Raw genomic sequence first — 230,686 nt, forward strand, 5'->3', positions numbered from 1 at the left:
ATACAGGCAAAAGGGGATACCACGTAAATTCCTTTAGAAAACAAAGCATCCGGAGAGTTTTCTTCGAGATGCTTTTTGTTGTTTGATAGGAGCGCCGAAATGGAAAAGAGGAATGGAACGAATGTTAGGGTGGTTGCAAAAATTCCACAAATGTTATATTTTGGTTTTGATGAAGAAAATGAAGCTCGGCATGCACATGTTGCCTAAAAAATGTAATAATAATACTGGGCTGCGGGCAAGGGCAAACCATCGGCGTGAAGATTGTATTCATCATGGAGGAGAGATTTTAGTCAAAAATAGTGTCGCGGGGGTTAGCAGAAATGGATTTGAAAAAAATGAACTCGTTAACGAAATACCCGAGTATTTTAACTTATCATCAATTAGGTGAAAGAGGCCGGCTAACCGAAGAACTATCCGAGTTAAAAGGTTTTTCTGAATCAGCCGATATATATATTTATGAGAAAATCGACGGCGAGAATGCACGAATCGTTCTATTCAAAAATGATGACAATGAGATTGATTATTTGATAGGATCGAGAGAAGAGTTACTATTTGCTAAAGGGGACCGGATCGGTAATCCTTACGGCAATATAGCGGAGTTTCTAAAGCCTATTGCGGATAGAATTGCGGATCGTCTTATCCCGGAAGCGGATTGGGCATTGACTGTGATTTATCAGGAATCTTATGGCGGTAAGACCAAAGCGGCGAAGAATTACACGGAATCCAAGACGCAGGGCTACAAAGTGTTTGATGTTTTTTCTTTAGATCAAGACGAATGGAATAGACTCCTCGAGCTGCCGCAAGAAAAGATTGCAGAATGGCGTGATCATGGCAATCAACCTTTCTACGACGAGCATAAGAAGAGAAGCTTTGTTGACAGGATGGACTTGGAATACGCTCCGCTTCTAGCGAAGGGGAGCGGCTCTGAATTTCCTGTTACCCTGGAAGGTACATTTGCCTTTCTGAGCAAATTTGAGAGCACACAAGCTGGTCTCGATTCAACCGGAAAGTCAGAAGGCATAATCGTTCGAACATTCGACCGCAAACCAATTAGAAAAATCCGCTTTGAGGATTACGAAAGAACCTTTAGAAGATGAAACAATCCTTCTTTTGCGAGGTGAATACCATGAGATCCGAAGATCAGATTAAACGTATGATTCTTCAATTCGAACAGCTGATACAGAGACTAGATCCCGTACATAACAAAGATGAAATAAATGAAACCAAAGCAAAGATTGAGGTTTTGGAATGGGTAATTGATGCACCTGCCGGTAAATACCATATCTAAAAGCGCATACAACTTGCTTGACAAAGGTGGTCTATACACATGATAAAATGTCCGGATTGTTCAAAACCAACGGAACTTCAAATGCGTCATTGTTCACATTGCGGAAAAATCCTTGCGTATACGGTTGCCGAGAAATTTGATATCCTTGCCGAATCTGTTGAACAGGCGTTGAAAAAAGAATTGGAAGGAAGAAGAAGGGAAAATAGGAACCCATAAAATAGATTGGATGAGGAAATGAACAAACGACGAGCGTAGACATGAAATACAGGTCGGAAAGGAGTTCACGTAAATTGAAGAAATTCGAATACACAACGCTTGTGAGACGTCCGGACCAATACGGCGTTAAGTATTTTATAGATGAAGCGCATTTACCGTCCTATAATGATATATCGCTTATACGAACGCTCAATATACTGGGAGATCAAGGCTGGGAACTGACAACCAAAGAAAACGAAAATACTTATATTCTTAAACGTCAACGGAAGGGATGATGCGTGATTCAATCATATCTACTTTGTCGTAGGAGAAGAACCTTATGGATAAGATAAAAGCGATTTTGAAAAATCATTATGATATAGAAATGACTAACGTTTTACCGCAGCAGGGCGGCTGGTCGGCTCTCGCATACAAAGTGTTTACCGACAAGGAAAGCTACTTCTTGAAGGTTTACGAAAAGAGCAGAGCGTCCACGCCAAGATGGACGGCTCTTATCGATGATTATGTTCCCATCATGGTTTGGCTCATGCATAATAGCGGCTTGAAAGGTAAAATTCCTGTCCCTTTATCGGCAAAGAATGGTGATTATAAGTGTGAAGATGACGATGGCATTTATTTGCTTTATGCCTATATAAATGGGGAAACAATTGGAGATAAAGCCTTAAACGGGAAGCAAATTAGCCAACTTTCGGAAATCATAGCCGAGCTTCATTCGTTTGGAGAAGAAACGCCGATTGCAACGGATTCTGTTAAGGAAGATTTTTGCGTTCCGTTTTTGCAACCGCTTAGGAGCACATTGGATAAGGAATATGACCATCTACCAAATGATGTAAGAGAAGTGGTCGATCATCACATAGAACGAATTAATAGTCTGGTTGATACTGTTGAAGAGCTGTCGATACGCTTGAAAGACAGTAACGTAAGAATGGCCCTGTGCCATACGGACATTCACCATTGGAATCTGATGCAATCCGAAAATCAACTGATTTTGATTGACTGGGAAGGGCTGAAATGGGCACCCGTTGAAGCTGATCAGATGTTTTTGGTCGATAAGCCATACTTTACTGAGTATCTTAGCATCTATCAAAATGTCCATAAAGATTATGCCATAAATCCTGACGCCCTGCAGTTTTATCAAATCAGACGGAAATTGGAGGATATATGGGAATTTATCGAGCAGCTTCTATTTGACAAACAAGATGCACGACAAAGAACTGCCACCTTAAATAGTTTAGCGGAAGAACTAAATCTCCCTGGATAGAAAATCACAAGCAATCCAGCCTGTAAAAATTGCGCCCCCCGTCTGACTGTAATTCCGGGCTGTGAGATCACCATTGTGCGCTCTAAGAATACGTTGCGCAATCGTGAGACCAAGTCCGGTACCACCGTAATCCGGATTCCTCGAATCCTCGCCCCTGTAGAAAGGTTCAAAAATATGCGGCAACTCATCTTCGGAAATTCCCGGACCCGAATCTTCAATTGTGAAGAGGACTCGTTCTTCCTCTACATGCAAGCGAATGGTAATGACGCCGTTCCTCTGTGTATAACGAAGGGCGTTATCGATCAAATTTCCGATCGCACGCCTTAGCATATGAGCGTCACCATGGAGATTGCTTTCTTCCGCCGATGCATCGTACACCAAGTCGATATCCTTTTCCTTGGCTGTCGGCAAATATTCGGTGACCATATCTGTGAAAAGAGCACGTATATCCAGCGGCTCTTGCCGCAACGTTTGATCCAAGGATGTCAATTGGTTGTAAGAAAAAAGATCCGATACAAGACGCTCCAGCTGTTCAGCCTTCTTGCTGCAAATAGCGGCATATCTTAAAGCCTTTTCCGGATGACTGGACAGACCGCGCTCCAATCTCGTTAAGAACCCTCGCAAAGTAAATAAGGGCGTTCTTAAGTCATGTGCAATCGAGCTGATAAAGAAGCGCCGTTCTTCTTCCATTTCGGACTGGCGAATCAGAGATTCCCGAAGTCCGTTGCCCATTGCATGGAAGGCTGCACGTACATCGGCGACTTCCAGAACGGTAGATTCGGGAAGATGAAAATTCAGATCGCCGCCGGCGATTCGTCTGGCTGCAGTACTCATCGCTTCCAACGGCTTCACGACAACGCGGCCCATCTGCCACCCGATAAAGAGAATGGCACATAATCCTGCTGCAATGGCGAACGCTGTCGCCAACCCGCTCGTTTGCTTAGGAACGTAGAAGAGTGCTTTTCCCTGCAATCGGCCTTGCTCCATGACGCTTAGTTCTCGAGACGCGGCTGCTTCCGATCCAGAAGGAACGGAACGATAGATTTCATGATCGGAAGAATCGAGTAAGACGATTCCCAAATTCGAGTTGGCGATCACTTTTCCTAGTGCTGCCTGCCAGCTCGGATCACGCCAACGAGCGAAATCCGCTGCGCTTACCTCGTTCATCAAGGCGTTTAAGGACGACTGCTGCTGTAAATGCTCGGTGTTCTCCAATACATAGCGATCGAACAGACCTGGAATTTCATAAAACAACCGCGGGAGAATGAGCATGATGAGCATACCGATCAACATCCATTGCCGTATGCGGAGCGGCTTCATCTTCGCACCCCTTCGAACCGATAACCAACGCCCCAAACATTGGTAATGAGTGTCGGCTTTCTGGGATCCGCTTCAATTTTCTCGCGAATTCTTCCAACATGAACGGTAACTGAATGCTTGTCTCCAATCCCCTCCCAGAAACGCTGCAGCAGCTGTTCATACGTGAATACTTGACGCGGATACTCTGCGAATAGGCAGAGGATATCGAACTCTTTGGGCGTCATAGGTATCGGAAGGCCGTCTATTCTTGCTTCATGTGCCGTTATATCAAGGACGAGCCGGCCGAAATCAAGCTCAAGCTTGAGCCTCTTTTCATGTTTGCCGTAGCGGCGGAGTACGGCTTTAATACGGGCGACGACTTCCTCGGGGGTGGCGGATTTCACGATATAATCGTCACCGCCTAAGCTGAGGCCTCGAATTTTGTCCACATCTTCGCCCCGTGCGCTGAGGAAAAGGATAGGGGTATCTTGAGTTTTCCGAATTTGCCTGCAAAGCTCCAATCCGCTCTGGCCGGGCATCATCACATCCATCAGGATGCAGTCGACCCGAATACGGTCCAATGCTTCAATTGCTTGGGAGGCGTTATACGCTTCCGCCACGCTAAACTGTTCGTCCTCGAGAAAATCCTTCATTAATTCCACGATTTCTTTATCATCGTCAACGATCAATACCGTACGTTTACTATTCATGTCCTTTCCTCCAAATACGCAGTAAAAATGAGTTGGCATAATTGTAGCATATCCGTCATCGTTCGTGGTCTGCATGACTGGAATGTAACCGCTCGTTGATTGTTTTGTGATTGTTTCATGCAGTGCCTTGTGATATTCGGAGTTTATTGTATGACATGTCGATATGCGAAATCGCGGAAGGGAGGGATGAACCCGTGCAAATCGGGGGCTTTATTTTCAAAATATTGGCTTGGATTTTTTTGGCTTGTATTGTGGCGCAAGTGTTTATCGCCGGGATGGCAACTTTTTCGGATGCTGCAAGTTGGTCGGTGCACAAATCGTTTGTTAAGATGTTCGCCTTGGTTCCCCTGATCATGTTCCTGCTTACTTTTATTGTCGGCATAAAGGGACTCAAACGCTGGATCAGTCTTGGATTATTTGTGCTCGTCGTGTTTCAGTTTCTGACGATTCAAGTATTCTCATCGGCGAATGTGATCGCAGCGCTTCACCCGGTAATCGCCTTGCTGCTCTTCTGGGGCTCGGTCGGAACGGTAAAGAAAACAGCATAAAGGAATTCGAGAAACCATGTTACCGGGAGGGGAAACGATGAACATGCAGATAGACGGACAATTGGTACTTGTAACGGGAGGAAGCGGAGGGATCGGTAGCGCGATCGCCAAACGACTCGCATCCAGAGGTGCAGCGGTTGCTGTCCATTATTTGCGGAATAAGGAGGCGGCAGACGAGACGGTTCGTGTCATTCGCGAGACAGGGGCGAAGGCTACGGCTTTTCATGCTGATCTTACGGAGATCGATCAGATTAATTCCTTGGTGACTCAGGTTCAAACGGCATTCGGGGCTTCCATAGACATTCTGGTTAATAATGCCGGCCAGATGAGCCATCGGGCATCGATAATTGAAATGACGGAGGATTATTACAACGAGATGCTCAATGTCAACTTCAAGTCATGCGTGTTCTTATCCAAGGCAGTACTTCCTGCGATGCTGGAAAAGGGAAGAGGCAATATCGTGAATATTGCATCGTTATCAGCCCATAACGGCGGAGGTCCGGGCGTCGCGCTGTATGCGGCGGCTAAAGGCGCATTGCTCTCCTTTACGAAAAATATCGCAAAGGAGTACGCCGGTAAAGGAATTCGCGTAAACGCCATTTCTCCAGGCGTGATTGCCAATACCTCGAACGATCGGTTCAAAACCGAGGAAATCCGCAAGTCCATTATCGCCGGCATTCCGCTAGGACGGGAGGGGATGCCGGAGGATGTGGCGGACGGCGTACTGTTCCTAACTTCCGACCTTTCCTCTTTTGTGACCGGAGAGACGATCGAAATCAACGGCGGCATGTTCATGCGATAAACCGTTCAAAACGAATGGAAGAGAACCGTAAAAAAAGGAGAATCGTAAATCGATGGAACCGACATTAAATCCTCAATGGGTCAAAATGATTCAAACGCAGCATCCTGAGAAGCTGCTGAGCTTTGCGCGTCATCTCGACGATAAATTGATAGCGGCCATTTATGGCATAGATTTGGAAACTTACCTGATCGTCAAAGATCAGTTGGTTCGGCAGGCGAAAGAAGCCGCGGAACAGCTGCTGGAATCCCCGGATTTTGCCGATCGGGTCGACCGCTTGCCGTTCAAAGCGGGTGAAACCGTTATCGGAGTAGGGGAAAGCACGACAGATGATCTGCTATCGTGGTTTGAAATTCTCAGGCACCTGCTTGAGCGGAAAAGACCGCAGGACGGGATACGTCTGATCAATGAAGGAATATCAGGCAATACTTCATCTCAAGTGCTTGGCCGGATAAGTGGCATTGTCGCCAAACAACCGGATTGGATCCTTTGCATGATTGGGGGCAACGATATGATGCGGGTCGGTCCCGAGTCTGCCAAAACGCAAGTCAGCTTGGAAGAAACCGCCAAAAACATTCATGAGATCCGGCGGATTGCCGCGGCTCGCACCAAATCTCAATGGGTATGGATGACACCGCCTACTTTCGACGAAGAGCGAATTATTGCGTTTCCATACTTTCAAATGGGGCAATTAAGCTGGCGAAACGAAGACATAATCGCAGTTGGCGATATCATCCGCAGCCAGCCTAACCCGGTCGTAGACACGCAAGCGGGCTTCGGTCTGCCGGCGTCGGCGAAATTCATTGGGATGGATGGGCTCCACCCGACGATTGAAGGACACAAGGCTATCGTTACCTGGCTTGTCGAAGAACTTACCGGGGGAAAAACGGGATGAAAGTCGTCGTATTTGGCGCAACGGGCGGCACCGGTCGTCAAGTTGTCGCTCAGGCACTTGAGTACGGCCACGAAGTCACGGCAATTGTTCGCAATCCCGAGGCGATTGACATTCGCCATGAACGGTTGGAGGTGATTCGCGGAGACGTCCTGGATCCCTCTTCATTCAGCAAATCGATAGCCGGCAAAGACGCGGTATTGTCTGCGCTAGGTGTTTCGCACCGCAAACCCACTACCGTTTATTCCGAAGGAACCGGTTATATCATGAAGGCGATGCAAGCCGAGGGTGTGCGCCGCTTGGTTTGCCTATCCTCGGCGGGGCTGAAAATCCCCGATGATACACCATTGATGCAGTGGTTTGTCATCCACTTTGTGATTCAGCCCCTTTACAAACATGCCTACGAAGATATGGCAAGGATGGAGGAGAAGGTTCGGAAATCAGGGCTGGACTGGACAGTCGTTCGTCCTCCCCGGTTGACGAACGGAGCGAAGACGGGAACGTACCGGACGGCTCTTAACAAGCATCTGCCTAAGGCACAAGGGATTTCGCGCGCGGACCTGGCCGACTACATGATGAAATCGGTTCCGGATTCAACGTCATTTCAAGCCGTCGTTGAAATATCAAAATAGTTGAGCTGAGCATGAACCGTGTATGAATTAGACCGAACAGAAGGAGGAGCAGCAAGATGTCGAACAATGCCACAGAAGCGATCTCCATGGGGGCGATCGTATCGGATTTGAAAGGATGACGGGGGAGCGCAAAATCCGGACAGGGTGGAAGGTTATCGTTGTGCTTACATTAGGTGCCGCCGGATTTGCCGTAGCTCCATATGTATTATTTGATCCCGGGCAAAGCCGAGTATCGCTTAACGCTTCTTTTAACCTTCATTACCCGCTGCTGCTCGTTCATATTTTTGCATCGCTTTTTGCTCTGCTTGTCGGGTGGTTGCAATTTCTTCCCGGCTTGCGGACCGGCCGACCGTACGTCCACCGGATGGTCGGACGATTCTATCTGGGTTTCGTAGCCATCGGCAGCGCAACCGGATTGGTTGTGGGGATGTATACGTCAAGTTATAACCGACAAATGGCCTTTTTGATCTTAGTGGCGTTATGGGGTATTACCGGATGGAAAGGATATTGGACGGCCCGACAAAAAAGGTTTGAAGCCCATGGCGTGTGGATGACCCGCAACTATGCCGTGACGCTTGTCGCTGCAAGTGCGCGCATCGTTACTCCGATATGCATATTGATCTATCTCGCAGGACATCGGGACATGCCGTTCCAAGGAGTCGAGCCTATTCTGAAACAAGTGCTCGAGGTCAATATCTGGGTTGGTTTGGTCGTCAATGTCGTCATTGCGGAGTGGATGATAGGCAATCGTTATAGGAAACCTCTTAAGAAGCCGGAGCACGACTTGTGAACGGTGAAGAAGCCGCTGATTTGCGGCTTTTTTGTATTTTAAACGATAGAAGTTGGAAGCGGGTGGACAGATTATTTTATACGCAAGAGCGACTTTTGATCAAATGACCGGATTGACAGATGGTGAAGGGAAGGCTAATATAAACTTTGGATTTAGTAAATTAGTAAATCAGTAATTCAGTAAAATATAAATGGAGAGTGTAAAAAATGAAAATACCAACAACTCTAAAACATAAGCCTGTTGTCGTATCGGAAAATTATGAGCAGGTTGACGGCCGGTACGCCCGAAACACGGATGCCAAAGGTCTATCCCTGGGATTGGCCCAGTGGAATGATAGGGGGAAGGTCGATATCTCGGCGAAAGTATGGAGATACACAGGGGAAAAATGGTCAAGACAGTCGGAGGAGCTACCTATGCACCGTGTACTGGACCTTGCCATTTTGATTTGCAGAAGCAATTTATATTTTCAGGAAGCTTATCGGTTCCCTAAAATGTATGACCCTGATAACACGATGATTGACCGCATCGGACTGCAAGGGGATGCTATGAGCGTATCCGTTTGTGCTGAAAATCCCATGATTGATCAGGATATTAAGCTGTTCGCTCAGGCGCTTAGCGATGATGGCGAAATGATCGGAGAACGACTTCGTGTATTATCCCGGCTGTTAAAAGAAATGGGATATTAACATGTTGGAAAGGGTGAAAGGGTATGAACAACCCTGAAGTATATGTTTTGTCCCCTGCAAGGCAACTGACCGATCTAGAAAAAGATCTTGTTTGGAAAAAGCCGTTATCGCATAAGGTCAGCGTTGAAGAAAGGCGTATTTGTAAAGAAGTAAAGCGCAACTGGAATCGCGGGGAAATGAAAATCGCCAATATTTTGTTGGAGGGCGATGCAGGTTCTGGTAAAACGCAGCTTGCCAAAGCATTGTCGGCGGATTTTGGGCTGCCCTATACGAAAGTGACCTGTTTTGCCGATATGGATAAATCGGATATTATCGGCGCTATTTTGCCGGTTATTTCAAAGGAACGATTAGAGAAGCTGGAGCATTCGGAGCAGAACGTTCTGAAGGCTATATATGAAAGCGATGGTTTTCAAAGCATAACCGAAATATGGATGAACGAGCTGGGGGATACCCGGGAACAGGCTGCATTAAAGATGAAGCAATTACTGAAGCGGCTTGAGCAAAACACCGAGGACGAGGTGGTCGAGTACCGATTTTATCCTTCCGAGATCGTCAGAGCTTATCAAAAAGGCTATCTTCTGGAAATTCAAGAACCAACCGTCATTCGTGATGCAGCGGTGTTAATGGCACTCAATTCCGCCTTAGAGCTGGATGGCAGCATTAATCTTCCCACAGAAATATTACGCAGACACCCGGACTTCATAGCAGTCATCACAACGAACCGCGGTTACGGAGGGACAAGACCGTTAAACGAAGCACTGCGCGACAGGGTTCAGCATACGGAAAAGATGGATTTGCCAACCAAAGAAATCATGATTGAGCGTGCAATGGCCAAAACCGGATATAAGGATGAACAGGTGTTGGATGTACTAGCGGATATCATAATTGTTTTGGACAGAACAGCCCGGCTCAATGCGATTAAAGGCGTCGCCGGCATGCGCTCCTTTTTCTACTGGGCGGATGCGATTGCCGAAGGCGCTTCAGCCAAAGAATCCCTTTATCATAAAGTCATTTACAAAATAACGACCGATTCCGAAGAAATCAACCTGTTGGAAGAAGCGCTGAAAAGCCGCGGTTTGTTAGCGGGTTTAGATGAAGTTGAGATGGAAAGTAAAAAAAAACAATATTTGATGAAATAGAGATTCGAACATGGGGAACCGCCGACGATCCTGATTTTGACCACGACAAGAAGGAAGAGGAACAAGGAATCGCATTGAAAAAATCTGCGGATAGTGACGAAAGCACATCCGAGGTTTCCGATGATTCAACCGATATGGAAAGCTCCGATCAGGGAGAGGATGGTACACCCATCTATCACCAGGCAAATCCTGAAACCATGTCGGAAGATGCGAAACAAAAAGACCGGGAGTTCCGAAAAAAGCTGAATCGCGACGCAAGGGAAGTTGTGTCCGATTCGATTCATAAAAGGGTTAAGCTTATCGTTCACCGTCCGGAATACGTTCCGGACAATGAGCAGGAATATGTCAGCCTGAGTAATGAGGTTATGCCCGCCGTGCTAGAAATTGCCAGAAAAACGCTTCCTCTATTGAAACATGAGATTTCTTCCGAATTCGCAAGGAATCATTATTATGGCAGTAAATTTCAAGCGGACAGTGTGGCTTATCGGGATTTCAGGTATTTTGCCAAGAAACGTCCCCCAACGGAATCCCCTTCGCTTGTAGTTGGTCTAAGGGTTGATGAATCGGCATCCATGGCTGCTTTTGGGAGACTGGAAGCCGCAAAGCGCGCGGTATTGGCGGTATACGAGTTTTGTCAACGATGTCAAATTCCCATACTCATCTACGGGGATACGGCGGATGTTTCCAGATTGGAGCAAATGTCGATTTACGCCTATGCCGATTGCGCTAAAACGGATCCCAACGATCGATTCAGGCTGATGGGAATTCGAGCCAGAAGCAATAATCGTGACGGGATGGCTCTTCGAATAATTGCAGAACGGTTAGCGAATACAAAGCAACAAACTAAGCTGTTGATTAGCATAAGTGACGGACAGCCGAAAGCCATGGACGATTATACCGGGAGCTATGCAGCCCGAGATATGCAGCAGACCATAGCCGAATATGAGCGAAAAGGAATTACATTTCTGGCAGCCGCGATCGGCCAGGACAAAGATGTGATTAATCGAATCTACGGGAATGAGAGATTTTTGGATATTGCCAATCTCAAAGAGTTCCCTGCAAAGTTGGTTCGGATCATCGCGCGGTATTTGTGATTGCGGCAGTCATTTACACGGCCGAAAGGAGAGAAAAGCATGGACAAGAACAAACGCAAGGAGCTCTTAGAGGAATACAAGCAGATTAAGACCTATATGGGGGCAATCCAAATAACAAATAAGGCCAACGGGAAAATTTTCGTGGATACGTATCCCAATCTGAAAAACAAATGGATCATGATACAGTCTCAACTGGACATGGGCAGGTTTGCAAATCTTCAGTTGCAAAAGGAGTGGAAGGAATTCGGAGCCGAATCCTTCACCTATGAGGTGCTGGAGGAAAAGGAAGCGGACGGCATTACCGACATGCGCTGGGAGCTTAAGCAATTGGAAAAGCGGTGGCTGGAGAAATTGCAGCCATTCGGAGACAGAGGATATCATAAGCCGCTTGTGAAGTGATTTTAGAACACGGCGGTATAAGCCCGATTTGGCTCCGATACGCATACATCCCTTCGATCGGTTATCGTGGGGGGAAAAGCATGCCATATATAGGGATTTGGGGCCAGGCATAATGGTATACTTACTTGGAGGCGTAACTGCATGAATTGTTCAAATTGTGAAAGTGCGATTCAGGCTTCATGGAACTTTTGCTCAAATTGCGGTTTAAAAGTAAACGCTATTATTCTGCATGACTTAACACAAGTAAATGATCGAGCGTTATTTCTTCAAGAGTTTGAAAGTGCGATTCAGAAAGAAAAAAGTGTAATCGTATTACAGGCTTTATGGTTGGGAGACTACTATCGGATTTCTGACGTTACCTATACCGATAATCATTCGACTACCAGGGATAACGGGAGTAAGACGACAACATACTTCAATTCGTTTGAAGAGTATAAGTCTCGATATGTTTTGGAATTTTTCCCAGTAGGGGAAATCAGTTATCCTCAAACTTTCAAATTGTTCTTAGGTAGAAGGATGTTTAGAATTGATCGACTTTCCTTGAATCGAGATCAACGACTGAAGGCGTTTTTTGAGAAATGGGATTGTCTTGAGAGTAAGGATATTCAAGATTGGTACTTAATGAATAATACGGAATATAGAAATGAATACCTTGAGGTTACAAAACAATCATTTGAGGATACCTGTGAAATCATTCTAACAAACTTGGATAGCAGTCAAACGAAAGAGCTTATACTAGATCATATCCAGTCATGGGAAGGAAGCGTACTCGAACAACTTTCTCCGAAGACGGAACCTTATACCAGAGGAAGAGGATATAAAGAAGCAAACTGGCTTGAAGATGATTATGACATAGGGTATGCCGATTACATGCGATCAGTTGAGGATGAAAAGTTAGATGAGGATTTAAAGAATGGGGAAAGCGAGAAGCGGTCGTACGATGATGCAATGAATCATAGGCTGCGAGGACACTTTGGAGGATAGTTCATTTGAAGTTCATCAAAACAGGCCGTAACGTGGTGCACGGAAAAGCGTTACGGCTTGTTCGTTGCGTTACGGAAATCTTCGACGCCGAATGAGGTCGTTAACCTTGAAAATGGTAGTTGCGAAGTGATAAGGTTTCGAACGGTTTCCTGCCCGATTCTGAATTTAAAGAATCGTTCTATGCAGTTCGTTTTGGGTGAACCGATGCGCGGAGACCAACCGGCCTTTCTCGTTTTTCCCCCATCCGGAGACAAGTACATGGGCGCTGTTTACGATGAAAACCACTTCAAACTGAAGCAGTTGTCCGACGTTAAAAATCCCTAAATTGGATTCACCGGGCTTTACGGGGAGCGATCTTACTCTAATTATTCGCTTCTTGCCGTTTAACGCGAACAGCACGACCTTGACAGTTGCGGTCTTGCTCCCATTGTTGACAGCCTTTGCAAAAAATGTTCGCGATTCTCCCGGCAGAGTGAGAGCGAAAATCGCATTTTCAACCGGGCCTGTGGAATACTTGTAACGAATCCCCATACTCTATAAACCTCCTTGCATTTGATAGAATATCGTATGCTAGGGAATGGCATATCGTTCGGGAAAAGCTAATGACGAAGAAGGACTGTGTCGAGCCTGATACCGGTTTCCGCTATTGACAAATAACCGGATGGATAGAGTACCATTGGCTTTATCCACTAAAAAAACCAACCGAATAGAGGTGGTGCCCCATGACAACGAATCCACAACCCAATAGATTAGCCAAGGAAAAGTCGCCATATTTGCTGCAGCATCAATATAACCCTGTTGACTGGTATCCCTGGAGTGAAGAAGCGTTCGATAAAGCTAAACGAGAAAACAAGCCGATCTTCCTATCTATCGGTTATAGCACTTGCCATTGGTGACATGTCTACATAAGTACGTAAAAAAACCGCTCTGATAAGCGGTTTACGAAATGTAGTGAACATTAATTTTTACATTATCACCATTACGATTGTACGATATTTTCTCAATAACGTCCCTGGCTAAGTGGTTCTTTATCTCGCTGCCAACGCCGTTATCGTTCCAAATGCTGAGAAGGCTTTTTACTTTGTGAAGGCTTTCCTCTCGTGTGCGGTTTTCTCTTATGTGAAGTGCAGCTTTTAGTTGCTCAATTTCCTCTTGCAGTCGTGAAATATCCTGTTCAATCCGGTTCTTCCTCGATTCATACTCATCTTTCGAAATATCTCCGTCAATGTATAGGTCTTTTGCTCTTTGGATGCCAGATTGCTTTTTTACTAAGTCATGCTCGGTCATGTCAAGCTTTTCAGATAGCTTCGACTGCTCTCGATTTGTCGACGGATTGTCAGATATCAATTTTTGCTCATAATCCTTAAGGTCATGATAAACGACATCAAGCAAAATTGAGATTTCAATACCACTATTTGTACATTTAACGCCGTAAGGACTAGCTTTCCTGCAAGGCTTAACATAGGAGGCTCCGTTTTCCGTATTTCTAGAGTAGAGCCCGATTACATAACCGCAAATGCCACACTTCACAATTCCTGAGAGAAGATGCTTGCCTTTGCGAGCTGCCGTAGGTATTATCCTACGACTTGCAAAAATTTCAAGTAATCTATTATGCTCATCAATTGTTTTTACCGCTTCATGGCAATTTTCAACTATTACCCATTCTTCCCGAGGTAGTTTCCGAAGAGGCTTTGTTTTTTTGTTCTTGTGGCCGGACCCCTCTGTTTTATTCGATATAATCCTTCCAAGATGCGTCTCGTCAATTATTAGCCTCCTAACCTGGTTCTCATGCCAAACGCTGCCCCTTGCAGATTTTACTTCTTTGTTGTTTAAGTACCACGCTACCCGTTCGTTTGAATACCCTTCTTCGATAATCAAGCGCTTCATTTCTTGGTATATTTCATTATTGACGGGATCGACAATTAAGCCTTTTCTAGAGGGATCGTATAAATAAGGAAAGGGTGCCGTCCCGTTTGTCCAGTTCCCTAACCTTGCACCAATTTTTTTCCCTCGCGATAGTCTTCTTTTAATAGCCTTATACTCTTGTCGAGCCAATAGTCCTTTAACGTCAACAAGGAGATCATCTGAATCATCCGAAAGGTTATAAGCTTTATCGGGAGTTATGACGAGTGTTTCACTTTCTCTGAAAATGCGTTTAATAACTGCTTGATCTTCAAGATCACCGCGACCTAATCGATCGTAATCCACAACCAGTACGGCATCAAACATGTCTGCCTGCACATCTTTTAAGAGTTGAGAAAATTTTGGTCTGAACTCGATTGTCTCAGAACTGGCAATCTCTAGATATTCAATAAACCTCCATCCTCCATTTTTACAAAGACCAGTCAAAAGCATTCTATGTTTATCAAGATCAGATTCAAGCTCGCCTCTCGATTTTCTAAGGTATAACGCAACATCTCTGATGTCATAAGTTCTCTCCATGACAAAACACCTCTTTGATATGTAATGGAGAAATCATACCAAATAATCTCAATAATTCCAATCAAAAATAATATTAAAATAATAAGAAATTCGTATAAGTTTTCTTGTTTTTTTTCAATTATATTTATATCATCGGGAACCGAACGAAAGAAACCGTCTGAGCGTAATCGCTCAATGCCAAGCCTGCCGCTTATATGCCGCAGGCTATTTTATTTGTCTGCGGTTCAACTCTCTCGTTGGTTCCCGGTACTTAAGAATGGAGGCGCGGCGTATGGAAGATGATCTAGCACCGGCAAGAGGAATCATGTGGGGAGCAATTTTCAGCATCATCTTGTGGTCCATCATAGCCGCGAGTATCTATTTGCTTCTTTAGCTCAATAACACCTACCTTTCGATACACTCCACACCTCCCTATAACTGCAGCGCATTCATGACATCCTTATTCCCGGGGCAAAGGGAAATAAGTAGCTGCCCTCCTTTCTCACGTCGACCGTAGGCGTTAAGGTGTGGATCACGGGCGCAAGTCGGCCGCGTTAACAAGAGCCGATGAAAAAACAAAGAAAAGGGTTTAAGCAATGGAATGCCGAATGTGATATTAACCAACTCGCAAAGGAGACTATCACATGGGACTAATGAGGGGAAGAATAACAGTCGAGGAAGCGAAGGAACTTATTGATCCAGCGGCAAGAGAAAGACTTCTAAATCAATGGGAAGAGCCGGTTGTTGGTGATCCATTTATTATCTTCGGACAAGACGAGATTCACTATTATATCAAGGACAACGAAATAGATGAGATTGAATATAGGATCTATTACACAGAAGACTGTGTGCAAAAGAGCGTTGCACATGATGATTGCATTCCGCTTCTAGATGTAGCGCAGATGATCGATGTCTTATCTTGTGATCAGCATTTACAGATACAGAGCTATGGAGGTGGATGGCTTATAATCTCAGATGGATTGCACCTTGAAGAGACAAAAGACTTATGCGGTACGTTATGGAAGATGACGAAAATGTTATTGAATAGTTGATTACCAAAAGCACCCAATGTGGTGCTTTTTCTTTTGTCCAAAAACAATGAAACGGATGTGATCAGATGTTAAAAAATTTATGGGGCAAGATCAGTGGTAAGAAGGTCGTGCCAGATAGCGATATAGCAGATAAGTTTTATTCGGTAGAGAAGCCAAAGAGTAACAGAGCAACACGCCGGCGCCAATGGCGGGAGTCTTGGAAAACATGGCTCTAAAAAAGTTCTGCAGAAGGCAAGGCTGCCAAACCCTAACGGAAGAGAAGTATTGCGAAGAACACCGAACGGTTCAATACGAATACGATAAGCACCGACCTACAGCAGCTCAGAGAGGTTACAACAGCAAGTGGAGGAAAGCAAGGGAGACATACCTGAAGCGTAATCCATTGTGCAAACAATGCTTTGAAGCTGGAAAGCTTACGTCGGCAACGGTAGTCGATCATATCAAGCCTCATAAAGGGGACTGGCAATTGTTTTGGGATTCCGAGAACAACTGGCAGTCGTTATGTAAGCCACACCATGACGCCAAGACAGTGAAAGAAGATGGAGGGTTTGGTAGATGAGCAGCGTGTGGGGTGAGTTTTTTGGTTGTTCGGATACACAGAAGATCAAACGACATGCATTTGACCTAAAGAGGAAACTCGAGTCCGCTGGGTGGTTCAAGAGATTTTCGATTCGCAGCCAATTGATGCGAACCCTAGACGAGATTGATTATCAAGAAGGGCGTATGCAGTTTGCAAACCGTCCGTACTCGTTCCGTACAGTAAGTAAGAGAGAATGCAATAAAGACTACATGACTTGCCGATGCGGGTGCTGGGCTACTGTGAGGGATGTCGTATTCAAACTTTGAAGGAGATGATTGCCGATGAAGACAGGATTAAACATTACGCTATTCGTATCAAAGGAAGAGTTGGTAAACGCTAAGGCAGGCGGAAGTACTCTGATCGGGTCCAAGGTAAAGACGAAGGAAGCTGAATACCAGATCACCGCAGCACTAGATGCATGCGACATATTGGATACAGAGGTTCGCGTTAACCTCTCACTCGTTCGTAATAACGCAGAAGAAGCAGGACGTCTTATAGGGGAAGCGATGGCGTCCGAACTGGATAAAGTATTCAGCAAGCTAACATAAGAACAGGGGGCGGCATATATGAAAGGGGCATTCATTGTTTATAAGTGCAGACGATGCGGCAAGCATCATATGCCTATACATGTGCCTGATGGATTGATGGCTGGTGTTAGTTTGATATCCGGTTTTCCACTGCCCAAAGAATGGGAAGGCGGACGAATTCTTATGATCGCTTTACACTCATGCAAAGATGGAAACACAGGGATATCTGATGTAGTCGGAATAGAGTATGACAACGTACCGGATGAACAGAAAGGAAAATGCGAGAGTAATTGCTGCGGAACGTGCGAAACAGCCGACGTTTCTGATATACCCCCCCACCTCACTTTAATTGACTAAAGCGGGGCCGAGACCGCATTGGGGGTTATTTCCCGCAAAAACTCCCTTTATGAATTTTTAGGAGGTGAAGGTCATGGGTAGAAGAGCCCAGCCTATTGATTTACTAGCGGCCGGCGGCAAAAAACACTTGACCAAAGCCGAAATTCATGAGCGAAAACAATCAGAAATAAAGCTCGGAAAAAGCGAATTGGACAAGTTAAAGCCACCGTTATTCGTCAAAAACGATACGGTGGCTTTTGGTTATTGGAAGCAGCATATCAAGGAATACAAAAGCGCTGCCGATCAAGGCATTGATCTGATGACGACTTCCGATGTAGGTATGCTCGCTATTTACTGCAAAACCTACGCTGAATATGAGAGGTTACTAAATGCTTACCAACGCATTGACAGCATCGCAAAGAATAGCGGTCCGGTGGAACAGTATATGGATGATAGTGAGGTTTTCGACGAGCAAGTCAAGCGGCAGCTCATGAACCTTGTATCCATAGACGGAATCCTCCGTATCGAATCGGCGATTAACAAGAAAATGGATATGTTGCTTAAGATGCAGGACCGACTCTTCCTCAATCCATTGGCAAAAGTCAAAAACGTGCCGAAGCCAAAGAAGGACGACAAACCTGTGAGCAAGTTCGCCAAGTTCGGCGGTGGTGCTCATGGCGGATAATTACCCGCTCAACGTCCTTGCTGAAGATGATCGTGTAACCCGATATGCACTCGACGTCGTAAATGGCCGACTCCCGCGCCGTGTGGGAAAATCGGAGCGGCAAGCATGCGAGCGACATCTTCGGGACTTGGGGCGACAAGGAAATTCTGATTTCCCGTATGTATGGGACCCGGGTAAGGCGCAAGAGATAATCGATTTTGCCGAATCGTTGACGATCGCGGAGGGCGAGGAGCCTCAGCCGCTCAGATTATGGGGCTTTCAGGACTTCATTTTCGGATCGTGGCATGGATGGCGCACGATTAACGGATACCGCCGTTTTCGCACTTCTTACATTCAGGTTGCTAGACAGAACGGGAAATCACTTGGTAATGCAGTACCTGCAATGTACTACGGGAATTTCGATGGCTACCAGTACCCTCAAATCTATGCGACAGCTACAAAACAAGCACAAGCTTGGATTGTAGCAAAAGAGTGTGTCAAATTCATTAATGCAGATCCGGAACTTGGTGGAAGCGAGTACGAAGAAGGACTTTTTTCGATCAAAGAGTACAATAACAGGATACTTTGCAATCTGACACATGGCGAAATTGTTGCTCTTGGACGAGATACGAAGTCGATCGACGGTTTTCGACCATATTTCGGTAGCGTTGACGAGTATCACCTACATCAAACAAATCAGATGTACAAGCTCCTGACAGACGGGACGAAGAAACTTAAGCAGTGCTTGATCTCTGTCATTACGACTGCTGGATTCGAGCTTAACAGCCCGTGCTACGAACTGTATGAATACTGTAAGTTGATCCTTGAAGGTGTCCATAGCGACGAAACACAATTCGTCTTCATTTGCGAGCTCGACAAAGATGATGACATTTGGGATGAGGAAAACTGGCCGAAGGCAAATCCGCTATGGACGCCAGAAACACTCGACAGTTTACGTGCTGACGCAATCAAGGCTAGGCGCATGCAGGGCGAGGAACTTCGTAATTTCCTAACCAAGTCGCTCAACCAATGGGTACAATTCGCGGACAATCAGTACATGAACTTGGAACACTGGAAAGCCTGCGAAAGCGAAACCATACTGGAGGATATGCGCGGCCGCGAATGTTATCTCGGTCTTGATCTTTCCAGCGGTGGTGACCTTACAACAGGAGCATTAGACTTTCCTCTCGATATAGATTTTCAGAGGAAATACTATATCCATTCTCATAGCTTCATACCGAAAAAACGCGTTGCAGAACATATAAAGAGCGATAAAGCGCCGTATGATATGTGGATTCGTGAGAAGCTGCTAACGGTGACGGAAACGCTCGGAGGCGTGAAGACAGATTATAAATATATCATCGCATATTATCGTGACGTAATAAAAAAATACGATCTGAAGCTGAAAGGCATCGGTTATGACCCTCATAACGCGGATGCTTTTTTGCATGACCTGGACGAATTTGCCTCAGAGTTTGGATGTGATTGCGTAGAAATCGTTCAAAGTTGCAAGAGCCTCAATGATGCGACTGTGGATTTCCGTCTCGAGGCAGAGGCCGGAAATGTGATCTACGATAAACGCAACAAACTGCTGACTTGGAGCATGGCCCATGCAAAGACGGTAAGCAATAGCTTCGGAGAAATCAAAGTCGAAAAGGACGCACAGACAAAGCGTATCGACCCGGTAGATGCCGTGATTGATAGCCATAAACTGGCTATGACAATGCAAAAACCATCGTCTGGTGAAGTTGAAATATGGACTTTCTAAGAAAAGGGGGTGAAAAACCTGGGGATTATTAGTGCCATTCGATCATTGGTTGTAAGAGCGAAAGCTAAAGTTGATTATGGTGCGTTCGCCAAGTGGTTCGAACCTCACAACATTTTTTCGCGAATGACGAACAACACGCTTGCTACGGACGAAACTATCTTTTCAGCAATTAACCGTCTTTCAAATGCTATGGCAAGCCTACCGCTTAAGATTTACCGAGATTACAAGCCGGTAAATGATCGGCTTTCCGACATGATGGCAAACAGTCCTAATCAAAATATGACAAGTTTCAACTTTATCCGGACAATGGAGGCGTATCGTAATACTTATGGCAACGCATATGCGTTGAAAGAATACGACTCGCGATATCGGGTAATCGCGCTCCATTTACTGGACTCGACAAAGGTGAGGCCCGTTCTTGAACAAGACTCAAAAGAGCTGTTCTACGAAATACAAGGCGATGATGGCCGGTATTACGTGCATAACTTGGATATGGTCCATGTCCAGTATATGCACACTTCTGGATATGAAGGAATATCGCCCTTGAAGGTGTTGAAAAACACAATCGAGTACGATAGACAAGTGAAACAGTTCAGTCTTACACAAATGGAAAGCGGCATAAAGGCATCGTTTGTATTGAAACTGAATCAAACACTTGATCCCGATAAGAGAAAGGCAATGCTCGAAATGTTCAGCAGCTTCTATTCCAAGAATGGCAGCGGCGTCATAGTGCTGGATTCGAATCAGGATCTGAAAGAGGTTCGTCAGGACGTTATCGACATGAAAGTGTTTGAAGTAGAGCGCATTACACGCTCGCGTGTTGCGACGGTGTTCAATATTCCGCCTCATATGCTAGGCGACTTCACTGAAACGAACTACTCTAGTATGGAACAACAGGCTTTAGAGTTTGTTCAGAACACTTTACTGCCGATCGTCCGAATGTATGAACAGGAATTCAATCGAAAATTGCTTTCTCCAGAAGAGCGCCAGCGTGGACTTTATTTCAAGTTCAACCTTGGGGCTCTTTTGCGTGGCGACACCCAAACCCGCGGCGATTTCTATTTCAAAATGATTCGCTCGGGAGGATTTAAGCCAAACGAAGTACGGGCGTGGGAAGAGCTACCGCCAGAACCCGGCGGGGACAAGCTCTATGTGAGCGGTGATCTTTATCCAATTGACATGCCTGTCGACCAACGAAAGGGGGTGAAAATCGATTGAAAGAGAAGTTTTGGAAGTTCAAAGCGGCAGCCGATGGAAAGAAGAACGAAGGCTCACTGTTTATTTACGGTGAAATCGTCTCCTACCAGTGGGATGATTCCGACACAACGGCGCAAAGTTTCAAGAAGGACCTGGACGCGCTTGGGGATATCGGAACGCTTCATGTTTATGTCAATTCCCCGGGCGGTTCCGTCTTTGAGGGAGTAGCGATCCACAACATTCTAAAACGTCATAAAGCCAAGATCAATATTTATGTTGATGGGTTGGCTGCGAGCATCGCGAGCGTTATTGCCATGGCTGGTGATACCATTCACATGCCCGAAAATTCCATGATGATGGTCCATAATCCATGGACAATGGCATGGGGGAACGCGACTGACTTTCGTAAAGCTGCTGATGATCTTGACAGGATCGGCGCCAGTATGAGCGAGAGTTACCTTTCAAAGGCTGGCGATAAAATGGAGCCGGACACGCTCAAGAATCTACTGGATAACGAGACATGGCTTTCAGCTAAAGAGTGTTTCGATTACGGGTTCTGCGACGTTGTCGGGGAAGCGAATCAGGCAGCCGCATGCGTTAGCGAGGAACTATTCGCGAAATACCGTAATGTTCCCGAAAAAGTGGCACAAATATCGCAGAGGTCGCCTGAAACTAAGGCGGATGAGTTGAAGCTGCGCGAGGAAATGATCAAAGAGGCACGGCAAAATGCCGAAGCCGTTAAAACATATCTAGGGGGAATTACACTATGAAAAACCTGTATCAATTGAAAATGAGCTTGAAAACTGTTGGCGATCAACTGGCAAGCGTTGAGACTGATATTATTGCAAAAGCCGGCGATCCATCCGTACCAATCGAAGACGTACAGCAGCTCAAGGCTAAAAAGACGGACCTGCAAGAGCGTTTTGCTGTTCTTAAGGAGCAACACGACCAATTGGAAGCTGAGCAAAGGGCGTCGTTGGAGAACAATAGGAGCAAACTTGACGGCGTTGATGACCCAAAAGCAAAGATGACGTCTGCGAAAGCCGAACTTTATCGTGCTACGGTTAGAAACCGGCAAGTAGGGGAGGACGTAAAAGCAATCCTCGGCGATAAAAACACCTCCGGCGGTGAGAAAATTCTCCCGAGCACGATGACGAATGAACTTCTTCATGAGCCGTTCGTCAAAAATCCGTTGCGTAATGTGTCCACTTTTACAAGTGTGACAAACTTGGAAATCCCAAAAATCACATTCACGCTTGATGACGATGATTTCATTGCTGATACAGCTACTGCGAAAGAGCTTAAAGCAGAAGGCGATGTCGTTTCCTTCGGAAGAAACAAATTCAAGGTGTATGTTCCAATTTCGGAAACGATTCTTGCAGCTACGGATACGAATCTCGTTCAGACGGTTGACCTTGGTCTCGAAAGCGGCCTTGCTGCGAAGGAGAAGAAAGTTGCTTTTGCAACAACGCCGAAAGTCGGTGAAGAAAGTATGTCGTTTTATGGTGTAAGCATTTCCGAAGTTCCAGGAGCGACGATGTATAAGGCAATTAAGGCTGCTATTGCGGATCTGCATGAGGATTATCGCGAAAATGCGAAGGTAATGATGCGTTATGCGGACTATACGGACATGATCGAGGTCCTTGCAAACGGCAATGCAACATTGTACGATGCGCCACCGGAACGCGTTTTGGGAAAACCCGTCGAATTTTGCGACTCCGCTGTAAAGCCAGTTGTCGGCGACTTCCGTTACTCGCATTTTAACTACGACCCCCTGATGATCTATGACCGCGATAAGGATGTCAAAACCGGTGTTGAATTGTTCGTGTTAACGGCTTGGCTTGATCACAAAATCAAGTTGAAATCCGCATTCCGTATTGCAAAAGTCGTCCCGACTCCTTAATCGGGGCGGCTTTTACTCTAATTTGAGGTGATCTGATGAAAAAATACACGGTAACGAGTGAATTTATCGAAACTCAGCATGACGGACGGTACTATCCAGAAGGCTCCGAGTACGAGTCCGTTGATAAGGAACGCGTAAAGTATTTGCAGGAACGTGGGTTTCTCGGTGTAGAAGTGCCGGCCACGAAAAAGGAGGATGGCAAAGTTGCTGACGACTCTAAGCAGAGCAAAGCCGTTCCTCCAGTTGCAGCAGAGTGATTCGAGCCAAGATAATGAACTGCGAATGGCTATTTTGGCGGCTTCACAGGCGATAGAAAACGAATGTAGGCGATCATTTAAACTGCAAAATTACGTGCAAACGTTGAGCGGTGATGGATCGCCTTACATCTCGCTCCGAAACTCTCCGGTCGTCAGTATTGTTGAGATCATCGAATCTGATGGGGGTTCCATCGTAGATTATCGAAACCTCGGGGATGGACTTGTATTGCGGGCTGCTCGCTGGCCGTATGGTCAGCACAATATCACGGTGACGTACGAAGGCGGTTATATTCTCCCTGTCGACGAGACGGGAGAAAGGCCACATACGTTACCGGAGCCGCTAGAATTGGCCTGTATCATGCTTGCACAGATGATTTTTGAAGGGAATTACGGCAAAGAGTCTGAACGCACGGCAGATTACGCCGTAACGTTTCAAAAAGCTTTACCCGGGCGGGAAAGCAATCTCCCGCCTGCGGTGGCTGCTCTTGTTAGCCCTTACGTTTGGAGTGGTGTGTAGTGTCCGTCATGCCGAAACGCCACGCGGTTACGATCGTTCCCAGCGTCGACCCGGGCGCCGATCCTTGGGATACTCCGGTTAGCGGTTCGTCATATCCCCTTCGTTGCCGCGTGAGAGAAGGCAGTAAGGTTGTGAGGAATAGCCAAGGTGCCGAGGTTGTCTCAACAGCACAGGTGTTTTTTACGGGACTAGTCAATATCCGGTTATTTGACGTGATCGAATTTCGCGACGAGCTCGGTAATGTTCGGGAATTTCGTCCGATATCAATCGAGATTATTCGGAAACCAGGCGGGCAGGTCGTCGACACATTGGTGAACTGCTGATGGAGATTGACCTGAGAGAGTTTTTCAAATCGATTGACCTAACGGATAAGCGAATCCTAGCTGCGGCTGAACGTGGCATGCAGAAGGTTACGGACGATCTGCTGCAGGAGTCCCGAAAGCTCGCTCCGGAAGAAGATGGCGACTTGCGGAACGAAGCGCATACTGAAGTCGAGGCAAAGGATGGGCGTGTAACCGGCGCCGTCGTCTATGCCACGAAGCCGAAACGCACAAAAGCGTATACGGCAAACTTTAGCTTGGCGTTGTATTTGCATGAGCATCGACCGTTTAAGGACCCGACAACACCGGGAACGAAACCGAAGTTTCTGGAGCAGCCAATGAAACGGAAAGCAGAGCGTTATCTGAAGATGATTGCCGACGAAATCGCGAAGGAGTTGTAGTGTGTTCACCGTATCGGAACTGAAGCAATACTTCGTCACGAACATGCCGTACACGTACTATGCCAACGAGTTCCCGACACAATCGACGACAGACGCCGCTTTTGTTCGGCTGACAGGCGGGTTTCCGCCGAGCCAGTGGACGCCGAAAAAGCGACCATCGTTCCAGGTGCTGATGCGCGGATCGGAAACAGGCGGTCCGGCGTTGGAAGCGAAAGCGAATTCCATTTTCGGCCATCTCCATAACCGGGCAGAGTTTGTGATCGGTACGACGCGCATCGTACATTGTAGCTCGGATCAATCGTCGCCGCTCTATCTCGGCCGAGACGAAAACAACCGTCCGCTTTACTCCTTAAATTTTACATGCGTGGTGATGGAATGAAACAGGGCAAAGTCAAAATCCGCGTGACGTATGAGCACGTGTTAAACTTCGGCACAGCCGAAAAGCCAATCAATAAAACTGCTGGTGATGTTGTCGAGTGCGAGAAGGACATAGCAGATCGGCTCGTACAAGGCGGTTTTGCTGCATACACGAAGGAGGATGAAACGAATGGCAAGTGATACGACAAAAATCAAGCTAGGCCCCTGCAAGGTAACATTTGACGTGGGCGGATCCTCTCCCGTTGTTTTTGAAACGACTAAGGGCGGGGTAACGCTGACATATGAAGAAACGTCCCGGGATGTAACCGTCGATCAATTCGGCACGACTCCTGTGAAACGAATCATCACTGGCCGTAAGGCGACAGTAGAAGTGCCGTTTGCTGAGTATGATCTCGAAAAGCTGGCCAAAGTTATCCCGGGATCTACGTTGACGACAAACGGAACAACACCGGCGAAGAAACGTTTGGATGTTGATGCTTCGAAAGTCATTGATTTGTTGGACTTCGCGAAGGAACTAAAAATCGAACCTCTCGCTACAAATGCAACAGCTAATGATGCAGTTACTCTATACAAAGCGGCTCCACAAGTGAAGCTGAATTACAAGTACGATTACGATAATGAGCTCATTACAGGCGTCACGTTTGAAGGGTTTCCGGATTCGGCGACAGGATTTTTAATTGCATTTGGTGACAAAACGGCGTAGTACGAGGCGGGGCATCTGCTCCGCCTATTCTCATTTTACGGAGGCGAAAATGATATGCTTAGGCATTTGAATAGACAGAATGACCACGTGTTTTTCGGCGGGACAAAGGTAGGAATTCCAAAGCTGACAATCGAGAAGTGGGAACGGCTCTTCGAAACGGTCGAAACGCTTCCGAACACGATTGTCAGCGTCCTTGCAGCGAAGAATACGGACGATTTCGTGGCGACGTTCGTCGTCGGAATAACGATGATGCTCGACGAAGTTGTTAACATGGTGGCAGCGGTGACCGATCTTGAACCGGAATGGATCAAGAAAAACGCCGATCATAACGAGCTGCTTGATTTTATAGCCAAGACAGCCAAGAAGAACGACCTCGAAGCCGCTGTAAAAAAGTTCCGCGCCGCGTTCGGGAAGTGGGCGGCGAAAGCGGCCGGCGAAAACTCGGCCCCGTAACCCTTTCAGATGGTTTGATGGAAGCGGCCCTGCAGCTAGGAGTCCCGCAGCTCGTTCTAGAGCGCGATTATTACATGATCGACTTGCCGCTCTTGTTGCACCATCACAAGAGGAAGGAAGCCAGCGAAAGGTTGCTTGCGCTTCAAATCCAGTGCGCCCCTCACATGGAGGAGGATGCATTTAAGCAATTCGTCGAGGAGTTGTCTGCCGATCTCAAAGCCGAGCAGGAGGAAGAGAATGATTTCGATGCCGGGGCAATAGCGCAGCTGCGGCAACGGGTGAGGGGGTGAAGATTTGGCAACAGAAGTCGGTGCTATTAAGGCAAAGATGGAGCTGGATGCAGAAGGGTTTCGGCAGGGGCTCCAGAAGGCCGTGACCGAAATGAAAAAAGCTGCGGAAGAGAGCAAGAAAATAAAATCAGACCTTAGCTCGCTAAATTCGACGCTTCGCTCTCTCGGTTTGAGCTCGGAGGAAATTGGCAATATCAATCAGGAGCTGAAACGGACAAACCCGAAGATACTCGAAGCGCAGCTTTCACAGGTAGAGGCGCAATTGAAGCGACTCGGAGCAAGCAGCGAGGAAATTGCCCGGGTGAAAAACCGACTCGTAGAGGTGCAGAATCAGTCGAAGGTGACGAAAGAGCACGTCAAGGATATGGGCGATGAGGCGCAGAAAACGAAGCGGAATTTCGACGGACTCGCGTCGGGCCTTCTGGCGCTAGGAGCGGGGGCAAGCCTTGTCGGATTGCTTCGAACCGTAAAGTCGCTAGTCGACGAGGCCAATAAGCTGCATATGTCACTCCAAGGGTTAACGGAGGTATCCAAGGCGCTCGGCCATGACGTAAACGAAACAACAAAGGCCGCGCAGGATTTAGCGGCCAGAGGATTTATGACGGTCGAAGAGTCAGCGTCAGCTTTAAAAACGGCGCTTGCAACGGGGTACAACCTTGAGGAGTCAATCAAGCTAATCAACGCCCTGGCTGACGCTGCAGCATATAACCGCGAGGCGCATCTCGGGTGGGGTGAGGCGGTCGTCCAGGCGGTCCGAGGGATCAAGCAGCAAGAATCGGAGCTTACAGATTCGGCGGGTATCACGACAAACCTTAGCGTGATGTGGGACCGATATGCAAGGCAGATCGGGAAGAGTGCAAGTGAGCTCACGGATACCGAGAAGGCGCAGGCGGCACTAAATGGAATGATGGCCGAGGCGAAGCTGTTTGCAGGGAATGCGGATAAAGCCATGCAGGGATATGCGGGGACACAGGCACAGTGGAATCAAACCATCACCACCGCCCGCCAGGAGCTCGGGGAAGCTTTCATTCCTGTCCTGAATGAACTGCTGCAGAAGCTAACGCCGATCATCGTGGATTTCACGAAATGGGTATCGACGCATAAGGAGTTCATTGCAGGGACGACGGCGGCAGCGGTGGCCGTGGGCGGGTTTATCGCGATCATCACAAGCTTGATTACCGTGGTTGCTGCTTTAAGGATAGCCTTTATCGCGCTTGGCGTCAGCATGGGGCCGATCGGCATCGCCATATCTATCATCTCGACGGTTGCTGCGGGCGTCTTTGCTTACAAGGCTGCGGCAGACGCGGCGAGTGAGTCCGTTATGGAATTTGCTAAAAACCAGGACGAGCTTAATGCGAAATTGGCACAGTCACCGGCAGGTAGGTCGACGGATGATGTGAAGAAGATGCAGACGGACATCGATAAGCTGAACGATACCCTTCAAGAACGAACGCGTCTTATGCAGGAGTACGATGCGCGCGAGGCAAGGGCAAAGAGCGGCCAGGGGAGCATCGAGAACACGCACCGAATCTTCGAACTAGCCGATCAGATTAAGGACGTAGATAGGCAGCTCAAAGGGATGGATTATAAAAACGTCGATCAGGCGACGGCCGCTCTCGGGCGCATGCGGTCGGAGATGGAAAAGTCGGTTCCTGCTCTTGTAGCGATGGAACGCGAGGAACTGGCCGGGACCGCAGCCAAAGTGCAGCATATCGACAAGATGACGCAGCTGCGCGACCAGTACAACGAGCTCAACAAGGTCGAGCAGATGAACGAAGCGCAGAAATCCCAGCTTGCCAGCGTTGTCGAACAGTTGAAACGCGAATACCCCGACATGCTCGCGGACTTGGACCAGGAAGGCCGCTGGCACATTCGGAACATCGGCATCGTTAACAACCTTATTTCGGCTGAAAAGTCATCCGTCGAAGCCGTTACGGAGTCGGCAAAAAAACGTCTGGAGGTGCGTAAACAAGAAGCGGAGCAGCAATTGGCGCTCGCAGTTAAACAAATCGAAACCTTGCAAAAAGTCAGCGAAGCGGGTACAGCGCCAAAGTTTGCTACTGGCGAAGGGGCGGACGCCATTGAAATGCTGATGGGGCAGCGTACCCAAACGTGGGCCAAGGGGCAGACGCAGAAGGTGAATGAAGAGAAAAATAAGTATCAGCAAGCCATAACCGACATCAAGAAAATGCAGCAGGATCTCACGATAGGGAATTGGGATGCTTTCAAAGTCCAGCGTCCGAATCTGGATGCGCCGAAAAAGGACAAGGAGAAAGAGGGCGGAAAATCACCGGCTGAAATTGCTGCGGAGATGCGATCCAATGCGTTTAATGCCGCCGTTGCGACCGTACGCTTCGAGGCGGAAATGTATAACTGGTCAGCCGATCAGCAAATCGAGGCTTATGCGAAGATCCAGACCGAGCATAAACGCCATCTTGCCGAAACCGTCGAAGACGAGCGCACGATTGCGCTGCAAATCAAGCGGCTCCATGAGGATACGGACAAATCGAAGTTTGAAATTTCGTCGGAATGGATCATGATGGAGGAGCGCCGTTTGAAGGAGAAGGGGGCGAAAGAGGAAGACGTCGCCATGATGCAGCTCGACGCATGGGAGCGCGTCCGGGATCGGTACGAGGAAGATACCGAGTTCTATAAACGAGCCGATACCGGCTACTACAACGCCAAAATGACGCTCATTGAAATCACGGCGCGGAAGCAAAAAGAAACGCTTGAGGAGCAGAAACGTCTCGAAAAAGAAGCGCAGCAAGAGGGAGAAAAGAATCTCCGCGAGCTCAACAAAAAAACATCCGATAGCATACGAGACTTGCAGCGCAAGGAAATCGACGCTCTTGATGCTAGGAAGCGAGCCATTCAGGACTATTACGATTCGCTGCTCAACCAAGTCGATGAAGAGAACCGGGCCAACGAGCGAAAAGAGCTCATGGAGGAAATCGAGAAATACCGGTATTCGACTTCGAAGGATGGTCAAGAAAAGCTTCGTGATCTGGAGAAGCAGCTTGGCCGCATGGATGCGGACGACAAGCGTCGCGGCTTGCAAAATGAACGAGACGCAAAGCTTCGGGCTCTCGATGACCAAAAACGGGACATTGAAGCGTACTATGACGAGGTTACCCGGGCTTTCCAAGAAGCAAATGGGGATATGTCTCAGGTTGACGCGCTTATGCAGGATGGACGCGTTACGAAGCTGAAGGAGACAAACAAAAAGCTACTGGAAGAAATGAAAAATTATAAGAACGAGTACGCAAAGATCGTCAGCAGCATGCCGACCGCACCAACCGGTAACCCGAGTGCAGGAGGCGGTTCACCCTCTTCTAACGGCCCTGTTTACGGACCGCCAAGTCCGAGCGCAGGCAGTAACGATTCAAGTGCTGCGGTAAAGTCGCAAATGCAGCAAAACAGCGCAGCATGGCACAGCGCAAGTGATAGCCAGCGCAGGCAATTGGAAGCGGCAAACCGCGCTCTAGGATCATCGATTGGGGCTAATTACATTGACGGTACATGGTACAAAAATGGCACGCCTCTTTACCATTCCGGAGGCATTGCAGGCGAGATGAACTTTCGGTCGAAGAGCAAGCTTATGCCGGATGAGCTGTATGCAATCCTACGGCGCGGAGAGCCGGTTCTAACTCCTGAGCAGGTAGCAAGTATTGCCGGGGGAGGCCGCACCGAGCAGAAGCCGAGTATCGTGATACACGGGTCGCTCATCTCTCACGAAGGCGACGTGAGACTCGAAGATGATACGGATGTTCGGACATATTGGAACGAGCGAGAGCTGGCCGCACAGCGGCTTCTGGCAGGGGGGATACGCGATGATGGTTAACGGCGGCGGGCGCTTTGGCGGGACCGCCTTTTCTGACGTCGGGCTGCTGCTGACGAAGGCCGATGTTCCCCTCTTGCCGGAAACAAAGCAATTCGAGGACGACATCCCCGGAATGGACGGCATGCTCGATTTGGGAATGGAGTACGGGCCGCGACCAATCAATTTGACGTTTCAGGTTCTAGCCAAGAATGGCGAAGGGGAATATCAAACGAAGCTGCAGCAGATTGCGAAGATGTTTGCCCCGCATCGAGGCGCACAGCCGCTTATTCTCGAACGGGCGCCAGGTAAACAATGGCTTGCGAAGTATAACGGTACGATGTCCATTGAGCGGATCGCGCAGCTGGGGGAGTTCACGCTCCCGCTCAAGGCGCATTATCCCTTTGCTTCGTCAGTACCGGATAATCAGCAGCCTTTACGACTGGGCTTAGGGTACGTGATCGGCATGGGCTATCATTTGGGAATGGGGCCTACTGGTTATTCGTTCCCGGTGACAACTTCGCCGCGAGCCTTTTCCGTCTATCACGCCGGGACGTATTTCGCCAAGCCCATCATCCGGATTACTGGTACCGGGAGCAACATTTCGATTGCGAACGATACGACTGCAGAAGCGATGATGTTCAACGGTGCATTGTCAGGAGGCGACACGCTTGAGATCGATTGTTCCCGGCAGCGAATAACAAAAAACGGAGTGAATGCTTTTGCTGGTTTCTCTGGTGTCTATCCAAGGCTCGCAGAAGGCAATAACAATTTCACAATAACAGCGACCGCGGCGAATTTGACGGTCGTTTTTATTTTCCGCCACACTTACCTGTTCTGAGAAAGGAGACTTTGCATGTCACGATTCAAACAACTTGGCACGGACTTGGATCTACAATGGGGCGCTGATCTAAATGGGAATTTCGACAAAGCGGATGCTGATCTTGCGGGACTACAGCAGCAAATCAATGCCGAAACGGCTGCTCGTGCGAATGCCGATTCGGCGGAGCAACTCGCTCGTATTAACGCGGATAGTGCTCACGCTAACGCTCCAGCGGCGCATACGGCCGCACAGATCAGCTATGGCGGCGGAAATGTGGGGGCCGAACTGGCTGCGCAAAATGCCCGAATTAACAACATCGTCGGCCAATCCGGCGGCGACAACACGGAATTAAGGGACTCCCACCTATCGCCTGATGGCGTTAATCATCCAGTACTCAAGGAGCGGCTTGATCGTATGGAACGTAAGCAGCTCGCCCAGGCTGCGCATAAGGCTCTGCTCAAGCACGGGCAAAACATCATTACGACGGATCAGGCGGGACCGCTGCGGGTTACGATTAAGGGCCACACGTTGGTAAATCTGCTGGGCAACGCGGGTGATTTTGAGAAAGATTCGAACGGGGACGGATTAGCCGACGGTTGGATGCATGCGCCTAATCCGCAACTAGTATCGGACGCTAAGTACGGAAATAAAGCTCAACAAATAACCCCTGATATGCTGTATCAGCAGCTTAGGTCTGCGCAATCAGTAATGGCCCCAGGGAAATACTACGTAATAGGGGTATGGTATAAAGGCGCCGTGCCTTTCGACATGAAGTTGACAGAAGGAAATGTTTATTTAAATACAGCAGCAGCGAGTCCTGATGGATTTTCATTCAGATTTGCCAAGGTTAGTCCGCCAAGTCTGACAGGTTTTGACTTTGTTACATTGGCAATTGGCTATGCTCATACGTTTGACGGTGCATTCGTTTATGAAGTATCTTCGGAAATGTACGCTAAAATCGGTGTCAATCCGGAATGGAGCGGTGAGCAGCTTGCGGAAAAGCTGCCATTCGTCAACGGAATGAAACGACTGCGGACTCCTGGTATCATCAAACGGGGGCGAAATCTATTTGCGCCGTTTACGGAGTGGTCAAATCATTATCCGTCCACAATAGAGATCATAGGGCCTTACAAGATCAGGCATACGCCTGATGGAGGGTGGAATCAATCCATTTCATGTTATGTCGACGCTCTGCCCAATCAGCACTACTATGTCTCAATTGCAGATGTTGTTTTCGAGGTTTACAACGTCGATAAGAACGGAAGCGAAAACCTATTAAGCGCAGGTGGGTTTTTCATAACGCCGAGTAATACGGTTAAATTAAAAGTTTTACTGAAAAACGGGAGTAATGCCGGGGCGCCGACGGAATGGACAAATCCTATGTTGAACTTGGGTTCAACTCAAGTAGACTTTGAGCCGCAGAATAACGATTATCTGTACGGTGTGTCTGATAGTGCGGGCAAGCAGCTCGAACTTGCTGGCGATTCGATCAGCGGTATATGCGACGAGTTGTACGAGAGGGATGGCCAGTGGTGGAAGTTTAAGAGGTGGAATACCGTTTTGTTGGATGGAACATCTGGATGGGACGGGTTCGTTGGTGATTTTGCTGGATTCAAAGAAGTGAGAATTACATTGAGTGGTCACAGGGAAGCGACGGGTGTCGCGGAAAAATATGATGGAAAAATTATTAAATCTGCAACAACCGGCGAGAAAGATACATTATACGCGAATGCAAACCATTTACACGTAAGAATAGACGATGCCGACAGCGGATGGACTGATTCGCTCAATCCGAACGCCAACGCAATTAAAGCGATAATGAACGGTTGGCGCGCCAACGGCAACAACGGCAGCGCATATACGTCGTGGGTGTCCATCCTGGACGGTGGCGCACCGGCTACGAATACGGAGGCATACGTCGCTGCGAACAAAGCACCGGGCTGGACCGGTTGGGCAAAGCTCGACTATGTGCTGGCGCAACCTTACGAAGAGGCGGTAATGGTTGAGGGTGCTATCGGGCTGAATAACGGCGGGAATGCGATCGCTGTCGTTGAGGGCGTTGTCGTAAGAGAGCCTGTGACCCCGGTCTTGTATTCGGCGTTCAACGTTCATGTGATAAATAACATCTATTTTCCATCGTCGTTTCTGAACAAAAGAGTGTCGATGTTCATTGCAATTTACAAGAACGGTGTTCTTGATAAGAAGTGGTTAGTTAGAACATCGCCACAAGATTCATACGGAAATCAATATGCCGAAATCAAAGCATCGGATTATGATCCAACAGCCGTTTACACGGTTACATCTCTCGCGCTAGACAAGTACAATCTTACGACAAACGTCATCGACGTAACCGCCGAATACGATACCAACCCCAAAATGGTACAAGACGCTTTGGTACAGGATATGGCGGACGCTAAGACGCAGATCAGCATTAACGTTAACGCAATCGCCGAGCTATACCGGCAAGTAATGGCGCTAGGAGGCGAATAGGCATGCAATTGAAAACCATACGTGATTGGCTCCTGCAGCAAGGCGTTCCAGCCGAACACCTTGACCGAATCAGCGAACCGCCTGTCATCCGTGATATTGGCGAGGGGCTGCTGCTTTCGCTACAAAACGACGACGACATTGGCAATACGCTCGTCATGTTGTTGTCGAAGATCGACGAGCTGGAAGAGCGCATTGTCGATCTGGAAGGAGGTGGCGCGGATGCTTAATTACTACCGGTATAAAGTACAAAAGGGCATGATGGTGCTGGATTCTGTTCCAGAGCCGTACCGAACACAATTGCGCGACGAGGGGCTGGAGTAATGGATACTCTTATCGCTCTGGATCGGAACGAAATTCCCCTCAACATACTGACAAAAGCAAAAGGTGCACAAATCAGGGAGCGGCTCAATGGCGAGTCGCTTCTTTCTTTTGAAATCCCGTTCGATGGCGATGAGTATGCGCTGCTGCAGTTGGATGGATATGTAAAGGTGGAAGGCCAGCTTTACATCATCAAGTCTATCGACGTTTCTGATTCTGGCCAGAAGTCGGCGTCTGTCCAATGTGTACACGTTTATGTCGAGCTCGTTGACGAGTATATCGACGCAACGCTTGATCTACTGGGCGTCACGGCTTCGTACGCTGTGACACAAGCGCTTAATGGTACACCGTTTTCCATCGGATCGATTAACGCACCCGGGCTACATGATATTGATATTTCTGAAATTTCTTCGCTCGAAGCTTTGCAGAAGATTCGGGAAAAGTGGGACGTCGATTTGTGGTTCGACAACCGAACCGTCTATCTCGGGCGGCGTGGTACGACACAGGGAGAGGAAATCAGGTACGGCCGGAACCTCAAAGCACTCCGGAAACCGTCCACGACGAACAACGTCATCACCCGCCTATATGTGTATGGTCGTGATGGACTGACAATCGAATCGATCAACGGCGGGAAGAAATATATTGATTCCCCGAACATCGGGCTATATCGTCGCCCGAAATGCGCGTCCGTACGATTTAACGACATTGCTGACGTGAACGAGCTCAAGGGGGAGGCGCAACGGTATCTTTCGAAACATGATACGATGATCGTTTCCTATCAGGTCGATTATTACGACCTTGAAATGATGGGGATCCCCGGTGGCCGCGTTGAACTTGGTGACTCGACAACGCTGACGCATTTGCCGTTCAGTATCCAGACGATCGGCACCCGCGTCGTAGAACGCATCCGGTACTTAAAGGACCGGAAAGCCGGTTCCGTGACGTTATCGTCGTTCATTGAGTCCACAGTCGATGACTTTGTTTCCATCAAGCGCAGGCAGCGCGGCTTCGAGCGGTACGCTACGCAGCGGGATGCAGAAATAGCCCAACAGACCGGCGAGCTGCAGCAGGCGCAAACGGATTTTGAGGAATACATCGACGATGTGTTTCGGGATGGCGTTATTACCGAAGCAGAGGCGAAAGCAATAGCGGAACACAAGCGGCAACTGGCGAAAGAAAAAGCGGACGTCGACGCCGAGTATGCGAAGGTGTACGCCAACACGTATTTAACGGGGACGATTAAAACGAATCTCGCTACAGCAAAGACGAATTACGATACGAGCTATGCGGAACTTATTTCAGCAATCGATGCCGTCGCTGCTGATGGACAAGTAACGCCAGCCGAGCGAGCTGCCGTTGATGATGGCTTTGCTGACTTGACCACAAAGCTTTCAGCACTCCGGCAGACACTAGAGGATGCATGGGACGCGATCACGAGGAAAGTGGAAAGCAATGCTTCCGCTGACGCAACAGCGAAGGCGACAGCCGCACAATCAGCGGCAGAGGCGGTTGCTTATGCTCAGTCCCAATTAGCCGAGGAAGAGGCGAAAGCGCATGCGGACGGTATCGTTACAGCCGAGGAGCAAGCGCGTATTGCTCAAGCTGCTGCGAACCTAGCTGCTGCCAAAGAGGATGCTTCCGTCAAAGCGGCAGCAGCTGAACAAGCGGCGGCGGCGGACGCTACATCTAAGGCTAATGCAGCGCGGGAGGCTGCAGAATTGGTCGCATTGCAAGAAGCACAATATGCGCGACTGCAAGCCGAAGCATATGCCGACAACGTCGTGACCGATGAAGAACAGGCACGTTTAACACAAGCTGCCGCGAATCTGGCCGCTGCGAAGCTTGACGCATTAGCTAAGTCTGAAGCGGCTAGGGATGCGGCAATCGGTCATGCGGACATAAACTATTCCGGAACGAAGAATAAGGTCGATAATGGAAATTTGTATGTCAAAGATAAATACGGTCAAGTCATCGTAAATGACGAGGGACTCGATCTCGCAAATGTCGCGGGATACGGCATCGAGTCAGGCGGAATCATCCGCGTGGAAAATGTTTCAGTGTCCGGATTTCCCGCTGTCGGGATCACGGTTAGTCGAGGCGACATCAAGACAGTCAAGGTGATTGATGTAGGCAATACAAGCGCGTTCCCGGCAAGCAATTCGACAATCAACTCTTGGTTTATATGGTATAACGCCAACGCGACAATTGACATTTTCGGAAGCATCTCATACAACCAAACGGCGCTTACTTATGTTACCTGGACGGGGAAGACTGCTACTACGTTAACGGGAGTAGAGATATGGACCGTAACGAATGGCTTTAACCTCCAGGTGGTCAATGTGGTAGCAGGTCAAAAAATCATCCAATTCCCAAACGTAACGGCGGACATCGTAGTCTCAGGGACAACCGTCGTCATGCCGGATAAGCGTCGTTTTGTTGTACCCGAAACGAGGTTTAACTCCTATACGGTATCCGTGCCGGGGAGTGATGAGGACGGGTGGAAATTCACCTATCTATACGTCAATTCATCCGGCGTCCCGCAGATCACGGATGCAGGTACAAGCGGCGGTGAAAATGTCTATCCGCCCAATCCTCCGAGCGGTTCGGTACGGCTTGGGTATCTCCTCGTAGGATTCGGGAAAGAAGCTCCGGACGGCACAATCAATTCGTCGAAGAACTTTGACGGAAATGGATATCCGATATGGACGCAGCGGATCTATCACGACAATAGGTATAGAGACGAACGCGCTGTCCGCGCGAATGGGAACGAGGCGCTGCTCGGCGGGGCACCCTACGGAGCGCAGACACTGGCGGTTTCCGTGGCGGGGCAGGCGTACCAGACCTATTACATTCCGGTCGGTAAATCTCGCCGCAGCGTAAACCTATCTATCACACTCGACGATGGCAGCGGGTATGACAACGTTTTGTACGGCGCATCGGTCGTCGTGGGCCGCAAGGCGGCGAACAACGCCGACGGAAAGGGGCGTCCACTATGGGCGACCTACGTTGACGCGGATGGAGGCCGGGGGCATGTTGCCGGACAACGGAACACAGCGCCATACGGCGTCCATGTACTTAGCCCGAGAGTCTGGAACAAGTCCTACACGATGCTATACGACTGTGACCTGATGCCGGACCCGAACGATGCTAGCACGATCTCGCTTAAACTGACATTTTACAACTATAGTGGGAGCGCGGAGTCCTTTAATTTAAAACTGAACTGGCATGCGCTTTAGTTTGCTCCGAGCCGATCGGGGCTATTTTTTGGGGGGTGAACGCATGAACGAAGCACAGGCACTTCACGATATTTCCGGCAAGCTCGGGCGACTTGAAGCGCTCCAAGAAGCAAACGGGAAAGCAACGCATGAGTTGACGGCCAACGTGAACAGGCTCGTCGAAAAACTGGACAAGTCCGATGACATCGCCCGCGAAGCAGATCAACGAGCGAGGTCGGCTCATCATCGAATTGACGAGGTAGTAAAGGAACAAAAGGAACTTCGGTCGGAAATCACTACCGGAAGGCGCTGGGCTATCACGACGGGAATTGGAGCTATCGGGCTTTTTATAACTGCTGTCGCGCTTATATTGAAATTGAAAGGCGGTGAATAATTTGGAAACCCAACTCTTTACATGGGAAGCTCTCTCCGCAATGGGGGGAGCTTCTTTGCTTACATTCTTCGTTGTGCAATACACGAAAGGTTTGATGGACCAGTTTGCACACTGGCTACCGACGGATGTCTACGCGGTCGTAGTGGCGTTCTTAGTGCTTATCATGGCGCAGCTCGCCATCGGCGCGAATGCGACGGATTGGCGAATGTATGGTCTTGCCTTCGCTAATGCGTTTCTCATAGCGGCAGCGGCTGGTCAAATGCAAAATAAGGCGGTTCGTCCGCCGGGACATAGAGAAGGGGATGGCGATGGCAAAGGGATTTGATTGTGCGACGCCGCTTAATGCCAATTTGGCAATGCGGTTTAAAGAAGAAGGCTATGAATTTGTATGCCGGTATTTGGTGCCAAGTGGTTGGAAGAGGCTAACCGGGGAAGAGGCTGACGCGATCAGTAAGGCGGGGATGCAAATCGTTTCCGTATTCGAAACGACAGCGGACCGGGCGCTTGGCGGACGGGCTGCCGGACTCGCGGACGGCGCTTTCGCTGCTCAAACAGCGCACGCCGTCGGCCAGCCGGAGGGAAGCGCGATATATTTTGCAGTGGATTTCGACGTAACAAATCAGGTGCAAATGAAATGCGTAATCGAATATATCCACGCGGCCAGCGAGGCTACGCCGAACTATACGACGGGCGTATATGGTGAGTATGAGGTTATTGAGGCTGTAAGCGCGGCTGGTGTCTGCTCGCGGTTCTGGCAGACAAGAGCATGGAGCGGAGGGAAGCGATCGGGTACCGCAAACATCTACCAGTACGATTGCGGGCCGCAAGGGCTCGGCATGGAAAAGAACGGCATCATGGTCGATTTGAATGAGTCTTACGGTAATGAGGGATGGTGGAACGCAAATCCCGAAGAGTTAAACGAAGAAGAGGAGGACGGAGACAACATGCCGATGAAACTAAAACAATGGCAATGGGATATGCTTTACGAAGTAATGGGTAAGGCATATAACGCAGATCAGCTCGACTGGGATTGGATGCAGAAGATCGTCGATAAGACGCTAACGGCTGCGGAGCTCTCATTCCTGAATACGGTTTTGGATGGTCGGATCGACCGGAATATCGAGGTATAATATGGGCGCTAAAGTCAAGGAGATGAGCGGCGGACTATGGCGCTTTTGGTGTCCGGGATGCAACAGGGCGCACGCATTCGACCAGCGATGGACATTCAATGGCAACGTAAATGCGCCGGCGTTCAGCCCGTCGCTGCTGTGTTCGGCTCCGTACTACGGCGACATGGAGCCATACGTCTGTCATAGCTTCGTGACGGATGGGCGCATTCAGTTCCTATCCGATTGCACCCATAAGCTGGCCGGGCAGACGGTCGAGTTACCGGTACTGGCTAAAATCGATGAAGATTAGTAAACGGATTCCCCACTGGCTTCGGCTGGTGGGGAATTCTTTTGTTTATATCAGAAAATCAACCATTGCAGGACTACGTAACATTCCATTCTTAGTCCAATTACGGATCTTCACCTTTGCTTTTATGAGTGGCTCCATGTAAACGAAATCCTTATCCTCGCCTGTCACAAGCGATTTTCTCACACTGTAGAACGCCATCTTATGCCGCGGCGTAACGCCCAGCTCGATTATACCTGCGGGCCGCAAACGGTCGTCCTTACCTGGCACAGACGCCAACCAGCCGAATTCGTTCTTGCGATATCCAGTTATATAAACGTTTTCGTATTGCCAATTGATGATTTTTAGCCAAGCATCCGATCGTCTGCTGACGTATTTACTGTCAATGCGTTTACCGACGATGCCCTCCATCTTCCTTTCGCGGATAATGGCAAACAAGTCCTCGCCGCGTTCCGGAACCGACGTCACGCTGGAAAAGTGCTCGTTTTGCCCCATCGTCGCATCAAGGATCTTCTTTCGATCAGTCAACGGCAGCCGCCGTAAATCCCGCCCATCACGCTGCAGTATGTCAAAGCAGAAAAAAGAGACAGGCAAGCGCTGCATAGCCGCTACTATTTTATCTTGCCTTGTGATCTTGGAACGCTCCTGCATCAACTCGAAATCGACTTGACCGCTCGCCGGATCAATCACGGCGCCTTCGCCATCAAGGATACCGTCGCCGTCCATAGGGACATCCCATAGCTCCGGGTAAAGGCGCGTCACCTCGTTGCCGTGGCGAGTGTAAATACGCGTGACGCCGATCTGCCGTACAATCAGCAGGCGATGCCCGTCGATTTTTGGTTCGAAAACGTATCGCTCATCATTGAATGCTGTCGGCGCCGTCTCAAGAAGCATCGGAGAAATAAACATAAAAACACCTCTACGTCAATTATAGCGCGCGGCTATACGACGCAGAGGCGGTAAGTGTTGGAATATGTGCCGGTAGGTTTCGGCCCGTTCCGCGGAGGGCCTCGTCAGGCGGGATAATACGTATGGTTGCAGCGGTCACATTTCATCACTTCAACGGTCGCTGTATCGACTTGGACGAAACCACACGAATGGCATTCATGGTACTTATAATTCAAAGCGTCAGACGCTTCTTCCGCACCCGTCTTGCTGCCGACGAATTCGCCTGTCCATTCCTTCACTGCCGAATCCCATACGGACCAGGAGCGCGGGCGGCTACTTTCTCCGTAGTAACTGTATGGACTGACGACATACCGCTGTTTTTCTGCATTCACCGTTATTACCTCCCCGCGTTTACCGTCCGCCGACGATTAGGTATTATTCCGGACGCCTTCTGCAAACCCATTTTCCCGCGCTGCCCATATAAGCGACATCAGATTTAGTTTTGTTTCGCGCTCCCAGCCATTTACCCATTCGACTGTTTTTCGTTCGGAGTCCGTTAACCCGCGGCCAATGGCTCGCTCGATGTGTACGACATCCATCGTATCGTTCGCCCTCCTTGACTATTTATTCCGTAATGTCCGAACCAACGCTGCCACCGAAAGAACCAATGCCGCAATGCTGATGATCAATGTTGCAGTGCTCATGCCGATCGCCTCCCGTTTATTTTAATCATGCTTTATGTTAAGATTGGGGTGAGAAGGCCGGGTCGACTCCGACCTTCTCGATGGGAACCTATTTACGTTTGCCTCGGCGGCTGCGTTTTTTGGTTCCTTTTTTGTTTTTCTTACGGCCTGCTTTTAGCAGAAGTAACGCTGTGGTTAGCTGAATCATCGCCGTAAGAAGTCCCACCCAATCTTTCATGTTGTCACCCTTTCAAGAAGCTCGTCCTTCACTTCTTGTCATAATTATATACTTGTACCAGTATATTGTCAATGTTTTGTATACTGGTATCAGTATATTTTTTGTGGTATCATTGGATGATGAAAAGGGAGTGGTGGCAAGATGGAGAGGAAGGGTACAGCAGCAACGAGGGCGAAGGATAAGTACAACGCTGCGAATTACGATCAAGTTAAGTTTTTGGTTCCCAAAGGTGGGCGGGCAATAATAGATGAGGCGGCGAATGCTGCTGATTTGAGTCGAAATGCATTCATCGCACAAGCAATAAATGAGAAGATCGAAAGAGACAAAAAAGAGCAGGAGGGATAACCCCACAGCTCTTTTTTGTGTTTCATGAGAATTCATTTAGCGATTAGACGGCCATCTGCATGTCTGATAAGTTTTGATCTGCATTTATAACAAATCGGCGTTTTCCCAATCACTTTTATTTTCCTTCCGCATACCGGGCAGAGTTCTGGAGCAACAAATACAGCGGCTGATCCTTTTAACGCGTAGTAGAAAAACGTAATAATTACAACAATACCTATAAAAATCAGGAAGAAAATAAACATTAAAAGCCCTCCGAAATGTCTCCATCGGCTGGAGTCCTTGCTCGAAATCTGTCAAATGTTAGTATATCAGTGATGGAAATAGATGGGCAAGTAATATATCATTATTGTGCTGTACGTTCTCCTTCTGTTCGCATATACTATATGCAAACAAATGTTCTTATGGGGGCGAGCATATGACGGAGATGATGCGCGGTAACTTACCGACGTATGATGAGATTATCGCGATTCGGGACTCAATCCTGCTGCCGATGATGCTCAGTATTTGCGAAAATAAATGTCGTGATATCGAGTTCGATCAGCAGCCACTGCGGCAATTGTATCTTGCGGCAAATCATGCTCTTATGAACCGCATCAACGGCGATCTGACCAGGGTTAAAAAATTACTACGAGCAAGCAAAATCAAGGTTGTTGAGGATGATAAAGTGGCTGATGCGACGATCTACTATAGGTATTTTTGCCGTGGATATAATGACATTTTTGCACTTACGAGGGATGTCGTAAAAGCTGAAATCAGCGTTAGGCTGGGGCAATATATAGGGGATTTGGTACAAAGTGTGTGGGAGGGCGAACAGGGTGTTGCCGGACACGGAGCGCAAGGTTATCACGATCCTATTTAACCTCTACGGCCATTCTTGGGCGTCTCCTGATCTATCCCGGATCAGCCGCTATGCTCAGCGCATGCCGGGGAAAGTAAAAGCAGCTGTGAGAAAGCTGCAAGCGGATGGATATATAGAAGTCGTAGACGGCAAGCTGCGGATTATACGCTTGTGGGAACCGGCACCAGTCAACCAAGCGCCTAAATGGAGATCTCAAGAGTTTCATTTTCAAGAAAAGAAATCGAACCGGCCCTGATTAAGGGGAGTCGGTTCGTTTTTTTAATAGGACGGACATAATAACGATCTTCAGATCAAATAAAATATGAACCAATATCGGCGCCAGTAGGGTGCCACCCCATATATATAACGTCCCTAAAAACAATCCCAAAACCAACGAGACGATAACGCCGCCGATCCCTTGAATATAATGACCGAGTGCGAAAATGATTGACGCTATAATTAAGCTCCAGAGGGCGCCAAGGCTCAAATGCTCTTTGATGTACTCGTACATAAAAGATCGGAACATGATTTCCTCGCAAATGCCTACTGTGATCGCCACGAATACAAACCCTAATTGCTCGCGCCGAGTCTCTGGATAGATGAAATTATTTTCCTTGAACTGCTCCTGCAATTTATCACGCAGCTCAGTATTGAAACTAACAAGTAGAATGGGCAAGAAGTCAGATGCTACCAATAGTATGCCGGCTACTTGGCAAACAATCACGAACCAGAAAGGTATAGAGTCCGCTGGAGCGGCTGTGAATATTGGGTATAAGAGCATGATGGGAATTGCAAATATCCAATAAAGAGCGCACATTTTCCAGAACATTCGAATCTTTAATTTCTCGTTCGAGTGGGACTTTAAACTCCGGATTTGATAGAAAGTAAAGATAGGGAAAACGGAGCAAATTAAGATGACAAACAGATGATCCACTTAGGTAATTCCTCCTAATAATATAATACAAAGTATTAAATAAGTAATGACATATATAATACATTGTATTATAATTAATGGTAATTGAACAACTGATTAATGGAAAAAGGTGAGTGAGATGGAGGACTTCAGTCGGGATAACTTCCCCAAACTGTGCGGAGTGAAGGAGGCAGCGGAGATACTTGAGGTCACAAGACAAAATATGCCGAACATGATGAAAGCAAAGCGGTTCCCTTCGCCTATTACTTATGTAGGAGAAAGGCCGCTTTGGATCGAAAATGATATAAAGGAATATAACAGGATTCGCAGAAGGAAGAGAAATTAATTGGAGGTTAATTCAATGTTGTTCTGGGATGGGCTCGTTAAAATTATCATGTCGATTATTATGTTCTCCTCAGTTGTGGCTTTATCCTTCTCTTTGTTTCGAATCCCAATCAGAGGGAACGATAAGCAGATCGTTCTTCTTGCATTAATTGTTGGATCGGCGAACTATTACTTTAAATTCGTAGTTAATTCGCCTACATACATGATTGTTCAATTGGTAATGTATATTGTCATTCTAATGCTCTTTCGAAAGTACCCTCTCTTGTACTCAGTGCTGGTATGTGTGACGGGATTCCTTGTTGCTTCAGTGATGGAAGTTATCGTGTCCGTGGCAGTAATTCAAACGGGTCTATCCTCGACATACTTGATGCAAGAAAGCATACTCCATTATGCGTCAATGCACCTGCTTATAAGTGCAATTAACGGCCTTGCGTCGTTCTTGATATATCGTTTTAACATCGGATTTTCCTTTGTCGTCAGAAGGTTTTCGGGGAAAAATGCATTGCGTGGCTACAATTTTTTGTGGGCTGTAATCCTGGTCGTTATTATGGCTTCGCTGCAATTGGTTTCGGGGGTATTTGAGATTGAGCCTCTATACTTAACTGCTATAATCCTGCTGGTACTTGGTATGGTTATTAGTATAGGATACTCCTATATTCAAAATCAAAAAGTAATTGCGGTCCGATACGAAAACAGAAAAGAGGACGAAAAGAGTGATAGTGGAGAAGGTATCTGACTATTTAGCGGTCAAAATCAATCAAAATACGCCTAATGCCTCATCTGTCGGGGTTTTAAGGTACGCATTGATTGGGGTAATTAATACAATTTTAATTACACTTATGGTTCTAGTTGTTGCCTCTATTACCGGTCATATATTGAGTGCAGTGGTAGTGTTAGTGGCGTTCCCGGTATTGCGTTATTTTAGCGGAGGGCTACATTTGAACTCTTCGACAAAATGCAACATACTTTCGACATTATTTTTACTTTTATCGATTTACTTGCCCGTTAATTACTGGTACATTGGATTCGTAATGAATATTTTGTCAGTTTTGATCCTAGCTGTTTATGCCCCTAGTGGTATCGAGCGTAATACATTAGGACCAAAATACAACCCAATTTTGAAGGCTATAGCGGTCGTTATCGTTTGTATGAATTTCATATTCCAAAGTCATGTATTGGCTGCGGCATTTTTCTTACAAGCACTCACGACGCCGCCGATCCTTCGGAGGTTCATCGAAAAATAACCCATAGGGGGAACTCGACAATGAAAGCATTTTTGTCCAAAGCGGCTAATGCCGGCCTGACGTTCGTAGCAAAAAAATTCGTAAAAACCGGATGCTTGATTTTCTGTCACCGCCCGGAAGCTCCGGAAGAACTATTTAAAGCCTAATAACGGCAAAAAGCGGAACCTGACAACAGGCTCCGCTTTTTTTTATGTTCCTGCTTTCTTCATGCGTGTGATGTGTCTTTTCATGAAGTTCTTAAGAGACGCTGCCGCTTTTGAAGCTTGCTCTTTTGCGATGTCGTCTATTGTAATGCAATATTGGATACCTGGATGGGAAATGTGACGGACAACCAGTTCGTAACAAACGTTCTCTTGTATCTCGATATTCTTGCTTGAGTTGATAAAAATGCGGTTTGTTTCGGGCGATGTTTTTGAATACATGCCGTATATTTCCCCTAGGTCATCACGGTGAGAAATCTTTACGCCGAGATGCCTCGCCAATGCAAAAGGGCAGTATTCCCCTATTTCCTCAAATAATTGGTTGACCCTCTTTTTTGCATCCATAAGCTCACTCCATCCCAAAGGTTTTATTCGCTGTGATTTTTTGGTAAGATTGTTGTCGTGACAATGTAAAGCATTTTGCATTTCGGAGGACCGCGCAGATGCCGTATAAACCCGGCCGCTGCCTTCTGGTTGATCGTTTGCGTGACGTAGGAATGACCCAACAAGAACTTGCCGACAAAGAAGGTTTTACCCGTCAGCAGATCTCGGAATATGCTACCGGAAAAAGGAAGATGTCCTATATCAACGCAATCACGATAGCCGAAGCTCTCGACTGTCATCCAAGGGACCTATATGAGCTTATTCCGGTAAAGAAATCCGAACGCCGAAGGCAGCCGAAGAAGATGACCTAAATGGTTGTCTTCCGGGTTGGTTGTCATGCAAAACGATGACACAGAGCTTTGAAGAATGCCGTCGATCTGGACAGCATTCGACGGTTTAGATCGATCGTACTATATAGGACAGAACCAATAACATATATGTTACGCTTCTATTTAGAATTTTTTCCACGATTTTCATCTTCTAGGTCCTCAAGGAAAGTGAACTTCATGAATTTCAAAACAATACGCATCTTTTCTTCGTCTACATTCCCTTTGTCACGGAGCATTGCCTCAGTATCCTTGAGAAACTTGTCCATCAACGCTTGGTGTTCCGTCATTATCGACGTTTTATCGAAGTAATGCTTTTCGGCTTCTTTTCGTCCTAATAAGTAGTCGACAGTGACATTGAAAAAGTCTGCGATCTTTACTAAGTCTGCAAACTCTGGTTCTGTTTTCCCATTTTCATAGTTGGATATCGTGGCTCTTGTCTTACCAAGATATTCGGAAAAATCATCTTGTGAAACGTTCCTCTTTGTTCTCAATTCTTTGAGTGTTTCGCTAAAATGTGACACAGAACACATCTCCATTCTAAAAAAAAATATCAACGAAAGAAAACTTTACGCTTGCGCAAAGAAATCTAACGTGTTATTATTCGGACATACCCCACGAAAGGTTGGTGATAATGTTGATTTCTGTCAGAAGGAAGTATAAGGGGGCAATCTACCCGCCAAAGAAAAAACTGAGGTCGGTTAGAAGGTCTAAAGATGTTTCGTTGCGTCAGATGGCTGATCATTTCGGAGTAACGGAGGCCACAATCAGTAATTACGAATCTGGCCGCACGTCAGTGACCGAGGAGTTCATGGTCGGGTCCGCAAATTTTCTTAACGTCGATGTTTTTGAGTTATTCCCAGAATCTCCATTGCTTAGACATCTTAGAGATAAATTTAAAGTATCAAAAGTTTAAGTTTCCGACACTGACAGTTACGCTTGGTACACAGTTCCGGCTACATTTTTGATTATATAACGTAAAGAAACTTTACGCAATAGCAAAATTTGTTGTCAATTCAACAGGTCTTTTTATCATGCGTATCGGTTTAGGAAACTTAACGTAATCGTTAAAAAACTTATACAACGGTGGTGGTGAGATTGGAAAAACAGTCATATGTTCTTACTCTTCTGAATGCTGTAAGGAACGAGGCGAGAGAGTGTTTAAAAGACAGGCAGCATTTTGTGAGAGTACAAGAGTTTATTCTTGTGACTTATTGGGTAGTCAAATCATTCAAAAAATCTAAGGAAAGGAGATGCTCATGAACCAAATAACCAAGTTATCGGATGAAATAAATGTAATTACGGTTCAGATTCAATTTATAGAAGGCGAGATCGAAAAGACGATGAACGAGCGAGCTTTTCAGATCGGACAGTTACTCAACCATGTCAAGGAAACCTTGCAATACGGGAAGTTTACCGAATGGGTAAATGAAAATTTTAGATTCTCTCGCCGATACGCCTATAACTTCATGAATTACTACAAAGATAACGAACTTGTGCAGTCAACTTCACAACTACCTAGTTTTACAAAGGAAGTTGAGATCATGTCCTTACTGCCAGCGGAGCGAAATGAGGTCAGGACTCAGATTCATGTTGTCCCATCTACTGGCGAGGAGAAACACTTCGATGAACTTACCCAAAAGGAATTAAGGGAAGTAAAAAGAGCCAAGAAAGAGGCTGAGGATCGCGCCGATCAATTGGATGCAGAAAAGCGAAATCTTGAAAAGCAACTAAAGAACGTGATCCCCATAGATCAGCTTGACGAGGTCGTCGACTTCCGGCTCGAGCAACATCGCGAGCAGTCAGAGATCGAAAAACAGCAGATCATTGCGGAAAAAGACCGAGAAATTCGGGCACTGGAATCACGTAAGCCGGAAGTCTTAACAAAGGAAGTCGTCCCACAAAAGGTGAAGGACGAGCTTGATGAGCTTCGTCATTATGTCCGCAAGCTTACTTCGGAGCGGAAGGAGCTCGAAGAGAAGCACAAGGAACTAAGCGACCTTGAATACCGGGAAAAGAAGCTCCAAATCGAAGGCCGGACGAGTATCTATGAATTACAAATAAAAATCAAACAGTTCATTGAGGATGCCGCCCCTACGCTTTTTCTTCAAGGAGCCATCGCTTCAAATCCAATTATGAAAAAAGATATTGAGGGAAGTATCGTTTCGCTAGAGGAATTCTGTTCTTCGATGCGTGATGTACTTAATTCCAAAATTCAAATTGTGGAGGTATAGCCATGAAAGATTCTAATGTAATTAGTCTTGTCCGGCGCTCAATAGAAAGCTCGGAAGGGCAGCTCGCCGCCATGAAAGTCATGCTTGAACAGGTAGTGGCTGTAGGTCAAGAAACTCAGCATGTCAAAGAGGAAGTAACCATGATGGCGTCTGAGGTCAAGGGTGTGAAAGACGAAATTGCCCAGTTTGAGAAGGAGTTCCGCGATACAAACCGGCTGCTCCCCAGTGAAGTGGATGACGTCTATAGGGCAGTAGTTGATAAATCTGTTGAGCTAGCGAAACGGCGAAATCACGAGGAAGATGACGGATTTACAAAGGTCGTCGGTAAGTATCGCCGTCTGATCTGGAGCAAGTTGAAGAAACGCTTCGGAACTAGCAAATACATCCATATCAAAAGAATGGATTACGTTTCCACTCTTATGTTCATCGAAACGTTTAATCCGGAAGATTACCTATAGAAGGGAGAGGGATGTATTGTTCTACTTTTCGCCCGCTGAAATAGCGAAAATCCTGAGGGATTTAAAAAGAGCATTTCGTGAGTCGTGGGATTTTGAACCGGTATTGTCCATTGTCCCGGCCGGAAACGGGCAGTATTCCCGTAAGCCTAACCGGATGAACCGTATGCTGCCGATCGGTCACCGCTGCCGTGGTGATGTGGGGGCGGAAGGGTGATCTTTTCAGCGGCGTGGCAGGCGATAGGAGCAATATTGTTTACCTCCGCGATAGTTTTATCAATTGGCGGCCTGCTGGGGCTAGGAAGGGGTAGGGAGTATGAGGAGTGATGAAATGATCAATCGGCTCGGTAAGTATTTTGTCTTCTGGGAAATTGGCCGTAGATTCGGAATCACGTTTGAACGCTTTGTTCAGATGGTCGAGTCCGGGCAATGGAAAGAGGCGGTTTCTAGTGGATAAAGCGGACGTTGTAGCAAAATGCGCCAGCGAGAATTGCGGATTGCCGATCTATCGCGGAGATAGGGCGTGGAAATGTGGAAAGAAGCTGTTCTGCTGCCTCCAATGTTTTTCGGAGGGCTTTAAAAGAAAGTGAGGGGGATGGAAGCGTGAGAATGTTTTGGGCATGGCCTGAAGTAGAAGCGACGGTTATCAGAAATGTCCTGCACGGAATCGATCGGAGGCTTGACGAACAGATCGACCAGTATATCGGGAAATACGGCGTTGACGCTGCGGAATTCATACTCGAACCTTTTACCCACTATACCGGATGGATGGTAATGCCGCCCTTCTGCGAGATGAGTTTCAAGTTAGAGTACGAAGAGGTTACTTTTTATAAGCTGTTCAATGTTTATAGGCTCACATTCGGAACCGTAAAAGCTTGTGATTTGGCAAAGACCATGGGTGAACAAGTCCGAGAGCGTGTTGAATCGCGGCTGCAGCTTGATCGGGAACGTCGGGCTGAAGAAGGAAGAAAGAAATCGGATTACGCTCAAGAGAAGGAATTGGAAAAGGCCGCTGCGGGAACAGCGACCCAAACGAACCCTTGCTAAAGTTCTTATCGATCATCATACCAAATTTTCGAAGGGGATGGAATACGCATGCATATTAAACGCCTTGAGATTAAAAATTTCCTCGGCATTAAGGAGTTGCTGTTTAGCCCGGGCAAGTTCAATAAGGTTTCCGGGGACTCCGGGACCGGCAAAACCAGTGTAGTCGAAGCGATGGAAAAACTGTTCACTAACCGCAACCGCCGGACGGAGGTTATCCGGCACGATCAGGAAGAGGCGGAATTGTTCGTCGAACTGAACGACGGGCTGCAGACGACGCGGAAAATCCGGAATGAGAAAGCAGACTATTTGAAGGTCAAACACGACAGCAAGGCCGTCAGCAGCACGGAGGCATACCTGAAAAAACTGGTTAACGGAGAAATCTTCCGGCCAATTGAATTTGTCCACAAGCAACCGAAAGAGCAAACGGAAATCATCCTAAATATGTTAACGATCGATTGGACGGTTGAAGAAATAAAAAGCTGGTTCGGAGAAATGCCAGAGGCAGACTATCAGCTCCACATCCTCCAGATTTTGAAACAGATCGAAACGGGCTACTATGCCGAAAGGGAATCAATAAACCGCGAAATAAATTTGCTACGGGCTAATATCGAGGGCATCAAGCGCGACCTGCCGCCTAACTATGACGGAGAGGAATGGCGCGGCGTCAACCTGCAGGAGCTTTACAAAAAGCTGTCCGATGCGGAGGAATCAAATAAACGCCTGCAGGAAGCACAATCGTTAATTGACGACTTATCGATCCGTATCGACGACATCAAACAAAAGGCGGCAAATGCCGCGGAATCAAAACGATTGGATTACCAGCGGCAGCGCGAAACCTATGCCAATGCGATTAAGCGCATTGAAGAAAATATCCAGCAGGAACAATCGAAAATCGATGATGTGGACCGGCGTATTCTGGACTCGAATGTTCGTATGGACGCTGAACTCGAACAAGCTATCGAGCGTCTGAAGCTGCAATTTCAAGCTCGCAAGCAGACGGCCCGCGAAGATATCCAACAGGAAGCGGAACAATCCCGCGTTTTCATGGCTGAGTATAGGGAACAGCTGGCCGAAAAGAAAAGCTCTTTGGCTAACATCGCAGAGCACGAACGCAAGGACTTGGAGAAGATCACAGACCACGAAGCGAACCTTATAGCCGCCGAAAATGCCAAGTCCGGCAATGCCCAGCAAATCATTGATACTGCCGCTTGGATTGATCCGGCGCCACTGAAAGAAGCCGCTGACAATGCTGCAAAAATGAAAGAATACCTCCGCGAGTGGGAACGCATGACGGACATCATCAAGGACAAGCTCGCGCCGAAGGAAGCGCGCTCCTCCGATCTGACAACCAAGATCCAAAAGGCGCGAGAGCTGCCGAAGGAACTACTGAAGACGGCTGCGCTGCCGGTTGATGGGCTGTCCGTGGACGAGCAGGGACGCATCCGCATTAACGAAACACTGATTGATGGTTTATCCGAAGGAGAGGCGCTAGAGTTTGCTTTTAAACTTGCCAGGGCGCAGGCCGGAGAGCTCAAGGTCATTTGCGTTGACGGGTGGCAAAACCTCGGCAGCCGGCAGCAGGAAATCATCGAGAGCGCCAAACACGACGACTATCAATATTTCGTTCTGGAAACGGTCGAAGGCCAGGACTTAAATATCGATATCGTGGAGGGCTAGAGGATGGAACTTACAAAAAGCAATTATTTTTCGCTGGAAGCTGGTCGTCACTACATGTCGGTAAGTCAATTCAAAGATTTCGCGCCCTCCTTTGGGGGGTGCGAAGCCCGGGCGCTTGCCAAAGTAAAAGGGGAATATGAACAGCCTTCGATTACAGCTTTTATGGAGGGCCATTACGTCCACGCCTGGAATGAAGGGAAGCTCGATGAATTTAAAGCAAGCAATCTCGACCTTTACAGCAGCCGTGGCCCGACGGCGGGGCAATTGAAATCCAATTTCCAACATTGCAACAAGATGATTGACGTTCTGGAAAATGCGCCGCTTGCATTGAAAGTATTGGCCGGCCAAAAAGAAGTCATTATGACGGCTGAACTGTTCGGGATTCCATGGAAGATCATGATTGATAGCTATCAACCGGAAGTCGGGCTGTTTGCAGACCTGAAAGCCTTAAGAGAGATCGAGGGGCGATGGTGGAATAAAGAATCACAGAGTCAGGAGAATTTCCTCGATCACTACGGCTATCTCGTACAGATGGCGGTTTATGCAGAGGTTGAGCGGAGATATTCGAATCGTGGCGAAAATACTTGGCTTCTGCCTCACATGGTAATTGTGACGAAGCAAGATCCGCCAGACCACGAAATATTGTACTTCGATTTCGATATGATCGTTCAGCAGCTCGCCATCGTCGGAAATCACATTGAACGCGTCAAGGCCGTTAAATCCGGAAGCGTAGTGCCTATCCGATGTGAAAAATGTGACTACTGTCGGGGCACGAAAGAAATCAAACAAATCAAACATTATGCTGAACTGGCGGTGAACTAGGGTGCTGAACAGGGTTATTTTAATCGGCAGGCTAGTACGCGATCCGGAGTTGAGATATACCCCGGGCGGCATCGCGACATGTACCTTTACACTAGCGGTAGACCGTCCATATACAAGCGATGATAGAGACAAACAAGCGGATTTCATACCTATCGTCGTCTGGCGTCAGCAGGCCGAGCACTGCGCGAATTATTTACGCAAGGGACGTCTTGCGGCAGTGGAAGGCCGGATGCAGGTCCGGAACTACGATCACAAGAAAGGGCACAAAGTTTACGTTACAGAGGTCATAGCGGATAATGTCCGGTTCCTCGAAAGCGCCGGTTCTGGGCAGCAGCGCGAGCCACAGGAACAGCCGAATGACCGAAGAAGCTGGGGAACCGATCCGTTCCAAGATGACGGCAAGCCGATTGATATTTCGGACGATGATCTCCCATTTTAAAGGCGGTGAATACCATGAGCTTTGACTTTACACCATCAAAACCATGCCCTAAGCCTGAACATAGGCGAAATAAACGGAAGCGTGGCCGGATCACGGCGATAACGGATAAGGTACGTAAGGAATGCGACAGGCGAGCGATGGAGAAATGGAATTCTCCTGTGCCATGCTGCGAGCGGTGCGGACGAAACAACCGAACGGCCGCTCATATGGAGAATGCAAGCCAGCTCGGACCAGGGAATGTCCCATGGAACGTGTGTAATCTATGTGGCACCCATGGCACAAAAGGCTGCCATGACTGGGCGGACAATACCCGGGACGGCATTGAATGGAAGATGAAAAAGCGTACCGAGCTGCTGGAGTATTACGCGGCTGAAGGCAGGAAATGGGCAGCAAGCTTCCAAACTGAGATCGAGCAGCTTATGGGGAAGGAGACGGGGCCGTGAGTGCCGAGGTGAAATGGATCAAAATCACAACCAACATGTTCGAGCATGACAAATTTGATTTCATTTACACGCTGCCGGAAGCGGACGCGATCATTGTGATATGGGTAAGGCTTCTTGCTCAGGCAGGGAAATGTAATGCCGGGGGCTATGTGATGCTTACCGAGAACATTCCTTACACGGACGATATGCTGGCTTCAAAATTCAAGAAGCCTATCAACATCGTCCGCCTGGCTCTCGATACGTTTGCTCGCCTTAGAATGATCGAGCGTTTCGAGGAAGGGATTTACATTTCCAACTGGGACAAGCACCAAAATGTCGACGGTATGGAAAAGATCAAGCTCCAGACAAATAACCGCGTTCGAAAATACCGCGAAAATAAAAGGCTTCAATTAATAGGGGACTGTAACGTTACAGGTAACGCTACAAGTAACGTTACAGTAACGGAATGTAACGCAACAGATATAGAAGTAGATATAGAAGAAGAAATAGATAAAGAAAGAGAAAAAGAATTAATTAAAAAGAATCCTCGCCAAAAGTATGACGAGGATTCGCCGCCCTATAGAATGGCCGTTTATCTCTTATCAAGAATTCGGGAATGGACGAACAGGGCTGAACAACCAAATATGCAGCAATGGGCTGACGACTGTCGGAAGATTCTTGAAATCGATAAACGCGATAAAGGGCTTGTGCGAGACGTTATCGACTGGGCAACAAAGGATACCTTCTGGCAGGGGAACATCTTAAGCCCGGGAAAGCTTCGAAAGCAGTTCACGACATTATGCGTCCATATGGACAAGGACCGGGACAAAGGGGTTACTGTTCAAAAGAAAGGCTCAAGCGGCAAGCCGGTCCTCCCAATGGTTAAGCCCAAGGACGATGACGCGCCTATGACGGCGGAAGAAATCGAATTGGTACGTCAAAAGGCGCTTAGGCTTGAAGCGCAGCGGAGGAATAATCCATGAATGATCTTTTAGATGATCCTCGCCCTAATATGTCGGATAGCTGGCAATGGGAAAAGCTCTTTCGCCTGACCTGCACGCTCCACAACAAACAGACAGGCTATGAGTTACTTCGTCGGCTATGGACGGTACGGAGCGCCGGGGCGCTGATACGGAATAAGGACGGCGTCAATCGCTTGGAACCAATCCTGCCGCCTGCGGGGGAATGGGGCAAAGCAGAGTTTGAAGAAATGAAGAAAAGATACCTATCGCCATACAGGACAGAAATTCAATATCTCTTAAGCAAACTATGATCTGGAGGCATTATGGAAGACGCTAGAAAACGAGCAATCGAAATCATAGGGCTAGAATTAATTCTAAGGCTCGAAAGGTCTGGGATGATCGTAGTGTCGTCCGAGCGCCTGAACGCACTACAGGCGGCGAACGAGCCGCAAATCACGCCCGGATATAAGTGGTTGGGTACTCGCGGTTGGGTAATTAACGATTAGAGAGGGGAACCGGGTATGAAACAGTTAATCAATATCAAGGAGCTTTGCAAGAGAATTAAGCATGATGGGAAATACGGCCGGATGTTTTGGGCCAAGGAAGAAAGAGGCCATTTTATCATAAGCGGTCATTATCTCGTAAGATTTGATGAATTGCCTCGCGATGTATTAGTTACCTTGTTCGGAATATTTCTCCGCTTGCCGGAAATGGGGAAAACACTCGGATTTATGCGTGGAGATGTCATATCGAACATTGAAACCGTTGACTATAAAAAGATATATCAGCCGGAAAAGCAGCGCGTTAAGGGCGAGGTCACGTCCTTGATACACGATGCAGGCGATAAGCGAATCTATAGAGTTGTCAAATTCCCTGATCGGTTTTCCTTCATCAACGAAGATTATCAAAAGCTACTGGTGGATGGTCACAGGGCTGCAGTAAACGGAGACGCGCCTTTTTCGCCCTTGTATTTTGCGAATAACGACCTAATGATCATGCCGATGCGGATGACAAGCGACAATCAAGATATCTCGGATTTGCTTGAAATGCTCGACTCTCCTGATCTGGTAGGGAAGGAGAAAGCGAACGGGGCTGGATAAGGAATCACCAATAAACAAAGGGAGCGATCAAACAATGGACTTAAACAAAATCGTAAACGAAGCAATGGTAAGCATTCAACAAGAGGGATTCGTCGAAAAGGTTGTTAAGGATCGGCTGCAGGAAACACTGAAAAAGGTTGTTGACGACATGTTCGGTTCGTACGGAGATTTCCGCAAGCAACTGGAAAACGAAGTCAAAGACAAGCTGAAAATCAACTTAGACAAGCTTGATCTTGGCGGATATAACCTGATGGTTCTTAACGAAGTCAAGGCTGCTCTTGATAAGGCAATGCACATTCAAGGTGCCGAGAAGATCAAGGAACATCTTGAAGAATTGCTTACTGCAGCCAAGCCTGAATACAAACTTTCGGAACTCATCGAAATGTTCAAAGAAGAAGCGAATGAAAACCATGAATACGATGGCGACTATATTAGTTTCCATTGCGAACAATCTCGGCATTCAAGAGGCGGAGGGCTTGCATTCATTTACTTTGACAAAGAGGAGAGAAAAGAAAAATACCGTTGTGACTACGGGTTAACGGTTGATTTGGGAGACGGCAGCGTTAAGTCCGTAAAAATCGACGGTAAGGAAACTGATAACAAAAGCATCATGCGTGGATTCCATGGTTTCGAAAGAACGATGTTCCAAATATTCGCAAGCGGTGCAAAGGTTATCGTCGACGAGGACGAAGTAGATACGTCATACGGATACGACGACTAAGAGGAGAGTGGATCAAATGAACAAATTTACCTTGATAGATTTCATGATTTTTTCTTTGGCAGCATACAGGCTCACGCATTTACTGGTGTTCGATAAGATTTTCGAACCGGTTCGTAATTGCTTTGTGACCCGGGACTTTACCGGGAAAACCCCGACATTCACGCTTCAGGGCGGCAGGCTCCGATCGTTTATCGGCAGGATGTTAATCTGCCACTGGTGCGCTGGTATATGGGTATCGTTTGGGATGGCGGCAGCATGGTGGGCAATTGGATCGGTTATGGAATGGGCGTTCCTGGCATTGGCTGCGGCCGCGGTGCTGAGCTTGATCGAAACACATTGGACTAAAGCGGTCGGATATCCGGAGTTGGCCGAGCGGAAACGGGATGGTGATAAGAATGCGAGCAAATAGCTTAATGCGGGAGATCATTGTCGATAATTTCGCCGGCGGCGGCGGGGCAAGCACCGGCATCGAGCTTGCAATCGGCCGTAGCGTCGATATCGCAATCAACCACGATCCGGCAGCTATCGCAATGCATAAGGCAAATCATCCAGAGACGGAGCATTTTCGCGATAACGTTTGGAATGTTGATCCGCGAGATGTAACACGAGGGCGCCCGGTAGGCTTGGCGTGGTTCTCGCCGGACTGCAAGCATTTCAGCAAGGCCAAGGGCGGCAAGCCTGTTGAGAAGGAAATCCGCGGGCTCGCTTGGGTGGCGCTCCGCTGGGCAGCTACGGTCCGACCCCGGGTGATAATGCTGGAGAACGTCGAGGAATTCGTTACATGGGGACCGCTAATCGCTGACCGAGATAAGGAAACAGGAAGGCTTATGAAAAAGGTGTTCAGGCAAGATGGTGAGAGTTTCGACTTGGTGGTATCTGAACCGGGTGAAGATGTTCTGCCTGAACTGCTGAGCTTGAGGCCTGATCCGACAAAGAAGGGCAGGACGTTCCGTTCTTTCGTCAACGCTCTCAAGCGGCAAGGATATCAGGTTGATTGGCGAGAACTGCGGGCATGCGACTACGGGGCTCCAACAATTCGCAAGAGACTGTTTCTGGTCGCCCGTTGCGATGGTCGCCCGGTCATCTGGCCGAAGCCGACACATGCCGCGCCGGATAGCCCGGCAGTTAAAGCAGGCAAGTTGCTGCCGTGGCGTACAGCGGCTGAGATTATAGACTGGTCATTGCCCTGCCCGAGTATTTTCGAACGGTCGAAACCATTGGCTGAAAATACGTTACGCCGAATCGCCCGGGGTATTCAGCGGTTTGTGATCGATAATCCGAATCCGTTCATCGTACGAATCGGTCAGACCGGCTTCGGAGGTGACAGATTGCAGTACAAAGTGACTGATCCGTTGACGACGATTACCACGAAGGCTGAACACCTTCTTGTGACCCCGGTTTTAGGAGTAAATACGACAGGACATCCGGGAAGTTCACCAGACGAGCCGCTTCGGACCATTACTACAGGCAACCATCATATGCTCGTGAGCCCGACACTGATTGAGATCGGATACGGAGAAAGCCCTGGTCAAGCGCCGCGGGCGCCTGGTCTCAATAAACCGCTTGGTACGGTAGTAGCCGGCGGACGGAAACATGCAGTGGTCGCGGCGTTTATCGCCAAACATTACGGCGGAATGACTGGTGTAGGGGTAGATACTCCGCTTCCCACCACGACGATGAGAGGGACGCAGAACCAACTAGTCACCGCTCACATCGCCCGGCATTTTGGAGAGTCTGTTGGAAGTTCGATTGGCGATCCGATCGGCACGGTGACTGCTGGCGGTGGCGGCAAATCATCGCTTGTTACAAGCCACTTGGTAAAGCTGCGTGGTACATGTGCGGACGGCCAACCCGTGACAGAGCCAATGCCTACGATAACGGCCGGAGGACTGCATGTTGGAGAAGTACGGGCGTTCCTGCTTAAATACTACGGAAGCGCGGACAATGGACAAACACTGGACGAGCCCCTGCATACGGTCACAACGAAAGACCGCTTCGGGTTGGTCACGATTCACGGTGTTGATTATCAAATAGTTGACATCGGCATGCGGATGCTCGAACCGCACGAACTATTCGCAGCTCAGGGATTCCCACCGGAGTACATCATCGACCGGGACGCGGAAGGCCGGAAATATCCGAAGTCGGCGCAGGTGGCCCGCTGCGGAAATTCGGTACCGCCGCCGTTCGCAAAGTCGCTCGTTGAGGCGAATCTGCCGGAGCTTTGCAAGAATCTGCCCTACAAGGCCGAGCATCAGTTGGAATTGCAATTGGTCTAAACAGAGATTTCAGAAGATTCTGAATATATGGAAGGAGTAAAGCAAAATGGGGCATGACTTGCTCAACATTTCTGTGATGCTTAAGGATGGAGGTTACAGTGTCGTCAAAATAACGATAGATATGATCGGTCAATTAGCCAAGGCAATACAAGAGAAAGGGTTTGAATGGATCACGCTGAAAAGTGGACCTATTGCGGTTGTGGGCTTCATGGTCATAGGTAACCAAACTGGGGATAGAGTGATAATACTTGGGGATAAGGGCCGACAGGCGTCCGATTCGACCGAAACCGCTTAGCCGAAGGCGGAGGCCGATAGTGGAGGAATACAGACGTATAGGTGGTGTACAAGGGAATGGTAGTAAAAAGTTGTGAAAATTGCAGATGGGTAGCTTGTAGAAATTTCGGTTGGAAAAGACCAATTTGCTTAAATTATATCCCTGACGCAACGGTCAAGAGCGACACAAAAAAATAAATCAGATACCAGTAACAAAATGAATACGTAAGGACATAAGAAAGACGCTCCATCGTCGGAACGTCTAAGCTACATTTCTTATTCAGCACTCCATTTATCAGGAGAGTGGTAGAAATCGATTAAATCCCTAGCATCACGGACAGTGGGAACTAACTTTGAACGCTTGGTGCCAAAATCAGCCCTGTATCCATCTTCGGAATCATATTGCAATATCCGAATCTCTTTATAAGTCTCAATCTCTTTATAATCCAACATTGTTAACCACCGCCTACAGGTATTTATTGGTAGTATATCATGACCAGCAACAGTCGGACAGCTTGAATATTGAGATACCAGTAACAGGAGACACTGAACAACAGACTCATTTTGTGCAGGAAGGAGTGACAAGGAATGAAAGCTATGTATTGGTTACTGCGCAAATGGCATTTATATCGCGGCGTTAAATTCCATGTGCCCGTGAAAAGATACCATTTTGAGAGATTTGAGCATTATGGGCAACTCCTACGAGGGGAAACACCAAGGATTCCAAGAGATAAGCTGTACAGCAAATAACTGCACAGTTCGACGATAAAGCGAATGAGGAACGGGAGGTAATAGACATATGAGCGCATTTAAGAAACGTCTTCAGAAGAAATACTTCAGCCGTGTAGCTGCCGGCTTAGCCAATGGAAAGCTATCTCCTTTTTACGCACGACGCGCTTTGAAATGCATACAGCGGTTCTTTTTCATCAAGTACGTAACGGAATTTCAGCCGTGGTGGTGGGATCAGTTTGATAATTGGGGCAAGTTGGACTTAACTACCGAACACCGACGCTATGTTGAGGAGTGGAATGCAGAGATAGAACGCATTTCGGGGATCGACCAGAAACAGTTTGATAGCTATTTGGATCAGATGCCAAAGCTACCTAAGCGTGACCGCAAGCCTAGAAAAGAAAAGCCAGAACCACCAGTACGAAAGCTTAGAAAACCGGAAGAGTTCCGAATAGCTGATCGTGATGGAACGACGCGAACGGTGACAGGAGAGATAGCGTTCTCGATAGGCGGTTATGATTTTTCCATCCATCACAATAGCCGGAGTTGGGTAGTGTCCGACGTCGCCATAGGCGCAGCTATATCATACAGCCAACGGTACAAAGATGCCGTTAAGCTCGCAAGAGAACTGATCGAGAAGCACTTTGACAAATATGTCGATCAGGTCAATAAGCGTCTGGGGGTAGCCAATGAGCAAGATATCCGATAAGGAGATAGCAAACCAGATCGTCGTCATTAAATATCAGATTCAAAAGCACTACTGCACATGCTGCAATCAAAAGTTGCCGAACCCAGAAACGAGTAAGGTGAGGGAATTTAAAATCAGCAAAGAAGACGCATTGCAATGGGCACCTTGGCATGAAGCGGCCGAATTTCCCGAGGATATGGAAAGCATGGTTCCTGATTTCGTTTATGAGACTATCGACTTTTTTGCTACAAATTCAAACGAAAAAATCATCATAGAAAACAGCGAAATAGAAAAAGTTAGAGAGTTTATATTACGCGTGGTCATAGCGGATATAGAGAAAGGAGCAGAGGAACAGTGAAAACAGGATACGATAAGGAATCGGTTTACGATGAACGGATCGCTCCTTTGATGCATGAGATTTTGCAAATTTGCAAAGCCGAAGAAATACCAATGATGGCAACATTCTATTTGAAATCAGAAGACGTGACTCCAAGCGATGAGGGCAATATGAATTGTACATCTTGGATTCAACCTAAAGACAACACGCCTGAACATTATCCGAAAATGTGTAGTTTGGCTAGACATGGCGAAAAACCCTATGTAATGGCGGTTACGGTAACGAAAGGAGCAGAGTCATGAGAGACCTATTGAAGGATAAAGCGATATGTGAGGCTGCTACGGGAGGGCTGGAAGGAGAAGGGAAAGTCGTTTTCACTCTCTATCGTGAACAAGAGGAGATATCCGGAAATATCGCAGTATTCAAGAAAGAAGCGGACGCAGAATTCATGGTACATGCCCGCACCGGCTGGCCAGAAGCAATCGACCGCGCCATAGCAGCAGAAAAGGAGAATGCGATACTACGCGAAGCCTTGGACGGCGCAGAAATGAGCACCGCTGACGCCATCGCTGAAAGGAACGATCTGCAAAAGGAGAATGCGATATTACGGCAGCGTATAGCGGATCGGATCATAGCAGCCATTAACGATATTGATTGTGATCATCCGCAGACGGCGCGATTGATTCTACAAAAGTTACTGGTTCAGATACATTGGGATGGGGAGGAAACAAAGGGATGAGAGAATACAAGTTTCGAGGATTGGCAATTTCAGAACAAGGATCCTCTTGTTTAGAAAAATGGGTCAATGGAAATTTAATCAAGGCTGATAATGGCGACTCTTTCATCGTTCATTGGCAACGGGAAACGGCAATTGGATACATGACAACTATTTGGCAGATTAAACCGGAAACAGTCGGTCAATATTCCGGTGTCCACGACAGCGAAGACGCAGAAAATGAGCTTTATCATGGCGATATTGTCGAAGTCGAGATCGACAAAAAGGTTGTCAGATGCAAAGTTCATTACGAAGCGCCAGGGTTCATGTTGGTTTCGGATGAACTGGATGACGGGTACGAGTGGATTTCAGACCGGATGGAATGTGACAGGAATTTCATATGGATTCCAAATTCCAAGTTGATCGGCAACATATACGAACATCCCCATCTATTAAAGGAATAGCGGCATATCAGGATATATTCGATAGATTGAGGTGAGAGGGAATGAAAGGATTAAGCCTGTTCAGCGGGATCGGCGGGATCGACTTGGCTTGTGAATGGGCTGGCATCGAAACGGTGGCGTTTTGCGAGCGCGAGCCGTTTCCACAAAAGGTGCTTCGCAAACACTGGCCTAACGTACCCATATACGACGATGTATGTACCTTAACGAAAGAGAGGTTAGAAGAAGATGGAATCGGGACAATTGACATTATTCACGGAGGATACCCTTGCCAGCCTTTCAGTAATGCCGGGAACCGAAAAGGCACGGAAGATGACCGTCACCTCTGGCCAGAAGTGTTTCGCCTTATACAAGCCATCCAGCCTAGGTGGTTTGTTGGTGAAAATGTTGCTGGGCACGTCACATTGGGGCTCGACGTTGTGCTTACTGACTTGGAAAGTATCGGTTACGCCTGGGAGACGTTCGTTATTCCAGCTGCATCCGTCAATTCCCCAAACCGACGAGACAGAGTATTCATTGTGGGCTACTCCGAATGCGTCCGACAGCGTTGGCAGTCACGGCGGGGGGCAGAGCCGCTCTTTACGAACCGATATAAGCAACTGGAAGAAGGGTTTATGGCCGACGCCGAGGGCATCGGATGGGGGGCACGGAGGTCCGAATCAAAGGGACAGCAAAGGGAACTACGCTTTACCGGGAGCCGTCCATCACTCGAAACTCTGGCCAACTCCAGCAGCTCAGGACGGCAAGAATGCGACGCTTCCGCCGTCCCAGATCGATCGGGACACAATTCCGGGAGCTGTAATGAGACAGGGGCATCAGGGTCAGATCAATCCCGAATGGGTGGAAACGCTTATGGGCTTTCCTGCAGGATGGACGAACATCGATGGCCAGCACCGTATGGAGCGGAACAGTATGAATGGGAACCGGCACGCGTCGCAGTTGGCGTGAAGAACCGGGTTGGTCGGTTGAAGAGCCTCGGAAATGCAGTGAATCCACATCAAATCTATCCCGTCATAGAAGCAATTAAACAAATCGACGACATGATGCAATAGGCCGACAGGCCATCGATACCGACCGAATAAGCTCAGCGCAGCGGAGGCCGCCAGTCTAGGGAATACCTATCCCTATATACAGAGGTAGGGCATCCCATACAGGAGGGATAGTATATTGACCAGACAACGAACAGGTCACCATAACACAATGTTAAAACTAAGCGATGACGGCATAAAAATGATCCATCGGCTTTACCTAAAGGGTACAACAATGCCGGAAATCGCCAGGCTCATGAAATTAACTCGAAATCAAATTAAGAACATTGTAGCTCGTGCTCAAAAAAAGGAACCCGAAAAATGGCCTCCACGGAAGCCGGGTCAACCAAAGAAGGCGCCGCCGCCAATCTGTAAGACGATAGCCGAAAGATCACTTCATGGACAAGTCAAGACATACCACATAAGCGAGCTGCCGCAGGCTGAACAAGATCGGATGATGAACCTAGTGGACCCGAGTAGAAAGACAAAAGCTGAAATAATCGGCGGCTGGGGGTATGGAGGCCGATGAAGGAATTCAACTGGAAGCAGGCGAGTGAAAAGCAACTAATGAATATCGCCTATGAAGATCGTGAATGCCCGATCGCATGTAGGATATACGCCGGCGAGGAATTGAAACGGCGCGCCGCGGCTAAGCGAGCAAACATCAAGTATAAAGCAATGGGACGTAATTGGGGATAGAGGGGCAGGAAGGGGCTGCTGCGCGGGACGTCGCGGCCCTAAATGCGAACGTACGTACGATTATGGAGGGGTAATATGAGATTTGTTGGAATTGATCCAAGTACCAAAGCTGGTTTGGTTATATTGGACAAACACGGAGAGATATTGGATAGGATGGAAATCACTTCAGATGCTATAGGCGAAACTCGTATTCTCGATATTGCAGATCGCGTAATCGAGCAACTAGAGCCGAACGACATTGTAGCCGTTGAAGGCTTCTCGCTTCAGTCAAAAGGGGCAGCAGTCAGCCTATTATACGGTATAGGTTGGAGAATCCGTTTTGAAATGATTGATCGAGGTATCAACTACCTGGAGGTTCCGCCGACATCGCTTAAAAAGTTCACTGGTGCAGGCGGTAACGCAAGTAAAACAGCAGTTGCGCTCGCGGCATTTAAACGATGGGAATTCGAAGATAAAAGCGATAACATCACGGATGCCTTTGTCCTAGCACAGATCGCTAAGTCGATACATCAGCCCACTGGTTTGATAAAGGTGCAAACCGAAGTCATTCATTCAATTACTAACCCGCCTGAGAAAAAGAAACGGAAGGCGAAAAATGAATAATTCCAAGCCATACGAGGGGTGATCGGATGGAATCACATACTTTAAAACAGGTAAAGGAAATGAATGATTGGAAGGTAACGCGAGCGGCATTTAATGCAATATTTGAAAAGTATCGTTCATATAAAGCCGCAGTCAACTTCAGGGCAAAAGAGGCAACAATTACACCGGCGTACGTTCCCAGATATCACGGCGCAACTAATGCGACGAGCGACCAGACAGCAGAAATTGCAATATATAACGTCGATAACCAAATTGAACGGCAAACATATTGTGAGAAAATCGAAACGGCTGTAAGTGAACTCGAAGAGGACGAAAAGAAGATAATATGTGAACGGTATATGAAGCGCAGCCGTGTTCTTGATTATGTTGTCTTCAAGCATGTGATGGATCCGGCGATATGCGAAAGAACATATTCCAAAATTAGAAAGAAGTCATTCGACAAGCTCTTGCTTATGCTGGAAGACATGGAGGTAACGATCGATGTCTGAACTCGAAATTATTAGCGATGAGAGGCAAGAAAGGGTAAGGAGATCGGTTTTTCGCCAAGGTAAAATAAAGATCGAGGTTGAATACCACGGGCAACCTTCGGAAGAAGCGATGCGTCGTTTCAATCAACGTTATCATGACCATAAGACTGAATTGAATAGCTTGCAATTGGTTGCTGAAAAACGGAGCGCGTCTGCATAGACGCCTCTTTTTTTGTTATACTGAAACGGTAAATATAAACAGTTCGAAAGGGTGGTAATAATGCGCGACACTACCGAAAAGCATAACCGCAAACCGAATCGGTTGATCACTGAAAAATCACCTTATCTGTTACAGCATGCATATAATCCCGTGGATTGGTATCCTTGGGGAGAGGAAGCCTTTAAAAAGGCTGCCAGGGAAGGCAAGGCTGTATTCTTATCAGTTGGATATTCATAGTAAACGAAAGGGCGTACTTATGTAGACTTGCCATTGGTGTCACGTCATGGAACGCGAATCGTTCGAAGACATAGAGGTCGCTGCAGTCTTGAACGAGCATTTTGTGTCGATTAAGGTCGATCGGGAGGAGAGGCCCGACATCGATCATTTGTATATGGCCGTCTGTCAGGCGATGACCGGGCAAGGGGGCTGGCCTCTGACGATCGTCATGACGCCGGACCAAAAGCCGTTTTTTGCCGGGATGTATTTTCCGAAGCGCCGCAAGTACAACCGTTACGGGATGATGGAGCTGCTGCCTCAGATCGTGGAGAAATGGACCGAAGATCATGGGAAGCTGACCGAAACGAGCGAGCAAATTGCTGAGGAAGTCGAGCGGCGGATGCTTTCCAGCCTCCAAGGCACCGTTTCGGAGAAGGTGTTGACGGCCGCATTCGAGCAATACCGGGAACGGTACGACGAGGAATACGGCGGCTTCGGCGGCGGTCCGAAGTTTCCGACTTCCCACAATATTTCGCTGTTGCTGCGGCTGTATAAGCGTACGGGCAACGAAGAGGCGCTGAACATGGCGGAGCACACGCTCGATGCGATGTATCGCGGGGGGATGTACGATCATGTCGGCTTTGGTTTTTGCCGGTATTCGGTCGACGAGAAGTGGCTCGTGCCGCATTTCGAGAAAATGCTATACGATAACGCACTGCTCGCGTGGACGTATCTCGAGGCCTACCAGGTAACCGGCAAAAAGCGGTATGCCGATGTCGCCGAGCAAATTTTCACTTATGTGCTGCGCGATATGACGGACCCGGCCGGCGGCTTCTACTGCGCGGAGGATGCCGATTCCGAAGGGCACGAAGGGAAGTTCTACGTCTGGGACGAGAAGGAAGTGTTCGACGTGCTGGGCGACGATGACGGCGAATGGTATGGCGAGCTCTACGATATTACCCGGCAAGGGAATTTCGAAGGGCGCAGCATCCCGAACTTGATCGCAACGGATCTCGAGAGCGCTGCCAAACGTAAGGGCCTAACCCCGGAAGAACTTGCAAGCAGGCTGGAAGCGTCCAGAAGGAAACTGTTTGACTATCGGGAGGGCCGTATTCATCCGGGCAAAGACGATAAGATCTTGACTTCATGGAACGGACTCATGATTATGGCGCTGGCCAAAGGATATGCGGTACTGAAGCGGGACGAGTATTTGCAAGCGGCAATTAGTGCCGTTCGCTTCATCATGAAAGAGATGAGGCGTGCCGACGGCCGGCTGCTGGCGCGGTACCGTGACGGGGAAGCCGCGTATCCCGGTTACGTGGACGATTACGCATTTATGGTGTGGGGATTGCTTGAGCTGTATCAGGCTTCGTTCCAAACGGAATTTCTGGAGCAAGCGATGGAGTTGAACGGGCAAATGCTCGAGCTGTTCTGGGACGAAGAGAATGGCGGTCTGTTCTTCTACGGACATGACGGCGAGGAGCTTTTCTCGCGAAATAAGGAAATCTACGACGGCGCGCAGCCTTCCGGAAATGGAGTTGCCGCCTACAATTTGCAGCGGTTGTCGAAGCTGGCATACGATGCCAAGCTCTCGCAAATCGCGGAGCGGCAGCTGGAGGCATTCGCGGGGGCGATCGAGCGATATCCGGCCGGGCATTCGATGTTCCTGATCGCGCTGGATTGGGCCTATAGTCCGTCCGGCGAAATTGTCATAGCCGGCGATCCGGACAAGGAAGAGACGAAACGGATGCTCGCCGCGGCGCAGAACGGCTTCCGGCCGCATACGCTTACGGTGCTGGCGCCAAAAGGCGAACAGGGCGACCGCATCCGCGAGCTCGTTCCGCTTGTTCGCGACAAGCAAGCGATCGGCGGAAGAACGACGGCATACGTTTGCGAGAACTTCGCCTGCCATTCGCCGACCGACGATGTGAAAGAGCTTGAGGAACTGCTGGGATAAGCTTCGAGCAGAGACAATTCCATGATAATCTCAATAACCTAAGGTACATCTACAAAAACCCGCAGGAGATTTATCGCCTGCGGGTTTTGCGTCATTGAACGGCGTTCATGTTGCTTAGGCTTCTGGCATCCGTATCGTTACCGTCGTGCCTGGCCCGCTTTCGATGGATATGTTGCCGTCGTGGGCGTCCACGAGCTTTTTGACGATCGCAAGACCGATTCCGCTGCCGCCGGATTTGCGGCTTCGCGATTTCTCCGTGCGGTAAAACCGCTCGAAAACATACGGCAGTTCACCCTCCGGAATGCCGGGCCCTGTATCGCGTACCGATAGCAGGACCATTCCGTTTTGTTCGGCAAACGACACTTCGACGAGCCCGCTTGCCGGCGTAAAGCGGAGGGCGTTGCTGAGCAGGTTGACCAAAATTTGAATGAACCGGTCCCGATCAACGAGCAGAATCGGATCCGAGCCTTCGGTTTGGACAACGAGCTTTACTTCTTTTTGCCGGAAAGCCGCATTCATCAGCTCGTAGCTTTGCCTGAGCAGCGACACGAGCGAAGCAGGCTCGCGCTTCAAGCGGAAGTGGGGAGAATCCATGAGCGTAAGCTGCTCTAAATCGGCAACTAGGGCCGTTAACCGCGCGGTTTCCTCGAAGCAGGAGCGAATCCGTTCGGGCGTCGGCTCCCATACCTGCTCCATGAGCGCTTGCAGATGGCTCTTGAGAATGGCAAGGGGCGTGCGTAATTCATGGGCGATGTCCTGGGTCATCGCGACGCGCAGCTGTTCTTGCTCCTCCAGCTGCGAGGCCAAATGATTAAGCGCCTTGCCGAGCTCGGCCAGCTCGTCGTTCCCCGCGACGCCAGTACGTACGTCCAGCTTGCCCTGCGTCATTCGTTCCGCCGTATGCTTCATTTCCGATAGCGGAGAAGTGAGGCGTTTGGCGAAGTAGAGACTGATCGCAACGGCCAAAACGACCGCGCCAAGCATAGTCCAGCCTATCGACTGCAGCAGAGCCTGCTCAAGATGCTCGTTCAAGCCTGTAGGCCGATCGCCGGCTGTCTCCTGCTCCTGATACATCCGGAAATGGTAATGAATTTCCACCATGGCGCTTATTCCCGCAATGAGCAGCGTGCCGCAGACGACGCCGATCATGACGAGCGAGAGCCGGAACCGCAGCCCCCGCTTCATCGCGCGCCTCCCGTAAAACGATAGCCTTTGCCGTATACCGTTTGAATGTATTTCGGCCGTTTGGGGTCGGGTTCGATTTTTTGTCGAATATTTTTGATGTGCTGATCGATTGCGCGGGCATCACCCTCAAAATCGAAGCCTAGTACCTTTTCGACCAATTCGTCCCGGGAAAAATGGCGCAGCGGATGCCTGGCGAGCACAAGCAGCAGCTTGTATTCACTAGGGGTCAAGGATACCGCGTCGCCATTGCGGTACACCTCGGCATGTCGCGCATCCAGGCACAGCTCGCCTTCCTCGAACGTAATCCGTTCGGCCAGAAGGGCGTGATCGCCGCTTCTGCGCAAAATGGCGCGCACCCGGGCCACCAGCTCGCGCGAGTCGAATGGCTTGAGCACATAGTCGTCGGCGCCGATCGTCAAGCCGTGAATGCGGCTAGTTTCCTCCGTTTTGGCGGTAAGCATGAGAATAGGGACGGAGGACTGGCGGCGGATCGCTTGACATACCTGTTCGCCGGACATATCCGGGAGCATGAGGTCGAGGATGACCAGATCGACGGATGCCGATCGTATGGTTTGAAGCGCGCTTGTTCCACTGGAAGCTTCTATCGCGAGAAATCCATCCTTGCGTAAATAAGAAACGACGACATCGCGTATTTTCTCTTCGTCATCGACCATCAGTATCGTTTGCATCGTGCAATCACCCATAGCCCATCATACTATATTACCGGTTCGGAGACACCTGGCCGGCGCTCGGAGCATTCCGTCGACGACATACCGTCCCGCTACTCCGGCATATTGCCCGCATTCGGGTCCGGAACGAAGCCCGGCTTAAAGCCCGCATATTGCAGTTCCGTCACCATACCGGCCGACGCATGATGCAGATCGTGGCAATGGAACATCCAGTTGCCCTCGTTATCCGCTTGAAAGGCCACCACGTATTCTTCGCCGGGCTTCAGATTCAGCGTATCCTTGATTAGCGGCGAGCCTTCGAGCGGCTTGCCGTTCCTGCTCAGCACTTGAAAAAAATGGCCGTGCAGGTGCATCGGATGATCGTCCGTTTTGGACTGATTGACAAGCCGGACCTTCACGGTTTCGCCTTTCTTCACCTTCATCGGTTCCGTTTCCGGGAACGCCTTGCCGTTGATCGTATAGACGGTGTCTCCGTCGCGGGTTGCCGTATTCAGATTCATCGTATAACTCAAGTTATAAGACTGCCCTAGCGTAAAGCTCATGCTTCCCGCCTCGCCATAGCTTGACATATCGACGGAAGGCAAAACTTTCGCTTCATCCGGCCGGTCATTCCCCGGGTTCCCGCCCTCGTAAGCGATGACGGCTTTCATCCCTTTGGCCGCCGGATTGCCGCTGTGATCCTCGATCAGCCATCGTCCGGGATTGTCGGCGACGAACTCGATATCGTATCGCTCGCCGGGGGCGATCTCGACTACGCTGTCACGCAGAAGGCCCGGGTTGTTCAGCGACTGTCCGTCGGCGGCTGTTATGCGATAGTCATGGCCGTGCAGATGGATGCGGTGGGTCAAATAGCCCGCATTGATAAGCCGCAGCCGCACGGTTTCCCCTTTTTTGACGGGTAACTCACTGATCGACGGTCCTGATTTGCCGTTTATCGTGTATAGATCGTACATGCTCATGTCGTGACCGGCTTCTGCGGCCGCATTCTCCGATTCCCCCGCCGAAGATTTCGCGCCGCCCATGTTCATTTTGCTATGATCCATGCCGTTCATCCCGGACATGCCTGCGCCTGCGCCTCCGCCGGACATCGTCGTATCTGCGCTCCTCCATTCGTCCAGCATTAGCGTGTAGTCGCGATCCGGTTTAGCGCCGTTTTTGGGCTCGACGATAAAAGCCCCATACATCCCGCGATCGACCTGGTTGACGCTGTCTTGATGGGAGTGGTACCAGTACGTGCCGGGAACCTCGGCTTTAAACGCGTAGGTAAACGTTTCGCCCGGCTGTACCGCATTTTGCGTCACGCCCGGAATGCCGTCCATCGCATTAGGGACGGGAACGCCGTGCCAGTGGATCGTTGCGGGTTCCTTCAGCTCGTTCTTCAAGACGATCTGCACGTTCTCGCCTTGCTTGACCCGAAGCTCCGGGCCGGGTACGGAGTTGTTGAACGTCCATACCGGGAGCGTATGGCCGGGAGCGATTTCTTGATTGCTCGTCTTGGCCGTCAACGAGAAGGTCCGGCCTTCCCATACGGGGGTTCGGTCCGTGCGGGTAGTGTCCGCTTGTTCGCCGTTCGGCGAAGGGGTCCCCATGTTCATCGAGGAATGGTCCATCCCGCTCATCGAATCGTTCGAATTGAAGCAGCCCGCCAGCAGGGCGGCCATAGCGGCTGCAGCAGCCGCGCTTTTAAGTTTCCGTCTGAGCTTCATGGTCTTTCGCATCCTTTCGTCTACATGCATCGATCATAAACCGGCAATGTGTAGAACCTGTGAGGAAACTTCCGTTCATTTTGCGTGAAAAGGAGGGGCCGGACAACCGATTAAACGAAGTCGCGAAGCATGATGGGCCTTACATCTTTTCGATTTGGAGAAATGTGCCGCGCCTGTTGACACAAGTGCCAGAAGGAATCTATACTTCATACAAATAAAACATAGTAAGTTAATCGGAAATGTAAGGATGGAACTTCGCAGTACAAGGAAGGCTTGAAGGAAATGTCGATCTCGACACGAGTAGGGAAATGATTCCTGGGAGGGAGCCGCAATGACAAAACCGCTTTATATTGATGAATTGTGGAATGAACGCATTGTGAAAAGCTTGAACGGATTGGAGTACGGCTTGGTTCAGATCGTCGTTCACGACGGCAGAATTGTCCAAATCGAAAGAACGGAGCGGCGCAGGTACGATAACGAGCCAGCGCGCGAGCGTTCCGAACAGCCCGTCGCCAAACGCCGCATTAGCATTTAACAAATGTGAGGCCATCTTACAACAGATAACAACCACATACTGACGACCAGACAACTGGAGGCGCATGTGTCGAACTTGCAGCCTCTTTTTGCGTTTCTTGCGATGGGGAATCGCACGGTTCATGCAAGCCAATAACCATAACCATTTCAGGAGGAACATGACTATGAGCAATCAAACCTTGAATCCGGCAGAGCAGTTATTTGAAGAGGTCGAAACGCATCGGAAGGCGGATTATCCGGTAACGCCGTTGTTTCTGAACCGTTGGTCGCCGCGCGCCTATTCGAACCGTGAGGTGTCCGACGAAGCCTTGTTCACCGTCCTTGAAGCGGGGCGATGGGCGCCGTCCTCCAGTAATTTGCAGCCGTGGCGCTTTGTTATCGCCAAGACGGAGGAACAGCTAAAGGCATTCTATGCATTTATTCGGCCGAACAATCGCCTCTGGATCGAGCAAGCTCCGGTGCTGATTTTGCTGGCATCGCAGCGTACGAATGCGAACGGCGATCCGAACGGCGCTCACGCATTCGACACGGGCGCGGCATGGGGCTCGATAGCGCTTCAGGCCAGATTGCTCGGTTTGGCGACGCGACCTGTCGGCGGCTTTGACAAGGATCAGGCACGCATTGCGCTGAATGTGCCGGACGAGTACGAGCTTCATGCCATCGTGGCGCTTGGTTACCAGGGAGAAGCGGCGGCGCTGCATGAACAGTTTCGCGAGAAGGAAATTCCGAACGGCCGCAGACCGCTAAGCGAAAGTATAATAGAAGGACAGTGGGAGGCAGCCGAATAATCGAATGCTCCGTAGAGGAGACGGAAGGGGTTTATGAAACGGGAGAAAGGGAGGGGCGCTCATGAGTACTCCGCTGCTGGAGATCGGCAAGCTGAATAAGACGTTTCAAACGAACAAGGGCGCCGTTCATGCGCTCCATAAGATCGACCTCACGATCAAAGAAGGCGAATTTATCACCGTCATCGGGCCGAGCGGCTGCGGCAAAAGCACGCTGCTGAAAATCGTCGCCGGACTCGACAACCGGTACGAAGGCGACGTGAAGCTAAGCGGGAAGCAAGTGACCGGACCGGGAATCGATAAAGGGTTCGTGTTCCAGGAGCCGCGATTGTTTCCATGGCTGACGGTGGAAAAAAATATAGCCGCCGATCTGTCGCTGCGCAATCCGCAAATCCGCCGAAAGGTCGATGATCTAATCGAGCTGGTGCGATTGAAGGGCTTCGAAAAAGCGTTTCCCCGGGAGCTTTCCGGCGGGATGGCGCAGCGGGTGGCCATCGCCAGAGCGCTGCTGCGGAACCCGAAGGTGCTGCTGCTCGACGAGCCGTTCGGGGCGCTGGACGCCTTTACGCGAGCGCACATGCAGGAAGTGCTGCTCGACATTTGGCAGCAAAACCGGACGACGATGATATTCGTGACGCACGATATCGATGAAGCGGTCTTTTTGGCAAACCGCATCGTCATTCTGAAGCCGCGTCCCGGAGCGATCCGGGCGATCGTGCCCGTCGATTTGCCGTTCCCGCGCAAAAAAGCGAGCACCTCGTTTCAACAGCTGCGTTACGCGGTGCTGAACGAATTCGAGAAAATCGAAGAGCTGGAGCTGATCGACAGCTCCGGCATATGACGAACAGGGAGGGGATGGCATATGAGCAATCAAGCGGAGCTAGCTGCGGCAAACGGAGCGGCGGTCGGTACGCCGCAATCGCAAGGAACGGCAGCCGTACTTGGACGCGGCAAGCTTCGCACATTCGCCAAGGGTGCGCTGCTTCCCGTATCGCTGTTGATTTTCTGGCAGGTGTTCGGCGAGCTGGGCTACATCTCGAAGCTGCTTTTTCCGACGCCGCTTAAGATTGCGAATGCCGGCTATACGCTCGTCGTATCCGGCGTCCTGTGGGAAAATCTTCAGATTAGCGTCGTTCGCGCGATTTCCGGTTTCGCTCTGGGCGCAAGCTTGGGCCTTGCCCTAGGTATTGCCGTCGGGTTGTTCCGCAGCACCGAAAAGGCGCTGGACCCGTCCGTGCAAATGATTCGCATGGTGCCGCATCTGGCCGTAGCCCCGCTATTCATCCTATGGTTCGGGCTTGGCGAGACGTCGAAGGTGTTACTGATCGCCAAAGGTGCGTTTTTTCCGCTCTATTTTAACGCTTTTCTCGGGATACGCAATGCGGACAACAAGCTGTTCGAGGTCGCCAAGGTGCTCGGCTTCAGCCGGTATAAGCAGATCGTCCGGTTGATCATACCGGCGGCGCTGCCTAATATTTTGCTCGGCGTCCGGCTTTCCCTCGGCATCTCGTGGCTCGGTTTGGTCGTTGCGGAACTAATGGGCTCGACGTCCGGAATCGGCTATCTGATGTCGGATGCACGGCAGTTTTCCAAAACGCCGGTCGTTTTCGTTTGCATTATCATTTTTGCTCTTGTCGGCAAGCTGGCGGATTCGGCGGTGCGTTTGCTCGAACGAAGGTGGCTGCATTGGAGGGATAGCTTCCAAGGGAAGTAACGCCACATGTTAACAAAAGGGGGGAGTTAGGATGAACAACCGGGTAGAAATCCTTGCGGCTCCGGTCCGAAGCGCACGGAAATCGGGTTGGACTTGGTTCGGCGCAAAAGGGAAGGAGTGGGCGAACCGTTTTCTGGTCGGAGCGGTTTTGCCGGTACTGGTGCTCGTGCTCTGGCAGCTGGGCGGTGATCTCGGGTTCATTTCCACCGTGTTTTTGCCGACGCCGTTCATGATCGCAGCGGAATTCAAAGGCTTGCTCGGATCGGGCGAGCTGGCCGAGCATCTCGGCATCAGTCTAGGGAGAGCGGCGTCCGGCTTCGCCATCGGCGGAAGTCTCGGCCTAGCATTCGGGATTGCGGCAGGGCTGTCGCGGAATACGGAGCAGCTTCTCGATCCGTCCGTGCAAATGCTGAGAATGGTGCCGCATTTGGCGATTGCTCCGCTGATCATTCTATGGTTCGGCTTCGGAGAGACTTCGAAGATCGCCATCATTGCAAACGGCGCGTTCTTTCCGTTATATGTGAACACGTTTCTCGGCATTCGAAGCGTCGACAACAAACTGTTCGAAGTGTCTTCCGTTCTTTCCTTCAATCGGTACAAGCAAATCGTTCGTTTGATTTTACCTGCGGCGCTTCCGAACATATTGCTCGGACTCCGGATTTCATTGGCGGTATCATGGCTCGGGCTCGTCGTAGCCGAACTGATCGGCTCGAAATCGGGCATCGGCTTTTTGATCAATATCGGGAAGCAAGATTCGAACACGGAATTGATTTTCGTCGGCATCATTATTTTTGCGGTCGTCGGCAAGCTGGTCGATTCGGTCGTGCGGCTGCTCGAGACACGCTGGCTGTCGTGGCGCGACGGCTATGAAGGGTAAGTAGTAAGCGAAACATGAAGGGGGAGCGAAACATGAGTGAACATGGACGGATCAGCGATTTGGAGCTGGAAGCGGATGTGCTCGTAATCGGAGGCGGTCCGGCGGGAACTTGGGCTGCATTGACGGCAGCTTCATCGGGAGCGAGCGTCATTCTCGCGGATAAGGGCTACTGCGGGACGAGCGGCGCAACGGCGCCGTCCGGCACGGGCGTCTGGTATGTGGAGCCCGATCCGAAGCTGCGCGAGGAAGCGAAGCTGAGCCGATACGGCCTCGGCGGACAGCTGGCGGATTCGGGGTGGATGAACCGGGTGCTGGACCGCACCTACGACAACATGAACAAGCTGGGGGCGTGGGGCTATCCGTTCCCGCAGGACGATCAAGGAAATCCTTACCGCCGCGGGCTGCAAGGACCGGAATATATGCGCCTCATGAGGAAGTTGGTCAAGAAGGCGGGCGTTCGCATTTTGGACCACAGCCCGGCGCTTGAGCTGCTGGCGGATGAGCACGGCGTCGGAGGCGCTTCCGGGGTTCGGACGCAATCCGGCGAAACGTGGAGCGTTCGCGCGGGGGCGGTTGTCATTGCCACGGGCGGCTGCGCTTTCCTAAGCAAGGCGCTAGGCTGTAATGTGCTTACGGGCGACGGATATTTAATGGCGGCGGAAGCCGGAGCGAATTTATCGGGCATGGAGTTTTCGAACGCCTACGCGATCGCCCCTACGTTCTCGACGGTTACGAAAACGGCCTACTACCGGTACGCATCGTTCTATTACGAGGACGGGACGGTCGTCGAAGGGGCGGGCTCGACGCGAGGCCGCTCGGTCATTGCAAGAAATTTGCTGCAAAACCGGCAGGTTTATGCACGGCTGGATCAAGCGCCGGAGGACATTCGGCCCTTGCTGCGCACCGGTCAAACAAATTTCTTCCTTCCGTTCGACCGCGTCGGCATCGACCCGTTCACCGATCTGTTCCCGGTAACGCTGCGGCTTGAAGGGACGGTACGCGGCACGGGCGGCATCCATATTACGGACGAGACTTGCGCGACGAAGGTGCCCGGGTTGTATGCGGCAGGCGACGCGGCGACGCGCGAACTCATATGCGGAGGCTTTACAGGCGGCGGCAGCCATAATGCGGCGTGGGCCATGTCGTCCGGCTCGTTTGCCGGCGAAGGGGCGGCGGCACATGCACGCGGCTTGGGCGCGAAAGCCGTCAAGCGGAGCTTGCGCGGCTTGTCGACCTCGACGCTGACGGCCAAATCGACTGCGAAGCCGGACAGAACGGACGCATTCGTTCGAGCCGTTCAAGACGAAGTGACGCCATACGACCGCAATTTGTTCCGGACGGAAAAATCGCTTGACGGTTCGCTCGACCGGCTCGACCGTCTGTGGAACGAAATCCGCGAGGAGCCCGTGCAGCTTCGGCCGGATTCGTTCAAGGCGCGGGAGGCCGCGGCGATGACCGCTACGGCACGCTGGATGTACCGCTCCGCCAAAGTGCGGACGGAAACGCGAGGCATGCATAAGCGGGAAGACTTCCCGCAGCTTGACGCCGCGCAGCGCTACCGCCTCGTAAGCGGCGGCCTGGATACCGTATGGGTGAAGCCGGAGCCTGTAGATAAGGAGGCGAAGGTACATTGATCGAGATCGTTAGCGAAACGAAATGTATCCAGTGCAACCAGTGCGTTTCGGTATGCCCGACCAACGTATTTGACCGGGTGGAGAACGGCATTCCGGTTATCGCCCGCCAGCAGGACTGCCAAACGTGCTTCATGTGCGAGCTGTATTGCCCCGTAGACGCCTTGTATGTGGCTCCCGATCCGGAGCTTCGCAAGCAAGCGGACGAAGGAGTATTAGAAGCGCAAGGCATACTTGGCGGCTACCGGGAAAAGGTGGGCTGGGGAAAAGGGAGAAAGCCGGTTGCAGCCCATCCGAATTTATACAAGCTGGCGGTGCGGGCGATCCCGTAATCCGATAAGCGGCTTTAGGCTTGGAACCATGAGAGGAGATCGTTCGATGAAGAGAGACAGAGAAACGGGATTGCATACGACGGCTGGGGGCAGGGTGGAGACGAGGAAGGCAATAGGAAAAACAAGCAGACGAAGCATCGGCGTTCTGCTGCTGATCGGTCTCGTCGCCATGGCGCTGATCGCGCAAGCTTGCGGCAAAGCCGAAGGCAAAACGACGGCTGCGGGTGGCGGGAGTGCGGAGCCGGCGAACGTTCCGGCCGTGCTGAACTACGGCTTTATCGGAACGAATAAACTGAATTTGCCCGGCAGCGCGGAAGGCTGGGGATTGTATAAAGGCATTATTCAGGAGGAGCTGAAAAAGCACGGCATATCGGAAATCAAGCTGACGGCTTTCCCGAACGGTCCGGACCAAAGCGAGTCTCTGATCAGCGGTAGACTGGACATCGGCAGCCTGGGAGATACGCCGGCTATATTGGCTCGTTCCACAGGAGCGAATACAAGATTGATCACCCAGGGCGCAATTGAAAGCATCGGGTATTTGATCGGCAAGAAGAATGGTCCCACTAAGCTGGAGGATTTGAAAGGGAAGACGATCGCCACGCAAAAAGGCTCGTTTCATCACCGCTACTTGGCCGGGCTGCTGAAGGAGAAGAACATTACGGACGTTAAAGTCGTCCATCTGCTCCGTGTCGACGGAGAAGCGGCGCTTGCGCGAGGCGAGATCGACGCGATGACCAGTACGGGCGTTTACGCGCTCAAGCAGGTCGAACAAGGGTATCCGCTCCTGGATGACGCGACGAAGCATCCGGATCTGATCGGAACGAGCGCGACTGTCGTAACGGAAGCTTATCTAAAGAAATTCCCGGATTTTCCGAAGGTTTGGAACGAAGCCCGGTTGAAGGCGCTCAACGATTTGAAGTCGAAGCCTGAGGAGTATTATGCATTTTTGGCAGAGGTGCAAGGTACGACGGTCGAATTGGTCAAAAAATCGACATCGATTAACGGCATTAAGGATGTTCCGTTTACGGACGAAGGCATCAAGCTGCTGGAAGGAACGAAAAAGTTTTTGGTCGACGAGAAGCTGGCCGAAAAAGATTTTGACCTGAAGCAGTGGATCTTAAAATAAACGGCGGCAAAAAAACCGGCAGGCGCGATAGGCGTCTAGCCGGTTTTTGGCGTTTGTGCGTAAGGAAATGGTCCTATTCCGTCGCCGCAATCCGCTTCCCGACGATAATCAGGTCGCGTTCGACGCCGTCAAGCTCGGCGACTCCCGGAAGGTGAGCCCACCGCTCAAAACCGAATCGTCCGAATAGGGCAAGGCTTGGTTCGTTATGGCCGAAAATAAATCCGAGTACCGTCTTGATGCCGAGGCGCGGACAAGCGTCGAGCGCTTGCTGGAGCAGATAAGGTCCGAGACCCTTGCCCCGCGAGTCGACATGCAAATAGATGCTGACTTCGGCGGTTCCGTTATAGGCGGGCCTGCCATAAAACGATTGGAAGCTCAGCCAGCCGAGCATTCGTCCATCCGATTCCATAACCCATAGCGGACGGAAGGACGGGGAGTGCTCGTCAAACCAGCACTTCCTGCTTTCGACGGAAACCTCCTCGGTGTCGGCGGTCACCATACGGCCCGCAACCGTGGAATTGTATATCGCTACGATGGCGGGCAAATCATCCGAAGTTGCGTCGCGAATCGTCCTCATGTCGCTCATGGCTGCACTTCCTTGTCTATAGTCAATTATGTCCTTCTCAAGCAGCTCAAACCGAGTAGGGGACTGCTGATTTCCGTACGATCAATTCCGATGGCAGGATGATCTTATGCCACTCCGCCGTATCCGTTTCGTTAATGCGGTCCAGCAGCAGCTGCACGCCGATCGTGCCGAATTGATAGGCCGGCTGAGCGGCGACGGTGAGAAACGGATCGATGACGGAAGCGAGCTCCAGATCGTCGAAGCATACGACGGAGATATCGTCCGGCACGCGAATGCCGCGTTCGCGCAGCGCTCGGATCGCTTCGATAGCGAGAAAGTTATTGGCGGCAAATATCGCCGTGGGACGTTTGGACAGCTGAAGCAGACGTTCGATCGCGTCGACCGTTCGGCTCGGCGCGGAACGGCTGTATCCCGATTCGACGACCAGTGCGGGGTCATAGGGGAGGTCGCTCAGCTTGAGCGCTTCCTTGTAGCCGGTGAAGCGATGCCTCGCCGTAGATACGTCGAGCGAACCGTTCAGCAGCGCAATTCGGCGGTGGCCCAGTCCGATCAGATGCTCGATCAGCCGTTTGGCGCCTTCCTTGCTGTCGCCCAGCACCGTGTCCGACTCCATGCCCGGCACCTCGCGGTCGATAAGCACGAAAGGAACTCCGTGCTTGCGCAATTTCTCGAGATGAACGAGGGAGGCGTCACCTGCCGGTGCGAATAAGACCCCGTCGACGCGAGTCGAAAGCACCATGTCGACGTATTCGCTTTCCTTGGCGATATCCTCGTCGCTGTTGCTGAACAGAAGTTTATAGCCGCGTTTCATGGCGGCGTCTTCGGCTCCCCGCGCGAGCGTCGTGTAGAACGGATTCGTAATATCCGTGATGAGCAGCGAGAGCATTTTCGTTTCCTGGAGCACGAGGCCGCGGGCCATCGAGTTGGGAACGTAGTGCAGCTCCTCCATCACTTTTTTGACTTTGGCGCGCGTTTTGTCGCTGATTTTCCCCGTGTTATTGATAACCCTGGATACGGTCATCGCGGATACGTTCGCCAGCTTTGCAATATCGTAAATGGTAACCATGCATCTCGTCCTTGCCTGCATATAATAGAAAGAAGCGACTCTACTTCGGCGCCGTGTTTTCTGCGGTTTTCAATCAGCCGCAGCCGTTGAGAACCATTGTACAGAAACAAATCGTTGACAGCAAGAGGAGAAGTTGTTATCTTGATGTTATCGGTAACATTTTGAGTATTCGAAGGAGGCGGAATACGTATGGCGGAGGCAATTCAAGCAGGCGCCGATGCGATCGTCATGGATGCGAACGATCATGTGGCAACCGCTTTGGCCGATCTGCAAACGGGCCAAACGATCAAATATCGGGTAAAGGAAGAAGCGCGCGAGCTTGTGCTGCAGGATGCGGTTCCATTCGGCCACAAAGTGGCGATTGCAGACATTCTGGAGGGCGAACATGTGCGTAAGTACGGAGAAGTGATCGGCCGCGCAACGACGGCTATCCCGGCAGGGAAACATGTGCATGTACACAATATCGAAGGGATTCGCGGACGCGGAGACCAAGCGAAGAAATAAACGGCATCGAGGTTCATTCGCAGGTCAAGGTTTGGCAAAATGAACACGGTTACTAACAGGAGGTTTCCCATGGGTACTCTTTTGGGCTACAAGCGCCCTAACGGACAAATCGGCGTACGCAATCATCTTCTCATCATTCCGACGGTCATTTGCTCGAACCAGGTATGCAGCCGGATCAGTCAAGTCGTTCCGGACACCGTCGCGATTCCGCATCAGCACGGCTGCAGCCAAATCGGAGCCGACAAGCAGCGGACGTTCGATACGCTGGCCGGAACCGGTAAAAACCCGAACGTCGGAGCAGTAATCGTCATCAGCCTCGGCTGCGAGGTTATCAATCCTTACGAGCTGGCCGACGCGATTCGCGTGACGGGCAAGCCGGTCGAAGTCATCGACATTCAAGAAGTCGGCGGCTCGATCAAAGCGATTCAAACCGGAACGGAAATCGCCAAAAGACTGCGTGCCGAGCTTGATCAAACGGAACGCGTGGAGATCCCGCTTAGCGAGCTGATGGTCGGCGTGAAGTGCGGCGGTTCGGACGCGACCTCCGGATTAGCGTCTAACCCTGCGCTTGGCGTAGCGGCGGACGCGTTGATTCGCGAAGGCGGCAGCATCGTCATTAGCGAAACGACGGAAATTATCGGCGCCGAGCATATTTTGGCCGTACGCTGCCGGACACCGGAGACGGCGGAGAAGCTCTACCACATCGTCGACCGCTTCGAGAAGGAAGTCGAGCGCATGGGCGAAGATATGCGCGGCGGCAATCCGAGCCCGGGCAACATCGCCGGCGGCTTGTCGACGATCGAAGAGAAATCGCTCGGCTGCATAAGCAAGTGCGGAACCGCGCCGATTGAAGGCGTAGTCGAGTATGCGGAAGCGATTGAAGGCAAGGGGCTTTATTTTATGGACTCGCCCGGCAATGACATCGAGTGCGTATCGGGCATGGCTGCAAGCGGCGTTCACGTCGTATGCTTTACGACGGGACGCGGGACGCCGACAGGCTCGGCCGTCGTTCCGGTTATCAAGATTACGGCAAACGGACGCATGTACGAGCGCATGGCCGACAATATGGATGTGAACGTCAGCCCGATGCTGGCGGGAACGATGGATTTGGATGCGGCAGGCAAGCTGATCTGGGACGAAATTCAAGAGGTGGCAAGCGGCAAGCTGACCAAAGCGGAAATTTTGGGCCACTCCGAATTCAGCATTAACCGGATCGGACCGAGTCTGTAAGCGACAACTTGCAAGACGATTCGACTATCAGCCGGCGGGGCTTCTGGCAGGAAGCGGCGGTTTCGCCGGCTTCGCTATGCATGCATGGGATTTGAGCAGGATTTTCAGAGCCGTTCAACATACTTTTCAAGGGAGCGATCCACAATGAAACGCTTATTAAATCGGGTTGCATTAGTTACGGGCGGAAGCCGCGGAATCGGGGAAGCGGTCGTCATTCGTCTGGCGGAGGAAGGCGCGCATGTCGCGATCAACTTTACGTCTGATTCGTCCCGTGCGAAAGCGGAGGCTGTAAAGCAGAAGGTTGAGGCGCTCGGCAGCAAAGCTATCGTCGTGCAAGCGGACGTAGGTCAAAAATCGCAGGTGCAAGCGATGTTCAGCCAAGTCGAGAAGGAGCTTGGACCGGTCGACATTTTGGTCAACAACGCAGGGATCGCGCCATTCGAATCGTTCATGCACGTGAAGGAAGAAACGTGGGACCGCACGTACAACACGAACGTCAAATCGATCTTCCTGTGCTCGCAGCTCGCTGCCGAAGGCATGATCGAACGCCGCTACGGCAAAATCGTCAACGTGCTGTCGACGGCGAGCCTCGTTGTGACAAGCCCGGTCATACCGCACTATCAATCGTCCAAAGCGGCAGCGCATATGCTGACCAAAGGCATGGCGATCGAGCTCGGCAAATTCAACATCAACGTAAACGCGGTAGGGCCAAGCACGGTAGCCACCGATATGTGCACGGACTATTTGGCGGATCCGGCTATACTTGCGAAAGAGATTGAAGCCAATCCGATGAAGCGTCTCGGCACCGAAAGACAGATCGGCGACGCCGTCGTGTTCCTGGCTTCCGACGAAGCGATGCAAGTAAACGGACATCTACTGATGGTCGACGGCGGCTTGACGGTCAAGGCGGCCCAGCCGGACGACCATATGGATCGTTAAACATGTAGAAGTTATCGATAACCTGGAGGGCGGCGACATGGCAGCAACGAAATGGGATTATGCAATCGATTCCGGCCGCGAACGGCTGGCCGAACGCGGTGCGGACGGTTGGGAGCTCGTGTCGGCAGCGGTAGTGGAGGGCGTCGAAACGTTCTATTTCAAACGGCCGCGCCCGTCCATCCGCGAAGAAATTACGCTTGCCCAGCGGGCGAACGTGCTCGAACGGAAAGGGGAGAGTGCCGAATGAGAAGAAGCGGCATTTTGCATCCGGCGCTGAACCGTATTCTGACGGAGACGGGTCATACCGACATCCTTACAATTTGCGATAAGGGCTTTCCGGTGCCCCAAACATGCGAACGGCTCGATCTCGCGCTTGTCGAAGGCATTCCGACCGTGCTCGATGTGCTGAGGGCGATAGACGGGGAATTTATTATCGATACGGTGATCGTAACGGAGGAGATGAAGACGGCAAGCCCGGAACGATTCGAGCAGCTTGCTGCGGAGTTTCCGAATTTATCTTTTACCGTGGTCAGCCACGCGCGATTTAAGGAAATATGTCCGGAGTCGCGTGCCGTAATCCGCACCGGCGACGCCGTCCCATATGCCAACATTATGATCGTATCCGGCTGAATGCCGAATAAGAGGATGTAACCTTCATCAACTTAAAAACCTCCGATCCGCTTTCATAAAGCGGGATAGGAGGTTTTTTGTTTTCGCTGGCGGCCGGTCACCGCGTCGTAGTTATTTATGAGCCGACGGCCATGGCCGGAAGTCTCACGTCTTTATACTTCCAGTACATGCCGGGCGCGTTGTCGGGCCGCTCGACGAAACCGAAACGCTTATAAAATTCGCTTTTGCCGTCTGCACAGCATAGGGTAACGGTAGGAATGCCGCTGGCTGCTACAGCCTGAAGAAGCATGCACATGAGGGTGCTGCCGATTCCTTTGCGCTGCATATCCGGATGGACGATGACATCGCAGATGAACGCCTGTACGGCGCCGTCCGAAAGAATGCGGCCGAATCCGACCAGGCGGCTGCCGTCATAGACGGATACGGTGAGCCAGCTGCCGTCCGTAATGCCTTCGTATAATTTATCCGCGCCTAGCCCGATAGGAGACGTCCAGCCTGTCGTTTCGTAGAGCGCAAAGAACGCTTCCTTCTCCGGAAGCGCATGCGTATACTTCATTTTCATGTTCAGCACCTCGCATGTATGGTTTTACTCATTATTATTCATTTGGTAATCATAATAATACAGTATAATGTATATTTATACAACTAAAATGATAAAAAACAGGCTCGCAAAAGAGCCTGTTTTCCGTATTGCAAGGATTACGGTCATTATTTGACCTGCAGCATCGCTTTCCAGACGTCCGCCTGTTCTTGGCCTAGACGCCATGCGGCGACGCCTGCGAGATCGTACTTCTTGGCGATGGCGAGACGCGCCTGCACGGTTTCTTCATCTTCCAGCCAAAACTGCTGGAGCTTGCCGTCTTGCATAAACTCGACACGATACTGCTTAAACGATTCGTCCCATTTCGTTGTGGTTTCTTTGCCGGCGATAAGCGCCGGAATGTCCTTCATGTATACGGCTCTATTGGCCGTTACGGCGCCCTTGTCATCGAGCGTCCATATCCGTACGTAGAACGGGATCCCCATTATCAGCTTGTCTCTTGGAATGCCGTAGGCCAGGAATTCCTGGACGCCTTGCTCTACCCATTGCATGCCTGCGACGGAGCCCGGGGCGGTGCTTTCGGACCAGTACTGGTCATACGTCATAGTCATGATGTAATCGACCATTGCCGCCAGCTTTTCATGATCGAAAGCGGTTTGGGCGTTCCATCTTACATCGCCGCGCGGCAGATCGACCGAGACGATCAATCCGTTCGCATGGGCGGCATCCGTCAGCTTCTGCATAAAAGAGGTGAAAGCAGCCCGGTCTTTGCCGTTCAACGCCTCGAAGTCGACGTTTATTCCGCTTACCTGAAGCTCGACCAACCGTTTAACAAGCGTTTGAATAAACGTTTGCTGAGCGTCCGGATTGTTAAGGAACTCTCTTGTCAACTCTTTGTCGTTAAACGGATTCTTCACTAGCGGGTGAACGGCGTATCCTTGTTTTTTCAACCAGTCTGCAGCTTCCTTGGAGGAGGAATCCTTCAAGCCGCCCTTTGCATCGGCAACCTCGAACCAAGACGGAGAATCGACGTCCAGCCCGAGCGTGCTTGCCGTTTGCGTCTTGATCGTTTGCAGCGCCGAGACTCCGTTCCAGCCCCAAAACAACAGTTTGCGGAAATTGTCCCAAATCACGCTGCCGTCGTAGAAGCGGATCGATGAATGGCTATACTGGACGGCGTAATCAAGCGCATCCGTCAGCTTGTTGAACTCGCCGATCGGGTTATCGTTCTGGTAAACGGTATAGCCGGGATTATTCGTCCAGATGACGCGGCTGCCGAGCCGGATCGTCGTATGCGCGTAAGCTCTGGCATAGTCGGCTGCTTCGTCGATGCTTATGAATGAACTCAAGTATGTAAGGTTTTGATAAACCGCATACGATTTTTCATTGGAAAAAACGGTTTTGTTCGCCTGCTCGGTATTGACGACCTTCGAGTTGGCCCATCGCAGCGCTTCCTCTACCGCATCTTCCAAATAAGCGAACGCCCAAGCATCCTGCGTATAGCTTCCTTGATAAACGCGGTAAACCGGCTTGCCGCCGCGCAGCTCTTGCTTCGCAGCGGTAGTCAGGTTATCCCAAATCCACCGGTTGGAGCTCAACTCGATAATATGGGCGTTACCCCAGTTTTTCGCTTCCGCTTTCGCAGCGTCCAGCGTCAGGAAATTCCAGGAGTCGAGCGTAATATCGCCTTGATATAAGCGGTAACGGGGATAATTATTCCATGCCCAACCGGGCGACTGAATATCTCTAACGGAGGCGTTAGACCAGTTTTTCGCTTCCTTGACGGCATCCTCCAGCCGTTCGAATTCACCGTTCGGCACGACGGCATCATACTGGTAAACGGCGTATCGCGGCATATTGTGCCACAGCCATTTGCGCGTGCTGATTTCTTCTACATGGCTTCGGGTATAGCCTTTGGCATAGGCCTGCGCTTTGGCGTAATCCGCGAATTCCATAAGCAGCGAATGGTTTTGGTACACCCGGTATTTCGTCGTTTTGTCGCTTGCGGCGAACGCCGCTCCCGGCAGCATGCCGAACGCCATACAGATTGCGATCAACAGCATGAGGGAGGATTTCACTGTTTTGTTCATACGCACCTTCCTTCGTTAGGGGATATAAGAGGACTCTGCATCTCTATGAATCAAGTCCCCATCTATTAAACGCCGAATCGATAGATTTGTTGCGAAGGAGAACGCTGGAAATAAAGGAATCAGACTTGTGGGAATATAGAGTTGACATCGACATGATAGTACTTTATAGTTCTAAATATGAAAAAGAATCCAAATGCAAAATCGAACCGCGATCAAGTGGTGGAAACGGCCGCTCAGCTGTTTCTGACGAACGGTTATACGCAAACAAGCATGGATGAGGTTATGAAGCGGAGCCAAGTATCCAAGTCGAACATCTATTATCATTTCAAAAGCAAGGAGGAACTGCTGCTCGGCGTCGTCGACTGGTGGGCGGCGCAATATGAGTCAGCACTTTTTACGCTGCTCGGGAGAACGGAGCTTACGTCGAAGGCGAGAATCGCAAGCTTTTTCGAGATGTTGGCCGAACAGTTCGAAGCTCGGGGCGGAAAGGGCAGTTGCCCGTTTCTTTCGTTCTACGTGCAATGCCCGCCCGATGCTGAGCCTGTGAAAGAAAGAATCGCGCGGTTTTTCAGGGAGCAGCTGCCGCTTGTGGAGAAGCTGCTGCTGCAGGGGGTGCAGAAGAAGGAGTTCCGCGCAAACCTTAACGCGGCGGATACGGCGGCGTTTATCCTAGCCTCGCTCGAAGGAGCGATCATGCTGGCGGAGACGCTCCAGAACGGAGGCATCATCAGACAGTCTGCGCGCAGTCTGTGCAGGCTGCTGGAAGCTGCTTAACGATGCAGGCTATGACGTCATCTGGCGTTCTCTTTTTTTACTTTAGATTAGAACTTCGCAGTACTAAATAGGATGATGGGGATGATAAGGATGGCAACTGTTTTTATGACTGGGGCAACAGGGTATATCGGGAAGCACGTACTGAAACGGTTGGCGGATGAGATCGGTGAGGTCCTTGTTCTGGTAAGGTCGCCCGATAAAGTAAACCGATTGATATCCAGACTGGGGGAGGCGGAACGCAAACGCGTGAAGCCGATTAAGGGCGATCTAACGATGCCGGGATTAGGGATCGGCGACGAGGATATGCTGCGCGTGCTGAATGCTAATGTTATCGTACATGCGGGAGGACCGATGAATATTACTTTAGACGACCAAACGGCGCATAGGACCTTTCTGGAAGCGGCCCGAGAAATCGCTGCAATAGCGGAGCGCATTCATGCCGGTAACGGATTAAGCCATTTTGTGCACGTCGTTGGCTATATGAGTCCGTTTCACGAGCAAAATGTCGATCTTACAGCCGATCCGTTCGATATGGACGGCAATTGGAAAGACGAAGGCGGTTACGAACGGATGAAGTTTAAAGCGGATCTTGTCATACGCCAGCATGCGCTCCGGCACGGTTATCCGCTTTCCGTCGTCAATCCGAGTACGGTAATCGGATCGGAGAGAACCGGCGTAACCGAGCAAACCGGAGGGTTCGGCCTGCTTGTGGATGCGATGCGGCGCGGCATGATGCCGGCCGTTCCGGGCGGCGGCGACCATTGGCTGCCGCTGGTCGGGATCGAAGAAACGGCTGCATTCATTGCCGCACTTGCCAAGGAGCCAAAGCCGGTAAACGAAACTTATATGCTGCTGGAGGGGAGAGAGGAGAGTCCGGCAATCAAAGAAACGGTTGGCATCATAGCCCGCGAGCTCCGTCTGCGAAAGCCGTCCGTTTCCGTACCTTTGCCTGTTTTGCGAAAAACGCTCAAAAGCGGTTTTGACAAGCTGACCGGTATTCCAGCAGAATCCTTGTCCTTCATTACACGCAAAACGTTCGACATCGCCTCGAAGGAAAGGGGCTGGCAAGCGTATGGCCTGCGGAAGACGGATATTCGCAAGGTGCTGCCGAGCGTAGTCGCCGATCTGGATTACCGCCTCAGTCACCCGGAAGCTGCGGAACCGGCGTCTTTTGCATGGGATCGCCTGGCGAATGTAGCTGCACTGACAAGAGCCGGAGCAGGCACGCCGATTTTGTTCCTTCATGGCGTCATGGGGAGAGCCGATCAGTGGACCCGGCTTGCAAGTCTGCTGCCGAACCGGCCAATAGCATTGCTTGATTTGCCTGGGTGCGGCAGATCGCCCTATCACCATGCCGAAGATCCTTTGGAGGGGCATGTGCAAGCGATTCTTGACGCTTTGGAACAGGCCGGACAGCCGGTCGATTTGGTTGGACACTCCTTCGGCGCCGTTGTTGCCGCACGAGTCGCAGCCAAAGCGCCGGATCGCGTGCGTAAGCTCCTGCTGCTGCAGCCGGCGTTCGTCCGCCGGAGAATCATCGGTTGGCCGAAGAAGCTGATTTTGCGATCGCGCTTCCTGCTCGACCTGTACATGCGGCGCGGGCTGACTGTGAGCTCGCTTGAGGAGATGCTGCTGCGAAACGGCACGTTCCGTAACGCTTCGGAGCTGCCGAAGGATTATATCGCCTCGATCATCCGCGATTTGAAGTCGCCCCGCGTTCGGCGCACGAATGGAGAGATACTGAGCATCCTGCATCATGGTCCAGGCGGAATGCCGCCAAATGCGTTGGAGAAAGGCCAAATATCGATCATATGGGGAAATGCCGACAAGGAGTACGCCATGCCGGCGGCACCCGAGCATATCGAGCGGATCGAATTGCCGTATGGCCACCAGTTCCCGTTATCGCATCCGGAGGAAACGGCTGCGCTCGTGCAATCATTGCTTGACCTATAACACGCAGAAGGGCTGCCCCACATAGGTGGGGCAGCCCTTGCTTCGGCGCGCGCTAATCGTGGATGATCGCGATCATTTCGTCCTCGATATCGAGTTCGATTTGGCTGCGGAATGCGCGCGTATTGTATACATTAAGCAAATAGCGTTCGATTGCTTCCTTCATGCTCGCCTCGATCAGAAACTGGCTTCTGCCTTCGGCGGTCACCTCGGCGGAAAAGCCGAGATCCTCGTCGTACATGAGCTGTACGGATACTTGCTCCGGACGCAGCTGCTTGCGTTCCGCGATATGCATGCATATGGCATTCATGATATCTTGTTCGCTAAGCCGCATTATTGGAACCTCTGATCCGGTTTTTGCTTCTTACGATCGCGGAAGTAGCCGACAATTCGGATGATCAGGAATACGACTGCGATGATCGCGAGCATATTAATCATAAAGCCGATCATGTTGCCGAGGAATCCGGTGCCGAACATCGAGCCGAACAGCATACCTGCAAGTCCGCCTACCAGCATCCCTTTCATAAACCCGCCGCCGCCAAAAAATCCGCCGGATTTCGTAGGGGTTGCAGTGGAGTTCGTCGTTCCGTTCGTCTTCGAGGTTGTCGTTCCCGAATCGGATTTGACTGCATTGTCTTTAGCCGGCGCTTTGAAGCTGCCGCTGTTGGATTTGTAGCTTGCTTTCGGTTTGGCGTCCGCCGTATCTACCGCGACGAAAGTCACGAACAGCATACAGGACAGGATGACGAGAAAAAACTTTTTCATGGTACCCTCCCAAGTAGTCTATATGTGTTGGAAATAGACATCCACAGTATACTTACGTAATAGGATGGGCAACGGTTTCATTAATTATCCGGGTTTGTTAAAATAGTTTTCGAGGGAACGTCGGTTTCCGGATGAAGCGGGAGAGAGGGATTTCGATGCGGGAATATCCCGAAGCATATGTCAGTTATTTAATTGAATTTCATGCGAAGCGCGATTTCTTCGAATGCCACGAGCTGCTGGAGGAATATTGGAAAGAGAACCCGGACAGCCCGTACCGTGATCAATGGGTCGGCTTGATTCAACTGGCCGTATCGCTCTATCACCAAAGAAGAGGAAACCTGGCGGGAGCCGTTAAAATGATGGAAAGCGCAATCGGCAAATTGTCCGGCGGCGAAATTACCGAACTCGGGATCCATGCCGGCCGGCTTCAGGAGAAGCTGCGGGAACGCGTCGTTCAATTGAACGGATCGGCTCCCTATGAAGATATGAACATCCCGTTAGCCGACTTGGAGCTGGAGAAAGCATGCACCGAGGCGTGCGAACGGCAAGGGCTTAAATGGGAAGCGCCTAGCGAGCTGGCGAACAGGGCGCTGCTCGACAGGCATACGCTGAGGGATCGTTCCGGCGTTATTCGCGAGCGGGAGCGGCAGCAGGCGCTCAGACAAGAGCGTAGATCGCAATAATCGATGGAAGGAATGGGGGCCGAGAGGCTCCCTTTTTTTGCAGTCTCAGAAAGGATATCCTCCGCTGATTGTTCGACTTCTCGGTAAACGCGCTGTCAAAAGACGGCGAGCCGATTGTCTTTGAAGTCGGCCTATCGTCGCATAGCTATTCTTTCTAGCAAAAGGTAACGAATCTAGCATTTCGCCGTTCCGTCCGGTCGCGTTCTCTCATATAAAGCTAGTAAGCGGAGTTAGGGGGACGATCAGTGGGCGTGCCGAAAAAATGCTGTAAAAAACAACCAGTACGCAGGCGCTGTAAGCAGAAGGGCTTTAGAAGGAAAGTGCGCAGGATCAGAAAGACGAACAACACGAATACGAACAATACGAATCAGAATACGAATAATCAAAATGTGAATAACAATATTAATTTCAATAATCATGCGCATTCGGATCATCGGGAGAGCTCGAATCTGTTGATTGCACTTCTGCTGCTGCTGATTATTGAGAAACGCGGTGACAATCATGGAAAAAGCGGCAGCGGAAGGGATTGCAAGCATAGTCGTAAGCATAGCTGTACATCCGATCGGTCATGCCGGTGCCGGCAATCTCTTTAAGCAATCAGGAAAAAGGAGCCGTCAGCAGACGGCCCCTTTTTTGATTACCCGACAATCTTCCGCGCGAAGAACGGAACGTCAGGAGTGACGCTCCGCACTTGCACGGTTTAAGAGTGCGTTTCCGTAACGACATCCAGCTCCCCTGTAACGGGGTGGATGATCAGCCCGGAAACGGGCAGGCCGGAAGGGAGAAGCGGGTGGTTTTTGATGATGCCGACGCTCTTGACTACCGCTTCCTGAACGTGATCGAAGCCCGTGAGCCATCTCTTCAGATCGATGCCGGAGTGGTGCAGCGTAGTGAGCACCTTGTCGCTGACGCCGTTCGCTTTAGCCTTATCCAGTACGGAATCCGAATTCAATCCGGTCATCCCGCAATCGTGGTGCCCGATGACGAGTACCTCGGAAGCGTTCAGCTCGTAGATCGCTACGATAATACTCCGCATCACGCTGCCGAAAGGGTGGGAGACGATGGCGCCCGCGTTTTTGATGATTTTGGCGTCGCCGTTCTTCAGATTGAGCGCTCTTGGTAGCAGCTCGACGAGCCGCGTATCCATGCAGGTGAGGATGACCATTTTTTTGTCCGGATACTTGTCCGTACGGTATTGCTCGTAGTCTTTATTTTCGACGAAATGCCGGTTAAACGATAAAATATTCGATAGATGTTTTGACATGGGATCCGACCTTTTTCATATGAATGTATGGTGCTCGTTGCTTGATGGCATCAGTGCTGGCGAACAGCAGACCTCTTATCTAGGACTTTCATGGTGCCGTTATAGATCTGGCTGCCGCTCTTGAGCATATAAGCGTGCTTGGCAGGCTGATAATCGACGGTCATGCGCTCCTCGAAAAACACCTCATGACGCTGCTCGAATACGACTGGAAACGGAGCGTTGGCTTCCGCTTTGGACTCGGGGTGCACGGACGGCTTGGTTTCGCTGTTCTCCGCCCAAAGGGTGGGGACGCCGCTGACCGCGCAGCCGCAGCCTTCCGAATCGTAAACAAGCTTGAGCCGGTAAGGTTCATCGCCCAATCGCCGCTTCGTTTCGTGCAAAGCCGCTTCCGTAAACGTAATTTGCATGGTTCCTCTCTCCTTTAGAGGTTATTTTACCACATTTTGCGCCCTTCTGACATCCGCCGCCGTTTGCCGAGACCGTTAGGCCTGACGATTTTACCGAAAAGTTGCTTCCCGCTTCCGAAATCAGTAAGATCGAACTAGTGAGTCCATCGCGCTCGCACACCAGATTCGATTCCGAAGGAGGCGCTTCGTATGAGCGACATTCAGACACAGATGAAGGGGCTTAGAACGCTCGTCAAAAAGATTAAAAGCTACGAGGAAGCGGTAGGTCTCATTTATTGGGATATGCGCACCGGACTGCCGAAAAAAGGGGTGGAAGGGCGCTCTGAGGTTGTCGGCGTGCTGTCCGGCGAAATGTTTCGCTTGTCGGTTTCCGATGAGATGGGCGGCTATTTGGCATTTCTGGACCAGGAGGAGCGGCTCGCCGAGTTATCCGAAACCGACCGAAAAATCGTCCGGGAATGTCGCAAGGAATATGACCGCAGCAAAAAAATTCCGCCAGAGAAGTTCGAGGCGTACGTCGTCCTGACGTCGCAGTCGGAATCGGTTTGGGAGGAAGCGAAGGAAAAGTCCGATTTCGCCATGTTTCGGCCTTATTTGGAGAAGATCGTTGAGACGAATTTGGAATTTATCGATCTGTGGGGCTACGAAGGCCATAAGTACAACACGCTGCTGGACATGTATGAGCCCGGGATGACGGTCGAGAAACTGGATGCGCTGTTCGGTGCCCTTCGCGAGAAGCTGGTTCCGCTCGTCGCCGCCATCCAAGCATCGCCAAAGCCGGAAGCCTCATTCCTGAATCAGACGTTTGCGAAAGAAAAGCAGCGATCGTTCAATCATCATATTTTGCGGGAAATGGGCTACGACTTCGAAGCCGGCCGGCTTGACGAAACGGTGCATCCGTTCGCGACGGGACTCAATCCGGGCGACGTGCGCATCACGACGAAGTTCGTGGAGAACGACCTGCTGACCGCGTTATTCGGCACGATCCATGAAGGCGGCCACGCGCTGTACGAGCAAAATATTTCGAAGGAGCTGCTCGGGACCAACCTCTGTACGGGAACGTCGATGGGGATCCACGAATCGCAATCTCGTTTCTGGGAAAATATGGTCGGTCGTAGCAGGCCGTTCTGGCATCGTTATTTCGGGGAGCTGCAGCAGGCGTTCGAGGGACAGTTCGCGGGCGTCGAAGCGGAAACCTTTTACCGCGCTATCAATGAAGTGTCGCCGTCGCTCATTCGCATAGAAGCCGACGAGCTCACCTATAACTTACATATCATGATCCGCTATGAAATCGAGAAAGCGCTGTTCAGCGGGGCCGTCAAAGCGGCAGATCTTCCGGAGCTGTGGAACGCCAAATACAAGGAGTACCTTGGCGTCGAACCGTCGAATGACGGTGAGGGCGTTCTGCAGGATGTGCATTGGTCCGGCGGTTCGTTCGGCTATTTTCCGTCGTATTCGCTTGGAAACATGTACGCCGCGCAAATACGCCATACGCTGATCAAAGAAATCCCTGGCTTTGACGAGCTGATCGAGAAAGGGAATCTTGCTCCGATTAAGGAATGGCTTACGGAGAAGGTGTACCGCTACGGGAAGCTGCTCGATCCTGCGGAAATCGTTCAGAACGTTACGGGAGAACCGCTTAATCCCGAATACCTGGTGGCCTACCTGGAAGAGAAATACAAGGATATTTACGGCCTGTAAACCGAAAAAACATGCACCCGCTTCCCTCAAACCGAGGGTGGGGGTGCATGTTTTTTTGTCGTGCGCGAAGCGCCTTCCGACTGCAGCGGCCGACTACTGCACTAGTGCCGTCAGCACCAACTCGGTTACGTCCTTGGCGCTGCCGCTCGCAATCGAGATCGATACGCGGATTCCGTCCTTCTGTCCGCTGCCGATATAGAAGTCGTCCGCGGACGTTTCCGTCAGATCCGTAAAGCCTGCCGCTTTCAGCGCGTCATGATACGCTTTGCCGGCATCCTTTATCGATTGCTTCGATTGAAAGGTCACCATGAACGATTTTTCTTTATCGGCGCTTGTCGACATGGAGCCTGTGATTTGAGCTTTTTCGGGTACGGGAATGTCTTTGGGAAAACCGTCCGGCAGCTTTTTGTCCTCGGAGAATGTCATTGTGGAAGCGTTCCCGTTCGCATCCTTGCTCTTGATCGTCGTCGAATTGTCTTTGTCGTTAACCGTAATTTTGCCTTCCCCGTCCTTGGATTTCACCGTTATATCGTTGCCCTTGACGGAAATGTCCGTCTTTCCGCCTTCGCCGTCCGGTACGGATATGGAGCTGCAGCCGGAGGCCGTTACTATAGCCGCTGCGATAAGGATTGCCTTAGTCAAACGATTCTTTTGCATTCATCACGATTCCTTTCTGTTCTTCTTGTTCGGAACATGACCCGGTTCGGATTATAGCATGGGACAAAACGTAACAGAAATAAGCTGAATTACCTATAAAATGGAATACAATTTCCTATCCCATGTTCGCGCATGAACGCGGAACCGCTTGATGGGCTGGCGCATAGGATGAACCAATACCGCCGGGCAGCGGCGCGTCGTTGTCCTGCGGAAATACGGCTGCAAGAGGGGATTGAACAATGAACAAACGTGCATGGGTGGGCTGTCTGGCTGCGCTGCTTTCGGCAGTGCTGTTGTTTACGGCCTGCGGCAAGAAAGAAGAGACGACGAAAGTGCGGATCGGGGAAGTGACACGGTCGATCTTTTACGCACCGGAGTATGCGGCGATTGCCAAAGGTTTTTTTAAGGATGAGGGGCTCGAGATTGAACTGACGACGACGGCAGGCGGCGATAAAACGATGACGGCGCTATTGTCGAATGCGATCGATGTAGCGCTGGTAGGCTCGGAAACGTCCATATATGTGTACCAGCAAGGCTCGGACGATCCGGTCATTAACTTTGCCCAGTTGACGCAGACGGACGGCACCTTCCTTGTCGCCAAAAATAAAATCGCGAATTTCGATTGGAAGCAGCTGAAAGGGGTCACCTTCCTCGGCCAAAGAAAAGGCGGCATGCCGCAAATGGCCGGCGAATTTACGCTTAAGAAGCACGGCATCGATCCGCAAAAGGATTTGAAGCTCATCCAAAACATCGATTTTGCCAATATTCCGGCAGCATTCGCTTCGGGAACCGGCGATTTCGTCCAGCTGTTCGAGCCGCAGGCATCCGTTTTCGAGAAGGAAGGAAAAGGCTACGTCATCGCATCGTTCGGCGTCGAGAGCGGGAAGCTTCCGTATACGGTGTTTATGGCCAAGAAAAGCTTTATCGGCAAAAACGAAAGCACGATTCAAAAATTTACGAATGCCGTCCACCGCGCGCAAAAATGGGTTTATGCCTCTTCCGTCGACGAGGTGGCGCAAACGATCGCACCGTATTTCAAGGATACGGATATCGAAATTGTTAAAATGGTCGTCAAGCGGTACAAAGACCAGCAGTCGTTCGCAAGCGATCCGGTCGTCGACGAGCAGGAATGGAACAACCTGCAGGACGTCATGTCTGCCGCCGGCGAGCTGAAGCAGAAAGTTTCCCATGGCACGCTGGTCGACAATAAATATGCCGAGAAAGCGATCAAATCCGTGAAGTAGGGATTCAAACATCCGTGCTTCGTTAGGGCTAGCCGCCGGACGCGAGGGGGAGGGGTTCCGACATGAATCACGCAGTATCGCTAGCGGACGTCACACAAGTATATGTCACGGAGCGGGGGGCTTCGCTTGCGATCGAGAACATCACGTTCGCTGTCGATGCGGGCGAGTTCGTAAGCCTCGTCGGTCCGAGCGGCTGCGGCAAAACGACGATATTATCGCTGATCGCAGGTCTCCTTCAGCCTACGGTGGGTAGGATTGAAGTGAACGGAAGCGCCGTAGCGCGGCCGTCGACGAAGGTAGGCTACATGCTTCAGCAGGATTATTTGTTTCCATGGCGTTCCATTTGGCAGAACGTGCTTATCGGCTTGGAGCTGAACGGGCGGCTGACGGACGAAAAGCGCCGGTATGCCGAGCATCTGCTAGGCGAAATGGGGCTGCTGGAAGTGCGCGATCGGTTTCCTGCGCAGCTTTCGGGCGGCATGCGACAGCGTGTCGCGCTTGTGCGAACGCTCGTTACCGAGCCGGATATTTTGCTGCTAGACGAACCGTTCTCGGCGCTCGATTACCAGACGAAACTGCAGCTGGAGGATTTGGTCGCCGCCACTCTGCGAACGCACCGGAAGACGGCGCTGCTCGTTACGCACGATATCGCGGAAGCGATCGCCATGAGCGACCGCGTGATCGTGCTCGACCGGAATCCCGGCCGAATCCGGTCCGAAATTCAGGTGCCGAATGACATCCGGACGCAGACGCCTTTCCGATCCAGGGAGCTTCCCGGCTTCCACCCGCTCGTGGAGTATATATGGCAGGAGCTGGAAGCGTCGGAGGACAGGGGGTGATCGAATGGAGAAACAGGAACGGAGCCGCAAACACGACGGGTTATCGGAACGAATTTACCGGGAGTACGTTTCGAACGGGGCAAGGACGAAGCGCCGCGTGCTTTTTACGCAGCTGGCCATATTGGTTGCCTTTCTCGGTTCATGGGAGCTGGCGGGACGCTTCAAATACATCGATGTCCTCCTGTTCAGCTATCCGACCAAGATCGTATCCCTGCTGGTAGAGAAGCTGGCCGACGGCTCGGTACTGCCCCACATCGGCGTAACGGTCTTCGAAACGGTAATCGGCTTCCTTCTTGGGACCCTATGCGGAACGGGACTCGCGGTACTGATCTGGTGGTCGCCTTTCTTGCAGAAGGTGCTTGATCCCTATATCGTCGTGTTCAACAGCATGCCCAAGGTAGCGCTCGGTCCGCTTTTTATCGTGGGACTCGGTCCGGGTATGATGTCGATCATCGGCATTACGCTGGCGATTACAGTCGTGATTACGACGCTGGTCGTCTACTCGAGCTTTAATGAAGTGGACGCAAACTATGTGAAGGTTGTGCGCGTTTTCGGAGGAAACCGGCGCGACGTGTTTCGCAAGGTCATCTATCCCGCATCGTTTCCCGCTATTATTTCTACGCTTAAGGTTAACGTTGGCTTGTCCTGGATCGGTGTGATCGTCGGCGAATTCCTCGTTTCCAAGCAGGGCCTCGGCTACTTGATCATTTACGGCTTTCAGGTGTTTAACTTTACGCTTGTCATTATGAGTTTGTTTATCATCGCGATATTCGCGACGGCCATGTATCAAGCGGTGGCTTACACGGAACAGAAGCTGACGCGAAAGTAAATCAACTTATGTGCGATAAGGATCCGGTCTCTGCAGAGAGGCCGGATTTAGCTGTTTATGGAAAGTCTGGCGAGACAGCTGCCCGGAACGAGCGATCGGGGCCGGTTTTTAGGCGAATATGGGGTTTGTCCAAAAGCGGGATCCCATTCTATAATGCAGGCATTACGATCAGTAAGGTTGGAGGGATAGGGCAGATGGTCAAGTTTCCGGCAATTCGCAAAGCAATCACGTCAATCGACACGCCATCGGCCGATTTTCCGTTCGGCGTCGCCTTGACGAAGGAAAGGCTGGAGGAAATTCGCCGTAAACCGGTATTGCGCCGCTTTTTGGCGGAAATGCGAGAGGCGGCTGCCGCCGCTGCGAGCGCTCCCGTCGAAGCGCTGCCATTCTCGCTGTTTCGGCTGTACGAAACGACAGGGGACCGTTACCGGTACGAGCGTTTCTATTTTGACCGCCGGGGGCAGCTGGCAGCGCTAGCGCTGGCGGCGTTCGTCGATCAGGATGACGCTTATTTGGAAGCGCTCGAAGACAGGATCTGGGCAATCTGCGACGAGTACACCTGGGCGGTTCCTGCCCATATGCCGAACGGCTATCTCGGTCGGGGCGGGTACCAGGTCCAGCCGCCGCAGATCGTCGATCTGTTCGCCGCCGAAACCGCGCATGCGCTCGCTGAAATCAATCATCTCCTAGGCGATCGTCTGCATGGGCAGGTGAAGGCGCGTATCGTACAGGAAGTGGAGCGGCGCGTGCTGCAGCCTTTGTTTCACGATCCGGTCGCGTTCGGCTGGGAATCGAGAGACAATAACTGGGCTTCCGTTTGCTCCGGCGCCGCCGGTATGGCTGCGCTGCTTATCGTTCAGGACAAGGAAAGGCTGGCGGGCATGATGGACCGCGTGCTGCGGGCCATGGACAGCTTCTTGGACGGCTATGCGGCGGACGGCGGTTGTCCGGAAGGCATTAGCTATTGGACTTACGGCTTCGGCTACTTCGTATACTTTGCGGACATGCTGGAGACGTACACGGACGGACGGATATGCTTGTTACAGGGGGATAAAATACGCCGAATCGCCGAGTTTCCGGCGGCCGTTTCCTTTGCCGGGCAAAGCTTCGTCAGCTTCTCCGATTCTTCGCCGCTCGTTTATTTGCAGACGGGCTTATCCTGCCGGCTTGCTCGCCGGGTAGGCGGCAAACTGCCGTATATGCCGGAGGTACCCTCCTTCGACAGCGACCGGTGCTACCGGTTTCCGCATTTGCGAAGCAACCTGTTGTGGACGGACGAGGTAATGCTGGGAAGCTCTGCGGCAGCGGGTCGCAACTATCTGGACAATCTCTGTTGGCTGATCGACCGGCGGGATGTGAACGGTACGCTAGTATCGTTCGCGGCCAAAGGCGGACATAACGACGAGCCGCATAATCATAACGACCTCGGGCAGTTCATCCTAAATATCGGCGGCGAAAGCCTGGTTACCGATCTTGGCGCCGGCGTGTACGACAAAGGCTATTTCGGACCGGACCGTTACGGCTACTTGCATAATTCATCATTGGGTCATTGCGTTCCGGTCATTAACGGGCAGGAGCAACAGGCAGGCCGGGAATATGAGGCCGCAGTTACGGATACGGCTTCGGATGAGGAAATCAGCTCCTTCGAGCTGGATTTGACGAAAGCCTACGGCCGCGATGCGGACTTGCTTCGGTTTAGCCGCCGCTTCGAATGGCGCACGGAGGGCGAGGTGAAGGAAGCGGTGCTGGAGCTGACCGATTCCTTCGTGTTTGCAGGCGCAACCAATACGATACAAGAGCAGGTCATCAGCACCTATAAGCCGTCGCTTGCAAGTGACGGTTCGGTGGAGTGGAAAGGAACGTTTGGCGCCGTGAGGCTTGCTTATGATTCTTCTAACTGGACGGCTTCCGCGGAAGAGATCGAGACGAAGGACCACTTGGGCGGTTCCGTAACGGTGCACCGTCTCCGGCTAAGCTGTGCAAATGCCGGCGACCGTACCGAATGCCGTCTGCGTTTTGCGTGCAGGCCGAATAATAAAGCTCAAGTTCGTGAGTAATGGCTGCAAAACGGGATATGAAATAAAATCCCCCCGTTTCAGCGCATAGCTGGAGCGGGGGGCTATGCAACGCCATAACCCAATTAGTGCAGAGAAAGCATGGCCGCCATGTCCTCTTGGGCATCGCCGATCAGCTTCAGGCCGAATTTCTCGACGAGTACGTTCATGACACCTTCGTTAATGAACTCCGGCGCTTTCGGGCCGATACGGATATCCTGGATTCCGAGACTGAACAAGCCTAACAGAATGGCGACAGCCTTCTGCTCGAACCACGACAGCACGATGCTTACCGGCAGTTCGTTAACGCTGCAGCCAAAGGCGTCGGCGAGAGCAAGCGCAATTTTGACCGTGGAGCCGGAGTTGTTGCATTGGCCCAAATCGATATACCGAGGGATATCGGTGCCGGCAACTGTGCCGTAATCTACATCGTTAAAGCGGAACTTGCCGCAAGACGTCGTCAGGATGACCGTGTCGTTCGGAAGCGACGTTGCCAGCTCGCGGTAATACTCACCGCCCTTGCCTGGAGCGTCACAGCCGGCAATGACGAAGAAACGATTAATAAGGCCGTCTTTGACCGCTTGAATGATTTCCGGCGCGAGCCCTATGACGGTTTCGTGGTGGTAGCCGGTCGTCAGCACTTGTTCGGAATCGATATTCGCCTCCGGCAGCTCGAGCGCCCGCTCTATTAGCGGCGAGAAATCCTCGCCGACGATTTTCATGACGTTCTCAAGCCCGGCCACCTCATAAGAGAAGAAGCGATCCGCATACGTGCCTTTGATTGGCATAACACAGTTTGTCGTCGCCAGAATCGCTCCCGGGAATTGCTCGAACAGGCGGCGTTGGTCATACCAGGCTTTCCCGATATTTCCTTTTAAGTGTGCATATTGCTTAAGCTTCGGATACCCGTGGGCCGGCAGCATTTCGGAATGGGTATAGATATTGAGGCCTTTGCCTTCCGTCTGCTTAAGCAGCTCTTCTAACGCATACAAGTTATGCCCCGTCACGACGATGCACTTGCCTTCGATCTTATTCTGGGGAACCGTAACCGGCTGCGGTATTCCGAAGTGCGTCGTATGCGCAAGGTCGAGCAAATCCATGATCCGTACTGCGGCATTTCCGACCTTCATCGCCATATCCAGATGCTCCTGAAGATTGAAATTGGAGTTGGTCAAGGTCAAATAGAGCGCTTCATGCGTTATTTTATCGACTTCCGGATCGGTGTAACCAAGCTGTTTGGCATGCGTCGCATAAGCGGCAATTCCCTTCAGTGCAAAAATGATCGTATCCTGAAGACTTGCGATCGTCTCGTCTTTTCCGCAAACCCCGATCACCTTGCAGCCCCCGTTCGGGGTTTGCTCGCATTGGTAACAAAACATGGTACATCCTCCATTCGGTGGTTGGCTATATTCACTTACAACGATTAGCTTATCAGAGCCGGGAGGAGGCTAATGTGACGGTCGTCACATCGTTTCTGGCGAAATGGTGATAACGGGTATTAGATTGCGGAACGGGAATGGTGGATCGAGTATTTTCAATAAAAGGATGGACTTAGAAAAAGGCATGGTGACGAAGCGCGAGCTTCTTCATCCGATTGCCTTTTTTTTCGTTCCTGGAGAGTGGGTTCGGCGGCAAGTTCGAAAAGGTTCGTTCCGGAGTAGCCGATCGAAATCTGAATGGATTTATTTTGATTTGAACCGATTCGAATGCTCGAAACAAGCCTAGCTTGTCATGATCGGACATATCTTAGTAAGGAAGGTGGTCATGCAAGGAAGCGAGGAGGGGAGAGCCTTGGCAGGAAAACCGATACGCGCCGTGCCGCTGGCCGTCAGGGTGATCGCGAACGTCAGTCCGGATTTGGCGCGGAGCTTGGCACTGAAGGCGAATTACCGAAGCATCGGCTTGGTGACCTCCAGCATCGACGATGTCGGTTACACGGCGGTCGACGAAGCGACGAAGAAAGCGGCGGTAGAAGTCGTTTATGCGAAATCGTTCTATGCGGGAGCCGCTCATGCTTCCGGGCCGTTATCGGGCGAGTTTATCGGCATTCTTGCGGGGGAGACGCCGGCGGAGGTAAAAAGCGGACTGGAAGCGGCCATAGCGCTTATGGAAAGCGGAGCTTGCTTCTATTCGCTTAATGATGAAGGGACTCACGCTTACTACGCGCATGTCGTTTCCCGTACAGGCACTTACTTGTCCAAAACGGCGGGAATTCCCGAGGGCGAACCGCTGGCTTATCTGATAGCGCCGCCGCTCGAAGCGGTATTCGGGCTCGATGCAGCGTTAAAGGCGGCGGATGTGGAGCTTCGGCAGTTTTATGGACCTCCGAGCGAAACGAATTTCGGCGGCGGGCTGCTTACCGGCAGTCAATCCGCCTGTACGGCTGCAGCCGAGGCTTTTGCCGAAGCGGTGAAAGGCATTGCCGGTTCGGCCATCAAGCTTTAGCTCAGGTTGTATATGACATAGGAGAAAGCGGGTGATTGCCGTTGGACGAACCGGTTTTATCGCTGGGCATGATTGAAACGAGGGGACTGCCGGCTATGATCGCGGCTGCCGACATCGCAGCCAAAACCGCAGATGTTAGGGTGAAGACCTATGAGAAGGCGGACGCTGGCATTGTGACGGTATATTTGGTTGGCGACGTCTCTTCGGTGAAGGCAGCTGTCGACGCAGGGGCTGCGGAAGCGAAGCGGGTCGGTGTCCTGCTCGGCGCGCACGTCATCCCACGGCCGGATCCAAGCGTGCCGAATATGATTGCGGCTCTGTGGCCGGATATGGCGGAAAGCCGGAAAGCACGTAAGACAGAACATGCTGAGGGGAGTTCCGGTAAATCGCGCAAAAGCAAAAGAGGGTCATCACGAACGCCTGCACAGTCGGACGTGCATGACGGGAGCGAGCATCTGTGAATAGGGTCCGCTTGTATGAACTCCCGCTGTTTCGATACATAGAAAGGAGGTGACAAGCTTTGAAGCTGGACGCCGATTTGCAATCGATACAGGAAGCGCGAAATATGGTGCAGGAAGCGCGTGAGGCGCAGCGGCTTGTCGAAGGGATGGATCAAAGCCGGATCGACGCCATTGTCAAGAACATGGCGCAGGCTGCGGAGTCGGAGGCCGGACGATTGGCGGTACTGGCGGTCGAAGAGACCGGTTTCGGCAAAGCCGACGACAAGAGGATCAAAAATGTGTTCGCCGCCCGCGATGTTTACGATGCGATCAAAGACATGAAAACGGTCGGGATCGTTTCGCGGGACGATATTCGCAAAGTATGGGAAATCGCGCAGCCGTTCGGCGTTATCGCGGGTATCGTTCCTTCGACGAACCCGACGTCGACCGTCATTTATAAGTCGCTGATTGCCGTTAAAGCACGCAATGCCATCGTCTTCAGTCCTCACCCTGCAGCCCGGCGATGCTCGGCGGAAGCCGCTGAGGTCATGCAGCGAGCTGCGGAACAAGCGGGCGCGCCGAGCGGTCTCGTTCAGTGCTTGACACTGCCTTCGATGACGGCGACGAACGAGCTGATGAAGCATCCTTCGACCGATTTGATTCTGGCTACCGGCGGATCGGCGATGGTCGAGGCCGCTTACAGCTCCGGTAAGCCCGCATACGGCGTCGGTCCGGGAAACGTGCCGGTGTATGTCCACGCGAGTGCGAATATTCAAGAAGCCGTAAGGCGGATTTTGGAAAGCAAGACGTTCGATTTCGGAACGATCTGCGCCTCCGAACAGGCGCTTGTCGTCGATGCGGAGGTCAAATCGGAGTTTGTGGCCACCTGCCTTCGTCAAGGCGCTTATTTACTGGACGAACAGGAGAAACAAAAGGTGAGCGCGGTCATCATGAACGGGAAAGGGCTGAATCCGAGTATCGTCGGTCGTTCCCCGCAAGTCATCGGTGAGTTGTCCGGTATTTCGGTACCGGAGGACGCGAGGGTGCTGATTGCCGAGGAGACGAATATCGGCAGCGGCTATCCGTTCTCCGCCGAGAAGCTTAGTCCCCTGCTTGCGCTGTATACCGTGAATGATTGGCAGGAGGGCTGCCGCATTTGCATGCAACTGCTTGCATTCGGCGGAATGGGGCATACGCTCGGCATTCATTGCGAGAACGAAGCGGTCATTGAATCGTTCGGCCTGGAGAAGCCGGCTTCGCGCATCGTGGTCAACGCAGGTACCACCTTCGGGGCGATTGGCGCTACTACGGGTATCATGCCGTCGCTTACACTCGGCTGCGGTTCGTACGGCCATAATATCACATCCGACAATATCGGACCCCGGCATCTGATGAACTTGAAAAGAGTCGCATTCGGCCTCAAAGAGATGCGGCTGGAGAGAGCTGCTGTCGGGTATGAAACGAGGCGTGCGGACGAAGGCAACCGTCAAGAGGCCCAGCCAGCGGATAACGGCGCATCACTTGGCATCTCCCGGGAGGAAGTGCTGGACATTATCAAGAGCGTGCTGGCGGAGATGAAGACATCTTAGTTTGGCGGGAGCCCCGATTGAGAAACGAGTATGGGCGGCATAAACAAGTATTCATAATCGATAGGAGGAATGTTCAATGGCTGGAGAAATGTCGGCGCTCGGTATGGTGGAAACGAAGGGGCTTGTAGGATCGATCGAAGCGGCGGATGCCATGGTAAAGGCTGCGAACGTCAAGCTGATCGGCAAGGTGCACGTGGGCGGCGGACTCGTAACCGTTATGGTACGGGGAGACGTAGGCGCCGTCAAGGCGGCGACGGATGCCGGAGCGGCGGCGGCGGAGAAGATCGGCGAACTCGTGTCCGTGCATGTCATCCCGCGTCCGCACTCGGATATCGAATTTATTTTGCCGAAGCTGGAAGGATAGTCCGGTATGGCTTTCATTACCGAAACGAGTCTGCGCGTGCTGCTTCCGAGAGGAATTCCGGATCCGTTCCCTCTGGGCGAAGGTGACAAACTGACTCCTGCGGCGGCCGACTTTCTGAAGGATCGCGGTATCCGTATCGGTATCCCGAAGCTATGCCGCCAGACGGTTCCATCCGGCCATGAAGATCCGTTGACGGCAACGATACCTGTCGGTGTTTCGAATCGGCATGTGCATTTATCCCCCGAGCATATCGAGCGGTTGTTCGGGACCGGGTACCGGTTGACTCCGCAGCGCGAGCTCTCGCAAAAAGGACAGTTCGCCGCGGAAGAAACGGTCACCGTCGCCGGACCGAAAGGATCGCTCGCGAAGGTGCGCGTGCTAGGCCCGTCTCGAGGCGCCTCGCAGGTGGAAATATCGAGGACGGACGGTTATTTCCTAGGGATTCATCCGCCCGTGCGGCTATCCGGTCAAATCCGCGGGACGCCTGGCGTAACGCTTTCCGGTCCCGAGGGAACCGTCGCCCTGGATCGCGGATTGATCGTCGCCCGCAATCATGTCCATATGTCGCCGGAGGATGCCCGTCGCTTCGGCGTCTCGCAAGGAGACCGTCTCATCGTGAAATCGGCGGGCGAGAGGCCGGTATTGTATGCGGATGTCGTCGTAAGGGTGGACGAAAGGTTTACGCTCGAGCTGCATCTCGATACGGACGAAGGCAACGCGGCCGATGTGAAGACCGGAGAGCTCGTTCGCGTCGTTGGCGTGAACGGCCGTCTAAACGGGGGCATGGAGGTGTGAATCTCATCGATAAGAAGCAGATGATCGAGTCGATCGTGCGCGAGGTCTTGAGGGACATCGCCGCCGAAACAAGCAAGCCGCAGCCCAAGGTGCTGTACGTATTATGCGACAGTACCGCCCAGGAGGCGTTTACCGATCATTTCATTCTGCTGAGCAACCATGGCGTTTGCTGCGATCTCCTTTTTCTGGACGGCGAAACTTCGGCTTGGCTCGGCATGCACAAGCTGGAATGCGGCGGAGCGGGAAAAGTGATCGCCGCCGACGAATATGCGCCGCTGCCGCTGGAAGTGCCGAAGGCCTATGACGGCATCGTCATTCCGGAAATCGATTTGGATAATGCGGCTCGCGTCGTCCTGGGCATGAAGGGAACGGTTAAAGCGGAGATCATTTTTGCGGCGCTCGTATTAGGAAAGTTCGTGCTCGTCGGCGAAGACGCTCCAGGCATGAAACGGGCCGACCGACGAACGCTGCAAACGCTGCGCCTGCCGGAGCAGCACCGGAATTTGTTCGGCTACTATCAGAAGGAGCTTCAGGATTACGGGGTCGTTCTGGCTCCGCAAAGCAAGCTGGCGGAGCTTGCGGTTCTGAAGTGCGGAGAGCGTACGAAAGCGGGCTCTAACGAGCATACAGGCGCCGGTGTCGAGGATGTTCTGCGCTTCGAAGGGAGGCTGCTTGGCGCCGAATGGGTGAAGGGGATCGGTAAGCAGCCCGGTATTCGCCGCGTTATGGTGGGGAAGCGGACCATCGTGTCTTCGCTGGCTCTGGATATGCTGCGGGATAGAGGCATCGCCGTGGATAGGCCGGAACCGAAATCGGGAAGGTGATCGGGGGGACGTATATGTTTATGGGGAAAGTGATCGGAAGCGTGTGGGCTACCCAGAAGGAAGAAGGCATGGACAATCTCAAACTGATGGTCGTTCAGCCGATCGATTTTCGGGAGCGGGAGACGGGTGCCTACGTCATTGCCACGGATCGGATCGGTGCCGGAGTCGGGGAGAAGGTCATCGTTTCGAGAGGGAGCCCGGCGCGGGCTTTGTTCGGCAGCCGAACGGTACCGGTCGACGCGATGATCGTCGGCATCGTCGATTCGTACGATGTCGCGGAGGAAAGCTGAGGCGAGGAAGCATGGAACAGGAGAAACAGCGCGTGATCCAAGAATACGTGCCGGGCAAGCAGCTTACACTGGCGCATGTGATTGCCAATCCGGACCGCTCGTTGTATACGAAGCTCGGTATCGAACAATCGAATGCGCTCGGCATCCTCACGTTAACGCCTACGGAAACGGCCATTATCGCAGCGGATATCGCTACGAAGGCGGCCGATGTCGGGATCGGCTATTTGGACCGTTTTACCGGCTCGTTAGTCATTGTTGGCGAAGTGTCCGCCGTCGAAACGGCGATAGAGGCGGTTAACGACTTTTTACGGGTCAAGCTAAAATTTGCTGCGGCAGAATTGACGAGGTCGTAAAGCATGCGAAAAGTGATGATTATCGGCGCTGTCGGAGCGGGGAAATCGTCGCTCGTGCGAGCGCTGTTTCACGACGATGCACCTGCAGTTAAGACGCAAAGCCTGAGCTATCGCGATTGGGTCATCGATACGCCGGGGGAATATACGGAGAACCCTATGTTTTACCGTTCGCTTATGGCGACTTCTCATGAAGCCTGCGCCGTCCTTCTCGTTCATGACGCGACGCGCGGAAGAAATTATTTCCCGCCGGGGTTCGCAAGCGGATTTCCGGTGCCTGCGCTGGGGGCGATTACGAAAATGGACCATCCGAAAGCCGATGCGGAACTTGCCGCTCGATTATTGAGACAGTCCTTGGCGTCAAGTGATATTTATTACACGTCGTCTGCCGATAAAAGAGGAATTGAAGAGCTGCGTAGCAGATTGCTGCGTATGGTCGAGGGCTCTACGGGCTGAAGCCATGTTCGATATGCGAGTCCCGGCTTTTCCAATAGGCAAATAATAGTTGTTAGGATGGGGATTAGAATGAGGAGCGCCGAAACGGGGGAGTGGATCAAAAGCGTCGGCATCGATATCGGCACGAGCACGACGAAAATGATAGTAAGCCGGCTGAAGGTCGCTCGGACCTCGAGCTCCCTTGCCTTGCCTCGCTACGAGATCGTGGAGCGCGAGCTTCTGTATGCGAGTCCGGTTTACGCCACGCCGTTAACGTCCGGCGATGATATCGACGCGCCGGCTATTTCGTCGATCTTGGCAAAAGAATACGCCGAGGCGGCCTGCCGTCCGTCCGACTTGAAAAGCGGCGCAGTCATCATTACGGGCGAGACGGCGAATAAGCGAAACGCCGAACGGATCGTTCATCTGCTTGCCGAGTCGTCAGGACGGTTTGTCGTCGCGACGGCCGGCGCCGATCTGGAAGCGCTGCTTGCAGGCAAAGGGTCAGGGGCGGAGCAGCGGTCGCGTGCAACGAAGGGCATCGTCGCAAGCATCGATATCGGCGGGGGGACGGCGAATGCGGCCTTGTTTCAACGCGGAAAGCTTGCCGGTACCGCAACCTTCCATCTTGGAGGAAGGCTGCTGCAGACGGATGCCGGCGGCGTACTGACAGGGGTTTCGCCGTCGCTGCTGCCTTGGCTTCGGACATGCGGCTACCGGCTTGAAGCCGGGCAGCATGTCGGCTGGGAACGGCTTAAGGGGATTTGCGAGCATATGTGCAAGACGATGATTTCGTATCTGGCGGGTTATGGCCGGCATGACGACATCCGCGCTTTGCTGCTTAGCGAGCCCTCAAACCCGTTGCCGCCCATTGAGGAATGGATGATTTCGGGCGGGATCGGTCAGCTCATGAACGAGCCCGCACCGGCCTCGCCGGCGGCAATGGCCCGATTCGGGGACGTCGGGCCGCTGCTGGCGCAATCCTTGAAGCATGTATGCCAAGCATTTGGGCTCAAGCTCGTACAGCCGGCACAAACCGTTCGCGCTACGGTCATCGGCGCGGGGATGCAGAGCACGGAAATCAGCGGTGCGACCGTGCATGCCGATCATACGCTTCTGCCTCTGCGCAATTTACCTGTTGCGAAACTCGAGCTTACCGCTGCGCTATTGACCGATCGCAGCTTGCTGAAAGAGGCGTTCGGTCGGATGGTCGAAGAGGGAGCGAGTCTTTTCGGGGTTAGAGGGTCGCCGCCTTTTGCGCTGGCCCTAGGAGGAGGCGGATACTGCTCGTATCAAACGGTGCAAGCGCTGGCGGAAGAGACGATCGCTGCCTATAAGCGCCAGCTTGGGGAGGTCGGTCAGCTTGTCGTCATATGCGAGGGCGATACGGCGAAAGCGCTCGGACAATCGCTGGAACGCCGATGCGGCGAACGGCCGCGGATCGTTTGCATCGATCAGATCAACGTCCGGCAAGGCGACTACATTGATATAGGCGAGCCGATAGGGGGTTCGCTTATTCCGGTCGTAGTGAAAACCTTAGCCTTTCACCGTAAGGAAGGAGGAGAGGAAGCTGCGCAAAAAAACGACTTTGCTTGGAAAGACGTATCAATTCGGCGATCTGAAGGAAATCATGGCGAAAGCGAATGAAGAGAAGTCCGGCGACCAGCTGGCCGGTATTGCAGCGGAAGACGCCAAGGAGCGGATGGCGGCCAAACTTGTTCTTGCCGATCTGACGCTGGCGGAAATTCGCGACAATCCGCTTCTGCCGGGGGAGAAGGACGAAGTGTCTCGGATTATCGAAGAAGCGATGAACGAAAGCATTTATAAGGATATTCGCAATTGGACGACTGCCGAGCTCCGCGAATACTTGTTAAAGCAGAGTACGACAGACACCGACATTCGCAGGCTGAGCCGAGGATTGACGAGCGAGATGATCGCATCAGCGGCCAAGCTGATGAGCAATATGGATTTGATCCAAGCGGCGGCCAAGGTCGAAGCGACGACTCACTGTAACATCACGATCGGGCAAAAGGGCGTGCTCGCCGGCCGCGCGCAGCCGAATCATCCTACCGACAGCGTTGCCGGCATGAAGGCTTCCTTATATGAGGCGCTCAGCTACGGTATCGGGGATGCGGTGATCGGCATCAATCCGGTGATAGATTCGGCGGATAGCGTCAAGGAGCTGCTGCATGCATCGAAGGAAGTCATGGAGCGATGGAGCATTCCTACGCAGAACTGTGTCCTTGCCCATATCAAAACGCAAATGCGCGCCATCCGCCAGGGGGCGGCTGCCGATATGGTTTTCCAAAGCCTGGCCGGAACGGAAGCCGGCAACAGGGCGTTCGGCATCGACTTCGCGCTGCTTGACGAAGCGGACGACTTGATTCGCAGGAGCGGTACGGCGCCGGGGCCGAACCTGTGGTATTTCGAAACCGGACAAGGGTCGGAGCTTTCCTCCGAGGCCCATCACGGTATCGACCAGTTGACGCTCGAAGCGCGATGCTACGGGCTTGCGCGGCATTATAAACCGTTTATCGTCAATACCGTCGTCGGCTTTATCGGACCGGAGTTTCTGTATGACAGCAAGCAGGTGATTCGTGCCGGTCTCGAGGATCATTTTATGGGCAAAATGCATCTGCTCCCGATGGGCGTCGACGTCTGCTATACGAACCATATGAAGGCGGACCAGAACGATATGGACAATCTGGCTGTCTTGCTTGGCGCTGCGGGTGTCAATTATATTATCGGCGTCGCGATGGCTGACGATTGCATGCTCAATTACCAGTCGACCAGTTACCACGATATTGCGACGCTTCGCGAGCTGATGGGTCTTAGGCCGGCACCCGATTTCGAGAGATGGCTCGAAAAAATGGGGATCATGGAGAATGGCAAATTAACCGCGCTTGCCGGCGATCCGACCCTTTTTATGTAGCACTTGCGGCGGCTTCTATAGCAGAGGAGGAAGCGCATATGCACGACAACCGGCTAACGGCCGAATTGCTGCTCGACAAGGTGATGGCAGTACTGGATAAACGATTGTCGGTTGGAGGAACCGCTGCGTCGGAGGCTAATTCCTTGCAGGCGGGACAGGAAGTTGCTGATTCACCTCGGGTGGAACGAGAGGTTACTGATAAGCCTCGAGCGGAAAAAGAGGTGCCGGCATCCGCAACGGCCCCATCTAGCGTGCCGAAGCCCATTTGGCCGGAAGGAATGGACGAGCTGCTGTCCAGCACCCCATCGAGAATCGGCGTATGGCGTGCGGGCACGAGGCCGTTAACGAAAGAGATGCTGAAATTCAGATGCGACCATGCGGCGGCGGTCGATTCGATCTACGGGGAAGTAAACCGGAAGCTGTTGGATGAATTTGGGCTGTTTACGGTGGAGACGTGCTTCGAAAACACGGAGCATTACCTGAAACGGCCGGATAAAGGGAGAGTCCTTAGCGAGGAGGGCGTAAGCGCAGTCCGGCAGCGCTGCGCACAGAAGCCGCAGGTCCAAATCGTCGTGTCGGACGGTCTGAGCGCTAATGCGATCGATGCGAATTTACGCGATGTGTATCCCGCGCTGCGAGATTCGCTTGAAGCGTACGGGCTGAAAAGCGGGACTCCTTTTTTTGTCAGGGGCGGCCGTGTGGCTTGCATGGATCATATCGGCGAGATGTTACAGCCGGAAACACTTGTGCTGCTGATCGGCGAGCGACCGGGACTCGTATCCTCAAAATCGATGAGCGCTTACATGTGCTACCGGCCGCGTAAAGGGACGGTAGAAAGCGACCGTACGGTCATTTCGAATATTCATCACGGCGGGACGCCTCCCGTAGAGGCGGGAGCGCATATCGGAACGGTGCTCAAGAAAATGCTCGAGCAGAGGACGAGCGGCGTGAATTTGGACTTCTGATCAGCCGAGCAGTCTCAATACGAGTATCCCTACGATCGCGAGTGCGGCTCCGGCGGCTTCCATCCGGCTGAACGATTCCCGCAGCACGAGCCTGGCATAAAGCAATATCAGGACGACGCTCATAGCGCCGATCGCCGATACGAGTCCGGTGACGCCGTACTTGAATGCCGGCATCAACAGCATCATACCGGAAATGTTCGTTATGCCTACGAACATGCCCCATAACACCGTTTTGCCAAACGGCCATTGGGCAGGGACGGATGCTTGCCGGGCTGACGTACTCGCCGCATCTGTAAGCCGTACGGAGTCATCATCGTTCATTGCGGAAACCGCCGCTTCTTGCGAGGCGGAGTGACGGGCATTATCGGCGGAAGATACGGCTGCTTTGAGCGGCTGAGGAGCATCCGCCGCTTCTTGAACATGGCCGGATTGAAGCTGCTTGCGGGATTGCGTGCTGCGCAGCCAAGTTCCGATAAACAGCAGGGCACCCGTTCCGTACATAAAGGTCAGCGTCGGAAACGTAAACGCATGCCACAGCGTCGATTGCTTCGAAGCCAGGTCGGTAATGGCAAAGCCGAGCATGGCGAGTATCGCCCATTGAACGCCGTTCAGATTCGAGAGCGAAATTTCGTTCGAATAACGGATCATCAATATTCCGCCTAAAATAATAACGAAAGCGACGATCTGACCGGTGGTTAGCGTCTCGCGCCACAGCACGTAAGCGCCTGCAACGACGACGACGGGCGGAAGCGCGGTGAAGATGGCGACAAGCGAAGCTTTGCCGACGGCAAAGCCTTTGTACATGGACGCATTAGACGCATACGAAAACAAGCCCATGACGAGTCCCATCAGCGATCCTTCCGTCCAGCGCTGTCCCGTTGCGAGCGCGGCCGTCAGAGCGACGACGGTGCCGAGTAAATAAACGCCGAACAGCATCAGGCTGCGATCCAGCGGTTTTTGCGACGTCCATTGATAGAAGATGCCGCGAAAGCCGAAGCAAACGGCTGCTCCGGCAGCATAGGCGAGCCACATATAGGTATTCTCCTTTGGCGGTATGAATGACGAGAATCCCCGTAAACGAGGAAGGCGCTTCCCATGGCCGACCGAAGCGTTGCGGGGCTTTTTACGATTCTATTAAATATAAGGGCAGTGCCGAGGTTCGTCAATGAAGGAGAAATGTTTCGCTGGTCAATGCGTGCCGGATTTAGTAAAATGGAAACCGTTACAATTCGAATTGGGAGGTTGTTTTGGATGACGACAGAGCAGGTTGGCTATTTCGGTCAATTCGGGGGGAGCTTTGTGCCGCCCGAGCTTCAAGAGGTGCTCGATTACTTAGCTTCACAATTTTACAAGTTTAAAGACGACCCCGAATTCATCGAAGAGTACAACTATTATTTGAAGGAATTCGTAGGCCGCGAAAATCCGCTTACTTATGCCGAACATTTGTCGGACAAGCTTGGCGGGGCCAAAATCTATTTGAAGCGGGAAGATTTGAACCACACCGGTTCCCACAAAATCAACAATGTGCTCGGACAAATATTGCTCGCCAAACGAATGGGCGCGAAGCGCATCATCGCCGAAACGGGCGCCGGACAGCATGGGGTGGCTACAGCTACCGTCTGCGCCATGTTCGATATGGAATGCGTCATTTATATGGGGGCGGAAGATACGCGCCGTCAGGCGCTTAACGTATTCAGGATGGAGCTGCTCGGAGCGAAGGTCGTTCCGGTCGCCAAAGGGCAGGGACGTTTGAAGGACGCGGTTGACGAGGCGCTCGGCGATCTCGTCGCGAACTACAAAACGACATTTTATTTGCTCGGTTCGGCTGTAGGACCTCATCCGTATCCGACGATCGTCAAGCATTTTCAATCCGTTGTCAGTGAAGAGTCCAAACGGCAAATTCTCGCCAAGGAAGGCAGACTGCCCGATGCGGTAATCGCGTGCGCCGGAGGCGGAAGCAATGCGATCGGCGCCTTTGCGCATTATATCGACGAGCCAGGCGTACGCCTGATCGGCGTAGAGCCGGATCAAGCTCCGACGATGACCCAGGGGGTGCCGGGCGTTATCCACGGCTTCAAATGCTTGGTGCTGTTAGACGAGAACGGCAATCCGAAGCCGACCTATTCGATCGCTGCGGGACTCGACTACCCGGGTATCGGACCGGAGCATAGCTATTTGAAGGAAAGCGGCCGCGCGGAATACTATACCGTTACGAATGAAGAAGTGCTGGATGCGTTCCAGGTGCTCTCCAAGACGGAAGGGATTATCCCCGCGCTCGAAAGCGCGCACGCCGTCGCCTATGCGCTCAAGCTGGCGCCGACGCTCGCCAAGGATGCGATATTGATCGTGAACCTGTCGGGACGCGGCGACAAAGACGTGGAACAAGTATTCCATATGCTAAAAAAGTAAAGCATAGGAGTTGCCCCGCATTCCGGTGCGGGGTTCTTTTTATCGATGGAAACCCGGTTCAGGATGATCGGTACCGGTACCAAGAACGATTTCGAGCGGAGTGAGCATACATGGGTATTCGCGTCCTTAAGACGGCTATTGCGGCGACGCTCGCCATATACTTAGCGCAGTGGCTTGATCTGGGCTCTCCATTGTCGGCTGGCTTGCTTGCGATTCTGGGCGTCGACGTTACGAAAAAACGGAGCTTGAAAAGCGCCGGCATCCGCATTCTAGCTTCCTTGTTCGGACTGTTTGTCGGATCGATTCTCTTCTATGTATGCGGCTTTCAGGTATGGGTTATGGCGCTCTTCGTGATGTCGGTTTATCCGATTCTGGCTAAGCTTAAGCTAAGCGACGGGATCGTGACCGGAACGGTCGTCATGATTCATCTGTTCGTCGCGGAGTCGATCGAGGCGGCGATGATCTGGAATGAAGTGATGCTGCTGTTCGTCGGACTCGGCACGGCTACCGTCATCAACTTGATTTATATGCCGAGTCCGGAGCGCAGACTGCAGGAAGCGCGCAAACGGATCGACGAGCTGTTTTCCGTTATTTTCGGCGAGATCGCCATTCATTTGCGGGAAGGCGACAATCATATTTGGGACGGCAAAGAGCTGCTTGCGGCAGGCCAAGCCATCCGTGAAGGCTTATCGTTATCCGAACATTCCGCCGAAAATCGGCTCTTCTATGCCGATAACGAATGGGAGGGCTATTTCGAGATGAGAAGGCAGCAGCTCGATACGATCGACGATATGCTGGATCTCGTCTCGCAGGTATATCAAAGCCTTCCGCACGGGGAGGCGGCCGCGCGTTTGTTCGATATGCTGAAGGTCGACGTAAAAGAAACCTTTTATACCGGAAACGCGGAGAAAGAACTTGATGCTCTGGAGCGTTCGTTCAAATCGATGGAGCTGCCGCAAACGCGCGAAGAGTTCGAGATGCGTTCCGCTATTTTGCAGCTTTGCCTGGAGCTTAAGGTATACTTGTCCATCGCCAAGACGCTTAAGAAGCGAAAAGAAAGCAATGAAAATACCCTTTGAATACAAGGGCGAGGCTCGAAAGCGATAGGGAGAAAATAGCAAATGAAACCATTCTTCGGTTACCTGCAAAATTTACGGAGAGCTTAATCAAATAGTTGTCACCCTAGACGAATGTCCTGCATACAATTTAAATGAATGATTGTATGGAGGAGGTTGAAAGGATGTCTATTGCAGATAAAGACTTGCAGCGGAGAGAGATTATAACGAAAGCGGTCTGCGGCAAAGGTCGTAAGTTCAGCCAGGTGAGCCACACCGTAATTCCGTCCCATGCTCCAACCAGCATCCTCGGCGCTTGGATTATCAATAACCAATACGAGGCCGCGAAAGGCAGCAACGGAATCGAGGTAATCGGTACTTACGACATCAACATCTGGTATTCGTACGACAAAAACACGAAAACGGACGTAGCTAAGGAAACGGTATCGTATGTTGATGTTGTCCCGCTATCCTATCTGGATAAAAAACATAGAGCTTCCACAGCGGAAGTTTCGGCGGTGGCGACACAGGAGCCGAACTGTGTGGAAGCTACGGTTTCGTCCCACGGAGACAGCGTGATCATTCGAGTGGAGCGGGAGTATTTCGTCGAAATGGTCGCCGAAACGAAGGTATGCGTCATTGTCGATCCGAACGGAATCAGCGATTTTGGCGACAAAACGATCGATTTCGATGGCGGAGACGACGATTACGAAGACTTGGATCCGGATCTGCTCGACGACGAGCTGAACTGACGGGTAAGCAGCTTTTGACGCTCTTTGCATGCTCTCGAGGCCGTTTTGCTGGCACAAAACGATTTGCGATGGCGTCGCTTAAGACTCCGTTTGTTGTGTACTAATGGGATAGTATATGCGGCTGCACAGATCGTGCTGAGGGCGTTTGCCCTCTTTTTGTTTTTTCTTATTCCGGAAAGATGCCCTTGAAAAAAAGTTGCGGGAGGGGTTTGCGTGCATTTATTTTTTCTGCATGGGAACGAGCCGGGAGTCAAGCTGCTGCTTGAGCGTCTCCTGATACCGCATGGCAGTCTGTATCCTGCCGGTTTGGCCTGCGATGCGGTGTTGTGTTGGGGGGGCAGTCATCGCGATAAGCTGCGGAAGGCGGCTTCCGTCCGTCTGTTGAACAGGCCGGAGGCGGTGGAAGGCGCAAGCCAGGCGAGGCTTCGGGAACGGACGTTACGGCTGCACGGCATAAAAACGATGGAGCGGTTGCCCGGAGGCCGGCCGAGAGGCTCGCTTGGCAGCGAATTTTCGCGCGAATACCGCGTACCCGTTTTTCAATTGGATGCATTGGCGTTATTCGAGAAAAAGCATGAAGGTGCATTGCTTACGGCCAAAACACGGTTATCGAACGCCGGCAGCCATTACCAGGAGCTGGACTCGTCCGAGCTAACGTTTCATGCCAAGCGCGCAAGCCGGGAAGCCGTGAAAGCCGTTTATGCCCTCGGGCTTGATTATGCGTTAGTCCACGTCGGCATACGGCCGAATGGCGATACGGTGGTCGCCGACGTTCGGCCGACCTTTCCTATGACAATCCGCTACGCCGAGCTGTTTGCGGATGCCATTACAGCCTACGGCGAACAGCTAACCCGCGAGCTGGAGCGCAAATCCCCCGCCGTGCTCGGCGCCGATCCCGAATTCGTTCTGCAAAATCCGGAAGGGCGCATTGTGCCCGCTTCGCGTTTCTTTGAAAAGGACGGTCAAGTCGGAAGCGACGGCGTCGTTATGCGCAGTCATAAAGTCGTGCAAGCGCTCGCCGAGCTCCGACCCGCGCCAAGCTCGAACCCGCGCGAGCTCGTCCGCAGACTGAAACAGACGATGCGGACGGCGGCTTCGATGCTGGGCGACGAGCCGCTCGTTTGGCTGGCGGGCGGCATGCCCGTCAAAGGACTTGCGCTCGGGGGACACATTCATTTCAGCGGACTTTGGCCGAACGTTCACCTGCTTCGCGCGCTGGACAATTATTTGGCACTCCCGCTTTCATTAATAGAAGGAGAAGGCGCGAAGCGCCGAAGACCTCGTTACGGGGTGCTCGGCGATTTTCGCAAGAAGCCTCACGGGGGCTTCGAATACCGTACGCTTCCAAGCTGGCTGGTTTCGCCCGAAACCGCAGTTGGGGTGATCACGCTTGCGCGCATCATCAGCGACCATTATTTGAAATTCGGCTACGAGCCGCTTTCGATGCCCGGCATTCAGCAAGCCTATTACGAAGGGGATAAGCTCGCCATCCTTCCGCACGCGGAGCGGCTGTGGAAAGATATCGAGTCAACTCCCGCCTACAAAGCATACCGGACCGAGTTGGATTGGCTGAAAATGCGTATGCTTGAACTTCATTGCTGGGACGAAGCCGAAGATTTCCGCCCGAAGTGGGGCGTACAAACGGAGGAGGAAGCGCCTGTATGGACGCCGGCAGAGGGGAATAAGCAATTGCGGAGCGCCGCGAAGAGAGCTTACGAGAAGCCCAACGTTTGGCTCGCAGGCAGGTGAAGAGGATCGACAAAATACGGCAAATCTACGGTTTCCATCCGATTCATGCTATAATAGGGCTATTGTGAACCGTATTGGGGGATGGAAATGACGAAGTACACACCGATGATCGAGCAATATTTGTCCATTAAAGCCGGTGTGCAGGACGCCTTTTTGTTTTTTCGGCTGGGCGATTTTTATGAGATGTTTTTTGAGGATGCGATACTGGCCTCCCGCGAGCTTGAGATTACGTTGACCGGCAGAGAGGGCGGGGCGGAGGAGCGCATCCCGATGTGCGGAATCCCCTACCATTCTGCGGAAAACTACATAGCGAGACTGATTGAAAAAGGATATAAAGTCGCGATCTGCGAGCAGGTGGAGGATCCTTCCGAGGCGAAGGGCGTCGTTCGACGCGAGGTCGTGCGGATCGTTACGCCGGGCACGCTGATGGACGGGAAGCTGCTAAGCGACAGGCTGAACAATTACATCGCCGGTGTCGTAGCGCTTGGCGACCGCTTCGGATTCACGGTTTGCGATTTGTCGACGGGCGAAATGTATGTAACGGAACTTGCCGGCGCATACGAGCCTCTTGTCGACGAGCTCGCCGTATATTCGCCGTCGGAGCTGATCGCGGGCACGGAGCTGCTGGAACAGCTTCAGACGGGTCTTCATGCAGCGGTACGGCCCGCCGTCATGACGAACTGGGATAAGGCGGACGGCGTTCCGCTGGAGAATCAATTTCCGGCGGAGACGGTCGCCGCGCTTTCTGCACCCTCACGCGCCGCCGTAGCCTTGATGCTCTCTTACTTGGGGGAAACGCAGAAAAGGGCGCTTACGCATATCACAAACGTTCACTGGTACGAAACAAATCAATATATGACGATGGATCCGTTCACCAGACGAAATCTGGAGCTGGTGGAGACGGTTCGTGAACGAAGCAAAAAGGGCTCGCTGCTATGGCTTCTGGACGAGACGGTAACCGCGATCGGCGGGCGCATGCTGCGGCGCTGGATCGAGAAGCCGCTAATGAACCGGGAGCGTATCGAAGAACGTCTCGACGCGGTCGATTGTCTCTATAATCAACTGATCGTTCGCGACGAGCTGCGCGGGTTGCTGAAAGAGGTTTACGATCTGGAGCGGCTCGTCGCCCGAATCTCCTACGGAAGCGCGAACGCGCGCGATCTTCATGCGCTTAAGCTGTCTCTGGCGGTCGTACCGGCCGTTCGCGAGCTGTGCTTGTCCGCGTCGTCCGAGACGCTGCGCCGGCTCGCTTCGCAAATCGACGGCTGCACCGACATCGGCAGCTGGATCGAGGCCGCGATCGTCGAGGATGCGCCGGTTTCGGTACGCGACGGCGGCATGATCAAGGACGGCTACGATCCGCATCTTGACCAGCTCAAGGAAGCGGACCGCAACGGCAAGCAGTGGATTGCGGAGCTGGAGCGGCGCGAGCGAGAACGGACGGGCGTGAAATCGCTCAAAATCGGCTATAACAAGGTGTTCGGCTATTACATTGAAGTAACGCGCTCCAACCTGGGATCGCTTCCGGAAGGATTGTATGAGCGCAAGCAAACGCTGGCCAATGCGGAGCGTTTCATCACGCCGGAGCTCAAGGAGAAAGAAGCGCTTATTCTCGAAGCTCAGGAGAAGATGGTCGACATCGAATACGGCTTGTTCGTTCAACTGCGCGAACGCGTAGCCGGCGAAATCGACCGGTTACAGCGTTTGGCCGAGCGCATTGCCGCTGCGGACGCCTACCAATCACTGGCGACGATAAGCGCGAGCAACCGTTTCGTGCGTCCGCAGCTGTCGGACGGATACGGGCTTCAAGTGGAAGGCGGCAGACATCCGGTCGTCGAAGCGGTGTCGAAGGACGGGCAATTCGTTCGGAACGACACGATGCTGGACAAGCAGGACGGCAGTATGCTGCTAATCACGGGGCCGAATATGGCGGGGAAGAGCACGTACATGCGCCAGGTGGCGATGATCGGCATCATGGCGCAAATCGGCTGCTTCGTCCCGGCGGATCGGGCCGTCGTGCCGCTGATCGATCGTATTTTCACGCGGATCGGGGCGGCTGACGACTTGATCGGCGGACAAAGCACGTTCATGGTCGAAATGATGGACATACAGGTAATGACCGCCAAGGCTACCGAGAGAAGTCTCGTTATTATCGACGAGCTGGGAAGAGGGACTTCCACCGGCGAAGGGATGGCGATCGCCCAGGCCGTGATCGAGTTTTTGCATGACCGGATCGGCTGCAAGACGCTCGTATCGACGCATTTTCATGAGCTTGCTCATCTGGAGGAAAGCTTGCCGCAGCTGCGGAATTACTGTATGGCGGTGAAGGAAAGCGGCCAGCAGGTGACGTTCCTGCGCAAGCTGATCCGCGGGGCGGCAAGCACGAGCTACGGCATCTATTGCGCCAGAATCGCCGGACTTCCCGATTTGATTATCGAACGGGCATACGAGCTGTTGAACGGCATGGAGCATCAAGAAGACGCATCGCGACCGGCTAAGACGGAAGCGGCCTCCGCCATGTCAGGAAAAGCGGCTCATCAGCCTCCGGATCAGGGGGACAATCTTGCCGGAACGACCGGAGGGCTCGTTTATGAGAAGCAAGCGGCGCCTTCGTCCGGTTTCGACATTCGGGAGACAGGCTCCGTTCAAAGCGACGTCGCCCGGCAGCAGACGGCGGCCGGATACGTGCAGCTCAGTCTGTTCCAAGAACAAGCGGAAGCGAAGGCGGCTGCAGCCAAGCCCAAATCGGATGCGAAGGCGGATCATGTCGCGGAGCTGATCCGTACGGCTGATTTGATCAACATGACGCCGCTTGCGGCGATGAATTTGCTCTATGAATTGAAACAAAAGCTGCAGGAGAAATAAGGGCTGCCGCAACATGAATATAGACGACCTTGGGGAGGGCGGGCTGAGATGAAGCGTCAAAGATACGGATTTCTGCGGCGTATGGTTGTCGGTGCGCTGATCGCGGCTTGCTTGTCCGCATCGCCTGCAGTCCTCTCGGCGGAGAGTATGGACAGTAAAGCGGCGGATCGGGATCTCGTACAGGAATTGATCGAGAAATACCATGTCAGCGGGTTGGAGAGCGAAGCGCTCGCGGGGAAATCCGTCGATGAAATGCTGGAGAAGCTGAATGATCCGCATACCAACTATTTTACTAAGGAAGACTACGCTTCTTTTCAAAGCATGCTTAACCGGGATTTCGTCGGGATCGGCATTCAGCTCGAAGAGGTCAAGGAAGGATTGCTCATTGTCGAAGTGTATGCCGGTACCGAGGCGGAAGCCGCCGGTATTCGGGAGGGCGACATCATCGTAGCGGTCGAAGGCAGTCGGGTAGCGGGACAGAAGTATGACGAGTTAACCGGTGTTCTGCTTGGTCCCGAGAACAGCGTACTGAACGTGGAGATCGAACGCGAAGGCAATCGAAAAGCATACGCCATCAAACGTAAAACCATCGTACTGCCTGTCGTCACGGGACAGCTGTTCGACGGCCAAACGGGTTATATTAAAGTCGCCACTTTCTCGGAGGACGCGGACGAACGTTTTCAAGACGAATTAAACAAATTGAAAAAAGCCGGGATGACATCGCTGATCGTCGATTTGCGCGACAATCCGGGGGGATTGGTGGATACGGCGCAAAACATCGCGAAGGCGTTTATCGAGAACGGGGTACTCATTCATATGCTTGACCGGGACAAGAACGACAAGCCCGTTTTCGTCGAAGGCGGTTCGGCATTGCCATTGCCCGTCTACTTTCTGGTAAATGAGTTCAGTGCAAGCGCCTCTGAAGTGTTGACAGGCTTTGTTCAAGATTACAAGCTGGCCAAAGTGATCGGGAAGAAAACGTACGGAAAAGGAAGCGTACAGTCGATTTTCGGACTCACAAGCGGCGGCATGCTAAAACTGACGATCGAACAGTACTTGACGCCTAATTATCGGGTTGTCGATCATAAAGGACTGCAGCCGGATACGGAGGTCGAGGGCAACCTTCCGCAGTTGATCGAAGCACTCCATCAAACCGGCATCACGGAAATAACTCTCGAGCGAACGCCGACGCAAGTAACGATCGATAGAGTCAAACGCGAAGAGCTGATGAGCGTTGTCGTCGAGAATGGAAAAACGTATGTTCCCGCTCGAGTACTGGCTGCGCTTATCGGCGGAACGGTCGGCTGGAACGCCGAGTACTCCTCGGTTGACGTGAAAGCTGCGAAGGCGGCCGCTTCCTATACCGAAAAAGACAGGACGCTCATTTTGAAGGACGGTACGGGATACATCGAATTAGGCGCATTCACGCGCGCTTTCCCTCAACTGGCTTGGGGCGGAGAAGGGGAGCGGATATCGATTTTTGCCAGGAAGGCGGGGTAAAAGGTATGGGCAGCATTCGCATTCTAGACGATCATATTGCGAACCAGATCGCCGCGGGCGAGGTAGTCGAACGTCCTTCGTCGGTCGTAAAGGAATTGGTGGAGAATGCGATTGACGCCGGGAGCTCGCGGATCGACGTATCGCTCGAAGAGGGCGGGTTGCAGCTGATCCGCGTGACCGACAACGGATCGGGCATTGCGGGTGACGACCTCCAGACGGCTTTTCTCCGTCACGCGACAAGCAAAATCGTTTCCGGCAAAGATTTGTTCCATATTCGAACGTTAGGCTTTCGCGGAGAAGCGCTGCCTTCCATCGCCGCCGTCTCTAAAGTCGAGTGCGCAACGGCAACCGATACCGGCGGCCTAGGCCGCCGTCTCGTAATTGAAGGCGGAACGGTCGTAAGCTTCGAGGATGCGGCGTCATCGCGCGGCACCGACATTTTGATTAAGGAATTGTTTTACAACACGCCGGCCAGGCTCAAGTATATGAAGACGATTCAGACGGAGCTCGGACATGTCTCGGATTATATTTACCGGCTGGCGATGGCGCATCCCGGCATTGCGTTCACGCTAAAGCATAACGGAAATACGCTCCTGCAGACGCTCGGCAACGGGGACTTGCTGCAGGTCGTCGCGGCGGTATACGGAACGGCGCTCGCAAAGCAGATGGTGCCGGTCAGCGGCGAAAGTCTCGATTATGCGGTTATCGGTTACGTTTCGAAGCCGGAGTTGACGAGGGCGAACCGTTCGGCCGTATCCACATTCATCAACGGACGGTACGTAAAAAATTATGTGCTTGCGAATGCTGTCATGAACGCTTTCCACACGCTGCTGCCGATCAACCGGTTTCCTGCGGCTGCACTGCACTTAACGATGGATCCTTCACTACTGGACGTGAACGTTCACCCGGCGAAGCTGGAAGTCCGCTTCAGCAAGGAAGCGGAGCTGATGCAGTGCGTGGAGCAGGCGGTTCGCGAAGCGCTTGGCCGCCATGTGCTTATCCCGAAGGGAGGGAAGACGGCTGCGCCAAAGACTGCGGTCATCCAAGAAAGGATGGAGCTGTATCGCCCGTCGGCAGCGGAAGCGGCGCCGCAACCGGCGGCTCCCGCCGCAAGCCCGGACATCAAGGTCCCCGGCTCCGCCGGCGATCTTGATGCGGGATTGGCGGCGATCCGCCCGGCTGCGCCTAGCGGCGGCGGCTCTGCTGCGCGCGTCAGCTACGCGGCTCCAACGGCGCAGCCTGCGCCGCGCGAGTTTGCAGCAGCCGGGGACAGCCCGGCGCCGGCGCGCGCCGAATCGGCAGCCGCGGCCGTCCCGCCGGCTGCCATGCCGCAGCGGTATGCCGCTTCCGGCGGCGGTTCCGGCCGGGCGCCGCAGCCTGCGCCGCGCGTGCAGCTGCCCGAGGGCGCGTATATGGCGATCGGCGGCGTCAGCGCCGAGCCGGTCGAGCGTCCCGCGCCGACGCTGCCCGCATTTCCGCAGCTTGCGCCGATCGGCCAGCTGCACGGGACGTACCTCGTGGCGCAGAACGAGGACGGTCTGTACTTGATCGACCAGCACGCCGCGCACGAAAGAATCAATTTCGAGCATTATTACGAGCTGTTCGGCCGTCCCGTCGAGGTAAGCCAAGAGCTGCTCGTACCGATTACGCTCGATTTTACCCCCGCGGAAGCGGAGCAGATGAAAACGCGGCTGTCGATGTTCGAGCAGGTCGGCGTGTTTATCGAGCATTTTGGCGGGAACACTTTTATCGTAAGGGCGTATCCGCACTGGCTGCCGGCCGGCGAGGAGAAAGACGTCCTTGAGGAAATGGCCGAATGGGTGCTGTCCGAGAAGAAAACGATCGATTTGGCGCGGCTGCGCGAGAAGTCTTCGGCGCTCTGCTCCTGCAAGGCGTCGATTAAAGCGAATCAGAGCCAGAGCCTGCTCGAAATGGAGGCGCTGCTCGACCGGTTAGCGGCATGCCGGAATCCCTATACATGCCCGCACGGCAGGCCGATCGTCGTAAGCTTCTCTTCGTATGAACTGGAAAAAATGTTTAAACGCGTCATGTAACGCGCGGAAACGCGTTTCCGCGCGATGTTGAAAGGGGGAACATCGTGCTCATCACGACATCGTATGCGCCGTCCGATCAACTGAAGGCTGCGGTCAATAGGCTTGCGGACGGGCTTGAAGGAAAGCTTGTCCCAAGGCGGCAATATTCCTTGCCGAGGCTACGTTCGATGTACGGCGATTCCGATATTTTGGTCGCGAACGAACGGGAGCTGCGGTATTATGCCGGAGACGGCACGGAAGTTTATTTTCATCCCAGCAACGGATATGTCAGAATCAAACGCATGCGGAAGGGCGAGAGCGATCTGCTGATCGAAATCAGCGGGGCATCGCCGGGCGATTCCGTATTGGATTGTACGGCGGGGCTCGCAGCCGATGCAATTGTTTTCGCTTACGCCGTAGGGCCGACGGGTACCGTTACGGCACTGGAAAGCAGCCCGGTGCTGGCATGCTTGCTGCGTGAAGGTTTATCCTCCTACACGACCGAAATTGCGGAAGCGACCGTTGCCATGAGAGCCGTCCGCGTTGAAGAATCGGATCATCTGGATTATTTGCGGCGACAGCCTGACCGCAGCTTCGACATCGTCTATTTTGATCCGATGTTTCGCAAGCCGATACAAGATTCCAGCTCCATGTCGCCGATCCGTTCGGTAGCGGACATGCGTGCCCTTACCGAGGAGGCGGTTGCCGAAGCGAAAAGGGTGGCGCGGCGTTGCGTGATCCTGAAAGAGCACCGGGATAGCGGAGAATTCGAGCGGCTCGGTTTTACGAGAAACGATCGTTCGCAAGCAGCTAAAACCGTTTATGGAGTGATTGAACTGTGACGCAAGGCAATACCAAACCAAAGCTGCTGGTGCTCGTCGGACCGACAGCGGTAGGAAAGACCGCGTTAAGCTTGGAAATCTCGAAGCAGCTAGGCTGCGAAATCATTTCCGGCGACTCGATGCAAGTATATCGCGGCATGGATATCGGGACGGCCAAAGCGTCTCCGGACGAGCAGAAGCTCGTTCCCCATCATATGATCGATATTCACGATCCCGACTATCCTTTCTCGGCTGCCGAATTTCAGGAACGGGCCCATCGGTTGATCGCAGAGATTACCGCAAGAGGCAACTTGCCGTTCATCGTCGGCGGGACAGGACTTTACGTGGAATCGCTTTGCTACGGCTTTCAATTTACGGATGCCGGCTGGGACGAGCCGTTCCGCAACGCGCAGCAAGCCTTTCTCGAGGAGCATGGCGAGGCGGCGCTTCACGACAGGCTGCGGCAGGTCGATCCCGCTTCCGCCGAACGGTTGCACCCGAACGATCACCGCAGGGTGATTCGCGCCTTGGAGGTCGTTCATGTGACGGGCAAGCCGCTTTCGGAGCATTTGGCCGGGCAGAAGAAGGAATCGCCGTTCGAACTCTGCCTGATCGGGTTGACAATGGATAGGGCAATCCTATATAAACGAATTGAAGAGCGGATCGATCTGATGATCGAGCAGGGGCTTGTCGATGAAGTGAAGGGACTGCTTGCCAAAGGCTATAACCGCGGGCATATTGCCATGCAAGCGATCGGGTACAAGGAGATTATCGATTATGTCTGCGGGGAGACGGAATATAACAGAGCCGTCGAGCTGCTTAAGCGAAATACGCGCCGTTTTGCCAAAAGACAGCTGTCCTGGTTTCGGCATATGCATGACATTCAATGGGTAACCGTCCAGGAAGCGTCAAACTTTTGTGATGTTTTGCAAGAAATTCGTGCTATAATAGCAGGAAAGTTTCACCCTCATGCGGAATATACTACAAAGCAATAGCTAGTACCAGGATTGAATACCGGTTTTGTGAAACGAATACGCTCTACGGTATGTCTTATACTATGTGCGCATGCCGTCAGCAAGCGGTATGGAATGGGACAAGGAATCGATTGACCTTGTACATATGGCAAGCCGCGGAACGCTTCGGCGTTCTTGCTTGAACCGGGATCGGCGATAGAGACGTCCAGACGGGACGGGTTCGTACTTTCGGTCCGGAGTTCCACAAGCTTTGAATGAATCAGCGAATGCTTGCCAAGCGGGCTGCTCGCTCCACAATTATTTAGGGGGTTCGACGAATGAACAAATCGATCAACATCCAGGACAATTTTCTGAATTCGCTGCGCAAGGAGAGCATTCCGGTAACCGTCTATTTGACGAACGGCTTTCAAATTCGCGGCGTTATTAAAGCGTTTGACAACTTTACGATCATTATCGACAGCGAAGGCAGACAGCAAATGGTATATAAGCATGCGATTTCCACCTTTACGCCTTCCCGCTCGGTTTCTTTTTTGCAGGACAACAATCACGACGCCTAATCGCGTAACCTTTTTCGCATCAGCATCGTCTATAGCAACGTACGGAACAACCCCAACGGGTTGTTCTTTTGTTAGAAAGGAGCTTTTGTTATAAAATTGTTAGGAGCCTGTTAGGAATGTCGCGGATTAAGCTACAGAGCATCGCGTCACTCCGTAGGGATTTGAACTTGGGCTCCCCGCAAAGTATTCGGTTGTTTGGTTGAGATTTCGGGCCCCCCCGCAAAGTACTCGGATTAAGCTACAGAGCATCGCGTTACTTTGTGGTGATTCTGTACTCGGGGCTCCCCGCTAGGTATTCGGTTGTTTGGTTGAGATTTTGGGGCCCCCCGCAAAGTACTCGGATTAAGCTACAGAGCATCACGTCACTTTGTGGGGGATTATAAACTTGGGGCTCCCCGCAAAGTATTCGGATTATACTACAAAGCTTAGCTTCACTTTGTGGGGAAATTTCAGGAGGGGCTAGCATGAGCAATACGGAGAAGAAACCTGCTGCAAAGAAAAAGAAAAAGAAGGTTAACGGCAAAAAACTGTTTGTTTGGATGCTTGCGGCCTGCTCGTTCGCCGTTGTGCTCGCATTCGCAGGATATTTGTTCATCATCGCAAACGGGCAAAAGGAGCTGGCGCAAGGGGCGGACAAGTTCAATATGGACGAAGCCGCTCATGTGTATGACGTTGGGGAGAACGAAGTGACGACGCTCTCGCGGGTGAACCGGGAAATCGTCGAGTATAACGAAATTCCCGAACTGCTCCGAAATGCGTTCATAGCGACCGAGGACCGACGCTTCAACGAGCATTCGGGCGTCGATCTGTACTCTCTCGGACGCGCCGTCGTCAAAGACGTGATTGCGAGAAGCGCAGTCGAGGGCGGAAGCACCATTACCCAACAGCTCGCTAAGAATATGTTTCTGAACGCCGACAAAACGTTCTTCCGCAAGGCGACCGAGGTTTCAATCGCGATTGCGATCGAGCATGAGTTTTCGAAGGACGAAATTTTGAAAATGTACCTGAACCGGATCTATTTCGGCAGCTCGGCATACGGCGTCAAAGCGGCGGCTAAAGTCTATTTCGGCGTAAACGACCTGAAAGAGCTGAAAATATGGCAAATCGCCACGCTTGCGGCTATTCCGAAGGCGCCTAGCTACTATTCGCCGATCGTCAATCCGGAGAAGTCGAAAGAACGTCGCGCCGTTGTGCTGAAACTGATGGCGGATCAGGGGTACATTACCGAGGAAGAGAAGAAGGCCGCTCAAGAAGTCGATTACACGCGGCCGCCGGAGACGGACAAAAAGCAATACTTGACGTTCCTCGATTATGTGGTGAAGGAAGCGACCGAATCGTTCGGCATCGAGGAAGAGAAGCTGCTGCGGGAAGGCTACAAAATTTATACGACGATGAATGCGGATGCCCAGCGGACTCTGGAACAAACGTACGACAAACCGGAGATGTTCCAAAAGGACGGCCCTTCGCAGAAAATCCAGAGCAGCATGGTAATCGTGAATAACAAGGACGGCGGCATCGTAGCGATGATCGGCGGCCGCGATTACGTGCAGAAGGGGCTCAACCGCGCATTGGTGCCGCGGCAGCCGGGCTCTTCGTTTAAACCGATTGTCGTCTATGCGCCTGCGATCGAATCGGGCAAATATTCGCCTTATTCGATGCTGAAGGACGAAAAGATGGATTTTAACGGCTATTCGCCTAACAATTACGATTTTGCGTACCGGGGTCAAGTGACGATGACCGAAGCGGTCAAAAGATCGATCAACCTTCCGGCCGTATGGCTGTTGAACGAAATAACCGTCGGCAAAGGAATGGAGTTTGCTAAGAATCTAGGCATCACCTTCGAATCGCAGGACAGAAACCTGGCGATTGCCCTCGGCGGCATGACGAAGGGAGCGTCGCCGCTGCAAATGGCAATGGCGTATAGCGCCTTCGCCAATAACGGCGTCCAGTACAAGAGTCATTCCATCGTCAAAATCGTGAAGCCTAACGGGGAAACGCTGAATTATAAGCAAGAGAAGCCGAAGCAGGTGATGAGCGCCAAAACCGCCTATTATATGACGGAAATGATGAAAACCGTCGTTGAAACGGGCGGTACGGGGGTTCGCGCCAAATTCAATCGGCCGCTTGCAGGTAAAACGGGCTCCACCCAGCTCGATTTGAAGGGGCTCGAGAAATACGACCGAGACGTCTGGTTCGTCGGCTATACGCCGGAATGGTCGGCCGCCGTATGGGAGGGCTTCGACAAAACCGATTCGAAGCATTTCGTAACGGTCGGCAGCGGCAGCACGGCAGCCATTTTCAAGGAAGTCATGTCCAAGTCTATGGCCAAAATGCCGGCGACCAATTTCGTCAAACCGGATGGCGTATCGCCGCCTGAGGAGTCGAAGGCGCCAGACGCCATTACCGGGTTTAAGGCGGAATATGCCAAGGAGATCCGTGCGGTACGCTTATCGTGGAATGCCGGTGCGGAGAACTTGCAGTACCGGGTTTTCCGGAAATCCTCGAAGGAGGCCGACTATTCGCTCCTGGTGGAAGTAAAGTCGGCTACAGTCAACGATAGCTCGGCGATGCCGGGAGAAACTTACTCGTACTATGTCGTAGCGTTTAATCCGGATACGAACACGGAAAGCGCGCCGACCGATAAGCTGGAAATCAAAGTACCGGCGGATGGAGGGGTTTCTCCGTCACCGACGCCGAGTCCAAGCGGGAGTCCGGGAACTAGCGGCAGCCCGGGAACATCCGGAACCCCTAAGCCTTCGGATGGCAAAACGCCTAAACCGAGTCCGGGTACCAGCGGTTCGCCGGGAGCTTCACCTTCGAACGGCGCCGGAGGTCCATCCCCGTCCTCCGTTGAAGCCGGCGCCGGAACAACCGTACCGCGGGTCGGCAAACCGGTAAACGGCAAGGAGCAGCAGAGCATCCAAGACATTTTGAAGAACGAAGACGGACCCGGACATTGACCGGTAACCGGTAACCATTAGCGAGCAGACCTTCCGTCTGCTCGTTTTGTTTTTGGCAAAGTAGGAAAATCGTCGCTCATGTCGAATGATTTACGGATCATGGAAATTTTGGGGATGACATCATGGAATGGCTGGCCAAACTATCGATTCGCGGACTGCAGTTCCGCATGCTCGTTTATTTGCTTGTGATCGGTCTGGTTCCTCTGCTGCTATCGACCTTCGTCTTCTATAAACAGTCAAACAGCTACGCGCTCGGCGAATGGAGCGGCTCCACGAAACGGACGCATGAACAACTGGCGATGCAAATCGAACGCGAGCTGTCGGCGATGGACATCGTCGCAAAATCCGTCAATGCGGACAGTTACGTGCAGCAAGCGCTTAAGAACAGCTCCGGACAGTCCGGCAGCGATTTTATACGGTCTTTCCGCAATTTGCGCGAAACACAGCTGGGGTCATCGAGATACTTGGAGGACATCTGCTTATTTGCAAGCCGCGACGGCTTTGTGTCGAGCTGCCGCAGTACGGTGTCGCTTCCGACCGATACCAAACAAATGCCGAAAAACCGGACGGACAAATGGTACCGCATCATTCCCCCGGAAAATGGGAAAGCGGAGTCGAAACAGCAGCTCGCGGCTCTTGTCGCCCCTTTATTCAGCCTGGATTCTTCCGCAGTCGAAGGTCAAATTGTCGTCACGGCTAATCTGAGTTTGCTTCTGGCCGAAATACGCAGCGCCAATAACGCAATCGATCACCTATCCCTTATGGACGAGAAAGGCAATGTTGTTACTTACGGCCGTAACGCTTATACGCTGGACAATACGTTTTTAGAGCATCTAATCCCCGGTCAACCGGCCGAATGGGACGGCATGATGTTCAGCAAGCTTACCATCGGAGTCGGAGGGAATGAATGGACTTCGCTGATCGGAACGCACAGCGACGCGCTGTCCTCCGCATCAGCCATGATTCGCAACACGTTATTCATCCTGCTTGCCATTCTTCTCCTGCTATCCGTAATCGGTTCGATCGTCGTTTCCGGGCTCGTGACGAAGCCTCTTACTCATTTGCGAACACTGATGAAACGTGCTGAGGTCGGTGACTGGAAAGCGTATTGGACGCCGAGGGGAACGCGCGAGATCGTCGAGGTCGGAGAGAGTTACAACCAGATGTTATCCCGGCTTGACGAGCTGTTCCGGCAAGTAAAGCGGGAAGAGGCGCTTAAAAAAGAAGCCGAAATCGAAGCGCTGCAGTACCAGCTCAACCCGCATTTTCTGTACAATACCTTGAATACGATCAAGTGGGTCGCCAAAATTCATAAAACGCCGCAAATATCCGAAGCCGTCAGCGCTCTGGTCCGTTTGTTGCAAGCGAGCCTCGGGAAAAAGGGGGATTTTCTCCCCTTGCGCGAAGAGGCCACGCTCATTCGCGATTATATGGATATCCAAGCGTTTCGGTACGGCGAACGGGTTAAGCTGGAGACCGATATCGAACCCGCGGCGTCCGTCTGTTTAGTGCCCAGGATGATTTTGCAGCCGCTTGTGGAGAATGCGATCATTCATGGCATCGAGCCCGGTGGGCGGGAAGGCGTGGTTTCCGTCAAAGCATGGCTGGAGCGCGATCTGCTGCTTTGCGAGGTGGCGGATAACGGGGTCGGCATGCCGGAAAACCAGCAGGTGTTCACGGAAGAAGAAACCTTACGGTCACGAACCGTTAAAGAAAAAATGAGCGGTATCGGCATCAGCCACATTCGCCAAAAAATTAAGCTTTATTACGGGCCCGATTATAAAATGCACGTGTTCAGCAAACCGAACGAAGGGACGACGATTCGTTTGTCGCTTCCAATTCACCGCGAGGAGGAATAAGTGAATGAATTTATTGATCGTGGACGACGAGCCGGTCATCCGCATCGGACTCCGCACGCTCGTCGATTGGGAAAGTCATGGACTGACGCTTGCAGCGGAGGCGAACGACGGGGTCGAAGCCCTGCGTTGTATCGAAGAGCATGATATCGACATCCTCGTTACCGATATTCGCATGCCGCGCATGGACGGGCTGGAGTTGATTCGCCGCGCGAGGGCTATCCAATCGGATCTCGGCGTACTCGTCCTAAGCTGTCTGGACGACTTTGTTTTCGTCCGCGAAGCGATGAAGCTCGGAGCAAGCGATTATATGCTAAAGCCGGCGATGGAGCCTGAAGAGTTGGTGGCTGCGCTGCAAACGATCCGAAAGCAAATTGCCGAAACCCGGCTCGCCAAATTGCGGTTGGACGACTGGCATGCCCAGGTTGAGCAAACGAAGCAATCGAAATTGAACGCTTGGCTCGCGCAATTGCTACGTGACGGAGCGAAGGATGAGCGGCTCGAGCAGGAGCTTTGGAGCAAGCCGAATTACCTGTATTCGATCGTCGTCACGTGCCTGGAAAGCTCCGAGCTGACGCCGGCCGATCTTGGGCTCGCGGAATGTGCGGCATCCGCCAGATTTCGCGAGCATGCGAACCTTTATCTTGTCCCTTGTTTAGAGGCGCACTCCAGAATGGAACAGCATACGCTTCGTTCCCGAACCGTTCAGCAGCTTAAGGATAAGCTGGATAAGCTGACCGCTGACAGCGGGAGAGAATGGTTCGTCGGCGTCGGTCCGCTTGTGACGAGTTCGGATGAGCTGGTGCGGGCGGTCGCCCTGCATGCCAGACAGCTTCACCATCGCTTTTATCAAGCCGGCGAGCCTGTTATGTGGGAAGATGCAGCGGGCTTGCGGAGTTCTGATAGCGGGATGCCTTACGAGCTCCGGAACGACATGCTGAAAGCGATTGCGAACGACAACCCGGAAGCGCTGTTTCATCGCGTCGAGAAATTCAGCGAATGGCTTGCCGAGCATCAGCCGCCGCCGGAGCGGCTTCATGCGTTCGTGTTCGAGCTGATCAGCTTGTCCGTCGGTTATGCCCGGGAGAACGGATACGGTCAACTGGACGACTATGAGAGACGATTCGTGTCGCTTGAGCGAATAAGAGCGTTTTTTCAAGCGGGCGAGCTATGCCGCTGGCTGTCCGAAGCGATGAGGGAGCTGTGGAGCTGCCGGTTTGTTTCGGCTGTCTCGCTCGCTTCGAACAATCCGTTTGTGCGTAAAGCGGTTCACTTTATGAAGGAGCATTACAGACGCAATATCGGTACGCTGGACATCGCCGATCACGTGAAGCTGAGCCGCAGTTATTTGAGCGATCTGTACGGCAAGGAAACGGGGGAGTCGTTAATTGAGACGCTTACCCGGATTCGCATCGAAGAAGCGAAGAAAAGGCTGCTGGCAGGAGAACGCAAAGTGTACGAAATTGCCGAAGAAGTCGGCTTTGCCGACCCGAAATCGTTTGCCAAAACGTTCAAGAAACTTGTCGGCTGCAGTCCGAAAGAATACGAAGCGCAGAACAAATAGACACCTTTTCCCAACAAATGCAGACTACTATGCTGGAATGAAAAGGTTTACATTAAAATGAAACGCGCCGTGTGTGCGAATGGATGGTGATCAAGATGGATGTATCCTTACCTAGAGAAGACAAACAAGCGGGCGAGCTATCGTTCGGCGGCGAACCGATCATCCGCGCGGTCGGCGTCATGCGGGTTTTCGGTCGCGGCAGCGGAGCTGTGCATGCGCTCAAGGGAGCGCATTTATCCATACCGAGAGGACGTCTCGTCGCACTGAAGGGGCGCTCGGGCTCAGGGAAGACGACGCTCATAAATTTGCTTGGCGCACTGGATCGCCCGACGGAGGGCGCCATCTATTTTTGCGGACAGGAAATAACGGATATGTCCGAAAAGCAGCGCAACACGCTGCGCAAAACGCAGATGGGGCTTATTTTCCAATCGTTTGCGCTCATTCCTCTGATGTCGGCTTACGAAAATGTCGAATTCGGCTTGCGCATCGCCGGCGTTCCCGCCAAACATTACCGGGAGTGGACGGAGCAGGCGCTCGACTATGTCGGCTTGAAGCCGCGCATGAAGCATCGCCCGTTCGAGCTTTCGGGAGGCGAGCAGCAGCGGGTAGCGATTGCTAGAGCGATCGCGCACCGGCCGAAGCTGATTTTGGCGGACGAGCCGACGGCGGAGCTTGACAGCAAAATGGGCCTGCAGGTCATTAAGGTGTTCAAGGATTTGGTCGAGAAGGAAGGAATGACGATCGTATTGACGACGCATGACCCCGCCATCATGGAAATCGTAGATCAAGTTTATGCATTGGAGGATGGGCAAATTGTCGATCAAGGCTAGCTGGAGTCGTGCCGCAGCAGTCGCGGTAAGCGCAGCCGTGCTCGTTTCGGGCTGCACGTTTATTCCGAAGGAAGAGGAAGTGCTGAAGCCGCCGCTGGTCAAGCCGACGAAGCCGACATACGAGCTGTACGAGGTGAAGGTGGATAACATCACGAAGCAAATCAACAGCACGGCCGTTTTCGAATCCACCAACGTGAAATATCAGGAATTCAAGGACGTAACCGGCAAAGTCGTGGGCGTCAACGTGAAAAGCGGCGATACCGTGAAAAAAGGGGATCTGCTGATCCAACTCGAAGCCGACGGTCTTGAGCTGAATGTGAAAGAGAAGGAGCGCGACCTCGAGAAAGCGAAACTTGCGCTCGACCAGTCGAAACAAACACGCGAGGAACAAAACATGCGCATTCGGCTGATGGAGCTGGAAATTGCCGAGATCAAGCTTGCCGATGCACGGAAACAGCTGAACGGGAAGACGATGGTTGCCGAGATGGACGGTCTAGTGACGGCTGTCGAGCCTATGAAGGTCGGCGATATCATTCAGCTGAACAAAACCTACGTTACGATTGCCGATCCGAATCAGTTGAGGCTGTCTTATGTAGCCGCCAATCCGAACGATATTGCCGACGTACAGGTTGGCATGCCGGTAAACGTGACTATCAAATCGGAGAAGTTTACGGGGAAAGTCGTTCAAACGCCGTCCTCCTCGCCGAAGACGGAAAATAAGCAGCTGGCGGAGAAATACAGCAAGGCGCTTTTTATCGAGCTTGAAAAAAGCCCGCAGATGCCCGTTATCGGATTGCCTGTCGACATTATTATCGTTACGCAGCACAAAAGCAATGTCATCAAAATACCGAAAGCCGGATTGGGCCAATATTTGGGCCGAACCTTCGTCAAGGTGCTGGACGGCGAAAGCGTGAAGGAAATCGACGTGGAGAAAGGGCTTGAAACGCCTTCCGAGGTGGAGATCGTTCGCGGGCTGAAAGAAGGGCAAAAGGTCATTTTGCAGTAGCGCCGCAATCCCGACTTTAACGGGCTAAGCCAAGCACAAGGTAGGAGGTGCCCAGGAGTGGCGCTATTGGTCATGATCATCCGGAAAATGTACAAAAACAAATGGCTCGAATTAAGCTTGCTGCTCGGACTTGTTTTATCCGTCGGCTTGATCAGCAGTATGCCGATCTATACCGATGCGATCCTGCAGCGGATGCTGGTTAAGGACATGGAAAATTTGCAAAAATCGAGCGGCAGCTATCCGGGCGTCGTCTATATGAACGGATACACCTATTCCGAGAAGGACCCGGTTCAGCAGCTGAAGCAGGTCGACGGCTTTCTGGAAACCGACGGCTTGCCCTATTTCAAGCTGCCGATCCGGTATTTGGTCAAGGAACGGGCGACCGAAACGTATCCGATGATTCTGGCCGATCCGAGCCGCGGCGATACGAAAGTAAACTACGCAGGGGAAATCGTTGCGCTTGAAGGCCTGAGCGAACATGTAAGGCTTGTAGACGGCAGGCTTCCCGCCAAAGAACCGGTTGACGGCGTCTATGAGGTGCTGGCCTTCGAGAATACGCTGAATACGTTCAAAACCGTTATCGGGACGGAGCTGCTGCTGGGCGAGGAGAAGTCGGACACGAAGCCCGAGCGGAAAATCAAAATCAAGCCGGTAGGCGTAATCGACGTCAAGGATCCAAACGATCCTTACTGGTACAATGTGGGGGCCTACCGCAATTCGCTGTTCGTCGATTACTCGTTGTTCGAGAAAGATTTCACGACGTCCAAAGCTCTTCCGGTCCGTTCGGCTACCTGGTACGGCGTGCTTGACTATTCGGAAATGGATCTGCAGGCCGTCTCCCGGTTTCTTGCAGGAAGCGACCGGATAGAAAATTATTTGGGAACCCATCTAGAGCCTTATAATTTTAAAGTGCCGGCTTACAAAACGCTCACGACTTACTTCGACCGGGAAGCGAATTTGCGTAAAATGCTGTGGTCGCTTAACGTGCCGGTTATCATCATGCTAGCTTTCTACTTATTCATGGTATCTAACTTGATTACGGAGCGTCAAAAAACGGAGATAGCCGTCCTGCGAAGCCGCGGGGCAAGCCGGTTTCAGGTCATGCTGGGCTACTTGATCGAAGGATTGCTCCTCGGAGGGCTTGCCTATGCGATTGGTCCGTTCTTCGGGATGTCGCTCACGAAGGTGCTCGGCTCATCGAACGGCTTTCTGGAGTTCGTGCAGCGTTCCGCACTCAAGGTGGAACTCAATAAAGAAGCTTACAAATATGCGCTGTACGCGGTGTGCACGTCGCTTGTCATGACGTTGATACCGGCGTTCCTCGCGACGCGCACGAGTATCGTCGGCCACAAGCAGCAGCTAGCCCGGCAAATGCGCATGTCGTTCTGGCATAAATACGGGATCGATCTAGTATTGATTGGCGTCTCGATCTACGGTCTCCGCTCGTTTGAGCGCCAGCGGAAAGATTTCATTGCGTTAGGCGTCGACGGGGCCAATTTCTCCGTAGATCCGCTGCTTTTTCTGGTGCCGGCATTTTTTATTCTCGGAATGGGTCTGCTCATCCTGAGGATTTACCCGTGGTTTGTCCGTTTCGTTTATTGGCTCGGCAGAAAGTGGTGGCCCCCTTCGTTATATTCGACGCTGATTCAAGTAGGGCGTTCGAGCACGCAATACCAGTTTCTGATGGTATTTCTGATTATGACGATCGCTACGGGGTTATACAGCGCGAGCGCTGCGCGAACTCTGAACAAAAATACGGACGACAAAATCATGTATGCGAACGGCAGCGATGTCGTGTTGGAGACGCAATGGGAAAACGACGCTCCGCCGCCGTCCGATGCAGGCGGTCCCGGAGGGGGAGAGCAGAGCTCTCAGCAGACGGTAGCCTCCACCAAAAAAATCCAGTATACGGAGCCGCCGTTTCAGCCCTTCACCCTGCTCCCCGGCGTAGAGCAAGCGGCGAAGGTGTTCGTTAAGAACGGAGCAGGCTTTACGGCAGGCAAGGAGCGTGGCGCCGCTACGCTGATGGGCATCGAGACGGATCAGTTCGGCAAGGCGGCATGGCTGCGCGACGGACTTCTGGATCATCATTTCAACGATTATTTGAATGTGATGGCAACGAATACGTCTGCCGTGCTCATTTCCAAATCGCTGGCCGAACAGAAGGGCGTAAAGGTAGGCGACGAGCTGTTTGCCGGATGGACCGGCGTGGAATACCGTCCGTTCATCGTCTACGGTATCGTCGATTACTGGCCGACATTCAATCCGAATCCGACCGGCTCGGAGACTTCCTCCGGCAACAAAAAGCCGGTAGCGCCGATGCTGATCATCGGTCACCTCAGCTATATCCAAAATTCGCTGGCGCTTGAACCGTATCAGGTTTGGATTAAGCTAAAGAAAGACGCCGGCAGACAAGAATTCTATGATGCCGTAGTCGCCAAGGGCTACAACGTGACCTCGACGACCGACACGCGGGAGCAGCTGATCAACGCTAGAAACGATCCGTTTCAGTTGGCGATCAACGGGGTGATGACGCTTGGTTTTATCATTTCGATCGTAATCAGCTTTTTCGGATTTTTGCTGTACTGGGTGCTTTCCTTATACGGACGCATTTTGCAGCTCGGTATTCTGCGTGCGATGGGCATTTCCTTTCTCCAGCTCATCGGTATGTTGATCACGGAGCAGCTCCTCACCTCGGGGGCCGCCTTTCTTATCGGGGCGCTGACGGGGACGGCGACGAGCGAGCTGTTCGTCAAGCTTTTCCAGGTCTCGTTCAATCCGGCTACCCAGGTGCCGCCGTTCCAGGTTACGTTCAACCCGGGCGATTCGCTCCAGCTGTACGTCATCGTGTTCATGATGATCGCGATTGCGCTTGTCATTCTGAGCTATTTGCTGTCGCGGATCAAAATTCATCAGGCCGTCAAGTTGGGGGAGGATTAATCGATGATCCATTGCGAGAATCTCGTCAAAATATACAAGGTTGCCGATCTCGAGGTCGTCGCCCTGCAGGGGCTGGATCTGCACGTCGAGTCCGGCGAGCTGATGGCGATTATCGGGAACAGCGGAAGCGGCAAATCCACCCTGTTAAATATGCTCGGCGGTCTCGACAAGCCGTCGGCGGGAACGCTGAACGTGGACGGCAAAAACCTGCTGAAGTTTACGGAAAGAGACATCGTCAAATATAAGCGGGAATCGGTTGGTTTTGTCTGGCAAAACAATGCTCGCAACCTGATTCCTTATTTGACCGCGCTTGAGAACGTGGAGCTGCCCATTCTTCTCCAGGGACGGCGCAAACGTCAGCGGGCGCTCGAACTGCTTGAAGCGGTAGGCCTTAGCCACCGCGTCAAAAACCGGCTGAACGAGCTGTCGGGCGGCGAGCAGCAGCGGGTGGCGATCGCCATCGCACTGGCCAACCATCCCAAACTTCTGCTGGCCGATGAGCCGACGGGTTCTGTTGATACGAAGATGGCTAACCAGATCCTCGATTTGTTCCGGGAACTGAACCGGAATATGGGCTTGACGGTCGTCATCGTAACGCACGATCCCCTCCTGGCGAAGAAGGTCGACCGCGTCGTTTCCATTCGGGACGGCAAAACGTCGGCAGAGTTTATCCGTGATAAATCGTATGCGGAGGAGCTTGCCGAGCTGGAGCGCGGAGCGGAAGGACAGAGCGCGACGCATGTCGAATACGCGGTGCTCGATAAAGCGGGTCGCCTGCAAATTCCGGCGGGCTATTTGGAGGCGACGGGACTCGAGCGGACGAATAAAGTGCGCGTAACGATGGAGGACGGGAAGATCGTTTTGCTGCCGCCCGATGCGTAGCCGTATTGGACCCGCTGTCCAAAGGTTCGCAATCCGGCGCACCCCTGTGCTATAATTTGGACGAACCAATCCAAAGACAGGGGGAAGTATTCTAATGAATAAGCTTGTACTTGTATTGATGTGCGCCATGCTGGCCGCTGTGGCAACCGCTTGCGGGAATAAACCGACAGCCTCGCCTTCGCCCAGCGCTACGAACAAGCAGGTTCAAGGAGGCGGCGCGACGCCTTCGCCTAGCACATCGCCGAGCATAAGCCCGAGTCCGGCCGGCGCCAAGCAGTGGAACAAAGCTCCGGAGATGAAAATCGATAAAAACAAGACATACGTCGCCGAAGTGAAGACGAACAAAGGCGCGTTTAAAATCGAGCTGTTTGCCAAGGATGCGCCGAAGACGGTTAACAACTTCGTTTTCTTGGCCAAGGAAGGCTTTTATGACGGCGTTATTTTTCACCGGATCATCGAATCGTTCATGATTCAAGGCGGCGACCCGAAAGGTACCGGTTCGGGCGGCCCGGGCTATAAATTCGAGGACGAGCTGAAAAACGGCCATTCGTACGAGCCGGGTATCGTAGCCATGGCGAACGCGGGACCGAACACGAACGGCAGCCAGTTTTTCATCTGCACGGGCGAAGACAGCAAGGGGCTGAACAAACAGCCGAACTATACGATTTTCGGTAAAATCAGCGAAGGTATGGACGTCGTGACGAAAATCGCCAAAACGCCGGTGGCGGTAGCAAACGGCGAAGCAAGCTCGCCGAAGGAAAAAGTAACGATCGAATCGGTGACGATCACCGAGAAATAGAAAGATCCGAAGCCAGGGGGGAGCCCCTGGCTTTCGTACGTTTCCGTGCTCTCGTCATCGCATGAAAGATAGCGCTGCTTATGAGATGATTAAAAAAAGATTCACCGTACCGGTACCATATGGTAACATCGCTACAGGTACAAGTTGTCCGTTGGAGAGGGGATTATCGATGGTTGCGAATCGGTGGAAAATCCTGCACATCGTCAATATCGGAACATTCATGTCGACTCTCGACGTCGGTATCGTCAATGTGGCGCTGCCGACGATGGCCGAACAGTTCGGCGTGTCGCTGGCTCATGTGCAGTGGGTCGTTACGTGTTATCTGCTTACGATGGTGGCGCTGCTGCCGCTTATGGGAAGGCTCTCGGATGCCGTAGGGCGGCATTACATCTATAGCGGAGGCTTTCTCGTCTTCGCGATCGGCTCGCTTTATGCAGCGTTCGCCGGCGGCTTGACCGGAATCGTCATCGCCAGGTGCGTGCAAGGTATCGGGGCCACGATGATTATGGCCAATAGCCAAGCTATGGTGAGGCAGATTTTTCCGGATGAAGAAAGAGGACGGGCACTCGGCTTCAATGCGGTCATCATTTCGATCGGCACCTTATCCGGTCCGGCCGTTGGCGGTCTGCTGCTCGGCGTAACCGGCTGGGAATGGCTGTTTTTGCTCAATATTCCATTCGGCATTGCCGGGTTCGTATTCGGGCTGAAATGGTTTCCAAAGATCAGGCAAGCGGTTACCGCCAGGCTCGATCTGGCCGGCTCGCTGATGTTGGCGGCTTCCGCCGTACTGCTGATGCTGGCGTCGGAAGGGAGCGGCGGCGCAATCGACGTATGGTGGCTGATCGCCGGAGGGCTTTGCTTGCTTGCGATATTCGCGATTTATGAGGTATGGATCAAGGACGGCATTCTGGATAGAGAGCTGTTCACCAAAAGATCGATCGTCATCGGGAACATATCTGCATTCGTCATTCATCTCGTTCAAATGGGGTCGCTCATTCCGATTACGTTTTATTTTCAGCATCAGCTAGGCTTCTCCCCATGGCTTACGGGATTGGTGCTATGCATACAGCCTCTGCTAATGGGGATTGCGGCCCCTTACGGCGGCACGTACCGTGACCGCTACGGCGCTTTCGTGCCGCTCTTCGCGGGACCGATTACGGCTGCACTGTCCATGGCGGTCGTCGTGCTGGCGCCTGCAGGATCGGCGGTCGCGATGTCTCTGCAGCTCGGTTTGTTCGGTATAGCCATGGGACTGTTCCAATCCACGAACAACGCGGAAATCATGAGTGCCGCGCCCGATCACAAGATCAGTCATATGGGCAGCATGCTTGCGCTGATCCGCTACATGGGAATGATTGCCGGAACGGGGATTGCGGCAGCTTTCGTCGGCGATTTGGGAGGCGGAGGCGCATCCTCGGCATTCTTGGAGAGCGCGCAAATGCATACGCGTTTGCAATGGCTTTTTGCCGTCTGTTTGGTCATGTCACTCGCCGTATCGGGGCTGGCTATGCTCAGACCTCGCCGGCGCGTACAAGAAGAGCAGCTTCAAGCTTAGGGAGGGATAGGGATTGGCTGACAGAAGGCTGCAAATCGGCATGTGGGGCAGCTTTGACGCATCCGCATGGGAAAGGTTCGCGCTGGGGGGGATTAATGGGCTGGAGCTGTGCCAGATGAGAGATGAAGCTGAGCTGCGGTCGGCAGTCCGTTTTTGCGGAGACCGGGGAGTGGCTTTTGGTCTTCATGCGCCGGGTATTCGCCGGGATGCGTATGTTCTGCCAAAGCTGACCTCGTCCGATGCGGAAGAGCGTGGGGCGGCAATCGGTCATGCCGAAGAACAAGTCGAGCTGGCGAGGGAGCAGGGGGCCGACTACGTGCTGCTGCATTTTCCTTTTCCCGCCTTTTGTCCGGAGAAACGCAGCGAAGCGCTGTCATGGATTTTTCCGATTCCCGGTATTTATGACCGCAGCCCGTTTAGCGAACGAACGTTTATGGAAATCGGCAGACGCGTTTTCGAGTCGCTGGCGGAGCTGCAGCTGCGCTATAAACAGCGAATTGTTTTGGAATACGATTTTTTTGGCGAATATGAAAATAAGTTCATCGAATTGTTTCGCGAGTTTCCGTCGGTGGAGGCCGTTCTCGATACGCAGAGACTCGATCTGCATGCAAGGGCGTTTCCAGGCTTCGATCCTTACGGTTTGATCGACGCTATGGCACCTTATACCTATCTGGTTCATTACAGCAATATCCAGTACGAAGAGCATGGCATGAAACGCCATCTGCCTGTGCTGTCCGAGCAGGAAGGGGATGTTCGGTTCGGAGACGCAATTGCGTATTTGAAGCGGCTGCATCAGGGGAATCGGCGGTTTCACCTGTTGTTTGAGCACCAGGCTTCGCTCGTAGCGGCGGAGGAGCTTGCATCTTGCTACGGAACCGCGGCTCAGATCATCGGTTTATAGCGAATTCGGCGTCAAGTAGTGTTTAGCCCGCATTAATGGTAGACTATGGGTAAAAAGCAGGCGGGTTGATTGCCGCGCCTGACAATGAAGGAGGGATCGACGTTCATGAAGCGAAAATATTCCGACCGTGCCAATTGGCGGCGCGTCCTCGATAAAAGGTTTCATGTATCCTTCGTTGAAGAAGCGGATTTTACCGGATTTGTTTCGCTTTTTCATATCCTGCAGGTACGCGATCCTCTCTGGAAGCAGTATGACGAAAGGGTCGTTTGCGTGGCGGACGCGGGCTATAAATGGCTTCAGCATTTTCCCAAAAACGCTCATTATGCGCTCACCTCGATGTATGACGAGAATGACCGCATCGTACAGTGGTATATCGACATTTGCAGCGTGCAGGGAGTGACGGATCACGGGGTGCCGTGGTTTGACGATCTTTATTTGGATTTGGTCGTATTGCCTACCGGGGAGTTATATTTGCTGGATGAAGAAGAACTGAACGAAGCGCTTGCAAAAGGCTCGGTTACGCAGCGGGAATACGATATGGCCTGGGCGGAAGCGAATCGCCTGATCGGCGAATACCAGAATGGCGGCATCAAGCTGATTAATCTTGCGGATAGAGACCTGCACCGCTGGGAGAAATCGTGAAAAACGACCTGCTGCGGATTGCGTGCGGCTAGCGTCTAGAGTCTTACTATCTCCGGGGGCGGCAGCCGGTTCGACACTTCCTGGAGAGGGGAAACGAACGATGCGTAGAAGAAAATGGGGGAGGCTGCGTCTCCTCCTTAAACTTGCGGGGATCGCGGCGGTTTTGCTGCTGGTGTGGGTAGGGTACGTCCAATGGAAAATTCAAGCGGCGCAGTTCGGCGAAACGAAAGCCGCCGACGTCGGCATCGTGCTTGGCGCGGCCTTATGGAGCGACAAGCCGAGCCCCGGCCTGAAGGAACGGCTCGATCATGCGTACTCGCTCTACAAGGCGGGTAAATACCCTCGCCTGATTGTGTCCGGTGGCTTGGACGGCAACAGCTCCAAGCTGACGGAGGCGGAGGGGATGCGCAATTACCTGATCGAGAAAGGCATTCCGTCCGAACGGATTTTCCTTGAGAACGAAGCGCGCAGCACGTATGAGAATTTACTTTTTAGCCAAGCGATTATGGAACGGAACGGCTGGCGCTCCGCTCTTATCGTGACGCATCATTATCATGGCGCACGAGCGCAGGATATCGCGAATTTCATCGGGATGAAGGATGCGGACGTGGACACGGCCGACTCGCGCGTCATGAATATGACGTGGCATAATACGAGGGAGACGCTCGCTTTCACGAAGTGGGAGCTCGACAAGCTGCTAATGCGGTTAGGGCTGCGTTAACGGCTCTCCACGCGATAGTGATAATCGAACAAATGACGGAAGCCGAGCTTCGCGTACAAGCGAAGAGCGGCTTCATTGTTTTTCATCACCTGCAAATACAGGTTTTCCGCTTCCCGCTCGTTCGCCCAGTCGATCAGTTTGCGCATCAGCTGCAGGCCGACGCCGCGGCGCCGGTATGGCTCTGCCACCGCTATGTTCGTAAACCCCGCCCAGCCGCTCTCCACGACTACCGTTCCAACGGCTACCGGTGTTCCACGGTCAAGGAAAACCGCAAACCGGTGAGCCGGTTCGATTCCCGCAAAAATGCGTTCGTAAGCCGGAATCCTGTCTTCGCTGTAGCCTTCGCAAGTTAAAAAGGTATGGAGCCACTCCTCATTCGCATATTCATATAGCATAGCCTGAAACCGGTCTGCCGGCTCAAGCAGCTGCCGGGCCTTGCCGGCGTCCGCAACTAGCATAGAAGTATGAGAATCGGCGACATACCCTTGCGCTTCCAGCTCCGCATCCAGCCAGCTTGGCGAAGCCGGGCTTACATGAAAACGAACGGGCAGGCTTTTCTCCCGGTAAAAGCTTTCGATTTCGGTCCGCCAGTTCGCTTCCGCAGGCGGACTTCCGATCGCGAATACGGAATTTGCGCGTCTTGTGACGCCGAAAGTCGCCCGCAGCCGCCAATCGCCAAACCGTCTGCTTTCGGCAGCCGGCCATGTATTCGCCGCCAATCGCTCAAGCTGTGTAATTAGCGGGAGGTTGGTATCCTGATGGTTCATACTCGTTCAGCTCCTGGGAACGGAATCATGCCGCATAATGATGGAAATACAGCGATTATACATTTATGTGCATTATTATTCAATTCATTTTTCTTACATGTACTGGCGCCGATCCTTCTGTTTCCTCAAAGTAAGGCAAGCTTGACCGGAAATAACCGTTATATTCATTTCGTCGGCTCCCTGCCAGTGGTTTTCAAAGGATGATTATGGTACAGTTTGAAGCAAGACGACCGGAACTTTCCTCATTCGCCGTCACACGGACGCTTGCTCAATCTGCCAACACTTCAAACTCCGAGGTGATCGTTTATGAGCGGACGCGTCTCTGCTGCGTCAGACAACGCGAACGGCGGCAAAGTTTCAAGGCAAATCAACGTCGTGCTGCGTAATCCCGAGCCTCCCGCACCGATCGAGCCGGAGCAATTGGTCGGCGGCAAGTCGGTGCCCGCCAGCGGCAAGCTGGGGGAAATTTTTCTGGAGCTCGAGCAAATGGTCGGTTTGGAATGCGTCAAAGACATTGTGTACGAAGTGTATGCGTTGCTTCAAATCGGTCTGATCCGGGCGGAAGTCGGCCTTCTGCAAAATGCGCATGTGTTTCATATGGTGTTCAAAGGGAACCCGGGTACCGGGAAGACGACGGTTGCGCGAATCGTTGCCCGTCTTTTTCAGGAGATGGGCGTACTTAGCAAAGGCCATTTGATCGAAGTGGAGCGAGCCGATCTCGTAGGGGAATATATCGGGCATACGGCGCTAAAGACGCGCGAGATGGTCAAGAAATCGATAGGCGGCATCCTCTTCATCGATGAAGCGTATAGCTTGGCCCGCGGTGGGGAAAAAGATTTTGGTAAAGAAGCGATCGACACGCTGGTCAAGGCGATGGAAGATTACAAAAATCAGTTCGTTCTGATATTGGCCGGCTATCAAGATGAAATGGATACGTTCCTCCAAACGAATCCCGGCTTGCCGTCGCGCTTTCCGATCCATATCGAATTTCCCGATTACACGGTCGATCAACTGATGCAGATCGCCGAGCTGATGACGAAGGAAAGGCAATACGTACTCTCGCCGCAAAGCGAGCTGAAGCTTCGTCAGCATCTAACGCAGGAAAAGCAGAAACTCGCCGAAATATTCAGCAATGCCCGGTATGTGCGCAATACGCTGGAGAAATCGATTCGCCATCAGGCGGTACGCTTGCTTCAGCTGCAAATGCAAACGTACTCGAAGCAGGAGCTGATGACGCTGCGGCAGGAAGATTTTCGTCTAGATAAGAAAAAGTAACGGTTATGACTAACGGTCATGCAAGCAAGGGGGTAATCATTGATGAAACAAACGATCCACGAAGTCGAGGGAACGAAAGAGGAGAAAGCGGTTCTGATCAGCCTAGTCACGAACGAGTTGAAAAAGACCGATTTTTCCGCCGACTATTCGCTGCAGGAGCTTGTCAATCTTGCGGAGACGGCCGGTGTCGAAGTGCTCGATACGATGGTCCAAAATAAAGAAACCGCAGACAACAAATGGTTTATCGGAAAGGGCAAGGTCGAAGAGCTTAAGCAGCTGCTGACAACGTACGGCGGCAACACGGCTATTTTCGATCAAGAGCTCTCCGGCGCTCAAGTGCGCAATCTGGAAGAGGCGCTCGATGTGAAAATCATCGACCGCACCCAGCTCATTCTCGATATTTTCGCGCAGCGCGCCAAGACGCGCGAAGGGATTTTGCAGGTCGAGCTGGCGCAGCTCAGTTACTTGCTGCCGAGGCTGTCCGGGCAAGGCAAAAACTTGTCGAGGCTAGGCGGCGGCATCGGTACGCGCGGTCCGGGCGAAACGAAGCTGGAAACGGACCGGCGGCATATCCGCGACCGAATCTCGGAGCTGAAAAGACAGCTGCAGGAAGTCGTTCGGCACCGCACTTTGCATAGGGAAAGACGCAAGAAAGCGGGAATATTCCAAGTTGCTTTAGTCGGCTACACGAATGCGGGCAAGTCCACCATTCTGCGCCAGCTGACGAATGCCGACGTCTATGTGGAGAACCAGCTTTTCGCTACGCTCGATCCGACCTCCCGCAGCCTCGAGCTGCCCGGAGGAAAGGAGATCGTCCTAACCGATACGGTAGGCTTTATTCAAAATTTGCCGCATGATCTCGTTGCCGCTTTCCGCGCTACGCTGGAGGAAGTGTGCGAGGCGGATCTTGTCCTGCACGTTGTAGACAGCTCAAGTCCGGTACGCAGCGAGCAAATGAAGGTCGTCGGCGATGTGCTTCAAGAGCTCGGCGCTCACGGCAAAGAACAAATTACCGTGTTCAACAAAATTGATCTCTGTGAATCGGGCGATCTGGAGCTGCTGACGGCCGACAGCGATTCCGTGCGGGTGTCCGCCTATAATAAAGAAGATCTGGAACGGCTGACTCATACGATCCAAGAGAAGCTGCTAGGGGATACCAAAACATTCCGTATTCCGGCCGAACGCGGAGACTTGATCGCGAAGCTTTACCGGATCGGCGATGTTCTCGAGCAGGAAGCCGACGAAGACAGCCTGCTCTTCAAGGTGCGGGTGAATACGGACGATTACGCCAAATCGGGCTATATGCTGACTCCCTTCGAGCAGGATCGGACAGCCGTTCCGGCACAAGGCGAAGACGGCGAAGCGACAGGAGTCGAAACTTACGACCGTTAACGTTATAATAGGTAAATATCCGCTGCTTGGCGTCATTACGCTGAAGCGGCGGATTTGCATGTTTCCAGGAAAATGAGGGGGAGAGCGAGAGCAGTCATGACATTTTCAGCGGCAATTACGAATTTGATGGAGAAGGCGGAACGCTTGATCGCAGACAGGCTGATGGCGGCGGACAAGCTGATCGATACGAATCAATGGAAAGTGATCCAAGCGTTTCAGAAGCATAAGGTGAGCGATTATCATTTTGCTTCCTCGACCGGCTACGGGTATAACGATAGAGGGCGGGAGGTGCTGGATCTCGTCTATGCGGACGTTTTCGGAGCGGAAGCGGCCATTGTCAGACCTCATTTTGTTTCCGGGACGCATACGATCGGAACCGCGCTGTTCGGCGTCCTGCGTCCGGGAGACAAGCTGCTGTACATAACCGGGAAACCATACGACACGCTGCATAAGGTGATCGGCTCGGCGGGCGACGGCCGCGGCTCCTTGGGCGACTGGGGGGTCGAGTACGGGGAAATTCCGCTCGCGAATGGCGGCAAACCGGATTGGGCTGCCATTGAAGCAGGCATTACGGCAAATACGAAAGTAATCGGCATCCAGCGGTCGCGCGGTTACGATTGGCGGCCTTCTTTTACCGTGGAGCAGATCGGAGAAATGGTTCGCTTCGTAAAAAATATCAAGCCTGATGTGATCGTCTTCGTGGATAACTGCTACGGGGAATTCACGGAAGCGGTGGAGCCGACGGAGGTAGGCGTCGATCTGATCGCCGGCTCGCTGATCAAAAACCCGGGAGGCGGGATTGCGCCGTCGGGCGGCTATATCGCCGGCAAGCAAGCGTATGTCGATCTTGCCGCATACAGGCTGACTGCCCCTGGAATCGGCGGCGAGGTCGGCGCGATGCTGGGAGCGACCCGCAGCATGTATCAGGGACTGTTTTTGGCGCCGCATTTGGTCGGACAAGCGGTGAAGGGGAGCATTTTCGCCTCCGCCGTATTTGAGCAGCTTGGCTTCGAGACGCATCCCCGCTGGCAGGATACGCGGACCGATCTGATTCAGGCGATCCGTTTTACAGGTCCGGAGCACCTGATAGCATTCGTGCAAGGCATTCAGAAAGCGGCTGCCGTAGACTCGCATGTCGTGCCGGAGCCTTGGGACATGCCGGGCTACGAGCATCCCGTCATTATGGCGGCGGGAACGTTTATTCAAGGCGGTAGTTTGGAACTGTCGGCCGATGCGCCGATCAGAGAACCTTACATAGCCTACATGCAGGGCGGATTGACATATGCGCATGTAAAGTTTGGCGTTTTGACCGCCATTCAGCATTTAGCCGATCGAAAACTTCTGAATATTCTGTGATTAAACCTAACATAACTTGACACCTTTTTGTAACGAAGGTACAATAAATGGTATGAAACGATCACAGGAGTGATTCGGTATGAGTGATGACATTCGCCGCAATATGGCATTATTTCCAATCGGCATCGTCATGAAGCTGACCGATCTGACTGCAAGGCAAATCCGGTATTACGAACAGCATGAGCTCGTTATGCCGGCTCGTACCGGCGGCAATCAGCGGTTGTATTCGTTCAACGACGTCGAGCGGCTGCTCGAAATCAAAAGCTTGATCGAGAAGGGCGTCAATATCGCCGGCATTAAGCAAGTTTTGCTTCCGATGTCCGAGAGCTCGGAGGAAGCGACCTTCATCGACGAGCAGTCCGAAGTGAAGCGTAAAGAAATGTCGGAAACCCAGCTGCACAAAATGCTCAAGCAGCAGCTGATCGGCGCCAAACGGCCTGGTCAGGTTTCCTTGATCCAAGGCGAGCTGTCGAGATTCTATACAAAGAGATAGCATCGTGGGTTCTATGCTATAATGTTTGAGTGCATTCTATGAAGATTATAAAGAAGTACCAGGAAACAGCCCCGAAGCGTCCGCTTCACTTTGTGGGGATTACTTATGAGGAGGAGATTGCAAGATGGTAAACTACACGAAAGAAGACATTCTTCGCATTGCAAAGGAACAGAACGTTCGTTTTATCCGCCTGCAGTTTACTGATTTGCTCGGCTCCATCAAAAATGTCGAAATTCCACTTAGCCAATTGGAGAAGGCGCTTGACAACAAAATGATGTTCGACGGCTCTTCAATCGAGGGTTATGTTCGTATTGAAGAATCCGATATGTACTTGTATCCCGATTTGAGCACATGGGTGATTTTCCCTTGGGTAGCCGAGGATCGCGTAGCTCGCTTGATCTGTGATATTTATTTGCCGGATGGCCGGCCATTCCCGGGCGATCCGCGCGGAATCCTGAAGCGTGCGCTGAAGGAAGCCGAAGAGATGGGTTATACGGCGATGAACGTAGGCCCGGAACCGGAATTCTTCCTGTTCAAAACGGACGAGAAGGGCAACCCGACAATGGAACTGAACGACCAAGGCGGATACTTCGACCTTGCTCCGACGGATCTAGGGGAAAATTGCCGTCGCGAAATCGTATTGACGCTTGAAGAAATGGGCTTTGAGATCGAAGCTTCTCACCACGAGGTAGCGCCTGGACAACATGAAATCGACTTTAAATATGCCGATGCGATTAAAGCGGCCGACCAGATCCAAACCTTCAAACTCGTCGTCAAAACGATTGCAAGACAGCACGGTCTGCATGCAACGTTTATGCCGAAGCCGCTGTTCGGGGTTAACGGTTCCGGTATGCACTGTCACCAATCGCTGTTCAAAGGCAACGTTAACGCGTTCTATGACGAGAAAGACAAACTGGGCCTGAGCGCGACCGCCCGCCACTATATGGCAGGTATTCTGAAGCATGCCCGTTCTTTCACCGCCATTACGAACCCGACCGTCAACTCGTACAAGCGTCTTGTTCCCGGCTATGAAGCACCTTGTTATGTAGCTTGGTCTGCAAGCAACCGCAGTCCGATGATTCGTATTCCGGCTTCCCGCGGTTTGAGCACGCGCGTTGAGGTTCGTAACCCGGATCCGGCGGCAAACCCGTACTTGGCGCTCGCAGTCATGCTGAAAGCGGGACTTGACGGCATTCAGAACAAATTGAGTCTGCCGGCACCGACGGACCGCAACATTTATGTCATGTCCGAGGAAGAAAGGGAAGAGCAAGGCATTCCTAGCTTGCCGTCCGATCTGAAGGAAGCGTTGGCTGAGCTGATCCGCAACGAAGTCGTTTGCGAAGCGCTCGGCGAGCATGCGCTGACTCACTTCTTTGAGCTTAAAGAAATCGAGTGGGATATGTACCGCACGCAAGTGCACCCATGGGAACGCGAGCAGTATATTACGTTGTACTAATTGAGGAAGCTCTTGACGCTTCCTATTCAAAAACGCATTTTTTGAGAAAACAGCCTTTTGGCTGCGAGCTGACGCCGAAATTTATACGGCGTCAGCTTTTTTTGTTGGGCTAGAAATATGCTGCTTTAATAAATCGTATGACATAAACGTAGAGCGCTTTCGCTTTCACGAGTAAGACGATATCATACGCCTTGGATAAATGACTAGGGGAGTACATTCGCTATTTATACTGAAGAGCCTAAAATGAAAAGTATGGTTATGTAGAAGGGAACAAAAAGCGATCCCTCCTGTTATGCATTCGCTTATTAACACCAAGAGCTAACGCAAGCGCAAGCGACAATGACCAGCAAGATAAAAAGAACCAGGATTACGCCGGTGGAAGTAAATCCTCGATTCCCATAACCGCGAACTTCAGCAATTTCGCTCATTCGGTTCCCCTCCATTCTTTCTTACGATGAAATCAGTAGCCGAATCCGCAAACGGAACAGGCGACAATGACCAACAAAATGAACAATACCAAAATCGTGCCGGTCGACGTGAAAGCTCCACCCAACGACATCGAAATCCCTCCTTGTTTGGTATCCATCTGGCTATATTCCCGAAAGGGCCATTTCAACCAGCTGCCTGATGACATCATATGGTTTCGAATGCTTTTTGATTGGGTTAGTGACGATAGTTATTAATTTTATGGGAAATGCTGATGGGCGCGATTATTATTTATAAGGCGTAAGGAGGGCGATCGCGGAACCAAAGCGTCATGATTATGATGAATCGGATGTCTGACCGTTTCCGCAACGGATCGCACAGAGTGTGAACGGACTCGTTCACGTGATGGTCGAACCAACTGTTTTCAGAGATACGAAAGTCGGAGATTGTCTCTGCTTCCGGACCCGCTACTTTTGCCGGTTCAAGTTGTCCCTTCGCCATGCTAATAAAATTTCGGCAGTCCAAAGAAGGGGAGAATTTTTTGCAAAAATAAAATGGGCGCATGGTGGTGACTTCGGGCATTACCTCGAAGGAAAGTTCCTTCCAATCATATCCCCATAATGTTTTGAAAGCGAATACGATGCTGGGTATATGGGGGATAACAAATGATTCTAGCTTTTTTACTAGTAATTGAGATGGGCTGCCTATAACGAATAGATGTCGTTATTATACTCTAAATATTTAAGATTTTTCGGTTGCGGGAACATCAAAAAAGGAATCTTCCATTGCGGAAGATTCCTTTACTAGGAACAGTAGAGACGCTTGTCCTTGAAGGTCGGAGCGACGAGCGATTAGTGAATGTTTCGGAATACGCCGATTACTTTGCCGAGAATAGATACATGCTTTAATCGGATCGGTTCCATGTGTTCGTTTTGGGGCTGCAAGCGGATGTGGTCTTTCTCCTTATAGAACGTCTTCACGGTAGCTTCATCGTCCTCGGTCATCGCTACGACGATATCGCCGTTATTTGCAGTTTGCTGCTGGCGGACGATAACAAGATCGCCGTCATGGATACCTGCATCGATCATACTCTCTCCGACGATGTTCAGCATGAAGACGGCATCGTCTTTCACTACATTGTTTGGCAGCGGGAAGTAGTCCTCAATGTTCTCCGTAGCTGTAATCGGCATCCCGGCAGTAACTTTCCCGACGACGGGCACTCTCGTAAATGAGAACGAAAAATTTGCTGCGGACTCGTCCTGAAGTCCGATTATTTCGATCGCGCGAGGCTTTGTCGGGTCGCGGCGAATCATGCCTTTCTTCTCAAGACGCTCCAAGTGACCGTGAACGGTCGAGCTGGAAGCAAGGCCTACCGCTTCTCCGATTTCCCGTACGGACGGCGGATAGCCTTTATCCCGCACTTCGTTCTTGATGAAATCAAGGATCGCCTGCTGGCGGTTTGATATTTTCCCCACCGAAAACCCTCCTAATCTTGGTAACTAATTATCGACATTATAGCACAGAACCCGAGTTCGTACAAACATAAGTTCGAGTTTTTGTTCGTATTGCTCGTTTGGGTGTTCGGAGGCGAAAGAAGGGCATGGAGCGGGCGGAGAGCGCCTATTCCGGCCTCTGCATGCGGCTCGAAAATACGAACAGAAAAAGGGAACAAACGTTCTAAAAAGATGTTGACACAAACAACCGTTCGTATTAAGATATGGGTATCGAAACAGAACAAACGTTTGGGGGTCGCCAATCATGAACGCAGCCATTAACCAAAGAAGACAAAATGTGAACAGAACAAATCGCAAACAACCGACATCCGTTTCTCATAAAAAGCTTATCCGCCTTTTCTTTTTCCTGCTTGCCATTGTCGTCTCGTTTTCCTGCGGAGCCATTTTTAAAAGTTATGCTTCGGCGCAGGATACGTCTTCGGCACCGCTTGCATTTCACGCTGAAACAGTGAAAAGCGTAGACGTGGTAAAAGGAGATACGCTGTTAAAAATCGCCCGTGAACACGCTCCAAAAGATGCGAACATCCATGCGTATGTCGATAAAATCAAAAAGCTGAACGGACTGAAAAATGCCATGCTTCAGGAAGGTCAGATCTTAGAACTCCCTTAATGCGGAGCCCCCTTCTCTAGAAGGGGAACCTCACTTCAATGATTGATGCCGAATATAAATGAATTCATAAGAACACACCTTCCGGGACGCCGGGCTAGGTGTGTTTTTGTTTATCATGCTGTAGCGTCAAGCTTCTTCTCTTTCATATTCGGGATAATTTGCTTGCGCTTACTTGCGAAATCTTGACAAGAGCCGCGTAGGAATGGCAAAGTAATAAGGATTGCGCTATGATTACGAAAGATTGGAATATCATCTTCTCGATGGTTACGCAGGAGGGAATTGAAAATGAATATGGATCAGACGGTCGAGCGCATTAATGAGCTGGCCCGCAAAGCGAAGACGGTAGGTTTGACGGAGCAAGAGCTGGAGGAGCGCAACGAGCTGCGCAAGCGTTATATCGAGGCATTCAAGTCGTCTCTGAAAACACAGCTCGATTCCATAAAGTATGTGGAAGACGAAGAAGAGAACAAACAGTAACAAAGCGAAGCATACGTGTCAAAACTAGCGTGATCTGAAGAATGGGGGGTCTCGTCATGTCCCGGTCGTGGGAACGAATGGTCGAGCGAAATCAGAAGAAAGTGAACAAGTCCCGGGTGAAGAGCGGACGAACCGCGATCACAGCAACGGGCGCAGAGGAAATGCGCAAGTTCAAAGGAAGAAGTTACATGCTTCCGTTAATTCTTTGCAGTATCGGAGTTTTTAATGTTGTCGCCTTTAGCGCTGTAAATGAAGGGGATAAAACATTCTGGTATACTTCACTCGCTTATGTTTTGCTCGGCGCCTTTATTTTTTTGGTCAGAAGGCCATTTTTGTCGATCGGCAAAACGAAACTTGTTTCCCGCCGGTTTACGGGGGACCATGCGCTTCAAGTGAATGATATCGAGGAAATCGTCGTTTCTCCGGGCTATGTTGTCGTCCAGCTTAAAGAGAAAAAACGCCGCTGGGTATTTTCCAAGCTGATGAATCTCTTCGATATTAGCGGCATGCAAGCCGAAATCAAGCAGTTTGCGCAGAAAAATAACGTTCCATTAAAAGAAGAGGCAAAATAACGGCGAGGGAGACTGGGAGAATGACGATCAAAGCGGTATTGTTCGATCTTGACGATACGTTGCTGTGGGATGACAGAAGCGTAAACGAGGCTTTCTTAGCAACTTGTACGGAGGCGGCCGTCCGTTACCCGAATATCGCGCCGGACAACCTTGAGGAAGCGGTGCGCAAAGAGGCGCGTGCGTTATACGAGACGTTCGAGACGTTCCCGTTTACGAAGATGATCGGGATCAATCCGTTCGAGGGGCTATGGGCGAATTTCGGAACCGATCATCACGAGCAGTTCCGTAAGCTTGGCGATCTGGCCCCTGGCTACAGGAAGGAAGCATGGACGCGCGGTTTGCGGGCCGTTGGCGTTGACGACGCGGAGCTCGGCGCGCTTCTGGCCGAGAAGTTTCCTGCCGAGCGCCGGGCAAGACCGTACGTGTACGAGGAAACCTTCCAAGTGCTTAACGAGTTGAAAAAGAAGTACAAGCTGCTCTTGCTTACGAACGGAGCGCCTGATTTGCAGCAAGAGAAAATAGCGGGTATTCCCGAGCTCGATACGTATTTCGATCATATCGTTATTTCCGGGGTACATGGGGAAGGAAAGCCTGCGGAATCGATTTTCAAACACGCTATGCAGCTGCTCGGCATTGAAGCGCATGAAGGGATTATGGTCGGGGACAAGCTGACAACGGACATTCTGGGTTCCAATCGGGTAGGCATGCATAATGCGTGGATTAATCATCACGGCGTTACCCGCAGCGACGAAATCGTGCCGAAACACGAAATCAAGAGCTTAAACGAGCTTCAAGCTATCATCGACAGGATCAATCATCATTGATAAATACAATAAAACCCGTCCGCTGTTCATACAGTAGGGCGGGTTTTCGTCTATAGTTCCGTAAGCTTATTTATTAAAAGAAGGATCTGCGAACGGGTGGGCGATCCAGCCTTCCGTTTCGATAAACAAGCGGACGGCGACGATTTGCCGATTTTCCATCAGCGTGAAGAAATGCGGCTTGTGCTCCGGAACGGAAATGACGTCGCCCGCTTCCAGTTCGACATCGAAATATCCTACATCGTCCGTGCCTTTAATTACAAAAATGCCTTTACCGGCAGCGATCGCACGCACTTCATCCTCAGTATGCGTATGCACCGATTCGAACTTTTTCAGAAGCTCTTCAATGTTAGGCGTGGCGTCGGACAGCGCGATGATATCCCAAGTGAGATAGCCGCGGCGGGAAGCGAGATCCTTGATCTCATCATCAAAAGCGGACAGGATTTGCGCTTTCTCATCATCGGAAAGAACAAATTTATTTTGCAGCTCTGCCGGAAGCTTGGAGGCATTCCAATGCTCGTAAAGCACCTCTTGATTTTCAAGGAACGCTTTAACGTTCTGTTCGCCGCTAATGCGTTCGTTCGTATTGCGAATACGTATTTCAGCCAATTTGAATTCCTCCTTCTCCCATCTTAATGCCCGCATATGATAACATAGTCTTCTGGACAATTCCGGTTCCATTTGCGGGTGGTACCGGAGCCATAGGTTCAGACTAAACTTATTATAGTGGAATTGATGCTTGTTGTCGATGCGCTTCGGCTATGGGGCTGGTTTGGAATCGTCTAGAAAGTAGAGGACTTGACGGCATGAAGGCTTAGGATACTTTCGTAAATGATGAAAGTTTGATACACTTATGAAAACCATTTGATTACCCGATAGAAGTACGGGGAATTAAACATGAACCGAACGGATGCAAGTTGCAACTAATCGATCGGTCAGGACAGCAATGAAGCAAACAGATAGGACAACGTTGTGGGCGAGATGGGGAAGGATGATAAGCATGAGTAAACCGACGCTGCGCGAGCAGCTTAGCAAAAAGATTATGATTCTGGACGGCGCCATGGGCACGATGATCCAGCAGGAGGATTTGACGGCCGATGATTTCGGCGGCGAGGACTTGGACGGATGTAACGAAAACCTCGTGCTGACCAGACCCGACATCATATCGAAAATACACGAAGCGTATTTCGAAGCCGGTTCCGATATCATCGAAACGAACACGTTCGGCGCGACAAGCGTCGTACTTGCGGAATACGATCTTCAGGATAAAACGAGGGAAATTAACCTCGTGGCAGCGAAGCTCGCTGTGGAAGCGGCGAACAAGTATTCGACGCCGGAATGGCCGCGTTATGTGGCGGGCGCTCTCGGACCGACGACCAAAACGTTGTCCGTTACCGGCGGCGTAACATTCGATGACCTGGTGGACAGCTACTATGAGCAGACTCTAGCGTTAATAGAGGCGGGCGTTGACGCGATTTTACTGGAAACTTCCCAGGATACGCTGAACGTAAAAGCGGGTAGCATCGGTGTTCGACGTGCCTTCGAAATGCTCGGCGTCAAGCTGCCGATCATGATTTCCGGTACGATCGAGCCGATGGGAACTACTCTCGCAGGTCAAAATATCGAATCCTTCTACGTTTCGCTAGAGCATCTCGATCCGGTATCCATCGGCTTAAACTGTGCGACCGGGCCGGAATTTATGCGCGATCATATCCGCACGCTTTCGGATATTGCCGGAACTGCCGTCAGCTGTTATCCGAACGCCGGTTTGCCTGACGAGAACGGCCAATATCACGAATCGCCAGAATCGCTCGCCAAGAAAATGGCCGGCTTCGCCGAGCAAGGCTGGCTGAACATCGCCGGCGGCTGCTGCGGAACGACGCCTGCCCATATTCGCGCGATGGCCGAAACGCTCAAACAATACGCGCCGCGGCCGCAAACGGGCGCTCATCCTCCGGCGGTATCCGGTATCGAAACCGTATATATCGAAGAGGAAAACCGCCCGATCATGGTCGGTGAGCGTACGAACATTGCCGGATCGCGTAAATTCAAACGTCTGATTAAGGAAGAGAAATTCGAAGAAGCTTCCGAAGTTGCCCGGGCTCAGGTAAAGAACGGCGCACACGTGATCGATATCAATCTTCAAGATACCGATATCGACGAAGCTTTCGCCATGGAAAACTTCCTGCAGCATGTCGTCAAAAAAGTAAAAGTACCTCTCATGATCGATTCGACATACGATCATATCATCGAGCTTGGCTTGAAGTATTCGCAAGGGAAAGCCATCGTCAATTCGATTAACCTCGAGGACGGCGAAACGAAATTTGCCGGCATTGTGCCGCTCCTGCATCGTTATGGCGCAGCGGTCGTCACCATTTTGATCGATGAGCGGGGACAGGCCGTATCCCGTCAAGCGAAGATGGAAGTCGCCGAACGTTCCTACGAACTTCTAACGAAAAAATACGGACTCAAGCCGCATGATATTATTTTTGACCCGAATATGTTCCCGATTGGCTCCGGAGACCCGCAATATATCGGCTCCGCTGTGGAAACGATCGAAGGCATACGGATGATTAAAGAAAAGTACCCGGAGTGTAAAACCATTCTTGGACTCAGCAATATTTCTTTTGGTTTGCCCGATGCCGGCCGCGAGGTGCTTAACTCCGTTTACTTGTACCACTGTACGAAAGCGGGACTCGACTATGCGATCGTTAATACGGAGAAGCTGGAACGGTATGCCTCCATTCCGGATGCCGAAAAGGAACTGGCTGAAAAGCTGATTTATAACACGAACGACGAAACGCTTGCCGAGTTCGTTGCCTTTTTCCGCGAGAAGAAGGTCGACAAGAAGGAGAAGATATCGAATCTTTCGCTTGAGGAGCGCTTGGGCTCCTACGTTGTGGAAGGCACGAAGGAAGGCTTGATCCCCGATCTTCAGGAAGCGATGAACAAATATTCTCCTCTTGAAATCATCAACGGACCGCTGATGAGGGGCATGGAGGAAGTCGGACGATTGTTCAACAACAACGAATTGATCGTTGCCGAGGTGCTGCAAAGCGCTGAAGTCATGAAGGCGTCTGTGGCCTTCCTCGAGCCGTTCATGGAGAAGAACGAGTCGGCGGTCAAAGGAAAGATAATCCTCGCGACCGTCAAGGGAGACGTTCACGATATCGGCAAAAACCTGGTCGAAATCATTTTGTCGAACAACGGCTACCAGATTGTCAACCTTGGCATCAAAGTGCCGCCTGAACAGTTGATCGAAGCGTACCGCAAGGAGAAGCCGGATGCGATCGGCTTGTCGGGATTGCTCGTTAAATCGGCCCAGCAAATGGTTGTCACCGCTCAGGACTTGAAGGCTGCGGGCATTGATGTCCCGATTTTGGTTGGCGGAGCCGCGCTAACCCGTAAATTTACGAAAACCAGAATTGCACCGGAATACGAAGGACTCGTGCTGTATGCGAAGGACGCGATGGACGGACTCGATATTGCCAACAAGCTTAGCGATCCTGCGGAGAAACAGAAGATGATCCAGGAACTTCGCGAAAGCATGGAATCCGACGTCAAAGAATCCGGCAAGCCGTCGCAGCCGATGCCTGTGCTGACCCGGGTCAAAACGTCCTCCGTTAACCGGAACGCGCCCGTACAAAAACCGACGGATCTTGAACGCCATGTGCTGCGCGACTATCCGATCTCGCATATTATGCCTTACATCAACATGCAGATGCTGCTCGGACACCATCTCGGCTTGAAAGGGAAGGTAGAGAAGCTGATCGCGGACAAAGACGAGAAAGCCACACAGCTTAAGGAAGTCGTCGATGCGATTCTCCAGGAAGCGCAGCAAAAAGGCATCATCCGCGCACACGGCATGTACCGCTTTTTTCCGGCGCAGTCGAAGGGGAACGATGTGATCGTCTACGATCCGAACGAACCGGGCAAGGTGCTTCAGACCTTCAGCTTCCCGCGTCAGGAGACGGAACCGTTCTTGTGCCTGGCCGATTATTTGAAGTCGGTGGACAGCGGTGAAATGGACTATGTCGGCTTCCTCGTCGTAACGGCAGGACACGGCATCACCGAGCTAGCCAGAGAATGGCGCGAAAAAGGCGATTATCTGAAATCGCATGCGCTGCAGTCGACGGCCCTCGAGATGGCGGAAGCTTTCGCGGAACGCGTTCATCATATGATGCGGGACGTATGGGGGATTCCGGATTCGCCGCAAATGTCCATGCAGGAGCGCTTTGGCGCGAAATATATCGGACAGCGCTTCTCGTTCGGTTATCCGGCGTGTCCGAACTTGGACGATCAACAGCAGTTGTTCGCTCTGCTGAAACCGGAAGATATCGGCGTCGAGTTGACCGAAGGCAGCATGATGGAACCGGAAGCATCCGTATCGGCGCTCGTATTCGCCCATCCGGAAGCGCGCTATTTCAACGTGGATAAAGTATAGAACAATAAAACCCCCTTCTCGCTATTTCGCTGCGGAAAGGGGGTTTTGCTTGTCATGCTCAGTCGTTTTGCGCGGCAGCCTCGTCTTCGATTTCCGCCTTGAAACCTGCGATGCTTTGCTCGCGGCGTTCGTTTTTCTCTTGAAGCTGTTCAACCTCTTGGCTGCTTATTTCGTCAGCGTGCTCATCCAAATAGTCTTGCGATTCCTGCAAGTTCTCCATCGTATTCTGCACACTATTTTGCAGCTTTTCTACATTATCAGCGCGGTTATCCGGTTTAGCCATGTCTTCATCCTCCGATTCAAGTGTGAAATTTGGGTTATTCCCCAGCTTTTAACATACCACGAATGGCGCGTTTGTATTCATCGTTTCATCGGTAAGAACAAACGGATAGGCTGTAAACGCTAACAAAAAAATTAGACGTAAAAATCGAATTTCCGCCTTATTTATTGGCACTACGTCCTATTTCATCTTGCTGGCAATTGTGATAAGCTATGCCTTAGGTTATTGGAAAGCCATTCATAGAGTATTCCAAAAATAAGGGACCAGCTGAACGTTACCTTCATGGCGCAGTTTGATTTGGAGACGGATTCAGGCTGATTCCGAGCCATTATACATAACGGTGTCATGTAACCGGCATTCTGTTAACCGGACCTTATGGCGGCGTTTACGTGCGTGCAGCATAGCTGCATTTCTTCCGCCGGGAAGCGAAAGGCGTTCGAAGACGAGAATAACTAGGGTATGATAGGCAGCCGAGAGATGACATCCCGAGAGGAACTGCAAAGTGCGCATGGCGTAGACGGGTTATGTGACCTGTACTTTTGGGGAAAGCTAGTAAGCATGGAGCCGTATAGCGGAATGAATCGGCTATGCGCATTACGGTACTGAAAACGCTAATAACGAATGATTACGGTAGTCGATAAACGATTGGGAGTAGGTATGACACGATGAAATGGATCGAAGCGTTTCCCTCCGGCCCGCTGCAGGGTACGGTCAAAATTCCCGGTTCCAAAAACAGCTCGCTTGCATTGTTGGCCGCAGCTTGCCTAGGCGAGGAGCCGATTACGCTTAAAGGGATTCCGAATATACTTGATTTTCGCGTAATTGCCGATATTGTGAAAGAAATAGGCGTTCTAATGGAAAGAGAGCCTTCCGGAGACATCCGGATCGATCCGCGGGCGATTTGTCATGCTCAGCTTGACGCAAGGAAGACGTCGCAATACCGCGCTTCTTATTATTTTGTAGGCGCGCTGCTAGCCAAGTTTGGCAAAGTGACGATCGGTTATCCGGGCGGCGACAATTTCGTATCGCGTCCGATCGATCAGCATATTAAAGCACTAAAGGCAATGGGAGCGACATTCACATTTCATGAGGATCGTTATGTAGTGGAGACAACCGGCCTCAAAGGCTGCGCCATTCATTTCGATACGATCACGTCGGGCGCTACCATTAACGCCATGCTGGCAGCCGTTCTCGCAGATGGGAAAACGGAGCTGCGGCAAGCAGCTGTCGATCCGGAAGTTGTCGATACGGCGAACCTCCTGAACCAAATGGGCGCAAAGATTAGCGGAGCCGGTACCGATACGATCCGCATTCAAGGTGTTAAGCAGCTTGGCGGATGCGAATACACCGTCATTCCGGATCGGCTGATTGCCGGTGCGTTTCTGATGGCGGCGGGGGCGACGAGGGGTGTCGTAACGGTGGACGATGTGATCCCCGAGCATCTCGGCTCTTGTTTGACGAAGCTGCGGGAAATCGGCATGAACATCGAGCAGAAGGATCAGAGTTTGACTGCATACGGCGATGTGCCGCTTCGAGCGACGCGCGTGCGTACCGGCATGTATCCGGTGTTTGCTACGGATCTGCAGCAGCCTTTTTCCGCGTTGCTGCTTAGAGCGCCGGGAAGAAGCATCGTAACGGACAAAGTGTACCCGGAACGCTTCAACCACGTGCCTCAACTTAGACGGATGGGTGCGCAAATTCAGGTCCGCCGTGGAAGCGCCTTTATCCAGGGAGGGCTTCCGCTCAAGGGGGCTTTCGTGCACGTGTCCGACGTTCGGGCAGGCACTTGTCTTCTCATTGCGTCGCTCATGGCGGAAGGCAAGTCAATCCTTACGGGCGTGGACCATATCGAACGCGGGTATGAGGATGTTATCGGCCAGTTCCGAAGCTTGGGAGCGAATCTTACGCTGCACGAAGGCGAATTTGGACTGGTTTCCGATGAGGAACAGAAGTCTATGCTTCGTTAGTTGCGTATGCAGCAAATAGTTAATAGGCTATGCAAGAAACCGTGAAGTCTGTAAAGACAGCACGGTTTCTTTGTCGTTTCATACATGCTGCACAAATCAGAAAGCGCCTTTACAAAAGAAAAACAGTTGCGCAATCTAGGAGAGGAACAACAGCGGTGCGGGATCTGCATGAACGGACGACGACAGCCTTCAAAGTCGAGCGCAATTTCTTTGTTTTTCCATTGACAGAGTCTTTCCGCTATGAGTATGATAGTTTTTGAAAATAGTTCCATAGAACTATAACATATCTTTCAATCTATAGAAAAAAATGTCGAATGATAGGTAAAAATATCCACTAAAGAAGGTCGGCGCATGGCTCAACGCAAACGGATCGGCGATTTGCTTGTGGAGGCAGGGGTCATCTCGGCGGATCAGCTTCTGCAAGCTTTAAAAGAACAAAAAGAATGGAATATGCGTTTGGGCGACGTACTGATCACGCAAAATTACATAACCGAGCAACAATTGATCGAAGTGCTTGAGCTGCAGCTTGGCATTCCGCACATACAGCTATACCGGCAAAAAATCGATACGAAGATCATTAATATTATTCCTCAGCGGCTTGCGGAGCAGCATCAGGTGCTGCCGATCCGTACCGAAGGGAACAAACTCGTTCTTGCTATGGCCGATCCCCTCGATTATTACGCCATCGACGAGCTGCGGATGAGTACGGGCTATCGGATCGAGCCTACGATTGCCTCTAAGGACGAGCTTTCCCGCGCCATAAAGCGTTATTACGGCTTGCAGGAATCCGTCGATCAGATCATGAGCAATCTGCAATCGCGCGAGCTTGAAGAGACGAAACCTCAGCAGGACGAGGACGATTCGCCGGTCGTGAAGACCGTCAACCAAATTATCATCCAAGCGGTGCAGCTCGGAGCGAGCGATATTCATTTCGACCCGCAGGAGGACGGCATTCGAATCCGTTACAGGGTAGACGGCATGATGCGTACGGAACGGTCTTTGCCGCCTCACATGCAGAGCGTCATCGTTGCCCGCGTGAAGATCATGGCGAATCTGAACGTTGCCGAGAGACGGCTGCCTCAAGACGGGCGCGTCGAAATGGACATCGAGTACCGCAAAGTCGATATCCGGATATCGACGCTGCCCACCATTCACGGCGAGAAGGTAGTCATGCGGATTCTCGACTTAGGGAATACGCTGACGGAAATCGAGAAGCTCGGGATGTCTCCCTCGAATTTACAACTGTTCATGAAAGGCATCGGCAGCGCAAACGGCATCGTCTTCATAACCGGTCCGACCGGAAGCGGTAAAACGACAACGTTATACTCCGCAATTTCCCGCCTCAATAACGACGAAGTTAACATTATCACCATTGAAGATCCTGTGGAATATCAACTCCAAAACATCAATCAGGTACAGGTGAATTCGGTTACGGGACTCACGTTCTCAAGAGGTCTGCGCTCTATTTTGCGTCAAGATCCGAATATCGTCATGGTCGGCGAAATACGCGACGTCGAAACGGCGGAAATTGCCGTCAGAGCGGCAATGACCGGACATCTTGTCTTGAGCACGCTGCACAGCAACAGTGCCGTTAACTCGATTACGCGGCTTATCGATATGGGCGTGGAGCCTTTCCTGATCGCTTCCTCCTTGAATTGCGTCGTTGCCCAGAGGCTTGTCCGCCGCATTTGTCCCCATTGCGCAGCGCCGCATGAGCCCACTCGCGAAGAAACCGAACTGCTTGCTTCGAGCGGCAGGAAGACGGACGTTCTCTATAAAGGCAGCGGCTGCGGCGAATGCGGGCGGAGCGGCTATAAAGGCAGGCTGGCCATTCATGAGGTGCTGCAGTTGGACGACACGCTGCGCGGGATGATATTACAGCGTCGTTCGGATGCGGAGTATGCGTCGTATGCCAGAACGTTAGGGCTCGTTTCCCTGCAAAATGATGGAATAGCCAAAGCGATTGCCGGACTGACGACTCTCACGGAAGTGTACCGGGTTACCGGATAGAGCTTGCTTAAGTTGAATCCTATGAGAATTCATCGGAAAGGGTAGATCGAGTTGCGAATGGAAGATCTGTTAAAGCTCGCTTACCAAAAAGGGGCTTCCGACGTCCATATAACGGTCCACTCGCCAGTGATGCTGCGTATCAACGGTCAGCTGCGTCCGATCGACGATCAGCCGCTTATGCCGCAAGCGACGATGGAACTGGCGGGAGAGCTGATGTCCGCGGAGCAGAAGGAGTCTTTTCTGGATCGGGGTGATCTGGATTTCTCATACGGCATTCCAGATTTATGCCGATTTCGCGTGAATGTTTATCGTCAAAAAGGTAGCGCAGGTATGACGATCCGGCTCATTTCGAATCGTATTCCCGCCATGGAAGCGTTAGGCTTGCCTGCCATCGCCGAAGAATTTGCCAAGAAGCCGCAAGGCTTGCTGCTCGTCACAGGCCCGACCGGAAGCGGGAAATCGACGACGCTGGCAGCTATGATCGATTACATAAACCGTACCCGCCGCGAGCATATCATCACTCTGGAAGATCCGATCGAATTCGTTCATTCTCACAAGTCCTGCATTGTGAATCAAAGGGAAATCGGCGTCGATACGAATACTTTTGCAAGCGGGCTGCGGGCCGCGCTGCGGCAGGATCCCAACGTTATCCTGGTCGGCGAGATGCGCGATCTGGAGACGATCAGTACGGCGATCACGGCTGCGGAAACGGGCCATCTCGTATTCGGAACGTTACATACTGCGGATGCGCCGCAAACGATCGATCGCATCGTCGACGTCTTCCCGCCGGAGGCGCAGCAGCAAATTCGCGTTCAGCTGGCATCGGTGCTGCTTGGCGTCATGGCCCAACGCTTGCTTCCGACTGCGGACGGTAACGGACGCGTTGCCGCGATCGAGGTACTCGTTAATACGCCTGCCGTCGCCAATTTGATTCGATCGGAGAAGGTGCATCAAATTCGTTCTGCGATGCAAACCGGTAAGGCGCAAGGTATGCAGACGATGGATAATGCGCTTCGCGAGCTTCTACAGCAGCGGCGTATCCATGTCGAAGCCGCACGGGAAGCCATGTTCGGCTTTAGCGAGCTTCAATAACTCTTTACACATTAGTTAATCGTAGCTCTTGGATGGGGATGGAACCGGTATTACGACAGGAAGCGGGGTTGGGAATATGCCCAAATTCCGATATCGCGCAGTGGACGATGACGGCCGCGTTTACAAGGGTGTGGTCGATGCTCAGACTTTTCAGGTCGCGTCGGACGAGCTCCGCCGAAAAGGACTTTGGATTACCGAGCTTTTCGACCAAGGGACAAGCTTGCTTCACCGTGACATTTCCTTTGGCGAGCCGAGAATCAAGAACGAGGATTTTACGATTTTTTGCCGCCAGCTGGCTACTTTGTATAAAGCGGGCGTCAATATGGTTGAAGCCGTACGCGTGCTCGGCCAGCAAACTAGCGGCAAAGCATTTAAGAAAATTTTGCTCGAAATATCCGGGGACATGCAGCGAGGTACGCAGTTTTCGGTTGCCGCTGCGGCGTATCCGACCGTCTTTTCTTCGATATTTATCAATATGATCCGCGCCGGAGAGGCGAGCGGCAATCTCGACGAGATGCTGAACCGGTTGGCGATCTTCTATGAGAAGGAATATTACACACGTCAAAAGGTAAAGTCGGCAATGGTGTACCCCGCTATCATGGGGATCGTGACCGTCATCGTGATCATCATTCTGATGAACTTCGTCGTGCCTCGGCTCGTCGGCAATTTCGCTTCGATGGGACTGGAATTACCGCTTCCGACCCGAATTGTCATCGCTATTAGCGCGTGGATGAAGGCGTACTGGTATGTTGTGATTGCCGAGCTGTTCGTTCCTCCGATCGTCTACAAGCTGATCGCCCGAACGGAGAAGGGCAAATACCGAATCGATTTTATCAAATTGAAAATACCTGTTTTCGGGAAGCTGTGGCAAAAACAGGCGTTATCCCGGTTCAGCCGCACCTTCTGTTCGCTGTTCGCGGCTGCGATTCCGATGCTGCAAATGATGTCGATCGTTTCGGCGGTCGTCGGAAACGAAGTCATGGCCAAGCTGATCCGAGAAGCGCGCGAGGGCGTACGGGGAGGGGCTTCCATCACGGAGCCGCTGCGCAATTCCTGGTTGTTTCCCCCGATGGTCGTGCAGATGCTCGCGGTCGGCGAACGAACGGGGGCACTGGACACGATGCTGGAGAAAGTCGCCGATTTCTACGAGGCGGATGTCGACGCGATGGCCGACCGGTTGAAAGCGATGCTGGAGCCGCTAATGATTGTCGTCCTGGCCGTCATCGTCGGAACGATCGTGCTTGCCGTTATGCTGCCTTCGTTCAAGCTGATGGAGAATTTGCACTAATAAAGGTTATTTAAAAGTCACCTTATGATCACGATGCTAATCGAGAAGCGGATTCGACATCGAATCTTGGGTTTAACTTCGAAGTGCGGCGCTCATTTCGTTCTGCCTAAACTCCGCGCCTCCTTCTTCCGTTTTACCCAACCTTCTCGGTGCTGATCAGTCGACTTAATAAACATGCACGAATAGTGGTTTTAACGTTGTTAAAACATAAATGATTTTATTTTGAGGGGAGAGATTTTCATGGCAATCATGAAAATGAAACTGAAGCTTTACAAGAATCAAAAGGGTATGACGCTGATCGAGTTGCTTGCAGTTGTCGTTATTTTAGGGATATTGGCGGCTGTCGCAGGAACCGTAATCGTAAAAAGCTTCGACAGCGCAAAAACAAACGCAGATGCAACAAGCATCAAAGTCATTACTGATGCTGCTCAAAGATATGTGATGGATAAAAATCCGAGTGATGTATCAACCGTTACCGTAAATGCATTGGTTTCTGCTGGTTATTTACCGTCGGCTCCGGCTGCTACGGCAGACAAAAATAAGCCTGTCTTTAAATTAACTGTAACGAAAGATGCTGACGGGAATTATAAATTTGATGTTGTAGCAGCAGCAACATCATCTTAAACAGTATCAAGATAGTTCTTTTAAGGTAACTCCCCCGAGTTACCTTTCTTACTCCAAAGGGAAGGAGCTGCCGCTGGCATGCTTATCGATTTGGCTGATTTTTACGGGACGATGCTTCGCGATAACCTTTGGTTGCTGAGCGCCGTGTCGGCCGCGCTTGGTTTGTTAGTCGGCAGCTTCCTCAATGTGGTCGCGATTCGGCTTCCGCTGAAACGATCTATCGTTTATCCTCCGTCGCACTGCACGAGCTGTAAGCACCGCCTCCACGCGGTCGATCTCATACCGGTAGTGAGCTATTTGCTCCTGCGAGGGAAGTGCCGTTACTGCGGCCATCAAGTTTCGTCGTTCTACGCGGTAGGCGAGGTGGTGACCGCTGCGCTGTTTGCGGTTATCGCCTGGCAAACCGGATTTTCGGCGAATCTCGTTATCGGACTGCTATTTGCAGCCGTACTCGTTACCGCTTCAATCAGCGATTTGCATTACCGGCTCATTCCGGACCGGCTCGTCTTGTTCGGCGTCGTCGCAGGAGGCCTGCTCAGGTTATGGAATCATCCGCTACCGCTTTGGAACTACGCTGTGGCGTCTCTGCTGGGAGGCGCAATCCTGTTCGCATTGGCTTCGCTTGCTTCGTCCTTGATGAAGAAAGAAGCGCTTGGCGGGGGCGACTTGAAGCTTTTTGCTTTTGTCGGCATAGTGCTCGGAATAAAATTAACGCTGTTAACTTTGTTTGTGTCCAGCTTATTGGGTTCGGTCATTGGAATCCTGCTCATCGCCTCAGGCAAAATCAAACGCGAGGCTTATCTTCCGTTCGGACCGTTTATAGGGCTGGCGGGGGTGCTCGTTTTTTTGTGGGGGGAGCGCTGGATCGACTTCTATTTTTCTCTGATTCTAGGTTGATTTGGATCTTATATAAACAAAAAAAAGGAGGCTGCGGCAATGAAACTATCCGATATCATTCATCAAGTTTTGCCGGGGCGCACCTCCTTGGGATTGGAAATCACCGATACGTCCATCAAGCTGGCTGAGGTCGTCAGTGCAAAAAATCGGCAGCCTGAAATACGCCGCGTGCTCACTGAGAGCTTGCCGCCTGGCGTTGTCGAGGAAGGGAAGCTTATAAGACCGTTGGTTGTGATCCAGACGCTGCAAACGATGATTCATCGGGCGGGTATCAAAACTAAAAGGGTACATATGGTTGCGCCAAGTCAAATGCTGATGGTACGGTTTCTGAAAATGCCTGACATCCCGTATAAAGAGCTTTCAAAGGTGATCGATTTTGAAGTGAAGCACAACATTCACCTGCCGTTTGAAAATCCGTACTACGATTTTATGAAATTGAACGGCTCCAACCATTCGAAAGGGAAACGAAAAACAACGGCCAAGCTGCCGGCAGCCAGCGAACATGCAATGGCGTTCAATCAAGCGGCGGCTGCATCCGATGCCGGGCATTACGATCTGTCGAATTCGAGAGCTTCCTTATTTGACGATTACAGACAGGAGCAGAGAAACGAAGGCGAATCGCCTCTATCGATGCCATGCGATGTCATGCTGGTAGCTGCTCCCAAAGAGCTGATCGACAGCTATAAAGAAGCGGCGGAAGCGGCTGGTTTAAAGCCGGCTGCGATGGAGTTCAAGGCGCTATCGCTTTTTCGGTTGATTGAGCAGGAAGTAGCCGATGCACGATCGCAAACGTTGCTTGTTCTCGATATTAATGAAACCGCATCGGATATGAGCATTTTTCACGAGGGGCAGCTGAAAATAACGCGAAGCGTCCCGGTTTCCTTTGCCATAATGAAGGATGAGGAGGCTGACGCCACGATAAAGCCGGGGTTCGATTTGTTCGCCGAGTTCGAGCAGCCAAGCGATAATGACGGTTACGGGCAAGCCATTGGCGAGCTGGTGCATGAGCTGGAACGGTTAATGAATTTTTACCGGTATACGCTGAACAATCGCACGCAGCAATTTTCGGCGTTGTATATTTCGGGAGATGTGGAGAACGCGGACCGTATTGCAGAGACGCTTAAAAGCCGATTTTCCCAGCCGGTGGTGATGATTCCCTTGCGTTCGTTAAAGCTGAATCATCCGCAATTGCATGATGCGGCTCTCCGCTGCTCCGTCCCGATCGGATTAGCGATTAGGAGGGATCGGACATGAGATCGATCAACCTTTTGCCCCGGATTCCCATTGTGCAAAGACTGTTCGTTCCGCTGCTTGCAGGAACGGTTCTTATATTTGGTTGTTCGGGAGTCGCCATTACCTATGTCCATTTCAAAATGAAAACAGACGCAGAGCAGCAAAAACACGAACTTGCCGAGCTCGACAAGCAGATCGGGCGTTTAACCGCGGAGCGTCAAATCGATGCCGGCACGCAAACCTATCGGGCGCTCCTCGACGAGACGAAGAAGCTGTCCGATGCAAGAATGGATTGGCAGGCGGTTATGCAAGAATTGACGTCGCCGCTACCGTCCGCTTCACGATTGTCGGGGCTTTCGGCCAAGGCGGAGAAACTTTCGGTTATTTTGGATTTCTCGGATATGAAAGCAGCGGCCGAGTATGTTCGGACTTTACAGAAACAAAGCCTCTTCGATTCGGTCGCCATCAAGAGTGCGGAAGTGAAAGCATTCACGCCGCAGCTCGAGTCCGCTCAGTCGTTGCTGCCGCAGGGGATAGACCCGGTACCGGATGTCGCAGTTCCTTCCCTGGCGGAAGAGGAGCGTTCGGAGCCAGCAGCGCCGATTCCGTCTGCAGAGGCCGTTACGGCAGAGCAGCTAACCGAAGCGTGGCTGAAAAACAAGAAGGTCGAGCGAGATTCAGCCGATTCGCTTCTCCAGCAGCTTGATTGGATGATGTACCGGCAGCAGGCGAAGGAGCGGTATGGCATTTCGCTTCCCGAGCGTCCGGCCGCAGCGGGTTCAACCGCATCGTCTGCACCGTACGGAACGCCGGCTCCTACGCCGTCGCCATCCTCTGCGACAAGAAGCGTGCCGCCTGCTCGGACCCCGACCCCGGCACCGACTCCGTCGCCAACTGTGAAACCGGTCAACATTGTACAGCTCTCGCTGGACATTGTCCTGAAGCCGGTCATGCCAAGTAAGTAGGTGAATGATGGAACATGACTTATTGCGCGACTTGGTCGCGAAGCTGAGAAAACCGGCATTCGTTATTATTTTATTGGTCATAGCCGGATTGGTTGTCAATATAATGCTGCTAGTCCTCTTTATTGTGCCGGACTTGTTCTTGAAGGAGAACCAGCAATCCGCTCTTAACGCCAAGCAAAAACAAGTGGACGAATGGATGGCCCGTCCGCTTCCTGCGCTCGCATCTCCGGCGGATTTCCGGAAGCTATACGGGCAATTGCCTTCGCAGCCCGATACGGCAGGCTTCGTCCTGCACTTGAGAGAACTGGAGCTGACAACCGGGGTGACCTTGTCATCCGTCGGTTTTGGAAAAGGGAGCGGTCCATCTGCAAGCAACCTGGAGTCTGAGCTTGCCAAAGCAACTTCCGCCAATGGCAATTCGTCCGGCGCGCAGCCCTCGCCAAGTCCTCAGACTTCGTATGGTACGGGATTTGCGGAAAATAAGCCGAAGCTGGTGCAGCAAGAGGAAGCTTCTTTAACCATAAGCGGAACGTACGCGCAATCGATCGACTTTATCAACCGCTTGCGCTTGCTGGAGCGAATCGCGACGTTGAACGAATGGGATATGGTGATCGGATCCGCGTCGTCTCGAGCGGATAACTCGAGCCTATCCGGGCTGCGCGACGAAACCGATCAAACGATCACCACTACGATCAAGCTTACGATCTATTATTCTAAAGCCATGGAGCCAGGGGAAAGCGGCTCTGCAACCGGTCAGACGAAGAGGGATGCGAGCGTTCGAAGCGGCGATCCGACGTTATCCGACGCAGCGTTCCGAGACATACTTGGCCAATCGGGTCATACGACAAATCCATAAAGTTAACTGGCGGAGGCGTGTACGATGAACAAAAAAACAGTTCTTGCCGCGCTCGTTCTCATGCTGCTATGCAGCGGCGCTGCTTGGGCGGAAGGCAGATACCGCACGATTGAAGTGTATATTGACAAGATTCAGGTCGCGGTAAACGGACACCGAACGAATATCGACAAGGAGTCGATATTCTACGAGGGCTCCGTTTATGTGCCGCTTCGCAGTTTAGCCGAGATGCTGGGCGCCAAAACGACATGGGACAACGAGACGCGAACGGTCGAACTCGATTTTCTTGCCGATCGCGACGAAGTCGTGGAGTCGGCCTATTATAAAGGCTTGTATCAGTACATGGCGTTGGAGCATCAAAGAAATATGAGCATGATGATCGAGGCATTCGGCAATGACGATACGGCGAAGCTGCGTAAGGTCGCCGACTCGTACGAGAGCCTGAAGTCCTTAAGCGCCAGCATTCTGGACAACGGCACGGCGGAGGTTATCGCCAAGCTGACCATGTCGGTGGAATGGCTTCGCGGAGGTTGGGAAACCAAAAAGCCGGATAGTGATATTCAGCTGGCATGGGCCGCTTTTAAAGAAAATGCAGGTCAATTGAATGAACTCTTGCGAGCTAAACTTCATATGTAACGAGTAATCTTTAAGTGAAAGTCACCGCAAAGAAAACTCCCTGTTTGAACGCTTCTTAGAAGTCGATCGCAGGGAGTTTTTGCGAGCCGGGCTATTTGGTCGACCAGTCGCCGAATTCGAGCTGGGGGTCGCTTCCCGCAGTGCCTCCGGCGGGAGGGAAGCAATCGATGACGACCCCGCCTGGAGGCTTCCAGCCGGAGGATACGTATATCTCCTTGCCTGTCGTAAGGCCTCCTACATGAACCGTCCCGGAACCGCCATCCAAGTTGCCGAAGGTGATGGTGTCAATCGAGCCGACAAAACTTTTGACGTCTATCTTGTTGCTGCCGGCGAATTCGATTTTGTTTTTGGATAGGACGGTTCCGTCGACGTTCAAATTACCGATTTGTCCGCTGAACCTGAAGCCGGCACCGTTGCCATACGTACTGCCTGACAGCATCGAGTCCTTCACATGCAGATTCCCTACATATTTGAAACCGAGTGAGCCGGCCGCATAAATCGAACCGTCGATCGTCGTGCCGGAAATCGTATTGTCGAACGTTACGTTGCGTCCGCTGCTGATGCTTCCCGTCAAGCTGAAATTGTCCAGCGATCCGTTAAACAGGACATCTTGGCCGGCAATGATCGATCCGCTGCCCGTTAGGGCAAAGGAATTCGTGCTGCTTTGGAATTGCACCGTACCGCCGCCGCTGATCGAGCCGTTTATGGCTGCACTGCCCAAATGCGAAAAGGTCAAATTACCTGCTGATCGAATCGAGCCGCCCTGCAGCTTAAGCTCATTGACCGTCCCGCCGAACGCGATGTCTCCTTGGCTGCTGACGTTTTGTCCGACAAGGAGTTTACCGATACTTTGAAATGTGAGATTGTCTTTTGCTACGATCGATTGGCCGATATCCGCGGAGCCGATCGAACCGGAATAAGCGATTCCTTTGCGGCTGCTTATGGTGCCGGAAACTTTAAGCTTCGCCAGATTATCATGCTGGATGCCCGTCTCCGCCAATATAGAGCCGCCGACCGTGAGACCGACCGAAGCGTCGTCGATGCCTTTAAAGTTGATGTCGGCTTTGCTGCTGATCGTTCCGCCGATTTGAACGGCTTTAGCGCCGTTAAAGGAGATCGGCCCACCGGAAATGATATTGCCGGCGACAGTCAATTTTTGCAAATAGGAATTGATCTTGATATTGCCGCCTGCGATCATATTTCCGTTAATCGTAATGTCGGTGAAATTATTCGATATTTCAATATCGCCGCCCGCCGCCAGGTCGCCGTTTACGACCAGGACATTGCCCCCTTTGTTGGAAATGGTAATATTTCCGGAATAGGCAGTAGGGCCTTGCGGGCTATCGCTGATTTGACGGTTCCCGGCGGTCAAGGAGTAACCGGCTAGCGGGACATTTAAAGGTGCGATTGGCGTGACCGGTGTTAGCGGCAGCGGACGCTCGGCCATTTTGGCATCGAAATAGCTTTCGAATTGTTGTTTGTACTGCACGAAAGGAATCGATGTATCGACTAAGGGTGCCGAGTTGTCTTCGGTTACGAAAATTTTATGGCTGTTGCCGTGCTGGCTGTAAAGGGGCGGATCCGCAACTGCGATGACATCCTTGCCGAAAATCGCACCCGCCGTGCCTGTAGAGCCGGGGGTGAGCTTGAACCGCAAGGTGACGGATTTATCCTTGGCAAGCTTATCCGAACCGACGGTACGGGCCGATGTCAGCTTGAAGTAGGAGCTGTCGAGCGTGTCGATCCCGAACGATAAACTCGGTTTATGGTCCAGCGTCAATGGCTTCGCGTTGAAAGCCGAAACGAAAGCTTCTACCTGCGGTTGACCCAAATTGAGCTTCTGGGTTGCAACGGCTTCCTTTAACGCGCGTTTTGCGATGGCGGCTCCGGATTCTGCGGCATAGTTGGCGACCTCGATATTTTCGCCTTTTTTGGAGCTGGTATATCCCTGCATGGCCGCGGTTAATAACGAGACGGCGAGGATCGAAACGAGAAAGACGAGAAAGAGAGCGAGCAGCAGGGCGGAACCTCGCTCGTTAGCCGTTAGTTTCAACTGACAGACTTCCTTTCGGTACAGGAGTAAGCTATAGTTTTTCTATGTAAGGATGTGAACGCGTTGAAGTCGGAAAAGGGAATCACTTTAATTGAGCTGCTCGTCGCTATCGTGATCGTCACCATGTTGGTCTTATCGATCTCGTATTTGTTTACCAAAACGTACGAAAATTCGTATCGCGAAGAGAAAAAAGACGTATCGGTCAATATCGCCCGTACGGTCATGGAAGAGCTGAAGCGGAAGCTCAAAACGACGTCGGCTGTCGAAACGATTTACGAACAACCCGTCAATCTCGCGGGTTTGCGCCAGCTTCCTGGCTCGGAAATCAAACAACCTTCCGTCTACTTTCCGTCCGCATCGGACAAGCAATACGAAATCGTGATCAGCGTTCTTCACTTCGAGGACCAAAATTATCCGATTACGGATACGAACAATAAAAGCTTCGTTTTCAAGCTGAGCGACTTTTTCTCGCTTATTCAGGTAGAGGTCAAGCAGCATTCGATGAATACGAGCTACAAGGTGCAAAGTTATATGGAAATAAAGGGTGATTGAGATGCGGATCAAGTCAGAGAGAGGCGTTACCCTTATCGAGCTGCTCGCCGCGATTACGATCATGGCATTCGTCATTGGACTGGTTACGACGCTAATCTATCAAAGCAACTTAGGCTATAAAACGATAACGTCGCGAGAGTTTGTGCAAGAGCATTCTCGGATGTTTACCGAGCATCTGGTTAATCAAGTGCGCGCCAAGAAATATACGTCGGTCGGTCAGCCCGATCCCGCCGGCAATCAGCAGGTGCTGCTCGCACTCGATCTCCAGGACGAGCATATCCGTTATTTGTACGATGCGGCAGCCCAAACCATATCGGTCGAAATCCGGAAAGGCTCGGATAAAACCGTAATGAAGCTTACGGATCAAATCGTAAACACGGCTAGCGAGAAAATCGTGACGGTAAAGGGTGACAGGATCGACGTTCATTTGAAATATCAAGTTTCGAATACGAACGTACAGGAGTACCGCACAACCGTTTACGTCCCGTCCTGGCAATAATGATCGCTCTATTATACCATAAATTCGACAAATTTCGTCAGACGGCGAACCTTTTCAAGCAGTTTGCCGAGCTCATAGCATACGTAGCCGAGACTCCCTCCTAGAAGGGCGCCGATCAGAATGTGGACGAGCAGGGAACCAAAGGAAAGAGGAGGGATCCGTCGTTTGGACGAATTCCTCCTCTTGTTATGATACGATCTTAAGGCTTGGCGGTAAAGGAGCCCTCCAAAAGCAGTTCTTCCAAAGGACGCCTTGTGCTGGGAACCTCGCGTTCCCGATTCCGTTCCGAGAGGGAGGCGGGATCGCCGCGGTAGCCGATCGCAATGACCGCAAGCGGTTCGTATTCTTCGGGAATCCCAAGCGTTTCTATGGCTTGCTGCCGGTTGAATCCGCCCATGGCGTGCGTAATTAACCCTTGCGCCACACCTTCCAATGCGAGATATCCCCAGGCTGCGCCGGCATCGAATGCATAGGAGGAGCTCGGGCTGCCTTTGGATGTCGTCTTTTTGGACAGGGCGAGGACGAGAACCGGCGCTTGCGCGCACCACTCCGTATTGAACGGATTGATGAACGACAAGAAGCGTTCGCGATCTTCGGGTTTTCTCGCTATTATATAACGCCACGGTTGTTCATTGCTTCCGGAAGGAGCCCAGCGCGCCGCTTCGAATAATCGATACAATACATTCTCGGGAATATCCTTGGCGGCAAAAGCGCGTGGCGACCAACGGTTGAGCAGAACGGGCATGATCTCATGCTCCGGCTTTCGGGTTGCAGCGGCTTCCGGCGTAACTTGAGACTCGGACATTTCAGATCTCCTCTCTTCAGGCGGATATCTTCTATTGTACCCTAATTCGGCATGCAAAAGCCAAATGCTTACAGAATGCGGCTTCGGGTGAATGACTTGATCGCGAAGTGGGCAAAATAACGAGTGGAACGACTATGAAGCTGCGAGGTGAGTGGGATGAGCCTGAACAGTCAAGATATTACGGTGGTCGAGCAAGCGCTTAATCATGCGATCGAAATGGAAGAAGACGAACGGCAGGTGCGCATGTACCGCGAAGTTCTGCTGAAGCTTCACTTAAGCTCTTTACAAGCGGTAAGCGGAATGATGGAGCCTGGAACGATGTTCGATGACGGCTTCCGCTACGATTATGACGACTCCTCTGATTTGAAGTAAATAAGCAGCGCGAACCGCGGATAAGGCCGTAACTTTTCCCGGGAAAGCGCAGGATGCGACAGAGAAGCCCGTTATCTGTCGTCCGGACGCACAAAAGCCTCGACCTTGTCGAGGCTTTTCGAATTTATGCTTATAACGTTGCACGGTCAGGCGCCGGTTGCACGCTGCTCGATACTTTGCTGCATCGCATATTGATTATAATACAGGTTAGCGTACATGCCGCCTTGCTTCAAAAGATCGTCATGGGAGCCGCTTTCGGCAATCCGGCCGTTCTGTATGACCATAATGATATCGGCATCGCGAATCGTGGAAAGCCGGTGAGCGATGATGAATGCGGTCCGGTCCTTTAACAAATGCTGCAGCGCTTCTTGAATATGCTGTTCCGTCTCCGTGTCGACGCTGGACGTTGCCTCGTCGAGAATGAGGATTCGCGGATCGGCCAGCAGCACGCGCCCGAACGCTAGCAGTTGCCTCTGGCCTACAGACAGCTTCGAGCCGCGCTCCTCGACCTGGGTTTGCAGGCCGTCCGGCATCTTATCCAGGAATCGGTCGATGCGAACGCTGCGGATGACCTCATCCATCTGCTCCTTGGTTGCATGCTTATTGCCGTACAGAAGGTTTTCCTCGATCGTTCCCGAGAAAATGAACGAGTCCTGCAGTACGATGCCCATCTGGCTTCGCAGCGAGGAGAGCGTAACCTGCTTCAGATCGTGGCCGTCGATTTTAACCTGGCCATCAGTAGGGTCGTAGAACCGCATAAGTAGGTTGACGATCGTACTCTTGCCGGCCCCGGTCGGTCCGACAAGCGCAATGCGCTGTCCGGGCTTGGCTTCAAAGCCGATGCCGTGCAGAACATCCGGCTTATCGGGACCGTATCGGAAGCTCGCACTCTCGAATGCAACCTTCCCGGTGATAGGCGGCAGCGGTTTAGCGCTGGCTTGGTCCTTTACCTCCGGTTCGGTGTCGAGTATTTCAAAAATGCGTTCCGCCGATACCATCGCCGACAAGAGCTGGCTGTATACTTTGGAGAGCGAGCTAAGTGGTCCCCAGAAGCGAAACAGGAATAGAATGAATGCGCTGACGAGTCCGATCGACAGGTCGCCGTTCATGACCCTTACCGAGCCGTACCACATGACCAAACAGGTGCCGAGAGTGCCGATTAACTCAACGAGCGGCCATACCATCGATTCGAGCGAGACGGCCTTAAGGAACGCTTTTTTGTTCTTTTGATTAATTTCCTTGAACTTATGATCGTTCGTTTCCTGCCTGGAGAACGCTTGAATAACGCGTATGCCCTGTATCGTTTCGTTCAGATTACCGTTGATCGCGGACATCGATTTGCGGGAGCGGGTCCAGGCCGACTCGATCTTCGGACGGAACCGGGTGACGATCAAGAACAAGAACGGAAGGACGGTGAAGGCGACAAGCGCGAGCTTCCAGTCCCAATACAGCAAAATGATGACAATCCCGACAAGATGCGTCAGTTCCATCAGCAGCGTAATTAAACCGCCGTTAATAAGCTCGCCGATGGCGTTCGTGTCGTTCGTGATGCGGGACATGATTTTGCCGGCAGGCCGTCCGTCAAAAAAACGGAAGGAGAGCGACTGCAAATGATCGAACAACTGCCGGCGAAGCTCGAACAGGATGCGCTGACCGGTTTCGTTGATGTACCGGATCTGAATATACCCGAACAACCAACTGGCGAGCCGAATGCCCAGCAGCGTGAATCCGATGATATTGAGCAGCGTCAGGTTTTTGCCAACCATGCCTTCGTCGATGGCGTAGCGAATGAGAATCGGCTCGGCAAGGCTCAGCAGCATGTTGAAAATGACGACGATGGCAATGAATCCCATTCGTTTCTTGTGCGGCTTTAAGTAAGCGAACATTCGCTTCATATAGGTTTTATTTAAGGGGCGGTCTTTGTCATCCTCATCCGTATCCCATTCAAACTGGCTCATGCTCTCACCTTCCTTCCGCTTTCGCAAGCACGCCATCTTGTTCGGAATGGCCGCTGCCCGATTTATCTTGCAGGTTGAACAATTTTCTGAAAAAGCCGTCGCTTTCGTATAGCTCTTGGTGGGTACCTTCCTGAGCGATACTGCCGTCTTCAAGCACCAGAATGCGGTCTGCGCGCTGAATCGAGGAGAGCCGCTGCGCGACGATAAACGTCGTACGTCCTTGCATAACCTCGTGCAGGGCTTCATGGATGGCCGATTCCGTAGCCGTATCCACACTCGCCGTCGCCTCGTCGAGAACAAGTATAGGCGGATCGAGCAGAATGGCACGGGCAAGCGCCACGCGCTGCCTCTGGCCGCCCGACAAGCCGACGCCGCGTTCGCCGATCAAAGTATCGTAGCCGTTCGGCTGCGTGTCGATGAAATCGTGGATTTGCGCCTTACGGGAAGCCCATTCGATCTGCTCCTGCGTCGCTTCCGGCCTGCCGTATGCGATGTTGTCGCGGATCGTAGCCGAGAATAAGAACGTTTCTTGAGGGACGATACCGACTTTGCGCCTAAGCTCCATCAGGTCGTAGTCCTTGACGTCGCGCCCGTCGATCAGCACTTCCCCTTCCGTCACGTCGTAAAAACGGGACAGCAAGTGCGTGATGCTGCTTTTACCGGAGCCTGTCGCGCCAAGTAGGGCGACTGCTTCGCCCGGGCGCGCCTCGAAGCTGATGTCGCTTAGCACCATAGGCGCGTTCTCCGCGCTGTTCGGGAATCGGAACGACACGTGGTTGAAACGGACGTAGCCCTGAATCGATTGTGCGCTTATCGAGCCGTTCGGCCGCGTGTCGATGTCGACCTCGGTATCCAATATTTCGAAAACCCGCGGCGCGGCTTTGAAAGCTTGCTGCATGATATTGACGAGCCAGCCGAGCATGTTGAGCGGCCAGACGATTCCCCAGATGTACCACTGGAAGGCCATCAGTTCGCCGACCGTCATTTCTCCCTTCGCCACATAATAGCCTCCCACCCATAGCATCAGGAGGAAGATGATCCCGCCGTAAAAGCCGAGCAGCGGAAAGGAGTGCGCTTCGATCTTGGCGCGCGACATGTTGGAGTCGAAATTCGTTTCGTTCCGGTCGTTGAACTTCCGCTGCTCCAGCTTCTCCTGCGAGAAAGCTTTAACGACGCGGATGCCGGAGATATTCTCCTGAAGCGTTGTCGTCAGCTTGCCCATTTGCTCGCGGATGGCGCCCCAGGCAGGACCGACTTTTCGGTTGAACTGGCGTAACGCGATCAGAAGCGGGGGGATCGTGATCATGCTGATCAGCGTCGTCTTCCAGTGAATGTTCAGCATCACGATGACGGTTCCGACGAAAGAAACGGCGCCGGTCGCCATCAGCATCCCCCCGAACCCGATGAAGTTTTTGACGGCTTCGATATCACCGGTCATCCGCGACATGATTTGTCCGGTCTGCGCTTTGTCGTAATACCCGAAGGAAAGCCTTTGCAGGTGGGCGTAGAGCGACTGGCGCAAATCAAAAATAACGTCTTGGCCGAGCCGCTCCTGCGAATAGTTTTGCAAATACATGATCCCGCTTTTGAAAATTTGACCGATGCCAAGCAACCCGGCATAGAGGACGATCGCCCGCACATTCGAATTGGAAATGCCTACGTCGATCGTTTGCTTAAGCAGCCAAGGTGCGATCAGATCGAACGCAATTCCCGCAATCATGGCCAAGGCGGCATAGACAAACCAGCGCTTGTAAGGAAGCGCGAACCTAGCCAACCTGGTGAACATTGTCATGGTGTGAACCCTCCTATTAAGCGTTTCTGTGGAAACGCACTTCGTAAGCGGCAAACAGCAGGGCTTGCCGCTAAATAACTGCATGTGCTCGCCGAAACTTTGCGAAAAAATAAAAAACCACCGTTAACCACCGGTGGTCGCCTAAAAATCTTGATCTGCGCCGTCCGAATCGGAACCGCGAGCTCAACATTTCGACACACCTGGCATATGAAAGCGGAACGTATTTCCAGCGAATTGAAAAGGAAGGAACGTATGCATATAGATAGACCGCCTTTCACAAAAAATGGAATCTCTTCTTTGGAAAGCGTACCATCCTCGGGCGATCGCCGCAATAGAAAAAAACGATTTAACCGATTTTCCCCGAAATCCGGTAATCGTACGTGGCTACGGATGACATCGAGCAATCGCGTATTGCCGTGCGAACGTACATTCTATACGGTTGGAGAAGGGGAAGGACGCACCTTTTCGGCATTTTGCACACAAATTAGGTCGCCGCTGTTAAGCCGGGGGCTTTTTTCTTTTTACCTGGAAGGTTATAATGACGAGAACGACTGTTCTATTCGGGTGCGGGTTTATGAGAAACTTACACCATAAGGTAATGAGGTGGGCTAGCATGATTAGGAAAAAACAACTTCCGGAATTGATACAGGATTTAAGAGCCAATGAAAATATAATTAACTGGCATGAGATAGAACCGCAGGAAGCGAAAACAAAGCCGATTCCAGCCAGTGTAGATCATAGAATAAAATCCGCTTTAATCAAAAGGGGGATAAGCGAACTATATACACACCAGCATACCGCTTATGAAACGGCGCGTAAGGGCGAAAATATAGTGGCCGTTACCCCGACCGCTTCGGGAAAAACATTATGTTACAACCTTCCTGTATTACAAGCGGTAGCCGAGGACGACGATAGCCGAGCGCTATACTTATTCCCGACGAAAGCTCTGGCGCAAGATCAAAAAAGCGAACTTAACGAAATCATTGCCGAAATGGGAATCGATATTAAAAGTTTTACCTATGACGGCGATACTTCCCCGGCAATACGACAACTAGTAAGAAATGTCGGTCATATCGTCATAACGAATCCCGATATGCTGCATGGCGCCATTCTGCCGCATCATACCAAATGGGTGAGTTTGTTTAGTAACCTTAAATATATTGTCATCGATGAACTGCATACCTACCGGGGCGTATTCGGGAGCCATGTAGCGAATGTGGTACGCAGACTGAAGCGGATTTGCAAATTTTACGGAAGCAATCCGCAGTTTATTTGTACTTCCGCTACAATAGCCAACCCGAAGGAGCTGGCCGAACAGCTGACCGGAAGCCCTATGCGGTTGATTGACGATAACGGTGCGCCTAGGGGAAGGAAGCATTTTGTTTTTTATAATCCTCCGATTGTCAATAAACCGTTAAATATTCGAAAAAGTTCTACTGTCGAGGTAAACCACTTAGCCAGGGAGTTTTTAGCGAATAAAATACAGACGATCGTGTTTGCGCGAAGCCGTGTGCGGGTTGAAATCATCTTAAGCCACATACAGGAGCTGGTTAAAAACGAGATCGGGGCCAAATCCATACGGGGATATCGGGGCGGATATTTGCCGAATCAGCGGCGCGAGATTGAAAGAGGATTAAGGAACGGGGAGATTTTAGGTGTTGTAAGTACAAATGCTTTAGAGTTAGGCGTAGACATAGGACAGCTGCAAGTCTGCATCATGACCGGTTATCCTGGAAGCGTAGCCAGTACGTGGCAGCAAGCGGGCCGGGCCGGCAGACGGCATGGGGAAGCCCTGATTCTAATGGTGGCAAGCAACACGCCGATTGACCAGTATGTCGTCCAAAACCCGGAGTATTTCTTTGATCGTTCCCCGGAATCCGCAAGAATTAACCCGGAAAATTTGATTATTCTTGTAGATCATTTGCGTTGTGCGGCATATGAACTGCCCTTTAAGACAGGGGAAGAATTCGGGCCTTTAGAAATTGAAGAAATATTAGAATTCCTAGTAGATGAAAGGGTCCTGCATCATGCGGGCGATACGTTTTATTGGGCGAATCAGTCCTTCCCTGCCAGTGAAGTGAACTTGCGGTCGGCTGCGGGGGAGAATGTAGTAATCGTAGACCAATCGGACATTGCCAACGTGAAAATCATAGGGGAAATGGATCGGTTTAGCGCCATGACCCTTCTGCACGACGAAGCTATATATTTGCACGAAGGCGTACAATTTCAAGTCGAGAAACTGGATTGGGAGCATAAGAAAGCATATGTAAGGGAAGTGGATGTCGAGTATTATACAGATGCTAACTTAGCTGTAAAACTAAAAGTCTTATCGATTGACCGAACGGAGAAAAGACGAACAACTTCGATCCATTTCGGCGACGCAGTAGTTAATGCCATGGCAACCATCTTCAAAAAAATCCGTCTGACCAGTTTCGAAAATATTGGTTACGGCCAGGTGAATCTCCCCGAAGAAGAATTGCACACCAGCGCGACGTGGATTGAGTTACATGAGGTTGACCCGACTATAGAAACGAAAACATTGGAGCAGCTTTTATTAGGGGTATCCAATGTAATAAGGCATATCGTACCCATTCATGTTATGTGCGACCGTAGCGATATTCACGTAGTTTCACAAATAAGGGCCGAGCATACGCAGTTGCCAACGATTTTTATTTATGACCATTACCCGGGCGGTATCGGCTTAGCGGAAGACGTTTATAAACGCTTCGATGAAATAAAGGCAGCGGCAAGAAATTTAATTCGAAAATGTCCGTGTGAAGACGGCTGCCCTTCGTGTATAGGTACTGAAATAGACGGCCTAAACGCTAAACAAAAAAGCGTAGAATTGTTGGGGCTGATTTAGATAACCGTGCTTCAGGATCTTGTTTCATCAAAATCAATCGGCAGAGCGGCTGAATGACTAAATGGATCAGTGAAAACGAGCGAAAGCGGGAAGGGGAGTGCTGAATGAGCTTGCTCAGGGAAAAGCTTAGCCGTTTGACCAAGCCTGCCGCAGCAGGGAAGACGCAGCGTGCGGATTCGGGCGAAATGACGGAGCTGTCTGTAGACGGTAATGGGGAACGTCGGTCTGAAGGTAACGAGCGGAATGCGGAGCGAACAAGCTTCCCCTCCCGGTCCGAATGCTTCGAAGAGCCCGAGCATAAGAACGAGTGGGCGGTTTGCGGGGCGCAGCTATTCGAAACCGAGAACGGATCGTTCGTTATGCGCAGAACAAGTTATTCGCTCGAGCATCGGCACGGGCGCTATTGGCTGAAAGATATCCATAAGCATGCCGGTGAGTTGAACGCGTTTTTGGAAGACGGTCAAGAATCTGCAGGACCGGAGAACTTGCTTTTTTTCGATACGGAAACGACCGGTCTCGGCCACGGTGCGGGGAACGTCCCGTTTATGCTCGGCCTCGGCTACTTTGAACGGGAGGCGTTTGTCATCGAACAAATGCTCATGCGCAACCCGGCCGAAGAAGTCGCCATGCTGGCTTATCTGGAAACGCTGCTAAAGCGGTTTACGCATTTGGTTTCCTATAACGGAAGGGCGTTCGATTGGCCGATCGTCAAAAATCGTTACGTGCTGAACCGGATGAAGCAGGATAGCAAGCAGATTGGGCATCTCGACTTTTTATACGCATCGCGCAGCTTATGGCGCCATACGCTGCCTTCCTGCAAGCTCGGTAAAGTGGAGGAAGAAAAGCTGGGCTTCACGCGTACGGACGATGTGCTGGGATCGCTTGCTCCTACCTTGTACTTTTTGTACTTGGCCGAGAAGGATCCGTCCGTGCTGAAGGGCGTTTTCGAGCATAACGAGCATGATATCTTATCGCTTGCCGGACTTGCCGTCTTACTGTCGCGCAGATTGAACGGGTTATGGAGCGCGGAACGTATGGAAGAGGAAGAGTTGTACCGCTTGGGACTTTGGCTTGATAAAATGGGGAAAAGCGAGCTGTCCGAACGTGCGTTCGGTGAGCTGCTCAGCCGACCGGAGCGGGAAAGCGGCCGTTATTGGAGCGGCTTGGCCGGATACTACAAACAAAAAGGCGAGTGGACGAAAGCGGTCAAGCTGTGGCATCGCGCAGCGGATGAACGCACCGAACAGTCGATGGCGGGACTTGAGCCGTTTATCGAATTGGCCAAATATTACGAGCATCGCAGCAAACAATTCGTGGAGGCGCTCCGGTATGCGGAGGAAGCGCAGAAGCTGGCCTGGAAACGGGCGGCTCTAAGCCGGCGCGACGCTAAACTGAAGGAAGTATGCGACGAGCTGCGCAAACGGATCGAGCGGCTGCGGGAGAAGCAAACGCGGCTGGATCTGCTTGAAGCGGGCGGCGAGGACACGGCCCAGGCGAGAAATGTCGAGGCCAAAAAGACTCGGCCCCAAGCCGGGCGTGTTTTGACGCAGGGGACGATGACGTTTTAGCTGCGCCAAGCGGCGTGAAAGCATGTCTTGAAGCTATTAACATAGGCGATGTATAAAGGTCTGGCTGTCCGGCGATTAATAGGGACAGCGGTTCGAGCCTTTCTCGTTAAGAGGTTTCCGGTTCGGCCTGCGGGATTTAGGAGAGCGGGTGAACGCTTATGCCGGAGCTTCCGGAAATGGAGACATACAAACAGCAACTGATGCCCCGTGTGGCCGGAAAGACGATTACAGGATGTGAAGTTACTCGTCTCAAATCGGTCAATTGCTCACCGGATGCGTTCTGTTCTACGGTGATCGGGCGCAAAGTGGTTCGGATCGAAAGACGCGCGAAACAGCTTTTATTTTTGCTTGACGACGGGCATGTTTTACTGCTCCATCTGATGCTGGGCGGTGCTCTGTTCTGGGGGGCGCCGGAAGAGAAGCCTGACCGAACGGTTCAGGTTGCGCTTGCTTTCGGTCGAGAAACGCTGCATTTTATCGGCTTGCGTCTCGGATATTTGCATCTTTTATCTATAGAAGAAACTGAGAAGGAGCTAAACGGGCTTGGGCCGGAGCCGCTCGAACCTTCGTTTACCGAGCATGCATTCCGGCAATTGGCGTCTCGGAAGCGCGGCAGTCTGAAGGCCAGTCTGGTCGATCAGCATTTTATTGCAGGGATCGGGAACTGTTATTCCGATGAGGTGTGTTTTGCCGCGGGTCTCTTGCCTTCGCGCAAAATCGAAAAGCTGGACGAGGCGGAGGGCGGCCGGCTATATCGGTCCATCCAGACCGTTCTGCGCGAAGCGGCGGGATATGGCGGATATATGGATATGCCCCTTTATGTTGGAGATAAGCTAACCGGCGGCTCGGACGCAAGATGCCGCGTGTACGACAGGGAAGGCGAACCGTGCGTGAGATGCGGAACGCCGATAGCACGGGCCGACGTCGGATCGCGCAAATCGTTCTGCTGTTCGCATTGTCAGCATTGATTCGATGGAGTTGCGAAGGAGGGGCTACACATGTATATCGGCAGCCATGTCAGTACGCGCGGAGGCTATGCGGAGGCGGCGAAAACGGCTTTGAAGATCGGCGCGAACGCATTTCAATATTTTCCGAAAAATCCGAGAAGCTTGACGGTCAAATCTTTCGATGCGCGCGATGCGGAAGCTTGCGCGTTCTTTTGCCGTGAGCATGGGCTGCTATCTATCGCGCATTCCCCATATCCCACGAATCTAATGGCGGAAGACGAGCGGAGCGTTCAACTGACAGTGGCTTCGCTGCGAAACGATCTTGCGATTGCCGACCGCTGCGGCTCCGTTGGCGTTGTGGTACATTTTGGTAAGTGGAAATCGAATGACCCGTTACAAGGCTATAAAAATAGTATACAATGTCTTAATGAGGTGCTGGCCGGCTACGACGGGAACGCGCTGCTGCTTATCGAGAACCAGGCGGGTGAAGGAACGGTTGTCGGAACGACCTTGGAAGAAATGGTTTCCATACGCAAGCTTACTCAATACCCCGATAAGATAGGCTTTTGTTTGGATACTTGTCATGCGTTCGCGAGCGGCCTTTGGGCGGGGGACGATTGGACGGCGCTTGAGGAACGCGGCGCGGCGCTCGGTTATTTCGAACATTTGAAGGCTATCCATTTGAATGATTCGGTGTATGCCTATGGCGGCCGTCGCGATCGCCACGCGAATATCGGCAAAGGGTTTATCGGGGAGACGCACTTTCGGATACTGCTGCAGTCTGCATACATAAGGCGAATTCCCGTCGTTCTTGAAACGGAACCGGGAAGAGACCGAACGCACCGGGAAGAAATCGCCTATGTCAGGTCCATTGCCGGAACGGAGGATCCCGGATGATTCATGTATATCTTGACGATTTTCGCCCATGTCCGAAAGGTTTCGTCCATGCCGCCAACGCCGAAGAGTGCATTCTGCTTCTCGATGAATGCGATATCGATGTGCTTTCGCTCGATTACGATTTGGGATGGCATGCGCCGACCGGACTCGATATCGTTCGTCATATGATCGCCCATTCCCGTTACGCGAAGACCATCTATTTGCATTCGTCCAGCGCGATCGGCAGGCAGAAAATGTATGAACTGCTTTACCTCCATAAGCCGGAGGCGGTTCAATTATTTATGCATGCCATGCCGCTGGAACTGCTGCGTCGGATAGCAGACGAGACTTCAAACAATAAGAGGGCGTAGGGACGAATGAGCCGGACGGCGGACTACTGCCGAGGCCCGGATTGATTTCGTGAAGCTGAGGGTGGAGGTTGCCGAGATGACGGCGCAGTCGTTTTCCGCTGTTTTGCAAAGACCGGACATGGCGGGCTCATGGACGTATTTGACGGTGCCTTTTGCCGTGGAGGCCGTCTATGGCACGAAGTCGCGATTTCCTGTAAAAGGAACGATTAACGGACATCCGTTTCAAAGTTCTTTGATGCCGCAAGGGAACGATGTCCATATTCTGGTCGTCAATCAGACGATACGGGATGCCATAGGCGCTCATGCGGGTGACCGTGTGGACGTGATGCTGGAGCCGGATACGGTGAAGCGATCGGTCGAGGTGCCGGAGTCATTTCGCGAAGCGCTCGCAGGGGCGCCGGAAGCGAATGCGGTTTTTGAATCGTTCGCCTATTCCCATCAGAAGGAGTACGTGGACTGGATCAGCTCCGCCAAAAAGGAAGAAACCAAAGCGAACCGTATCGCCAAAGCGATCGTGATGCTGGCAAACAAAAAGAGATTGAAATGATCGGCTGGAGAAACAAACAAAACTAAAAACTAACGGTGATGAACATGAATTTGATTCAATTGACGGATATCAACTTTAAAAGGGAATCGCGCTCCATTTTGCGCGATGTGCAGTTTCGCATGCAGGAAGGCGAGCATTGGGTCATTCTGGGACGAAACGGCTCGGGTAAAACGACGATTTTGGAAATGATGAACGGCTATCATTTTCCTTCATCCGGACGCGTAGAAGTATTGGGTAACGAATACGGCAAATGCGATATTCGCGAAGTGCGCAAACGGATCGGCTATATCAGCCAGTCCCTATTCGAGAAGCTGAACCTGGGTGATCCGGTTTGGGAAGTCGTCGCAACGGGAGAATACGGTTTTCTCCGTTTTTATCAAGAGATCGATCAGGCGGTTATCGATAAAGCGGTCGCCATGCTCGAAACCGTTCAGATGGCGCATGTCAAGGATCAGCCGCTCGGCACGTTGTCCCAAGGAGAGCGCAAGAAGGTCATGCTGGCGCGCGCTCTGATGTCGAGTCCGGAAATTCTGATTATGGACGAGCCGTGTGCAGGGCTTGATCTGTACGAAAGAGAACGGCTGCTCGTAAATATCAACGCGCTTAGCAAGCAAAACATAAGCCTGGTGTACGTTACGCACCATATCGAGGAAATTATGCCGCTGTTCACGCATGTAGCGCTTTTGGAGCAAGGGGAAATGATCGCTTCCGGAGAGAAAATGGAGGTGCTCCACGCGGAAAATCTGCAAAGAGCCTACCAAGTTCCTCTTGCCGTCGAATGGTTCCAGGATCGTCCTTGGATTAAAGTGTTGCCGGAATAGGGCGATTCGATCAGGCCTATTGCAACGATTGCTTCTTTTTGCTATCATAAGGCTAATTTACAATTCGTTTCATAATGAAAGCCATTGACGAGGAAGAGTATGTGAAAGTCCGGAGCTTCAGAGAGTCGGCGGTTGCTGCGAGCCGACGTTCCGTTTTTACAGAAAATCACCTCTGAGGCGTAATCCGAATCCGTTCGATCGGCAGCCTTGCTGTCGACTAGCCGGACATGACGACTTTCGCATAAAGCGTCGTGCGAGTAGGTGTTACCGGAACTCCACCGTTACAGGGAGCGGCATATGATGGTATGCCAGTAAGCGCCGGTTAAGCCTGTACTCAAGCATGCAGCCGGAACTAGGGTGGTAACGCGAGAATCTCTCGTCCCTTTTGGGGACGGGAGTTTTTTATTTTTCTCTGCGATATTCATCGAAAGTATTGAAAACGAACGGTAAATTAGGCGTAATACCGTAATGTCATTTTATTAAAGTAAGGGCTGGTGGTTTTCGATGGGGATTACCAAGTAAACGTTCAACAAATTGTGCAGGCTAGAAACCGGTTGAGGCCGGTCGTGCATCAAACGCCTCTGCAGCATTCCACTACATTCAGCGCAATGACCGGTACCGAGATTTATATGAAGCTGGAAAGTCTGCAAAAAACGGGCGCCTTCAAGCTGCGCGGGGCTTATAACAAAATAGCCCTGCTTCCCGAAGCGGAGCGCCGGCTCGGCGTCGTTACGGCTTCGGCGGGAAATCATGCGCAAGGCGTGGCCTGTGCGGCGTCTGCGTTCGGTGTTCCGGCTACCGTATTCATGCCTGTATCGGCGCCTCAGAGCAAACGGCTGGCTACGGAAAACTACGGATCGCAAGTGATGCTCGTAGGCAGCAATTACGACGAAGCCTACGCGGCCGCTCGCAGTTACGCAAAAGAGACAGGAGCTGCCTTCGTTCACGCGTTTGACGATCCGGATGTTATTGCAGGCCAAGGCACCATCGGTCTTGACATTATGGATGAGCTTCCGGATGCCGAAACGATAGTCGTGCCGATCGGGGGCGGCGGTCTGATCAGCGGTGTCGCTCTTGCGGCGAAGACGATCAATCCGTCCATTCGCATCATCGGCGTGCAGCCGGAAAAATCGAATGCGATGGCGCTGTCTTATCATAACAAGCAGTTGATACCGATTGAGTCTCCTGCCTCTATTGCTGACGGATTGAACGTAAAACGGCCTGGCAATATTCCGTTTTCCATGATCAGACGCTTGGTGGATGAAGTGGTAACCGTTCCGGAAGAGGCGATTATGCATGCGATGCTGCTTTATTTGGAGCGCGCAAAGCAGTTGGTCGAAGGCGCCGGCGCAGTTTCATTGGCAGCGATTCTCGGCGGTTTCGTAGACGTCAGAGGGAAACGGACGGTAGCAATCGTGAGCGGCGGGAACGTCGATCTGACGAGGATCGGAGCGTTGGCTCAGCTTCAGGCGAATCATAAGTAGTCTCGCTTCAAATAAATGTAATGACATTAATGATAAATGAGATTAAATAAAAAACGGTGGATTTTTACGGAGGACTGTCCTATAATCCGGTTTGAAAATGTTGGAAATGCGGAGGAGGGACATGACGAGTGAACGAAGTGGTTTCGAAGCTCACTTCCGGCGATTTGCTTGCCGGGCGGTATCTCGTCGTTTCGAAGATCGGAGTGGGAGGGATGGGCAGCGTCTATTTGGCGGAGGATGCGAAGCTTCCGGGCAAAAGATGGGCGGTCAAGGAATCGCTGCGGCACGCGCGGGACCCGAGAGGTTTTGCGGATGAAGCGGAGGTCCTCGCCAGGCTGGAACATCCGTTCATTCCGAAGCTCGTCGATTTTTATCCGCCTGATGATGAAGGCTACAGCTATTTGATCATGGACTACGTGAGGGGCAAGACGCTGGATACGCTTTTTGCGGAGAATAGGCGCGAGCTTGCCGTCGCAAGAGTCGTCAAGTACGCCGTACAGCTTTGCGAGCTGTTCGATTACTTGCACGCTTTCGTGCCGAAGCCGATCATCTATCGCGATCTTAAACCTGCCAATGTCATGATCGACGAGCAAGATAACGTGAGACTGATCGATTTCGGCGTTGCCCGCCATTACTCGTCCGACAGGCTGGCCGATACGGTTCAATTGGGGACGGTCGGGTTTGCCGCTCCGGAACAATTTCGGGGCTTGCAAACGGATGCGCGCACCGATTTGTATACGCTGGGCTCCAGCATGTTTTATTTACTGAGCGGAGGGAAGTGCTACTCCGGCGATCCGGCCATGTGGCGGCAAATGCGTCGTGATGTGCCGGAGTGGCTGTCATCCATTGTCCGTAGGCTGCTTAGCGTTAAGCCCGAAGACCGCTATCAAACGGCGGGCCAACTCAAGCAAGCGCTGGAGTGCGGAGCGGATGGCAAGGAGGATGGCATTCAACGTGACCTTTCGCCCCCGTCTCCGCGTTCCTTTGAAAGAAAGCTAGTCGTCGTAGGGGGCTTATATGCTGGCGCCGGCGCAACCTTTGTTGCCAAGGCTATTGCACGAGCGCTGCATCATGCCGGAGTTCCGCATGCTTTTGTCGAGGCTGGAGTCGGCGAAGGTGAGTTGTACTCTGCTCTGGCATTGCACACGGAAGGCGAGTTAGCTTTTTCGAGTACGTCATTCACGGATAAAGGCGCGGAAACGAATGCCGCTGCGGCCGGGAGGCGCTCGTCGATTCGCCGGATTGACGGTATGACGGAGTGGGTTGCCATTCCGCCGGGGGCAGCTTCCGAGTGGACGTCCGAGTCGTGTTTGAGGCTCCTCGTTTCGCTCTCCCAACCGATCGTCATTGTCGACGTTTCCAGTTATTGGACGCATGAAGCCGTTGCGGAGTTGTGCGCGCAAGCTCATGAAATCGTAGTGGTAGTCGGACCGAATCCTTCGAAATGGGATGGGCGAACTGCACGATCCAATCTCGAGCTGCTTGGCTCGATGAGCCGGAGTGGAAAAGGTGCATCGATGATCGCGAACCGCGATGTTCCTACGGATTTTCGCGGCGAATGGCTTTCGTCCCTTCCTCAGAAGCCATTATGCTTATTTCCCGAGCTGCCTAGCGCAAGCGTGCTGGAAGCCGAATGGCGAGGGAGAATGATTTTTGACGACCCAGCTATTCGAGTTCGGCTGGATGGACTGCTGAAGCCCTTTTTATCGAGGCTCCTACCGGCGAATGAACCTCGGTTTCAGAGAAAACGTAATATTTTGACCCGTTGGTTTGGGTGAGAAGGTCCTATTCGACAAAAACTTGAAAAAAAAGTTGTTTTTGCCGGCGATGATGATATAATAAAGGGCAAATATGGAAATAAACGCGGAAGCACCGCTAACCGGATCTTGGGATCCATGGTTGGCGCGTGCTTTTTTTGTTTGTTTTCATTGGATTCAAGGAGGTGCTGTTGTGAGTGGCGCGCAGCTGGAGCGAATCGCCGCCGCTGCGGCGATCGCCGGCGTCGTGATGGTCGTTTGCGGTTTGATGCAGGTATTCGGCTGGTTATAATTGGGGATTGTTTGGGGGAAATCCGTGGCGGAGGGGGGAGAAGGTTGGAGAAGATTGTGTTATGCGTACTGGAAGAGGATTCAAAATTTTTGGAATCGATCTCCCGGTATTTGAGAGATTCTACCCATGGCGATAAATTAATTCTTAAAAGTTTTACACGGCCGGAAGGGGTGGAAGAGCTTTTGCGGAGTTCGGCACATACGGACTTGCTGCTCGCAAAGCCCGTTCATTTGCTGGCCTTGGAGGTGCCCGCGGAAGTTATGCCGGTCGGACTCATTGGCGATGAGAGCGATTATGCCGTTATGGAGGAAGGCGGACTGTGGGTAAACAAGTACCAGCCGCTGGATCGGATGTTTGCCACTCTTATGGCGAATGCCATGGAACGCAATAGACGACATGGAGCCGTTCGCGATGAACGGAGAGAAGGTGCCCGAGTCATTTCTGTATATTCGGCCGTAGGCGGGAACGGCAAAACGACCGTTGCGGCTAATCTCGCAAAACTGCACGCGTTTCGTAACCGGAGAACGTTTTATCTCAATTTGCAACTGTTGCAATCTCCATCGTTGTTTGGCGAGGGCCTTGCGGCGGACGGACAATCCTTTTCCAAGTGGTTATATTTCGTCCAATCGGGCAAACGGCAATTAGCATCGAAACTTTCAGAGCTTGCCGGCAACAACCCAGAGCTGAAAGTAAGCTTCTTCGAGCCTGTTCGCAAATTGGAGGAAATGGAACAACTCACCTACGAAGTTACCCGGCGGCTTGTGAGAGCCATGCGTGACAGCGGACTTTATGACGAATTGATTGTGGACCTGGATGCCGCCTTAAGCGAACGGGAGCAAGGTGCCATTTCGGTGAGCGATGAGATCGTTTGGGTCTTTACGGACGATATTCAGTCCTTATCCAAGACGCAAGTCTTTTATGAAGAGTGGCTAGCTAGGATTTCGCGTTTAGAAGATGTGCGGATTCCTCCCGTTACATTCATCATGAATAAATACACAGGGACAGCTTCGCTAAACCCGGCGGATTTCGGGATTCAGTCGCACGTCAAGCTGCCGTATATTCCCGAGTGGAAGTCGGTGCGTTCACCCGGACGGCTGCTGGAGGATGCGGTGTTTCAGGAGCATCTCATTCGCGCGCTAGGACTTGGCGGCTATGAAGGCGGTGATGGAGGTGATACAGGCTCCGGATGATCTGCCTTTTAGGAGGCTGCGCGAACATATAGCTGGACAGATGGATTATTCGCAGTCATTGCCTGACGAGAAGCTGCTCGAGTTAATTGAAAGTGAGGTGTTTGCCTATTCGGATCAAGTTTACCTTACTGCCGGCAAGAAGAAGGAGTTAGTGCGAAGGCTGTACGATTCGTTTCGCGGGCTGGATATCCTGCAGCCGCTCGTAGACGATCCTTCCGTAACGGAAATCATGATTAACGGTCCTGACCGCATTTTTATCGAGCGCGACGGCAAGGTGATCAAAGTGCCGGACAAATTCGAATCGGTTCAAAAGCTGGAGGACGTCGTGCAGTCGATCGTGGCTAAGGTGAATCGTGTTGTCAATGATAGCAGTCCGATCGTTGACGCGAGGCTTAAAGACGGTTCCCGCGTAAACGTTGTGCTTTCGCCCGTATCGCTTGACGGGACTGCGGTGACGATCCGCAAGTTCCCGAGCAGCCCGATGACCATTGAGGATCTCGTTCGAAGAGGCGCGCTGACGAATAACGCGGCTAGGCTGCTGGAGCGGCTTGTCGCCGCAAAATATAACCTCTTTATTGGGGGCGGGACCGGCTCGGGGAAAACGACCTTTCTGAATGCGCTATCGCAGTTCATTCCCCCTGACGAGCGGATCATCACGATTGAGGATTCGGCAGAGCTTCGCATAACGAGTGTCCCCAACCTCATCAGGCTCGAAACGCGCAATGCGAATACGGAGGGCAAAGGAGAAATTACGATTCGCGAGCTGATACGCACCTCGCTGCGGATGCGTCCGAACCGCATCATCGTCGGCGAGGTGCGCGGCGCCGAAGCGCTAGATATGCTGTCGGCCATGAATACGGGACATGACGGCAGTTTATCGACGGGGCATGCCAACTCTTCGTCCGATATGCTGGGCAGACTGGAGACGATGGTGCTGAGCGGAGCGGATCTTCCGATGGACGTCGTGCGCAAGCAGATTGCATCTGCGATCGACATTTTGGTACACCTGTCAAGAATGAGAGACAAATCGAGAAGGGTTACGGAAATTCATGAAGTATGCGGTTTTCGGGACGGGGAAATACGATTGAATCCGTTGTATTTGTTCAGGGAATCGGAAGGAGGCTCTGTTGAACGGGTACTCGGAGAGCTTACTGCGACCGGGAATTCGCTGCAAAATAGGCGGAAGCTGGAGATGGCGGGAATGTTGGAGGAAATGGAGGCGGGCTCGTGATCCTATTTGGCTCAATAGTTGCTGGTGCTTGCTTTTGGTTGCTGCTAAATCGGAACATGCGGATGAGGGCGTCAGCTTGGCTGCGAAAAGTTGCCCCTAAACGAGTTGCTGCAAAGGATAAACGAAGTGTCCAATCATTAACGAACGAACGGCAAAGCGCATCTATCCACTATGCCCGTTACGAGCTGACCGTTAAAGAGAGGGTTGCCTCTTCAATGGCTGCAGCAATGGCGCTATTCGGCGTCGGTTATTTGTTCTACAAACATCCTGTGGCCGGTTTCATGCTGGCTATGCTGTCCTTCTATTGTCCGAACGTGTATCGCCGCATGTTAATACGCCGCAGGAAGAATGAGTTGACAAGACAATTCAAGCAGGCTTTATATGCCATTTCCTCTTCCCTTTCTGCAGGGAAATCGGTCGAGAACGCCTTTCATGACGCCGCATCCGATATGCGAATGTTGTTTCGCGACGAACGCGCCTATATTGTGGACGAGTTGGACAGGATCGGGAGAAAACTGGAGAACGGAGAAACGATCGAGGGTGCGCTGCTTGATTTGGCAGAGCGCGCCGACCTGGAGGATATACGCAGCTTTTGCGATGTTTTTGCTACCTGCAAGCGTTCCGGCGGCAATTTGATGCAGGTTGTCAGGCGTACTTCCGATATGATCGGCGAACGAATGGAGCTTCAGCAAGAAATTATCGTTTTGCTCGCCCAGAAACGCTTCGAATCCAAAGTGCTCGTCTGCGCGCCGGCAGCGGTAATAGCCCTTCTAAGCTTGAGCTCACCGGATTACATGGCACCTTTATACGGGAATGCAACCGGAATTCTTGTCATGTCGACAGCATTAGGGCTGCTTGGGGGTGCGTGGGTCTTAACTGCGAAAATGATGGATGTTAAGGTGTGAGCGGATGGAGCTAAGAAAGGGGAAAGGGAAACGTGAATCGCCGCTTCGGTCTTTGGATGAGTGGGCTCAGCGGTTTTTGGATAGGAAAGGCTGGCTGGACACGCTGCCGCAGGTAACGGCCAAAATTCACGTACGAATGTCGATGCTGCATGGCGGGAAAGAAGCTGACGGCCGTACGCGATTTTTCATGGCGCAAACAGTCGTTCGAACCGTCATTGTTTTTGTTTTCTTGCATGTGCTCGGACTGGTTTCCGGCGATTTTGTCGGCTTTGTTTTTGGCGGTTTCTTCTTAGCCGTTTTGGTGCCGATTCGCGCATATTTCGATCTGGAGAAGCAAATCAAGCTTCGCCGAAGGCTGATTATTCTTGCTTTACCCGAATATGTAGACAAGCTTCTTCTGTTAGTGAATGCAGGAGAAACGGTACAGAGGGCCATGATAAGATGCGTATCTGATGATGTGAAATAATCAAGTATACTGAGTAATAATCGTGTATACCGAAGAAGCATTTTTTAGTGTAATAGTCATGTATACCGTCAAATAATCATGTCACCTGAGTTTCCAGTGTGATCAAAAAGGAGAGGTAGATTATGAGCCTTAAGATTTTAAGAACAGACGCTGACCTAAATAATGCTGTTTTGTTTCGCATCCCCGTTAACGTTATAAGTGATGGTTATTTGATTGAAGAAAATGTGCTAATTGAGGGATACAACAAGTTTTCGGTAAAAGTAGCGGACGGACGCTTTCTTCGAGGCAATGTTCAAATATTGTCAACTGTTGCATTATTATAAATCTCTTCTTCGTAGTGTGTAGGTTAATCAACGGTTCAGCATTTTAGCCTGCTTACAGGAAACGAATGTCGATAAGCGAATCGGTTTCGCAAGAGTATTGTCACGAAGATTGATAAAAAGGTCACGAAAATTGCAAAAGCTTTGATAGTTCAACGGTTGCACTAGAAAGCACACTTTCTAAAGCGACCGTTTTTTCCATAATTAAGTTATGATAAAAAGATAAAGGTGATATAATCAATGTAATAATTTCAATCTATACCGAATGTAATACGCGATTGCTATATAATGCAATTACATTAGAACAAGTTGCTTAAGCAGGCGGGGGCGAAGGTTATGAAAGCTGAAACAGTATATGCGTTTAACGGAGCCAGATTTGTGGAACATACTCACTTTGAGGAGTTTAAGGCTGCGGTGTTAGCGCGGCTTGGATATACCGACCATACCGCCAATCAGCTCTCAGAGTTCTATGAAAACTACGCTGAGCGGCAAGGGTCGACCGACCCATTGAATAAAATTCTTTTTGAAAACATCATGTATGGGCGGCTGACGAATGTATATATTCACAAAATAAAAGCCCCATCATCGCTTGGTGTCGATATATTCAAAAAGCAAGTAGATAAAATCATCGACGGTTTTAATGGGAATGTATCGGTCATGGCTCAGTCCTCCATGAAATCTGTCGAGAGCTTTTACCTTATGGATGTTCTAAACGTGACCAAGATGGGGGCGAACTTCATCGCAGGGCTTGATTATGAGCAATCAGGAGATCAAGTCACAAACGTGCGATTTTTAGTTGGAAAAACCGTCATGCTCAAGAAAGGCAAATCGCCGATCTCAGGTTATCTATTGGGTGGGATCGAGTTGGATTTTCAGCAGCGTATATGCGTAATCATGACTAAGCATACCTCTGACATGCTGGACGAAAGCGGCGACGATTCAATAAAGAGCCCAAGCGGGTACCACAGATTTTTGTTGGACAAGTTCGTGACTCCCCTTTCGATAACTAGAGACACCGACTTGAAGAAAGACAGGGAAGGGATGTTCGTTTTCTGCAAATCGATGTACGAAAAGTTGATCAACGATGTGCGTGACGAAGTACGGACATCGGCAGAGAGCGAGATTGATTCGATCACAAGAAAATTGGGAAAGAAACTAAAGGCGCTTGGGAAGAAGCCAACGGCGGACCAGGTGAGCGATTTGTCCAAAAATATTCATAATTTGTTGTTGGGCATTCACATTGAAAATAACATCCCCGATTCGGTCATGGCGCAGAAAGCAGCCGATGAGAAACTCGTTGGATTCCCGACTAACATTGATTATCAAAATAACCGAATGAATCGAAGCTCCACTGGCACGGGTCAAAAAGGCAAACCTATTTGCAAATCGGAGAACTTGTACAGTTTGTTAACCGACTTCGAAAAGGCTCAGAAGCTGAACAAATGGAACCTGTCTTGGTTTCGGGACCCAAGCAATCCAAGTGTCGGGCGAATAGAGCAAACGAGGATTGAATCGATGACCGACTGCTTGTACTTGCGGTTCAAAGGAAAAAAACACCTTGGCAAGGAGTTAATTACACATGTCGTTAGAACCCTTGATAGCTGCCGCGGCTACTAAGCTTGGTATCGAGAAAGAAGCCGCCCTGGCGAAAATTCACGGACTTGTTGAACTTGGAGGATTTTCGCCCTTCAGCAAAGACGCTCTTCTGGCGGTGTTTGCCGAGAGTGAAATAAACACGTTGCTTCACGTTATTCGTGAAACAGAAGGCTTAGAATCGTATTTTTATTACCGTTGCGTGAGCCAGGCTGGAGAAGGCCAAACTTATAATTTGGATGAAGAATGCGAGTATTGTGATTGGAATATCGGAGAAGTCGATCGCCATGAGATCGAGGAGTTGTTCGTACTGAAGCATTCGTTTATTGAATCGATTCGGTCTCGTGTTATTCAAGCGGAAGAAGATAATTATTTGAAATCGGACTTTCCGAGAAATCTGGAGATGCTTTCGAGTGAAATAAAAGACGTGATTCCTTTTCTTGGTTCAGGTGTCTCCATGGCACTGGGGTTGCCGAGCTGGAAAGGGTTGTTGGAAATTTTAGAAGAGGGCGCTTTCGCCGATCAAGAGAGCAATGAGGTATTTAAAGCCTTGATCGCTGAGGGGGATTTACTCGCCGCGTTCGATTACTTGGTTGATAGCTCTTACGAGTTCGCATCTTACGATCAGATAAAAGAAAGAATCGTCGAAATCATCAAAGAGTGGCGAAAAGACGAGCGCCTAGACCAACACAACTATGGAGACCTAGTCAGCTTGAATAGTAGGTTTTACATCACGACCAATTACGACTTACTAATGAGCGAGTTTTTATCCACCGAGAACGGCAAGTACACGGCGCCTGTGTGTCTTAGAGAAATCGAGAGCATCAGGAGGCTGATGAAAGGTGAGAATCAAGTCATCCATCTTCACGGACATATCAATAAAATGGATACTATGATCGTTTCAAACAAGGATTACGAAGAATTGTACGGGGATCAAAAGCTATTGATCAAATTCAGTTCGATTATGAACAACAATCCGTTGCTCTTCATCGGCTTTTCGTTCACTGACAAATTCTTTGAAGACTTGTACGAGAAAATGATTTCGATTGTCAAGTCGAAGCATTACATCCTCATACCCAATGCAGATTTGGAAACAGTAAGGAAGTTCAACATAAAGAACATTAAAGTGGTTAGCCTTAATGTTAAGCGTGACTCCAAAGGCATGCTCGACTCGGCTGATTACGTGAAATCGATTCGGATTCTAGTCCGCTATCTGACTAAGGATTACTGATAGAGCGTCTGGTGTTTTATGTTCCATTATAGTCATTCACAACTAGTGCAAATCATAATTATTGTGATTATTGTAATAGCAAAGCCCCATACTCACGTGCCAATCTCATAATTAAAGCAAAAAAACAGTAATGCAACAATTGTTTGTGATTATTGCAAAAAGAACATGAGTACGGCCTTTATGAATGATCTAATTCTTAAAGGCCGAGAAAGAAATGATCCAGCAAATTATAATCAAATGTAAGGATGAAACCTTTCATGTTCTTGGGCTCATTACTGTTAGCTTTCTAGGGAGACATCACACGACCATTAATAATTGTTCGAAAAGGTCCCCAGTCAAGAGCTAAATAAAATGGACACGATCGAAAAGATAAAGCTTTCTAAGGATGTAATATAAAAAATATCATATTGATTTCAATAAAGAATTGAGTTGATGGAATATGCTTAATTGTAAAAAATGCGGGGGCATTTTGATGGTTATAAGGGTGGAGAAAACTCCAGAACATTTATCGAAACAAGAAAAACTTATTTATAACCGATTGTGCGATGTACAATGTAGCGATTGCAAAAAGGTTTATTTTTCACAACCATACGACTTCGGAGCAACGATAAATCCAGTGAGAAATCTAAAAAACTAAGTTACAACAACGTAGGGATAAATAAAACCTATCAGGGCTTTTTTTGTCGTATTTAACTGGATTTGTGTAATGTTCACAGTATGGCTTTTGTTAAATAATTTCTATGGACTAACATCAATTACGTTTTTTACCGAAAAAACATATAAGCTTATTTTATGCCTGTCCCAACTGGACGGGTCATTTTTTATCAAAAAGAAAAGTTGTTTACAAAAGTAAACAACTTATTTTTTTAATTGCGGCAAGTCGTGAAAGTAAACGGAAGTATTTTTATCAATATTTTGAAGGAATCGCCTAGTCGATAGCGAATTTAATAGCCATTTGGAACTATAATCAATTAGGGGCTGATGATACTTTGGAACGAGCAATTATTCTTGGGGAACTAGTAAAAGAAGTTCTTGGCCCAAGAAACGGAATAAACGAAACATTTAGAAATGACATGGACCCGAGAAATGAATTTATTGTAGGAGTCCTGGCTCCAAAAGAACTGCAACAGGAACGCGATGTGGACGCAGAGGCAGAATTATTGTCTGATGGTGATAGCAGCGACGAGGACGATACTGAAGAAGTAGTTGAAGCGTCATTAACAGGCTCTCCTTCTCTTGATCCTAAATCACCGCCTAAATCTTTAGGTTTTTCTGTTGTAGTTGAGGTTGAAAATGAAGATGCGCAAGTCGAAATTTGTTTTACGTGGGCAAGATACTTTTCGAATGGTTCTGAATGGCAACGTAGGTCGTTCTATGAATATAAACAATTACCAGTAATTCAACCAAAGCATTGGGAAGACACTTATAAAAGCGGTGTCGAGTTTACAATGAAATCAACTAAATTAACGGAAAACAGATACAAGCTATCCGTGTTTTTGGTGAATAATTCAAAATTAGAAGTTCCTTCAAAACCTACAACTTCTGATTTTGTGTTTCAACCAGAAATTCGTTTTAATAAGCTTAACGCATGCCAATTTTGCCCATTAGAAGACATGACAGACAACAGTGATGATGAGTACACGGATGAAAGAATTGAAGAAGAGTCCTTGAAACTAATGTATCGAGATCGTTTTGCTTTAGCGAGAGGACATTTAGTTGGGGTTACCTGGGGAGATATTGATATCCAACGTCCCCACCAAAAGCTGAAAGATCTTCAATTCCCACCATTTTGTTGGGTGGATGGCGCTAACGTGCCTGCTAATGTCCGTGAACGGTTCTTGGTGCCTCATATACGCTCTGATTATACCCCTACATACCCTTTAGAAGCACCGAGCATGGTTTGGAGAGAAGAGTTTGGCCCCAAGCCTGAATTTGACCCTGCCGTATTAGCAGAATGTTGGGATACAAATGAATTGAGAAATAAACTAATGCCTTTTGTTGATGGATATAAAAAGTGGCTTGGAAGTCAGAAGCAATCCTCTTCCTTTAATGACCTTAAAAGTAATTTAAAACGAGCCGCAGAAATTCATTTTTCAAACATTGAAAAGGCGATTGAAAGAATGGAGCGGTCCATTGAACTTTTATGTCGTGATCAAGATATTCAATTGTCTTTTTGCTTTGCAAATCGAGTTATGGCTTTGCAATCATTATGGGCAAATAAGGTCGTAAATCAATGGAGACCTTTTCAGCTTGCATTCATTCTAATTAACATTGCAGCTATTGCAGATCCTGATGACCCTGATAGGGGGGTCGCTGATTTGCTTTGGTTCGCAACAGGTGGAGGCAAGACTGAAAGTTATTTGGGCTTGGCGGCATTCACAATGGCACTTCAACGTCGAAGGGCAAAGACAGATCGAGACGGCCATAAAAAAGGTGCAGGAGTGAATGTGTTATCACGATACACGTTGCGTCTATTGACCATACAACAGTTCCGTAGGGCTTTAAGAGTGATTACTGCTGCGGAATTTTTAAGAGTAGATCAGCTAAACATTACAAACCAAAATGTTGGATGGAGACCCTCAACTTGTAAAATAACCGATGATTTTATCTGGGGAGCAGAGCGATTCTCCGTTGGTTTGTGGGTGGGTGGGGGTGTTACTCCTAACGGTTTACATTCTTTGCAGTTTAAAGATGAGAACAATGTGTTTAGAGTAATACCAGGCGCATTGGAGTTACTAAGTAAAAAAGGTAAGAATAGTGAAGGAGAGCCTGCCCAAGTTATTAATTGTCCGTGTTGCAATTCCTTTGTAGCGGTTCCAAATGAAGGGGTTGGCTCAGGCACTCATAGCATCCACTTTATGTTTAAAAGTACAACTTCTATTCCATTGTCTTTAACGGCGACAGCCTTCACACTTCAAGGTGCGTCTATTTCATCAATTCAAATCATGCAGCATAATTCAGTTTATTATACTGCAACAATTGATTTTGAAGTAGCTAATGGCTACCATCTAGAATCGGATTCACTCGACGATTTATGGAATAATCAACTGGCTCCTCTACTGGGGTCAGCTCAATTGCAATCTACTCGACCAACAAGACCAGGGTATTTTTATCATAAATTTTTGAATAGTTTGCAAAAAGAGAAAGAAATGAATTTTGAGGTTATTTGCCCTAACCCTGAGTGTCAGTTGAATCAAGGATTTTGGACGGAAAAAGTACCAGTTAGCTCAAGTACGCAACACTTATCAAGTGCTACGGACACTGAGTATCAAGATGTATTGCAAGCATTCAAAGTCGCGGGGCATCCACATTATTCAACGAGAGTGATCATTCCTGCCTACACAGTAGATGATCAAGTTTATCATCGTTGTCCCTCCATGATTATCGCGACAGCAGATAAATTTGCCCAGTTGCCATTCGAACCGAAAGCGGCAAGCTTATTTGGAAATGTAGAATACTATCATGCAAGATGGGGCTATTATCGAGAAAATTGTCCTCCAAATGCTGGAGGTTCTCAACCGACAGAGTTTTTGAGGCATCCTCCACAATTTAAGAAAAATCAGCCATTACATAAACGGGTTGATTCGTTTGATCCGCCATTATTAATAATACAGGACGAATTACATTTAATTGAGGGTCCATTAGGAAGTTTGTACGGATTATATGAAACGATAATTGACGAACTATGCACAAAACAGCAGGGTGATAAACGTGTTCCGCCAAAGTATGTTGTTTCAACTGCTACCGTTCGCCAAGCCAGGAAGCAAGTGCAGACCCTTTTCGCGAGAGATTTTGCCCAGTTTCCACCATCAGGATTAGATGTAAACGACAATTTCTTCTCCGTGACCGCTGAGTCCCATCCTCTTGATAATACGGGCGCTGGAAGACTTTATGTTGGCATCTGTGCTCCTGGTAAAGGTGCGCAAACACCTTTAGTTAGAATTTGGTCTTCTTTATTGCAAATTGCTCACGACTTGAAAAACGCGGGGGCAGACCCCAAACGGATTGATGGATTTACTACAATTGTTGGTTACTTTAACGCTCTTCGTGAATTGGCAGGGGCGGCGTCACTATACAGACAGGACATTCCAGAACGCATGGATTATTTAAATGGCGCTGCTAGCCGCCAACTCTCTGAAAATCCGCTGGAGTTGTCTAGTCGCAAAAGTTCAACGGAACTCCCAGGTCTGCTTGAACTGTTGGACAAAACAGTAGATAGTGGTTCACAAGAGGATGGCGTCCTAGCAACTAGCATGTTTGGAACAGGTGTTGACGTTGATCGACTTAGACTCATGGTGATCAACGGTCAACCGAAGTCCACATCGTCGTATATTCAAGCTTCAGGGCGTGTAGGGCGTAAACAAGGTGGACTAGTAGTCTCCTTTTTTAGGGCTAGTCGACCACGTGACTTGGATCATTACGAATTCTTTACTGGCTATCACAGAGCATTATATAAATATGTTGAGCCTGTTACGGTTGCACCATTTTCTCCGCGCGCTCGTGAAAAAGCGTTAGGTGCTTTAAGCGTCGCTCTTTTGAGGCAAGCGTTGCACATTTTAGGTGAGCGTGTGCCTGTGCAGTGGAGGCATCAACAAAAGTTTCAAGGTAAGAATACACTTTCTGCCGCGACGAATATGCGTTTTGGTCGACATAACAGCGAAGTTCTGAAAATACTTGATATTTTTTCTCGACGTGTTTTACAGCTTCCCGATGGACGTAGACCCGATGTGAAAAAAGTTATTTCAGAATTACGTTCGGAATTGGATCGTTGGTATGCATTATCACAAACACATGGAAATTTATTATTCAATGAATACTCGATGACAAAACCGCCAGTTCATCCCGTTGTTTTAGGAGATTTGCAGCATTTCTTCAGAGGGCTAGATATGGCCTTTGAAAATGTTCCGCAGTCTTTGCGAGATGTGGAAGGCACAACTAACTTTAAAAGCTGAGGTGAAAAGTTTGGGACAATCAATTAGACCGTCGCAATTCATAACAACATATGGTCCTGGGGCTATATTAGAAGGCCCCAATGGACCTCGAATCATTAATAATATATCATTGTCTGGAATTTTAAATTTTAAGAATATTGATCAGTTAGAAATAGTTGATCAAAGACTATCTGAGTCACTGCTGAACGGCGCAGGGATTCTTAGACTTCCTACAAATGCGGAGCTTCATCTTGCCGAATCTAAGCCAGTATACGAGACAAAACAATTTCCAGGATGGTCATTATGCATAAAAAATCATCATAATAAACTTTATAATTATAGTCGAAACAATCGTGGTTGTCCCGATTGTCCAAGACCTGCTTCTTCATATGAAGGTTGGCTAAAGTCCCGTAGAGAAGCAATTCGTTTTGTTATGGCTTGCCCGAATGGTCATCTTGACGATGTGAACTGGTCTCGACTTGTAAAACATAAACGACCACAATGTTATCCTGATTATCTTCTTTGGATAGGTGGTGGGGGTGCATTAAAGAATGTCAAGATACTTTGTCCTAATTGTAAGGGAGAGTTTAATTTAGGTCAGGCTTATGCAATGGAACATGAATGTACAGGTCGCCTTCCTGAGGCTGGCACCGAGCAAAATGGTTGTGATCAAAAGGCTAAAATAATGCAACGTGGAGCATCAAATATTAGAGTTGCTGAAATCGTATCTTCTCTAACGATTCCAAAGAGAGATACTCGTTTACATCAACTTCTTGCCCATTCAGCTATTTTTGGTGTAGTAATTTCTTCAAACATTACGACCAAAAATGAACTAATGGAGAAGTTGAAAGCACTTGTAACACGAAAAAGGTTACCTGATGGAATGTATGAAGAAATAAATCGATACGACGATGAAATGATTGTAAGAGCGGTAGCTGATGTATGTGAGCCAACAAATATAGATAACGAACTTGATTATCGAGTAACGGAGTTTGATGCTCTTCAGATAGCTTCCACTCGGGGGGCTCCAATACAAGTCTCGTCTACACCAGGAGCTCCGCCACAATTTGAAGTAAATAGGCAAGATGTAAGGGCTTTTGTTGGCCCGCGGGGACATAAACTAAGAATTACGCCTGTAAGTAGGTTGCGGGTCGTAATGGTTCAAACTGGCTATAAACGACTTGATGTGGTGAATGGACAAGCGGTGCCCACAGCACATCATGATGGTGTGAAGGAATGGTATCCAGGTATCGAAACTTTTGGTGAAGGAGTATTTATCGATTTGGCTCCTGAGAATGACCAAGGTCCATTGAATCATTTTGAGATGAATGGTGCTGATTATAATAATTGGCTGAACGCATTTCAAAACAGTGAAGAATATGGATTGAATTCGGCAGTCGTTGAGAATTATCAAACCCATCCTGTTTTTGTTTGGTGGCATACGTTATCGCATCGATTGATAAACTCACTTTCCATCGATTCGGGATATTCGTCGGCATCTATTAGGGAACGTGTTTTTGTTAAAATAGAGAAGAATAATCCTAATGTTGCACGAGGGGGAGTGTTATTATATACAACTCAACCTGGGGGAGACGGTACGTTAGGAGGCTTGATCGGATTAGTCCCAGAATTTAATAAAGTGCTACATAGAGTATTTAGAGATGTTGATACTTGCTCTAATGATCCCCTTTGTGGCGAAGAAGTATTTGGTCCCAAACGGTTAAATGGAGCTGCATGTTACGTATGTCAGTTTGCTTCTGAAACATCCTGCGAACATAGAAATATGTTGCTTGATCGCAACTTATTGTTGAACAATTTACCATGAGTAATACAAATATTAAAGTGTTAGCGACGGGACTTGGTTGGTTGGGAAATGGTGTAGAATCAATAACAACAAATGTTGAGGAATTATTCAATAGTGCTAAATATGAGTTGTTTATTGCCGCATATAGTATAAGTGCAGGCGCATTAGAAGTTATTTTAATGCTCAACACCCCTTTATCAAGGGGTGTTGACGTTAGGTTACTCATTAACAAATACGAACAAATCCATCCTTCGGTAAAGTCTATTTTCGATGATTTTTCAAAAAAATATATGAACATCAGTATTTTTGATTTTAATCATCCTGATAACTACGATCTTCATGCAAAAATGATAGTTGCAGATAGAGAAAAAGCTATTATCGGTTCATCTAATATTTCCCGCAGAGGTTTTTTTGAAAACCATGAACTAGCTGTTATGATAACGGGCAATGAAGTGATTAAAGTGGCAAGCGCTTTTGATTCCTTATTAGCAAATAAACTGACAAGAAAAGTTGATTTGTAGAGCCATATAATCATGATATAATGATGTGACATAGTGATATTCATCGAGGGACGATTGATATGAAATATAAGGTGTTGGATCTATTCGCTGGGGGTGGAGGATTTTCCACTGGCTTTCAAATGGCGGAGCTTGAAAATAGTTCATTTGAAGTAGTTAGGGCTGTCGAACTTAATCCCGATGCTTGCGAAACTCTACGTGCTCATCTTGGAGACGCTAAAGTAATTGAAGGAGATATTACCAGTCCTGAAATAAAAACTCAAATCATTAGGGAATGTAATGATGTACACGTCATAATTGGAGGACCACCTTGCCAAACGTATTCATTGGCAGGTCCTTCTCGATCAGGCAAGCAAGAGATGCGAGAAGCATTAAAAAGCGATCCAAGAAACACGTTATTTAGACACTTTTTTGAAATTGTGAATTCTATACAACCTGAAGTGGTTGTTTTTGAAAATGTTGAAGGTATTATTTCAAAACAGTTGGAACATGAAAATGAAGAAGAGTTGTCAGAAAAGCAAAAGCTTGCAATTGATGTTATATGTGATGAACTTGAGTCGATTGGGTATTGTACGTATTTAAAAGAAAGACCAGGGCAGCGTTACCAAGTGTTAAATGCGGTAGATTACGGTGTTCCTCAGCAACGTAAACGTGTGATTATAATTGCCAATCGTCATGGACTTGTTAACCCTACCCCTACAAAAAAAGTAACAAATTATCGTAATCTAGGACAAGCGATTGGTAATATTCCCTTAGTGATTCCCGAAATAAATATAAGTCGAACGAATAATCTAATAAACATGGATATTGTTATTAATAATTTTGATCAATGTGTTTCTGCATTTGCAAACAGCATTATTTCACTTGAAAATAAGAAAAATAACGCGCCAGAGATTCATTCACCTGAATTTAAACAAATAGTCACTTTCATAAAAGATGCTACTCCAAAATTAGTGAAAAGAAAGTATAAGAAATTGAAGTCGCTCGTAGATTTTTTAATAGAATTCAATATACTGGTTGAAAAGTATTCTCAAAAGCATCTTGCCGATTTTCCTACATTTCATTCTTCAAGGGCACATAATATCAGAGATTTAGCTATTTTTTCGATGATGAAGCCAGGCTCTTCTTCGGCACAATTTATTAATAAAGACTCGGAATTGTATGATCATCTTTTAAATAATCTATATCCATATGATCGGACAAAACATCTCGATACATATGTCCGACACGCTTGGTACAAGCCATCAAATACAATACTATCACATATGGAAAAAGATGGTTTGAAGTTTATTCATCCCGATCAACCAAGAACTTTTACACCTTTTGAAGCCGCATTAATTCAAACTTTTCCTATCAATTATGAGTTTAAAGGAGGAAGAAATGCTCAATATAGACAAATTGGAAATGCTGTTCCCCCATTAATGGCTAAAAGTATTGGCGAATCAATTCTAAAGTTATTATTATCAAGATCAAATTCGGATAGAAAAGCTGTTGCTATTATTAATTAAAGGCATGCTCGTGTTAGTTTCTGAGCATGCCTTTTTTATGTATTGTTCCTATCTAATTACAAATTGAGTATGTCTGTATAATTTATGCTCAGGATAAAGAATAACCCTTCCGTATAATACTGTTGCCTGCCATTTATCGGCAGGCATTTCATTTATGATGGTTTGTAAAATATATTTAAGATTTGATTGGATCGGAATGTTTATGGAAAAGTCAAGATCTTGTTGATCTCTTGTTTTTTCATATCGCAGAGTGTAGGGTAACTCGCGAGCTAATATTTTTAATAATTCCTTACACTCATAGATTCCTGCTGCTAAAAAAGAGAGGGGAAGATCAACATCGATTGGATATTGTAAATCAAAATCAGCAGGGTCCTGATCATCACGATTTTTACCTGGATCATTACTGCCAAAACCAGAAAAGTTCCATTGAGCGTTATAATGATCGATTAACATTGTTTCAATATCAGCGTTTTTAAAGACGGGGATAGCGACTGCTTTAAAAGTTATAGTGCTTGGGTCGAGGTTTTTTCGATGATTCATATGGATTTGATGGCGTCTGAGCCTCGAATGAAATCCTGCTGTTGAATCAGTTTTGCCAACATACCGTATAACTTGATTTTCAAGTAATAAGTAAACACCATTTTTATTAGGTGGAATTGCTAAAATATTTTCTACCGTTAACGGGGCATCCCCTACGTTAAGAATAAAAGGTGGCAAGTAATCTCTAAATGCTTTTTCAATGTCTAATTCAAACTCATCAAATCCATGTGTCATCGATCTCACTTCTTTCTTGACAGTTTATCCGACATTAAGGACTTTATAAATTTCTTTAGCTACACAATGGGCCAATTGAACAGGAACAGCATTACCAATTTGGCGCATTGCCTCAGTCCAAGCACCTTCAAAAATAATATCATCAGGGAATGTTTGAACGCGTGCGGATTCCCGAATTGTTAAATAGCGATATGTTAAATCAGGATAGGCAATCATATTTTCACCACCAGGCACGCCATGATCACCAGCTTTTAATGTCTTACTCGGTTCATCCAAAAAACTCCCTGTATGTCCTGGGTAGGGTCTTGCGCCAGGTTGAAAAGTATGATTAGCAATATCATTTGCAAGTTCGATACGTGGATCAGGAAGACCCGCAATTGCATCTCGAAGTGTTTGCCAAGCTTTTTTTCTTTGATCATTTGAAAGTTTTTCTAGTCTATCAATAATTTTTTTGTCAGGCATGGCTTGTGTTGGAGCAATTCCTCTTGAAGTCCAATAGTCACCCGTCACCCATTTTGCATGTAAAAGACCTTCTTGAGTGTGGGTAGAAGTCGGAAAGCTCCAATTAGCATCAATATCGCTTCTGAAGCCCACAAAAAATAAACGTTCTCTTCGTTGAGGGATGCCATAATCAGCGGCATTTAATATTCGGGGAGGGATAATCTTGTATTCAGGATTATTTCCACCAGTCCCTGTATGATGTTGTTCCAACCGTTTCAAATGGTCCTGCCAGTCTTCTGAATTTTTGCGCATCAAAGAAGGGTACGTAAGTTGAAGTACCACATATTCTAAGTAGGTCGAAAATGTTTGTCTCGCAAGTCCGCGTACATTTTCAAACATAAAAGCCTTAGGGCGAATTTCTCTAACAGCGCGAATTGCTTCAGGAAACATGTCCCTCGTATCATCCCATGCTTTATGTTTACCCCCAAGGGAAAAAGGTTGACATGGTGGCCCCCCAGCAATAAGTTCAAGGTTTTCTCCAAAATCTGAGTATGATAATTTTCTGACATCAGTCTCAAGGACATTCCACTTGCTGCGATTTCTCCTTAAAGTTGAACAGGCATGAGAATTCCATTCAATTACTGCAATATGTTCAAACCCTGCTTGTTCTGTCCCTAGCGCTAAACCACCAGCTCCAGCGAATAATTCTAAAGCTCTCATGATGCCCTCCTAATTTATACGAGCTATTAGTAAATTATAGGGAATACTTGTTCGATAGTCTACAACTAAATATTTTCAATTATATAAAAAGCCTAATCGCTTAAGTAAGCAATTTGTAAACGAGAGTAAGTGAAGATGAATGAATTTCCATTTGCTATGTACAAGTTATTTTGCACATAACGTAACGGTAGTAGAACAATTCCAAAAAGACTCTCCTTAAGCTGGAGAGTCTTTTATGGGAGAGCAAAGTAATAAGCGTTTTGTCAATCAGTTACAGTTATCATAACTAATACGGCTTTTTCATTATTACCATTGGGGACGATTTTTAGCACATCAACCCCCTTCTTCATTCCTATGATGCGGCCTTGTTTATCCCAATCAAAGAAGTCATTCCTTTCCATGAAAAAATTGTCATAATAATTTGTATCATCTTCTCTAACAAATGTTATTGTTTGACCCACTCGAACTGTAATTGTTTTTTTGATTTGAACGATATCATTACTAGAAATTGAATACGAAACAATAATATCATTAAGACCAAATGGATTTTGAATAGTAACCTTTTGCCCTTCAAACTCTTTTCCATTCCATACATATTTAATCATTCTGTGTGTGGAAAGATCTTGAATAATAAAAGAGCCATCTGTTAATTCAACAATACCTTTATATGTTGATTTATTTAAGTGTGTTAAAAATTTTCCACTAATTTCATCGAAGCCTATAACGTAACTTGTTATCTCCCATGCGCTACCCTCTGAATAATAATTAAGAATAATTCCATTTTTATTATCATCTTTATAGATATTGCCGTATAAAACATCGTATTTTTCAGTTAAGAAAAAGTCATCTGACATTGAAAATCCTAAAATATAATTATCGCTCTTTTGATCATAATAGAATATATATGAATTTACTGTATTTCTAGAGTTATTTATATCTTTACCCGTAACAATAATTGCGGGAATTTGTTTCGTTAACATGACATATTTCTTTTCTTGGGCTTTAAAAGTAGGAGAAACAAAATTTTCAAACTTAAATTCTTGTGGATCTTTTTTTAGTAATTCCACAGCTAGTTTTTTTGCTTTAGAAGTAGCTGGAATTGCCTTGATGTGACTATTCATATCCTCAAATCTACCTTGTTCAAATGCCTCATTCGCCAATTTTGCTTCTTTTTCCCCAGTTTCATTATCGTCAATTTCCTTTTGCAAAGCGGCAACTTTCTCGAAAGCTTTTGTGGTCGCTGAGACATTACTGAGATGCGTTTTTGCTTCTGTATAATTGCCATCAGCAAGGGCATTTTCAACAAGCTTCAACACTTCTGTGCTCTTTTTATTTTCATCTATTTTTTTTCTTAACTCTTCACCTGCCGATTTACTTTTTGATTTAGACGGTATGTTATTAATTTTCAGTAAAGCGCTATCAAAGTCACTGTTTTCAAATGCAGCTTTGGCTAAGGTCAATTCATTTCTTCCTACTTTATTAATATGTTCTTGATAAACAAAATAACTACTGATGCCGATAATAACAAGCAGAATTGATCCAATCCCAATTGCATATTGTCGAAAACTAGGTTTCCCCATGAGTCACCTCGTTTTATTATTAGAATAATCCATTATTACTAAATATTATGGTACACGATTTTGTTTATTCAGTCCAGAAACTTAAATGTAGGGAATAGAAATAAAGGGGGTGTTAGCAAAATGGAGCAGTAGGGGAGGAGGATTTATTGGATACATAATTTTTTATCAGGTGAAATCATTTGAAAAAACGATGATGCGGGGTTACAGATGATTTAAGCTTTAGAAAACTTTCATATAAATACTCAGGTTGCTTTTTTTGCAGCATATAATGAAAATGGTGAAAAAAACGATTCTTTATTCTAATGGGGGGATTACATGTCGAAGTTTAATGAATTCAAATGCTACGGTCATTTTTACAAAATAACAAAAGATAATATGGTTGTAGCCCGTTGCCGTAGTCAGCTTGATATTATCAATGCTGATAAAATGAAATTTGATCATTTAATTGATTCAGTTCCTGATGCACTGAGCATTATGATGAACCCAGGAACATCTAGGCCTGCGGATTCAAATTATATTGAAAAAGAAATAGATTTAGATAATTTTATTACTGAGGAAAAAGAGATTGTTCATACAATTCCCGATGATACGCAGAAGCGTCTCATGAGGGTAATGCAAATCAAAAAGTGGAAACACCTTAGAGTGATCAACCTCTCTGACATTCGTCAACCCGAAAGTCAAAAGTTGTCTGAAGAATTAAAGCAATATAATAAGCACAGTCTTTTGATGGAACATAGCATTTTTTCAGGAGTAAGAAAAAATGAGGTGGATAGCTTATTAAAGAAAATGAAGGGGAAACCAATAATTATTGCTTGGGGGACTCAAAATTGTCTGAACCAATTTGCAAAAGTCTGCTTAACTGTAATCAAAGGGCATATGAGTTATGGCGTGACAGCAAAGAAAAATTATCATTTTCAACACCCGCTTACTACAAAGTTGAGTTGGGTGGATAATATCCTAAAGTTAATGACTTAGTTCTTGACATTCTCCCCAGCTTTCGCTTTGCTTAAGAAGCGGGGATTCCCAATGCTATCCAAGCGGACAGATGAGCGACTACCGTTGCTACCATTCGTTTCTATCCTGGAAGTCTGACAAGATGAAGCGGATCGATAAAAGTGATAGGGGTCTTCATCCAAATGATTGTTGTACTTTAAAAGGAGGATTTATGAAGCTACCTGAGCCGCAATCAAGAACTTTTTCCAGTTTGATCAGTGATATTGAGAAGGGGCAAATCAAGATTCCTCAATTTCAACGTGATTTTGTTTGGGATATTCAAAAATCTGCACAGCTTATGGACAGCATTGTTAAAGGCTATCCGATCGGAACGTTTATATTTTGGAGAACCAAAGAGCGTTTAAGAGCAGTCAGGAATTTTGGGAACCTCTCTTTGCCTAACCCCACCGAAGGTGAGTATATTGATTTTGTGTTGGACGGACAACAAAGGTTAACCAGCCTTTTTGCCAGCTTGAAGGGGGTAAAGATTGAACGGGAAAGTGGAAAGGTTGACGATTACGCCGAGATCTATTTGGATTTGGCTGCTGACGAAGATGATCAAATTGTCGTTTTAGAAAAAATTAATAAAAACCCAGAAGCTATTATACGGCTGACTGACCTGTTATATGGCGGACTCACATTGCTTGCAAATTATCCGTCGCAATATCTCAAGACGATTGAAGAATACAAAAAGAGAATCGAATCGTACAATTATTCAATAGTTCAGATAAAAGAAGCGCCGATAGACATTGCAACAGAGATCTTTACAAGGATCAACGTAGGTGGTAAACCGCTTTCCGTGTTTGAAATCATGATCGCTAAAACATTTGACGCTGAGAAGGACTTCGATCTCTCTGAGAAATATGAAGAACTGATTGAAGAACTTAAGCCGCTCGATTATGAAACATTATCCGATGCAACAGTGTTGCAAACCGTCTCGGTACTCTTAGAAAAGGAATGCCAAAAGAAGGTTATTCTGAAGCTTGAAAAGGATCGTTTTATTTCAGTTTGGGACTCAGTTGTTAAAGCAGTTCATTGTACGGTTGAATATTTTCGAAACTATTACCGCATTCCTGTTTCGCAGTTGCTGCCATATAACGCGTTAATTGTTCCGTTCGCATACTTCTTCTATAAGCATCCTGACAAGCCAACTGGAGATATGCAAAAACACCTCCAGGATTTCTTTTGGAGATGTTCCTTGGCTGGTAGGTACTCATCATCAGTCGAAGCTAAGATCGCGCAGGATGTAAAGCGAATTGACCTAATATTGAAAGGGGAATTGCCGAGATACGATTGGCCCGTGAACACTTCGGAGAAGTTTCTGATCGATAACGGATGGTTCAGCGCGGGTCGCAGTTTTATCAAAGCGATTCTTTGTTTGTATGCGTACCAACAGCCGAAGTCATTTAACGACACTTCCATTGTAAATATTAGTAACTACTACTTAAAACAAGCCAACAGCAAGAACTATCATCATTTCTTTCCCAAAGCATATTTAAAAAAAGTGGGTATTGACGATGGGGAGTACCATGTTAATCACATTTTAAACATAACCATCGTAGATGATTTCTTAAATAAGCGTGAAATACGAGCTCTTGCACCGTCTATATATATGGCGAAGTTTAAAAAAGATAACCCTAACCTCTACGAAACGATGAAAACACATTTGATCAACAACCTCGACGATTTCGGGATTTGGGAAAATGATTATCAAAAGTTTTTTGATGCTAGAGCTACCGCAGTAAGCAAAGAATTGCAAAAGAGAATCATTCCTCAGGAAATTGATAAATCACAATTTGCAATGCTACCTGAGGAAGAGGATATGGAAGACGGAGACGCAGATGAAAGGAATGCACGTGAATAATGTAATTATTAAAGGCTCGTAAAACTCCCCGACCTTCTACTGTATGTCTTGAATCGTGATCGAACGCGGACGGCTTGCACGCGGGAGGCTTCTCGAAATGGCTGCGTTTGAAGTAATATCAATGATTTATATTTATGAATGATTTCGTAAATATTGTTACTATTAGTAAATATTTAGGACGACCCACTTCCAGACTTGGGAAAAAATGATTATAATGTAGGTATCAATACCCAAACGATAGAGTAGGAAGGGGGATACATATGTTGAACAGACTGTTCGGAGGAGCTGCTGGTGGTCTGGTTGGCGGTACAGCAGGTTCCGCAATTCTAACGGGCATTGGTCTTGTCACACTCGGACCTGTTGGAGCTGCTATCGGGTTTGGAGTTGGGGCAATCGGTGGGACTGCTGGTGGCACTATGGCTGGCAACGCAATCGCAAAAAAAGTCGGAGGGAGCAAGTAAAATGAGCAATTGGGATAAATTCCAAAAGGGTGCATCTAAAGGCTTTGACGAGTTTATTGAAGTAGCAAAGGGCAACAAAGGCCTGGATGACGCTATGAGAGATATTAAAGACCACTTTGAAAAAGACGATAACAGCAACGACAAAAACAAATAATCCGTTTTTCGAAACCCAATCCAAAGGATTGGGTTTTGTTGTTTAAAGCTAGATTCAACCTCCGAACAGTAGTCGATCCGACTCGTCGACCGATTGCTTTATAAAGAACTCCGATCTAGACTTTCTGGTTTCCACCCAAGAACAGAAGAGATGATCGAGGCTACGATTAAAGGGAATTGGGATGAATATCGTCATGACCTGGTCTTTCACCTATCGCCGCGACGCAGAAGATAATTCGTGAAATAGGGAACTCCTTAGAAATAAAATTGAAAAAGAGGGCGCTCTATTAATTTTGACGGTATCAAAAAAAATATGATATCGATCAAATGATTACGGGGAATTAAATACAACAATTACGCACTTTACTAATGAAGAGAGTAAGGTGTTTGGGTATTTCTGGACAAAAAAACTAATATAAACTAAATAATTGTTCAATCAGTATGTGATTTGAACGGGAAAATGTATTAAATGCAGCATGTGATAACATTGCCGCTAAAAAGCCCCAACGTAAGAATAATACAGAATTTATTACTCCACCTACAAAATATAGGTAAAACGTCTTGTAGTCTGGTCCGTGAGCTAAGGAAAACATAATTGAGACGAGTATTATCCACACAAGGAGATAGCTAAACTTCTTTTCGATATAAAAGCCCATGTAAATGTTATCTATTATTCTTCTTAATTGTATTTGAATTTTAGAGTCTTTATTTGTTTTGAATTCTTGAACGTCTATTTTTTTGTTCAATCTTAGATTTGATAAAAAAATAAAAAGCAATGTATAAGGTAAAAATCTAAATATGAATTCTTCTGTAAAACCTGGAAATAAACCAAGGAACAAAAAATCTAATGACTCGGGAAAGTAATTCAAGTCAGATGTATATTGGTGCTTACCCACACCTATCATTTCATTACCAAACATCAAAGGTATAAATCTGCTTAGATCAATTAATAAATTTTCAGTTACTCCTATTATTATCGAAAAAATTATGACTTTATATTTATGAGAGTTTTTTAAAAATTGATCAAAAAAATGCTTTCGTATATCAGGAAATAACAATAGAAAGTAAATAGTTAATAAAAAAGGTTGAATGTCAAGAGAAAAGATATTATCCACATCTAATTTCAAATTAAAAGCAACATTCACTGACAGCAATACGAAAATCATGCTTGTTTCTAATAATATAAAAAGAACAATTTTAAACAAATAGTTAATTATTTTTGGTTTTCTTACGAAAATATACTTCGCCATAGTTCACCCCGTATTAAATGAACTTGTACAAAGTATTCTGGATAATCGATGTTTATTCCAATCGTTAAAAAATATGGATTTAAACAAATTTGGGATGTAACGCTTTGCATAGAAAACGAGCCTTTCTTAATAATCCTAGGCTCTACAAATAATTTAAAAGGGGGTCGAGTTTCCCCGACCCCTCAGGTGCAAAAGATGTCTTAGCGGATTTTTAGTTTTTGTTTATTTTGCTCAACGGGTGAACAAATAAACTAAGTACGCGATCGTAATAAAACGATCGACGATAGCTAAAAACACAGGTGATTTGCTGCTTCTTTTCATACCTACACCTGTGGCAAGCGGGAAAAACCCCCATGTAATTACCACGTAATAACTGTACCAGATGCAGACGAGGCAAAACAATCAAAAAAGTCCAATCCAATTGGGCTTTTTTTGCTAAAAATTTCTCTGTTCACATTAGAAACGGGGAAAGGTGGAAAGTATTTTTGCCGATTATTGGCTAACCTTCACTTGATTTAATTTCAGATCTATCTCCCCCTTATTTTTCAAGCATTCGTATATCCTCAATTATAAAATTTTTTTGCCAATACGAATTCGGGCTGTATAGAAAATCATACATTCCATTATTGTTGTCTTTGAACAAATTAGCCCGTCCAAAAAGTAATGCGTGTTTACCCGACAATAATAATTTTGCGTGTTGTTTCTGGCGGCCGAAATATTCGATATAATCGGCGGTGACATTTTGTGCCCGAAAAATCGGCTTCTCGTTTCCTATACCAAAAGGTTCCATTAGTGTCGAACAATCCTCAAAAATCTCATTGGATAATTTCTTTAGCGGAATTTCTCCATCAAAATATTTTATTGGATCAATTGTGGGTTCCAGCTCTGCTGATTTTTGCACTTCAGCAGTAAATTGATCTAACACGTTTATGTCTACTGTCAGACCAGCAGCAGCTTGATGACCTCCATATGCTTTCAACAATTGAGAGCATCTCGAAATGGTGTTTGCAATTGAAAAGTTTGAATTTTGAACGCTTCTGCAAGAACCCTTTCCTGCTGCGGTAATTACGATAGAGGGTTTATGGTACTTTTCGGATATCATGGCGGCGAGAATTCCAATAAGCCCCTCGGGATAATCCCCACATACTGTAATTACCTTATGTTTGTTCAATCCCTGAATACTAATCGACTTATCCAACAACTGAAAACATTCTTGGGTCATTCTTTTTCGCTCATTGTTCTGTTCAATAAAACGCTGAAACTCATCGATTTGAGGTTCGTTATTGATCAGGGCACGCAATGCATCGTTGGGATCGCCGATGCGGCCGCAGGAATTGAATATCGGAGCAATAAGAAAGGAAAGCGTGGAGCTATCGATAGCAGACAGCCGAAGTAACTGGAAGAGCCGCCGTAAATGTGCTGACGGATTTGCATTCATTTTAGACAAACCGAGCTTGGTGATCACCCTATTTTCGCCAGTAAGCGGCATTAAATCGGCAATCGTACCGAGAGTGGCGAGCTCGATAAAATCCCAGGCGTGTGTGATCCATTCATGTCTGTCGCTTGCTTCAAATAGTGCTTGAACTAACTTAAAAGCAACTCCAGCTCCCGCTAAAGATGAATTGGGATATTCATTGTCATATCTTTTTGGATTGATAAAGGCATAACACATAGGATATAAGCCATTGATCTCATGATGATCAGTGACAATCACATCAATCCCCTTTGATGCAGCATATCGAAGAGCGTCGTGTGCATTTGATCCATTGTCGACAGTGATGATTAAGGAGGGGGTGCTTACCTCCATTCTTTCAATCGCATTTATCGTAATTCCATAACCGTCTTTACGGGTAGGGAGCAGAGATGTTACTTCGGCGTTGAAAAAACGTAGCCCTTTATAGAGCAAAGTTGCCGAAGTAATTCCATCGACATCGTAATCACCGTAAATCACAATTTTTTCTTGATTTTTTAGTGCGCGGATAATTCTAATGACCGCTTTCTTCATATCGTTTAGCAAAAACGGGTTATGCAAATCTGTGATCGAAGGATATGCGTATTTGCTAAATGCATCCTCGTTGCATATGCCTCTTGAAAAAAGCAACTTTGTCGTAAGCGGCTCAACGTAAAAAGCGCTTGAGTAATATGATAACGCATGTGCCGAATAATTTTGTGGCTTCTCTATCCATTTCATACGAAATCACCTCGATTGTCCATCTATATCCATTTGGGAATTCTTCCAAACGTCTCTAATCAAAAAAGATGGAAATGAAGGGAAGCATTAAAATGAAGTAGAGCCGAAAATCGATAAGCCAATGGGTCATATCTCCTATTGGATAACCAGTTAGTATACATTATTTTTTCATTTGAATTACTTAAAGAAATTTTTCGATTCGTCTTCTTCGTAAAGATCTGTCATTTGGATTTTTAAAACGGAACAAAGTCGAGGAAGAAACTCTGGTTTCAGCTTTCCATTTTCATTTTCAAGTTTGCTTAGATAATTAGCTGATACATCTAATTCGTCGCCCAATTCTTGCAAGGTTAATCCTTTTCTTATTCGATAATATCGAAGATTAGTTCCGAATGACACGTGAAAACCTCCTTCAAGAATAAGCAATTTAACCAATCGGGTATAATTATCAGATAATTTGTAAATAACTTAATAAGGTTTTATACCATAATGTTACAGCACCATAAAGCTTGTGGCTATATGGGAATATCGATGATTTGGGATGGACGTGTAAATTATGTTTACGGTTAACTTTAAAACCGCAAATGCGTCAAGAGGGAGACTATAAAAATGCTTGGATTATTTCCAGCACCATACCCTGATGAGCTGCTATATAGCGTAATTGCCAGATACCATACCTGGTCGCGAAATAAACATTTCTCAAACACAATTGAAGATGTATTCGGGAAAATTAAATTGGCCGCAATTGTCGACTTCCCAACTGGATTAAAGAACATTTGCGAACGTTTACCCCATGGAACAGCTATTAATCATTATGATTTAATTCAAAACAACAGTCTTTTCCCATTATTTCGCCCGTTTCTGCCAGAGGATCGGGTGAACAAGCTGGAAAAATTTCTTGCTGAGGGTGGCGAAAACGGGAAAAAAATTCACGCATCAATTGGTTTTGGTAGTCCATTTCAAATTTTTTCAAAACACCTTCGTTATTGTCCAGAATGCTTGATGGACGATCGGAATAAGTATGGCGAAGTTTACTGGCATAGAAGCCATCAAATTAATGCTGTAACTTTGTGTCATAGGCATTTGGTTCCATTAATCGAAAGCCAGATTAAATTCAGAGAAAGACAGCATAAATATAGTTTTAATGATTTGAATTGGATTAGAACGGATCAAATAACGCCAGCTATACAAATGGATTTCTTGGATCATGATCGTACATTAGCGCGCGCTGTTTTTTGGTTGTTAAATAATCAAGTTCCATTGAAAGGGCCAAATGCTTTGAAAAATTTATATTTGAATCGTTTCAAAGAAGCGGGGTTTGCCACTACGTCTGGAAATGTGCGATTACGCCGCCTTATTAACGAATTTATTCTTTACTTCGGCGAACAATTCCTACTTAGGATAAACTGTGAAGTGCAATATGATAATGATAATTTATGGTTAAAATCCTTCGTCCATAACAAGAAAAAAACTAACGGACCAGTGCAACATATTTTGGTGATGCAATTTCTCGGATACACTCCACAACAATTTTTCCAGAGCAAAAGCCAATTCCTTCCGTTTGGCGAAGCCCCGTGGCCATGTCTGAATCCCGCTGCCAACCATTATTTAAAACATGTGGTGAAAAGGTGCGATTGTAAAACAAATCGTTTCAATAATGGTCTGCCGCTTGGTACATTTTATTGCGAATGTGGATTTGTCTACACTAGGTTGGCAGAAGAAAATTGCTCAAACAGCCAATATCAATATCGAGATGTTAGAAGCTTTGGGCATGTTTGGATCAAAGAGGTTCACAGACTAAAAAAACAAGAAAATATGAGTATTGGCAAAATTGCGAAAAAGCTTAACGCCGATTATTCTACTGTCAAAAAATATCTCCAAATAAAGGGGGGAGATATCGATAAGGAAGCTCATATTTGTTACAGGAAGGAAACGCATAAGGAACGATATTCAGAAGATTTCAAAAACTCGCAGCGGAGCGCCTGGATTGAACAGAAAAAACTTTCACCTGAAATATCAAAAACCGCGCTTTGTTGCGCATTGCCAAGAGTATATAGGTGGTTGTTAAAAAATGATAGCGAGTGGTTGTATGCCAATTCGCCAATGCTTCGAAGCAGAAAAAAATATTATTCAATAAAATTAGATTGGAGTGCCCGAGATGAAGAAATACTAAAAAAAGTCAAGATTGCAGCAGAAGAATTGCTAAGTCATCCAGAAAAACCAAAAAGAATTACTATTCACGCTATTGGTTACAAAATTGGCGCCGCTCATTTATTAAGTAAGAAACTAAACAAGCTGCCAAAAACAATGAAATATATTATCGGAATAGTGGAAAGCGTTGAACAATTTCAAATTAGAAAAATTAAACACACGATCTTTGAGGCTGCGGCGGGAACGTCGATTTTATAAATACATTTTTAGAAAACTTTTAAATAAGCATCTAATTGAATAAAATTCACTCACTTCGACTATTACTGGTACTAAAAAGAGTGGATTAAATGTATACAAACAGAGTTAGGCTATATATGGAGAATCAATCAACAGAACAGAGAGATATATTTCTCGATAAGTTTTTAAAAATACTTCGTTATAAAAACAGAAAGAATTACATGCAAAAAAAAGATGCCGTAAACATTATTAATCGGTTTTTAGAAAAGAAGACCGTCTCGACAGAAAACTTTGAAGCAATATTGTTAACAATTGACGATACGACGCGTTTTGGCTCAATCGAAGTGCTGAAAGGGAACGATCCCAAAGCGGCGAGCAATTGGCGCGATATTATTGCTTTAGTCGCCAAAGATTATGTTCCGCCAATGCAGATCAGAAGTCATTTAGACGATGTTGCCCTTCTCACGGAGATAACCTTTTTGTTTCACAATATGATTGAATTTTGTTCTCACCCTGATCGGGAAACTTTTGTAACAAGACTTTATGACTTTAACAGGTTCTTACAAATGAAAAAGGATGGTTAAAAAGACGGGTTTTAAAACCGTCTTTTTGTTTTTTTGTAGGGTTTATAAACCTATGGAAAAATATATAGATGTTTCGTTAGCAAATTTTTTATGCAAAAAAACAAAATTCGGAAAATAAAAAAACAAAAGAAAACATGTATATATTGCATTTAAAGCTAATTTATGTATGAAATTATTGGTTCTGGAATTGCACATTGGCCGTCGATAGAATGGGAACAGTAACAGGGCTCGTCGCTAAATCACAGGCATGTGAAAAATCTGAAAATTGTAACCGAATGGTGAATTTTTTTCACGAATACTGGGAATAAAAGGTAATATGAAGTTTTGGAAAGGGACTGATTCGTTTGAGAAGAAGCCACGGAATTGTAAAATCGCGGATAGATATAATGAAAAACCGAGGCCGCGGACAAGGGGTTGGTAGCGGGTATAAACCATGGACAACAGTGCGCGATGGTTTTACTCTTGGCTTTTCACATCGGGTAAAAGGGTGGAAAACTAGAAGGCTGCACCATTTTCTTTCAAATTTGGAACTGTCATTTTTTTATCTGTTGGAGTGGTCGGAAAAAGTGATGGATATTCGTGAAAAGTATCCGTTGTTGCCAATTGATAATACGGTTGACGTCGCGCGCCGATTTCAATTAACGCATCCCTTTGATAACAAAACTGGGGAACCTGTTGTCCTGACTACCGATTTTCTGGTGGAGATAAAACTGGATCATGGAACGAAACTTATAGCGTTTTCGGTCAAATATGAGAAAAGTAAAACTTCAAGTAAAGTGAGAACGTTTTTGGAACGCACATATTGGCATGAAAAAGGTATTGAGTTTAGGGTGATTACTGAAAACGATATACCAAGGACGTCAATGAGAAATATTGAACGGCTTCATCCCACGAAAGATGTGACATTTGCTCCTCGGGGAGCTGCCGATCGAATGGCCGAAATTGAAAGTGTTCTGTATTCGAAAATGCACAAATCTGATACTGCGTGGGCAAATGCTTGCAGGGAGACAGATGAAAAATTGGGACTAGATGTTGGCACTTCGCTATGGGCGGTCAAGCATTTGATTGCTAACCGATATTGGCTTATAGATATAACGCGCAAGCTTGACACCGCAGAGCCGCTTTCATTTGAGAGAAATCAAAATCTCTTTCATCAATAATTTGGAGTGAAGGGAAATGATCTTAGCGAAAAATTCTGTTATTCAATGGAATAGGGGCTTTGATGAAAAAGAGATTTTGATGCAGCGGGTTCTTTGGATAGATGAAAAAAGGGATGAAATTGTTCTGTTTTCCCTTGCTGACAAGGAAGATGGCGATGAGGAGCTTCCACAATTTCAAGCCCTCTCCGAAATTCAAGAGGCATTGTCCGCAGAGCAAGCGGTGGTTAGACCTATTGATCCTTATGTTCGAAGAATTAATTCTAAAGACGAACAATACAAGAAACATGTTGCTAAACGCGATGAAACATGGAAGAAAATCGGGAATTACTTGTTAGACGAACCTGACATATACGTCTCAAAGTTGCGCGGCGCGATTATTAAAGAAATTCTAGAAAAAAAAGAGAAGGGTTTGAAAACCAAAAAATCGATATACCGATTGTTTAGGAAGTTTTGGAAGTATGGCAAAACCGAAGACGCTCTTTACCCGCATTTTGAAGAATTCGGCGCTCCTGGAAAGCCCAGAGTTATTACGGAAGAGATGCTCCAAAAGGCGAAGGTTGAAGGAAAAAAAATCCCTAAAAGAGGAAGGCCGCGGTTCATACTTGAAGCCGATCCGACTCAAGAAGGAATAAATATAGATGAAAGAACGGAAAGATTGATTCTCAGCTTTATTAAAAGGTTTTTCTACTCCCAAAAGAAACCTTCTCTACCCGAGACCTATGACGCTTTTCTAGTTGAATATTACACCATCGATAAAAGAATTAACAAAGATGGCCTAACCGTCCCCATACTTGATCCCGAAGGGAAGTATCCATCTTGGGACCAATTTAAATCTCTGCACTATAAAAATCGTGATGTGGTAAGTGAGCTTAAAGCAAGAGAGGGAACGAAACTTTTTAATTTAAATAAGCGTGAGGTGTTAGGGAGTTCGACCGATAACGACCAAATTGGAGCTGGATCAGTTTATCAAATCGACTCAACAATCACTAGCGTTCATTTAGTTAATCGTTTTGACCCTTCAAGAAACATTGGGAAAGCTACTGTTTATTTGGTTATGGATGTTCTCGCAAGAAAAATCGTCGGCAGATATGTAAGTGTGAATGACCCAAGTTGGATGGCTGTTCAAATGGCATTGTATGACGCATTTTCAAACGCCAATCCCGCCTTTCACACAGATGATCCCATGGAGAAAATATGCTATTTGCCAGAGTGTATTGTTTGGGATCGAGCACGGGAACAGCTTGGAATGGCATCTGACCATATGGCTGAAGCATTTGCCGTAATTCTAACCAACACCGCATCCTATCGGGCGGATTGGAAGGGAATCATTGAACAGATGTTTAACCAGTTGCGTATAAAATTAAGAAACATTCCAGGGGCGGTCAAAAAAGGATACAGGGAAAGAGGAGAAAAAGATTACCGCGAAGACGCAGTTGTTGATATAGAGGAATTTACGAAATACGTTGATGCCATTATTGCCCACCACAACAACCACATAATGGTAGATTATCCGATGAACGAAACCATGTTGAAGGATAATATTCTTCCAACTCCCAATGACCTGTGGGATTGGGGGATAAAAAACGGAGGCGCCTTACGACAATATTCTGCTCAAAAAGTGATGTTTCATTTAATGCCGCAGAAAAAAGCTTCAGTTACTAAAGGGGGACTCAGAATTGGAAATAGATATTACACAGGCCGTTTTGCTCAGGACAATGGTTGGTTTGTAAGAGCCAGAAACGCAGCTTACGAAAAAATAGAGGTTGCATATGATAAACGGAACCCTAACTATATTTACTTTCTCTTGGATGACGGAAAGGTCGAGCGTTGTGAACTTGTCGAGAAGGACAAGTTCTACCAAAAATACCATGAGGCCGAGATCGATGACATAGAAAAACGGGAAAAAATAAAGGCCAAGTTGCAACAAAAGCAACAGCATGAATCAAATGCGGAATTGAAAGTGTACGAGAAAGCCATGATTGAAGAATCAACTAAGAAAATGGAGTTGAAGAACAGGGAAAGGAGCGGTCGTGGCAAAAGAACCGAAAATGTTAATGAAAGCAAGAATGAGGAACGAACAAGACGTCTTGCTGAAGAGGCTGATCGAAACAGTTTGATTCTGCAAAACAGAATCCCGAATAACCCCGATATTCGTTTTGAAGAAGATGATGATGAAGAATTTGTGCCATCACTAAATAAATCGGCCTTAAAAAAACTGATGAATCGATAAGGAGATGCAAAGATGTCGAAAGACACTTATTTAGAAGAAGTCGACAAAGGGACAATTGTTCTTAAAGGGAACAGAATCAACGCGGTTTATAAAGAGGCGGCAATCGCGGCGTATCGCCACAATCCTTATATCGAAGCGTTGCCTCCGATCCTGGAATGGGAGGATGTTTCAATAAGAATAGATAGAATGCCTGCGTATGAAGAGTCGGAACGGTTGCTTCCACCCAATGATCGCCTCCAGTTGGTTCAAACGATCGATAATTTTGTGTTGCCATTGCCCTCGCACCTCGACCTTGAAAAAAGATTTTCAAGAATGATTCGTCATGGTTACATGGCAAGGAATCCCATCGATAAGGAGTGGAAAAAACAAATGCGTTCAGCGTTTAAAAATCTTTATTGGAATGAAGATGAAAACTATGTGCCTCTAATACGCTCAACCGCCGCAGGGTTTGCGGTGCTTGGTTGCAGTGGGCTAGGGAAAAGCACTGCTATCGAAAGCGTGTTGGGACTTTATCCACAAGTGATCCAACATACAAGCTACAACGGTGAAACGTTTATTCAAAGTCAGTTAGTATGGTTAAAAATTGATTGTCCCAAAGACGGCTCACTTCGATCTATGTGTTTGAATTTTTTTCAATCCCTGGATAAGATCCTGGGAACAAAATATAGAGCAAGGTACAAAAGAGAAGCGACAAATGTACTTATTGACACAATGGAAAATGTTGCAAGCATATATGGAATCGGGGTATTGGTAATCGATGAGATTCAAAACTTGAACGAAGCAAAAAGAAATGACGTGCAAGTTATTATTAACGCCTTAGTGAAGTTGATAAACACAATTGGTGTTCCTGTTGTTCTTGTTGGAACATACAGAGCGCATCAGTTGTTGAGTAAAGATTTTGCGACTGCGAGGCGCAGTTCGGGACAAGGCGACGTGATTTGGACAAACATGAGCAACGATGAGGAATGGGGCTTCTTTATTAATAAGCTATGGGAATATCAATGGACAAACGTAGTTACACCCCTTACTCCGAAAATCAGCCAAGTAATGTACGATGAATCCCAAGGAATTATCGATATCGCTGTGAAACTTTACAAACTGGCACAATGGCGTGTGATTGGCGAAGAAAATGAAAAAATAACTGCTTCCTTAATCCGTCAAGTTGCCAAGGACAGCTTACGGCTTGCAAAACCGATGTTAGATGCATTGCGACAAAACGATGATGCGAAACTGGCAAGATACAGCGATATGGTAATCGATATTGATTCATATTTGCGCGACGCAAATGAGCGCGTTTCGATTCTTGGATCAAAGAACACGCTTATTAACCAGTATAAAACACTAAAAAGTCAAGAGGATATGAAAAACTCCCCATTCAATCGCATAAAAAATTGGCTTATGGAGGCAGGTGTAGCATTAAATATCGCGTCAGAATCAGCGCAAAAAGCGGCGGAACTCCACGCGAGCGATAATGATCTTACAAAAGCAATGCATTATGCATTAGAAATGTCAAGTAACTTGAAGGTTCAAATTGAATCTACGGAAGATTCGCCGAAGAAAAAGAAACAACAAAAGAGCTTGCTTAGTCAAGAAGAAATGGAAGCTTTAATAGACGATCAAAAGAGGGATCTGCATGAAATCATATAATGATGAGCACCCGCTCGTGCTGCCAAGATTTCCGACACCTTACCCCGATGAACTATTATATTCGATTATTGCGAGATATCATCTTTGGAGTTCAAATCTTCGTTTTAAGCACACGATAGAAGACCTATTTGGAACAACGAGGGTTGGATTACTTTCTACTGAATTTGTTGATTTCCCTAATTTTTTGAATAAATTGTCTGAACGATTGCCTGATAAGATGCTAACACCCAACGATTTGATCAGCATGCACACCTTTATACCTCTGATTCAACCATTTTTAGAACAGACAAAAGTCGATTTAATATTGGAAAATATGGGGAATGAGTATCGTAGTCATTTAGGAGGATTAAAAATAAAGCATCCTACTTATTTTAGATTTTGTTCTTCCTGTATTGAATCCGATATTGATAATTTTGGTGAACCTTACTGGCATCGATCTCATCAGGTATTGGGGGTCGAAATATGCCACTATCACCGCGAGTGGTTGAAATTCAGCCAAGTCAAAATTGGAGTGAATAATCTTTCAAACAACATATACCCGTTAAACAGTGAGCAACCTACTACTTACTTTATATCAGAGAAGAAGGAGCATTACCGTGAGTTTTATGAAGAAATAGCTGATGGTGTTCATTGGCTGCTTAATAATGAACAACAAGTTTTAGGTGTAGGTAAGTTGCATCAAAAGTACATTTACTATTTGAGAAGATTGGGTTGTGTTGACTCGCGTGGAATACAGCGGGGAGAATTAACAAAACGTTTTCTCGATCGCTATGATTGCGAACTTCTGAAACAAATTGACTGCTTTATCGATATAAAGCAGAAAACAAATTGGTTAACTAATCTTCTGATTCCATGCTTAAAAAAACCAATTGAGCCTGTACGTCACCTACTTTTGATTGGCTTAATAGGAATCACACCTGAGCAGTTTTTTGCTCAAGAACCTGAATATCATGATCCCCTTCCATTTGGTGAAGGACCGTGGATATGCATCAATCCAGCGGCTGATCATTACAAAAAAGCCGTTATCAATAAATTTAAAATTTTTAAGACTAAGAGTGAAACGAAGTGTATGTTTTTTTGTGAATGCGGTTTTGTATACTCACGTGCCACCCCCTTCGTTGACGATCCATTAAAATGGATGAAGAACTGTTTTGTCATCTCTTACGGCCATGTTTGGGAAAATGAAGTTGTTCGATTGTTCGAAGAAAGAAAACAAAGTGTTAGCCAGATCGCAAAAGAGTTAAATGTTAGCATTTCTACGATCAATAAATATAAAAATCGGAAAGGAATGAAAACAATGGTTAATAAGGCCGATCGAAAAACAGAATCATTCTTATTGAAGAGAAGTAAACATAGGAGTAATTTTCTCCGAGCTATTAACTTAAATAAAGATATGGGGAGACATGAACTGAAACAACTAGTAAATACGGAAATCACTTGGCTGCGCAGGCACGATGATGATTGGTTAAATCAGCATCTTCCAAAACCCAAGAGAGGAGGTATCAAAAGAGAATACGATTGGAAGAAACGGGATGAGGATGTCAAAAAAGAGGTTATTGCAGCAATTGAAAGATTAAGGTCTCAAAACGGTAAACCAATTCGACTTACCAAAAGGTTGATCGCTGTTGAAATCGGTAAAGTGTCGCTCTTGAAATGCAATTTGCATAAGTTGCCTAAAACACGAAAGATTTTGGATGAACTCATTGAATCCCCAGAGGATTATCAAATTCTTAGAATAAAATGGGCCATTAATCACCTGGAAGAGCGAGGAGAGGCTTTAAAGCCGTACAAAATACTTGCCATAACTTCTTTAATAAACTTTCTCCCTAAAGCATCTGATTGGTTGAAAAAAGAACTGCTAATACGTACTTCGTAAAGGACTTATATATTCCACCATCGCAATGTAAAAAAAGCGCCAATTAATTGGCGCTTTTTTAGTTGTTCCCCTATTTATCCTCGAACAAAAAAGTCGATATCCTCGGCGCTTCTCGCATCATTACTCTATAATTCACTGCAATTACAACAGTATACAAGACTATTTCACTGTTTGAAATATTGTTGGACGAAAAAACACAGTTAAATGCGGAGTTTCGGTATACATGATTATTTCATGTTATCAGTATCGCAGGATAAGGCCGACGCCGGCCATCCTCTGCATAAGGAGCTGCGGCAGCTTGCCAACGAGCTGAATAATAACCGTTCATTCCCTCAGGCGATGGAAGATTTGTCCCGGCGGGTAGCCGTCCAGGAGGTGTCGATGTTTTCCAGTGCCATGCTGCTGAATATTCGTAGAGGCGGGGATGAGCTTATATATGCGCTGCGCGATTTGTCGCGCGCTCTTTGGGATAGGCGGTTGTCGACGGCGAAGACGCTGGGTGAGGAGGCGTCGTCAAAAATGGTGTTTCCGATGGTCGTCATATTCGGTGTCGTCGTAATCGTGGTGGCGGCGCCTGCCATCTTATTTATGAATCAACAATAAACGGAGGGATAAAGTATGGGGAAACAATGGAGTGGACGCGCAGCGGCTTTTTGGAAAGACGAAGAAGGGCTCGGCACGCTTGAGGTGCTGTTGATTCTTGCCGTCATCGTGATTATAGCGGTCGCATTTAGAAAGTGGATCATGAAGTGGGTAGGCGATTTGTTCAATAAAGCCGACACGGAAATCAATAATCAAAACTTGGACGGCAGCAGTATAAGTCCTACCGCCAAGCCGTAATCGATGCGAGTGTCATCGGGCGTTGCGGCTGGCCGAATGATGAAGCGCTTGCTGAAGGGCGAACAAGGGAGTTACACGCTGGAGGCTTCGCTCGTTTATCCTGCAGTGTTTGTTTCGACTCTCCTCCTGCTTGCGCTAGGTCTTATTATTTACGATCGTGCTGCATTAGTGCAGACTTCGGCCTTAACTGCGGAACGCGCTGCATTCAACTGGGATAACTCGCATCGGGATCCGGCTACCGGCGCTGCACCGCTTGGGGCGGGAGATGGACTTTACTGGCGGGTTGCAGAGGACGGTTTATTCGGTTTACTGCGATTTACAGGAAATGCAGTGCGGACATCGGTCGTCCTGCCGGCAGAATCGGCTTCGAACGACGGAGGGGTTGTAAAGAGCAAATTGCGTCAAGCGGGACGTTTGCTTCCTGACAGCTTGCGCAGCGAGCTCAGTTATACGAACACTTGGTTCAAACGGAGCGTTCAAGTCCAGCTTTCCGGCATTTTTCGGATTCCTTCGCTGCTATCTGGTTGGCGAAAGGGGGAGAACGCAGTATCGGGCGCTTCAGTCTCGCTTGTAACCGAACCGGTCGAACTGATCCGCACCGTAGATTTAACCCGGACGTACATGGATAGACTCCTCCAATCGCTTTCGACGACTTCCGCGAATGAAGCTATTAAGGAACAGTTTGGTAATGAGGAGGCTTCCGGAGAATCGGTTTCTATTCGTTCGGAGGCTGAAGCGGCTGCTTACTTGAGAAAGACCGTGGGCGGAAAGACCGTATACTTCGAAACGGAGACTGTCGGACAAAGGCGTAAGATCGATGTTCTCGACAATGACGGCGTTGCCCATGAGGCGAAGTTTACGGTTAATGCCGCAGATGCGCGCCAGCAGCTCTCCAAGGATGTGGAACTGATGCGAACAGGTAAGGTGAAGGGCGTGGTCTGGCACTTTTTCCGTACAAAAAGCGGGAAGATCGACTTGTCGAATAAACTGCGGAAGGAGTTGGAACGAAACGGCATCATCGTAATCATTCACAATTGATGGACTGGAGGAAATCGAAAGAGGGTGACAATTTACATTGAAAAGACTGTTCGGGAAGCTTCGCTCCGCGAATGGATCGGTTTCCGTATACTTGATTATCGTAATTGTACCTATTTTTTTGTTTCATGCGCTGCTTATCGATGTCGTAAGAATTCGGCAAGCGGAAAGGGAGACGGAATCGGCCGTCCGCAAGGGCGTTCGTTCGGCGTTGTCGGCATTCGATTCCAGTCTGCAAACCTATGGGTTATTCGGACTCGATTCCGAGAGTGTTGATGCCCCCGGACTTTTCTCGCAGGTTGTCGACCGGAATGTCAAGGGGGGGTCCGCCAATGGGGGATCGTTCCGAGAGCTGGATCTACGGCTTCAGCCAGGCGGTTGGAAGGTTACGGCACTGCAAACATTGGCCAATCATGTCGTCTTTCGGCAGCAGGTACAGGAAGAAATGAAATACCGGGCGCCGATCGAATTTGCGCTTGAATTGACGGATAAATTCCGGAAATCCGGCATCGCCTCGAACTTGACATCGACGGCAGCTTTCGGCGATAACGCCGAAAAACTCGAAGGAATGTTGGAGAAGCGGGATAGAGCGTTGGACGAGGCGTGGACAAAGGCGCTAGAGGAAACGGAACAGGCCCGGATTTTCCATAGTAAATATGCCGCAAAGCTCTCTGAACTTCACGAATGGGGACAAAAAATCGGACTGAACGACGCTGCCGAGCTCAAACGCGCGTTGTCGGATGCTTCCGATAGAGTGCGGACGATGCAGGAATCGGCGGAATCGATTCGTCAATCGCTTTCGTCGACGCGCGGACGTATATCCGAGCTTGTCAAAAAAACCGAGCTGTATGCGGACGAGCTTAGTTCGCTTTACGAAGAGGAACGAGCGCTGGAAGATGATCTTCAATCGGCGTCCGCCGGCATCGAGTCGCTGCTGGCAACCAAATTCGAGCTTGAAAGGTTGCTTGAAGATTCGATACGATATGCGGCGGCAGTTCAAGCGCTCAAATCGGAAATCGGACCGGATGCAGAACGCTTTAATCGACAATACGGAGAGGTAGCTCAACTTATTGGCGAAGCCCAGCGGCTTAATGACGAAGTGGCATCCGAGAAACGAAGACTGCAGCAAGAAGCGGGCGGAATGAACGGACCTGGTGCTGCGGAGAGTGTTTGGGAACATGTTCCCGTCTATGATTTGACGTACTTCTCCATATACAAGACGGATGCGGCAAAGCTCGCAGCTATCGTCCAAGGGCTGAGGCAAAAAATCGAGGAGGCGGGTTGGATTGCCGGCGAGACATTCTCTGCAATGTCCGGATCTGTAACGGAACTGAAGGTTCAAGCGGATCGATTTCGGGCAGAGCAGGGGGCTAAGGAAAATGAAAGAAAATCGCGAAACGGTGATCTCGCGGAGGAGAAAAGGAAACAGCATACGATCATGCAGGGAGCTTTAAACAATGCGCGAAATGCGATGGGGAGCTGCGGTGTTTTGTCGGCTGATCGATCGGTTGAGGCTTACAAAAAGCTGGAAGGCGATAACGGTCGGAATATTGACGGTTTGGCTCGTAAGTATGCCGGCTTCAATCAAATTGCCGCTGCCGCTAAAGATACGTTTTACGAACCCGGCGATCCAGGCACGGCCGGCAAAAACGCGATGACCTGGATCAAACGATTTACCGATGTGCTGACAGGGTTCCGATCGGAGTTGTATATGACTGAATTCGCCCTTACTAAATTCAACTATCGGACGTTTGGGATGGAAAAAGCTGCGAATGGCAAACCGAAGCCATCCTCCGAGCGGTCTGCGCCGGCTACACATGTCCTTGCCAATCAAGAAGCGGAATACATCTTATACGGATTCGATTCCTGTGCGGCAAATGTATCGGCAGCTTACGGAGAGATGTATGTGATGCTTTTGGCCGTCCGCACGACTGAGGCGCTTGCCGATCCCAAGAAACAGTTGCTGCAAGCGGGGTCGCCGCTGTTAGTGTTTTTAGCGGGTTTGGCCCAAGGAGCGATCGATGCGTTTGCCGATATGAGCAAGCTTATCGATGGCGATGCGGTTCCGATCTTAAAGAAGGCTGCAGGCGTAACCGTCGACTACAAGGAGCTGCTAAGGATATTCATGCTGCTTCATACGAATGATACGGCGATGATGACGCGGATGCAAGGATTGATCGAACTAAATACGGGGAAGGATTTAACCCTCCACGCTGCCTCGATTCAAGCGAATGCCCAAACCTCCATGAGGCTATGGTTTGCGCCGCTTTTGGCGAAGGTCGCAAATGTATCCGGCGGCATTAGCTGCGAACCGCGGGGGAATCGATGCGAAATGTTTAAATCGGCTTCCATGTCTTACTGAGTGTTGCGAGGAAGGTGACGGAAGGTGGTCGGATGGGTGAAGGGATTCCCTGGTCGCGCTTTTGTGCGAAGTGCGGATGGGGGAGCGGCGGTCGAAGCGGCGGTGACGCTCCCGTTTTTCCTTATGCTTGTGCTTGCGCTGCATGCACTGCTGCAAATCTCGATTGTTGGGACGGCATTGCAGACGTCTCTGTCGGATACGACACAAACGATAGCCGCCAATATGTATCCGGTGGAACTGCTCTATGTTGAAGCGAAGTCGCAAGTGCTGCAAAGCCGGCCGGCTCAGCTTCTCCAAGAAATGGCAAGCAGAATCATGAGTGCGAGAAGTATAGTGACGGGGGCAGAGCGATTGATTCAGCAATATGCCGCGTTTATACCGGATGCTTTGGTTGAACTTGTAAAAATCGAGCAGACGAAGCGCGAGCAGATGGAGGCGGCTGGTCAGGAACAGGTAACGGAGGCAGTCGACAAGGCGGTTTCGCCGATCGTCAATAAGGCGTTTGCCGCGCTGGTTCTAAAAAGCGACAACGCAAAAAAACTGAAGGCGGATCGCTTAAAAGTGGTGAAGGTGACGCTTCCCGAAATGGGGAATCACGGGAAGGCGTTTATCGGAATCGAAGCCGAATATGAGTATGTTTTGCCGATTCCATTCGTTCGCAAGACGGTTGTTATCGCAAAGTCTTCCTTTGAACGGACATGGGTTGGAAACTGAATAACGGGGGCGAGGACGGGTGGTAATATGGACGCTTCTCGCCGTCCTGCTGGCGGGAGCTTTTTGGACGGATGCGCGTCGCCGAATCATTCCGAATTGGATGACGGCAGGCGGGGCTGCGGTTGGTATTCTTCTGAATGGCCTCGTTGGAGGGGTAGGTGAGTTGCGAGAATCGGCAATGGGAATGGCGGCGGGCTTTGGTTTGATGCTTTTGCTTCACTTATGCGGTGCGCTTGGAGCGGGGGATGTCAAGCTGTTTGCGGCGATCGGCGCGATTGGAGGCGTTCGTTTCGTCCTTGTTTGTTCGTTCTATTCTTTGCTGATAGCAGGCCTGATTGCCATTATGGTGCTGCTGTTTAAGGGGCGGCTGATTGCCCTGGCCGAACGTCTGCTTTTCGTCTACGTCGGACTGGTTTTTACTAAGCGGTTCGCGTGGTTTCAGCCCGCCGAGAGGACGGAACTGCACAAGTTCCCATTCATGTATGCCGTTCTGCCAGGTGCAGTGGTAGCAGGGTTCGAGATCATTTTTTTGTGAAAGGGGGACGATTTGATGAAACGGCCGTTATACGGTCTTCAAGTCGAGTGGTCGAAGCCGCAATCGGGATACGTCTCTCTGACCCGGGAAGAGTCTTTAACCATTCGCGATCTAAGCGAGTTGGAAGAGAAGATGCTTAGGCACAATCGCATTCCGCGACTTTTGCCCATCCAGTTTGCAGAAGTTGATGGCAGCTTAACCCTTCAATACCGGGCTTCAGGCAAGAGGCTTCTCGCCAAAGCGCTTCGTAATGATTCGGTTACGCCGCTCGCGTGCTATCGGATGTTGTATGCGATTGCTTCGATTATCGATGACAGCAGCATTTTTATGCTCGATGAGAACAAATATGTGCTGCAGGAAGAGTTCATTTTCCTGGGGAAAGAAATAACCGACTTGCACTTAATGTACATTCCGATTGCGGATATCGGTGGGAAGGGCGGGCTGCAAGAAGAATTCCGGCGGCTGACGCGCCGTATGTTCGAGCATGTGCAAGATTTTGACGGATACCGAGTGAATGAACTGTTGGATTATTTGAAGGAGGAAACGTTCGGCATTTCGGCATTGAAGCGTCTGCTGCTCGAGATTGTCGGACAAATGGAAGCGGAAAAAGAAAGGGAACCGCATCATGATCAATGGCAAGAGCCGTTTAGTAATTCGGCTTCGAGCAGCGGAGATTCGACAGGAGAGGTTGCTGGCGGCTTACCGCTAGTTCCGATTCGTGAATTCAAATTCGGCGACTTACCGGCGGCGCAAATGAATTTCCTCACCAAAGGACGTTACCGGTTGTTTGGAGTGTTCGCTCTAGTCGGCGCACTGGCGGTATGGCTGTGGTTTGCCGTTCAGCCCTCGGAGGCCGTGTTGAACGTTTGTTTCGGGACGACTTTGCTTAGCGGAGCCGTGTGCATCGTTAGCGTGCGTAGGGGGAGAACTGAATTACCGGCATTTCAAGGAAAAGAGCTGAAAACGGAAAGCCAAGCCGGGTGCGGAGGATATGCTTCTGCTCCAAGCTTGCCGGAAGTAGAAGCGGAGGTTGAACGAAAGCAAAAGTATGCCAACGGTTCTGATGAGTGCTCGGCGAAAAATACGGTGAATGAACGGATGGATATTCGGCATTTATCGGGTGTTGGGCTGGATATCGATAAGAACGCCGGTTCGTATCATTCTGCTGATCGTGACGCGGGGAATTTAAGGCGGCCGGAATCCCGAATAGACGATTATTATGCGGGATTATCGTCGCGCACGACCTTGCTCGTCCCTGAAAAGGAATCGGAGGATTTGGACATGCCGGACGGAACGGTTTTTCTTGGTCAGTCTGCAATGGAAACGACGCTGCTTGCTCCGGCGGCGGTTTTGGAGGTGCACACCGGCGATGAACATGTTTTTCTTCCGATCGCCTCCAGCAGTTTGATCGTAGGGAGAAAAGTAGCTTCCAGCGTAACGCCGATCGCCGATTTCGAGCTGGATGCGGCGAGTATTTCCAGGCAGCATCTTGTTTTTGAACAAAGCGGCAGAGAGTATGTCGTCAAAGACTTGGCGTCCAAAAACGGAAGTTTTTTGAACGGCGAACGACTTGTTCCTCACCGCGAATACGCGCTCCAGGACGGCGACCGGATACGGATGGCTTCCGTCGAATGTGTATTCAAAAGCTATGCGTGACCGCACGTCGCTTATCTAGCGATGGTTTTGACACCTTGCTTAAATGCCGAACGGGAGAATTGCCGTAGATTCGGACGGTTTTAGTGAATAGGTATTTTCCCGTTTCCTCCTGTCGTTATTAGTGCTATAATATAGGGTGGTAAAAACCGAATTATGAAACGACAGGAGCCATATAGAGAATTATGAGCCTTTTGACGGTAGAAGAATTAAGTCATACTTTTGGGGATCGCGTACTGTTTAAGAATGTGTCGTTCCGCTTGCTTCCGGGCGAGCATGTCGGACTGGTCGGCGCGAACGGCGTCGGCAAGTCGACGATGATGAATATTTTGACCGGGCAATTGTTGAAGGATCAGGGGAAGGTCGAATGGACGCCTAAGGTTCATTACGGCTATTTGGACCAACATTCGAAGCTGACACCAGGTAAAACGGTCCGCGATATCATGCGGGATGCATTCCTGCCTCTGTTCGAAGA

Annotated in this window: 233 protein-coding genes, 2 pseudogenes and 1 other annotated feature (2 of these 236 cut by a window edge); of the genes and pseudogenes, 191 read left to right on the forward strand and 44 right to left on the reverse strand. The window is 49.9% G+C overall.

The genetic code is table 11. The annotated features are described in order from the left end of the window. The 4 genes from ACKGJP_RS16620 to ACKGJP_RS16635 form a co-directional block, all read left to right on the forward strand. Positions 1–27: the final stretch of an ArsR/SmtB family transcription factor gene (locus tag ACKGJP_RS16620; protein ID WP_409346730.1), read on the forward strand. The gene continues 300 nt to the left of window position 1, outside the view; 27 of the gene's 327 nt are visible here — the last part of the coding sequence; its start codon lies beyond the left edge, outside the window; the stop codon is at positions 25–27. A 293-nt stretch (positions 28–320) separates the two neighbouring features. Continuing rightward, a complete protein-coding gene (locus ACKGJP_RS16625) occupies positions 321–1,097 on the forward strand; it encodes an RNA ligase family protein (protein ID WP_409346731.1) in 777 nt (258 codons plus the stop codon). Positions 1,098–1,327: 230 nt separating this feature from the next. After that, positions 1,328–1,504, forward strand: coding sequence for a hypothetical protein (locus tag ACKGJP_RS16630; RefSeq protein ID WP_409346732.1), 177 nt, complete (start codon positions 1,328–1,330; stop codon positions 1,502–1,504). Positions 1,505–1,823: 319 nt separating this feature from the next. Continuing rightward, a complete protein-coding gene (locus tag ACKGJP_RS16635) occupies positions 1,824–2,765 on the forward strand; it encodes a phosphotransferase (RefSeq protein ID WP_409346733.1) in 942 nt (313 codons plus the stop codon). On the opposite strand, the gene ACKGJP_RS16640 is transcribed toward ACKGJP_RS16635, so the two are convergent. Both ACKGJP_RS16640 and ACKGJP_RS16645 read right to left on the reverse strand, forming a co-directional pair. Beyond that, entirely contained in the window at positions 2,748–4,085 is a 1,338-nt protein-coding gene (locus tag ACKGJP_RS16640) for an ATP-binding protein (protein WP_409346734.1), read from the reverse strand. The genes ACKGJP_RS16635 and ACKGJP_RS16640 overlap by 18 nt on opposite strands. Continuing rightward, positions 4,082–4,774 (reverse strand): response regulator transcription factor, encoded by a 693-nt coding sequence (locus tag ACKGJP_RS16645; RefSeq protein WP_409346735.1) that lies wholly within the window; start codon positions 4,772–4,774, stop codon positions 4,082–4,084. The genes ACKGJP_RS16640 and ACKGJP_RS16645 overlap by 4 nt, the downstream gene beginning before the upstream one ends. Positions 4,775–4,968: 194 nt before the next feature. Between ACKGJP_RS16645 and ACKGJP_RS16650 the strand changes: the two genes are divergently transcribed. The 10 genes from ACKGJP_RS16650 to ACKGJP_RS16695 all read left to right on the forward strand — a co-directional run bounded on the left by ACKGJP_RS16650 (position 4,969) and on the right by ACKGJP_RS16695 (position 12,737). After that, on the forward strand, positions 4,969–5,322 hold the full coding sequence (locus tag ACKGJP_RS16650; protein ID WP_409346736.1) for a DUF6220 domain-containing protein: 354 nt from the start codon (positions 4,969–4,971) through the stop codon (positions 5,320–5,322). 37 nt (positions 5,323–5,359) lie between these two features. Beyond that, a complete protein-coding gene (locus ACKGJP_RS16655; RefSeq protein WP_409346737.1) occupies positions 5,360–6,124 on the forward strand; it encodes an SDR family NAD(P)-dependent oxidoreductase in 765 nt (254 codons plus the stop codon). A 52-nt stretch (positions 6,125–6,176) separates the two neighbouring features. Continuing rightward, positions 6,177–7,016: an SGNH/GDSL hydrolase family protein gene (locus tag ACKGJP_RS16660; RefSeq protein WP_409346738.1), complete on the forward strand. Its 840-nt coding sequence runs from the start codon at positions 6,177–6,179 to the stop codon at positions 7,014–7,016. After that, entirely contained in the window at positions 7,013–7,645 is a 633-nt protein-coding gene (locus ACKGJP_RS16665) for an NAD(P)-dependent oxidoreductase (RefSeq protein WP_409346739.1), read from the forward strand. The genes ACKGJP_RS16660 and ACKGJP_RS16665 overlap by 4 nt, the downstream gene beginning before the upstream one ends. 160 nt (positions 7,646–7,805) lie before the next feature. Further along, the gene (locus tag ACKGJP_RS16670) at positions 7,806–8,435 is read left to right on the forward strand and encodes a DUF2306 domain-containing protein (RefSeq protein WP_409346740.1); all 630 of its coding nucleotides are present in this window, start codon (positions 7,806–7,808) and stop codon (positions 8,433–8,435) included. 206 nt (positions 8,436–8,641) lie between these two features. Further along, complete coding sequence (locus ACKGJP_RS16675; RefSeq protein WP_409346741.1) at positions 8,642–9,121, forward strand: DUF6530 family protein; 480 nt, start codon at positions 8,642–8,644, stop codon at positions 9,119–9,121. Positions 9,122–9,144: 23 nt separating this feature from the next. After that, complete coding sequence (locus ACKGJP_RS16680) at positions 9,145–10,260, forward strand: AAA family ATPase (RefSeq protein WP_409346742.1); 1,116 nt, start codon at positions 9,145–9,147, stop codon at positions 10,258–10,260. A gap of 74 nt (positions 10,261–10,334) precedes the next feature. Then, positions 10,335–11,354, forward strand: coding sequence for a vWA domain-containing protein (locus tag ACKGJP_RS16685; protein ID WP_409346743.1), 1,020 nt, complete (start codon positions 10,335–10,337; stop codon positions 11,352–11,354). A gap of 39 nt (positions 11,355–11,393) precedes the next feature. Next, positions 11,394–11,753: a GIY-YIG nuclease family protein gene (locus tag ACKGJP_RS16690; protein ID WP_409346744.1), complete on the forward strand. Its 360-nt coding sequence runs from the start codon at positions 11,394–11,396 to the stop codon at positions 11,751–11,753. Positions 11,754–11,894: 141 nt separating this feature from the next. Then, positions 11,895–12,737 (forward strand): hypothetical protein, encoded by an 843-nt coding sequence (locus ACKGJP_RS16695; RefSeq protein ID WP_409346745.1) that lies wholly within the window; start codon positions 11,895–11,897, stop codon positions 12,735–12,737. A gap of 165 nt (positions 12,738–12,902) precedes the next feature. Here ACKGJP_RS16695 and ACKGJP_RS16700 read toward each other — a convergent pair whose 3' ends face one another. Then, entirely contained in the window at positions 12,903–13,268 is a 366-nt protein-coding gene (locus ACKGJP_RS16700) for a hypothetical protein (RefSeq protein WP_409346746.1), read from the reverse strand. Positions 13,269–13,459: 191 nt separating this feature from the next. On the opposite strand from ACKGJP_RS16700, the pseudogene ACKGJP_RS16705 reads away from it, so the two are divergent. Beyond that, a pseudogene (locus ACKGJP_RS16705) lies at positions 13,460–13,630 on the forward strand (DUF255 domain-containing protein); the annotation flags it as partial. A 46-nt stretch (positions 13,631–13,676) separates the two neighbouring features. Here ACKGJP_RS16705 and ACKGJP_RS16710 read toward each other — a convergent pair. Then, positions 13,677–15,179 carry a recombinase family protein gene (locus ACKGJP_RS16710; protein ID WP_409346747.1) on the reverse strand — a complete coding sequence of 501 codons (1,503 nt, stop codon included), beginning with the start codon at positions 15,177–15,179 and terminating at the stop codon, positions 13,677–13,679. Between the two features lie 623 nt (positions 15,180–15,802). On the opposite strand from ACKGJP_RS16710, the gene ACKGJP_RS16715 reads away from it, so the two are divergent. From ACKGJP_RS16715 to ACKGJP_RS16840, 26 genes are all read left to right on the forward strand, one after another. Beyond that, complete coding sequence (locus ACKGJP_RS16715) at positions 15,803–16,210, forward strand: hypothetical protein (protein WP_409346748.1); 408 nt, start codon at positions 15,803–15,805, stop codon at positions 16,208–16,210. A 205-nt stretch (positions 16,211–16,415) separates the two neighbouring features. Then, a complete protein-coding gene (locus ACKGJP_RS16720) occupies positions 16,416–16,769 on the forward strand; it encodes an HNH endonuclease (RefSeq protein WP_409346749.1) in 354 nt (117 codons plus the stop codon). Positions 16,770–17,071: 302 nt separating this feature from the next. Then, complete coding sequence (locus tag ACKGJP_RS16725; RefSeq protein WP_409346750.1) at positions 17,072–17,338, forward strand: hypothetical protein; 267 nt, start codon at positions 17,072–17,074, stop codon at positions 17,336–17,338. A gap of 409 nt (positions 17,339–17,747) precedes the next feature. After that, positions 17,748–18,338, forward strand: a complete 591-nt coding sequence (locus ACKGJP_RS16730; protein ID WP_409346751.1) for a terminase — start codon at positions 17,748–17,750, stop codon at positions 18,336–18,338. Next, a complete protein-coding gene (locus tag ACKGJP_RS16735; RefSeq protein WP_409346752.1) occupies positions 18,328–20,085 on the forward strand; it encodes a terminase large subunit in 1,758 nt (585 codons plus the stop codon). The genes ACKGJP_RS16730 and ACKGJP_RS16735 overlap by 11 nt, the downstream gene beginning before the upstream one ends. Before the next feature lie 9 nt (positions 20,086–20,094). After that, entirely contained in the window at positions 20,095–21,303 is a 1,209-nt protein-coding gene (locus ACKGJP_RS16740; protein ID WP_409346753.1) for a phage portal protein, read from the forward strand. Then, positions 21,300–22,052, forward strand: coding sequence for a head maturation protease, ClpP-related (locus tag ACKGJP_RS16745; RefSeq protein WP_409346754.1), 753 nt, complete (start codon positions 21,300–21,302; stop codon positions 22,050–22,052). The genes ACKGJP_RS16740 and ACKGJP_RS16745 overlap by 4 nt, the downstream gene beginning before the upstream one ends. After that, the gene (locus tag ACKGJP_RS16750) at positions 22,049–23,185 is read left to right on the forward strand and encodes a phage major capsid protein (RefSeq protein ID WP_409346755.1); all 1,137 of its coding nucleotides are present in this window, start codon (positions 22,049–22,051) and stop codon (positions 23,183–23,185) included. Before ACKGJP_RS16745 ends, ACKGJP_RS16750 begins: the two co-directional genes overlap by 4 nt. Positions 23,186–23,220: 35 nt before the next feature. Continuing rightward, positions 23,221–23,442 carry a hypothetical protein gene (locus ACKGJP_RS16755; protein WP_409346756.1) on the forward strand — a complete coding sequence of 74 codons (222 nt, stop codon included), beginning with the start codon at positions 23,221–23,223 and terminating at the stop codon, positions 23,440–23,442. Next, the gene (locus tag ACKGJP_RS16760) at positions 23,390–23,959 is read left to right on the forward strand and encodes a phage gp6-like head-tail connector protein (protein WP_409346757.1); all 570 of its coding nucleotides are present in this window, start codon (positions 23,390–23,392) and stop codon (positions 23,957–23,959) included. Before ACKGJP_RS16755 ends, ACKGJP_RS16760 begins: the two co-directional genes overlap by 53 nt. Beyond that, positions 23,959–24,282 carry a hypothetical protein gene (locus ACKGJP_RS16765; RefSeq protein WP_409346758.1) on the forward strand — a complete coding sequence of 108 codons (324 nt, stop codon included), beginning with the start codon at positions 23,959–23,961 and terminating at the stop codon, positions 24,280–24,282. The genes ACKGJP_RS16760 and ACKGJP_RS16765 overlap by 1 nt, the downstream gene beginning before the upstream one ends. Further along, complete coding sequence (locus ACKGJP_RS16770) at positions 24,282–24,680, forward strand: hypothetical protein (protein WP_409346759.1); 399 nt, start codon at positions 24,282–24,284, stop codon at positions 24,678–24,680. The genes ACKGJP_RS16765 and ACKGJP_RS16770 overlap by 1 nt, the downstream gene beginning before the upstream one ends. A gap of 1 nt (position 24,681) precedes the next feature. After that, complete coding sequence (locus ACKGJP_RS16775; protein ID WP_409346760.1) at positions 24,682–25,059, forward strand: minor capsid protein; 378 nt, start codon at positions 24,682–24,684, stop codon at positions 25,057–25,059. Next, positions 25,056–25,238, forward strand: a complete 183-nt coding sequence (locus ACKGJP_RS16780; RefSeq protein WP_409346761.1) for a hypothetical protein — start codon at positions 25,056–25,058, stop codon at positions 25,236–25,238. The genes ACKGJP_RS16775 and ACKGJP_RS16780 overlap by 4 nt, the downstream gene beginning before the upstream one ends. Next, positions 25,228–25,761 (forward strand): hypothetical protein, encoded by a 534-nt coding sequence (locus tag ACKGJP_RS16785; protein WP_409346762.1) that lies wholly within the window; start codon positions 25,228–25,230, stop codon positions 25,759–25,761. The genes ACKGJP_RS16780 and ACKGJP_RS16785 overlap by 11 nt, the downstream gene beginning before the upstream one ends. Positions 25,762–25,815: 54 nt before the next feature. Beyond that, complete coding sequence (locus ACKGJP_RS16790; protein ID WP_409346763.1) at positions 25,816–26,214, forward strand: hypothetical protein; 399 nt, start codon at positions 25,816–25,818, stop codon at positions 26,212–26,214. Positions 26,215–26,231: 17 nt separating this feature from the next. Continuing rightward, positions 26,232–26,504 (forward strand): hypothetical protein, encoded by a 273-nt coding sequence (locus ACKGJP_RS16795; RefSeq protein WP_409346764.1) that lies wholly within the window; start codon positions 26,232–26,234, stop codon positions 26,502–26,504. A gap of 4 nt (positions 26,505–26,508) precedes the next feature. Next, positions 26,509–30,345 carry a hypothetical protein gene (locus ACKGJP_RS16800; protein ID WP_409346765.1) on the forward strand — a complete coding sequence of 1,279 codons (3,837 nt, stop codon included), beginning with the start codon at positions 26,509–26,511 and terminating at the stop codon, positions 30,343–30,345. Beyond that, positions 30,335–31,162 carry a phage tail family protein gene (locus ACKGJP_RS16805; protein ID WP_409346766.1) on the forward strand — a complete coding sequence of 276 codons (828 nt, stop codon included), beginning with the start codon at positions 30,335–30,337 and terminating at the stop codon, positions 31,160–31,162. Before ACKGJP_RS16800 ends, ACKGJP_RS16805 begins: the two co-directional genes overlap by 11 nt. 15 nt (positions 31,163–31,177) lie before the next feature. Beyond that, positions 31,178–33,634: a hypothetical protein gene (locus ACKGJP_RS16810; RefSeq protein ID WP_409346767.1), complete on the forward strand. Its 2,457-nt coding sequence runs from the start codon at positions 31,178–31,180 to the stop codon at positions 33,632–33,634. Between the two features lie 2 nt (positions 33,635–33,636). Beyond that, on the forward strand, positions 33,637–33,861 hold the full coding sequence (locus tag ACKGJP_RS16815) for a hypothetical protein (protein ID WP_409346768.1): 225 nt from the start codon (positions 33,637–33,639) through the stop codon (positions 33,859–33,861). Positions 33,862–33,954: 93 nt separating this feature from the next. Beyond that, on the forward strand, positions 33,955–37,188 hold the full coding sequence (locus ACKGJP_RS16820) for a phage tail spike protein (RefSeq protein ID WP_409346769.1): 3,234 nt from the start codon (positions 33,955–33,957) through the stop codon (positions 37,186–37,188). A gap of 43 nt (positions 37,189–37,231) precedes the next feature. Beyond that, positions 37,232–37,561: a hypothetical protein gene (locus ACKGJP_RS16825; protein WP_409346770.1), complete on the forward strand. Its 330-nt coding sequence runs from the start codon at positions 37,232–37,234 to the stop codon at positions 37,559–37,561. Positions 37,562–37,616: 55 nt separating this feature from the next. Then, complete coding sequence (locus tag ACKGJP_RS16830) at positions 37,617–37,886, forward strand: hypothetical protein (protein ID WP_409346771.1); 270 nt, start codon at positions 37,617–37,619, stop codon at positions 37,884–37,886. Next, positions 37,870–38,691, forward strand: a complete 822-nt coding sequence (locus tag ACKGJP_RS16835; protein WP_409346772.1) for a DUF1906 domain-containing protein — start codon at positions 37,870–37,872, stop codon at positions 38,689–38,691. The genes ACKGJP_RS16830 and ACKGJP_RS16835 overlap by 17 nt, the downstream gene beginning before the upstream one ends. Position 38,692: 1 nt before the next feature. Continuing rightward, positions 38,693–38,980 carry a DUF6527 family protein gene (locus tag ACKGJP_RS16840; protein ID WP_409346773.1) on the forward strand — a complete coding sequence of 96 codons (288 nt, stop codon included), beginning with the start codon at positions 38,693–38,695 and terminating at the stop codon, positions 38,978–38,980. A 45-nt stretch (positions 38,981–39,025) separates the two neighbouring features. On the opposite strand, the gene ACKGJP_RS16845 is transcribed toward ACKGJP_RS16840, so the two are convergent. From ACKGJP_RS16845 to ACKGJP_RS16860, 4 genes are all read right to left on the reverse strand, one after another. Next, positions 39,026–39,886 (reverse strand): ATP-dependent DNA ligase, encoded by an 861-nt coding sequence (locus ACKGJP_RS16845; protein WP_409346774.1) that lies wholly within the window; start codon positions 39,884–39,886, stop codon positions 39,026–39,028. Between the two features lie 104 nt (positions 39,887–39,990). Then, positions 39,991–40,257, reverse strand: coding sequence for a hypothetical protein (locus ACKGJP_RS16850; protein WP_409346775.1), 267 nt, complete (start codon positions 40,255–40,257; stop codon positions 39,991–39,993). A gap of 36 nt (positions 40,258–40,293) precedes the next feature. After that, a complete protein-coding gene (locus ACKGJP_RS16855; RefSeq protein WP_409346776.1) occupies positions 40,294–40,464 on the reverse strand; it encodes a hypothetical protein in 171 nt (56 codons plus the stop codon). 193 nt (positions 40,465–40,657) lie between these two features. Continuing rightward, a complete protein-coding gene (locus ACKGJP_RS16860) occupies positions 40,658–40,786 on the reverse strand; it encodes a hypothetical protein (protein WP_409346777.1) in 129 nt (42 codons plus the stop codon). 141 nt (positions 40,787–40,927) lie between these two features. Here ACKGJP_RS16860 and ACKGJP_RS16865 point away from each other — a divergent pair, with 141 nt between their 5' ends. Continuing rightward, positions 40,928–41,131, forward strand: a complete 204-nt coding sequence (locus ACKGJP_RS16865; RefSeq protein ID WP_409346778.1) for a transcriptional regulator — start codon at positions 40,928–40,930, stop codon at positions 41,129–41,131. A gap of 32 nt (positions 41,132–41,163) precedes the next feature. On the opposite strand, the gene ACKGJP_RS16870 is transcribed toward ACKGJP_RS16865, so the two are convergent. Then, positions 41,164–41,373, reverse strand: a complete 210-nt coding sequence (locus ACKGJP_RS16870) for a DUF2614 family zinc ribbon-containing protein (RefSeq protein ID WP_409346779.1) — start codon at positions 41,371–41,373, stop codon at positions 41,164–41,166. A 173-nt stretch (positions 41,374–41,546) separates the two neighbouring features. Between ACKGJP_RS16870 and ACKGJP_RS16875 the strand changes: the two genes are divergently transcribed. Then, positions 41,547–41,990, forward strand: a complete 444-nt coding sequence (locus ACKGJP_RS16875) for a hypothetical protein (protein WP_409346780.1) — start codon at positions 41,547–41,549, stop codon at positions 41,988–41,990. 235 nt (positions 41,991–42,225) lie between these two features. Here ACKGJP_RS16875 and ACKGJP_RS16880 read toward each other — a convergent pair whose 3' ends face one another. Beyond that, complete coding sequence (locus tag ACKGJP_RS16880; protein ID WP_409346781.1) at positions 42,226–42,903, reverse strand: CPBP family intramembrane glutamic endopeptidase; 678 nt, start codon at positions 42,901–42,903, stop codon at positions 42,226–42,228. Positions 42,904–43,243: 340 nt separating this feature from the next. Here ACKGJP_RS16880 and ACKGJP_RS16885 point away from each other — a divergent pair, with 340 nt between their 5' ends. From ACKGJP_RS16885 to ACKGJP_RS16895, 3 genes are read left to right on the forward strand one after another with little or no spacing between them, the layout of a single operon-like run. After that, positions 43,244–43,963: a hypothetical protein gene (locus ACKGJP_RS16885; protein WP_409346782.1), complete on the forward strand. Its 720-nt coding sequence runs from the start codon at positions 43,244–43,246 to the stop codon at positions 43,961–43,963. Further along, the gene (locus ACKGJP_RS16890) at positions 43,941–44,471 is read left to right on the forward strand and encodes an accessory gene regulator ArgB-like protein (protein WP_409346783.1); all 531 of its coding nucleotides are present in this window, start codon (positions 43,941–43,943) and stop codon (positions 44,469–44,471) included. The genes ACKGJP_RS16885 and ACKGJP_RS16890 overlap by 23 nt, the downstream gene beginning before the upstream one ends. Before the next feature lie 20 nt (positions 44,472–44,491). Then, the gene (locus tag ACKGJP_RS16895; RefSeq protein ID WP_409346784.1) at positions 44,492–44,617 is read left to right on the forward strand and encodes a cyclic lactone autoinducer peptide; all 126 of its coding nucleotides are present in this window, start codon (positions 44,492–44,494) and stop codon (positions 44,615–44,617) included. 42 nt (positions 44,618–44,659) lie between these two features. Here the strand turns inward: ACKGJP_RS16895 and ACKGJP_RS16900 are convergent, their stop codons facing one another. Continuing rightward, positions 44,660–45,016 carry a hypothetical protein gene (locus tag ACKGJP_RS16900; RefSeq protein ID WP_409346785.1) on the reverse strand — a complete coding sequence of 119 codons (357 nt, stop codon included), beginning with the start codon at positions 45,014–45,016 and terminating at the stop codon, positions 44,660–44,662. Between the two features lie 98 nt (positions 45,017–45,114). Here ACKGJP_RS16900 and ACKGJP_RS16905 point away from each other — a divergent pair, with 98 nt between their 5' ends. After that, entirely contained in the window at positions 45,115–45,366 is a 252-nt protein-coding gene (locus ACKGJP_RS16905) for a helix-turn-helix domain-containing protein (protein WP_409346786.1), read from the forward strand. A gap of 137 nt (positions 45,367–45,503) precedes the next feature. Here ACKGJP_RS16905 and ACKGJP_RS16910 read toward each other — a convergent pair whose 3' ends face one another. After that, positions 45,504–45,905, reverse strand: coding sequence for a helix-turn-helix domain-containing protein (locus ACKGJP_RS16910; protein ID WP_409346787.1), 402 nt, complete (start codon positions 45,903–45,905; stop codon positions 45,504–45,506). A 110-nt stretch (positions 45,906–46,015) separates the two neighbouring features. Between ACKGJP_RS16910 and ACKGJP_RS16915 the strand changes: the two genes are divergently transcribed. The 15 genes from ACKGJP_RS16915 (at position 46,016) to ACKGJP_RS16985 (ending at position 57,831) form a co-directional block, all read left to right on the forward strand. Next, on the forward strand, positions 46,016–46,297 hold the full coding sequence (locus ACKGJP_RS16915) for a helix-turn-helix domain-containing protein (protein WP_409346788.1): 282 nt from the start codon (positions 46,016–46,018) through the stop codon (positions 46,295–46,297). A 343-nt stretch (positions 46,298–46,640) separates the two neighbouring features. Continuing rightward, a complete protein-coding gene (locus ACKGJP_RS16920; RefSeq protein WP_409346789.1) occupies positions 46,641–47,615 on the forward strand; it encodes a DUF3102 domain-containing protein in 975 nt (324 codons plus the stop codon). A 2-nt stretch (positions 47,616–47,617) separates the two neighbouring features. Continuing rightward, positions 47,618–48,073, forward strand: a complete 456-nt coding sequence (locus ACKGJP_RS16925) for a hypothetical protein (protein WP_409346790.1) — start codon at positions 47,618–47,620, stop codon at positions 48,071–48,073. A gap of 600 nt (positions 48,074–48,673) precedes the next feature. Next, the gene (locus tag ACKGJP_RS16930; protein WP_409346791.1) at positions 48,674–49,117 is read left to right on the forward strand and encodes a hypothetical protein; all 444 of its coding nucleotides are present in this window, start codon (positions 48,674–48,676) and stop codon (positions 49,115–49,117) included. 171 nt (positions 49,118–49,288) lie between these two features. Continuing rightward, positions 49,289–50,794: a hypothetical protein gene (locus ACKGJP_RS16935; protein ID WP_409346792.1), complete on the forward strand. Its 1,506-nt coding sequence runs from the start codon at positions 49,289–49,291 to the stop codon at positions 50,792–50,794. A gap of 3 nt (positions 50,795–50,797) precedes the next feature. Further along, positions 50,798–51,616, forward strand: a complete 819-nt coding sequence (locus ACKGJP_RS16940; RefSeq protein ID WP_409346793.1) for a PD-(D/E)XK nuclease-like domain-containing protein — start codon at positions 50,798–50,800, stop codon at positions 51,614–51,616. Between the two features lies 1 nt (position 51,617). Continuing rightward, positions 51,618–52,055 (forward strand): single-stranded DNA-binding protein, encoded by a 438-nt coding sequence (ssb, locus tag ACKGJP_RS16945; RefSeq protein WP_409346794.1) that lies wholly within the window; start codon positions 51,618–51,620, stop codon positions 52,053–52,055. 137 nt (positions 52,056–52,192) lie between these two features. Further along, the gene (locus ACKGJP_RS16950) at positions 52,193–52,498 is read left to right on the forward strand and encodes a hypothetical protein (protein WP_409346795.1); all 306 of its coding nucleotides are present in this window, start codon (positions 52,193–52,195) and stop codon (positions 52,496–52,498) included. After that, positions 52,495–53,460 (forward strand): phage replisome organizer N-terminal domain-containing protein, encoded by a 966-nt coding sequence (locus tag ACKGJP_RS16955; RefSeq protein ID WP_409346796.1) that lies wholly within the window; start codon positions 52,495–52,497, stop codon positions 53,458–53,460. The genes ACKGJP_RS16950 and ACKGJP_RS16955 overlap by 4 nt, the downstream gene beginning before the upstream one ends. Continuing rightward, on the forward strand, positions 53,457–53,750 hold the full coding sequence (locus tag ACKGJP_RS16960) for a hypothetical protein (RefSeq protein WP_409346797.1): 294 nt from the start codon (positions 53,457–53,459) through the stop codon (positions 53,748–53,750). The genes ACKGJP_RS16955 and ACKGJP_RS16960 overlap by 4 nt, the downstream gene beginning before the upstream one ends. 210 nt (positions 53,751–53,960) lie before the next feature. Beyond that, positions 53,961–54,539, forward strand: coding sequence for a hypothetical protein (locus ACKGJP_RS16965; RefSeq protein WP_409346798.1), 579 nt, complete (start codon positions 53,961–53,963; stop codon positions 54,537–54,539). 34 nt (positions 54,540–54,573) lie between these two features. Continuing rightward, complete coding sequence (locus ACKGJP_RS16970; protein WP_409346799.1) at positions 54,574–55,260, forward strand: hypothetical protein; 687 nt, start codon at positions 54,574–54,576, stop codon at positions 55,258–55,260. Positions 55,261–55,276: 16 nt separating this feature from the next. After that, the gene (locus tag ACKGJP_RS16975) at positions 55,277–55,669 is read left to right on the forward strand and encodes a DUF1360 domain-containing protein (RefSeq protein ID WP_409346800.1); all 393 of its coding nucleotides are present in this window, start codon (positions 55,277–55,279) and stop codon (positions 55,667–55,669) included. After that, on the forward strand, positions 55,656–57,536 hold the full coding sequence (locus tag ACKGJP_RS16980) for a DNA cytosine methyltransferase (protein WP_409346801.1): 1,881 nt from the start codon (positions 55,656–55,658) through the stop codon (positions 57,534–57,536). The genes ACKGJP_RS16975 and ACKGJP_RS16980 overlap by 14 nt, the downstream gene beginning before the upstream one ends. 46 nt (positions 57,537–57,582) lie before the next feature. Next, complete coding sequence (locus ACKGJP_RS16985; RefSeq protein WP_409346802.1) at positions 57,583–57,831, forward strand: hypothetical protein; 249 nt, start codon at positions 57,583–57,585, stop codon at positions 57,829–57,831. A gap of 254 nt (positions 57,832–58,085) precedes the next feature. Here the strand turns inward: ACKGJP_RS16985 and ACKGJP_RS16990 are convergent, their stop codons facing one another. Further along, positions 58,086–58,262 (reverse strand): hypothetical protein, encoded by a 177-nt coding sequence (locus ACKGJP_RS16990; RefSeq protein WP_409346803.1) that lies wholly within the window; start codon positions 58,260–58,262, stop codon positions 58,086–58,088. A gap of 346 nt (positions 58,263–58,608) precedes the next feature. On the opposite strand from ACKGJP_RS16990, the gene ACKGJP_RS16995 reads away from it, so the two are divergent. The 14 genes and pseudogenes from ACKGJP_RS16995 (at position 58,609) to ACKGJP_RS17060 (ending at position 65,929) form a co-directional block, all read left to right on the forward strand. Then, positions 58,609–59,247: a hypothetical protein gene (locus ACKGJP_RS16995; RefSeq protein WP_409346804.1), complete on the forward strand. Its 639-nt coding sequence runs from the start codon at positions 58,609–58,611 to the stop codon at positions 59,245–59,247. Beyond that, positions 59,228–59,584 carry a hypothetical protein gene (locus ACKGJP_RS17000; RefSeq protein ID WP_409346805.1) on the forward strand — a complete coding sequence of 119 codons (357 nt, stop codon included), beginning with the start codon at positions 59,228–59,230 and terminating at the stop codon, positions 59,582–59,584. The genes ACKGJP_RS16995 and ACKGJP_RS17000 overlap by 20 nt, the downstream gene beginning before the upstream one ends. Further along, positions 59,581–59,865, forward strand: a complete 285-nt coding sequence (locus ACKGJP_RS17005; RefSeq protein WP_409346806.1) for a hypothetical protein — start codon at positions 59,581–59,583, stop codon at positions 59,863–59,865. The genes ACKGJP_RS17000 and ACKGJP_RS17005 overlap by 4 nt, the downstream gene beginning before the upstream one ends. Further along, complete coding sequence (locus tag ACKGJP_RS17010) at positions 59,862–60,302, forward strand: hypothetical protein (RefSeq protein ID WP_409346807.1); 441 nt, start codon at positions 59,862–59,864, stop codon at positions 60,300–60,302. The genes ACKGJP_RS17005 and ACKGJP_RS17010 overlap by 4 nt, the downstream gene beginning before the upstream one ends. Continuing rightward, a complete protein-coding gene (locus ACKGJP_RS17015; protein ID WP_409346808.1) occupies positions 60,299–60,742 on the forward strand; it encodes a YopX family protein in 444 nt (147 codons plus the stop codon). The genes ACKGJP_RS17010 and ACKGJP_RS17015 overlap by 4 nt, the downstream gene beginning before the upstream one ends. 41 nt (positions 60,743–60,783) lie before the next feature. Next, positions 60,784–61,329: pseudogene (locus ACKGJP_RS17020) on the forward strand (DNA cytosine methyltransferase); the annotation flags it as partial. A gap of 211 nt (positions 61,330–61,540) precedes the next feature. After that, positions 61,541–61,687, forward strand: coding sequence for a hypothetical protein (locus ACKGJP_RS17025; RefSeq protein ID WP_409347363.1), 147 nt, complete (start codon positions 61,541–61,543; stop codon positions 61,685–61,687). Positions 61,688–61,906: 219 nt separating this feature from the next. Then, on the forward strand, positions 61,907–62,296 hold the full coding sequence (locus ACKGJP_RS17030; protein ID WP_409346809.1) for a hypothetical protein: 390 nt from the start codon (positions 61,907–61,909) through the stop codon (positions 62,294–62,296). Continuing rightward, positions 62,293–62,466: a hypothetical protein gene (locus ACKGJP_RS17035; protein ID WP_409346810.1), complete on the forward strand. Its 174-nt coding sequence runs from the start codon at positions 62,293–62,295 to the stop codon at positions 62,464–62,466. Before ACKGJP_RS17030 ends, ACKGJP_RS17035 begins: the two co-directional genes overlap by 4 nt. Positions 62,467–62,541: 75 nt before the next feature. Then, the gene (locus tag ACKGJP_RS17040; protein ID WP_409346811.1) at positions 62,542–63,069 is read left to right on the forward strand and encodes a hypothetical protein; all 528 of its coding nucleotides are present in this window, start codon (positions 62,542–62,544) and stop codon (positions 63,067–63,069) included. Positions 63,070–63,095: 26 nt separating this feature from the next. Next, on the forward strand, positions 63,096–63,557 hold the full coding sequence (locus ACKGJP_RS17045) for a transcriptional regulator (RefSeq protein WP_409346812.1): 462 nt from the start codon (positions 63,096–63,098) through the stop codon (positions 63,555–63,557). Then, entirely contained in the window at positions 63,550–63,756 is a 207-nt protein-coding gene (locus tag ACKGJP_RS17050) for a hypothetical protein (protein WP_409346813.1), read from the forward strand. Before ACKGJP_RS17045 ends, ACKGJP_RS17050 begins: the two co-directional genes overlap by 8 nt. A 60-nt stretch (positions 63,757–63,816) precedes the next feature. Beyond that, complete coding sequence (locus ACKGJP_RS17055) at positions 63,817–63,993, forward strand: DUF255 domain-containing protein (protein WP_409346814.1); 177 nt, start codon at positions 63,817–63,819, stop codon at positions 63,991–63,993. 46 nt (positions 63,994–64,039) lie between these two features. After that, positions 64,040–65,929 (forward strand): thioredoxin domain-containing protein, encoded by a 1,890-nt coding sequence (locus ACKGJP_RS17060; protein WP_409346815.1) that lies wholly within the window; start codon positions 64,040–64,042, stop codon positions 65,927–65,929. Positions 65,930–66,043: 114 nt separating this feature from the next. On the opposite strand, the gene ACKGJP_RS17065 is transcribed toward ACKGJP_RS17060, so the two are convergent. The 3 genes from ACKGJP_RS17065 to ACKGJP_RS17075 all read right to left on the reverse strand — a co-directional run bounded on the left by ACKGJP_RS17065 (position 66,044) and on the right by ACKGJP_RS17075 (position 69,509). Next, complete coding sequence (locus ACKGJP_RS17065; RefSeq protein WP_409346816.1) at positions 66,044–67,114, reverse strand: sensor histidine kinase; 1,071 nt, start codon at positions 67,112–67,114, stop codon at positions 66,044–66,046. Beyond that, positions 67,111–67,803: a response regulator gene (locus ACKGJP_RS17070; RefSeq protein ID WP_409346817.1), complete on the reverse strand. Its 693-nt coding sequence runs from the start codon at positions 67,801–67,803 to the stop codon at positions 67,111–67,113. The genes ACKGJP_RS17065 and ACKGJP_RS17070 overlap by 4 nt, the downstream gene beginning before the upstream one ends. A gap of 92 nt (positions 67,804–67,895) precedes the next feature. Next, positions 67,896–69,509, reverse strand: a complete 1,614-nt coding sequence (locus ACKGJP_RS17075; RefSeq protein WP_409346818.1) for a multicopper oxidase family protein — start codon at positions 69,507–69,509, stop codon at positions 67,896–67,898. Positions 69,510–69,840: 331 nt separating this feature from the next. Between ACKGJP_RS17075 and ACKGJP_RS17080 the strand changes: the two genes are divergently transcribed. The 8 genes from ACKGJP_RS17080 (at position 69,841) to ACKGJP_RS17115 (ending at position 76,508) form a co-directional block, all read left to right on the forward strand. Further along, positions 69,841–70,044, forward strand: a complete 204-nt coding sequence (locus tag ACKGJP_RS17080; protein ID WP_409346819.1) for a YezD family protein — start codon at positions 69,841–69,843, stop codon at positions 70,042–70,044. Positions 70,045–70,207: 163 nt separating this feature from the next. Beyond that, a complete protein-coding gene (locus ACKGJP_RS17085; protein ID WP_409346820.1) occupies positions 70,208–70,831 on the forward strand; it encodes a nitroreductase family protein in 624 nt (207 codons plus the stop codon). Positions 70,832–70,892: 61 nt separating this feature from the next. After that, positions 70,893–71,669, forward strand: coding sequence for an ABC transporter ATP-binding protein (locus ACKGJP_RS17090; RefSeq protein WP_409346821.1), 777 nt, complete (start codon positions 70,893–70,895; stop codon positions 71,667–71,669). A 21-nt stretch (positions 71,670–71,690) separates the two neighbouring features. Continuing rightward, the gene (locus ACKGJP_RS17095) at positions 71,691–72,542 is read left to right on the forward strand and encodes an ABC transporter permease (RefSeq protein WP_409346822.1); all 852 of its coding nucleotides are present in this window, start codon (positions 71,691–71,693) and stop codon (positions 72,540–72,542) included. Between the two features lie 31 nt (positions 72,543–72,573). Beyond that, a complete protein-coding gene (locus tag ACKGJP_RS17100; RefSeq protein WP_409346823.1) occupies positions 72,574–73,419 on the forward strand; it encodes an ABC transporter permease in 846 nt (281 codons plus the stop codon). Positions 73,420–73,451: 32 nt separating this feature from the next. Then, on the forward strand, positions 73,452–75,053 hold the full coding sequence (locus tag ACKGJP_RS17105; RefSeq protein ID WP_409346824.1) for an FAD-dependent oxidoreductase: 1,602 nt from the start codon (positions 73,452–73,454) through the stop codon (positions 75,051–75,053). Beyond that, the gene (locus ACKGJP_RS17110) at positions 75,050–75,382 is read left to right on the forward strand and encodes a 4Fe-4S binding protein (protein WP_409346825.1); all 333 of its coding nucleotides are present in this window, start codon (positions 75,050–75,052) and stop codon (positions 75,380–75,382) included. The genes ACKGJP_RS17105 and ACKGJP_RS17110 overlap by 4 nt, the downstream gene beginning before the upstream one ends. Positions 75,383–75,428: 46 nt before the next feature. Next, the gene (locus ACKGJP_RS17115; protein WP_409346826.1) at positions 75,429–76,508 is read left to right on the forward strand and encodes an ABC transporter substrate-binding protein; all 1,080 of its coding nucleotides are present in this window, start codon (positions 75,429–75,431) and stop codon (positions 76,506–76,508) included. A gap of 73 nt (positions 76,509–76,581) precedes the next feature. On the opposite strand, the gene ACKGJP_RS17120 is transcribed toward ACKGJP_RS17115, so the two are convergent. Both ACKGJP_RS17120 and ACKGJP_RS17125 read right to left on the reverse strand, forming a co-directional pair. Continuing rightward, a complete protein-coding gene (locus ACKGJP_RS17120; protein WP_409346827.1) occupies positions 76,582–77,094 on the reverse strand; it encodes a GNAT family N-acetyltransferase in 513 nt (170 codons plus the stop codon). Between the two features lie 46 nt (positions 77,095–77,140). Then, positions 77,141–78,160: a LacI family DNA-binding transcriptional regulator gene (locus ACKGJP_RS17125; protein WP_409346828.1), complete on the reverse strand. Its 1,020-nt coding sequence runs from the start codon at positions 78,158–78,160 to the stop codon at positions 77,141–77,143. A 189-nt stretch (positions 78,161–78,349) separates the two neighbouring features. On the opposite strand from ACKGJP_RS17125, the gene ACKGJP_RS17130 reads away from it, so the two are divergent. The 5 genes from ACKGJP_RS17130 to rbsD all read left to right on the forward strand — a co-directional run bounded on the left by ACKGJP_RS17130 (position 78,350) and on the right by rbsD (position 81,463). Beyond that, positions 78,350–78,664, forward strand: coding sequence for a UxaA family hydrolase (locus ACKGJP_RS17130; protein ID WP_409346829.1), 315 nt, complete (start codon positions 78,350–78,352; stop codon positions 78,662–78,664). A gap of 69 nt (positions 78,665–78,733) precedes the next feature. Continuing rightward, complete coding sequence (locus tag ACKGJP_RS17135; RefSeq protein WP_409346830.1) at positions 78,734–79,894, forward strand: UxaA family hydrolase; 1,161 nt, start codon at positions 78,734–78,736, stop codon at positions 79,892–79,894. 144 nt (positions 79,895–80,038) lie between these two features. Further along, positions 80,039–80,833: an SDR family NAD(P)-dependent oxidoreductase gene (locus ACKGJP_RS17140; protein WP_409346831.1), complete on the forward strand. Its 795-nt coding sequence runs from the start codon at positions 80,039–80,041 to the stop codon at positions 80,831–80,833. A gap of 37 nt (positions 80,834–80,870) precedes the next feature. Then, positions 80,871–81,080: a hypothetical protein gene (locus tag ACKGJP_RS17145; protein ID WP_409346832.1), complete on the forward strand. Its 210-nt coding sequence runs from the start codon at positions 80,871–80,873 to the stop codon at positions 81,078–81,080. Beyond that, complete coding sequence (gene rbsD / locus ACKGJP_RS17150; protein WP_409346833.1) at positions 81,077–81,463, forward strand: D-ribose pyranase; 387 nt, start codon at positions 81,077–81,079, stop codon at positions 81,461–81,463. The genes ACKGJP_RS17145 and rbsD overlap by 4 nt, the downstream gene beginning before the upstream one ends. Before the next feature lie 115 nt (positions 81,464–81,578). Here the strand turns inward: rbsD and ACKGJP_RS17155 are convergent, their stop codons facing one another. Together ACKGJP_RS17155 and ACKGJP_RS17160 are read right to left on the reverse strand one after the other, a co-directional pair. Continuing rightward, positions 81,579–82,025 carry a GNAT family N-acetyltransferase gene (locus tag ACKGJP_RS17155; RefSeq protein ID WP_409346834.1) on the reverse strand — a complete coding sequence of 149 codons (447 nt, stop codon included), beginning with the start codon at positions 82,023–82,025 and terminating at the stop codon, positions 81,579–81,581. A 146-nt stretch (positions 82,026–82,171) separates the two neighbouring features. Continuing rightward, a complete protein-coding gene (locus ACKGJP_RS17160; RefSeq protein ID WP_409346835.1) occupies positions 82,172–84,094 on the reverse strand; it encodes a glycosyl hydrolase family 18 protein in 1,923 nt (640 codons plus the stop codon). A gap of 177 nt (positions 84,095–84,271) precedes the next feature. Between ACKGJP_RS17160 and ACKGJP_RS17165 the strand changes: the two genes are divergently transcribed. Further along, the gene (locus ACKGJP_RS17165; RefSeq protein ID WP_409346836.1) at positions 84,272–84,868 is read left to right on the forward strand and encodes a TetR/AcrR family transcriptional regulator; all 597 of its coding nucleotides are present in this window, start codon (positions 84,272–84,274) and stop codon (positions 84,866–84,868) included. Between the two features lie 105 nt (positions 84,869–84,973). Beyond that, positions 84,974–86,821, forward strand: a complete 1,848-nt coding sequence (locus tag ACKGJP_RS17170; RefSeq protein WP_409346837.1) for an alpha/beta fold hydrolase — start codon at positions 84,974–84,976, stop codon at positions 86,819–86,821. Between the two features lie 52 nt (positions 86,822–86,873). Here ACKGJP_RS17170 and ACKGJP_RS17175 read toward each other — a convergent pair whose 3' ends face one another. Continuing rightward, complete coding sequence (locus tag ACKGJP_RS17175; protein WP_409346838.1) at positions 86,874–87,152, reverse strand: DUF2653 family protein; 279 nt, start codon at positions 87,150–87,152, stop codon at positions 86,874–86,876. Then, a complete protein-coding gene (locus ACKGJP_RS17180) occupies positions 87,152–87,583 on the reverse strand; it encodes a hypothetical protein (RefSeq protein WP_409346839.1) in 432 nt (143 codons plus the stop codon). Before ACKGJP_RS17180 ends, ACKGJP_RS17175 begins: the two co-directional genes overlap by 1 nt. Positions 87,584–87,738: 155 nt before the next feature. On the opposite strand from ACKGJP_RS17180, the gene ACKGJP_RS17185 reads away from it, so the two are divergent. Beyond that, the gene (locus ACKGJP_RS17185) at positions 87,739–88,266 is read left to right on the forward strand and encodes a DUF309 domain-containing protein (RefSeq protein WP_409346840.1); all 528 of its coding nucleotides are present in this window, start codon (positions 87,739–87,741) and stop codon (positions 88,264–88,266) included. A gap of 242 nt (positions 88,267–88,508) precedes the next feature. Here ACKGJP_RS17185 and ACKGJP_RS17190 read toward each other — a convergent pair whose 3' ends face one another. The 3 genes from ACKGJP_RS17190 to ACKGJP_RS17200 form a co-directional block, all read right to left on the reverse strand. Further along, positions 88,509–88,814, reverse strand: a complete 306-nt coding sequence (locus tag ACKGJP_RS17190; protein WP_409346841.1) for a hypothetical protein — start codon at positions 88,812–88,814, stop codon at positions 88,509–88,511. Between the two features lie 152 nt (positions 88,815–88,966). After that, positions 88,967–89,530 carry a beta-class carbonic anhydrase gene (locus ACKGJP_RS17195; protein WP_409346842.1) on the reverse strand — a complete coding sequence of 188 codons (564 nt, stop codon included), beginning with the start codon at positions 89,528–89,530 and terminating at the stop codon, positions 88,967–88,969. A 50-nt stretch (positions 89,531–89,580) separates the two neighbouring features. After that, positions 89,581–89,937 (reverse strand): iron-sulfur cluster biosynthesis family protein, encoded by a 357-nt coding sequence (locus tag ACKGJP_RS17200; RefSeq protein WP_409346843.1) that lies wholly within the window; start codon positions 89,935–89,937, stop codon positions 89,581–89,583. A 189-nt stretch (positions 89,938–90,126) separates the two neighbouring features. Between ACKGJP_RS17200 and ACKGJP_RS17205 the strand changes: the two genes are divergently transcribed. Further along, positions 90,127–91,638, forward strand: coding sequence for a carboxypeptidase M32 (locus ACKGJP_RS17205; protein ID WP_409346844.1), 1,512 nt, complete (start codon positions 90,127–90,129; stop codon positions 91,636–91,638). A 93-nt stretch (positions 91,639–91,731) separates the two neighbouring features. On the opposite strand, the gene ACKGJP_RS17210 is transcribed toward ACKGJP_RS17205, so the two are convergent. Continuing rightward, a complete protein-coding gene (locus ACKGJP_RS17210; RefSeq protein WP_409346845.1) occupies positions 91,732–92,295 on the reverse strand; it encodes a hypothetical protein in 564 nt (187 codons plus the stop codon). A gap of 239 nt (positions 92,296–92,534) precedes the next feature. On the opposite strand from ACKGJP_RS17210, the gene ACKGJP_RS17215 reads away from it, so the two are divergent. From ACKGJP_RS17215 to ACKGJP_RS17230, 4 genes are all read left to right on the forward strand, one after another. Next, entirely contained in the window at positions 92,535–93,539 is a 1,005-nt protein-coding gene (locus ACKGJP_RS17215) for an ABC transporter substrate-binding protein (protein WP_409346846.1), read from the forward strand. Positions 93,540–93,601: 62 nt separating this feature from the next. Next, on the forward strand, positions 93,602–94,378 hold the full coding sequence (locus tag ACKGJP_RS17220; RefSeq protein WP_409346847.1) for an ABC transporter ATP-binding protein: 777 nt from the start codon (positions 93,602–93,604) through the stop codon (positions 94,376–94,378). 4 nt (positions 94,379–94,382) lie between these two features. Next, positions 94,383–95,207: an ABC transporter permease gene (locus ACKGJP_RS17225; protein WP_409346848.1), complete on the forward strand. Its 825-nt coding sequence runs from the start codon at positions 94,383–94,385 to the stop codon at positions 95,205–95,207. 194 nt (positions 95,208–95,401) lie between these two features. After that, the gene (locus ACKGJP_RS17230) at positions 95,402–97,264 is read left to right on the forward strand and encodes a hypothetical protein (protein ID WP_409346849.1); all 1,863 of its coding nucleotides are present in this window, start codon (positions 95,402–95,404) and stop codon (positions 97,262–97,264) included. Between the two features lie 83 nt (positions 97,265–97,347). Here ACKGJP_RS17230 and hcp read toward each other — a convergent pair whose 3' ends face one another. Then, on the reverse strand, positions 97,348–98,640 hold the full coding sequence (gene hcp, locus ACKGJP_RS17235; protein WP_409346850.1) for a hydroxylamine reductase: 1,293 nt from the start codon (positions 98,638–98,640) through the stop codon (positions 97,348–97,350). Between the two features lie 385 nt (positions 98,641–99,025). Here hcp and eutL point away from each other — a divergent pair, with 385 nt between their 5' ends. The 12 genes from eutL (at position 99,026) to eutC (ending at position 108,690) form a co-directional block, all read left to right on the forward strand. Then, the gene (eutL, locus tag ACKGJP_RS17240) at positions 99,026–99,706 is read left to right on the forward strand and encodes an ethanolamine utilization microcompartment protein EutL (protein WP_409346851.1); all 681 of its coding nucleotides are present in this window, start codon (positions 99,026–99,028) and stop codon (positions 99,704–99,706) included. A gap of 68 nt (positions 99,707–99,774) precedes the next feature. Further along, entirely contained in the window at positions 99,775–100,167 is a 393-nt protein-coding gene (locus ACKGJP_RS17245) for a BMC domain-containing protein (protein WP_409347182.1), read from the forward strand. A 59-nt stretch (positions 100,168–100,226) separates the two neighbouring features. Continuing rightward, on the forward strand, positions 100,227–101,735 hold the full coding sequence (locus ACKGJP_RS17250) for an acetaldehyde dehydrogenase (acetylating) (RefSeq protein ID WP_409346852.1): 1,509 nt from the start codon (positions 100,227–100,229) through the stop codon (positions 101,733–101,735). A gap of 76 nt (positions 101,736–101,811) precedes the next feature. Further along, the gene (gene eutM / locus ACKGJP_RS17255; RefSeq protein WP_409346853.1) at positions 101,812–102,099 is read left to right on the forward strand and encodes an ethanolamine utilization microcompartment protein EutM; all 288 of its coding nucleotides are present in this window, start codon (positions 101,812–101,814) and stop codon (positions 102,097–102,099) included. Positions 102,100–102,105: 6 nt separating this feature from the next. Further along, entirely contained in the window at positions 102,106–102,894 is a 789-nt protein-coding gene (gene pduL / locus ACKGJP_RS17260; RefSeq protein ID WP_409346854.1) for a phosphate propanoyltransferase, read from the forward strand. After that, positions 102,891–103,718 (forward strand): hypothetical protein, encoded by an 828-nt coding sequence (locus ACKGJP_RS17265; protein WP_409346855.1) that lies wholly within the window; start codon positions 102,891–102,893, stop codon positions 103,716–103,718. Before pduL ends, ACKGJP_RS17265 begins: the two co-directional genes overlap by 4 nt. A 14-nt stretch (positions 103,719–103,732) precedes the next feature. Beyond that, a complete protein-coding gene (locus ACKGJP_RS17270) occupies positions 103,733–104,008 on the forward strand; it encodes a EutN/CcmL family microcompartment protein (RefSeq protein WP_409346856.1) in 276 nt (91 codons plus the stop codon). Positions 104,009–104,019: 11 nt separating this feature from the next. Beyond that, positions 104,020–104,361, forward strand: a complete 342-nt coding sequence (gene eutS / locus ACKGJP_RS17275; protein ID WP_409346857.1) for an ethanolamine utilization microcompartment protein EutS — start codon at positions 104,020–104,022, stop codon at positions 104,359–104,361. 3 nt (positions 104,362–104,364) lie between these two features. After that, positions 104,365–104,814 (forward strand): EutP/PduV family microcompartment system protein, encoded by a 450-nt coding sequence (locus tag ACKGJP_RS17280; protein ID WP_409346858.1) that lies wholly within the window; start codon positions 104,365–104,367, stop codon positions 104,812–104,814. A 69-nt stretch (positions 104,815–104,883) separates the two neighbouring features. Then, positions 104,884–106,440 (forward strand): ethanolamine ammonia-lyase reactivating factor EutA, encoded by a 1,557-nt coding sequence (locus tag ACKGJP_RS17285; RefSeq protein ID WP_409346859.1) that lies wholly within the window; start codon positions 104,884–104,886, stop codon positions 106,438–106,440. After that, entirely contained in the window at positions 106,364–107,725 is a 1,362-nt protein-coding gene (locus ACKGJP_RS17290; RefSeq protein ID WP_409347183.1) for an ethanolamine ammonia-lyase subunit EutB, read from the forward strand. The genes ACKGJP_RS17285 and ACKGJP_RS17290 overlap by 77 nt, the downstream gene beginning before the upstream one ends. 38 nt (positions 107,726–107,763) lie before the next feature. Then, positions 107,764–108,690: an ethanolamine ammonia-lyase subunit EutC gene (gene eutC, locus ACKGJP_RS17295; RefSeq protein WP_409346860.1), complete on the forward strand. Its 927-nt coding sequence runs from the start codon at positions 107,764–107,766 to the stop codon at positions 108,688–108,690. Here eutC and ACKGJP_RS17300 read toward each other — a convergent pair whose 3' ends face one another. Then, positions 108,691–109,722, reverse strand: a complete 1,032-nt coding sequence (locus ACKGJP_RS17300; RefSeq protein WP_409346861.1) for an EamA family transporter — start codon at positions 109,720–109,722, stop codon at positions 108,691–108,693. It lies immediately after the preceding gene. 219 nt (positions 109,723–109,941) lie between these two features. Between ACKGJP_RS17300 and trpB the strand changes: the two genes are divergently transcribed. The 22 genes from trpB (at position 109,942) to ACKGJP_RS17410 (ending at position 140,061) form a co-directional block, all read left to right on the forward strand. After that, entirely contained in the window at positions 109,942–111,099 is a 1,158-nt protein-coding gene (gene trpB, locus ACKGJP_RS17305) for a tryptophan synthase subunit beta (protein ID WP_409346862.1), read from the forward strand. Positions 111,100–111,209: 110 nt separating this feature from the next. Then, a complete protein-coding gene (locus ACKGJP_RS17310) occupies positions 111,210–112,178 on the forward strand; it encodes an aromatic acid exporter family protein (RefSeq protein ID WP_409346863.1) in 969 nt (322 codons plus the stop codon). 161 nt (positions 112,179–112,339) lie between these two features. Further along, positions 112,340–112,906 carry an outer spore coat protein CotE gene (locus tag ACKGJP_RS17315; protein ID WP_409346864.1) on the forward strand — a complete coding sequence of 189 codons (567 nt, stop codon included), beginning with the start codon at positions 112,340–112,342 and terminating at the stop codon, positions 112,904–112,906. 213 nt (positions 112,907–113,119) lie between these two features. Beyond that, complete coding sequence (locus tag ACKGJP_RS17320) at positions 113,120–114,655, forward strand: putative amidoligase domain-containing protein (RefSeq protein ID WP_409346865.1); 1,536 nt, start codon at positions 113,120–113,122, stop codon at positions 114,653–114,655. Positions 114,656–114,742: 87 nt separating this feature from the next. Beyond that, the gene (gene mutS / locus ACKGJP_RS17325) at positions 114,743–117,520 is read left to right on the forward strand and encodes a DNA mismatch repair protein MutS (protein WP_409346866.1); all 2,778 of its coding nucleotides are present in this window, start codon (positions 114,743–114,745) and stop codon (positions 117,518–117,520) included. Positions 117,521–117,568: 48 nt separating this feature from the next. Beyond that, positions 117,569–119,020, forward strand: coding sequence for a S41 family peptidase (locus ACKGJP_RS17330; RefSeq protein ID WP_409346867.1), 1,452 nt, complete (start codon positions 117,569–117,571; stop codon positions 119,018–119,020). 5 nt (positions 119,021–119,025) lie between these two features. Next, complete coding sequence (gene mutL / locus ACKGJP_RS17335) at positions 119,026–121,074, forward strand: DNA mismatch repair endonuclease MutL (protein ID WP_409346868.1); 2,049 nt, start codon at positions 119,026–119,028, stop codon at positions 121,072–121,074. Positions 121,075–121,118: 44 nt separating this feature from the next. Beyond that, positions 121,119–121,895 (forward strand): class I SAM-dependent methyltransferase, encoded by a 777-nt coding sequence (locus ACKGJP_RS17340; protein WP_409346869.1) that lies wholly within the window; start codon positions 121,119–121,121, stop codon positions 121,893–121,895. Beyond that, a complete protein-coding gene (gene miaA, locus ACKGJP_RS17345) occupies positions 121,892–122,869 on the forward strand; it encodes a tRNA (adenosine(37)-N6)-dimethylallyltransferase MiaA (protein WP_409346870.1) in 978 nt (325 codons plus the stop codon). The genes ACKGJP_RS17340 and miaA overlap by 4 nt, the downstream gene beginning before the upstream one ends. Before the next feature lie 296 nt (positions 122,870–123,165). Next, complete coding sequence (hfq, locus tag ACKGJP_RS17350) at positions 123,166–123,405, forward strand: RNA chaperone Hfq (RefSeq protein ID WP_113031397.1); 240 nt, start codon at positions 123,166–123,168, stop codon at positions 123,403–123,405. 464 nt (positions 123,406–123,869) lie between these two features. Further along, a complete protein-coding gene (locus ACKGJP_RS17355) occupies positions 123,870–126,365 on the forward strand; it encodes a PBP1A family penicillin-binding protein (protein WP_409346871.1) in 2,496 nt (831 codons plus the stop codon). Positions 126,366–126,487: 122 nt separating this feature from the next. Further along, positions 126,488–128,224, forward strand: a complete 1,737-nt coding sequence (locus ACKGJP_RS17360; RefSeq protein WP_409346872.1) for a sensor histidine kinase — start codon at positions 126,488–126,490, stop codon at positions 128,222–128,224. A 4-nt stretch (positions 128,225–128,228) separates the two neighbouring features. Then, complete coding sequence (locus tag ACKGJP_RS17365) at positions 128,229–129,785, forward strand: response regulator (protein WP_409346873.1); 1,557 nt, start codon at positions 128,229–128,231, stop codon at positions 129,783–129,785. 95 nt (positions 129,786–129,880) lie between these two features. After that, positions 129,881–130,615, forward strand: a complete 735-nt coding sequence (locus ACKGJP_RS17370; RefSeq protein WP_409346874.1) for an ABC transporter ATP-binding protein — start codon at positions 129,881–129,883, stop codon at positions 130,613–130,615. Continuing rightward, positions 130,599–131,621 (forward strand): efflux RND transporter periplasmic adaptor subunit, encoded by a 1,023-nt coding sequence (locus ACKGJP_RS17375; protein WP_409346875.1) that lies wholly within the window; start codon positions 130,599–130,601, stop codon positions 131,619–131,621. The genes ACKGJP_RS17370 and ACKGJP_RS17375 overlap by 17 nt, the downstream gene beginning before the upstream one ends. A gap of 57 nt (positions 131,622–131,678) precedes the next feature. Beyond that, positions 131,679–134,561 carry an FtsX-like permease family protein gene (locus ACKGJP_RS17380; RefSeq protein WP_409346876.1) on the forward strand — a complete coding sequence of 961 codons (2,883 nt, stop codon included), beginning with the start codon at positions 131,679–131,681 and terminating at the stop codon, positions 134,559–134,561. Positions 134,562–134,564: 3 nt separating this feature from the next. Next, positions 134,565–135,443, forward strand: coding sequence for an ABC transporter ATP-binding protein (locus ACKGJP_RS17385; protein ID WP_409346877.1), 879 nt, complete (start codon positions 134,565–134,567; stop codon positions 135,441–135,443). Between the two features lie 94 nt (positions 135,444–135,537). Then, positions 135,538–136,242 carry a peptidylprolyl isomerase gene (locus tag ACKGJP_RS17390; protein WP_409346878.1) on the forward strand — a complete coding sequence of 235 codons (705 nt, stop codon included), beginning with the start codon at positions 135,538–135,540 and terminating at the stop codon, positions 136,240–136,242. 169 nt (positions 136,243–136,411) lie between these two features. Then, complete coding sequence (locus ACKGJP_RS17395) at positions 136,412–137,797, forward strand: MFS transporter (RefSeq protein ID WP_409346879.1); 1,386 nt, start codon at positions 136,412–136,414, stop codon at positions 137,795–137,797. A 13-nt stretch (positions 137,798–137,810) separates the two neighbouring features. Further along, on the forward strand, positions 137,811–138,698 hold the full coding sequence (locus ACKGJP_RS17400) for a sugar phosphate isomerase/epimerase family protein (RefSeq protein WP_409346880.1): 888 nt from the start codon (positions 137,811–137,813) through the stop codon (positions 138,696–138,698). A gap of 105 nt (positions 138,699–138,803) precedes the next feature. Next, positions 138,804–139,340: a DUF402 domain-containing protein gene (locus ACKGJP_RS17405; RefSeq protein WP_409346881.1), complete on the forward strand. Its 537-nt coding sequence runs from the start codon at positions 138,804–138,806 to the stop codon at positions 139,338–139,340. Between the two features lie 100 nt (positions 139,341–139,440). Then, complete coding sequence (locus tag ACKGJP_RS17410) at positions 139,441–140,061, forward strand: YdcF family protein (RefSeq protein ID WP_409346882.1); 621 nt, start codon at positions 139,441–139,443, stop codon at positions 140,059–140,061. Here the strand turns inward: ACKGJP_RS17410 and ACKGJP_RS17415 are convergent. Next, a complete protein-coding gene (locus ACKGJP_RS17415; protein ID WP_409346883.1) occupies positions 140,058–140,828 on the reverse strand; it encodes a GNAT family N-acetyltransferase in 771 nt (256 codons plus the stop codon). The genes ACKGJP_RS17410 and ACKGJP_RS17415 overlap by 4 nt on opposite strands. A gap of 306 nt (positions 140,829–141,134) precedes the next feature. On the opposite strand from ACKGJP_RS17415, the gene ACKGJP_RS17420 reads away from it, so the two are divergent. The 5 genes from ACKGJP_RS17420 to glnA all read left to right on the forward strand — a co-directional run bounded on the left by ACKGJP_RS17420 (position 141,135) and on the right by glnA (position 146,800). Then, on the forward strand, positions 141,135–142,103 hold the full coding sequence (locus tag ACKGJP_RS17420; RefSeq protein ID WP_409346884.1) for an AAA family ATPase: 969 nt from the start codon (positions 141,135–141,137) through the stop codon (positions 142,101–142,103). A 42-nt stretch (positions 142,104–142,145) separates the two neighbouring features. Beyond that, the gene (gene hflX / locus ACKGJP_RS17425; RefSeq protein ID WP_409346885.1) at positions 142,146–143,495 is read left to right on the forward strand and encodes a GTPase HflX; all 1,350 of its coding nucleotides are present in this window, start codon (positions 142,146–142,148) and stop codon (positions 143,493–143,495) included. Between the two features lie 96 nt (positions 143,496–143,591). Continuing rightward, a complete protein-coding gene (locus tag ACKGJP_RS17430; RefSeq protein ID WP_409346886.1) occupies positions 143,592–144,851 on the forward strand; it encodes an aminotransferase class I/II-fold pyridoxal phosphate-dependent enzyme in 1,260 nt (419 codons plus the stop codon). Between the two features lie 79 nt (positions 144,852–144,930). Beyond that, the gene (locus ACKGJP_RS17435) at positions 144,931–145,344 is read left to right on the forward strand and encodes a MerR family transcriptional regulator (RefSeq protein WP_409346887.1); all 414 of its coding nucleotides are present in this window, start codon (positions 144,931–144,933) and stop codon (positions 145,342–145,344) included. A 124-nt stretch (positions 145,345–145,468) separates the two neighbouring features. Beyond that, complete coding sequence (glnA, locus tag ACKGJP_RS17440; RefSeq protein ID WP_409346888.1) at positions 145,469–146,800, forward strand: type I glutamate--ammonia ligase; 1,332 nt, start codon at positions 145,469–145,471, stop codon at positions 146,798–146,800. A gap of 305 nt (positions 146,801–147,105) precedes the next feature. On the opposite strand, the gene ACKGJP_RS17445 is transcribed toward glnA, so the two are convergent. The 3 genes from ACKGJP_RS17445 to lexA form a co-directional block, all read right to left on the reverse strand. Then, a complete protein-coding gene (locus tag ACKGJP_RS17445; RefSeq protein ID WP_409346889.1) occupies positions 147,106–147,228 on the reverse strand; it encodes a YjcZ family sporulation protein in 123 nt (40 codons plus the stop codon). A 32-nt stretch (positions 147,229–147,260) separates the two neighbouring features. After that, positions 147,261–147,359, reverse strand: a complete 99-nt coding sequence (locus tag ACKGJP_RS17450) for a YjcZ family sporulation protein (RefSeq protein ID WP_409342507.1) — start codon at positions 147,357–147,359, stop codon at positions 147,261–147,263. 718 nt (positions 147,360–148,077) lie between these two features. Further along, complete coding sequence (lexA, locus tag ACKGJP_RS17455) at positions 148,078–148,701, reverse strand: transcriptional repressor LexA (RefSeq protein WP_409346890.1); 624 nt, start codon at positions 148,699–148,701, stop codon at positions 148,078–148,080. A 283-nt stretch (positions 148,702–148,984) separates the two neighbouring features. Here lexA and ACKGJP_RS17460 point away from each other — a divergent pair, with 283 nt between their 5' ends. The 4 genes from ACKGJP_RS17460 (at position 148,985) to ACKGJP_RS17475 (ending at position 151,223) form a co-directional block, all read left to right on the forward strand. Continuing rightward, entirely contained in the window at positions 148,985–149,350 is a 366-nt protein-coding gene (locus tag ACKGJP_RS17460) for a LysM peptidoglycan-binding domain-containing protein (protein WP_409346891.1), read from the forward strand. A gap of 285 nt (positions 149,351–149,635) precedes the next feature. After that, complete coding sequence (locus tag ACKGJP_RS17465) at positions 149,636–149,827, forward strand: DUF896 domain-containing protein (protein ID WP_409346892.1); 192 nt, start codon at positions 149,636–149,638, stop codon at positions 149,825–149,827. A 56-nt stretch (positions 149,828–149,883) separates the two neighbouring features. Continuing rightward, positions 149,884–150,399 carry a hypothetical protein gene (locus ACKGJP_RS17470; RefSeq protein ID WP_409346893.1) on the forward strand — a complete coding sequence of 172 codons (516 nt, stop codon included), beginning with the start codon at positions 149,884–149,886 and terminating at the stop codon, positions 150,397–150,399. Positions 150,400–150,419: 20 nt separating this feature from the next. Next, positions 150,420–151,223, forward strand: a complete 804-nt coding sequence (locus ACKGJP_RS17475) for an HAD-IA family hydrolase (protein WP_409346894.1) — start codon at positions 150,420–150,422, stop codon at positions 151,221–151,223. A 66-nt stretch (positions 151,224–151,289) separates the two neighbouring features. Here ACKGJP_RS17475 and ACKGJP_RS17480 read toward each other — a convergent pair whose 3' ends face one another. After that, the gene (locus tag ACKGJP_RS17480; RefSeq protein WP_409346895.1) at positions 151,290–151,829 is read right to left on the reverse strand and encodes a 1,2-dihydroxy-3-keto-5-methylthiopentene dioxygenase; all 540 of its coding nucleotides are present in this window, start codon (positions 151,827–151,829) and stop codon (positions 151,290–151,292) included. Positions 151,830–152,220: 391 nt separating this feature from the next. On the opposite strand from ACKGJP_RS17480, the gene metH reads away from it, so the two are divergent. Continuing rightward, complete coding sequence (gene metH, locus ACKGJP_RS17485) at positions 152,221–155,664, forward strand: methionine synthase (RefSeq protein WP_409346896.1); 3,444 nt, start codon at positions 152,221–152,223, stop codon at positions 155,662–155,664. Positions 155,665–155,722: 58 nt separating this feature from the next. Here the strand turns inward: metH and tlp are convergent, their stop codons facing one another. After that, a complete protein-coding gene (gene tlp, locus ACKGJP_RS17490) occupies positions 155,723–155,947 on the reverse strand; it encodes a small acid-soluble spore protein Tlp (protein ID WP_409346897.1) in 225 nt (74 codons plus the stop codon). A gap of 662 nt (positions 155,948–156,609) precedes the next feature. Between tlp and murA the strand changes: the two genes are divergently transcribed. From murA to ACKGJP_RS17540, 10 genes are all read left to right on the forward strand, one after another. Next, positions 156,610–157,911 carry a UDP-N-acetylglucosamine 1-carboxyvinyltransferase gene (murA, locus tag ACKGJP_RS17495; RefSeq protein ID WP_409346898.1) on the forward strand — a complete coding sequence of 434 codons (1,302 nt, stop codon included), beginning with the start codon at positions 156,610–156,612 and terminating at the stop codon, positions 157,909–157,911. 351 nt (positions 157,912–158,262) lie between these two features. Next, positions 158,263–159,921, forward strand: a complete 1,659-nt coding sequence (locus ACKGJP_RS17500) for a GspE/PulE family protein (RefSeq protein ID WP_409346899.1) — start codon at positions 158,263–158,265, stop codon at positions 159,919–159,921. 57 nt (positions 159,922–159,978) lie between these two features. Further along, positions 159,979–161,013: a type IV pilus twitching motility protein PilT gene (locus tag ACKGJP_RS17505; protein ID WP_409346900.1), complete on the forward strand. Its 1,035-nt coding sequence runs from the start codon at positions 159,979–159,981 to the stop codon at positions 161,011–161,013. A 76-nt stretch (positions 161,014–161,089) separates the two neighbouring features. Continuing rightward, on the forward strand, positions 161,090–162,301 hold the full coding sequence (locus tag ACKGJP_RS17510; protein WP_409346901.1) for a type II secretion system F family protein: 1,212 nt from the start codon (positions 161,090–161,092) through the stop codon (positions 162,299–162,301). A gap of 240 nt (positions 162,302–162,541) precedes the next feature. Continuing rightward, on the forward strand, positions 162,542–162,925 hold the full coding sequence (locus ACKGJP_RS17515; RefSeq protein WP_409346902.1) for a competence type IV pilus major pilin ComGC: 384 nt from the start codon (positions 162,542–162,544) through the stop codon (positions 162,923–162,925). Between the two features lie 78 nt (positions 162,926–163,003). Then, positions 163,004–163,822, forward strand: coding sequence for a prepilin peptidase (locus ACKGJP_RS17520; RefSeq protein WP_409346903.1), 819 nt, complete (start codon positions 163,004–163,006; stop codon positions 163,820–163,822). Positions 163,823–163,861: 39 nt separating this feature from the next. After that, the gene (gene pilM / locus ACKGJP_RS17525) at positions 163,862–165,076 is read left to right on the forward strand and encodes a type IV pilus biogenesis protein PilM (protein ID WP_409346904.1); all 1,215 of its coding nucleotides are present in this window, start codon (positions 163,862–163,864) and stop codon (positions 165,074–165,076) included. Further along, positions 165,073–166,020, forward strand: coding sequence for a PilN domain-containing protein (locus ACKGJP_RS17530; RefSeq protein WP_409346905.1), 948 nt, complete (start codon positions 165,073–165,075; stop codon positions 166,018–166,020). The genes pilM and ACKGJP_RS17530 overlap by 4 nt, the downstream gene beginning before the upstream one ends. 4 nt (positions 166,021–166,024) lie before the next feature. Beyond that, on the forward strand, positions 166,025–166,876 hold the full coding sequence (locus ACKGJP_RS17535; RefSeq protein WP_409346906.1) for a hypothetical protein: 852 nt from the start codon (positions 166,025–166,027) through the stop codon (positions 166,874–166,876). 24 nt (positions 166,877–166,900) lie between these two features. Further along, positions 166,901–167,509, forward strand: a complete 609-nt coding sequence (locus ACKGJP_RS17540) for a copper amine oxidase N-terminal domain-containing protein (protein ID WP_409346907.1) — start codon at positions 166,901–166,903, stop codon at positions 167,507–167,509. A 91-nt stretch (positions 167,510–167,600) separates the two neighbouring features. Here the strand turns inward: ACKGJP_RS17540 and ACKGJP_RS17545 are convergent, their stop codons facing one another. After that, entirely contained in the window at positions 167,601–169,562 is a 1,962-nt protein-coding gene (locus tag ACKGJP_RS17545) for a hypothetical protein (RefSeq protein ID WP_409346908.1), read from the reverse strand. Between the two features lie 63 nt (positions 169,563–169,625). Between ACKGJP_RS17545 and ACKGJP_RS17550 the strand changes: the two genes are divergently transcribed. Both ACKGJP_RS17550 and ACKGJP_RS17555 read left to right on the forward strand, forming a co-directional pair. Beyond that, a complete protein-coding gene (locus ACKGJP_RS17550; RefSeq protein ID WP_409346909.1) occupies positions 169,626–170,114 on the forward strand; it encodes a prepilin-type N-terminal cleavage/methylation domain-containing protein in 489 nt (162 codons plus the stop codon). 1 nt (position 170,115) lies between these two features. After that, complete coding sequence (locus ACKGJP_RS17555) at positions 170,116–170,613, forward strand: PilW family protein (protein ID WP_409346910.1); 498 nt, start codon at positions 170,116–170,118, stop codon at positions 170,611–170,613. Between the two features lie 199 nt (positions 170,614–170,812). Here ACKGJP_RS17555 and ACKGJP_RS17560 read toward each other — a convergent pair whose 3' ends face one another. After that, entirely contained in the window at positions 170,813–171,418 is a 606-nt protein-coding gene (locus tag ACKGJP_RS17560) for a nitroreductase family protein (protein WP_409346911.1), read from the reverse strand. A gap of 156 nt (positions 171,419–171,574) precedes the next feature. Between ACKGJP_RS17560 and ACKGJP_RS17565 the strand changes: the two genes are divergently transcribed. Then, positions 171,575–171,790 carry a hypothetical protein gene (locus ACKGJP_RS17565; protein ID WP_409346912.1) on the forward strand — a complete coding sequence of 72 codons (216 nt, stop codon included), beginning with the start codon at positions 171,575–171,577 and terminating at the stop codon, positions 171,788–171,790. A gap of 146 nt (positions 171,791–171,936) precedes the next feature. Here ACKGJP_RS17565 and ACKGJP_RS17570 read toward each other — a convergent pair whose 3' ends face one another. Together ACKGJP_RS17570 and ACKGJP_RS17575 are read right to left on the reverse strand one after the other, a co-directional pair. Beyond that, a complete protein-coding gene (locus ACKGJP_RS17570; RefSeq protein WP_409346913.1) occupies positions 171,937–173,748 on the reverse strand; it encodes an ABC transporter ATP-binding protein in 1,812 nt (603 codons plus the stop codon). A gap of 4 nt (positions 173,749–173,752) precedes the next feature. After that, positions 173,753–175,540, reverse strand: coding sequence for an ABC transporter ATP-binding protein (locus ACKGJP_RS17575; RefSeq protein ID WP_409346914.1), 1,788 nt, complete (start codon positions 175,538–175,540; stop codon positions 173,753–173,755). A 616-nt stretch (positions 175,541–176,156) separates the two neighbouring features. On the opposite strand from ACKGJP_RS17575, the gene ACKGJP_RS17580 reads away from it, so the two are divergent. From ACKGJP_RS17580 to ACKGJP_RS17675, 20 genes are all read left to right on the forward strand, one after another. After that, on the forward strand, positions 176,157–178,403 hold the full coding sequence (locus tag ACKGJP_RS17580; protein ID WP_409347184.1) for a DEAD/DEAH box helicase: 2,247 nt from the start codon (positions 176,157–176,159) through the stop codon (positions 178,401–178,403). A 104-nt stretch (positions 178,404–178,507) separates the two neighbouring features. Next, entirely contained in the window at positions 178,508–179,971 is a 1,464-nt protein-coding gene (locus ACKGJP_RS17585; protein ID WP_409346915.1) for a ribonuclease H-like domain-containing protein, read from the forward strand. A 158-nt stretch (positions 179,972–180,129) separates the two neighbouring features. After that, a complete protein-coding gene (locus tag ACKGJP_RS17590) occupies positions 180,130–180,939 on the forward strand; it encodes an Fpg/Nei family DNA glycosylase (RefSeq protein ID WP_409346916.1) in 810 nt (269 codons plus the stop codon). 30 nt (positions 180,940–180,969) lie between these two features. Beyond that, positions 180,970–181,815: a deoxyribonuclease IV gene (locus ACKGJP_RS17595; protein ID WP_409346917.1), complete on the forward strand. Its 846-nt coding sequence runs from the start codon at positions 180,970–180,972 to the stop codon at positions 181,813–181,815. Then, positions 181,812–182,165 carry a cyclic-phosphate processing receiver domain-containing protein gene (locus tag ACKGJP_RS17600; RefSeq protein WP_409346918.1) on the forward strand — a complete coding sequence of 118 codons (354 nt, stop codon included), beginning with the start codon at positions 181,812–181,814 and terminating at the stop codon, positions 182,163–182,165. The genes ACKGJP_RS17595 and ACKGJP_RS17600 overlap by 4 nt, the downstream gene beginning before the upstream one ends. Positions 182,166–182,241: 76 nt before the next feature. After that, positions 182,242–182,712 carry a YdeI/OmpD-associated family protein gene (locus ACKGJP_RS17605; RefSeq protein ID WP_409346919.1) on the forward strand — a complete coding sequence of 157 codons (471 nt, stop codon included), beginning with the start codon at positions 182,242–182,244 and terminating at the stop codon, positions 182,710–182,712. Positions 182,713–182,762: 50 nt separating this feature from the next. After that, positions 182,763–183,533, forward strand: a complete 771-nt coding sequence (locus tag ACKGJP_RS17610) for an ABC transporter ATP-binding protein (RefSeq protein WP_409347185.1) — start codon at positions 182,763–182,765, stop codon at positions 183,531–183,533. Positions 183,534–183,608: 75 nt separating this feature from the next. Next, positions 183,609–183,920 (forward strand) — a binding site (T-box leader). A 179-nt stretch (positions 183,921–184,099) separates the two neighbouring features. After that, positions 184,100–185,017 (forward strand): threonine ammonia-lyase, encoded by a 918-nt coding sequence (ilvA, locus tag ACKGJP_RS17615; protein ID WP_409346920.1) that lies wholly within the window; start codon positions 184,100–184,102, stop codon positions 185,015–185,017. A 128-nt stretch (positions 185,018–185,145) separates the two neighbouring features. After that, positions 185,146–186,795: a serine/threonine protein kinase gene (locus ACKGJP_RS17620; protein ID WP_409346921.1), complete on the forward strand. Its 1,650-nt coding sequence runs from the start codon at positions 185,146–185,148 to the stop codon at positions 186,793–186,795. A 453-nt stretch (positions 186,796–187,248) separates the two neighbouring features. Then, positions 187,249–188,256 (forward strand): hypothetical protein, encoded by a 1,008-nt coding sequence (locus tag ACKGJP_RS17625; RefSeq protein ID WP_409346922.1) that lies wholly within the window; start codon positions 187,249–187,251, stop codon positions 188,254–188,256. Continuing rightward, positions 188,219–189,487, forward strand: a complete 1,269-nt coding sequence (locus ACKGJP_RS17630; protein WP_409346923.1) for a CpaF family protein — start codon at positions 188,219–188,221, stop codon at positions 189,485–189,487. Before ACKGJP_RS17625 ends, ACKGJP_RS17630 begins: the two co-directional genes overlap by 38 nt. A 215-nt stretch (positions 189,488–189,702) precedes the next feature. Then, on the forward strand, positions 189,703–190,392 hold the full coding sequence (locus ACKGJP_RS17635) for a type II secretion system F family protein (RefSeq protein WP_409346924.1): 690 nt from the start codon (positions 189,703–189,705) through the stop codon (positions 190,390–190,392). A gap of 4 nt (positions 190,393–190,396) precedes the next feature. After that, positions 190,397–190,858: a hypothetical protein gene (locus tag ACKGJP_RS17640; RefSeq protein WP_409346925.1), complete on the forward strand. Its 462-nt coding sequence runs from the start codon at positions 190,397–190,399 to the stop codon at positions 190,856–190,858. Positions 190,859–190,980: 122 nt separating this feature from the next. Then, positions 190,981–191,181 carry a hypothetical protein gene (locus ACKGJP_RS17645; protein WP_409346926.1) on the forward strand — a complete coding sequence of 67 codons (201 nt, stop codon included), beginning with the start codon at positions 190,981–190,983 and terminating at the stop codon, positions 191,179–191,181. Between the two features lie 333 nt (positions 191,182–191,514). Next, positions 191,515–192,795, forward strand: a complete 1,281-nt coding sequence (locus ACKGJP_RS17650) for a hypothetical protein (RefSeq protein ID WP_409346927.1) — start codon at positions 191,515–191,517, stop codon at positions 192,793–192,795. Beyond that, a complete protein-coding gene (locus tag ACKGJP_RS17655; RefSeq protein WP_409346928.1) occupies positions 192,758–194,002 on the forward strand; it encodes an SIR2 family protein in 1,245 nt (414 codons plus the stop codon). Before ACKGJP_RS17650 ends, ACKGJP_RS17655 begins: the two co-directional genes overlap by 38 nt. Before the next feature lie 989 nt (positions 194,003–194,991). Further along, positions 194,992–198,954, forward strand: a complete 3,963-nt coding sequence (gene drmA, locus ACKGJP_RS17660; protein WP_409346929.1) for a DISARM system helicase DrmA — start codon at positions 194,992–194,994, stop codon at positions 198,952–198,954. Further along, positions 198,923–200,758 carry a DrmB family protein gene (gene drmB / locus ACKGJP_RS17665; RefSeq protein ID WP_409346930.1) on the forward strand — a complete coding sequence of 612 codons (1,836 nt, stop codon included), beginning with the start codon at positions 198,923–198,925 and terminating at the stop codon, positions 200,756–200,758. The genes drmA and drmB overlap by 32 nt, the downstream gene beginning before the upstream one ends. Next, positions 200,755–201,258: a phospholipase D family protein gene (locus ACKGJP_RS17670; protein ID WP_409346931.1), complete on the forward strand. Its 504-nt coding sequence runs from the start codon at positions 200,755–200,757 to the stop codon at positions 201,256–201,258. Before drmB ends, ACKGJP_RS17670 begins: the two co-directional genes overlap by 4 nt. A 59-nt stretch (positions 201,259–201,317) precedes the next feature. Continuing rightward, positions 201,318–202,763 carry a DNA cytosine methyltransferase gene (locus ACKGJP_RS17675; protein ID WP_409346932.1) on the forward strand — a complete coding sequence of 482 codons (1,446 nt, stop codon included), beginning with the start codon at positions 201,318–201,320 and terminating at the stop codon, positions 202,761–202,763. 48 nt (positions 202,764–202,811) lie between these two features. Here the strand turns inward: ACKGJP_RS17675 and ACKGJP_RS17680 are convergent, their stop codons facing one another. The 3 genes from ACKGJP_RS17680 to ACKGJP_RS17690 all read right to left on the reverse strand — a co-directional run bounded on the left by ACKGJP_RS17680 (position 202,812) and on the right by ACKGJP_RS17690 (position 206,278). Beyond that, positions 202,812–203,537: an Eco29kI family restriction endonuclease gene (locus ACKGJP_RS17680; protein WP_409346933.1), complete on the reverse strand. Its 726-nt coding sequence runs from the start codon at positions 203,535–203,537 to the stop codon at positions 202,812–202,814. Positions 203,538–203,561: 24 nt separating this feature from the next. After that, positions 203,562–204,698 carry a DNA cytosine methyltransferase gene (locus ACKGJP_RS17685; RefSeq protein WP_409346934.1) on the reverse strand — a complete coding sequence of 379 codons (1,137 nt, stop codon included), beginning with the start codon at positions 204,696–204,698 and terminating at the stop codon, positions 203,562–203,564. Positions 204,699–204,961: 263 nt separating this feature from the next. After that, the gene (locus ACKGJP_RS17690; RefSeq protein ID WP_409346935.1) at positions 204,962–206,278 is read right to left on the reverse strand and encodes a hypothetical protein; all 1,317 of its coding nucleotides are present in this window, start codon (positions 206,276–206,278) and stop codon (positions 204,962–204,964) included. Between the two features lie 315 nt (positions 206,279–206,593). Between ACKGJP_RS17690 and ACKGJP_RS17695 the strand changes: the two genes are divergently transcribed. The 3 genes from ACKGJP_RS17695 to ACKGJP_RS17705 all read left to right on the forward strand — a co-directional run bounded on the left by ACKGJP_RS17695 (position 206,594) and on the right by ACKGJP_RS17705 (position 209,750). Then, a complete protein-coding gene (locus tag ACKGJP_RS17695) occupies positions 206,594–207,253 on the forward strand; it encodes a DUF1643 domain-containing protein (RefSeq protein ID WP_409346936.1) in 660 nt (219 codons plus the stop codon). 121 nt (positions 207,254–207,374) lie between these two features. Then, positions 207,375–209,135 carry a DUF262 domain-containing protein gene (locus ACKGJP_RS17700; protein WP_409346937.1) on the forward strand — a complete coding sequence of 587 codons (1,761 nt, stop codon included), beginning with the start codon at positions 207,375–207,377 and terminating at the stop codon, positions 209,133–209,135. A gap of 396 nt (positions 209,136–209,531) precedes the next feature. After that, entirely contained in the window at positions 209,532–209,750 is a 219-nt protein-coding gene (locus ACKGJP_RS17705; protein WP_409346938.1) for a hypothetical protein, read from the forward strand. Between the two features lie 409 nt (positions 209,751–210,159). Here ACKGJP_RS17705 and ACKGJP_RS17710 read toward each other — a convergent pair whose 3' ends face one another. The 3 genes from ACKGJP_RS17710 to ACKGJP_RS17720 all read right to left on the reverse strand — a co-directional run bounded on the left by ACKGJP_RS17710 (position 210,160) and on the right by ACKGJP_RS17720 (position 213,586). Then, complete coding sequence (locus ACKGJP_RS17710) at positions 210,160–210,999, reverse strand: CPBP family intramembrane glutamic endopeptidase (protein ID WP_409346939.1); 840 nt, start codon at positions 210,997–210,999, stop codon at positions 210,160–210,162. A 538-nt stretch (positions 211,000–211,537) separates the two neighbouring features. Continuing rightward, complete coding sequence (recJ, locus tag ACKGJP_RS17715; RefSeq protein WP_409346940.1) at positions 211,538–213,190, reverse strand: single-stranded-DNA-specific exonuclease RecJ; 1,653 nt, start codon at positions 213,188–213,190, stop codon at positions 211,538–211,540. 177 nt (positions 213,191–213,367) lie between these two features. After that, entirely contained in the window at positions 213,368–213,586 is a 219-nt protein-coding gene (locus ACKGJP_RS17720) for a helix-turn-helix domain-containing protein (protein ID WP_409346941.1), read from the reverse strand. A gap of 210 nt (positions 213,587–213,796) precedes the next feature. On the opposite strand from ACKGJP_RS17720, the gene ACKGJP_RS17725 reads away from it, so the two are divergent. From ACKGJP_RS17725 to ACKGJP_RS17790, 14 genes are all read left to right on the forward strand, one after another. Then, entirely contained in the window at positions 213,797–215,596 is a 1,800-nt protein-coding gene (locus ACKGJP_RS17725) for a TnsD family transposase (protein WP_409346942.1), read from the forward strand. A 116-nt stretch (positions 215,597–215,712) separates the two neighbouring features. Continuing rightward, positions 215,713–216,159 carry a hypothetical protein gene (locus ACKGJP_RS17730; RefSeq protein WP_409346943.1) on the forward strand — a complete coding sequence of 149 codons (447 nt, stop codon included), beginning with the start codon at positions 215,713–215,715 and terminating at the stop codon, positions 216,157–216,159. Between the two features lie 386 nt (positions 216,160–216,545). Then, positions 216,546–217,319: a TnsA endonuclease C-terminal domain-containing protein gene (locus tag ACKGJP_RS17735; protein ID WP_409346944.1), complete on the forward strand. Its 774-nt coding sequence runs from the start codon at positions 216,546–216,548 to the stop codon at positions 217,317–217,319. Between the two features lie 16 nt (positions 217,320–217,335). Beyond that, positions 217,336–219,549: a Mu transposase C-terminal domain-containing protein gene (locus ACKGJP_RS17740; protein WP_409346945.1), complete on the forward strand. Its 2,214-nt coding sequence runs from the start codon at positions 217,336–217,338 to the stop codon at positions 219,547–219,549. Positions 219,550–219,561: 12 nt separating this feature from the next. Beyond that, the gene (locus tag ACKGJP_RS17745; protein ID WP_409346946.1) at positions 219,562–221,196 is read left to right on the forward strand and encodes an ATP-binding protein; all 1,635 of its coding nucleotides are present in this window, start codon (positions 219,562–219,564) and stop codon (positions 221,194–221,196) included. Next, complete coding sequence (locus tag ACKGJP_RS17750) at positions 221,183–223,072, forward strand: TnsD family Tn7-like transposition protein (protein WP_409346947.1); 1,890 nt, start codon at positions 221,183–221,185, stop codon at positions 223,070–223,072. Before ACKGJP_RS17745 ends, ACKGJP_RS17750 begins: the two co-directional genes overlap by 14 nt. A gap of 234 nt (positions 223,073–223,306) precedes the next feature. Then, entirely contained in the window at positions 223,307–223,675 is a 369-nt protein-coding gene (locus ACKGJP_RS17755; protein ID WP_409346948.1) for a type II secretion system F family protein, read from the forward strand. 15 nt (positions 223,676–223,690) lie between these two features. Then, entirely contained in the window at positions 223,691–223,912 is a 222-nt protein-coding gene (locus ACKGJP_RS17760) for a Flp1 family type IVb pilin (RefSeq protein ID WP_409346949.1), read from the forward strand. A 36-nt stretch (positions 223,913–223,948) separates the two neighbouring features. Beyond that, positions 223,949–224,950, forward strand: a complete 1,002-nt coding sequence (locus tag ACKGJP_RS17765) for a hypothetical protein (protein ID WP_409346950.1) — start codon at positions 223,949–223,951, stop codon at positions 224,948–224,950. Between the two features lie 37 nt (positions 224,951–224,987). After that, positions 224,988–227,309, forward strand: coding sequence for a hypothetical protein (locus ACKGJP_RS17770; RefSeq protein ID WP_409346951.1), 2,322 nt, complete (start codon positions 224,988–224,990; stop codon positions 227,307–227,309). Between the two features lie 36 nt (positions 227,310–227,345). Continuing rightward, entirely contained in the window at positions 227,346–228,023 is a 678-nt protein-coding gene (locus tag ACKGJP_RS17775; protein ID WP_409346952.1) for a TadE/TadG family type IV pilus assembly protein, read from the forward strand. Positions 228,024–228,042: 19 nt separating this feature from the next. After that, positions 228,043–228,558 carry a prepilin peptidase gene (locus ACKGJP_RS17780; RefSeq protein WP_409346953.1) on the forward strand — a complete coding sequence of 172 codons (516 nt, stop codon included), beginning with the start codon at positions 228,043–228,045 and terminating at the stop codon, positions 228,556–228,558. Positions 228,559–228,573: 15 nt separating this feature from the next. Beyond that, on the forward strand, positions 228,574–230,214 hold the full coding sequence (locus ACKGJP_RS17785) for a DUF6382 domain-containing protein (RefSeq protein WP_409346954.1): 1,641 nt from the start codon (positions 228,574–228,576) through the stop codon (positions 230,212–230,214). A 182-nt stretch (positions 230,215–230,396) separates the two neighbouring features. Next, positions 230,397–230,686, forward strand: partial view of an ABC-F family ATP-binding cassette domain-containing protein gene (locus ACKGJP_RS17790; protein ID WP_409346955.1) — the 5' end (the start) only. The gene runs 1,273 nt beyond the window's last position; 290 of the gene's 1,563 nt are visible here — the first part of the coding sequence; its start codon is at positions 230,397–230,399; the stop codon falls past the right edge of the window.

The organism is Paenibacillus litoralis, from assembly GCF_046244365.1.
Lineage (GTDB): Bacteria > Bacillota > Bacilli > Paenibacillales > NBRC-103111 > Paenibacillus_V.

Bases quoted from the DNA above. Each gene is read 5' to 3' on its own strand.
- ACKGJP_RS16785 (WP_409346762.1), top strand. From the start codon at position 25,228: ATGGCAAGTGATACGACAAAAATCAAGCTAGGCCCCTGCAAGGTAACA.
- ACKGJP_RS16925 (WP_409346790.1), top strand. From the start codon at position 47,618: ATGAAAGATTCTAATGTAATTAGTCTTGTCCGGCGCTCAATAGAAAGC.
- ACKGJP_RS17675 (WP_409346932.1), top strand. From the start codon at position 201,318: ATGAAATATAAGGTGTTGGATCTATTCGCTGGGGGTGGAGGATTTTCC.
- ACKGJP_RS16975 (WP_409346800.1), top strand. From the start codon at position 55,277: ATGAACAAATTTACCTTGATAGATTTCATGATTTTTTCTTTGGCAGCA.
- ACKGJP_RS17730 (WP_409346943.1), top strand. From the start codon at position 215,713: ATGGAGAATCAATCAACAGAACAGAGAGATATATTTCTCGATAAGTTT.
- ACKGJP_RS16885 (WP_409346782.1), top strand. From the start codon at position 43,244: ATGTTGTTCTGGGATGGGCTCGTTAAAATTATCATGTCGATTATTATG.
- ACKGJP_RS16920 (WP_409346789.1), top strand. From the start codon at position 46,641: ATGAACCAAATAACCAAGTTATCGGATGAAATAAATGTAATTACGGTT.
- ACKGJP_RS16715 (WP_409346748.1), top strand. From the start codon at position 15,803: ATGGGACTAATGAGGGGAAGAATAACAGTCGAGGAAGCGAAGGAACTT.
- ACKGJP_RS17165 (WP_409346836.1), top strand. From the start codon at position 84,272: ATGAAAAAGAATCCAAATGCAAAATCGAACCGCGATCAAGTGGTGGAA.
- ACKGJP_RS16690 (WP_409346744.1), top strand. From the start codon at position 11,394: ATGGACAAGAACAAACGCAAGGAGCTCTTAGAGGAATACAAGCAGATT.
- recJ (WP_409346940.1), bottom strand. From the start codon at position 213,190: ATGAAATGGATAGAGAAGCCACAAAATTATTCGGCACATGCGTTATCA.
- ACKGJP_RS16630 (WP_409346732.1), top strand. From the start codon at position 1,328: ATGATAAAATGTCCGGATTGTTCAAAACCAACGGAACTTCAAATGCGT.
- ACKGJP_RS17475 (WP_409346894.1), top strand. From the start codon at position 150,420: ATGACGATCAAAGCGGTATTGTTCGATCTTGACGATACGTTGCTGTGG.
- ACKGJP_RS17245 (WP_409347182.1), top strand. From the start codon at position 99,775: ATGATTGAAACGAGGGGACTGCCGGCTATGATCGCGGCTGCCGACATC.
- ACKGJP_RS17055 (WP_409346814.1), top strand. From the start codon at position 63,817: ATGCGCGACACTACCGAAAAGCATAACCGCAAACCGAATCGGTTGATC.
- eutM (WP_409346853.1), top strand. From the start codon at position 101,812: ATGGCTGGAGAAATGTCGGCGCTCGGTATGGTGGAAACGAAGGGGCTT.
- ACKGJP_RS17100 (WP_409346823.1), top strand. From the start codon at position 72,574: ATGAACAACCGGGTAGAAATCCTTGCGGCTCCGGTCCGAAGCGCACGG.
- ACKGJP_RS17690 (WP_409346935.1), bottom strand. From the start codon at position 206,278: ATGGGGAAACCTAGTTTTCGACAATATGCAATTGGGATTGGATCAATT.
- ACKGJP_RS16730 (WP_409346751.1), top strand. From the start codon at position 17,748: ATGGGTAGAAGAGCCCAGCCTATTGATTTACTAGCGGCCGGCGGCAAA.
- ACKGJP_RS17060 (WP_409346815.1), top strand. From the start codon at position 64,040: ATGGAACGCGAATCGTTCGAAGACATAGAGGTCGCTGCAGTCTTGAAC.
- ACKGJP_RS17600 (WP_409346918.1), top strand. From the start codon at position 181,812: ATGATTCATGTATATCTTGACGATTTTCGCCCATGTCCGAAAGGTTTC.
- ACKGJP_RS17120 (WP_409346827.1), bottom strand. From the start codon at position 77,094: ATGAGCGACATGAGGACGATTCGCGACGCAACTTCGGATGATTTGCCC.
- eutL (WP_409346851.1), top strand. From the start codon at position 99,026: ATGCAAGGAAGCGAGGAGGGGAGAGCCTTGGCAGGAAAACCGATACGC.
- ACKGJP_RS16755 (WP_409346756.1), top strand. From the start codon at position 23,221: ATGAAAAAATACACGGTAACGAGTGAATTTATCGAAACTCAGCATGAC.
- ACKGJP_RS17760 (WP_409346949.1), top strand. From the start codon at position 223,691: ATGGGGAAACAATGGAGTGGACGCGCAGCGGCTTTTTGGAAAGACGAA.
- ACKGJP_RS16895 (WP_409346784.1), top strand. From the start codon at position 44,492: ATGAAAGCATTTTTGTCCAAAGCGGCTAATGCCGGCCTGACGTTCGTA.
- ACKGJP_RS17515 (WP_409346902.1), top strand. From the start codon at position 162,542: ATGGCAATCATGAAAATGAAACTGAAGCTTTACAAGAATCAAAAGGGT.
- ACKGJP_RS17415 (WP_409346883.1), bottom strand. From the start codon at position 140,828: ATGAACCATCAGGATACCAACCTCCCGCTAATTACACAGCTTGAGCGA.
- ACKGJP_RS17520 (WP_409346903.1), top strand. From the start codon at position 163,004: ATGCTTATCGATTTGGCTGATTTTTACGGGACGATGCTTCGCGATAAC.
- ACKGJP_RS16640 (WP_409346734.1), bottom strand. From the start codon at position 4,085: ATGAAGCCGCTCCGCATACGGCAATGGATGTTGATCGGTATGCTCATC.
- ACKGJP_RS17745 (WP_409346946.1), top strand. From the start codon at position 219,562: ATGTCGAAAGACACTTATTTAGAAGAAGTCGACAAAGGGACAATTGTT.
- ACKGJP_RS17065 (WP_409346816.1), bottom strand. From the start codon at position 67,114: ATGAAGCGGGGGCTGCGGTTCCGGCTCTCGCTCGTCATGATCGGCGTC.
- ACKGJP_RS17385 (WP_409346877.1), top strand. From the start codon at position 134,565: ATGATCCATTGCGAGAATCTCGTCAAAATATACAAGGTTGCCGATCTC.
- ACKGJP_RS17140 (WP_409346831.1), top strand. From the start codon at position 80,039: ATGAAACGCTTATTAAATCGGGTTGCATTAGTTACGGGCGGAAGCCGC.
- ACKGJP_RS17755 (WP_409346948.1), top strand. From the start codon at position 223,307: ATGTTATCAGTATCGCAGGATAAGGCCGACGCCGGCCATCCTCTGCAT.
- ACKGJP_RS16805 (WP_409346766.1), top strand. From the start codon at position 30,335: ATGATGGTTAACGGCGGCGGGCGCTTTGGCGGGACCGCCTTTTCTGAC.
- glnA (WP_409346888.1), top strand. From the start codon at position 145,469: ATGGTAAACTACACGAAAGAAGACATTCTTCGCATTGCAAAGGAACAG.
- ACKGJP_RS17105 (WP_409346824.1), top strand. From the start codon at position 73,452: ATGAGTGAACATGGACGGATCAGCGATTTGGAGCTGGAAGCGGATGTG.
- ACKGJP_RS16840 (WP_409346773.1), top strand. From the start codon at position 38,693: ATGGGCGCTAAAGTCAAGGAGATGAGCGGCGGACTATGGCGCTTTTGG.
- ACKGJP_RS17185 (WP_409346840.1), top strand. From the start codon at position 87,739: ATGCGGGAATATCCCGAAGCATATGTCAGTTATTTAATTGAATTTCAT.
- pduL (WP_409346854.1), top strand. From the start codon at position 102,106: ATGGCTTTCATTACCGAAACGAGTCTGCGCGTGCTGCTTCCGAGAGGA.
- ACKGJP_RS17685 (WP_409346934.1), bottom strand. From the start codon at position 204,698: ATGAGAGCTTTAGAATTATTCGCTGGAGCTGGTGGTTTAGCGCTAGGG.
- ACKGJP_RS17395 (WP_409346879.1), top strand. From the start codon at position 136,412: ATGGTTGCGAATCGGTGGAAAATCCTGCACATCGTCAATATCGGAACA.
- ACKGJP_RS17310 (WP_409346863.1), top strand. From the start codon at position 111,210: ATGGGTATTCGCGTCCTTAAGACGGCTATTGCGGCGACGCTCGCCATA.
- ACKGJP_RS16845 (WP_409346774.1), bottom strand. From the start codon at position 39,886: ATGTTTATTTCTCCGATGCTTCTTGAGACGGCGCCGACAGCATTCAAT.
- ACKGJP_RS17725 (WP_409346942.1), top strand. From the start codon at position 213,797: ATGCTTGGATTATTTCCAGCACCATACCCTGATGAGCTGCTATATAGC.
- ACKGJP_RS17215 (WP_409346846.1), top strand. From the start codon at position 92,535: ATGAACAAACGTGCATGGGTGGGCTGTCTGGCTGCGCTGCTTTCGGCA.
- ACKGJP_RS16780 (WP_409346761.1), top strand. From the start codon at position 25,056: ATGAAACAGGGCAAAGTCAAAATCCGCGTGACGTATGAGCACGTGTTA.
- eutC (WP_409346860.1), top strand. From the start codon at position 107,764: ATGCACGACAACCGGCTAACGGCCGAATTGCTGCTCGACAAGGTGATG.
- ACKGJP_RS17635 (WP_409346924.1), top strand. From the start codon at position 189,703: ATGGCTGCAGCAATGGCGCTATTCGGCGTCGGTTATTTGTTCTACAAA.
- ACKGJP_RS17645 (WP_409346926.1), top strand. From the start codon at position 190,981: ATGAGCCTTAAGATTTTAAGAACAGACGCTGACCTAAATAATGCTGTT.
- ACKGJP_RS17080 (WP_409346819.1), top strand. From the start codon at position 69,841: ATGACAAAACCGCTTTATATTGATGAATTGTGGAATGAACGCATTGTG.
- ACKGJP_RS16825 (WP_409346770.1), top strand. From the start codon at position 37,232: ATGAACGAAGCACAGGCACTTCACGATATTTCCGGCAAGCTCGGGCGA.
- ACKGJP_RS17090 (WP_409346821.1), top strand. From the start codon at position 70,893: ATGAGTACTCCGCTGCTGGAGATCGGCAAGCTGAATAAGACGTTTCAA.
- ACKGJP_RS17670 (WP_409346931.1), top strand. From the start codon at position 200,755: ATGAGTAATACAAATATTAAAGTGTTAGCGACGGGACTTGGTTGGTTG.
- drmB (WP_409346930.1), top strand. From the start codon at position 198,923: ATGTGGAAGGCACAACTAACTTTAAAAGCTGAGGTGAAAAGTTTGGGA.
- ACKGJP_RS17445 (WP_409346889.1), bottom strand. From the start codon at position 147,228: ATGAGCGAAATTGCTGAAGTTCGCGGTTATGGGAATCGAGGATTTACT.
- ACKGJP_RS16625 (WP_409346731.1), top strand. From the start codon at position 321: ATGGATTTGAAAAAAATGAACTCGTTAACGAAATACCCGAGTATTTTA.
- ACKGJP_RS16820 (WP_409346769.1), top strand. From the start codon at position 33,955: ATGGATACTCTTATCGCTCTGGATCGGAACGAAATTCCCCTCAACATA.
- ACKGJP_RS17225 (WP_409346848.1), top strand. From the start codon at position 94,383: ATGGAGAAACAGGAACGGAGCCGCAAACACGACGGGTTATCGGAACGA.
- ACKGJP_RS17405 (WP_409346881.1), top strand. From the start codon at position 138,804: ATGAAGCGAAAATATTCCGACCGTGCCAATTGGCGGCGCGTCCTCGAT.
- ACKGJP_RS17075 (WP_409346818.1), bottom strand. From the start codon at position 69,509: ATGAAGCTCAGACGGAAACTTAAAAGCGCGGCTGCTGCAGCCGCTATG.
- ACKGJP_RS16970 (WP_409346799.1), top strand. From the start codon at position 54,574: ATGGACTTAAACAAAATCGTAAACGAAGCAATGGTAAGCATTCAACAA.
- ACKGJP_RS17605 (WP_409346919.1), top strand. From the start codon at position 182,242: ATGACGGCGCAGTCGTTTTCCGCTGTTTTGCAAAGACCGGACATGGCG.
- ACKGJP_RS17270 (WP_409346856.1), top strand. From the start codon at position 103,733: ATGTTTATGGGGAAAGTGATCGGAAGCGTGTGGGCTACCCAGAAGGAA.
- ACKGJP_RS16700 (WP_409346746.1), bottom strand. From the start codon at position 13,268: ATGGGGATTCGTTACAAGTATTCCACAGGCCCGGTTGAAAATGCGATT.
- ACKGJP_RS17410 (WP_409346882.1), top strand. From the start codon at position 139,441: ATGCGTAGAAGAAAATGGGGGAGGCTGCGTCTCCTCCTTAAACTTGCG.
- ACKGJP_RS17750 (WP_409346947.1), top strand. From the start codon at position 221,183: ATGAAATCATATAATGATGAGCACCCGCTCGTGCTGCCAAGATTTCCG.
- ACKGJP_RS17355 (WP_409346871.1), top strand. From the start codon at position 123,870: ATGAGCAATACGGAGAAGAAACCTGCTGCAAAGAAAAAGAAAAAGAAG.
- ACKGJP_RS17450 (WP_409342507.1), bottom strand. From the start codon at position 147,359: ATGTCGTTGGGTGGAGCTTTCACGTCGACCGGCACGATTTTGGTATTG.
- ACKGJP_RS17535 (WP_409346906.1), top strand. From the start codon at position 166,025: ATGATGGAACATGACTTATTGCGCGACTTGGTCGCGAAGCTGAGAAAA.
- ACKGJP_RS16985 (WP_409346802.1), top strand. From the start codon at position 57,583: ATGGGGCATGACTTGCTCAACATTTCTGTGATGCTTAAGGATGGAGGT.
- ACKGJP_RS17300 (WP_409346861.1), bottom strand. From the start codon at position 109,722: ATGTGGCTCGCCTATGCTGCCGGAGCAGCCGTTTGCTTCGGCTTTCGC.
- ACKGJP_RS17640 (WP_409346925.1), top strand. From the start codon at position 190,397: ATGGAGCTAAGAAAGGGGAAAGGGAAACGTGAATCGCCGCTTCGGTCT.
- ACKGJP_RS17285 (WP_409346859.1), top strand. From the start codon at position 104,884: ATGAGGAGCGCCGAAACGGGGGAGTGGATCAAAAGCGTCGGCATCGAT.
- ACKGJP_RS17630 (WP_409346923.1), top strand. From the start codon at position 188,219: ATGAAGGCGGTGATGGAGGTGATACAGGCTCCGGATGATCTGCCTTTT.
- tlp (WP_409346897.1), bottom strand. From the start codon at position 155,947: ATGGCTAAACCGGATAACCGCGCTGATAATGTAGAAAAGCTGCAAAAT.
- ACKGJP_RS17230 (WP_409346849.1), top strand. From the start codon at position 95,402: ATGGTCAAGTTTCCGGCAATTCGCAAAGCAATCACGTCAATCGACACG.
- ACKGJP_RS16865 (WP_409346778.1), top strand. From the start codon at position 40,928: ATGGAGAGGAAGGGTACAGCAGCAACGAGGGCGAAGGATAAGTACAAC.
- trpB (WP_409346862.1), top strand. From the start codon at position 109,942: ATGACGACAGAGCAGGTTGGCTATTTCGGTCAATTCGGGGGGAGCTTT.
- ACKGJP_RS17115 (WP_409346826.1), top strand. From the start codon at position 75,429: ATGAAGAGAGACAGAGAAACGGGATTGCATACGACGGCTGGGGGCAGG.
- ACKGJP_RS17130 (WP_409346829.1), top strand. From the start codon at position 78,350: ATGGCGGAGGCAATTCAAGCAGGCGCCGATGCGATCGTCATGGATGCG.
- ACKGJP_RS17595 (WP_409346917.1), top strand. From the start codon at position 180,970: ATGTATATCGGCAGCCATGTCAGTACGCGCGGAGGCTATGCGGAGGCG.
- ACKGJP_RS17070 (WP_409346817.1), bottom strand. From the start codon at position 67,803: ATGCAAACGATACTGATGGTCGATGACGAAGAGAAAATACGCGATGTC.
- ACKGJP_RS17740 (WP_409346945.1), top strand. From the start codon at position 217,336: ATGATCTTAGCGAAAAATTCTGTTATTCAATGGAATAGGGGCTTTGAT.
- ACKGJP_RS16995 (WP_409346804.1), top strand. From the start codon at position 58,609: ATGAGCGCATTTAAGAAACGTCTTCAGAAGAAATACTTCAGCCGTGTA.
- ACKGJP_RS17360 (WP_409346872.1), top strand. From the start codon at position 126,488: ATGGAATGGCTGGCCAAACTATCGATTCGCGGACTGCAGTTCCGCATG.
- ACKGJP_RS16660 (WP_409346738.1), top strand. From the start codon at position 6,177: ATGGAACCGACATTAAATCCTCAATGGGTCAAAATGATTCAAACGCAG.
- rbsD (WP_409346833.1), top strand. From the start codon at position 81,077: ATGAGAAGAAGCGGCATTTTGCATCCGGCGCTGAACCGTATTCTGACG.
- ACKGJP_RS17135 (WP_409346830.1), top strand. From the start codon at position 78,734: ATGGGTACTCTTTTGGGCTACAAGCGCCCTAACGGACAAATCGGCGTA.
- ACKGJP_RS17125 (WP_409346828.1), bottom strand. From the start codon at position 78,160: ATGGTTACCATTTACGATATTGCAAAGCTGGCGAACGTATCCGCGATG.
- mutS (WP_409346866.1), top strand. From the start codon at position 114,743: ATGACGAAGTACACACCGATGATCGAGCAATATTTGTCCATTAAAGCC.
- ACKGJP_RS17430 (WP_409346886.1), top strand. From the start codon at position 143,592: ATGACATTTTCAGCGGCAATTACGAATTTGATGGAGAAGGCGGAACGC.
- ACKGJP_RS17190 (WP_409346841.1), bottom strand. From the start codon at position 88,814: ATGCTTACGACTATGCTTGCAATCCCTTCCGCTGCCGCTTTTTCCATG.
- ACKGJP_RS16725 (WP_409346750.1), top strand. From the start codon at position 17,072: ATGAAGACAGGATTAAACATTACGCTATTCGTATCAAAGGAAGAGTTG.
- ACKGJP_RS17365 (WP_409346873.1), top strand. From the start codon at position 128,229: ATGAATTTATTGATCGTGGACGACGAGCCGGTCATCCGCATCGGACTC.
- ACKGJP_RS17000 (WP_409346805.1), top strand. From the start codon at position 59,228: ATGAGCAAGATATCCGATAAGGAGATAGCAAACCAGATCGTCGTCATT.
- ACKGJP_RS16790 (WP_409346763.1), top strand. From the start codon at position 25,816: ATGCTTAGGCATTTGAATAGACAGAATGACCACGTGTTTTTCGGCGGG.
- ACKGJP_RS17465 (WP_409346892.1), top strand. From the start codon at position 149,636: ATGAATATGGATCAGACGGTCGAGCGCATTAATGAGCTGGCCCGCAAA.
- ACKGJP_RS16835 (WP_409346772.1), top strand. From the start codon at position 37,870: ATGGCAAAGGGATTTGATTGTGCGACGCCGCTTAATGCCAATTTGGCA.
- ACKGJP_RS16655 (WP_409346737.1), top strand. From the start codon at position 5,360: ATGAACATGCAGATAGACGGACAATTGGTACTTGTAACGGGAGGAAGC.
- ACKGJP_RS17370 (WP_409346874.1), top strand. From the start codon at position 129,881: ATGGATGTATCCTTACCTAGAGAAGACAAACAAGCGGGCGAGCTATCG.
- ACKGJP_RS17530 (WP_409346905.1), top strand. From the start codon at position 165,073: ATGAGATCGATCAACCTTTTGCCCCGGATTCCCATTGTGCAAAGACTG.
- metH (WP_409346896.1), top strand. From the start codon at position 152,221: ATGAGTAAACCGACGCTGCGCGAGCAGCTTAGCAAAAAGATTATGATT.
- ACKGJP_RS17155 (WP_409346834.1), bottom strand. From the start codon at position 82,025: ATGAAAATGAAGTATACGCATGCGCTTCCGGAGAAGGAAGCGTTCTTT.
- ACKGJP_RS17695 (WP_409346936.1), top strand. From the start codon at position 206,594: ATGTCGAAGTTTAATGAATTCAAATGCTACGGTCATTTTTACAAAATA.
- ACKGJP_RS17170 (WP_409346837.1), top strand. From the start codon at position 84,974: ATGACTGGGGCAACAGGGTATATCGGGAAGCACGTACTGAAACGGTTG.
- ACKGJP_RS16720 (WP_409346749.1), top strand. From the start codon at position 16,416: ATGGCTCTAAAAAAGTTCTGCAGAAGGCAAGGCTGCCAAACCCTAACG.
- ACKGJP_RS17160 (WP_409346835.1), bottom strand. From the start codon at position 84,094: ATGAACAAAACAGTGAAATCCTCCCTCATGCTGTTGATCGCAATCTGT.
- ACKGJP_RS16810 (WP_409346767.1), top strand. From the start codon at position 31,178: ATGTCACGATTCAAACAACTTGGCACGGACTTGGATCTACAATGGGGC.
- ACKGJP_RS17765 (WP_409346950.1), top strand. From the start codon at position 223,949: ATGATGAAGCGCTTGCTGAAGGGCGAACAAGGGAGTTACACGCTGGAG.
- ACKGJP_RS17045 (WP_409346812.1), top strand. From the start codon at position 63,096: ATGGAATCACATACTTTAAAACAGGTAAAGGAAATGAATGATTGGAAG.
- ACKGJP_RS16870 (WP_409346779.1), bottom strand. From the start codon at position 41,373: ATGTTTATTTTCTTCCTGATTTTTATAGGTATTGTTGTAATTATTACG.
- ACKGJP_RS16860 (WP_409346777.1), bottom strand. From the start codon at position 40,786: ATGAAAGATTGGGTGGGACTTCTTACGGCGATGATTCAGCTAACCACA.
- mutL (WP_409346868.1), top strand. From the start codon at position 119,026: ATGGGCAGCATTCGCATTCTAGACGATCATATTGCGAACCAGATCGCC.
- ACKGJP_RS16960 (WP_409346797.1), top strand. From the start codon at position 53,457: ATGAATGATCTTTTAGATGATCCTCGCCCTAATATGTCGGATAGCTGG.
- ACKGJP_RS16735 (WP_409346752.1), top strand. From the start codon at position 18,328: ATGGCGGATAATTACCCGCTCAACGTCCTTGCTGAAGATGATCGTGTA.
- ACKGJP_RS17180 (WP_409346839.1), bottom strand. From the start codon at position 87,583: ATGAAAAAGTTTTTTCTCGTCATCCTGTCCTGTATGCTGTTCGTGACT.
- ACKGJP_RS17560 (WP_409346911.1), bottom strand. From the start codon at position 171,418: ATGTCCGAGTCTCAAGTTACGCCGGAAGCCGCTGCAACCCGAAAGCCG.
- ACKGJP_RS16940 (WP_409346793.1), top strand. From the start codon at position 50,798: ATGGAACTTACAAAAAGCAATTATTTTTCGCTGGAAGCTGGTCGTCAC.
- ACKGJP_RS17085 (WP_409346820.1), top strand. From the start codon at position 70,208: ATGAGCAATCAAACCTTGAATCCGGCAGAGCAGTTATTTGAAGAGGTC.
- ACKGJP_RS17195 (WP_409346842.1), bottom strand. From the start codon at position 89,530: ATGTCAAAACATCTATCGAATATTTTATCGTTTAACCGGCATTTCGTC.
- ACKGJP_RS16675 (WP_409346741.1), top strand. From the start codon at position 8,642: ATGAAAATACCAACAACTCTAAAACATAAGCCTGTTGTCGTATCGGAA.
- ACKGJP_RS17510 (WP_409346901.1), top strand. From the start codon at position 161,090: ATGCCCAAATTCCGATATCGCGCAGTGGACGATGACGGCCGCGTTTAC.
- ACKGJP_RS17330 (WP_409346867.1), top strand. From the start codon at position 117,569: ATGAAGCGTCAAAGATACGGATTTCTGCGGCGTATGGTTGTCGGTGCG.
- ACKGJP_RS17735 (WP_409346944.1), top strand. From the start codon at position 216,546: ATGAAAAACCGAGGCCGCGGACAAGGGGTTGGTAGCGGGTATAAACCA.
- ACKGJP_RS16905 (WP_409346786.1), top strand. From the start codon at position 45,115: ATGCCGTATAAACCCGGCCGCTGCCTTCTGGTTGATCGTTTGCGTGAC.
- eutS (WP_409346857.1), top strand. From the start codon at position 104,020: ATGGAACAGGAGAAACAGCGCGTGATCCAAGAATACGTGCCGGGCAAG.
- ACKGJP_RS17200 (WP_409346843.1), bottom strand. From the start codon at position 89,937: ATGCAAATTACGTTTACGGAAGCGGCTTTGCACGAAACGAAGCGGCGA.
- ACKGJP_RS17575 (WP_409346914.1), bottom strand. From the start codon at position 175,540: ATGACAATGTTCACCAGGTTGGCTAGGTTCGCGCTTCCTTACAAGCGC.
- ACKGJP_RS17315 (WP_409346864.1), top strand. From the start codon at position 112,340: ATGTCTATTGCAGATAAAGACTTGCAGCGGAGAGAGATTATAACGAAA.
- ACKGJP_RS16900 (WP_409346785.1), bottom strand. From the start codon at position 45,016: ATGGATGCAAAAAAGAGGGTCAACCAATTATTTGAGGAAATAGGGGAA.
- murA (WP_409346898.1), top strand. From the start codon at position 156,610: ATGAAATGGATCGAAGCGTTTCCCTCCGGCCCGCTGCAGGGTACGGTC.
- ACKGJP_RS17015 (WP_409346808.1), top strand. From the start codon at position 60,299: ATGAGAGAATACAAGTTTCGAGGATTGGCAATTTCAGAACAAGGATCC.
- ACKGJP_RS17585 (WP_409346915.1), top strand. From the start codon at position 178,508: ATGAGCTTGCTCAGGGAAAAGCTTAGCCGTTTGACCAAGCCTGCCGCA.
- ACKGJP_RS17565 (WP_409346912.1), top strand. From the start codon at position 171,575: ATGAGCCTGAACAGTCAAGATATTACGGTGGTCGAGCAAGCGCTTAAT.
- ACKGJP_RS17570 (WP_409346913.1), bottom strand. From the start codon at position 173,748: ATGAGCCAGTTTGAATGGGATACGGATGAGGATGACAAAGACCGCCCC.
- ACKGJP_RS16965 (WP_409346798.1), top strand. From the start codon at position 53,961: ATGAAACAGTTAATCAATATCAAGGAGCTTTGCAAGAGAATTAAGCAT.
- hfq (WP_113031397.1), top strand. From the start codon at position 123,166: ATGAACAAATCGATCAACATCCAGGACAATTTTCTGAATTCGCTGCGC.
- ACKGJP_RS17220 (WP_409346847.1), top strand. From the start codon at position 93,602: ATGAATCACGCAGTATCGCTAGCGGACGTCACACAAGTATATGTCACG.
- ACKGJP_RS17460 (WP_409346891.1), top strand. From the start codon at position 148,985: ATGAACGCAGCCATTAACCAAAGAAGACAAAATGTGAACAGAACAAAT.
- hflX (WP_409346885.1), top strand. From the start codon at position 142,146: ATGAAACAAACGATCCACGAAGTCGAGGGAACGAAAGAGGAGAAAGCG.
- hcp (WP_409346850.1), bottom strand. From the start codon at position 98,640: ATGTTTTGTTACCAATGCGAGCAAACCCCGAACGGGGGCTGCAAGGTG.
- ACKGJP_RS17710 (WP_409346939.1), bottom strand. From the start codon at position 210,999: ATGGCGAAGTATATTTTCGTAAGAAAACCAAAAATAATTAACTATTTG.
- ACKGJP_RS17435 (WP_409346887.1), top strand. From the start codon at position 144,931: ATGAGTGATGACATTCGCCGCAATATGGCATTATTTCCAATCGGCATC.
- ACKGJP_RS17095 (WP_409346822.1), top strand. From the start codon at position 71,691: ATGAGCAATCAAGCGGAGCTAGCTGCGGCAAACGGAGCGGCGGTCGGT.
- ACKGJP_RS16695 (WP_409346745.1), top strand. From the start codon at position 11,895: ATGAATTGTTCAAATTGTGAAAGTGCGATTCAGGCTTCATGGAACTTT.
- ACKGJP_RS17470 (WP_409346893.1), top strand. From the start codon at position 149,884: ATGTCCCGGTCGTGGGAACGAATGGTCGAGCGAAATCAGAAGAAAGTG.
- ACKGJP_RS17035 (WP_409346810.1), top strand. From the start codon at position 62,293: ATGAAGGAATTCAACTGGAAGCAGGCGAGTGAAAAGCAACTAATGAAT.
- ACKGJP_RS17280 (WP_409346858.1), top strand. From the start codon at position 104,365: ATGCGAAAAGTGATGATTATCGGCGCTGTCGGAGCGGGGAAATCGTCG.
- ACKGJP_RS17785 (WP_409346954.1), top strand. From the start codon at position 228,574: ATGAAACGGCCGTTATACGGTCTTCAAGTCGAGTGGTCGAAGCCGCAA.
- ACKGJP_RS16950 (WP_409346795.1), top strand. From the start codon at position 52,193: ATGGAGAAATGGAATTCTCCTGTGCCATGCTGCGAGCGGTGCGGACGA.
- pilM (WP_409346904.1), top strand. From the start codon at position 163,862: ATGAAACTATCCGATATCATTCATCAAGTTTTGCCGGGGCGCACCTCC.
- ACKGJP_RS17205 (WP_409346844.1), top strand. From the start codon at position 90,127: ATGAGCGACATTCAGACACAGATGAAGGGGCTTAGAACGCTCGTCAAA.
- ACKGJP_RS16750 (WP_409346755.1), top strand. From the start codon at position 22,049: ATGAAAAACCTGTATCAATTGAAAATGAGCTTGAAAACTGTTGGCGAT.
- ACKGJP_RS17050 (WP_409346813.1), top strand. From the start codon at position 63,550: ATGTCTGAACTCGAAATTATTAGCGATGAGAGGCAAGAAAGGGTAAGG.
- ACKGJP_RS17700 (WP_409346937.1), top strand. From the start codon at position 207,375: ATGAAGCGGATCGATAAAAGTGATAGGGGTCTTCATCCAAATGATTGT.
- ACKGJP_RS17025 (WP_409347363.1), top strand. From the start codon at position 61,541: ATGAGACAGGGGCATCAGGGTCAGATCAATCCCGAATGGGTGGAAACG.
- ACKGJP_RS16710 (WP_409346747.1), bottom strand. From the start codon at position 15,179: ATGGAGAGAACTTATGACATCAGAGATGTTGCGTTATACCTTAGAAAA.
- ACKGJP_RS16855 (WP_409346776.1), bottom strand. From the start codon at position 40,464: ATGGATGTCGTACACATCGAGCGAGCCATTGGCCGCGGGTTAACGGAC.
- ACKGJP_RS17505 (WP_409346900.1), top strand. From the start codon at position 159,979: ATGGAAGATCTGTTAAAGCTCGCTTACCAAAAAGGGGCTTCCGACGTC.
- ACKGJP_RS17680 (WP_409346933.1), bottom strand. From the start codon at position 203,537: ATGACACATGGATTTGATGAGTTTGAATTAGACATTGAAAAAGCATTT.
- ACKGJP_RS17555 (WP_409346910.1), top strand. From the start codon at position 170,116: ATGCGGATCAAGTCAGAGAGAGGCGTTACCCTTATCGAGCTGCTCGCC.
- ACKGJP_RS17500 (WP_409346899.1), top strand. From the start codon at position 158,263: ATGGCTCAACGCAAACGGATCGGCGATTTGCTTGTGGAGGCAGGGGTC.
- ACKGJP_RS16665 (WP_409346739.1), top strand. From the start codon at position 7,013: ATGAAAGTCGTCGTATTTGGCGCAACGGGCGGCACCGGTCGTCAAGTT.
- ACKGJP_RS17210 (WP_409346845.1), bottom strand. From the start codon at position 92,295: ATGCAAAAGAATCGTTTGACTAAGGCAATCCTTATCGCAGCGGCTATA.
- ACKGJP_RS16770 (WP_409346759.1), top strand. From the start codon at position 24,282: ATGGAGATTGACCTGAGAGAGTTTTTCAAATCGATTGACCTAACGGAT.
- ACKGJP_RS16980 (WP_409346801.1), top strand. From the start codon at position 55,656: ATGCGAGCAAATAGCTTAATGCGGGAGATCATTGTCGATAATTTCGCC.
- ACKGJP_RS16935 (WP_409346792.1), top strand. From the start codon at position 49,289: ATGGAAAAACTGTTCACTAACCGCAACCGCCGGACGGAGGTTATCCGG.
- ACKGJP_RS16990 (WP_409346803.1), bottom strand. From the start codon at position 58,262: ATGTTGGATTATAAAGAGATTGAGACTTATAAAGAGATTCGGATATTG.
- ACKGJP_RS16875 (WP_409346780.1), top strand. From the start codon at position 41,547: ATGACGGAGATGATGCGCGGTAACTTACCGACGTATGATGAGATTATC.
- ACKGJP_RS17390 (WP_409346878.1), top strand. From the start codon at position 135,538: ATGAATAAGCTTGTACTTGTATTGATGTGCGCCATGCTGGCCGCTGTG.
- ACKGJP_RS17655 (WP_409346928.1), top strand. From the start codon at position 192,758: ATGTCGTTAGAACCCTTGATAGCTGCCGCGGCTACTAAGCTTGGTATC.
- ACKGJP_RS17010 (WP_409346807.1), top strand. From the start codon at position 59,862: ATGAGAGACCTATTGAAGGATAAAGCGATATGTGAGGCTGCTACGGGA.
- ACKGJP_RS17540 (WP_409346907.1), top strand. From the start codon at position 166,901: ATGAACAAAAAAACAGTTCTTGCCGCGCTCGTTCTCATGCTGCTATGC.
- ACKGJP_RS16645 (WP_409346735.1), bottom strand. From the start codon at position 4,774: ATGAATAGTAAACGTACGGTATTGATCGTTGACGATGATAAAGAAATC.
- ACKGJP_RS16680 (WP_409346742.1), top strand. From the start codon at position 9,145: ATGAACAACCCTGAAGTATATGTTTTGTCCCCTGCAAGGCAACTGACC.
- ACKGJP_RS16635 (WP_409346733.1), top strand. From the start codon at position 1,824: ATGGATAAGATAAAAGCGATTTTGAAAAATCATTATGATATAGAAATG.
- ACKGJP_RS17420 (WP_409346884.1), top strand. From the start codon at position 141,135: ATGAGCGGACGCGTCTCTGCTGCGTCAGACAACGCGAACGGCGGCAAA.
- ACKGJP_RS16795 (WP_409346764.1), top strand. From the start codon at position 26,232: ATGGAAGCGGCCCTGCAGCTAGGAGTCCCGCAGCTCGTTCTAGAGCGC.
- ACKGJP_RS16815 (WP_409346768.1), top strand. From the start codon at position 33,637: ATGCAATTGAAAACCATACGTGATTGGCTCCTGCAGCAAGGCGTTCCA.
- ACKGJP_RS16915 (WP_409346788.1), top strand. From the start codon at position 46,016: ATGTTGATTTCTGTCAGAAGGAAGTATAAGGGGGCAATCTACCCGCCA.
- ACKGJP_RS17040 (WP_409346811.1), top strand. From the start codon at position 62,542: ATGAGATTTGTTGGAATTGATCCAAGTACCAAAGCTGGTTTGGTTATA.
- ACKGJP_RS17590 (WP_409346916.1), top strand. From the start codon at position 180,130: ATGCCGGAGCTTCCGGAAATGGAGACATACAAACAGCAACTGATGCCC.
- ACKGJP_RS17650 (WP_409346927.1), top strand. From the start codon at position 191,515: ATGAAAGCTGAAACAGTATATGCGTTTAACGGAGCCAGATTTGTGGAA.
- ACKGJP_RS17145 (WP_409346832.1), top strand. From the start codon at position 80,871: ATGGCAGCAACGAAATGGGATTATGCAATCGATTCCGGCCGCGAACGG.
- ACKGJP_RS17175 (WP_409346838.1), bottom strand. From the start codon at position 87,152: ATGCGGCTTAGCGAACAAGATATCATGAATGCCATATGCATGCATATC.